203 protein-coding genes and 1 pseudogene (1 of these 204 only partly in view) are annotated in these 230,686 nt (G+C 41.0%); 93 read left to right on the top strand and 111 right to left on the bottom strand.

Annotated features, from left to right (window positions below; translation table 11 throughout):
* The 3 genes from pyrH to rpsB form a co-directional block, all read right to left on the bottom strand.
* On the bottom strand, nucleotides 1–362 hold the beginning of the coding sequence (gene pyrH / locus VUI23_RS05125; protein ID WP_216049919.1) for a UMP kinase. The gene continues 382 nt to the left of window position 1, outside the view; only the first 362 of its 744 coding nucleotides appear in the window; it begins with the start codon at nucleotides 360–362; its stop codon lies beyond the left edge, outside the window.
* A gap of 143 nt (nucleotides 363–505) precedes the next feature.
* Nucleotides 506–1,378: a translation elongation factor Ts gene (tsf, locus tag VUI23_RS05120; protein WP_216049918.1), complete on the bottom strand. Its 873-nt coding sequence runs from the start codon at nucleotides 1,376–1,378 to the stop codon at nucleotides 506–508.
* Nucleotides 1,379–1,527: 149 nt separating this feature from the next.
* Entirely contained in the window at nucleotides 1,528–2,259 is a 732-nt protein-coding gene (gene rpsB / locus VUI23_RS05115) for a 30S ribosomal protein S2 (protein ID WP_216049917.1), read from the bottom strand.
* A gap of 338 nt (nucleotides 2,260–2,597) precedes the next feature.
* Here rpsB and map point away from each other — a divergent pair, with 338 nt between their 5' ends.
* From map to dapD, 3 genes are all read left to right on the top strand, one after another.
* Entirely contained in the window at nucleotides 2,598–3,389 is a 792-nt protein-coding gene (gene map, locus VUI23_RS05110; RefSeq protein WP_303499583.1) for a type I methionyl aminopeptidase, read from the top strand.
* Nucleotides 3,390–3,551: 162 nt separating this feature from the next.
* Nucleotides 3,552–6,197 carry a [protein-PII] uridylyltransferase gene (gene glnD / locus VUI23_RS05105; protein ID WP_342807172.1) on the top strand — a complete coding sequence of 882 codons (2,646 nt, stop codon included), beginning with the start codon at nucleotides 3,552–3,554 and terminating at the stop codon, nucleotides 6,195–6,197.
* Nucleotides 6,185–7,009 carry a 2,3,4,5-tetrahydropyridine-2,6-dicarboxylate N-succinyltransferase gene (dapD, locus tag VUI23_RS05100; RefSeq protein WP_216049914.1) on the top strand — a complete coding sequence of 275 codons (825 nt, stop codon included), beginning with the start codon at nucleotides 6,185–6,187 and terminating at the stop codon, nucleotides 7,007–7,009. Before glnD ends, dapD begins: the two co-directional genes overlap by 13 nt.
* Nucleotides 7,010–7,310: 301 nt before the next feature.
* Here the strand turns inward: dapD and VUI23_RS05095 are convergent, their stop codons facing one another.
* The 4 genes from VUI23_RS05095 to VUI23_RS05080 all read right to left on the bottom strand — a co-directional run bounded on the left by VUI23_RS05095 (nucleotide 7,311) and on the right by VUI23_RS05080 (nucleotide 9,601).
* Nucleotides 7,311–7,820: an HD domain-containing protein gene (locus VUI23_RS05095; protein WP_342807170.1), complete on the bottom strand. Its 510-nt coding sequence runs from the start codon at nucleotides 7,818–7,820 to the stop codon at nucleotides 7,311–7,313.
* A 218-nt stretch (nucleotides 7,821–8,038) separates the two neighbouring features.
* Entirely contained in the window at nucleotides 8,039–8,494 is a 456-nt protein-coding gene (locus tag VUI23_RS05090) for a flavodoxin domain-containing protein (protein WP_216049912.1), read from the bottom strand.
* Nucleotides 8,495–8,516: 22 nt separating this feature from the next.
* Nucleotides 8,517–9,272: a tRNA pseudouridine(65) synthase TruC gene (truC, locus tag VUI23_RS05085; protein ID WP_342807168.1), complete on the bottom strand. Its 756-nt coding sequence runs from the start codon at nucleotides 9,270–9,272 to the stop codon at nucleotides 8,517–8,519.
* A 2-nt stretch (nucleotides 9,273–9,274) separates the two neighbouring features.
* Nucleotides 9,275–9,601: a YqcC family protein gene (locus tag VUI23_RS05080; protein ID WP_342807166.1), complete on the bottom strand. Its 327-nt coding sequence runs from the start codon at nucleotides 9,599–9,601 to the stop codon at nucleotides 9,275–9,277.
* Between the two features lie 142 nt (nucleotides 9,602–9,743).
* On the opposite strand from VUI23_RS05080, the gene VUI23_RS05075 reads away from it, so the two are divergent.
* Both VUI23_RS05075 and VUI23_RS05070 read left to right on the top strand, forming a co-directional pair.
* Nucleotides 9,744–10,781, top strand: a complete 1,038-nt coding sequence (locus VUI23_RS05075; RefSeq protein WP_303499586.1) for a DUF3549 family protein — start codon at nucleotides 9,744–9,746, stop codon at nucleotides 10,779–10,781.
* A 9-nt stretch (nucleotides 10,782–10,790) separates the two neighbouring features.
* Nucleotides 10,791–11,102 carry a DUF3301 domain-containing protein gene (locus VUI23_RS05070; RefSeq protein WP_216049908.1) on the top strand — a complete coding sequence of 104 codons (312 nt, stop codon included), beginning with the start codon at nucleotides 10,791–10,793 and terminating at the stop codon, nucleotides 11,100–11,102.
* Between the two features lie 11 nt (nucleotides 11,103–11,113).
* On the opposite strand, the gene VUI23_RS05065 is transcribed toward VUI23_RS05070, so the two are convergent.
* Nucleotides 11,114–12,250, bottom strand: a complete 1,137-nt coding sequence (locus tag VUI23_RS05065; RefSeq protein ID WP_342807164.1) for a DNA alkylation repair protein — start codon at nucleotides 12,248–12,250, stop codon at nucleotides 11,114–11,116.
* Between the two features lie 34 nt (nucleotides 12,251–12,284).
* Entirely contained in the window at nucleotides 12,285–13,301 is a 1,017-nt protein-coding gene (locus VUI23_RS05060) for a LysR family transcriptional regulator (protein ID WP_303499588.1), read from the bottom strand.
* Nucleotides 13,302–13,407: 106 nt separating this feature from the next.
* Between VUI23_RS05060 and VUI23_RS05055 the strand changes: the two genes are divergently transcribed.
* From VUI23_RS05055 to frdD, 7 genes are all read left to right on the top strand, one after another.
* Nucleotides 13,408–14,634 (top strand): acyl-CoA dehydrogenase family protein, encoded by a 1,227-nt coding sequence (locus VUI23_RS05055; RefSeq protein ID WP_303499590.1) that lies wholly within the window; start codon nucleotides 13,408–13,410, stop codon nucleotides 14,632–14,634.
* A 119-nt stretch (nucleotides 14,635–14,753) separates the two neighbouring features.
* Nucleotides 14,754–15,455, top strand: coding sequence for a histidine phosphatase family protein (locus VUI23_RS05050; protein WP_342807162.1), 702 nt, complete (start codon nucleotides 14,754–14,756; stop codon nucleotides 15,453–15,455).
* A gap of 35 nt (nucleotides 15,456–15,490) precedes the next feature.
* Nucleotides 15,491–16,240: an SDR family oxidoreductase gene (locus tag VUI23_RS05045; protein ID WP_216049903.1), complete on the top strand. Its 750-nt coding sequence runs from the start codon at nucleotides 15,491–15,493 to the stop codon at nucleotides 16,238–16,240.
* A gap of 247 nt (nucleotides 16,241–16,487) precedes the next feature.
* On the top strand, nucleotides 16,488–18,272 hold the full coding sequence (frdA, locus tag VUI23_RS05040) for a fumarate reductase (quinol) flavoprotein subunit (RefSeq protein WP_342807160.1): 1,785 nt from the start codon (nucleotides 16,488–16,490) through the stop codon (nucleotides 18,270–18,272).
* Nucleotides 18,269–18,988, top strand: coding sequence for a succinate dehydrogenase/fumarate reductase iron-sulfur subunit (locus VUI23_RS05035; RefSeq protein WP_216049901.1), 720 nt, complete (start codon nucleotides 18,269–18,271; stop codon nucleotides 18,986–18,988). The genes frdA and VUI23_RS05035 overlap by 4 nt, the downstream gene beginning before the upstream one ends.
* Nucleotides 18,985–19,368, top strand: coding sequence for a fumarate reductase subunit C (locus VUI23_RS05030; protein ID WP_216049900.1), 384 nt, complete (start codon nucleotides 18,985–18,987; stop codon nucleotides 19,366–19,368). Before VUI23_RS05035 ends, VUI23_RS05030 begins: the two co-directional genes overlap by 4 nt.
* Nucleotides 19,365–19,757 (top strand): fumarate reductase subunit FrdD, encoded by a 393-nt coding sequence (gene frdD, locus VUI23_RS05025; RefSeq protein ID WP_252729365.1) that lies wholly within the window; start codon nucleotides 19,365–19,367, stop codon nucleotides 19,755–19,757. Before VUI23_RS05030 ends, frdD begins: the two co-directional genes overlap by 4 nt.
* Nucleotides 19,758–19,781: 24 nt before the next feature.
* Here frdD and VUI23_RS05020 read toward each other — a convergent pair whose 3' ends face one another.
* Nucleotides 19,782–20,783: a prenyltransferase gene (locus VUI23_RS05020; protein WP_342807158.1), complete on the bottom strand. Its 1,002-nt coding sequence runs from the start codon at nucleotides 20,781–20,783 to the stop codon at nucleotides 19,782–19,784.
* A gap of 139 nt (nucleotides 20,784–20,922) precedes the next feature.
* Nucleotides 20,923–21,660 carry a dienelactone hydrolase family protein gene (locus tag VUI23_RS05015; RefSeq protein WP_342807156.1) on the bottom strand — a complete coding sequence of 246 codons (738 nt, stop codon included), beginning with the start codon at nucleotides 21,658–21,660 and terminating at the stop codon, nucleotides 20,923–20,925.
* 218 nt (nucleotides 21,661–21,878) lie between these two features.
* Between VUI23_RS05015 and VUI23_RS05010 the strand changes: the two genes are divergently transcribed.
* Both VUI23_RS05010 and VUI23_RS05005 read left to right on the top strand, forming a co-directional pair.
* On the top strand, nucleotides 21,879–23,048 hold the full coding sequence (locus VUI23_RS05010; RefSeq protein ID WP_342807154.1) for a benzoate/H(+) symporter BenE family transporter: 1,170 nt from the start codon (nucleotides 21,879–21,881) through the stop codon (nucleotides 23,046–23,048).
* A gap of 5 nt (nucleotides 23,049–23,053) precedes the next feature.
* Nucleotides 23,054–23,716 carry a GntR family transcriptional regulator gene (locus VUI23_RS05005; RefSeq protein ID WP_342807152.1) on the top strand — a complete coding sequence of 221 codons (663 nt, stop codon included), beginning with the start codon at nucleotides 23,054–23,056 and terminating at the stop codon, nucleotides 23,714–23,716.
* 237 nt (nucleotides 23,717–23,953) lie between these two features.
* Here the strand turns inward: VUI23_RS05005 and VUI23_RS05000 are convergent, their stop codons facing one another.
* From VUI23_RS05000 to VUI23_RS04990, 3 genes are all read right to left on the bottom strand, one after another.
* Nucleotides 23,954–24,253, bottom strand: a complete 300-nt coding sequence (locus VUI23_RS05000) for a hypothetical protein (protein WP_342807150.1) — start codon at nucleotides 24,251–24,253, stop codon at nucleotides 23,954–23,956.
* Nucleotides 24,254–24,604: 351 nt separating this feature from the next.
* On the bottom strand, nucleotides 24,605–26,242 hold the full coding sequence (locus VUI23_RS04995) for a methyl-accepting chemotaxis protein (RefSeq protein WP_342807148.1): 1,638 nt from the start codon (nucleotides 26,240–26,242) through the stop codon (nucleotides 24,605–24,607).
* Nucleotides 26,243–26,379: 137 nt separating this feature from the next.
* Complete coding sequence (locus tag VUI23_RS04990; protein WP_216049893.1) at nucleotides 26,380–28,143, bottom strand: monovalent cation:proton antiporter-2 (CPA2) family protein; 1,764 nt, start codon at nucleotides 28,141–28,143, stop codon at nucleotides 26,380–26,382.
* A 191-nt stretch (nucleotides 28,144–28,334) separates the two neighbouring features.
* Between VUI23_RS04990 and VUI23_RS04985 the strand changes: the two genes are divergently transcribed.
* On the top strand, nucleotides 28,335–28,892 hold the full coding sequence (locus tag VUI23_RS04985; RefSeq protein ID WP_216049892.1) for an NAD/FAD-utilizing enzyme: 558 nt from the start codon (nucleotides 28,335–28,337) through the stop codon (nucleotides 28,890–28,892).
* 64 nt (nucleotides 28,893–28,956) lie between these two features.
* Here the strand turns inward: VUI23_RS04985 and VUI23_RS04980 are convergent, their stop codons facing one another.
* The 3 genes from VUI23_RS04980 to VUI23_RS04970 are packed head-to-tail and all read right to left on the bottom strand — an operon-like array spanning nucleotide 28,957 to nucleotide 34,507.
* Entirely contained in the window at nucleotides 28,957–30,177 is a 1,221-nt protein-coding gene (locus VUI23_RS04980; RefSeq protein ID WP_303499597.1) for a phosphoenolpyruvate carboxylase, read from the bottom strand.
* Nucleotides 30,174–30,809 carry a hypothetical protein gene (locus VUI23_RS04975; protein WP_303499598.1) on the bottom strand — a complete coding sequence of 212 codons (636 nt, stop codon included), beginning with the start codon at nucleotides 30,807–30,809 and terminating at the stop codon, nucleotides 30,174–30,176. The genes VUI23_RS04980 and VUI23_RS04975 overlap by 4 nt, the downstream gene beginning before the upstream one ends.
* Nucleotides 30,806–34,507, bottom strand: a complete 3,702-nt coding sequence (locus VUI23_RS04970) for an ATP-binding protein (RefSeq protein WP_342807146.1) — start codon at nucleotides 34,505–34,507, stop codon at nucleotides 30,806–30,808. Before VUI23_RS04970 ends, VUI23_RS04975 begins: the two co-directional genes overlap by 4 nt.
* Nucleotides 34,508–34,878: 371 nt before the next feature.
* On the opposite strand from VUI23_RS04970, the gene VUI23_RS04965 reads away from it, so the two are divergent.
* Nucleotides 34,879–35,055, top strand: a complete 177-nt coding sequence (locus VUI23_RS04965) for a DUF6435 family protein (protein ID WP_342807144.1) — start codon at nucleotides 34,879–34,881, stop codon at nucleotides 35,053–35,055.
* A gap of 358 nt (nucleotides 35,056–35,413) precedes the next feature.
* Nucleotides 35,414–36,109, top strand: coding sequence for a hypothetical protein (locus VUI23_RS04960; protein ID WP_342807142.1), 696 nt, complete (start codon nucleotides 35,414–35,416; stop codon nucleotides 36,107–36,109).
* A gap of 61 nt (nucleotides 36,110–36,170) precedes the next feature.
* Here VUI23_RS04960 and VUI23_RS04955 read toward each other — a convergent pair whose 3' ends face one another.
* Nucleotides 36,171–37,241 (bottom strand): alkene reductase, encoded by a 1,071-nt coding sequence (locus VUI23_RS04955; RefSeq protein ID WP_342807140.1) that lies wholly within the window; start codon nucleotides 37,239–37,241, stop codon nucleotides 36,171–36,173.
* Between the two features lie 166 nt (nucleotides 37,242–37,407).
* On the opposite strand from VUI23_RS04955, the gene VUI23_RS04950 reads away from it, so the two are divergent.
* Nucleotides 37,408–37,938, top strand: a complete 531-nt coding sequence (locus VUI23_RS04950) for a hypothetical protein (RefSeq protein ID WP_216049885.1) — start codon at nucleotides 37,408–37,410, stop codon at nucleotides 37,936–37,938.
* On the opposite strand, the gene VUI23_RS04945 is transcribed toward VUI23_RS04950, so the two are convergent.
* Entirely contained in the window at nucleotides 37,935–38,810 is an 876-nt protein-coding gene (locus VUI23_RS04945; RefSeq protein ID WP_342807138.1) for a WYL domain-containing protein, read from the bottom strand. The genes VUI23_RS04950 and VUI23_RS04945 overlap by 4 nt on opposite strands.
* 332 nt (nucleotides 38,811–39,142) lie before the next feature.
* Complete coding sequence (locus tag VUI23_RS04940; RefSeq protein ID WP_342807136.1) at nucleotides 39,143–40,606, bottom strand: HDOD domain-containing protein; 1,464 nt, start codon at nucleotides 40,604–40,606, stop codon at nucleotides 39,143–39,145.
* A 390-nt stretch (nucleotides 40,607–40,996) separates the two neighbouring features.
* Here VUI23_RS04940 and VUI23_RS04935 point away from each other — a divergent pair, with 390 nt between their 5' ends.
* From VUI23_RS04935 to VUI23_RS04905, 7 genes are all read left to right on the top strand, one after another.
* On the top strand, nucleotides 40,997–41,188 hold the full coding sequence (locus VUI23_RS04935) for a hypothetical protein (protein ID WP_216049882.1): 192 nt from the start codon (nucleotides 40,997–40,999) through the stop codon (nucleotides 41,186–41,188).
* Between the two features lie 290 nt (nucleotides 41,189–41,478).
* Nucleotides 41,479–42,138 carry a GntR family transcriptional regulator gene (locus tag VUI23_RS04930; protein WP_216049881.1) on the top strand — a complete coding sequence of 220 codons (660 nt, stop codon included), beginning with the start codon at nucleotides 41,479–41,481 and terminating at the stop codon, nucleotides 42,136–42,138.
* A 98-nt stretch (nucleotides 42,139–42,236) separates the two neighbouring features.
* Nucleotides 42,237–43,115 (top strand): methylisocitrate lyase, encoded by an 879-nt coding sequence (prpB, locus tag VUI23_RS04925; protein WP_216049880.1) that lies wholly within the window; start codon nucleotides 42,237–42,239, stop codon nucleotides 43,113–43,115.
* 35 nt (nucleotides 43,116–43,150) lie between these two features.
* Nucleotides 43,151–44,275: a 2-methylcitrate synthase gene (prpC, locus tag VUI23_RS04920; protein ID WP_342807134.1), complete on the top strand. Its 1,125-nt coding sequence runs from the start codon at nucleotides 43,151–43,153 to the stop codon at nucleotides 44,273–44,275.
* Between the two features lie 78 nt (nucleotides 44,276–44,353).
* Nucleotides 44,354–46,951, top strand: a complete 2,598-nt coding sequence (gene acnD / locus VUI23_RS04915; RefSeq protein WP_216049878.1) for a Fe/S-dependent 2-methylisocitrate dehydratase AcnD — start codon at nucleotides 44,354–44,356, stop codon at nucleotides 46,949–46,951.
* Nucleotides 46,948–48,129 carry a 2-methylaconitate cis-trans isomerase PrpF gene (prpF, locus tag VUI23_RS04910; RefSeq protein ID WP_342807132.1) on the top strand — a complete coding sequence of 394 codons (1,182 nt, stop codon included), beginning with the start codon at nucleotides 46,948–46,950 and terminating at the stop codon, nucleotides 48,127–48,129. Before acnD ends, prpF begins: the two co-directional genes overlap by 4 nt.
* Nucleotides 48,130–48,293: 164 nt before the next feature.
* The gene (locus tag VUI23_RS04905; protein WP_216049876.1) at nucleotides 48,294–49,046 is read left to right on the top strand and encodes a sulfite exporter TauE/SafE family protein; all 753 of its coding nucleotides are present in this window, start codon (nucleotides 48,294–48,296) and stop codon (nucleotides 49,044–49,046) included.
* On the opposite strand, the gene VUI23_RS04900 is transcribed toward VUI23_RS04905, so the two are convergent.
* Nucleotides 49,020–50,021 carry a phosphotransferase gene (locus tag VUI23_RS04900; protein ID WP_342807130.1) on the bottom strand — a complete coding sequence of 334 codons (1,002 nt, stop codon included), beginning with the start codon at nucleotides 50,019–50,021 and terminating at the stop codon, nucleotides 49,020–49,022. The two genes, VUI23_RS04905 and VUI23_RS04900, sit on opposite strands and share 27 nt — an antisense overlap.
* Nucleotides 50,022–50,132: 111 nt before the next feature.
* Between VUI23_RS04900 and VUI23_RS04895 the strand changes: the two genes are divergently transcribed.
* A complete protein-coding gene (locus VUI23_RS04895; protein ID WP_342807128.1) occupies nucleotides 50,133–52,160 on the top strand; it encodes an NADPH-dependent 2,4-dienoyl-CoA reductase in 2,028 nt (675 codons plus the stop codon).
* Nucleotides 52,161–52,371: 211 nt separating this feature from the next.
* On the opposite strand, the gene VUI23_RS04890 is transcribed toward VUI23_RS04895, so the two are convergent.
* Genes VUI23_RS04890 through VUI23_RS04880 form a run of 3 tightly spaced genes read right to left on the bottom strand, consistent with a single transcriptional unit; the run spans nucleotide 52,372 to nucleotide 54,745 of the window.
* Nucleotides 52,372–53,268 (bottom strand): histone deacetylase, encoded by an 897-nt coding sequence (locus tag VUI23_RS04890; protein WP_303499608.1) that lies wholly within the window; start codon nucleotides 53,266–53,268, stop codon nucleotides 52,372–52,374.
* 42 nt (nucleotides 53,269–53,310) lie between these two features.
* Nucleotides 53,311–53,970, bottom strand: coding sequence for a VTT domain-containing protein (locus tag VUI23_RS04885; RefSeq protein WP_216049872.1), 660 nt, complete (start codon nucleotides 53,968–53,970; stop codon nucleotides 53,311–53,313).
* A 1-nt stretch (nucleotide 53,971) separates the two neighbouring features.
* The gene (locus VUI23_RS04880) at nucleotides 53,972–54,745 is read right to left on the bottom strand and encodes a gamma-glutamyl-gamma-aminobutyrate hydrolase family protein (RefSeq protein WP_303499610.1); all 774 of its coding nucleotides are present in this window, start codon (nucleotides 54,743–54,745) and stop codon (nucleotides 53,972–53,974) included.
* Nucleotides 54,746–55,162: 417 nt separating this feature from the next.
* Here VUI23_RS04880 and VUI23_RS04875 point away from each other — a divergent pair, with 417 nt between their 5' ends.
* Nucleotides 55,163–56,536, top strand: a complete 1,374-nt coding sequence (locus VUI23_RS04875) for a M28 family metallopeptidase (RefSeq protein WP_342807126.1) — start codon at nucleotides 55,163–55,165, stop codon at nucleotides 56,534–56,536.
* 24 nt (nucleotides 56,537–56,560) lie between these two features.
* Here the strand turns inward: VUI23_RS04875 and VUI23_RS04870 are convergent, their stop codons facing one another.
* From VUI23_RS04870 to ccmA, 12 genes are read right to left on the bottom strand one after another with little or no spacing between them, the layout of a single operon-like run.
* A complete protein-coding gene (locus VUI23_RS04870) occupies nucleotides 56,561–57,100 on the bottom strand; it encodes a hypothetical protein (protein ID WP_342807124.1) in 540 nt (179 codons plus the stop codon).
* 50 nt (nucleotides 57,101–57,150) lie between these two features.
* The gene (gene murI / locus VUI23_RS04865; RefSeq protein ID WP_342807122.1) at nucleotides 57,151–57,957 is read right to left on the bottom strand and encodes a glutamate racemase; all 807 of its coding nucleotides are present in this window, start codon (nucleotides 57,955–57,957) and stop codon (nucleotides 57,151–57,153) included.
* Between the two features lie 28 nt (nucleotides 57,958–57,985).
* Nucleotides 57,986–58,762, bottom strand: coding sequence for a VacJ family lipoprotein (locus VUI23_RS04860; protein WP_216049867.1), 777 nt, complete (start codon nucleotides 58,760–58,762; stop codon nucleotides 57,986–57,988).
* On the bottom strand, nucleotides 58,762–60,012 hold the full coding sequence (gene ccmI, locus VUI23_RS04855) for a c-type cytochrome biogenesis protein CcmI (RefSeq protein WP_342807120.1): 1,251 nt from the start codon (nucleotides 60,010–60,012) through the stop codon (nucleotides 58,762–58,764). The genes VUI23_RS04860 and ccmI overlap by 1 nt, the downstream gene beginning before the upstream one ends.
* Nucleotides 60,005–60,445, bottom strand: coding sequence for a cytochrome c-type biogenesis protein (locus tag VUI23_RS04850; protein ID WP_216049865.1), 441 nt, complete (start codon nucleotides 60,443–60,445; stop codon nucleotides 60,005–60,007). Before VUI23_RS04850 ends, ccmI begins: the two co-directional genes overlap by 8 nt.
* Nucleotides 60,442–61,014, bottom strand: a complete 573-nt coding sequence (locus VUI23_RS04845; protein WP_216049864.1) for a DsbE family thiol:disulfide interchange protein — start codon at nucleotides 61,012–61,014, stop codon at nucleotides 60,442–60,444. The genes VUI23_RS04850 and VUI23_RS04845 overlap by 4 nt, the downstream gene beginning before the upstream one ends.
* Nucleotides 61,011–63,056, bottom strand: coding sequence for a heme lyase CcmF/NrfE family subunit (locus VUI23_RS04840; RefSeq protein WP_342807118.1), 2,046 nt, complete (start codon nucleotides 63,054–63,056; stop codon nucleotides 61,011–61,013). The genes VUI23_RS04845 and VUI23_RS04840 overlap by 4 nt, the downstream gene beginning before the upstream one ends.
* A gap of 12 nt (nucleotides 63,057–63,068) precedes the next feature.
* Nucleotides 63,069–63,557: a cytochrome c maturation protein CcmE gene (ccmE, locus tag VUI23_RS04835; protein WP_216049862.1), complete on the bottom strand. Its 489-nt coding sequence runs from the start codon at nucleotides 63,555–63,557 to the stop codon at nucleotides 63,069–63,071.
* Nucleotides 63,554–63,808 (bottom strand): heme exporter protein CcmD, encoded by a 255-nt coding sequence (ccmD, locus tag VUI23_RS04830; protein ID WP_216049861.1) that lies wholly within the window; start codon nucleotides 63,806–63,808, stop codon nucleotides 63,554–63,556. The genes ccmE and ccmD overlap by 4 nt, the downstream gene beginning before the upstream one ends.
* Nucleotides 63,805–64,551 carry a heme ABC transporter permease gene (locus tag VUI23_RS04825; RefSeq protein ID WP_216049860.1) on the bottom strand — a complete coding sequence of 249 codons (747 nt, stop codon included), beginning with the start codon at nucleotides 64,549–64,551 and terminating at the stop codon, nucleotides 63,805–63,807. Before VUI23_RS04825 ends, ccmD begins: the two co-directional genes overlap by 4 nt.
* The gene (gene ccmB / locus VUI23_RS04820; protein ID WP_342807116.1) at nucleotides 64,551–65,219 is read right to left on the bottom strand and encodes a heme exporter protein CcmB; all 669 of its coding nucleotides are present in this window, start codon (nucleotides 65,217–65,219) and stop codon (nucleotides 64,551–64,553) included. Before ccmB ends, VUI23_RS04825 begins: the two co-directional genes overlap by 1 nt.
* Complete coding sequence (ccmA, locus tag VUI23_RS04815; protein ID WP_216049858.1) at nucleotides 65,216–65,845, bottom strand: cytochrome c biogenesis heme-transporting ATPase CcmA; 630 nt, start codon at nucleotides 65,843–65,845, stop codon at nucleotides 65,216–65,218. Before ccmA ends, ccmB begins: the two co-directional genes overlap by 4 nt.
* Before the next feature lie 211 nt (nucleotides 65,846–66,056).
* On the opposite strand from ccmA, the gene VUI23_RS04810 reads away from it, so the two are divergent.
* The 4 genes from VUI23_RS04810 (at nucleotide 66,057) to VUI23_RS04795 (ending at nucleotide 74,096) form a co-directional block, all read left to right on the top strand.
* Nucleotides 66,057–68,357, top strand: a complete 2,301-nt coding sequence (locus tag VUI23_RS04810) for a flagellar hook-length control protein FliK (RefSeq protein ID WP_342807114.1) — start codon at nucleotides 66,057–66,059, stop codon at nucleotides 68,355–68,357.
* A gap of 12 nt (nucleotides 68,358–68,369) precedes the next feature.
* Complete coding sequence (locus tag VUI23_RS04805; protein ID WP_342807112.1) at nucleotides 68,370–68,693, top strand: EscU/YscU/HrcU family type III secretion system export apparatus switch protein; 324 nt, start codon at nucleotides 68,370–68,372, stop codon at nucleotides 68,691–68,693.
* 124 nt (nucleotides 68,694–68,817) lie between these two features.
* Nucleotides 68,818–73,773: a PAS domain-containing protein gene (locus VUI23_RS04800; RefSeq protein ID WP_342807110.1), complete on the top strand. Its 4,956-nt coding sequence runs from the start codon at nucleotides 68,818–68,820 to the stop codon at nucleotides 73,771–73,773.
* A gap of 104 nt (nucleotides 73,774–73,877) precedes the next feature.
* Nucleotides 73,878–74,096: a hypothetical protein gene (locus VUI23_RS04795; protein WP_342807108.1), complete on the top strand. Its 219-nt coding sequence runs from the start codon at nucleotides 73,878–73,880 to the stop codon at nucleotides 74,094–74,096.
* Nucleotides 74,097–74,283: 187 nt separating this feature from the next.
* On the opposite strand, the gene VUI23_RS04790 is transcribed toward VUI23_RS04795, so the two are convergent.
* Nucleotides 74,284–75,195: a GyrI-like domain-containing protein gene (locus tag VUI23_RS04790; protein WP_342807105.1), complete on the bottom strand. Its 912-nt coding sequence runs from the start codon at nucleotides 75,193–75,195 to the stop codon at nucleotides 74,284–74,286.
* A 368-nt stretch (nucleotides 75,196–75,563) separates the two neighbouring features.
* Between VUI23_RS04790 and VUI23_RS04785 the strand changes: the two genes are divergently transcribed.
* The gene (locus VUI23_RS04785; protein ID WP_342807103.1) at nucleotides 75,564–75,992 is read left to right on the top strand and encodes a DUF1330 domain-containing protein; all 429 of its coding nucleotides are present in this window, start codon (nucleotides 75,564–75,566) and stop codon (nucleotides 75,990–75,992) included.
* Between the two features lie 660 nt (nucleotides 75,993–76,652).
* Entirely contained in the window at nucleotides 76,653–77,291 is a 639-nt protein-coding gene (locus tag VUI23_RS04780) for a hypothetical protein (RefSeq protein WP_342807101.1), read from the top strand.
* A 339-nt stretch (nucleotides 77,292–77,630) separates the two neighbouring features.
* Here the strand turns inward: VUI23_RS04780 and VUI23_RS04775 are convergent, their stop codons facing one another.
* From VUI23_RS04775 to VUI23_RS04765, 3 genes and pseudogenes are all read right to left on the bottom strand, one after another.
* Nucleotides 77,631–77,945: a DUF1840 domain-containing protein gene (locus VUI23_RS04775; protein ID WP_342807099.1), complete on the bottom strand. Its 315-nt coding sequence runs from the start codon at nucleotides 77,943–77,945 to the stop codon at nucleotides 77,631–77,633.
* A 614-nt stretch (nucleotides 77,946–78,559) separates the two neighbouring features.
* A pseudogene (locus tag VUI23_RS04770) lies at nucleotides 78,560–78,994 on the bottom strand (transposase); the annotation flags it as partial.
* Nucleotides 78,995–79,136: 142 nt separating this feature from the next.
* Nucleotides 79,137–80,639: a M20/M25/M40 family metallo-hydrolase gene (locus tag VUI23_RS04765; RefSeq protein WP_342807097.1), complete on the bottom strand. Its 1,503-nt coding sequence runs from the start codon at nucleotides 80,637–80,639 to the stop codon at nucleotides 79,137–79,139.
* Between the two features lie 596 nt (nucleotides 80,640–81,235).
* Here VUI23_RS04765 and VUI23_RS04760 point away from each other — a divergent pair.
* From VUI23_RS04760 to VUI23_RS04745, 4 genes are all read left to right on the top strand, one after another.
* Nucleotides 81,236–82,921 (top strand): alpha-glucosidase, encoded by a 1,686-nt coding sequence (locus tag VUI23_RS04760; RefSeq protein WP_216049848.1) that lies wholly within the window; start codon nucleotides 81,236–81,238, stop codon nucleotides 82,919–82,921.
* Nucleotides 82,922–83,510: 589 nt separating this feature from the next.
* A complete protein-coding gene (locus tag VUI23_RS04755) occupies nucleotides 83,511–86,441 on the top strand; it encodes a TonB-dependent receptor (RefSeq protein WP_342807095.1) in 2,931 nt (976 codons plus the stop codon).
* 127 nt (nucleotides 86,442–86,568) lie between these two features.
* The gene (locus VUI23_RS04750; protein ID WP_216049846.1) at nucleotides 86,569–88,059 is read left to right on the top strand and encodes a tryptophan halogenase family protein; all 1,491 of its coding nucleotides are present in this window, start codon (nucleotides 86,569–86,571) and stop codon (nucleotides 88,057–88,059) included.
* 2 nt (nucleotides 88,060–88,061) lie between these two features.
* Nucleotides 88,062–89,552: a tryptophan halogenase family protein gene (locus tag VUI23_RS04745; protein WP_342807093.1), complete on the top strand. Its 1,491-nt coding sequence runs from the start codon at nucleotides 88,062–88,064 to the stop codon at nucleotides 89,550–89,552.
* A gap of 70 nt (nucleotides 89,553–89,622) precedes the next feature.
* On the opposite strand, the gene VUI23_RS04740 is transcribed toward VUI23_RS04745, so the two are convergent.
* The 3 genes from VUI23_RS04740 to VUI23_RS04730 all read right to left on the bottom strand — a co-directional run bounded on the left by VUI23_RS04740 (nucleotide 89,623) and on the right by VUI23_RS04730 (nucleotide 93,473).
* Entirely contained in the window at nucleotides 89,623–91,011 is a 1,389-nt protein-coding gene (locus VUI23_RS04740) for an MFS transporter (RefSeq protein ID WP_342807091.1), read from the bottom strand.
* 200 nt (nucleotides 91,012–91,211) lie between these two features.
* The gene (locus tag VUI23_RS04735) at nucleotides 91,212–92,444 is read right to left on the bottom strand and encodes an MFS transporter (protein ID WP_342807089.1); all 1,233 of its coding nucleotides are present in this window, start codon (nucleotides 92,442–92,444) and stop codon (nucleotides 91,212–91,214) included.
* Between the two features lie 12 nt (nucleotides 92,445–92,456).
* Entirely contained in the window at nucleotides 92,457–93,473 is a 1,017-nt protein-coding gene (locus VUI23_RS04730) for a LacI family DNA-binding transcriptional regulator (protein WP_342807087.1), read from the bottom strand.
* A 146-nt stretch (nucleotides 93,474–93,619) separates the two neighbouring features.
* Between VUI23_RS04730 and VUI23_RS04725 the strand changes: the two genes are divergently transcribed.
* From VUI23_RS04725 to VUI23_RS04715, 3 genes are all read left to right on the top strand, one after another.
* Nucleotides 93,620–95,086, top strand: a complete 1,467-nt coding sequence (locus VUI23_RS04725) for a glycoside hydrolase family 32 protein (RefSeq protein ID WP_342807085.1) — start codon at nucleotides 93,620–93,622, stop codon at nucleotides 95,084–95,086.
* Between the two features lie 379 nt (nucleotides 95,087–95,465).
* Nucleotides 95,466–96,416: a transposase gene (locus tag VUI23_RS04720; protein ID WP_342807083.1), complete on the top strand. Its 951-nt coding sequence runs from the start codon at nucleotides 95,466–95,468 to the stop codon at nucleotides 96,414–96,416.
* A gap of 418 nt (nucleotides 96,417–96,834) precedes the next feature.
* Entirely contained in the window at nucleotides 96,835–98,019 is a 1,185-nt protein-coding gene (locus tag VUI23_RS04715; protein WP_342807081.1) for a histidinol-phosphate transaminase, read from the top strand.
* Between the two features lie 244 nt (nucleotides 98,020–98,263).
* Here the strand turns inward: VUI23_RS04715 and VUI23_RS04710 are convergent, their stop codons facing one another.
* The 3 genes from VUI23_RS04710 to VUI23_RS04700 form a co-directional block, all read right to left on the bottom strand.
* On the bottom strand, nucleotides 98,264–99,439 hold the full coding sequence (locus VUI23_RS04710) for a histidinol-phosphate transaminase (protein WP_216046816.1): 1,176 nt from the start codon (nucleotides 99,437–99,439) through the stop codon (nucleotides 98,264–98,266).
* 29 nt (nucleotides 99,440–99,468) lie between these two features.
* Nucleotides 99,469–100,293, bottom strand: coding sequence for a sulfite exporter TauE/SafE family protein (locus VUI23_RS04705; RefSeq protein ID WP_342808242.1), 825 nt, complete (start codon nucleotides 100,291–100,293; stop codon nucleotides 99,469–99,471).
* A 131-nt stretch (nucleotides 100,294–100,424) separates the two neighbouring features.
* On the bottom strand, nucleotides 100,425–103,043 hold the full coding sequence (locus VUI23_RS04700; RefSeq protein WP_342807079.1) for a TonB-dependent receptor: 2,619 nt from the start codon (nucleotides 103,041–103,043) through the stop codon (nucleotides 100,425–100,427).
* 531 nt (nucleotides 103,044–103,574) lie between these two features.
* Between VUI23_RS04700 and VUI23_RS04695 the strand changes: the two genes are divergently transcribed.
* Entirely contained in the window at nucleotides 103,575–104,576 is a 1,002-nt protein-coding gene (locus tag VUI23_RS04695) for a LysR family transcriptional regulator (RefSeq protein ID WP_342807077.1), read from the top strand.
* A 40-nt stretch (nucleotides 104,577–104,616) separates the two neighbouring features.
* On the opposite strand, the gene VUI23_RS04690 is transcribed toward VUI23_RS04695, so the two are convergent.
* The 4 genes from VUI23_RS04690 to VUI23_RS04675 form a co-directional block, all read right to left on the bottom strand.
* Nucleotides 104,617–104,979, bottom strand: a complete 363-nt coding sequence (locus VUI23_RS04690) for a hypothetical protein (RefSeq protein ID WP_342807075.1) — start codon at nucleotides 104,977–104,979, stop codon at nucleotides 104,617–104,619.
* 261 nt (nucleotides 104,980–105,240) lie between these two features.
* A complete protein-coding gene (locus VUI23_RS04685; protein WP_216046820.1) occupies nucleotides 105,241–105,480 on the bottom strand; it encodes a hypothetical protein in 240 nt (79 codons plus the stop codon).
* Nucleotides 105,481–105,511: 31 nt separating this feature from the next.
* Nucleotides 105,512–105,946 carry a hypothetical protein gene (locus VUI23_RS04680; protein ID WP_342807073.1) on the bottom strand — a complete coding sequence of 145 codons (435 nt, stop codon included), beginning with the start codon at nucleotides 105,944–105,946 and terminating at the stop codon, nucleotides 105,512–105,514.
* A gap of 7 nt (nucleotides 105,947–105,953) precedes the next feature.
* A complete protein-coding gene (locus VUI23_RS04675; RefSeq protein ID WP_342807071.1) occupies nucleotides 105,954–106,271 on the bottom strand; it encodes a DUF883 domain-containing protein in 318 nt (105 codons plus the stop codon).
* A 390-nt stretch (nucleotides 106,272–106,661) separates the two neighbouring features.
* Between VUI23_RS04675 and VUI23_RS04670 the strand changes: the two genes are divergently transcribed.
* Entirely contained in the window at nucleotides 106,662–107,468 is an 807-nt protein-coding gene (locus VUI23_RS04670; protein ID WP_342807069.1) for an endonuclease/exonuclease/phosphatase family protein, read from the top strand.
* Nucleotides 107,469–107,559: 91 nt separating this feature from the next.
* Here the strand turns inward: VUI23_RS04670 and VUI23_RS04665 are convergent, their stop codons facing one another.
* The 4 genes from VUI23_RS04665 to pncC form a co-directional block, all read right to left on the bottom strand.
* Nucleotides 107,560–107,718, bottom strand: coding sequence for a YqaE/Pmp3 family membrane protein (locus VUI23_RS04665; protein WP_216046824.1), 159 nt, complete (start codon nucleotides 107,716–107,718; stop codon nucleotides 107,560–107,562).
* A gap of 85 nt (nucleotides 107,719–107,803) precedes the next feature.
* Nucleotides 107,804–108,250: a PA2169 family four-helix-bundle protein gene (locus VUI23_RS04660; protein ID WP_342807067.1), complete on the bottom strand. Its 447-nt coding sequence runs from the start codon at nucleotides 108,248–108,250 to the stop codon at nucleotides 107,804–107,806.
* Between the two features lie 367 nt (nucleotides 108,251–108,617).
* Nucleotides 108,618–109,652 (bottom strand): recombinase RecA, encoded by a 1,035-nt coding sequence (recA, locus tag VUI23_RS04655; RefSeq protein ID WP_216046826.1) that lies wholly within the window; start codon nucleotides 109,650–109,652, stop codon nucleotides 108,618–108,620.
* A 211-nt stretch (nucleotides 109,653–109,863) separates the two neighbouring features.
* Nucleotides 109,864–110,349, bottom strand: a complete 486-nt coding sequence (pncC, locus tag VUI23_RS04650) for a nicotinamide-nucleotide amidase (RefSeq protein WP_342807065.1) — start codon at nucleotides 110,347–110,349, stop codon at nucleotides 109,864–109,866.
* A gap of 165 nt (nucleotides 110,350–110,514) precedes the next feature.
* Between pncC and mutS the strand changes: the two genes are divergently transcribed.
* From mutS to VUI23_RS04605, 9 genes are all read left to right on the top strand, one after another.
* Complete coding sequence (gene mutS / locus VUI23_RS04645; RefSeq protein ID WP_342807063.1) at nucleotides 110,515–113,094, top strand: DNA mismatch repair protein MutS; 2,580 nt, start codon at nucleotides 110,515–110,517, stop codon at nucleotides 113,092–113,094.
* A gap of 187 nt (nucleotides 113,095–113,281) precedes the next feature.
* Complete coding sequence (locus tag VUI23_RS04640) at nucleotides 113,282–114,913, top strand: CTP synthase (RefSeq protein WP_342807061.1); 1,632 nt, start codon at nucleotides 113,282–113,284, stop codon at nucleotides 114,911–114,913.
* Between the two features lie 107 nt (nucleotides 114,914–115,020).
* The gene (gene eno / locus VUI23_RS04635) at nucleotides 115,021–116,313 is read left to right on the top strand and encodes a phosphopyruvate hydratase (protein WP_216046830.1); all 1,293 of its coding nucleotides are present in this window, start codon (nucleotides 115,021–115,023) and stop codon (nucleotides 116,311–116,313) included.
* Between the two features lie 80 nt (nucleotides 116,314–116,393).
* Nucleotides 116,394–117,035 (top strand): hypothetical protein, encoded by a 642-nt coding sequence (locus VUI23_RS04630; protein WP_342807059.1) that lies wholly within the window; start codon nucleotides 116,394–116,396, stop codon nucleotides 117,033–117,035.
* Nucleotides 117,036–117,419: 384 nt separating this feature from the next.
* The gene (gene leuA, locus VUI23_RS04625; RefSeq protein ID WP_342807057.1) at nucleotides 117,420–118,979 is read left to right on the top strand and encodes a 2-isopropylmalate synthase; all 1,560 of its coding nucleotides are present in this window, start codon (nucleotides 117,420–117,422) and stop codon (nucleotides 118,977–118,979) included.
* A gap of 7 nt (nucleotides 118,980–118,986) precedes the next feature.
* On the top strand, nucleotides 118,987–120,093 hold the full coding sequence (gene leuB / locus VUI23_RS04620; protein ID WP_216046833.1) for a 3-isopropylmalate dehydrogenase: 1,107 nt from the start codon (nucleotides 118,987–118,989) through the stop codon (nucleotides 120,091–120,093).
* A 40-nt stretch (nucleotides 120,094–120,133) separates the two neighbouring features.
* The gene (gene leuC, locus VUI23_RS04615) at nucleotides 120,134–121,528 is read left to right on the top strand and encodes a 3-isopropylmalate dehydratase large subunit (RefSeq protein ID WP_342807055.1); all 1,395 of its coding nucleotides are present in this window, start codon (nucleotides 120,134–120,136) and stop codon (nucleotides 121,526–121,528) included.
* 9 nt (nucleotides 121,529–121,537) lie between these two features.
* Nucleotides 121,538–122,140: a 3-isopropylmalate dehydratase small subunit gene (leuD, locus tag VUI23_RS04610; protein WP_216046835.1), complete on the top strand. Its 603-nt coding sequence runs from the start codon at nucleotides 121,538–121,540 to the stop codon at nucleotides 122,138–122,140.
* A gap of 165 nt (nucleotides 122,141–122,305) precedes the next feature.
* Entirely contained in the window at nucleotides 122,306–123,508 is a 1,203-nt protein-coding gene (locus VUI23_RS04605; protein ID WP_342807053.1) for an HD domain-containing phosphohydrolase, read from the top strand.
* Between the two features lie 57 nt (nucleotides 123,509–123,565).
* Here VUI23_RS04605 and VUI23_RS04600 read toward each other — a convergent pair whose 3' ends face one another.
* Nucleotides 123,566–124,621 carry a general secretion pathway protein GspB gene (locus VUI23_RS04600; protein ID WP_342807051.1) on the bottom strand — a complete coding sequence of 352 codons (1,056 nt, stop codon included), beginning with the start codon at nucleotides 124,619–124,621 and terminating at the stop codon, nucleotides 123,566–123,568.
* A gap of 1 nt (nucleotide 124,622) precedes the next feature.
* The gene (locus VUI23_RS04595) at nucleotides 124,623–125,525 is read right to left on the bottom strand and encodes an AAA family ATPase (protein WP_216046838.1); all 903 of its coding nucleotides are present in this window, start codon (nucleotides 125,523–125,525) and stop codon (nucleotides 124,623–124,625) included.
* Between the two features lie 117 nt (nucleotides 125,526–125,642).
* Between VUI23_RS04595 and VUI23_RS04590 the strand changes: the two genes are divergently transcribed.
* The 4 genes from VUI23_RS04590 (at nucleotide 125,643) to VUI23_RS04575 (ending at nucleotide 131,071) form a co-directional block, all read left to right on the top strand.
* Nucleotides 125,643–126,875 (top strand): multifunctional CCA addition/repair protein, encoded by a 1,233-nt coding sequence (locus VUI23_RS04590; RefSeq protein ID WP_342807049.1) that lies wholly within the window; start codon nucleotides 125,643–125,645, stop codon nucleotides 126,873–126,875.
* Between the two features lie 113 nt (nucleotides 126,876–126,988).
* Nucleotides 126,989–128,203 carry an ATP-dependent RNA helicase SrmB gene (srmB, locus tag VUI23_RS04585; protein WP_342807047.1) on the top strand — a complete coding sequence of 405 codons (1,215 nt, stop codon included), beginning with the start codon at nucleotides 126,989–126,991 and terminating at the stop codon, nucleotides 128,201–128,203.
* A 223-nt stretch (nucleotides 128,204–128,426) separates the two neighbouring features.
* Complete coding sequence (locus VUI23_RS04580) at nucleotides 128,427–130,403, top strand: EAL domain-containing protein (protein ID WP_342807045.1); 1,977 nt, start codon at nucleotides 128,427–128,429, stop codon at nucleotides 130,401–130,403.
* 92 nt (nucleotides 130,404–130,495) lie between these two features.
* Nucleotides 130,496–131,071, top strand: a complete 576-nt coding sequence (locus VUI23_RS04575) for a thymidine kinase (RefSeq protein WP_342807043.1) — start codon at nucleotides 130,496–130,498, stop codon at nucleotides 131,069–131,071.
* A gap of 97 nt (nucleotides 131,072–131,168) precedes the next feature.
* Here VUI23_RS04575 and prsR read toward each other — a convergent pair whose 3' ends face one another.
* The 13 genes from prsR to VUI23_RS04510 all read right to left on the bottom strand — a co-directional run bounded on the left by prsR (nucleotide 131,169) and on the right by VUI23_RS04510 (nucleotide 146,646).
* Nucleotides 131,169–132,530: a PEP-CTERM-box response regulator transcription factor gene (gene prsR, locus VUI23_RS04570; protein WP_216046842.1), complete on the bottom strand. Its 1,362-nt coding sequence runs from the start codon at nucleotides 132,528–132,530 to the stop codon at nucleotides 131,169–131,171.
* Nucleotides 132,531–132,557: 27 nt separating this feature from the next.
* Nucleotides 132,558–134,582: an XrtA/PEP-CTERM system histidine kinase PrsK gene (prsK, locus tag VUI23_RS04565; RefSeq protein WP_342807041.1), complete on the bottom strand. Its 2,025-nt coding sequence runs from the start codon at nucleotides 134,580–134,582 to the stop codon at nucleotides 132,558–132,560.
* 105 nt (nucleotides 134,583–134,687) lie between these two features.
* Nucleotides 134,688–135,812, bottom strand: coding sequence for a beta-ketoacyl-ACP synthase III (locus VUI23_RS04560; RefSeq protein ID WP_216046844.1), 1,125 nt, complete (start codon nucleotides 135,810–135,812; stop codon nucleotides 134,688–134,690).
* 171 nt (nucleotides 135,813–135,983) lie between these two features.
* Nucleotides 135,984–136,940 carry a hypothetical protein gene (locus VUI23_RS04555; protein WP_342807040.1) on the bottom strand — a complete coding sequence of 319 codons (957 nt, stop codon included), beginning with the start codon at nucleotides 136,938–136,940 and terminating at the stop codon, nucleotides 135,984–135,986.
* A 46-nt stretch (nucleotides 136,941–136,986) separates the two neighbouring features.
* On the bottom strand, nucleotides 136,987–137,619 hold the full coding sequence (locus VUI23_RS04550; protein ID WP_216046846.1) for a hypothetical protein: 633 nt from the start codon (nucleotides 137,617–137,619) through the stop codon (nucleotides 136,987–136,989).
* Nucleotides 137,612–138,154 (bottom strand): sigma-70 family RNA polymerase sigma factor, encoded by a 543-nt coding sequence (locus VUI23_RS04545; RefSeq protein WP_216046847.1) that lies wholly within the window; start codon nucleotides 138,152–138,154, stop codon nucleotides 137,612–137,614. Before VUI23_RS04545 ends, VUI23_RS04550 begins: the two co-directional genes overlap by 8 nt.
* A 71-nt stretch (nucleotides 138,155–138,225) precedes the next feature.
* Nucleotides 138,226–139,137: a hydrogen peroxide-inducible genes activator gene (locus VUI23_RS04540; protein ID WP_216046848.1), complete on the bottom strand. Its 912-nt coding sequence runs from the start codon at nucleotides 139,135–139,137 to the stop codon at nucleotides 138,226–138,228.
* 129 nt (nucleotides 139,138–139,266) lie between these two features.
* Nucleotides 139,267–140,535: an inorganic phosphate transporter gene (locus tag VUI23_RS04535; RefSeq protein WP_216046849.1), complete on the bottom strand. Its 1,269-nt coding sequence runs from the start codon at nucleotides 140,533–140,535 to the stop codon at nucleotides 139,267–139,269.
* A 13-nt stretch (nucleotides 140,536–140,548) separates the two neighbouring features.
* Nucleotides 140,549–141,226, bottom strand: coding sequence for a TIGR00153 family protein (locus tag VUI23_RS04530; RefSeq protein ID WP_216046850.1), 678 nt, complete (start codon nucleotides 141,224–141,226; stop codon nucleotides 140,549–140,551).
* Between the two features lie 194 nt (nucleotides 141,227–141,420).
* Nucleotides 141,421–142,098 (bottom strand): phosphate signaling complex protein PhoU, encoded by a 678-nt coding sequence (gene phoU / locus VUI23_RS04525; RefSeq protein WP_216046851.1) that lies wholly within the window; start codon nucleotides 142,096–142,098, stop codon nucleotides 141,421–141,423.
* A gap of 13 nt (nucleotides 142,099–142,111) precedes the next feature.
* The gene (gene pstB / locus VUI23_RS04520) at nucleotides 142,112–142,918 is read right to left on the bottom strand and encodes a phosphate ABC transporter ATP-binding protein PstB (protein ID WP_342807038.1); all 807 of its coding nucleotides are present in this window, start codon (nucleotides 142,916–142,918) and stop codon (nucleotides 142,112–142,114) included.
* A 13-nt stretch (nucleotides 142,919–142,931) separates the two neighbouring features.
* Nucleotides 142,932–144,491, bottom strand: a complete 1,560-nt coding sequence (gene pstA, locus VUI23_RS04515; protein ID WP_216046853.1) for a phosphate ABC transporter permease PstA — start codon at nucleotides 144,489–144,491, stop codon at nucleotides 142,932–142,934.
* Nucleotides 144,484–146,646: an ABC transporter permease subunit gene (locus VUI23_RS04510; RefSeq protein ID WP_342807036.1), complete on the bottom strand. Its 2,163-nt coding sequence runs from the start codon at nucleotides 146,644–146,646 to the stop codon at nucleotides 144,484–144,486. The genes pstA and VUI23_RS04510 overlap by 8 nt, the downstream gene beginning before the upstream one ends.
* A gap of 247 nt (nucleotides 146,647–146,893) precedes the next feature.
* Between VUI23_RS04510 and VUI23_RS04505 the strand changes: the two genes are divergently transcribed.
* The 3 genes from VUI23_RS04505 to ppx all read left to right on the top strand — a co-directional run bounded on the left by VUI23_RS04505 (nucleotide 146,894) and on the right by ppx (nucleotide 151,129).
* Nucleotides 146,894–147,397 (top strand): ACT domain-containing protein, encoded by a 504-nt coding sequence (locus VUI23_RS04505; protein ID WP_216046855.1) that lies wholly within the window; start codon nucleotides 146,894–146,896, stop codon nucleotides 147,395–147,397.
* 96 nt (nucleotides 147,398–147,493) lie between these two features.
* Nucleotides 147,494–149,557: a polyphosphate kinase 1 gene (gene ppk1 / locus VUI23_RS04500; RefSeq protein WP_342807034.1), complete on the top strand. Its 2,064-nt coding sequence runs from the start codon at nucleotides 147,494–147,496 to the stop codon at nucleotides 149,555–149,557.
* A 45-nt stretch (nucleotides 149,558–149,602) separates the two neighbouring features.
* Nucleotides 149,603–151,129: an exopolyphosphatase gene (ppx, locus tag VUI23_RS04495; protein WP_342807032.1), complete on the top strand. Its 1,527-nt coding sequence runs from the start codon at nucleotides 149,603–149,605 to the stop codon at nucleotides 151,127–151,129.
* Between the two features lie 51 nt (nucleotides 151,130–151,180).
* Here ppx and VUI23_RS04490 read toward each other — a convergent pair whose 3' ends face one another.
* The 5 genes from VUI23_RS04490 to tkt all read right to left on the bottom strand — a co-directional run bounded on the left by VUI23_RS04490 (nucleotide 151,181) and on the right by tkt (nucleotide 157,031).
* Complete coding sequence (locus VUI23_RS04490; RefSeq protein ID WP_342807030.1) at nucleotides 151,181–151,519, bottom strand: hypothetical protein; 339 nt, start codon at nucleotides 151,517–151,519, stop codon at nucleotides 151,181–151,183.
* Between the two features lie 145 nt (nucleotides 151,520–151,664).
* The gene (locus VUI23_RS04485; RefSeq protein ID WP_216046859.1) at nucleotides 151,665–152,564 is read right to left on the bottom strand and encodes a fructose bisphosphate aldolase; all 900 of its coding nucleotides are present in this window, start codon (nucleotides 152,562–152,564) and stop codon (nucleotides 151,665–151,667) included.
* A 93-nt stretch (nucleotides 152,565–152,657) separates the two neighbouring features.
* Complete coding sequence (locus tag VUI23_RS04480; RefSeq protein WP_216046860.1) at nucleotides 152,658–153,836, bottom strand: phosphoglycerate kinase; 1,179 nt, start codon at nucleotides 153,834–153,836, stop codon at nucleotides 152,658–152,660.
* An 81-nt stretch (nucleotides 153,837–153,917) separates the two neighbouring features.
* A complete protein-coding gene (gene epd, locus VUI23_RS04475; RefSeq protein ID WP_216046861.1) occupies nucleotides 153,918–154,925 on the bottom strand; it encodes an erythrose-4-phosphate dehydrogenase in 1,008 nt (335 codons plus the stop codon).
* A 114-nt stretch (nucleotides 154,926–155,039) separates the two neighbouring features.
* Complete coding sequence (gene tkt, locus VUI23_RS04470; RefSeq protein ID WP_342807028.1) at nucleotides 155,040–157,031, bottom strand: transketolase; 1,992 nt, start codon at nucleotides 157,029–157,031, stop codon at nucleotides 155,040–155,042.
* A gap of 349 nt (nucleotides 157,032–157,380) precedes the next feature.
* Between tkt and metK the strand changes: the two genes are divergently transcribed.
* A complete protein-coding gene (gene metK / locus VUI23_RS04465) occupies nucleotides 157,381–158,526 on the top strand; it encodes a methionine adenosyltransferase (protein ID WP_216046863.1) in 1,146 nt (381 codons plus the stop codon).
* Between the two features lie 79 nt (nucleotides 158,527–158,605).
* Here metK and VUI23_RS04460 read toward each other — a convergent pair whose 3' ends face one another.
* Entirely contained in the window at nucleotides 158,606–159,058 is a 453-nt protein-coding gene (locus VUI23_RS04460) for a hypothetical protein (protein ID WP_342807026.1), read from the bottom strand.
* A 106-nt stretch (nucleotides 159,059–159,164) separates the two neighbouring features.
* Here VUI23_RS04460 and VUI23_RS04455 point away from each other — a divergent pair, with 106 nt between their 5' ends.
* The gene (locus VUI23_RS04455) at nucleotides 159,165–159,971 is read left to right on the top strand and encodes a M48 family metallopeptidase (protein ID WP_342807024.1); all 807 of its coding nucleotides are present in this window, start codon (nucleotides 159,165–159,167) and stop codon (nucleotides 159,969–159,971) included.
* Between the two features lie 89 nt (nucleotides 159,972–160,060).
* Here VUI23_RS04455 and VUI23_RS04450 read toward each other — a convergent pair whose 3' ends face one another.
* A complete protein-coding gene (locus VUI23_RS04450; protein ID WP_216046866.1) occupies nucleotides 160,061–160,882 on the bottom strand; it encodes a mechanosensitive ion channel domain-containing protein in 822 nt (273 codons plus the stop codon).
* A gap of 556 nt (nucleotides 160,883–161,438) precedes the next feature.
* Between VUI23_RS04450 and VUI23_RS04445 the strand changes: the two genes are divergently transcribed.
* The 3 genes from VUI23_RS04445 to VUI23_RS04435 all read left to right on the top strand — a co-directional run bounded on the left by VUI23_RS04445 (nucleotide 161,439) and on the right by VUI23_RS04435 (nucleotide 164,108).
* Nucleotides 161,439–161,618, top strand: a complete 180-nt coding sequence (locus tag VUI23_RS04445; protein ID WP_303500542.1) for a hypothetical protein — start codon at nucleotides 161,439–161,441, stop codon at nucleotides 161,616–161,618.
* 203 nt (nucleotides 161,619–161,821) lie between these two features.
* Nucleotides 161,822–162,550: a 16S rRNA (uracil(1498)-N(3))-methyltransferase gene (locus tag VUI23_RS04440; protein WP_342807022.1), complete on the top strand. Its 729-nt coding sequence runs from the start codon at nucleotides 161,822–161,824 to the stop codon at nucleotides 162,548–162,550.
* An 88-nt stretch (nucleotides 162,551–162,638) separates the two neighbouring features.
* Nucleotides 162,639–164,108, top strand: coding sequence for an ATP-binding protein (locus VUI23_RS04435; RefSeq protein WP_342807020.1), 1,470 nt, complete (start codon nucleotides 162,639–162,641; stop codon nucleotides 164,106–164,108).
* Here the strand turns inward: VUI23_RS04435 and VUI23_RS04430 are convergent.
* Both VUI23_RS04430 and VUI23_RS04425 read right to left on the bottom strand, forming a co-directional pair.
* Nucleotides 164,079–164,729 (bottom strand): response regulator transcription factor, encoded by a 651-nt coding sequence (locus tag VUI23_RS04430; protein WP_216046869.1) that lies wholly within the window; start codon nucleotides 164,727–164,729, stop codon nucleotides 164,079–164,081. The genes VUI23_RS04435 and VUI23_RS04430 overlap by 30 nt on opposite strands.
* Entirely contained in the window at nucleotides 164,726–165,865 is a 1,140-nt protein-coding gene (locus VUI23_RS04425; protein ID WP_342807018.1) for a sensor histidine kinase, read from the bottom strand. The genes VUI23_RS04430 and VUI23_RS04425 overlap by 4 nt, the downstream gene beginning before the upstream one ends.
* 220 nt (nucleotides 165,866–166,085) lie before the next feature.
* On the opposite strand from VUI23_RS04425, the gene VUI23_RS04420 reads away from it, so the two are divergent.
* Nucleotides 166,086–166,820, top strand: coding sequence for a hypothetical protein (locus VUI23_RS04420; RefSeq protein ID WP_342807016.1), 735 nt, complete (start codon nucleotides 166,086–166,088; stop codon nucleotides 166,818–166,820).
* Here the strand turns inward: VUI23_RS04420 and VUI23_RS04415 are convergent.
* Nucleotides 166,817–167,998, bottom strand: a complete 1,182-nt coding sequence (locus VUI23_RS04415) for a DNA-binding transcriptional regulator (RefSeq protein WP_342807014.1) — start codon at nucleotides 167,996–167,998, stop codon at nucleotides 166,817–166,819. The two genes, VUI23_RS04420 and VUI23_RS04415, sit on opposite strands and share 4 nt — an antisense overlap.
* A 184-nt stretch (nucleotides 167,999–168,182) precedes the next feature.
* Between VUI23_RS04415 and xylB the strand changes: the two genes are divergently transcribed.
* Together xylB and xylA are read left to right on the top strand one after the other, a co-directional pair.
* Entirely contained in the window at nucleotides 168,183–169,643 is a 1,461-nt protein-coding gene (gene xylB, locus VUI23_RS04410; RefSeq protein ID WP_342807012.1) for a xylulokinase, read from the top strand.
* A 150-nt stretch (nucleotides 169,644–169,793) separates the two neighbouring features.
* Nucleotides 169,794–171,113: a xylose isomerase gene (gene xylA, locus VUI23_RS04405; RefSeq protein WP_342807010.1), complete on the top strand. Its 1,320-nt coding sequence runs from the start codon at nucleotides 169,794–169,796 to the stop codon at nucleotides 171,111–171,113.
* A gap of 123 nt (nucleotides 171,114–171,236) precedes the next feature.
* Here the strand turns inward: xylA and VUI23_RS04400 are convergent, their stop codons facing one another.
* The 4 genes from VUI23_RS04400 to VUI23_RS04385 all read right to left on the bottom strand — a co-directional run bounded on the left by VUI23_RS04400 (nucleotide 171,237) and on the right by VUI23_RS04385 (nucleotide 175,433).
* On the bottom strand, nucleotides 171,237–172,010 hold the full coding sequence (locus VUI23_RS04400; RefSeq protein ID WP_342807008.1) for a ThuA domain-containing protein: 774 nt from the start codon (nucleotides 172,008–172,010) through the stop codon (nucleotides 171,237–171,239).
* A 78-nt stretch (nucleotides 172,011–172,088) separates the two neighbouring features.
* Entirely contained in the window at nucleotides 172,089–173,486 is a 1,398-nt protein-coding gene (locus VUI23_RS04395) for a sugar porter family MFS transporter (protein ID WP_289847857.1), read from the bottom strand.
* A gap of 161 nt (nucleotides 173,487–173,647) precedes the next feature.
* Nucleotides 173,648–174,751 (bottom strand): glycoside hydrolase family 43 protein, encoded by a 1,104-nt coding sequence (locus VUI23_RS04390; RefSeq protein ID WP_342807006.1) that lies wholly within the window; start codon nucleotides 174,749–174,751, stop codon nucleotides 173,648–173,650.
* A gap of 229 nt (nucleotides 174,752–174,980) precedes the next feature.
* On the bottom strand, nucleotides 174,981–175,433 hold the full coding sequence (locus VUI23_RS04385; RefSeq protein ID WP_303500535.1) for an Lrp/AsnC family transcriptional regulator: 453 nt from the start codon (nucleotides 175,431–175,433) through the stop codon (nucleotides 174,981–174,983).
* Nucleotides 175,434–175,556: 123 nt separating this feature from the next.
* Between VUI23_RS04385 and cysK the strand changes: the two genes are divergently transcribed.
* The 4 genes from cysK to ruvX all read left to right on the top strand — a co-directional run bounded on the left by cysK (nucleotide 175,557) and on the right by ruvX (nucleotide 178,674).
* A complete protein-coding gene (gene cysK / locus VUI23_RS04380; protein WP_216046957.1) occupies nucleotides 175,557–176,537 on the top strand; it encodes a cysteine synthase A in 981 nt (326 codons plus the stop codon).
* Between the two features lie 192 nt (nucleotides 176,538–176,729).
* On the top strand, nucleotides 176,730–177,695 hold the full coding sequence (gshB, locus tag VUI23_RS04375) for a glutathione synthase (RefSeq protein WP_303500534.1): 966 nt from the start codon (nucleotides 176,730–176,732) through the stop codon (nucleotides 177,693–177,695).
* Nucleotides 177,682–178,239 (top strand): YqgE/AlgH family protein, encoded by a 558-nt coding sequence (locus tag VUI23_RS04370; protein ID WP_216046878.1) that lies wholly within the window; start codon nucleotides 177,682–177,684, stop codon nucleotides 178,237–178,239. Before gshB ends, VUI23_RS04370 begins: the two co-directional genes overlap by 14 nt.
* 15 nt (nucleotides 178,240–178,254) lie before the next feature.
* Nucleotides 178,255–178,674, top strand: a complete 420-nt coding sequence (gene ruvX / locus VUI23_RS04365) for a Holliday junction resolvase RuvX (protein ID WP_216046879.1) — start codon at nucleotides 178,255–178,257, stop codon at nucleotides 178,672–178,674.
* Between the two features lie 2 nt (nucleotides 178,675–178,676).
* On the opposite strand, the gene VUI23_RS04360 is transcribed toward ruvX, so the two are convergent.
* From VUI23_RS04360 to VUI23_RS04350, 3 genes are read right to left on the bottom strand one after another with little or no spacing between them, the layout of a single operon-like run.
* Nucleotides 178,677–179,003 carry a DUF2007 domain-containing protein gene (locus VUI23_RS04360; protein WP_216046880.1) on the bottom strand — a complete coding sequence of 109 codons (327 nt, stop codon included), beginning with the start codon at nucleotides 179,001–179,003 and terminating at the stop codon, nucleotides 178,677–178,679.
* A gap of 5 nt (nucleotides 179,004–179,008) precedes the next feature.
* Nucleotides 179,009–180,121 carry a PilT/PilU family type 4a pilus ATPase gene (locus VUI23_RS04355; RefSeq protein WP_216046881.1) on the bottom strand — a complete coding sequence of 371 codons (1,113 nt, stop codon included), beginning with the start codon at nucleotides 180,119–180,121 and terminating at the stop codon, nucleotides 179,009–179,011.
* Between the two features lie 9 nt (nucleotides 180,122–180,130).
* Nucleotides 180,131–181,174: a type IV pilus twitching motility protein PilT gene (locus VUI23_RS04350; protein ID WP_216046882.1), complete on the bottom strand. Its 1,044-nt coding sequence runs from the start codon at nucleotides 181,172–181,174 to the stop codon at nucleotides 180,131–180,133.
* A 29-nt stretch (nucleotides 181,175–181,203) separates the two neighbouring features.
* On the opposite strand from VUI23_RS04350, the gene VUI23_RS04345 reads away from it, so the two are divergent.
* The 6 genes from VUI23_RS04345 to VUI23_RS04320 all read left to right on the top strand — a co-directional run bounded on the left by VUI23_RS04345 (nucleotide 181,204) and on the right by VUI23_RS04320 (nucleotide 187,817).
* A complete protein-coding gene (locus tag VUI23_RS04345; RefSeq protein ID WP_216046883.1) occupies nucleotides 181,204–181,896 on the top strand; it encodes a YggS family pyridoxal phosphate-dependent enzyme in 693 nt (230 codons plus the stop codon).
* Between the two features lie 13 nt (nucleotides 181,897–181,909).
* Nucleotides 181,910–182,731 (top strand): pyrroline-5-carboxylate reductase, encoded by an 822-nt coding sequence (proC, locus tag VUI23_RS04340; RefSeq protein ID WP_342807004.1) that lies wholly within the window; start codon nucleotides 181,910–181,912, stop codon nucleotides 182,729–182,731.
* A 14-nt stretch (nucleotides 182,732–182,745) separates the two neighbouring features.
* On the top strand, nucleotides 182,746–183,267 hold the full coding sequence (locus tag VUI23_RS04335) for a YggT family protein (protein WP_216046885.1): 522 nt from the start codon (nucleotides 182,746–182,748) through the stop codon (nucleotides 183,265–183,267).
* A 9-nt stretch (nucleotides 183,268–183,276) separates the two neighbouring features.
* Nucleotides 183,277–183,702: a DUF4426 domain-containing protein gene (locus VUI23_RS04330; protein WP_342807002.1), complete on the top strand. Its 426-nt coding sequence runs from the start codon at nucleotides 183,277–183,279 to the stop codon at nucleotides 183,700–183,702.
* A 100-nt stretch (nucleotides 183,703–183,802) separates the two neighbouring features.
* A complete protein-coding gene (locus VUI23_RS04325; RefSeq protein ID WP_342807000.1) occupies nucleotides 183,803–185,086 on the top strand; it encodes an extracellular solute-binding protein in 1,284 nt (427 codons plus the stop codon).
* A gap of 139 nt (nucleotides 185,087–185,225) precedes the next feature.
* Nucleotides 185,226–187,817: an ATP-binding protein gene (locus VUI23_RS04320; protein WP_342806998.1), complete on the top strand. Its 2,592-nt coding sequence runs from the start codon at nucleotides 185,226–185,228 to the stop codon at nucleotides 187,815–187,817.
* Between the two features lie 89 nt (nucleotides 187,818–187,906).
* Here VUI23_RS04320 and VUI23_RS04315 read toward each other — a convergent pair whose 3' ends face one another.
* The 3 genes from VUI23_RS04315 to yaaA all read right to left on the bottom strand — a co-directional run bounded on the left by VUI23_RS04315 (nucleotide 187,907) and on the right by yaaA (nucleotide 190,561).
* Nucleotides 187,907–188,302 (bottom strand): DUF3718 domain-containing protein, encoded by a 396-nt coding sequence (locus VUI23_RS04315; protein WP_342806996.1) that lies wholly within the window; start codon nucleotides 188,300–188,302, stop codon nucleotides 187,907–187,909.
* A gap of 135 nt (nucleotides 188,303–188,437) precedes the next feature.
* The gene (locus VUI23_RS04310; RefSeq protein ID WP_216046890.1) at nucleotides 188,438–189,694 is read right to left on the bottom strand and encodes a lytic murein transglycosylase; all 1,257 of its coding nucleotides are present in this window, start codon (nucleotides 189,692–189,694) and stop codon (nucleotides 188,438–188,440) included.
* A gap of 93 nt (nucleotides 189,695–189,787) precedes the next feature.
* Nucleotides 189,788–190,561 carry a peroxide stress protein YaaA gene (yaaA, locus tag VUI23_RS04305; RefSeq protein WP_342806994.1) on the bottom strand — a complete coding sequence of 258 codons (774 nt, stop codon included), beginning with the start codon at nucleotides 190,559–190,561 and terminating at the stop codon, nucleotides 189,788–189,790.
* Between the two features lie 379 nt (nucleotides 190,562–190,940).
* Here yaaA and tal point away from each other — a divergent pair, with 379 nt between their 5' ends.
* The 3 genes from tal to VUI23_RS04290 all read left to right on the top strand — a co-directional run bounded on the left by tal (nucleotide 190,941) and on the right by VUI23_RS04290 (nucleotide 194,114).
* Nucleotides 190,941–191,894, top strand: a complete 954-nt coding sequence (gene tal, locus VUI23_RS04300; RefSeq protein WP_342806992.1) for a transaldolase — start codon at nucleotides 190,941–190,943, stop codon at nucleotides 191,892–191,894.
* A 103-nt stretch (nucleotides 191,895–191,997) separates the two neighbouring features.
* A complete protein-coding gene (gene pgi, locus VUI23_RS04295) occupies nucleotides 191,998–193,644 on the top strand; it encodes a glucose-6-phosphate isomerase (RefSeq protein ID WP_342806990.1) in 1,647 nt (548 codons plus the stop codon).
* Nucleotides 193,645–193,943: 299 nt separating this feature from the next.
* Nucleotides 193,944–194,114: a DUF3545 family protein gene (locus VUI23_RS04290; protein WP_216046894.1), complete on the top strand. Its 171-nt coding sequence runs from the start codon at nucleotides 193,944–193,946 to the stop codon at nucleotides 194,112–194,114.
* Nucleotides 194,115–194,168: 54 nt separating this feature from the next.
* Here the strand turns inward: VUI23_RS04290 and ung are convergent, their stop codons facing one another.
* Genes ung through thrA form a run of 4 tightly spaced genes read right to left on the bottom strand, consistent with a single transcriptional unit; the run spans nucleotide 194,169 to nucleotide 199,580 of the window.
* Nucleotides 194,169–194,831 carry a uracil-DNA glycosylase gene (gene ung / locus VUI23_RS04285; RefSeq protein WP_216046895.1) on the bottom strand — a complete coding sequence of 221 codons (663 nt, stop codon included), beginning with the start codon at nucleotides 194,829–194,831 and terminating at the stop codon, nucleotides 194,169–194,171.
* Nucleotides 194,832–196,118 (bottom strand): threonine synthase, encoded by a 1,287-nt coding sequence (gene thrC / locus VUI23_RS04280; RefSeq protein ID WP_342806988.1) that lies wholly within the window; start codon nucleotides 196,116–196,118, stop codon nucleotides 194,832–194,834.
* 48 nt (nucleotides 196,119–196,166) lie between these two features.
* Nucleotides 196,167–197,114: a homoserine kinase gene (thrB, locus tag VUI23_RS04275; protein ID WP_342806986.1), complete on the bottom strand. Its 948-nt coding sequence runs from the start codon at nucleotides 197,112–197,114 to the stop codon at nucleotides 196,167–196,169.
* Nucleotides 197,115–197,117: 3 nt separating this feature from the next.
* Nucleotides 197,118–199,580: a bifunctional aspartate kinase/homoserine dehydrogenase I gene (thrA, locus tag VUI23_RS04270; RefSeq protein ID WP_216046898.1), complete on the bottom strand. Its 2,463-nt coding sequence runs from the start codon at nucleotides 199,578–199,580 to the stop codon at nucleotides 197,118–197,120.
* Between the two features lie 608 nt (nucleotides 199,581–200,188).
* Here thrA and VUI23_RS04265 point away from each other — a divergent pair.
* The gene (locus VUI23_RS04265) at nucleotides 200,189–200,599 is read left to right on the top strand and encodes a universal stress protein (RefSeq protein ID WP_216046899.1); all 411 of its coding nucleotides are present in this window, start codon (nucleotides 200,189–200,191) and stop codon (nucleotides 200,597–200,599) included.
* A 455-nt stretch (nucleotides 200,600–201,054) separates the two neighbouring features.
* Here VUI23_RS04265 and VUI23_RS04260 read toward each other — a convergent pair whose 3' ends face one another.
* Nucleotides 201,055–201,468, bottom strand: coding sequence for a MarR family transcriptional regulator (locus VUI23_RS04260; protein ID WP_216046900.1), 414 nt, complete (start codon nucleotides 201,466–201,468; stop codon nucleotides 201,055–201,057).
* 99 nt (nucleotides 201,469–201,567) lie between these two features.
* On the opposite strand from VUI23_RS04260, the gene VUI23_RS04255 reads away from it, so the two are divergent.
* The 8 genes from VUI23_RS04255 to nspC all read left to right on the top strand — a co-directional run bounded on the left by VUI23_RS04255 (nucleotide 201,568) and on the right by nspC (nucleotide 209,512).
* Nucleotides 201,568–202,023 carry a hypothetical protein gene (locus VUI23_RS04255; protein WP_342806984.1) on the top strand — a complete coding sequence of 152 codons (456 nt, stop codon included), beginning with the start codon at nucleotides 201,568–201,570 and terminating at the stop codon, nucleotides 202,021–202,023.
* Nucleotides 202,024–202,048: 25 nt separating this feature from the next.
* Nucleotides 202,049–202,774, top strand: a complete 726-nt coding sequence (locus tag VUI23_RS04250; protein WP_342806982.1) for a siderophore-interacting protein — start codon at nucleotides 202,049–202,051, stop codon at nucleotides 202,772–202,774.
* A gap of 87 nt (nucleotides 202,775–202,861) precedes the next feature.
* A complete protein-coding gene (locus VUI23_RS04245; RefSeq protein WP_216046903.1) occupies nucleotides 202,862–203,431 on the top strand; it encodes a gamma-glutamylcyclotransferase in 570 nt (189 codons plus the stop codon).
* Nucleotides 203,432–203,741: 310 nt separating this feature from the next.
* Nucleotides 203,742–205,448, top strand: coding sequence for a bifunctional isocitrate dehydrogenase kinase/phosphatase (gene aceK, locus VUI23_RS04240; protein ID WP_342806980.1), 1,707 nt, complete (start codon nucleotides 203,742–203,744; stop codon nucleotides 205,446–205,448).
* A 22-nt stretch (nucleotides 205,449–205,470) separates the two neighbouring features.
* The gene (locus VUI23_RS04235; protein WP_342806978.1) at nucleotides 205,471–206,445 is read left to right on the top strand and encodes a pyridoxal-phosphate dependent enzyme; all 975 of its coding nucleotides are present in this window, start codon (nucleotides 205,471–205,473) and stop codon (nucleotides 206,443–206,445) included.
* Nucleotides 206,432–207,043, top strand: a complete 612-nt coding sequence (gene pnuC / locus VUI23_RS04230; RefSeq protein ID WP_216046906.1) for a nicotinamide riboside transporter PnuC — start codon at nucleotides 206,432–206,434, stop codon at nucleotides 207,041–207,043. Before VUI23_RS04235 ends, pnuC begins: the two co-directional genes overlap by 14 nt.
* Nucleotides 207,044–207,155: 112 nt before the next feature.
* Nucleotides 207,156–208,358 carry a saccharopine dehydrogenase family protein gene (locus VUI23_RS04225; RefSeq protein ID WP_216046907.1) on the top strand — a complete coding sequence of 401 codons (1,203 nt, stop codon included), beginning with the start codon at nucleotides 207,156–207,158 and terminating at the stop codon, nucleotides 208,356–208,358.
* A gap of 14 nt (nucleotides 208,359–208,372) precedes the next feature.
* Nucleotides 208,373–209,512, top strand: a complete 1,140-nt coding sequence (nspC, locus tag VUI23_RS04220; protein WP_342806976.1) for a carboxynorspermidine decarboxylase — start codon at nucleotides 208,373–208,375, stop codon at nucleotides 209,510–209,512.
* 38 nt (nucleotides 209,513–209,550) lie between these two features.
* Here the strand turns inward: nspC and VUI23_RS04215 are convergent, their stop codons facing one another.
* The 3 genes from VUI23_RS04215 to rsmI are packed head-to-tail and all read right to left on the bottom strand — an operon-like array spanning nucleotide 209,551 to nucleotide 212,297.
* Nucleotides 209,551–210,429: a DMT family transporter gene (locus tag VUI23_RS04215; RefSeq protein ID WP_342806974.1), complete on the bottom strand. Its 879-nt coding sequence runs from the start codon at nucleotides 210,427–210,429 to the stop codon at nucleotides 209,551–209,553.
* Nucleotides 210,416–211,465 carry an FAD:protein FMN transferase gene (locus tag VUI23_RS04210; RefSeq protein WP_342806972.1) on the bottom strand — a complete coding sequence of 350 codons (1,050 nt, stop codon included), beginning with the start codon at nucleotides 211,463–211,465 and terminating at the stop codon, nucleotides 210,416–210,418. Before VUI23_RS04210 ends, VUI23_RS04215 begins: the two co-directional genes overlap by 14 nt.
* Complete coding sequence (gene rsmI, locus VUI23_RS04205) at nucleotides 211,458–212,297, bottom strand: 16S rRNA (cytidine(1402)-2'-O)-methyltransferase (protein ID WP_342806970.1); 840 nt, start codon at nucleotides 212,295–212,297, stop codon at nucleotides 211,458–211,460. Before rsmI ends, VUI23_RS04210 begins: the two co-directional genes overlap by 8 nt.
* 85 nt (nucleotides 212,298–212,382) lie before the next feature.
* On the opposite strand from rsmI, the gene VUI23_RS04200 reads away from it, so the two are divergent.
* The 4 genes from VUI23_RS04200 to VUI23_RS04185 are packed head-to-tail and all read left to right on the top strand — an operon-like array spanning nucleotide 212,383 to nucleotide 215,891.
* Nucleotides 212,383–214,326, top strand: a complete 1,944-nt coding sequence (locus VUI23_RS04200; RefSeq protein WP_342806968.1) for a penicillin-binding protein activator — start codon at nucleotides 212,383–212,385, stop codon at nucleotides 214,324–214,326.
* Nucleotides 214,313–214,672: a YraN family protein gene (locus tag VUI23_RS04195; protein WP_252728771.1), complete on the top strand. Its 360-nt coding sequence runs from the start codon at nucleotides 214,313–214,315 to the stop codon at nucleotides 214,670–214,672. The genes VUI23_RS04200 and VUI23_RS04195 overlap by 14 nt, the downstream gene beginning before the upstream one ends.
* A gap of 45 nt (nucleotides 214,673–214,717) precedes the next feature.
* Nucleotides 214,718–215,311 carry a phosphoheptose isomerase gene (locus VUI23_RS04190; protein ID WP_216046913.1) on the top strand — a complete coding sequence of 198 codons (594 nt, stop codon included), beginning with the start codon at nucleotides 214,718–214,720 and terminating at the stop codon, nucleotides 215,309–215,311.
* 4 nt (nucleotides 215,312–215,315) lie between these two features.
* Nucleotides 215,316–215,891: a BON domain-containing protein gene (locus tag VUI23_RS04185; RefSeq protein ID WP_216046914.1), complete on the top strand. Its 576-nt coding sequence runs from the start codon at nucleotides 215,316–215,318 to the stop codon at nucleotides 215,889–215,891.
* Between the two features lie 43 nt (nucleotides 215,892–215,934).
* Here the strand turns inward: VUI23_RS04185 and VUI23_RS04180 are convergent, their stop codons facing one another.
* The 8 genes from VUI23_RS04180 to rplM form a co-directional block, all read right to left on the bottom strand.
* Nucleotides 215,935–216,756: a DUF2989 domain-containing protein gene (locus VUI23_RS04180; RefSeq protein WP_342806966.1), complete on the bottom strand. Its 822-nt coding sequence runs from the start codon at nucleotides 216,754–216,756 to the stop codon at nucleotides 215,935–215,937.
* A gap of 78 nt (nucleotides 216,757–216,834) precedes the next feature.
* Nucleotides 216,835–217,242, bottom strand: a complete 408-nt coding sequence (locus tag VUI23_RS04175) for a ClpXP protease specificity-enhancing factor (RefSeq protein ID WP_216046959.1) — start codon at nucleotides 217,240–217,242, stop codon at nucleotides 216,835–216,837.
* 22 nt (nucleotides 217,243–217,264) lie between these two features.
* Nucleotides 217,265–217,897 carry a stringent starvation protein SspA gene (sspA, locus tag VUI23_RS04170; RefSeq protein WP_342806964.1) on the bottom strand — a complete coding sequence of 211 codons (633 nt, stop codon included), beginning with the start codon at nucleotides 217,895–217,897 and terminating at the stop codon, nucleotides 217,265–217,267.
* Nucleotides 217,898–218,049: 152 nt separating this feature from the next.
* Nucleotides 218,050–218,784, bottom strand: a complete 735-nt coding sequence (locus tag VUI23_RS04165; RefSeq protein ID WP_216046917.1) for a cytochrome c1 — start codon at nucleotides 218,782–218,784, stop codon at nucleotides 218,050–218,052.
* The gene (locus VUI23_RS04160; RefSeq protein ID WP_216046918.1) at nucleotides 218,781–220,049 is read right to left on the bottom strand and encodes a cytochrome b N-terminal domain-containing protein; all 1,269 of its coding nucleotides are present in this window, start codon (nucleotides 220,047–220,049) and stop codon (nucleotides 218,781–218,783) included. Before VUI23_RS04160 ends, VUI23_RS04165 begins: the two co-directional genes overlap by 4 nt.
* A gap of 1 nt (nucleotide 220,050) precedes the next feature.
* Entirely contained in the window at nucleotides 220,051–220,686 is a 636-nt protein-coding gene (gene petA, locus VUI23_RS04155) for a ubiquinol-cytochrome c reductase iron-sulfur subunit (RefSeq protein ID WP_342806962.1), read from the bottom strand.
* 302 nt (nucleotides 220,687–220,988) lie between these two features.
* A complete protein-coding gene (gene rpsI / locus VUI23_RS04150) occupies nucleotides 220,989–221,381 on the bottom strand; it encodes a 30S ribosomal protein S9 (protein WP_008845414.1) in 393 nt (130 codons plus the stop codon).
* Between the two features lie 12 nt (nucleotides 221,382–221,393).
* Nucleotides 221,394–221,822: a 50S ribosomal protein L13 gene (rplM, locus tag VUI23_RS04145; protein ID WP_216046920.1), complete on the bottom strand. Its 429-nt coding sequence runs from the start codon at nucleotides 221,820–221,822 to the stop codon at nucleotides 221,394–221,396.
* Nucleotides 221,823–222,314: 492 nt separating this feature from the next.
* Here rplM and VUI23_RS04140 point away from each other — a divergent pair, with 492 nt between their 5' ends.
* Nucleotides 222,315–224,408 carry a trypsin-like serine protease gene (locus tag VUI23_RS04140; protein ID WP_342806960.1) on the top strand — a complete coding sequence of 698 codons (2,094 nt, stop codon included), beginning with the start codon at nucleotides 222,315–222,317 and terminating at the stop codon, nucleotides 224,406–224,408.
* Here VUI23_RS04140 and mazG read toward each other — a convergent pair.
* From mazG to recO, 6 genes are read right to left on the bottom strand one after another with little or no spacing between them, the layout of a single operon-like run.
* Nucleotides 224,397–225,233: a nucleoside triphosphate pyrophosphohydrolase gene (gene mazG, locus VUI23_RS04135; protein WP_303500514.1), complete on the bottom strand. Its 837-nt coding sequence runs from the start codon at nucleotides 225,231–225,233 to the stop codon at nucleotides 224,397–224,399. The genes VUI23_RS04140 and mazG overlap by 12 nt on opposite strands.
* Complete coding sequence (gene relA, locus VUI23_RS04130) at nucleotides 225,211–227,367, bottom strand: GTP diphosphokinase (RefSeq protein WP_342806958.1); 2,157 nt, start codon at nucleotides 227,365–227,367, stop codon at nucleotides 225,211–225,213. Before relA ends, mazG begins: the two co-directional genes overlap by 23 nt.
* A gap of 18 nt (nucleotides 227,368–227,385) precedes the next feature.
* Complete coding sequence (rlmD, locus tag VUI23_RS04125; RefSeq protein ID WP_342806956.1) at nucleotides 227,386–228,840, bottom strand: 23S rRNA (uracil(1939)-C(5))-methyltransferase RlmD; 1,455 nt, start codon at nucleotides 228,838–228,840, stop codon at nucleotides 227,386–227,388.
* A 2-nt stretch (nucleotides 228,841–228,842) separates the two neighbouring features.
* Nucleotides 228,843–229,226: a holo-ACP synthase gene (acpS, locus tag VUI23_RS04120; protein WP_216046925.1), complete on the bottom strand. Its 384-nt coding sequence runs from the start codon at nucleotides 229,224–229,226 to the stop codon at nucleotides 228,843–228,845.
* A gap of 1 nt (nucleotide 229,227) precedes the next feature.
* Entirely contained in the window at nucleotides 229,228–229,959 is a 732-nt protein-coding gene (gene pdxJ, locus VUI23_RS04115; RefSeq protein ID WP_216046926.1) for a pyridoxine 5'-phosphate synthase, read from the bottom strand.
* Nucleotides 229,956–230,684, bottom strand: coding sequence for a DNA repair protein RecO (gene recO / locus VUI23_RS04110; protein WP_252728773.1), 729 nt, complete (start codon nucleotides 230,682–230,684; stop codon nucleotides 229,956–229,958). Before recO ends, pdxJ begins: the two co-directional genes overlap by 4 nt.
* Nucleotides 230,685–230,686: the final 2 nt, after the last annotated feature.

Below are 230,686 nucleotides of genomic sequence, written 5' to 3'. Positions count from 1 at the left end.
TCAGTCCAATTGTAAGCATCACAGACACCATTAAGCGGTATGGCTGACATTAAACGTGCATTAACAAATGCTCGGTGCAAAGCGTCACGCATGGCTAAACCGTTCATGACCGTGGCTAACATACCCATGTGGTCGCCCACGACACGATTCATTCCAGCTTTTGCTAACCCTTCACCGCGAAATAAATTTCCGCCACCAATTACTAATCCTACTTGCACACCCATTTCAACCAACTCTTTGATTTCTTGGGCCATTCTATCTAGAACTTTGGGGTCGATACCGAATCCTTCTTCACCCATTAGGGCTTCACCACTTAACTTTAGCAGAATTCTTCGATATGCAGATTTTGGTGCGATACTCATTTATTGGCTATTCCTTCGTTATTGGATATTGGGCTCAAACCCACTAAATTTATCCGCGTAAATAGTACATATAAAAAGGCACCTCATTTTGAGGTGCCGATAGTTTATATGACATTGGCTTTACGCAAAAGCGAAAGGCTCAATTATTTCTTAGCAGCTGCCATTTGTGCAGCAACTTCAGCCGCGAAATCTTCTTCTTTCTTCTCGATACCTTCACCAACTTCGAAACGAACGAAGTTAATCACGTCAGCACCTTTAGATTTCAAAAGTTGACCAACAGTGTTAGAAGGATCTTTAACGAAAGGCTGACCTGTCAAACTAACTTCGCCAGTGAATTTCTTCATACGGCCGATAACCATTTTTTCAGCGATATCAGCTGGCTTGCCAGATTGCATTGCGATTTCAAGTTGAATTTCTTTTTCTTTCGCAACAACTTCTGCAGGTACATCTTCAGGCTTCACGAATTGTGGGCTAGCCGCTGCAATATGCATTGCAATGTCTTTTGCCAAATCTTCATCACCGCCATTCAAAATAGCGATTACGCCGATACGACCACCGTGCACGTATGCACCTAGGTTGTCGCCTTCAACAGAAATAACACGACGAGGAGAAATGTTTTCGCCGATTTTTGCTACTAGTGTGTCACGAGCATCAGCAACAGTAACGCCATCGATTTCGCTGCTATTTAGCGCATCCATGTCGTTAATTTTGTTTGCAGAAGCTACATCAACTAATTTGTTAGCAAAAGCTAAGAAACCTTCGTCACGAGCAACGAAATCAGTTTCACTGTTAATTTCCATCATAGTTGCTACACCGTTAGCAACTTTAGTCATGATCACGCCTTCAGCTGCAATACGACCTGCTTTTTTAGCCGCTTTTGCTTGACCAGATTTACGCATATTTTCAATTGCTAGCTCGACATCACCGTCGGTTTCTACCAATGCTTTTTTACAATCCAACATGCCGGCGCCGGTGCGCTCACGAAGTTCTTTTACTAGGGCTGCTGTCACTGCCATTTTGGTTTCCTCAGCATTTATAAATAGTTCTTAACTTAAGAAACAGGGGCCGTAAATAATTACCGCCCCTGATGAGATGTTTGCCATTCTATTGAACTAACGTCACAAAAAAATGACAAGGCCGCGACAAGAAAGTCGCGGCTTTTTAATTACTCAGCTGCTTCAACGAAATCGTCTTGCTCAGCTTGTACTTCAAGGTTTTGCTCGCGACCTTGGCTAACAGCATCAGCTGCAGCGTTTAAGTACAATTGAACCGCACGAATAGCATCGTCGTTACCAGGAATGATGTAATCAACACCATCTGGATTAGAGTTAGTATCAACTACTGAAATAACTGGGATTCCCAAGTTACGTGCTTCAGTGATTGCAATGTGCTCGTGATCTGCATCAACAACGAATAAACAGTCTGGAAGACCGCCCATATCTTTGATACCACCTAAGCTACTTTCTAGCTTGGTCATTTCACGTTGAAGCATTAATACTTCTTTTTTGGTCAACTTTTCGAAAGTGCCATCTTGAGACTGTTGCTCTAGCTCTTTCAAACGCTTGATTGATTGACGAACTGTTTTCCAGTTAGTCAACATTCCACCTAACCAACGCTTGTTAACGTAGAATTGGTCACATTTCTGTGCTGCTTCTTTAACTGCGTCGCTAGCTGCGCGTTTAGTTCCTACGAAAAGAACTTTACCTTTTTTAGAAGATACACTACTAATGTAGTTCAATGCTTCATTAAACAAAGGTACTGTTTTTTCAAGGTTGATGATATGAACTTTGTTACGAGCACCAAAGATGAAAGGTTTCATTTTGGGGTTCCAGTAACGAGTCTGGTGACCGAAGTGCACGCCCGCCTGGAGCATGTCACGCATAGATACGTTTGCCATTATTAATTTCCTCAAATTGGGGTTAGGCCTCCATACATCCCATCTATCGATCCGTTCAGGCGGCAAACCCGAAACAGACACCCCGACAAATGTGTCGATGTATGTGTGTTATTTAGTTAATTTCGCTTTAATTCTAAGCACTAAAATAATGCTATTGAATTTGCGGTGCGCTTTATACCATGCGGGCCTACTTCACGCAAGTAAAAAGGGCTATATCTGCATGTTCGTCATTGCAAATGAAGTAAACCGGCAATTCTTTTTGTCATCTATACATTTTTAGGCTTAAAAGATACAATTCGCCTCATTATTGCTTTGAGTTATTTTTTTAGGATGCAAAATTGACAATCACGATTAAAACTCCAGATGAAATTGAGAAAATGCGAGTAGCGGGTAGATTAGCCGCTGATGTTTTACAAATGATTGGCCCCTACGTTAAAAAGGGTGTCACCACTAATGAACTCAATCAAATCTGTCATGATTATATTGTCAATGAACAGCAATGTATTCCTGCTCCTTTGAATTATGGGCATCCTCCCTTCCCAAAATCTATTTGTACTTCGGTCAATCATGTTATTTGCCATGGCATTCCTTCAGACAAAAAGTTAAAAGACGGAGATACCATCAATATTGATGTGACTGTGATTAAAGATGGTTATCACGGTGATACATCAAAAATGTTTGTGGTAGGTAAACCCAGCATTTTAGCTGAGCGCTTAATTAGAGTGACCCAAGAATGTTTGTACAAAGGCATTGAACTTGTAAAACCAGGGGCACGATTGGGCGATATTGGACATGTCATTCAGCAACACGCAGAAAAGCACAATTATTCCATTGTGAGAGAATATTGTGGTCATGGTATTGGTGCAAACTTTCATGAAGAACCACAAGTGGTTCATTATGGCCGACCTAATACCGGCGTTGAATTGTTAGAAGGCATGTGTTTAACCATTGAGCCAATGGTTAACGCCGGTAAACGTTATTCGAAGATCCTGCCCGACCAATGGACTGTGGTTACCAAAGACCGTAGTTTGAGCGCACAGTGGGAACACACTTTATTAGTCACCAAGGATGGTGTGGAAATTCTCACTCTTAGAGACGACGAAACCATTGATAGAGTGATAAGTCATTAATTCAGCATGTTTTTACTTATGAATAATGATTATGACTAACGTGAATTAGTTATTTGCTATACCACTGCGCTTAATGGACACTTTGATTTTATAATATAAATTGTATTTGTTCGTGTTTGCATTGCGTCTCGTTGTCTAAAACAGCTTTTAGAGGTACTACATTTGTCATTAGATCAGCTCATTGAAAATATCCAGAAAATTACTGACATAAATGACATTAGCAGTTTCAAAAAATGTGTAACTGATAGCGTAGATTGGTTATCTCAGGAATTCACAAAAGTGCCGGTTGACCAACTGGTTCACGAAAGAGCTGTTTTCATCGATGCTTTGCTTTTGCGTGCTTGGAACTTGGTTGGTCTAAATGATCAAAAAGGTTTAGCCTTAGTTGCCGTTGGTGGTTATGGCCGTGGCCAACTTCAACCGCACTCTGATGTGGACCTGCTGATTCTCAGTGATAAAACCATCAATGCTAAGTTGCAAGAAAAAGTCAGTATTTTCATCACCTTCTTGTGGGATATCAAGTTAGATGTTGGTCAGTCTGTACGCACAATCAAAGAAACCTTTAATTTAGCCAAGGCAGACACCACCATAGCAACCAACTTGGTTGAGTCCAGATTACTGGTAGGCAGCGAATCCAGCTTTGAAACCTTGCAAAAGAAGATAAAAGGCAAAGGGTATTGGTCAAGTAAAGATTTTTTCACTGCCAAATATGAAGAACAAATAGAACGTCACAGAAAATTCAACGACACCTCCTATAACTTAGAACCAAACGTTAAAGAAAATCCAGGCTGTTTGCGGGATATCCAATCTATTGGTTGGGTAGCTAAACAACACTTTAATGTTTGGAATGGCCATGAATTAGTTGACCACGGTTATTTCACCGAGGGTGAATGGGCAGAGCTAATTGAATCTCGCTCTCATCTCTGGCAAATTCGATTTGCGTTACATTTGATATCAGGTCGCAGTGAAAACCGGCTATTATTTGATTATCAGACCGACGTAGCAGAACGTCTAGGTTATGGTGAAGGAAAACAAGCTGTTGAAAGAATGATGAAGTCATTTTTTCGAACTGTGCGAAGAGTGTCTGAACTTAATGGCATGTTACTGCAATATTTCAAACAAGATATCTTAGAGTTAAAGGTTAAAAACCATCACCTTATAGATGACAATTATGAGTTATTAGATGGCTTAATCAGTCCGCTGCATGACGACGTTTTTAAATCCCCCGAAGATATCCTGTCATTTTTGTTATTAATTGCCAATACGCCAGATTGCACAGGGTTGCACTCTAGCTGTTTACGTCAACTTCGCAATGCGCGCAGAAAGTTTAATAGCCAATATTATTGTGAGATACCTGAATGCCGTAAATTGTTTATGCAACTTATGCAACATCCTAACTTCTTTGGGTTGGGCTGGGATTTAATGCATAAACACGGAATCCTTCAGGCATATCTGCCACAGTGGGATAATATTGTAGGCATGATGCAATTTGACTTGTTTCATGCGTACACTGTGGATGAACACACCCATAGACTGGTTAAACATGTTTATAGTTATCACAGTGACGAAAACAGAGAATTCCCCCGCTGTAAAAAGATCGTGAGGGAAACGGATAAGCCAGAACTCTTATACTTAGCCGCTATTTTCCATGATATTGGTAAAGGTAGAAATGGCGATCACTCGGTATTAGGGGCAGCGGATGTGGTCACTTTTTGTGAGTCTCATGGCATCGACGGGGACGACGCTGAGCTAATTCGCTGGTTGGTAGAAAACCACCTTCTCATGTCAGTAGTTGCTCAGCGTAGAGATATCTATGATCCTGAAATTATTGGTGAATTCGCTCGAGCAGTAAAAAGTCAAAATCATTTAAAACATTTATACGCACTGACGTTAGCAGATATTCGCGCAACCAATAATAATCTTTGGAACGATTGGAAAGCATCACTAATTAGAGAATTGTATTTGTTAACACAAAAAGCCTTGGACAATGGGCTGCAGTGTGGCATTACCTTACTTGAAAGAGTGAATAAACATCAAATAGAAGCCAGAGAGATGCTGAATAAGCAAGGGGTCACTGCGGCAGAGATTGATCAATTTTGGCATCGTTTGAATAATGACTATTTTGCAAGGTTCAGCCCGATGCAGTTGGCTTGGCATGCAAATGAAGTAGCAAAAGCAGAAAGCAAAGACGAAAATAGTTTAACCATTGCGCTAAATGATACAACCGCAAAAGCTGGAACTGAGCTACTAGTTTATGGTAAAAACCGTCCTGCACTTTTTGCACAAATTGCGTCAGTTTTAGATAGCCGAAATTGTTCGATTCACGATGCCCAAATTACCATCACCAATGATGGTTATGTATTCGATAGTTTTATCCTGTTAGAACAGGATGGTTCACGAATATCGTCTCCTAGTCGATTAAAAAGTTTAGTGGAAGCGATAGAAGACCAACTTGCTAAACCGGGCAGAGAACACAACAACAGACGTAAAATGTCACGTCGTATGAAGCAACTAGACGTAGCCACCAAAGTTCGCTTTTACCAGAGTAACTCCGAAGTCACTATGGTAGAGCTTGAAGCATTGGATGCCCCTGGATTACTAGCCAAGGTCGGCCACCTATTTGTAGAGCTAAATTTAACGTTACACATGGCAAAAATTTCAACCATTGGTGAGCGTGCAGAAGATTTGTTTATTATTGCCAATGAACAAGATCAGGCCCTTACCACTGAGCAACAAGTTCAACTTAAAAAACGATTAACCCAATTATTAGATCAACCCTCAACTAGCGGTGAAGCATGTCAGAGTTAAAAAACCAAATAGAAGCAGCGTTTGAAAATAGAGCTTCGATTACAGCAGCGTCAGTAGATGACGCAACAAAACAAGCGGTCATTAGTGCCATTGAACTATTAAATTCTGGCCAAGCCAGAGTAGCAGAAAAGATAGCCGGCGAATGGGTTGTTCATCAGTGGCTTAAAAAAGCAGTTCTGTTGTATTTCCGTATTAATGACAATGACGTTATTGAAGGCGCAGAGAGTCGCTTTTTTGACAAAGTTCCATTGAAATATTCAGACTACACGAAAGCACAATTTGAAGCTGAGGGTGTACGTATTGTTCCACCAGCGGCAGTTAGAACCGGATCTTTTGTAGGCAAAAACGTAGTAGTAATGCCGTCATATATAAACATAGGCGCTTTTGTTGACGAAGGCACTATGGTTGATACTTGGGCGACTGTGGGTTCTTGTGCACAAATAGGTAAGAACGTACATTTGTCTGGCGGTGTTGGAATAGGTGGTGTTTTAGAGCCATTGCAAGCTAACCCAACCATTATTGAAGACAACTGCTTCATTGGCGCACGCTCGGAAATTGTTGAAGGTGTGGTTGTTGAAGAAGGTAGTGTTATTTCAATGGGTGTCTACATTGGCCAAAGTACCCGAATTTACGACCGCGAAACAGGCGAAGTTCATTATGGTCGAGTTCCTGCAGGCTCAGTAGTTGTGTCTGGTAGCTTACCGAGTAAAGATGGCAAATACAGTCTATACGCAGCAGTCATCGTGAAGAAAGTAGATGCTCAAACTCGTTCAAAAGTTGGTATCAATGCACTATTGCGTGCCGCTGAATAGTCTTAGCCAACAAACATAATTTGTTAGAAGGCAACCAATCAACCCTGTAAACACCATGTTTTACAGGGTTTTTTTATACTTTTTCAAAATCACCTTCCCCTTTTTTGTCCCACGATTTACTTGGACACCCATCGATATGCGGGACGATTTACATGGACACCCATGATAAATATTCGATTTACATGGACAGCCATGTTTAACAGAAATGATTTACGTGGACAGGCATGATTTACATGGACGGCCATGTTTAAAGTACTAAACATAAGCACAAAACAAGCAGATTTAAGACGATACTCTTGGGTTAATTTTCGCTGGGTGTTTCTAGTAGTTTGTCGAGTTCTTCCCACAAATCATCACACAGACCTTGGCGATATGCAGATGCACGAAAAACGGGGTGCTCACCACGATAAACAATTAACATTCTTGAATTCTGATCTTTTAAGCTGGTTTTTACATTTGATAGGCGGTCACATACTTTTACAATCAGCGCGAGTTCAGTTTCGCCAGAAACCTTAGCCATCTTCTGATAGGTTTTCTTTTTACGTTCTTGCCGATTCCGGCCTTTTTCATCGGTGACAATTGCAACACAGCTAGCAATTAGTTTACCAAACTTTTCTTCGATCTCTTCGATGGTTGTCGAGGTATCTTCTACCACATCGTGCAAGTAAGCGATCACTTCAGCATCTTCGCCAAAGGCCTTCGCTTTTTCAGCTACTTCGTCTAAATGATACGAATAAGGATGTTTGCCATATTTTTGGTCACCATGTGACTTAACTGCAAACTCTCGCGCTTTAACTTTTTCTTTCAGCATAAATACTAAATGTCCCCCCAGCAAAGTTAAACCAATAGAGCTGTAATTTAGTATACGGCTATTTTTGCTTAAAAAGAAAGCGCTCTGATTAAATCAATGTTTACAGGGAAGCCTTGGCTTTAGATATACAAAGATAATCTGGAATTTTTTAAATTTGCTTAAAAATTCCAGTTACCTTTAATTGTGCGTATTTCTCTAGGATTGGGATTATTACAGTATTACTGGGAAGCTATAAGTTTCGGCAAAATACTTTCTATCCATGGTAAAACCTCTGCTTCAGGCTCTAAAGTTTCCATAACATCTACAATGAAAAGATCGGCGACCGGTTGCCCTTGAAGCTCAACAAGCACCTCAAATATTTGCTTACCCGCGCCACAAAAGCTATCACTGTAACTACTATCACCTAAGCCAACAACGGCAAAGGGTTTTTGATCCATCAATGGCATAGTGTCTTTCATATCCATGATCAAAAACTCTAAGTTCGGTGGTAAGTCCCCTTGCCCAGTTGTTGAGCTGATAAAAATCACTGATTTGGTTTGTTTAAAATTATCTAAGGTTCCATCAATAAAGAGTTCTACATTGTGTCCCTTTTCGGCTAACATTTCCTCTACTTGCTCTGCAACATGCTGAGCATTACCGTATACAGAGCCCACAAAAATTCCCACGTCTACCATTGTATAATGTTCCTCAGATTGACTAACTTCCATTCAGGTTAGTTAGTTGTTGTAGTTGATTGAGGTCTAGGCCCCATTGTTCAATTATAGCTTTCATTCTTATATCAAATTGACAGCTAATTTTCAGCGTATTTTGTGTTATTGGATGAGTAATAATCATTTCACTGCAGGTTAATCCTAAACCTGCCAAGCCAAATTGGTCCCTTATAAACGCGTTTTGCTTGCCATCGCCATGTGTAGTATCGCCAACTATCGGGTGACGAATATGCGCCATATGCCTACGTAACTGATGTTTTCGGCCAGTCAAAGGATGCAGTTTAACGAGTGAATAACGAGCTGTTTGATAACGACCAACTGCAAAGGGTAACTCAAATTTGTGCAAACATTGATAGTCGGTAATAGCATCTTGCGCAGGTTTGTCCTGTCGCGATTTTTTATCAGCAATTTTGTCCAATTTTTCTTTTAGTGGATAATCAATTCTGCCGCTATCAGGACAGTATCCACGCACAATTGCAAAGTATGTTTTAGCGATGTGTTTGTGGGTGAATTGTTCGGTTAAGATTCTCGCAATGTCTGATGATAAAGCAAATAACAGCACCCCTGAAGTGGGCTTATCAAGACGATGAACTGGAAAAACATGCTGGCCTAGCTGATCACGAAGTAATTGCATAGCAAACTGTGTTTCATGGCGATCAATCATACTGCGATGGACTAATAACCCGGCAGGCTTATCAATTGCTACTATGTATTCATCTTGATATAAAATGCTCAAACTCATGACTACGACTTACCTTCATCAAACAATAAATCTATTTTTTTAACAGCGTCAATGATCAAAGGAAAGGTTTCTTTGCTCAGTGTGATTTGAATCACTGGAGTAATGGCAATAGATGCAGGTAACGGCTGACCCGTTTCAATTAGTATTTTCATTTTGGGAATGAATACAAACTGCAACCACTGCTCTATTTTGAGTGTATCAACCGAAAATGGTAGTTCACTATTTAACGCTTCTTGTGTGGGCGCACTATCCGACCAAAGTTGCTCTTGTTGCATTAGGATTTCTAAATTCACTAGATGCTTGAATAATTCATTATGCAGGATTGTCATGACGATTGATTTGGCACTACCTTAGACGGGTTAATCATTTTGAGTCGCTTATTTATTTGTGATTTCTTTTTAATAGCCACACAAAAAGATATACTCTGCAACTTCACATTTAGCACACTCAACATATTACCCTAAACTGATTATGAGCAAGCACGAAATTTCTTCTATAAGTGAATTTTTACTCCACGCAGGTACTGATTATCGCGTATTCGATATGGGAAGAACCATTCGAGAGATTCCTAGTCAACAATTTTTAGAACAAGAAAATGGTCAAATTAAGCCCGCTTACACCAGAGCACAGCACGCTTGGTTTGGAATTGTTTTTTGGGATAAAACCCGCTCCGAGCAACAGTATATATGGTTTGTGAAGTTACCCACAGATGAAAACGGACTGATTGTTAGCGCCTGCCGCAATCACTTTTTACAGATAATTGTCGATGCTTTAGGCGCTGAATTAGAAAACGCCGACAAAAAAAATGGTCAACTACCTGATAACCCCTACTCGTTTATTCCTAATCAAAATCAAATAGCGGATTTCAACAGCAAAAGTAGAGGCGTTTTATCTTTAGGGAAATCACAGTATTTTGAAGCAGCCAAAGCATATATTAGCTCACCAATGGTGATTGATTGGCAGAGTATCGCGCTGCAAGGTTTAGCAGATTTAGTGGCCGATATAGACTCACCAGAAATACACAGCAATATATGCCGACATTTTTCCCACTTCCCTGAGCAAGTGCAGTATCAATTACTGATCAGTATGGAGAATTACCCCCTACCTGATACTTGCGTGCTAACCATTTTGTCGTGGATGAAGCAACATTCAGAAGATGAAATAAAGTGGCAGCACGGCTTACGCGCCTTGTCGCAGACAACTAACTTAGATCAAGTGGCGGCAACCATTAATAAAGTATTAGAGAGTGAGATGGCCAATAGTCACAATATCTTGGTGATTATTTCAGGTCGCCTTTGGCATTATTTGAATAACCAGAATCAGTTACTTAGTTTTTTTGAAAAAGTGGCTGAAGCAGATCCCAATTTCGATTTATTTATGGGAATTTTTCAAGACTTAGTACAATTGCCCGAATTGCGCGAGCAAGTGTTACAAATGTTACGAAATCCAAATAAATCTGAAACCTTATCTATAGCTGTCGGGCATCTATTTTCAGCCCATAAAAATTAGGATTAATGAATGAATTTTAATCTCACAGATATTTTAGTTCTATTCATTATCGCAGCGATAGCGTTTCAGTTTTGGCGGATACGTGGCATTTCAGAACAAGCGAAAGTCTATTTAGAAAAATATTGCGAAATAAACGGCCTGCAATTAATTAGTATTGCGCGAAGCAAAACCAAAGTGATTTTTCACAAGGCTAAACTAGATTGGTATACCGAATTTTCTTTTGAATTTTCCAGCACTGGCGAAGAACGTTACTTAGGTTTACTGAAAATGCGCGGAGTTAGCGTAGATGATGTGAATGTACCTGCTTATAGAATAAGTTAACAATCGAGCCCCTACTGGATATCCATTTTTAGTTCAAAACTTTTCAGCGCAACACTCACCCCGTTAATTATCACTTCGATTTTGTGAATTCCTGGGTAATACCTTCGGGTGGTTATCGCCTTAAAAGGATGAGATTTAGCCAGTAACAATGACTGTCCATGTTCAAGGGTGATACTTTTCCATTTAAATACTTTGGCTTTTAGTTCACCATTCGCTTTTTGATGATGGATTGCAAAATCAATCATTAACAATTGTTCTTTTACCGATTGCCCGCCTAAATGCAGCGAAAAATGCAGTTTTGAGCCAAATTCAACTAGATTCTGCTCAACTTCTAATTTCACAAATTTCAATTTAGGGGGAAAATACCCAAGATTTTGCAACGCTATTGGATGCCCCTGTTTAAGCAAGGTTCTGCCTGCATGGCGAATGAGTTTTTTGCGGTTGTGATTTGCACCTTCACTCCATATTTTCAACGTAGTAGCCACTAAATCTGGATGGTCTTTGGCAATATCATTCAAATTATTTGCCACAGAACGACGAACGTACTCTTCTTTGTCGTCTTTTAATTTTTCTACTAAGCCAATTATTGGTTGCGGGTTTTGAATAAAGATAGGCAGTTGCATCCCCCATGGTAAACGCGGCCGACAGCCTTCAGAGGCTAGTCGTCGAACATGGTGACTCTCATCTTCACACCATTCAACTAATTTGCTAAGCGTCCTTTCAGGTTTGCTCAACAAAAAGTGACGTATACCAAACTCCGACGTAAATCGTTGCGTAAAGGCATGGAATAACGCCATTGACGTGTCAAAGTTCTCTTGCCCATAAACCCCTACATATTCAGCCATCGGCATTATCGCCCAGCCGTTTAACCCTAGTAACAAGTCAGAATTTTCAGATAAATCACTATTATGTTCGGCGGCTAAGCTTTTGCGCATAATCTGAGCGGCATGTTCGAAGTCATCGGGTAAAGTATCTTTCATTGCCTGCATGATCTGGTTCGAACGTTGTTTCAATTCTAAATGGGCCAAATTTTTCGATGCTACTGCGATAAAAAGCGCACAATCGAATGCCTCAAAATGCGCTGAAAAATGATTGGCCATATGCGCAATGAGATCATTGTTAAATAAATTTTTCAGGGGTTCAGGCATGACTCATCCAAGCTATGTGTTTATGTTTACGGATTTAGGCTAAAGGTTGATTATTATCGACCATTATTTTATGCACCGCTTCTCGAAACCAGCGCAGAGCTAAGTCATCTTCTGTATTTTGGTGCCAATACATGTGGGTAGAAATAAGCGGCATGTCAAATGGCACCGCCACTGATACCAAACTACTGTCCAGTAAACGAGCGCCTATAGAACTAGGCAGTGTTAACAAAAATGGCGACCCTTTAAGTATCTCCTTGGCAGCATAATAATTCTGACAACGCACCGACACCTGCCGAGTAAAACCTTGTTCTTGGAACATAAAATCTTCTAAAACGGCTCCGGTTGGACGATGTGAAACGCTAATGTGCTCAGCCGAAAAGTATTGTTCTTGACTGATACGCTGTTTTAACAGGCTATCCTGACCGTGGCCATCTAGTTCGACCCTACTAACCTCAGCGCTATTCACCTTAGAGCTATCAATATGAGTAGATGTAAACAAGGGGTGCAGCCTGTCCATCAAAATCATAAATTTATCATTGCGAACGTTTTCATGACGAATCGGCGGCTTGAGTGGCATCGCAATATCAAAGGCCAAATCAAACTGTCCTGAGGTTAACGCTTTAGACAGCTGATTACGTTCTACTTTCACACTGGCAAAAGTAATATTCGGCGCTTTTTCAAACAGTATCTTGGCAATACTCGGCAAAATGGTGGGCTCAAGGGCATCATGCATAGCAATGCGAAAGTGATGTTCACTGGTGAGTGGATCAAACTCCCCCCACTGCTGCAAAATTTGTCTCAGACGGCTCAAGTTATCAATAATTAACGGCGCCATTCGTTTACATGCGGGGGTTGGCATCATTTTATTTTGGCTTCGTTCGAACAAGGGATCTTGCAAACAATCACGTAACCTTTTAACCGCATGACTCACTGCTGAAGGCGTGATATTCAACCTATCAGCTGTTCTTGTCATATTTTGTTCCAGATACAGACTTTCAAATACTTTCAGTAGATTTAAGTCTAACCTTTGAATTTGCTTTATTTCCGCCACACTCCACCATGAATTAAATTCATACAACCAATTAAGTATATTTCATTTCATTCAGATGGCAACAGTGTTTATGCTAGATAAACACGTTAATTATTCGGAGACAATTATGCATTTCGAACACAGTCAAAAAGCACAAGATTACCTTGCTCGCGTAAAAGCCTTTATGCAAGAACACATTTATCCCATCGAGAGCAAGATCTACGCGGAAATGGAAGAAATGAATCCCGCTGGTGATTGGAAAAACTGGAAGCTTCACCCGGATGTTGAAAACTTAAAAAAAGAAGCTAAAAAACAAGGGCTTTGGAATTTATTTCTACCGGACGATAAATTAGGCAAAGGACTGAGCTGCTTAGAATACGCTCCCTTAGCTGAAGAAATGGGCCGAGTCCCCTTCTCCCCTGAAATTTTTAACTGTAATGCTCCAGACACGGGCAATATGGAAGTGCTTTACCATTTTGGTTCTGAGGCACAAAAACAAAAATGGCTAACTCCTTTGTTAGCTGGCGAAATCCGCTCTGTTTTTGGCATGACTGAGCCTGAAGTGGCGTCTTCGGATGCAACCAATATGGCGGCGACCATAGAGCTAGACGGTGACGAAGCGGTAATTAATGGTAAAAAATGGTGGAGCACTGGTTTAGGCCATCCTAATGCCAAAGTTACGGTCTTTATGGGCTTATCCAATCCTGAAAATGACCGGCATGCCCAACACAGCATGGTATTGGTTCCCCTTGATACTAAAGGCATCGAAATTAAACGCATGCTAACCGCTTATGGCGATTACGATGCTCCTTATGGTCATGGTGAAATGCACTTTACCAATGTTCGCGTACCCAAAGAAAATATCATCATGGGCATGGGTAAAGGTTTTGCTATTGCCCAAGGTAGACTTGGTCCTGGCCGCATACATCACTGCATGCGCGCTATCGGTATGGCGGAAAAAGCCCTTGAGCTGGCCATTTTACGTGGACAGTCACGTCAAGCATTTGGAAAACCAATCATAAAATTGGGAGGCAACCAAGAACGCATTGCAGAAGCACGCATGGCAATAGATCAAGCTCGCCTGCTAACCTTAAATGCAGCGTGGAAAATAGATGCTGTGGGCGTAAAGAATGCCATGACAGAGATATCAGCGATAAAAGTGGTTGTGCCTAGAATGCTGCAAAATGTTGTTGATATGGCCATCCAGTTTCATGGTGGTGCAGGCATGTGCAGTGACTTCCCTCTTGCGCGTTTTGCTGCCGGGGCTCGTTCACTCAGACTTGCAGACGGTCCAGATGAAGTGCATCAGGGTATGGTGACTCGCATTGAGCTTAAAAAGTACTTGAACAAGTAAGCTTGTCCTACTTGGTTAATGTAAGTATCTAAGATACTAAGGGAATACACTAGGCTATAAGCTTGATGATACCATCAAGCTTATTTGATGGTTTGAACAACGATTTAATAGGATAAAATTTGACAGCCATTTATTTAATTAGACATGGCCAAGCCTCTTTTGGCCAACAAAATTACGATAAGCTTTCGGATGTCGGACATCAGCAAGCTAAGCTGTTAGGTAATTCATTACAGACTCGGATAGGCGACTTTGATAAGGTGTTTTTAGGCAGTATGTTACGGCATAAACAAACCTTACAAAATTGTTTGTCTGGGATGTCATCCGTAGTTGATGAATCGAATTGGAATTTCGATGCCAATTGGAATGAATACGATCATAACGATATAATTGCCCAAATGGGGCCGGAGTTTACTGATGCACCTTCAGTTAAAAACTGGTTATTAACCCAAAACAATCCAAAAGCAGCCTTTGAGAAATTATTCAACGACGCCATGAATCGCTGGATGTCAGGCCAACACTGTGACGAATATGTCGAGTCATGGGAGCGATACCTGAATCGCATAAAAGGCGCGTTGGAAAATGTGATTAACAACGCAAAAGGTGCCAAAAAAGTCGCGGTTTTCACCTCCGGCGGACCGATTTCGGTGGTTAGTCAATATTTGTTAGGAATCCCGCCAAGCAATGTAATGCAAGTAAATTGGACCCTGGTAAACTGCGGTATTACTAAGTTAGTAAACACCCAATCTAGAGTATTTTTGTCTACCTTAAATGACCATAGTCATTTCGAAGGTCAACATAAATCTTTAATCACCTATAAATAATTTTTAATCATGAAACTCAAAAACATAGGCCAATTATGAGCAGAAAAAACATATTAATTACCGGCGCCAGCTCAGGCTTAGGTAAAGGCATGGCCATTGAATTTGCCAAAATGAACCGAAATTTGGCACTTTGCGCTCGCCGTATTGAGCGGTTAGAAGCATTAAAACAAGAACTACTCAGTATCAACCCAAATATCACCGTCTCAATCAAATCGCTAGACGTAGACAACCATGAACAGGTATTCGAAGTATTCAACGAGTTTCATCAAGAATTGGGACAATTAGACAGAGTGATTGTTAATGCAGGAATGGGAAAAGGAGCTGCCATAGGTACGGGATACTTTCACGCCAATAAGCAGACAGCCATCACTAATTTCGTTTCGGCATTAGCACAGTGTGAAGCTGCAATGGCAATATTCAGACAGCAGAATAGCGGCCATTTAGTGACCATTTCATCGATAAGCGCGATTCGTGGAGCACGAAGAGCGATGAACGTTTATGCCGCCACCAAAGCCGGACTAAGTTCACTCACTGAAGGAATCAGAATTGACGTTTTGGATACCCCCATTAAAGTATCCACCGTACACCCTGGTTTTATCAAAAGTGAAATTAACGAAAAAGTTAAAAAAGTCCCCTTTATTGTAGATACAGAAACCGGCTGTAAAGCAATTATCAAAGAAATAGAAAAAGAAGGCGCAAACAGCTACGTGCCTAAATGGCCTTGGGCAGTCATTCGGCCAATTTTGAGCATAGCTCCACTGAGCTGGTTAAAGAAAATGAGTTAAACAACGAGCAAGCTATGGCTTGCTTTGTTCATTATGATCGCGGTCTGCCAAAAACACCCAGTCTCCTCCCCCACAAAATGCCCCCAAACAAGACCACTAAATAAAATTAATTGATCAAGGTCATTATTTAGTCGTTTAACAGTATTAACCACAGTTTATTTATGGTTATATTATCTACCTAGAGATATCACCTTTTAGCGAATACTTGTTTTGGGTTGGATAACAAATCTATAGGGAATGGGACCAAATGAAATACCTAGATTATGATGTACTTATCGTTGGAGGTGGCGGTGCGGGGTTACGAGCCAGTATTGCTGCAGCTGAGCAGGCACAAGCAGCCGGCCTTAATTTAAGTATCGGTTTAGTTTCCAAAGTTTATCCTATGCGCTCGCACACTGTTGCGGCAGAAGGTGGAGCAGCGGCGGTTACCCGTGAAGATGATAGTTTTGCCGCGCACATTGAAGACACTGTCGCAGGTGGTGACTGGTTAGCAGAGCAATCTGTAGTCGATTACTTCGTGCGCCATGCTCATCAAGAATTAGTGCAATTGGAACACTGGGGTTGCCCTTGGAGCCGCAAAAAAGATGGTTCAGTGCAAGTTCGTCGCTTTGGCGGCATGAAAATAGAACGCACTTGGTTTGCAGCCGATAAAACCGGCTTCCACATGTTACATACGTTATTTCAAACCTCCTTACGCTTTAATCAAATCCAGCGTCTAGATGAGTTTTTTGTGCTCGATTTGTTAGTCAATGATGAACAAATTTCGGGCATTGTCGCCTTGGAAATCGCCACAGGTGAATTGCATTTTATTCGAGCTAAATCGGTCATTTTGGCAACCGGTGGGGCAGGAAGACTATTTCGCTTCAACACCAATGGTGGCATTGTAACCGGTGATGGTATGGCACTGGCCTATCGTCATGGTGTGGCACTGCGCGACATGGAATTTGTGCAATACCATCCCACCGGCCTGCCAGGTTCAGGGATACTGATTACTGAAGCCTCACGTGGTGAAGGTGGCTTAATGCTCAACAAACAGGGCTACCGTTACCTGCAAGATTACGGTTTAGGTCCGGAAACACCTGTAGGTGAGCCTAAAAATAAATACATGGAACTGGGGCCTAGAGACAAACTGTCACAGGCGTTTTGGCATGAACAACAGGCAGGACGTACTGGCCGCTTCGGCGACAGTGACGTTGTCTATCTTGATTTACGGCACCTCGGAAAAGCCTACTTACACGAACGCCTTCCCTTTATATGTGAGCTGGCAAAATCCTATGTCAATGTAGACCCAGTCAAGGAGCCTATACCGGTGCGCCCTGCGGTGCATTACACCATGGGCGGGATCACCACCAATGCCAAGTGTGAAACCTCAATAAAAGGACTCTTTGCCACCGGAGAATGTGCTTCGGTTGGCCTGCATGGGGCTAACCGCTTAGGTTCCAATTCGCTCAGTGAGTTATTGGTATTTGGCCGTCTAGCCGGCGAGCAAGCGGTAGCATTTAGTCAACAGCGAGAACTCACGCCCTCAGCTGATTTAGAAGCTCAGTTTGAAGTTCAACAACAACGTATAACCACATTGCGTAATCAACAAGGTCGAGAAAGTTGGGTAGCGATAAAACGGGAGTTATTAAAAACCATGGAACAAGGCTGTGGAATTTATCGCGATCAAGCAGGATTACAGCAAACGCTGAACACCATCCGAGAGCTCAAAACACGCTATCAACAAATAACAATCGCAGATAAAAGCCTTGGCTACAATACCGAGCTATTGCAGTGTATCGAGCTTGGGTTTGGTATAGATGTGGCTGAAGCAACCTGCTTAGCGGCGTTATTGCGCCGTGAATCTAGAGGTGCTCACCAGCGCCTTGATGAAGGTTGCACCCAGCGTGACGATGAGCAGTATTTACAACATAGTCTGGTTTATTATCAAGCCAATGGTGATGCGCATTTAGCTTGGCAGCCGGTTGATATTTCGTTATTACCACCAGCAGCAAGAGCCTATGGTGATGCAGGCAAAGGAGTCTCATCATGAAAACGATCAGTATAGCTCGCTATCTACCAGAAACATCTCAAAGCCCTTTTGTTCAACAATTTAACGTTCCCGTTGACGACAGCACTTCGGTGCTTGATGCCCTCAATTACATCAAGGAAGAGCTAGATCCTTCATTGAGCTTTCGTTGGTCTTGTAGAATGGCGATTTGTGGCTCATGCGGACTTATGGTCAACGGTGTTCCGAAACTAGGCTGCAAAGTATTTTTACGTGACTACCACGACGAAGTAGTCATAGAACCGCTAGCCCATTTGCCGGTAGAGCGGGACTTAATAGTGGATATGGATGCGTTTTTAACTCACCTAGAAGCGGTCAAACCCTATCTTATTGCCGATGATAAAAACCCCACTGAAGCGAACCGACAAACGCCCGCGCAAATGGCCAAATACCAGCAGTTTTCCGATTGTATCAACTGTGGACTATGTTACGCGGCCTGCCCACAATTTGGCTTAAATCCTGAATTTTTAGGGCCTGCAGCGATTACCCTAGCACATCGTTATAACCTAGATAGTCGTGATCATGGAAAAGCGCAACGAATGCCTTTATTGAATACCGAGGAAGGCGCGTGGAGCTGCACCTTTGTCGGCTTTTGTTCAAAAGTCTGTCCGAAAAATGTAGATCCCGCGGCAGCAGTCAATCAATCAAAAGTTGAATCAGCTAAAGACATGATTATCCAATTATTTAAGGGGAATTTATGACTTATCGCACAACGCTTTCTCGAACCTGGTGGTTAAAACACAATGAGTTTAAAGCTTATATGTTGCGCGAAGCGACAGTATTGCCCCTCACGTTTTTTATCTTGTGTTTAGTCTCTGGCGTTTACTGTTTATGGCAAGGTGAAAGTCAATGGACCAACTGGCAAACCGCAATGGGCCAACCTTGGGTGCTAGCCCTAAACGCATTAGCCTTGTTTGCCAGTCTATTTCACGCATGGACGTTCTTTCAGTTATTTCCGAGAGTCATGCCGATTCGTATTGGTCAAATAAGCGTACCAGCCAATTTGTTAATAGCAGGGCAATGGGCTGGCGTACTATCAGTCATCGTTTTATTTAGCTGGTTATTTTGGGGAAGTTTATGAATGTTCAAACACCTATGAAAGAGACAAATACCTCTTCAAAACCCCAGCGCAGTAGTGAACCTGTGTGGTGGGCATTATTCAGCGCTGGCGGTGTTTGTTTTGCAGTATTTATTCCCGCGGCAATCCTATTTTTCGGTTTACTGCAACCTATAGGACTGATCGAATTTAGCTATTCGCAAGCTCATAATTGGTTTTTCAGTTTTTGGGGACTGATGTTTAGCGGCGCCTTTATCATTTTGCCAAGCTTCCATGCAGCGCACCGGATTCGCCACGGTTTACACGACCTAAAAGTGCAACACCATGGACTCATCAAAGTGATTTGTTATGGTGTTGCCAGTTTAATAGGCGTGTTAACCCTTGGAATTTGGCTAACGGGTGTGATTGCTTAAGGGCCTTTTTTTAGGTCTAATCGCTTATAAATTGAAACCCGCAATAATATTTTCAAGTATTAACATCACTAAGAAAAACAAACTGAACTTACGTGTATATTGAAACGCGTTAGGCGCAAACCATAGCGGCCAGACTTCTTTTCGAAAGCCATCAGGCATGCTAGTTGGCCGCTCGTGATTAAACACTTTGAATGTGTGGATAAGGGTAGGTACGGCCAATAACAAGACCAAAATACTGATACCAATATAACCACTCAAATAAATATACGCGGCCAGAAAATACTGAGACAACAACATAAATTGAACGGCTTTTCTTGCGTAAGTAGAACCTAATAATACTGGTAATGAATAAATGCCTTTGCTTTTATCCATATCCATTTTATCGATATGTTTACCAAAAATAACAGCCGTGGGTGCTAACGCATACAAAGTACCAATTAACATGGCTGCTACGCTCCACTGTCCACTGCTGACATAATAAGAGCCCCCTACCATTAATGGCCCCCAAACAATTAATACAGATAACTCCCCTAACGCCAGTTTTTTCAACGGCCAAGTGTAAAACAGCACAAAAAACGCACCTGCGAGCAGTAACCACAGTACATCAAGACCACGCAGATAAATGATGATAAACCCACATGCAAGGGCTAACGCGCCAGTTACTGAGATGTATCCCATCAACTGCTTTTTGGTTAACAGTCCACTTTCTAACACATGAGTACCATATTGGGTGCGGAAGTAATTTCCTTTGTCCACACCTCTAGCCGAATCAGTGTAGTCATTCAGCAAGTTATTGGTAGCATGAGCCAACACTAAACCTATAATACATAAAACAGCTAAGCCAAAATCCACCGTAGCAGTACTCAATGCCAACAAAATGCCAATAATGGCAGAGGTAAAACTCATGATTGTGACTGAAAAGCGGCTCGCTACCAGCCATTTAGTCAATATATTTAAACCATCCCAGCATGTTTTATCAACCTGAGGCACTGTTCTGAGAGCTTGAATCCATATAGCTTGTGACATTGTCATCTCTTTTTGAGTTGTGAGTTTGATAAAGTTGGCGCAGTGTATTGGTGCAAACCGAAACTGCTCAATACAATAGTAAAAAAGTACCCTTTGAGTATCTAAAGTTTATAACCGAAAAACAAGCCTAAAATAGCCGTCAATGCAGTACCCGCTGAAATAAGGCAACCGCTTGTTGATACATTTGTAAAGCTAAAGCACCGTCATAACGATCACCTTCGTCTCGCATAAACGCGTGCACACCATTGACTTCACACCACTGATAATTAATCCCAGTTGCGATGCATTGCTGGTAAATGCTGAGCCTTCCTTGATTTGGCACATGAGGGTCTTGTTTACCCCACACAAAATGAATTTCCCCTTGAATATCTGCCATTCTAGCCAGACTTTGCTGTTCCGGTTCAGCACTCAAAGCATTGTTGTGGATATCTGTTGCATATAAACAAAAAGCACCTTTAATGGCAGGATTAAGCGCCGCGCGATAGGCCAAATGCCCACCGATGCATACTCCCATTGCGCCGACCGCGTTAGAGCAGTAAGTAGCTGAGTGAATAAAATCCAGCATAGCTAGAGTATCGCTATCGTGATCAATCAAGGGTTTTTTGGATTTATCTTCATTACCCTTATCTTTGCCAATATCGTCATATTCTAATACCGTTCCAGCAGGATTAAGCTCATGAAAAACCTCAGGCACAATGACCACAAAACCATGGCAGGCCATGATTGCCGCGGATCGACTTATGGGCGCTGTTTGCTGAAAAATCTCTGAATAAAAAATAATCGACGGATACACGCCCTCGTCACATGGACGATAAATATAACAACGCATTTTGCCCGTGGCGGTGTTTAAATCGATGGTTTCTTTTTGTATTTGCATGATTGTTTACAACCTTATTTTTGCTCAGATGATTTTTAGCTAGTTTTTATATAACGCGTTTATTCAGACCTTTTTTATTCAGAGCCCCACCTAACCAAAACGGATTAGGTGAAGTAGAGCAATCATAACGTTATTTTTTCGAAAAGTGCGAAATACAACTTCCCTTGTGAGCAAAACCCACGTATAAAATGTATACATTTTTAAATTTGTATACATTTATGCTTCAAAAAATCATTCAAGACAGTTCTTTATCTGCTTTCATTGCCGGCTTCATTGCCGTTTTAGTTGGGTTTGCAAGTGCAATGGCGATAGTTTTTCAAGCAGCCATTGCATCAGGAGCGAACAATCAGCAACTGGAATCTTGGGTATGGGCATTAGGATTAGGCATGGGGCTGAGCACCCTAGGGTTATCACTTTGGTACAAACGCCCACTTATTATTGCTTGGTCTACACCGGGTGCCGCCTTACTGGCAACAGCTGTGATGAATAATGATATAGCCACAGCAACAGGTACCTTTCTAATGGTGGGTGTCCTGATTACCTTAGTGGGGGTGACTGGCATTTTTAATAGGCTGGTTAAACTCATCCCGCTTTCTGTCGCATCTGCCATGTTAGCCGGTATTTTAATGCAATTTGGGCTCGGATTATTTGCTGCAATAGACCAACAACCGGCGTTAATTATTACCATGTTAGTAGTTTATTTATTGGCCAAACGCTTTATTCCAAGATACGCCATTCCCCTTGTATTATTAATTGGCTTAATCTTTTGCATTTTTAATCAAACCATTGAAACACAGAGTCTTTCCTTTGAATTTGCCACACCTGTTTGGGTGTCACCAAGTTTCTCTTTAGCGTCAATGATCGGCATTGGCTTACCACTGTTTATTATTACCATGACCTCACAAAACCTGCCTGGCGTAGCCATATTAAAGAGTAATGGATACGAGCAACAACCCATTTCGCCAATCATCACCACCACGGGGATCACCACCCTTTTATTTGCCCCTTTTGGTGGTTTCACCTTTAGTATCGCCGCCATCACCGCTGCTATTTGTACCAATGAAGAGTCTCACCCTTCGCCAGATAAACGCTATATTGCTGGCATATCTGTGGGCATATTCAATATAATTGCTGGTGTGTTAGGGACTGCGGTGGTGGGCTTATTTGCCGCGTTCCCACAGGCACTCATTGCCGGTTTAGCAGGGATAGCACTGCTAACTGCCATAGCCGCTAGTTTAAAAACCGCATTAGATTATGATAGAGAAAGAGAAGCGGCCGTTTTAACCTTTTTAATGACAGCCTCGGGTATCAGCTTTTTTGGCGTCGCCTCTGCATTTTGGGGGATAGTGGTAGGTATGTTAGCTCTGCATCTAACTAAAAGAGTGTAATTGGAATGACAAAACAACAAGCACAAATGCTCTACAATCAAATTAAATTGGATATAAGAGAAAACAAACTACCGATTGCACAAGCACTCAAGCAAGAAGCACTTTCTAAACGCTACAATATTAGCCGCATCCCCATTAGAGATGTACTGCAACGATTGAAAAATGAAGGTTGGCTCACCAGCTGTGGTAAGTGTGGGGTGATGATCCCCGAGTTAAATGCCACAGAAGCTGAAGATCTATATTTAATGCGAAAATACCTCGAACCGCTAATTTTGCAATATGCCATTCCCAACCTTAACCAACAAACCATCGGCAAAGCCCGCGACTATTTGCAAGCCATTGATTCTCAAGAACAGCTAAGCATCGAAGAACACGGTGAGTTGAACTGGCAATTTCATGCCTGTCTTTACGAGCAAGCAAACCGCCCCACTCTGTTTAATACTATCGCTAGTTTGCATCAACTATGTGGCAGATATATTGGTTATCACAACCAACAGCTGAATTATCTGAAAACCAGCCAACAAGACCACTACAACATACTCAAAGCAATAGAGAACCAAGACACCGAGCACGCTATAAGCCTATTAGAAGCCCACATTAGTGATGCCGGAAAAACCTTAGTGGCGTTTTTATTGCAGGAATCGGGGGATATTGCCGAGAAGGAATGATTGGGGGTAAGTGAAATTGGCAATTGGAGTTTGGGAAACGAGGTTTAGAGTTTCAAACCAAGAACTAAAACTATCCTTAGACATAAGATCGACTCTTAAACTTAATTTGATTGCCTCTATTTCTAAACTATCTGGGTAAATCCAAGTTTTCCTAGGTTGGGACATTTTAACGTTCTCACTGTAATGAGGAGGTGACCACTACTACGGGAGAGGAGCAAGGTATGAATAATTAATTTATCATGTGGCATTTGAAATACCACCTATATTTAAAATTACAAATATACCAAGTGACAAAATACCGATAAAAAATAAAACTGCAGCCACCCCAGCAGATCTCATAAAAACCTTTCCTGTTAATTCTTGATCAGCCGCCCCAATAATTTTTGGCAATAAAATAAGAATAATGACTGAACAAAGAATCGATAAGAGGAAAAAACTAACAGAACATATAGCGAATAAAGAAGAATGTTCTCCGTACTCAATATTCCGTAAAAAAGTAGCCAGCAGTAAAATAGAGCCGGTTGAAAGTGTCGTCATATGTTTGAAAGCATCGAACAACAATTTGATACCGTCTTTTTTTCATCGGGTAGGATTTTTTGCATATTCCCTCTATGACATATAATTAAAGTATTTGGCCGAATAACCCCATGTTTAAACACAAACTATTTTCGGCTTTCTATATCTTTTATGTTTTGTCACAGCCAATAACTTATTGTACAGCTTAACGTTATTGCCTATTGCTAGTCTGTGGTTGGTGCGGACATATGGACAGGGAAATTGTCTAAGCTCTTGAGAATTACCAAAAGAATTAACCAAACAACTGGAAGAACCATTCATTTCAACAGCTCTGCCACCTTTGATGCTTCAACGTATCTGACTCTTTTGATTTTAAATTTTCGTTTTAAAATCTCGGGTCGCAAGGTGAATGCTTTCGAATATCGAGGACAGTACTTTTGATGCGTCTTCCATTCGGTTTACCGCAAGTTGAGAGCTTTCACTCAAGGCAACAATTTCTGAAATGTCATTGTTGACGTTGCTGTTTTGCAATTGCTGTAAGCCTACTGCATCTTGCACTTGTAAGTTCAAATCGTGAATTTTGCTAAAAGATTGACTCAATGCATCAATAATTCCTAACGAAGACTCTGCTTGGTGCAGCCCGTCTGCGGCTTGGATTTTGCCTTGAGCCATAGCAGAGACGGCTTCATCTGCGGCATTTTGGAGTTTTTGTACATTTTGCGAAATAAGTTGAGTAGATTGCTGGGTTTTATTTGCCAAGTTACGCACTTCGTCCGCTACAACAGCAAAACCTCTGCCAGCGCCTCCAGCCCTAGCCGCTTCTATGGCAGCATTTAATGCCAGTAAATTGGTTTGATCAGCAATGCTGTTGATCACATTTACCACGTCGCCTATATCATCAGAGTCTTTTTTCAGTGTTGATATAATATCAGAGGCATAATTAGTTGCGTCCATCACGCTTTGGCTAATCATCACATTCTGTTTAAACACCGTTCGCCCTTGATCGGCTTCTTTTGTAGATGACGCGACAAATTCTGATGCTTTTTTAATGGCCCCATCAATGTCATTCCCAGTTTGGGTTAATTGCTCAACACGATCATTGGTTTTCTGAGTCAAATCAACTTGGCTTTTTAAACCATGCTTTACGGTTTGGAACCCTTCAACCAAGTTATTAATGATTTCACCGAGCTCTTTTAACTCTCCGAGAATTCGACTTAGCATTTTGCTCAAGTCATTTTGAATAAGTTTCACATTATCGGTAACCAGACCAATTTGATCTCTGGTGGTACTTTCAATCTCGCCGGTGAAATCACCTGAAGCGATTTGTTTTGAAACATCGGTTAAGCGATTTAAAGGAGTTAATACGCTGGCATTGATAAACCAAGAAACCGCTAAAATACAGATTAAAATCGTCACAATGATAATCACATTGGTATAAATAAATACGGAACTGGCGCGGGATTCAATTTGCTTTTTCAAACCTAAAACGTATTGGTTAGTTGCTTCAACAGCGTTATTTAAGCTCTCAGTGGGTGCTCTATCAATGCCTTTGACACTGTTGTCAGCTACGCCAATATCAAAGCCGGAAGTTAAGAACGCATCATAACCAGACTCATAGGCTTGGAGCATTTTCGGATAGCTAACTGAAAAGTCTTTGACGTGAGAATATGCAGGATGTTGCTCAGACATATTGTTTAAAATATTGCTGTATTGGGTGACAATAGTTTGCCCATTTTCAACAAATCGGCCCCAATATTTTTCAAGTTGCTCTGGGTCTTTGCCTCTTATTAAGGTGTTTTTCCATTCTTGTACTTGCGTTTTAAAACGCACATTTAGCCCAGAAACATGGGTGATATTGGTCACTTCTTGATTGACGGTCGCGGAATATTCCTGCGTCACTGAGTTTAGCGAAGACAGTCCAATATAAACCGCGACTAAAATTATCAATAAAATAGAACAAATAAGAAAGAGTAACTTATTTCGTATATTCAAATAGAAGAATTCAAACACTAGCGATTACCTTGAGCTGTAAGATGAAAAAAATGCAGGCACAAAATGCCATAAACAAGTACATATTGCCGGCCGCTAAGCCTATGCTGTTAAGATGACATTTTTGTTACACTACTGCTCAGAGTCGCTACTTTTATCTAGTTACCACCGATCTGTTTAATATCATTGGCAAATAAAGTTTCCAAATCAGCCCGGCCCTTCTTACTTAATTGAATCAGTTCATCTAAATCAGAGTCTGCGTCGATAACTTCTTTGAGAATTTTTTCATCATGCTTTTCGAATATGTCACACATATGCGCAGCCTGTTTTTTGTCAAACCCAAAATCTTCTAGCACCTTTTCAGCGGCCCGTAACCCAGACCAAAAGAGTTCCCTAACAAAGTGTAAGTTTTCAACTTTAGACAAGCGCATTACCGCATTACGGTTGCGGGCTCTGACCACCATTTTCACATGGGGAAATTGCTCACTGACCAACGCGACAATTTTGAAAGTATCAACTTCATTGTCGATAGCAATCAATAATATAGACGCTTGCTCTATCCCCGATATCTTTAATAAATCTAATCGAGTGGCATCACCATAAAACACTTTGTTGCCGAATTTTTTAACAAAGGCGATGTGTTCTGCATCTTTATCCAATGCTGTGAACGGGATTTTATTGGCCGCTAAAATACGCCCAGTTACCTGACCAAAGCGCCCAAATCCAGCAATAATAACCCGCGGCTCGTCGGTGTCGGTTTGCGAATCGTATACCGCTGGACAGTTACGACTGTTGAACCAAATACTGTGTAAAATCACTAATGGTGAAGTTAACGCCATAGAAACGCCTACCACCAAAGTAACCTGACTAGCTAGGGTGGGTGCTATTAGGTTTGCTAGGCTCGCCTCTCCCATAACCACAAAGGCAAATTCGCCCCCCTGAGAGAGCATCAATGCAATGCGCATCGAGTCAGTTGTACTTTGTTTCGAAAATTTAAGAATGCTGAAAATAATGGCTGTTTTAATCGCAATCAGAGTTAACGCGGCGGCAATAATTACCAGTGGATTATCGAAAAACAAATCTAAGTCTAAATTCATACCAATAGCGATAAAGAACAGACCTAACAACAAACCTTTGAACGGCTCAATTTCCGCTTCTAATTGATGCTTAAAGCTTGAGTTAGCAAGTAGCATCCCAGCCACAAATGCGCCCATTCCCATCGACAACCCTGCTTCTTGCATACCTAGCGCAGTCGCGATAACAATTAACAACGCGGCAGAGGTCATGATTTCGGCATTACCCCAGTGGGAAATCAGTCGCAAAAATGGATTGATCAGAAATTTTCCAATAATCAGCACTGCCACAATTGCACAGATGCTTACCCACCACGCAGGGGAATCGACATCAGGCACAGTGGAAAGGCTTTGTACTAACAGCAGAATGGGAATCACAGCCAAATCTTGCATCAATAAGATTGAAAAACCTTTTTGACCTGGTGGGGTCTTTAAAATATTTTGATTTTCCATCAATTGAATAGCAAAAGCGGTAGAAGAAAGCGCCACGGCCAAGCCTATCACTATGGCTGCCGTCCAGTCCGTACCGACAATATACTTCACCGATATCGCGATGAAACTAGCACTTAGAAATAACTGTCCGCCCCCTGTAAAAACAATCTGATCACGCATTTTTAAGAGTTTTTTGGGCTCTAACTCCAAGCCGATAATAAACAGTAAGAATACGACACCGAGTTCCGCAAAATGTAAAATTGTCTCGGGCTTAGAAACCCAATCCATAATCGACGGGCCGATGACCATACCCGCCACTAAGTAACCTAATATTGCTCCCAATTTCAAACGTTTGAAGATAGGTACTGCCACCACAGCTGCGGCCAAAAAAATCATTGTAGAACCCAACAAACTCATAAATATTCTCTCTTGGTTTTGATCTTGGCTAAGATTTTGGTTTTTCTAACAACAATTCCAACATGGAATCAGTTGGTGCTGACATGGAAGCAACAGACCAAATCGAACAAAAAATAAACAATAAAGTGTTTTTGTGTACTAATATTGTTCTAGTGCATTAGAAACAACGAGACAGTAAAAGGGTACTTGAGATGAAAAGACAATACTACATAAGTGATGACTTGAATGATCTACGTATTATCCAAAGTGAACTTGAAGACAAAGGATTGAGTACACCTCAATTGCATGTGTTAAGTGAAAATGATGCTGAAGTTGAAAAACATCATTTACATGCCATTGAATCCGTGTTGAAAAAAGATGTTGTACGATCCACCGAATTAGGAGCTGTGGTTGGCGCAATTGGCGCAGCCTTGGTTTTGTTATTGGCGTATAGCATGAATTGGCATCTCACGGCTGCAGGATGGATCCCCTTTGGTTTTCTTGCGGTGGTAATACTGGGGTTTTGCACATGGGAAGGCGGACTTATTGGCATCCAAGTCCCGAATTATCAATTTAGACAGTTTCAAAAATTGCTAAAACAAGGAAAACACATATTTTTCGTGGATGCCACCGAGCAACAAATGGCAATTGTTGAGCAAGTCGCCAGTCAACATACTAATCTCAAGTTGGCCGGAAGCGGTGAATCACCTCCAGACTGGGTGGTTAAAAGCCAAGATAAATTTAACAACTTTATGAAAGTCATGCCCTAGCGCGTTTTTCTAGGCAACAACATATGCCTTCACAGGTCGTCATAAATTGCGACCGGTGAAGTCGTTATCTTAATCCCAACTCAACATCGCGAATAATAAAGTTTCCATTATAAATAGGATGGAGTTCTCCGCTTTGTTCAATCGCAAAATACGCTTGTTCTTCTGAGGTTAACCCTTGATAACCACCAATAACTTGATACAACCAAGCTTCGGTATCGAACTCTAATTCGTGCTGTTGATAATATTCTAGGGCTGTTAATCGCTCGCCGGTATCGATAACCTGACAGAAGTAACCTTCTACCGCTTTTTTAAGCTTATCTTCAGCAAACTCTACTTCACTTTGCTTTTCAACATGAATTTGGTGGGCAGCCCGCTCTGGTTGATACGCCTTCGGAGGACGATTTAGGGTTTTAATTGCGCTGACTAATTTTTGTAATTCTTGTTCATGTTCAACCCGCGTTACATCCGCCGCAGCAGGTTTAATCACCGCTTCAGCCTGATTAAACAACATCGGCACTTGAGATAATCCACAATAATTCACCGGTACAAATGTCGGCGAATGTTCCATGTGCAATAAAAAGCCTTTGAGTAAACGCGTGCGTCCCCGTAGCTCTCTGAAACGACCTAACAATGACAACAATCGAGCTTGTACAATGGATAGCTCTTGGGTTACACGGGAAAAACTGTGTTGTAAGGTAACAACTAATAAGTGACGTAATTCACGATTACTGGCAGCAATTTCGCTTAGCTCATCAAATTGGAACATTTCCAATTCGCCCAATAACTCGGATACTTGCGATTGTGCCAACTGATTTTCACGGATCTTGGCATCAATGGAAGATACGTAACCAAACTCATTGTTGATTCGGCTAAACAGCACCCTCACATTATTTTCGAGTGATTCAGTCAACGCGTAAACATGCTCAGTTAAATCTGAAAGATGCGCATTGGCTTCGGTAAATCGTTGATGTTGTAACGCTTCTTTATAATGGTCAGCTAAGGTTTTAAGCCCCTTCAGCGCTGAGCCAATATTGGCGTCTATTTGACGATTTCGTTCATCATGTAAACTGCCTTCGAGTAATTGTCGTACCGCATTTTTCAGACGTAAATCTGCGTCAGCGTCAGGACGCCATAAAATTCCCATTTGCACTAAACTGTCGATAATTTTCGGGCTGAATTTGGTTTCATCCACAGTACCCGACAAATAAACCTGCATCAGAAGATCAGCATGTCTACTTAGCGCATTAAGAAGCTTTACTCCGGCCTGATGTAGATTTTGGTTCATATCAGGCTTCCCTGCTGCACTGCGCTTTCTGCCTGCTCAGACAAAGACAATGATTCGGTTTCGTCGATAAATTTAATCACTTCATATAGGTATTCCACTTTCCCAGTGGCAATGAAGATTTGTTTGTCTTGATTAGGTCGTAGCATATATCCCAAATCGGTTAGACGCTTAAACACCTGTTTAATCTGGCCATCGACCGATACGCTGGTAGAACCAAACAATTTGTAATGGGAAATTTTGGCTAATTGCTCAGCAAAAGCTGGCGTATCTTCAATGGTCAGTTGGATTTCAGCTAATCGAATAGCCGTTCCCTGAGTGACGGGCACATCAGTTCCACTGGCTTGCTGAACTAACAATAACCATTCAACCAAGGGCACTAAATGACTGGAAATATCCTGAAATTGACCAGTTAGCACTTTGCGCTCATTATCGCCCAAGGTTTGATAAGCAGCGTAATAGACCTCCCCTTCTGCAGCGCTGGCCAACGTGCGGTTCAACATATTCAACTGGGTTTCAATTTTATCGCTATTGCCTGAGGTTTTTAGGAATCGCCAAGCATCTTCATCACTGACCTGACAGATAAACGCCCCAGATAACAAACTTTCTAGAATGCGGCCTTGTTCGCTAATCATGGGTTAACTCCTTGCTCAGTTTGTTTACGTTTTTGGATATGTTCGGCTATAGCACTGACTTTGGGTTGAACCACCTGTAGTTTTCGTGTGGTTTTATCAATCAAATAGCGATTATCAAACAGGGTTAATACTTCCGATTCAGGGTTAGGGAATGCGCCAACCACAGAGATATTATTATTCTGGCAAGCATCAAAAATTTTCTTCACATTACTTTGGTGCAAAGTACCCAATTCATCGATGGGCCAGTGAATAGTGGCATCTGCATCTCCTCGTAATAATCGAGTGAAGGCTAATAGGAATTTACATAAAATTAAGTACGCCATACCATGACTGGAAGACTCATTTAATTGACGGTCCGTTCGAATAACCAGATTAGAATTACCTTCTTTGATGTGCAGCTCAATATCTAATAATTTACTGATCCCGCCGCTTAAGGCGGCGCGACCAAGAATATCCAAGACTTTACGCATGCTCAGCGCATATTCATCATCTGGCAGCTCAACGGCACCACTTTTCATCCAAGCCTGATAAAGCTTATTGAATTGGGCTAACTCAGGCCAAAACTCTAATTCTGAAATACGCGAGCGAATTTTTACGGCTGAATCAGAGACTCCATCGAGAAACAATTCTTCATCGACTTCTTTACTAATTCGTTTACTTTGGCTGGCGATACGTTTATCGATATCTTCCAGCACATTATAATATTGGGTTAAGTCAGCACCAAAAATTCGACCTTGTTCTCGTAATCCGTGGAGTTTTTGTGGAACCACTTCATTTAATAACTGGGCCAGATGCACCACCATTCTGCGGTGATCAATATTGCGAATTCCTTGGTCATTCACCACCGCACATTCATCTCTGGAGCGCTCCCAAATATCGGCTAAGCCGGTGCCCGATTGCGCAGCAATAAGCTGGTCAAAGTGTTCCACATACACCTTGATATCACCCAATAAACGATCTCTGGTTTGCAGTAATTCTTGTCCTTCAGATATACGCTGTCCAATATTTACCGTATCCGGTTTAGCCGACTTGCTTGATGGACTGTTTTGATCCGCTTTAACCAGTCTGAGTTTACCTAAACTGCGATTGATGCTCTGTACATCAATATGCTGCTCTCGTGCAGTTCGCAAATCTTGCTCTAGCTGAGCTTGTTGGTCTTTACTTTTCTGACGCTGTTGTTTGAAATCAGCTTGTTTCTGATTTAACAAACGTTCCGCTTTGCTTGCGGCTTTTTTGGCCGCCGTTAGGTTTTGCTGCCAAGTCACTTTATAGCCAACAAAATAAGTGTCGTACCAACGTTGGTAATCTTTCACTTTGTGACGGTGGGTGTCTGTGTAAGTGATATCTTTTTGCAATTGTTTGATACGTTTTTGCAAGGTGCCGATATCGTCAACATCAACGCCTCGGTTATTCAGCTCGTCTTCTTTCCACTGCTCAATTTTTTGTTTGTCTTCCGCGGCGACTTGTTTGGCTTTTTTGATATGGCTGTCGACAATAGATATTTTAGTTTGAATATCTTGGATAAGCTGTTGCCAATGGAATTGATGCTCAGTTTCGGCTTCTCGCTGCTGATCTTTGACTTCAGCAATGGCTTCAGCGTGTTGCGTCTTGCACTTTGATTGCTCAGTTTGGATATTGCTCAAGCGTTTCTTATTTTGTAACTTACGCTGGGATAAAGCATGAGCATATTCTTGCTGAACCTGATCTTTATCTTGTTGCGCCCGTCTGCGAGTCGCTTCAGCGGTTTTGCAGGCGCTTTCGGTTTTCGCTTGAGCCAGTTCTTTATTACGAACCTCTTCACTGGCCTTGGCTAAATTAAGTTCAGCTTCATTTTGATTAGCAATGGCTTGGTCAAGAATTTGTTGAACATCGCTGAGTTTTTGCTGAAGTTGAACTTCAGTTTCTGCGAATTCCGACATATCAACTGCATGTAAATCCAGTTTAATCCCAAAAATGCTAGTAGAGTCATCGCCTACACTTGGTTTTAAATCTTTGCGTTTAAATAGCTCTGGATGCAAGACCTTACCAAGGTTATCTTGCCAATCTGGTCGCTCTTTGCGGAGAAATTCCAATAAACTGTTTTCACCTGGATAAAGAATACCTTCGATTTTGTCTAACTGGTGCTGCGCTTCTAATTGACTGCGACGGGTTTCTTCAAGGACTGCATTCGCTTTAACCCGCAATTGACTTGCCTGAACAAATTCTTGTTGTGCTTTTCGATGTTTCTCTCGAGCTGCATCCTCAGCGATACCGGCTTCTTTTAAGGTGGCATCAAGAATATCTAACTGACTTTGTTCAAACTCGTCGAACCCTGCATTTTTAAGGGCAGCAGTTATTTCGGTATACTGTGTTTTGAGCTCATCCGCTCTTTGTCGATACTCTGATTCAACACTGCTAAGCTGACCTTGATAGTCATCTCGGATCTGCTGTAATTTAAGCTGTTCCTGACTTTTTTGTTCAGACAACTTATCTTGTAAAAGGCTTTTCTCTTCAGAATACCCCTCAAGCTCTTCATTTAATTTTTCACTGATTTGCGCTACCCGTTTATTGAAACTGGCTTCAACATCTTGATGTTTCTCAGTCAGCAGGGTATATCGGGTTGATGATGTCTCTAATTCGCTTTCCCATTGCGGCAGTTGTTGTAAATTGCTCTGTAGGGTTTCAATATCCTGCGATTGCCAATCATCATATTCGCTTTCTATCTGCTCCAAATCGGATTCTAATTTTTCCGAGTCGGCCTTGGCCACTGAAAGCGCCTGATTCAACTCATCTCTTTGTTGAGTCCAATCTGATTCAAGTTTTTTACTGGATAGTTGAATTTCATCTAATTCGCGCTCAAAATCCACCACATTGGCGGCTAACGCGCTGGTATCTACCGCGAACTGCTGTTGTAATTCTGAGAGACGATATTCCGTCTGATTAAGTTGATGGTCGGCTTGCTCCAATTTAGCAAACTCAGGGCGTATCGCATCAAACTCTTTAATCAGATGGCACTCTTTAATCCAATCTTCGACTCTATTTCTACTCAAACTGGAACTCGGTGGCTGCACACCATCTTCTTCTAGAATAGCGGCAATCATGGCTTTAATGGTTTCCATTTTGCCTTCTTTAGAATGCACAGCTTTGGCTAGTTTTTCGATGTGTCTAAGGTGATTAGCCTGTTCACATAAACTGAATATTCGAGCATATCCCAGTAACTCACGGCTATTGGTGCTGTCGTTTAAAACACCTCTATCATTTTGTAATACCGCTTTAAATTCTTTGGTATTGAGCAGGTTTGTAACTAAAATATTGGCGCGTTTTAAACTACGAGCCAGTTCATTCATAGTCACACTGCTATGCTCGCCAGCTTTGTTTTTATATAAATAGTCGTTTAATTCGAAAGGTTTTCCGATAAATCGGTAATTCACACCATTTCCAGAAGATGCCAAGACTGCTTGACACAAATCCCCTTCATTGCGGGCGTATTCGTAAACAATAAAGCTCGATTCTCTGGGTAAATACCACTTTTCGAAACTATCTCGTGTAGAGGGTACAACTCGGCTTGGATATTCTCCGTAAAACACAGGAATCAATCGTTGTAACGTGGTTTTGCCAGAGGCATTGGTTCCACAAATATTGGTATGACCGTTTAATTTTAATTCCACTACACCTGGAAGGTGTGTGTCGATGAGAATAATGCGATGTAACCCAGGCATAAACATCCTAATTTATAATTATGATTGAGACAGCTAACTCGGGATTCAAATGCTTAAATGAAGGTAACTTGGAGAAGCAGGTGTAGAATTCCGTACAGCCGCTGATTTTAGCGAGGTTTAATTCAATTTAACACCCTAAATATCAGTATTTATCGGCCAAACTAGGGTTATTATTCGCTAACCCTAAAAACCAATTTGTAAGTGCTTGATTTAGCGTCGTCATAAATAGTATTTTATAATTTTGCGGGTTGATTATTTACCGTCCAACCACTAAATAAAATTTTTTTAAATTATTTGAATATAAAAAGATGAAAATCTGGTCTTATCCTCTAGGCTTATAGAAACAGTATTAAAAGGATTTTAAGTTAACTATGTTTGGATTATTCAAAGCAAATCCGATTAAAAAGCTACGCAAGCAATACGATCAAAAATTAGCTCGAGCGATGCAAGCACAGCAGGAGGGAAATCTTCGAGATTACGCAAAATACAATAGCGAAGCTGAAGCTTTGTTTGAGAAAATTGAAGAATTTGAAATGAACTATAAATGAGTTTGAAAATATTCCATTCTTAAACTCAAAAAGATGAAAATAGGGTTGGCGCAAACAAGTTGATAACCGATTAAGCTTATGCGCCTTTATCGATTTTCTAATAGCACGATTTGCAGATAAACCTTATAGAGATAAATGCACCACTAAGGTTGAATGATTGATGCTAAAACCTCCCCCAGTCATCGTTGTAAAATTAACTTGTTATATTAAGCTCTGCGGCTAGCGAGTTGCCCAGAGCTTTCCCCTGACTCGCTTAGACTAAAGTGCAATCTCCACTTGGCAATAGACTGGTATAATGGCGGTGAAATTACATAGTTAAGTTATAATTTGTTGTAGCGATGCCAATTTAGAGGTTTTTATGATTAGAATAGTTTTTTGCTGGTTGTTACTAGCAATTTCAAGTACTGGCTTTGCTCAAGATGGCGATGCGAGTGCAGCAGCAGAACCCTTAGATCCGGCATATGAAGGTGTGCATGGCATGGTGGTATTTAATCATGCGTCCTCATTATATGTTTCTAATCTTCCAAGTTACAGAAAACCCCATAACGTCCAGTTGATTTATAAACTTATTCCCAAAGACTCCGCGTTAGTATATTTAGTCAGAGATGCAGATTTGGTTACCATCAAACCAGAATCGTTTAATATTGAAAAATTAATCCGTGGCGAATCTGTAAGTGTTAAAGCTGACGTTTATATCGGCAATTATAAACAAGGTGGGAGTTTAACTTATGAACAAATGGACTTAACCTTCAGTGAACAAAAGTACGTTAGAGTTCTGAAGGATTTAGGGGAACCCAATAATCGACAAAAGTACGATATTGTGGAACTAGGTTACAACAGCCGTGCGTTGATCCACCAAATTCAAGGTGCACCAAGCTACGATCATCTTATTTTGTTGTTCGAAAATATCAGTTGCATCACTGATGTGAACGCTAAAAGCAGTGTACCAGAGCAAGACATGCTAAATTATCGTTTGAGTTTTTGTGGCTCAATGAAACCCATTTATTACCATTCAGAACCCTTTTCAGAAAGCTCATCATCAGACCCAAAATAGGCTATTCGTAAAAAATAGTGCTCTGTAACCATATTTATCGGCTCAGAGCACCACTTGATGATTACTCGGCTGCGGCAGGATAATCGATATAACCCACACTATCGTGAGTGTAGAAGGTTTTGGGATCCGGTTCAGCTAAGGCGATACCATGTTTAAACCGATAAGGTAAATCTGGATTAGCAATAAAGGCTGAACCGAAGGCAACAGCGGCTAAATCACCTTGCTCCACTGCTTGCTCAGCCTCAGTGAAATCATACCCCATGTTACCAATTAGGTTGCCGTCAAAAACCTTGCTCGCGGCTGCTATTACGTTACCTTGTTGTTCTTGCTGAAAGTCAGCGCGCATTACATGTAGATAAGCCAGGTTATAATCATTTAATCGTTTTGCTAAATAAGCAGTCAGGCCTTCTGGATCGCTGTCGCGCATACTGTTAAAGCTGTTAATTGGTGAAATTCTTAAACCAACATTTCCACTGTCCCAAACATTGGTCACTGCATCTAACACTTCAAATAACAGGCGACTGCGATTTTCCATGCTGCCGCCATATTGATCGGTGCGAGTGTTAGCACTTTCACGCAAAAATTCATCAATTAAATATCCATTTGCACCATGTATCTCAACGCCGTCAAAACCAGCGGCCTTGGCGTTAATCGCCGCTTTAGCAAAGCCTTCAACGATATTTGCGATTTCTTGCAAACTAAGTGCTTGGGGAAGGACGTAATCTTTTTTACCTTGTGGGGTATGGACATAACCATCAATGGCTAATGCACTTGGTGCTACTGGCGTACGGCCATTGTTCAATACAGGATGACAAGCTCTGCCGCCGTGCCATAGTTGTAATACTATTTTGCCACCATTTTGATGCACAGCATCAGTGACCTTTCTCCAGGCTGCCACTTGTTCATCAGAATGTATTCCTGGCTCTCGGTAAAAAGCGGAGTTTCCAGAGATTGCCATTGTTGCTTCGGCGATAATCAGTCCCGCTCCAGCTCGTTGGGCATAATAAGTAGCCATTAGCTCAGTCGGCACATTTTCTTCAGTCGCTCTGCATCTTGTCAGTGGCGCCATTACCACTCGATTTTCTAAACTAATATTGCCAAGTTTTAGTGGCTCAAATAATGCTGACATCATTTTTCCTTAATTGTTAACTACATATAGGAACGGGTTTTAACTAGTATTGGATTAAAAAAACTGAATTCAAGAGCATCATCTGAAGTTGTTTATACCCTAAGTATTTGCAATTTGATGTAATTGACTACACTGTTAATCTGTAACTTGAGGCGGCAAGAGTAATTAAATGAGTCGAGTAAACTATACAAAACACTTTGGCGACAAAACCCAAGGTCCTTTGCAACACACACTTTTATTGAGTCTTGTTGAAAAACCGCTACAAGATCCTCCCTTATCAGAACAGGATCGAGAGCAATCTTTTCTTGTGACCAGTATGGCTAAAAAGAACACACCAATGGTCTGTGGATTTTTAGGCAACTCAGAATTCAATAAAGGTTTATTGTTGGCTAATATTGCATATCAGACGAAAAACAAAGTGTTGTTGGTGACCCAAGAACTTATCAACGATCTCTCTACGTCAGATTTAGCTAAACTTATCGCACAAACCCAGCAACAAAATGCCATTATTTATTTTGAGTTCGCTGACGACTTGCTCAACGACAACATTGATTACGCCGATACGGACGAACAAATAAACCTAGACTTACTGTTTAGCGTCATTGAAAAATACCAAGGTTTAGTGATATTTTCGTTAACCCAATTTGAAAGTGCAGAGCGCCTCAAGGCTAGGCATATCAGCGTGTTAGCTACACATTAACTTTTGTAACCTGGTGCCAAGGCGGTATTTTCTACGCCAATTAATGCTTCCGGGTTGGCTAATGCCAATTGACATCCTTGACCAATAAATTTATGCCCTTGAGAGCAATCAACTTGCCACTGTCTTAATAAGTAGGCAGCCAGTGCAGACCTCACTTTTACCCGTAATTTTCCTTCTACCATGGCATAGTCTAGTTGAATGGCTTTTGGATGTTTAATACTGGGATGAGCCACTAACACTAACTCGATTTGATGATTCCACTGTTCATCAAATTTCCTAGCCTCTAAGGTATTGATGTCTTGTGCTAATGCATTAACAAAGGTAAATCGAGTACACACAAAATCTCTAAAACTTTGATGTTTCCGATCGTAGGCTCTTACATGCCATCGATGACCGTTATTAACAATAGCGTGAGGTACAATAACTCGGGTTGACTCGCCAGAACTGATTGAAACATAACCGCATTCAATAGGCTGCTTAATGTGAATTGCGCGCATCAAGGCCGCAATAATATTTTGATCAGGATGAATTAAACGCACGGCATCAAAACACTGTTCAGACGGTTGTACGCCATTCGAAATTCCATTGCCAAAGCCGCGACTCAAGGATGTTAAAATCACTTCAGGGTCATGTTTAAAAACTGGTTTAAATTGCTTTGTACGGTGATAACTTTTGGTTTGATGGACAAGAATAAGATTATTCGGAGCAAGGGCTTTGTAAGCACTAAAATCTCGTGTCGATGCCGCTAGACCCGTTTTAAAACGCTGAATTAAGTCAGTGCGCGCTACGTGTCCAAAATACTGTAAACTAAAATCAATAAAAGCTAAACGCTCTTTTTGACCATGATTCATAGTGTCTAATTCATTTTCCATCTTGTTAGTTCCGGTAACGTTTTTTTCAACTATAAGGACTTCCACAAAAGATTGCAATCAAATTGATGGCATCTTTTTGATTTTAATTTACTGATATTTACTTGAGAAAGGACTAAATAAAAAAAAGTTGAAAACTTTTTAAACTTTTTGGTGGTTTTGCGCGTCATACATAATGACAGCGTAGTGAACTGTTGAATCTCCCCGGGCCGTGAGCAGTAAATGCTAACGGCTTTTTTATTGGCCAATGACTTTTTTATTGCCCCTGTTTCATTGATTAGGCTTATCGGTTTAAGTTTACTGGTTAATATCAACAGGTTTTAGCGGACATTGAATTAAGACTGAAGTCGCTTGGAAACATAGGATAAACAAAGATTTAATTGCTCAGCGATTAAATCAAAATGAGCAAAGTCCTCTTCGCTGAAGTAACTTGCTTTGTCAAAAAATTGCGCACTTATCATCCCCACTACTTTCGAATTTACTTTTACTGGCGATAAACACAGTAAGCCATTTTCAATAAACTGTTCTGATTCAAAAGTCAGATAATCACGCCATTTAATATCCTGATAATTTTCGATAAACACAGTTTCGGCATGCTGAATGGCATAACTCATAATGTTCTGTGAGTCGGTTAAAGGAAATGAACAGTGGAATCGCACCGCCTCCCCTTCACTGTCGACACTCTGCCTACATTCAATTTGACGCTTATCTTGACTAAACACCCAAAAACCACAGCGATGAAAATGAAATATTTGTGATAATAATTGTAAGGTATGGGTAAGGAATTCATTGATGCTACGACTGGTTCTCGTCAGCGCATTTAATGATTTGATGCTGATGATTAATTGCTCTTCGATGGTCAAATTAGCAAGTTCTACAGGGGCTGGTAATCCGCCAAAATCCTTCTGCTTGGGCAAAGGTTTAATATAACTTTCCAAAGCAGATGCGTTGTAAGATGCAAGCAACTCAACTGCCAGTTTGCGTGTGGACTCAATCTTAAGTTTTAGTCTATGTTCATCCACATTGATCAGTGCACAAATGTCTTTGATTAGATGATCAAATTTCGCCCTATTCTTAGGCGGAGAACCAATCGCTTCACTGAGTTGATTGGATAAGCTAATGATATTCATCTCTTTGGTGCGACTTTGTGGCTGATTTAACGATTTGATCAGCAACTCCCCCAAGTTCCAGGTGCGAGCAAGCCCTACGCTCAAATCTTTAAATTTAATCCCTGCCGTGGATGCGCAATATTGCTCAAATGCTATTTTTGGCATACCCGCTTTTTGGATCAACTGACGTGTAAGAGGATTGCCGGTACTCCAAAATGACGTTTCGCCTATGTTGTACATCATGGCCGCTAAATACACTTCTTCTTGGGTACTTTCATCGTATTCAGGCACCATCATTTTAGCCAGCAATCCAGCAAAAAATGCATTTGCCATTAATTTCATTAGCCTTTCGTAGACCGCTGGCGAAAGATGTTTGCTATTCAACAAACCTTCCAACACCTTGGCAGTTAAACAAATGTTTTTAACTGATTGAATACCTAGAAATATTGCAGCACGAGAGACAGTAGTCACCCGTTTCACCGGCGAACGACTCGAACTGTTAGCCACTTTTAATAAGCTGGAAGATAACGCCTGATCGTGCAGTATGACTTTACTGAGGCTGGGAATAGATGATCTATCATCATTTGAGAACTTATCTAAAATTCCGGCAATGGATGTAATTGCTGGTAACTCTTCTTTGGCAAGTAACGCTACCCACTGATCTGACGTCAGCTTTGACTTTTCACGCATATATAGTTCCAAACAGCAAAACGAAGCGGAAACACCTTGTCCAAACGATTGCCAAATTAACCATTAAGTCATCAATAACTTAATTACATTTTTATTACACGCCCGAGTATATCAGTGAAATAACGATTGTCTGCACCTTTGTACAGCTTTGTTTTGAACGACTAACGCTTAATCTCATAGAACAAGCAATTTAGTTAGGCAAAATTACCACTTTTTAGTCAAAAAACATCGAATGCGAACATAATAAAAAACACATCCAATTGATTTCATTAACTTTTTTATTTGGAATAAATGTTGCTCTAATTGCTATTAAGCGAAATGACAAGTGTTAGAAAAATCAATAATGTAAATCCCCCCGTTACTGTGGTTGGGGTTAAAAGGAGAATATAGATGTTTACTTTTTTATGTGGCTTAATAATTTTTTGTTTATGGTTAATCCCCATTGTGGCCATTGCCACATCAAACCGCACCTGCGGAGGCGAAAAAGCTGCATGGTTATTAGCTGTTATATTTATTTCCTGGTTTGCGTGGATATTTTATCTATTGTTAGCACCACTCAAATCTCCCCGCTATGGTGCTTAATTCAGCTAACTAAATCATTACCATTGGCATAACGATACACCTCGACTGGCCCTCTGCGAACAATCCACGGCAGAAGGTTGGTCGAACCAAGCTTATCCAATTTGCACTTTCAATTGTCTATCCACAAATTACATCCATTCTAAGCTCTTACCGAGATTCCTAATACGACAATATAAAAAACGGATCCAATCGAACAACCACACATTGTCGACAATATTAAGATTTAATGTTGAATTAATGTCCATATAGGTCTATATTGTCGACATTACAGATAATATGAAGAAAAATTTTTGGTCAATTTTTTATCAGAATCACCGGTTACATCAGCGGATAAAACCTTTTTCCAACTTCGCAAAGATATTGTTGAAGGAGATATCCAACCTGGTAGCAAGCTGAGTGAAACAGAATTGTCGACAAAGTATGCGGTCAGTCGAGCAGTGGTTCGTGAAGCGATTAACCGCTTGGAAACCTGCCATTTAGTTGAACGCAAAGCAAATGTTGGTGCCAGGGTTGTTTCGTTGACGCCTGAAGGGTTAATTCAGTTGTATCAAGTACGAGAGTCTCTTGAAGGAATGGCAGCCCGCTTGGCTGCTACCAATATGACTGACCAAGAAGTGAACGAGCTCGAATCTTTACTTTCTGAACACTTTCAAGAAGTAAAAGAAGGACAGTCATATTATCAAGAAGCGGGTGACGTAGACTTCCATTACCGGATTATTGTTGGCAGCAAAAATGAACATCTAATTTCAATGCTCATCAATGGCATTTATCACCTGGTTCGCATGTATCGAGTGCAATTAGGTATGGCAGGACCAAGAGTCTCCACGGCGTTTGATGAACATAAACACATTGTTCAAGCGATAGCTAATCGCGATGGAGAATTAGCTGAAATGTTAATGCGCCGACACATTTTGTATTCCAAAAATAATATTGAAAAGAAATTGCAGTAACGTAACTAACCTGAGCTCGGAATAAGACGTCGTAACTCAAAATATATTATTCCCACTTCAGGTTTACAAACTTCACCGATTGTTAAACAGAGGAAATTATGACTCCAGGCAAAAAATTCAGACAAGCATTGATTGACAACAAACCACTACAAATTGTTGGCACTATCAACGCGTATTCGGCCATGATGGCAAAGCAAATTGGTCACAAGGCTATTTATTTATCTGGTGGTGGTGTGGCAAACGCTTCTTACGGCCTACCCGACCTCGGCATGACGTCTCTTAACGATGTGATCGTCGATGTGCAACGCATTACTGCAGCTTGCGACCTACCACTATTGGTAGATATTGATACCGGTTGGGGTGGCGCATTCAACATTGCCAAAACCATAAGAGATATGGAAAAAGCTGGAGCAGCAGCGGTCCATATGGAAGATCAGGTCGCACAAAAACGTTGTGGACATAGACCAAACAAAGAGATTGTTTCCATTGAAGAAATGACTGATCGGATTATAGCAGCTGTAGATGCCCGTACCGACCCTGACTTTTTCATTATGGCTCGTACAGACTCTTTTGCACAGGAAGGTTTAGAGGCAGCAATCGAACGTGCTAAAGCCTATGTTGCGGCCGGAGCTGATGGCATTTTTGCAGAAGCAATTCAAACCGAAGAGCATTACCGCGCTTTCTCAGAAGCTTTAGACGTGCCTATTTTAGCCAACATCACAGAATTTGGTAAAACTGAGTTGTGGAATAAAGAGCAACTCGCGCAGTGGGGAGCCGATATGGTGCTTTACCCGTTGAGTGCCTTTAGAGCGATGAATAAAGCAGCAGAAACCGTCTACACTTCAATACTAAAAGATGGTGACCAAAAAGCCGTTGTAGATAGCATGCAAACTCGCATGGATCTTTATGATTATCTTGGTTATCACGATTATGAGCAGAAATTAGATAGTCTTTTCTCTCAAGGTAAAAATAAATAACCCTATATTTTTCATTTATAAAACAGGACTCTATCATGGTTGACAAAAAACTAAGTGGTGCGGGCCTTCGCGGTCAAAGCGCAGGAGAAACCGCATTGTGCACGGTAGGTAAATCAGGATCTGGTTTAACTTATCGCGGTTACGATGTATCTGATTTAGCAGATAACGCCACCTTTGAAGAAGTAGCTTATTTATTGTTTAAAGGGGAACTCCCCACTGAAACTCAACTGGCAGATTATAAAGCCAGATTGCTGTTAAAGCGTGATTTGCCTGACGCCTTAAAAGCAGTGTTAAAGTTAATCCCTGCTGATACTCATCCTATGGATGTGATGCGCACCGGTTGTTCATTTTTAGGTAACTTAGAGCCTGAAGATGATTTTAGTAAACAACAAGATAGTGCGGATCGTTTGTTAGCCGCCTTCCCTGCAATAATGTGTTATTGGTATCGCTACAGTCATGACAATGTGGAAATTGAATGTACCACTAATCAAGATTCAATCGCCGGTCATTTTTTGAAGTTATTAACAGATCAAGATCCGTCTGAACTTCATCGCCGAGTGATGGACGTGTCGCTAATTTTGTATGCAGAACATGAGTTTAATGCTTCTACATTTACGGCTCGCGTCTGTGCATCAACCTTATCAGATATGTTCTCATGTATTACCGGCGCGATTGGCACATTGCGTGGTCCATTGCATGGTGGTGCCAATGAAGCAGCCATGGATATGATTCAAAAATTCAGTTCGCCTGAAGATGCCAAAGCTAAAATGGCTGAAATGTTGGCCAACAAAGAAAAAATCATGGGCTTCGGTCATGCAATATATCGTGAATCCGATCCTCGTAATGTGATCATCAAATCTTGGTCTGAAAAACTCGGTAAAGAGTTTGGCGATTCCAGCTTGTACGACATCTCAGTAGCTTGTGAAGAGTTTATGTGGGATAGCAAAAAGCTGTTCTGTAATGCCGACTTCTTCCACGCTTCGGCCTATCATTTCATGGGGATCCCAACTAAATTGTTTACCCCGATTTTTGTATGCTCTCGCTTAACAGGTTGGGCTGCACATGTGATGGAACAAAGATCAAATAACCGCATCATTAGACCAAGTGCGGATTATATCGGCGAAGAGCCACGTAAAGTGACTCCGATTAAACAACGATAGAACTTTCCTTTTCCAGGCAATCAATAAGTGGGCATTCCTAATGCCCACTCTACTCACGCAATAGCAAGGTAGAAAAATATGAATACTCAATACAGAAAACGCCTTCCTGGTTCCAAACTTGATTTTTTTGACACCCGTGAAGCTGTAGACGCAATCAAACCAGGGGCGTATGACACCCTTCCCTACACTTCCCGTGTATTAGCAGAAAATTTAGTTCGTAGATGTGAGCCTGAAAAACTTAATGCTGCACTAGAACAAATAATCGAACGTAAACAAGATCTTGATTTCCCGTGGTATCCAGCGCGAGTAGTGTGTCACGATATCTTGGGTCAAACCGCATTGGTAGATTTAGCCGGACTCCGTGACGCTATTGCGTTAAAAGGTGGCGATCCTTCTAAAGTAAACCCTGTGGTCCCAACTCAATTGATAGTTGACCACTCTTTGGCTGTGGAGCATGCAGGTTTTGAACCTGACGCCTTTGAACAAAACCGCGCCATTGAAGATCGTAGAAACGAAGACCGCTTTCACTTTATTAACTGGACCAAAACAGCCTTTAAGAATATTGATGTGATTCCGCCAGGTAACGGCATTATGCACCAAATTAATTTGGAAAAAATGTCGCCTGTTGTGCATGCCAGAGACGGCGTTGCTTTCCCTGACACACTTGTTGGAACAGATAGCCACACTCCTCACGTTGATGCCTTAGGTGTAATTGCATTAGGTGTCGGCGGACTGGAAGCCGAAAGTGTGATGTTAGGCCGTGCATCTTACATGCGTCTGCCAGATATTATTGGCGTAGAGCTTACCGGTAAACGTCAACCTGGTATCACTGCCACCGATATTGTTTTAGCGATTACCGAATTCTTGCGTAAAGAGCGTGTTGTTTCCTCATACTTAGAGTTCTTCGGCGAAGGAGCATCGGATTTAACCCTTGGCGATCGTGCGACTATCTCTAATATGACCCCAGAATTTGGCGCATCTGCAGCGATGTTTTATATCGATGACAAAACCATCGATTATCTTAAACTAACAGGTCGGGACGATGCACAAGTACAACTTGTGGAAAACTATGCCAAACAAGCGGGTTTGTGGGCAGACACATTAAAAAATGCTAAATACGAACGTGTATTAACCTTTAACTTGTCCTCAGTTGGTCGCAATATTGCGGGCCCTTCTAATCCACACCGCCGTGTATCTACTGCTGATTTAGCGGCACAAGGAATATCAGGTATTGTTGAGCACGACGGTGACTTAATGCCTGATGGCGCTGTCATCATTGCTGCAATTACAAGTTGTACCAATACCAGTAATCCTCGCAATGTTATCGCAGCAGGACTGGTTGCCAGAAATGCCAACAAACTTGGACTCACTCGCAAGCCATGGGTAAAAACCTCTTTAGCACCGGGCTCAAAAGCGGTTCAGTTGTACTTGGAAGATGCCAAGCTACTGCCTGAACTTGAGCAGTTAGGCTTTGGTATTGTTGGTTTTGCATGTACAACTTGTAACGGTATGAGTGGAGCCTTGGATCCTAAAATTCAAAAAGAACTTATCGACCGTGATTTATATTCCACAGCGGTACTTTCTGGAAATCGTAACTTCGATGGCCGTATTCATCCTTATGCAAAACAAGCGTTCCTAGCGTCTCCGCCGCTAGTGGTAGCTTATGCTATTGCCGGTACGATTCGATTTGATATCGAAAAAGATGTGCTCGGAACTGATGCTCAAGGTAATCCGATTACCTTAAAAGATATTTGGCCAAGCGATGAAGAAATCGATGCCATTGTTGCCAGCAGCGTAAAACCAGAACAATTTAAGAAAGTGTATGATCCCATGTTTGATTTGACTGTGGATTATGGCGAAGATATTGATCCGCTATACGAATGGCGTCCTAAGAGTACTTATATCCGTCGCCCTCCATATTGGGAAGGTGCCTTGGCGGCAGAGCGCACAATGAAAGGCATGCGCGCTTTGGCAGTACTTGGTGACAACATAACAACAGATCACCTTTCACCTTCTAATGCGATTTTAGCAGACAGTGCAGCCGGAGAGTATTTGTTATCAATGGATGTTCCCGAAGTTGATTTTAACTCCTATGCTACTCACAGGGGCGACCATTTAACTGCGCAAAGAGCAACGTTTGCTAACCCTAAGTTGTTAAATGAAATGGTGATCGAAAACGGTGAAGTTAAACAAGGTTCGTTAACTCGTCTTGAGCCTGAAGGTCAAACCGTGCGGATGTGGGAAGCCATTGAAACCTACATGCAACGCAAACAACCATTAATTATTATTGCCGGAGCTGACTACGGGCAAGGCTCATCTCGAGACTGGGCTGCCAAAGGGGTTCGTTTAGCTGGTGTAGAAGTCATAGTGGCTGAAGGGTTTGAGCGTATTCACCGAACCAACTTAATTGGAATGGGTGTGTTACCGCTAGAATTCGAAGCTGGCACGACTCGTAAAACACTGAATATCGATGGCAGTGAGCTTTTCGATGTGAAAGGCGAGCGTCAACCTGGTGCTTCACTAACCTTGATAATAACCCGTACTAGCGGTGAAACCATAGAAGTCCCAGTAAATTGCCGTTTAGACACAGCAGAAGAAGTGTCTATTTATGAAGCCGGTGGCGTATTGCAACGTTTCGCTCAAGACTTTTTGGAGTCAGAAGGACAAGCTCAATGAGTGGCTTTGCTCAACAAATAAAGGTTGCCGCCACCTATATGCGCGGCGGAACGAGTAAAGGCGTGTTTTTTAACCTTGCAGATCTGCCTGAGCAAGCGCAAACAGCTGGCGCTTATCGCGACGCCTTGTTGCTACGTACTATTGGTAGCCCAGATCCCTACGGCAAACAAACCGATGGAATGGGGGGCGCGACCTCTAGTACCAGCAAGACCGTGATTGTGTCAAAAAGCCAACAAGCTGATCATGATGTTGACTATTTGTTTGGCCAAGTGGCAATCGACAAAGCCTTTGTAGATTGGTCTGGAAACTGCGGTAACTTGTCTGCAGCAGTAGGACCTTTCGCGATTCACGCTGGTTTAATACCTGCCGAGAAGCTGGTTAAAAACGGGTCTGTTACGATTAAAATTTGGCAGGTTAATATCCAAAAAACCATTATCGCTCATGTAGCAATGTGTGATGGTCAAGTGCAAGAACTCGGAGATTTTGAGTTAGACGGGGTTACCTTCCCTGCCGCTGAAATACCTGTTGAGTTTATTGATCCTGCCGATGGTGAAGGTGACATGTTCCCTACCGGTAAGGTGTCTGAAATATTGGATGTTCCAGGTGTGGGTAAGCTCAATGCAACACTTATCAATGCTGGAATACCTACGATATTTTTGAATGCTCAAGAGTTAGGTTATCAAGGCACTGAATTGCAAGACGTGATCAACAGCAATAGCGATGCATTGGTTAAGTTCGAAACAATTCGTGCTCACGGCGCACTTAAAATGGGCTTGATTGATTCCCTTGAACAAGCCGCACAACGGCAACATACGCCAAAGGTCGCTTTTGTGGCTCCAGCAGCTGATTATCTGGCCTCAAGTGGGAAAACAGTGGCAAAATCGGAAATCGATTTGTCGGTTCGAGCGCTTTCCATGGGCAAACTTCACCATGCGATGATGGGCACAGCCGCAGTAGCAATTGGCACGGCCGCAGCCATTCCTGGCACCTTAGTCAATCTTGCCGCTGGCGGCGGTGAGCTTGAATCTGTATGTTTTGGTCACCCATCAGGCACATTGCGCGTAGGTGCAAAAGCGGTGCTTAATCAGGGTAAATGGCAAGTTGAAAAAGCCGTTATGAGTCGCAGTGCTAGGATCTTAATGGAAGGCTGGATTAGAGTACCTGAACCAAGCCTTTAATTTACCTTAAACTAAAATCATAACTAAAATAAAAACGGTCAACTAAGTTGGCCGTTTTTTGTTATCTGGATATTAAAAAGTTAAACGCGTCTTGTAGTTCAATGTCAATTCTGAATTAATAGCAGCTTGTCAGATTTCAGCCACCAGCTTATGAATTGATTTTAATGATTGAATTATTTTCCTACACATTGAGTTACCAGCAACTTGGCTTGCTATTTTTAGTCGCATTTTTTATCGGTATGGCAAAAGCTGGTGTGCACGGAATTTCAATGTTCGCGGTGCCAATTCTAGCACTTATTTTTGGTGGCAAAGCCTCTTCGGGATTGATGTTACCGATGTTAATTATGGCCGATCTATTCGCCGTAAAATATTATCACCGCCACGCCAACTGGAGTTTCTTGATTAAGTTATTTCCTTCTGCGGCAATAGGCGTGCTCATCGCCACGCTAATCGGTAATAGCATTGATGACCAAGTGTTTAAGCAAGTCATGGGATTCATCATAATCGCCAGCCTTGGGATTATGCTTTGGATGGAAACCATTAATAAGGAAAAAATACCTGACTACTTATGGTTTGCAATTTTAATGGGCACCCTAGGTGGTATTACAACTATGATTGGCAATCTGGCCGGTTCAGTGATGGCGCTGTATTTATTGAGTATGCGTTTACCTAAAAATGAATATATTGGCACTGCCGCATGGTTCTTTTTGATCATCAACTTATTTAAAGTTCCCTTTCACATCTGGTCGTGGGAAACCATTAGCGTTAATTCGTTTGCATTAAATTTGCTTGGTTTGCCGTTCATCGCGCTAGGAATTTATTTGGGTATTCAAATCGTCAAACGAGTACCTGACAAACAATATCGCTGGTTGGTGATTGCCGTTACAGGATTAGCTGCTGGATTTATGCTGATTTAAATAAGCTAACGCCAATTCGGTTTGTTTCTGCATATACTCATTACGTTTGTAATGTTCAGTCGCCCAGCCACTCAAAAAGCGTTCAAAATCGGCCCATGCTAGCGGGTACAAGACCCGCCATTGCTCTTCGAGTAATCCAAAATTGCAATTTACTTGATAGTGAAGCAGCGCCTTTTTAAAGTGACTAAAATAATCATTTAAAAGAGTTTCGGCATGCTTAAATAAACCATCTTGATAAAAACAACTACCTAAGAAATACGCCAAATCCTTTACCCCAACGCCACGACCAACGTACTGGAAATCCACAGCAGCCAAGTCATCTTTGTGAGCAGAGAAACAAAAATTGGCCAGTTTAGCGTCACCATGTAGTAGCGTTTGGTAGCTAGCCGAGTTAAGTTGCTGATCGAGCCCAGTCGCTGCTTCTTTTAGTCGTCCTTCTGGCATTTTTTGATACTCATCAGGGCGCGTTTTAAGATGCCAATAGGTGCCAATAGGCCAAAGTTCAGGGGTGGCATTATTTAAAAATCGAGCATGGAAGTAGGCTAACCAACGCACACCTAGTTTCACCAAATCTAGCGGTGCATCATCACATCTATAGGTAAATCCACTGGCATCCAGATCTTCCATTATTAACCAACGTATCTGTTGATTTTGACCCGAGGCAATACACTTAGGAATGCGACTATATTGATCTGTTAGCCCGCTGTAGCTGTCATAAAAAATTTGTTCGTTTTGGTATGAATCTAATTTACGAAGATGAGAAATAGAGGTGTTCCAACCTCTTGGATGTGCAGATTCAGAGTTGGGATTTACGACCTTTACCACATAATTGCGCTGCCTAGTGGGGATATTGTAGCGTGCAATTTCACCATACCCACTCCATAGAGTTTGAATAGATTCTACTTTATGCAGGTTTTGGTCTTGAAAATACCCTTTCAATATTTCCAATAGCGCACTGTGATAACTTTGATCCATATTAGATTCAACACTTTAATTTTAGAGTAGACTTTAACCCATGCTGTATCGATGGTTGCACATCAGCAATATGCGTTCTACTCTTGGCGAATAAGAATTAAGGACAAAGATATGACAACACCCTCACTATTTCCACATTTATTAACCCCGTTAGATCTTGGTTTCACCACATTAAAAAATCGAACGTTAATGGGTTCAATGCACCTTGGACTTGAGGAAGAAAAAGGCGGTTTTGAGAAACTAGCGGCATTTTACGCCAAGCGCGCTGAGGGGGGAGTTGGATTAATAGTGACAGGCGGTGTGAGTCCTAACATAGCGGGTTGGCTCGCCCCATTTGCAGGACGGATGAGCAGCCGCCGGCACGCTAAAAAACATAAAGTCGTGACAGATGCTGTGCACGCCCACGGCGGAAAAATTTGTATGCAAATATTGCATTCAGGTCGTTATGGTTACCATCCGTTGAATGTATCGGCCTCAGCAGTGAAAGCCCCTATTTCACCATTCAAACCTCGCTCACTTTCCTCAAAAGGTGTGTACAACACCATTAAGGATTACGCCAATTGTGCCAGTTACGCGCAATTAGCAGGTTATGATGGCGTTGAGATTATGGGCTCTGAAGGATACCTGATAAACCAGTTTTTCTGTGAACGCACCAATCATCGCGACGATGAATGGGGTGGAAGTCTCGAAAATAGGGCCCGTTTGGCTATCGAGACCGTAAAGCAAACTCGTCAAAAAGTGGGTGAAAACTTCATCATAATATATCGACTTTCAATGATTGATTTAGTCGAAGGCGGGGCTCCTTGGGAAGAGGTGGTGTATTTAGCCAAGGAAATTGAAAAAGCCGGAGCAACACTAATCAATACCGGAATTGGTTGGCACGAAGCGCGAATCCCCACAATTTCAACTTCAGTTCCAAGAGCGGCATTCACTTGGGTGACAAAACGCCTAAAATCCGAGGTCAGCATCCCACTTATCACCACTAACAGAATCAATACACCAGAGGTTGCAGAAGCAGTGTTAGCCGATGGTGATGCAGATATGGTGTCCATGGCCAGACCATTTTTAGCCGATCCTGACTTTGTGGCTAAAGCTATGCGCAATGAATCCGATCTAATCAATACCTGTATAGCTTGCAACCAAGCTTGTTTGGACCATGCCTTTGCACAAAAAAGGGCTAGCTGCTTAGTTAATCCCCAAGCCTGCTATGAGACAGAACTGATTTTTAAAACCGTGGCAGAACCTAAAAAACTTGCAGTTATTGGAGCAGGACCTGCCGGCCTAGCCTTTGCCACTTATGCCGCAGAGCGCGGTCATCAGGTGCATTTATTTGAAAAATCCGCACAGATTGGCGGTCAATTCAATTACGCTAAACAAATTCCAGGTAAAGAAGAGTTTTACGAAACACTGCGCTATTACGCACGAAAAATTGAAGTTTTAGGGGTGAAATTGCATCTCAATACAACGGCTAATGCAGTGATGTTAAAGGAGCAAGGCTTTAATGAAATAATCATGGCTACTGGCATCAAACCCCGTCAGCTAGACATTCCCGGTATCGATCATCCTAGTGTCATGAGTTATTTAGATGTGCTGCGAGATCACAAATCGGTAGGCAAACGAGTGGCTATTGTTGGTGCTGGAGGTATTGGTTTTGATGTGGCTGAATACTTAGTAGAACACGAACATCTAACCACTGATTTGGATAAATGGCTGACTCACTGGGGAATTGATAAAAGTTATGCGAATCCGGGCGCGTTAATGCCGCCCCAGATCACGCCAACAGATAAGGAGGTTTATTTACTGCAACGTAAGGAATCAAAAGTTGGTGCGAATTTAGGTAAAACAACCGGATGGATCCACCGCACTTCCCTTGCCCATCACAACGTCAATATGATCAATTCAGTGAGCTATGAAAAAATTGACGACCAAGGGTTTCATATCAAGATTGGCGACAAACCTAAACTTTTGGCAGTCGACAACATTATAATTTGTGCTGGTCAGTTGCCATTCCGTGATTTAGAAGAAAGTTTGTTAGCAGCGGGAATGACAGTCCATGTGATTGGTGGTGCAGATGTTGCGGCAGAGCTCGATGCCAAACGTGCAATTAGACAAGGAGCAGAGCTAGCCGCTGCTATATAAATTCAGCATTTTCCCATGGGCAAAAGCCCATGCTACAAAAAGAAAATTGAACATCCCAAACCTGTGGTGGGCGCTTTAGCCCCGCGCTATTGATATCCATGGGCAAAAGCCCATGCTACAAAAAGAAAATTGAACATCCTAAACCTGTGGCGGGCGCTTTAGCCCCGCGCTCTATTGATATCTAGGCCGTGCAACGGGAGCAAGAGCAGGCTCAATAAACTCCAGCGGCCTTGAATAACTGTAAATGCACTTTGACTAAGGCATCGATATCTCGCTGATATCCGCCGCCAATGACAGCGGCAACGGGAAGCCCTTTTTGTTCACACAGGTCGAAAACTAATTTATCTCGGGTATACACACCTTGGGTGCTGATACACAAATGCCCTAAATCATCGTTTTCATGCACATCCACCCCAGCGTCATAAATCACGGCATCAGGTTGGAAACTGTTAAGCGCAAGATTTAAAGCACAGTCGACAGTGTCTAAGTACTCAGCATCTGTTGTTCCTTTAGGCAATGGAAAATCGTAATCCGAAACTTGTTTTCGATGGGGAAAGTTCTTTTCGCCATGAATAGAGACAGTTTTAACATTGGCATTTCGTTCCGCCAATTTTGCCGTGCCATCGCCTTGGTGCACATCACAATCAAATATCAAAACCCGATCTACATCTGGATGTTGCAGCATATTTAGTGCACTTAGATACAAATCATTGACCATGCAGAAACCTGAGCCAAAATTGGCGAACGCGTGATGATAACCACCTGTTAGGTTTATTGCCTTGCCTGCGTCTAACGCAAGTTGACTGGTTAAGATAGTGCCGCCAACGGCGGTCAGAGTGCGTTTAATCAATTGTTCTGACCAAGGAAACCCAATTCGCCGCATTGCTTTAGCATCAAGGGTGCCGGTAGTTAGTTGCTGCACATATAAGGGGTTTAAAACCGATTTTAAACTTTCAACATTGACAGCTTGAGGTTGATGAAAGCTAGATTCAGATACACCAAATTGACGTAACGCTGTATAAATTTCCTGATACTTTTGAATCGGAAATCGGTGTCTAACCGGTAAATCTAGAATTGAATAAATAGGGTGGAATACCAGTGGGATCATAGACTTCCAATATATAAAGTTAACCTAAGCGCAATTTGAATTTTACTGCTCAGTCTGCTTATTCACCATCACTCGATATACAATGAATAGAATAATGGCAGCAACAATTGATGTGGCGGCCAAGCCAGATGGCTCTTTCATCATCTGTAGCGCGCCCTCTCCAAAAAATACCGCACTTAAACCTAAAGGCATAATACCTACTGTAGAACCAAATGCGTACTTCCAGATATTGATATCTAAAGAGCCCCCAATGATACTTGTGACAGTAAACGGAGGAGTGGGTGCTAACCTTAGTGCAAGAACAGCCCAAGCACCTTTATCATCCATTTTATTTTTAACTTTGTCTAAACTATTACTGATTTTTTCGCCAAACACTTCCACACCGATAAATTTACCGACGCCATAGCCGCTCAAACTTGCCAATAAAAAACCCGGTATGCAAATCAACAAACTTATCCAAATATTAAAAACCAAACCAACCGCAAACGCCATTAGTGGGATTGGAATGAGTAAACTTCCACCAATAAAAAAGATCCCCAGAAAAATCAACGCAGTCGCGAAGTTTTGCGGCACACTACTGGTTAAATCAGTGATCTTGTCGATACTCAAATAGTCCCCTAAAGGTGTCAAAAAGTATGCTGCTGTAAGCGCGGCTAAAATAAAAACAACCGACGCTAATTTAATCCCATTACTTTTTTTCATCTTAGCAATCCTCTTTGTTGTTTGTATCTCTGGCCTGTTCAACTAGCCATTGGAAAATGCTTCTGTGCGCTTTCATATAAAACAAATATTCCGGATGCCACTGCACCCCAAGCACCTTGTCACTATCTTTGCTTTCGATAACCTGATTAATGCCGGCTTTTTCTTTTGCTGTCACTTCCAAGCTATCCGCAGGCTCGGCAATCGCTTGAGAATGGATAGCGTTCACTTTGAGGGGATCATCGCCAGCAATGTCACTGATAAGGGAATTGTCTTTAGTATAAATAACTTTTTTGCGAGGAAATGGGCTTCGTATGCGCATTTTCTTCTGCAACAACGGCAGTGTTGATTGATACATGCTGCCACCTAGCTCTGCATTGAGCAGTTGGTGTCCCCTGCAAATTCCTAAGATAGGTTTGTCTTGCTGCATCGCATAATCAATAAACTCTTGCTCCATTGCATCGCGCTCTTTGTCGTACTTTGTTGCTGAGAAGCGGCTTAACCACTCCATCGGATACATCAAAGCTTCTTTTATTCTTAACCATCCTGAACGTTTGACTTTAGGAACTTGTTGAGCAACATAATTATCCGGGTGAATGTCTGAACCACCACCGATGATGATGCCGTCATAATCAATTTTTCCGCTGAATGTTGCCGGTGTAACTCGAACCGGTAAACCTCCCGCTAGACGTACGTTCAAAGCAGTGAATAGCCACGCAGTTAAACCAGAACTATTTGGCCCAGTTATCGCAATCGAAGGTTTGTTATCAGAAGCCATAAGTCCGTCCCCAGCTAAAAAAAGCAATTCGATAGGTTGTCAAACTAGGTATTAGGATTTTCAAAGTCATTTATTCCAATTTAAGTAGAACTTATTGAGAGTTAATCAGCAAAGACTGAACCACTTTCGCCTCCTCTGTTAAAGGCAAGCTAACCTCAGTAAAATCATGTAGTTAAAAAATAAACCCATTAAAAATATTGAACTGATTATTGATTTCCTTTGTTTGCAACGTGAATTAATTTCAAACGTAAATGTATTTTTTCTATGAATTGTAATGCTGCGCTATTGCGGAGTTTCTGGATGATTATTTAGGCTGTTCAACGATTAATGATTTAATTTAGATGGATTTATGGTTTTAATAGCAAGGTACGATCTAGGTGGCCTTTGGCCGCACACTTTAAATAACAAGAGGTTGACATGACCCTTTCTAGACTAGTTTTCTGTTTATTTTTATCAAGCCTAACTTCTGCATACGCCCATGGGAATGTGGAATATCAAGATCAACAAAAATTACATGACATTGCGGGACAAATATCCGCGCAAAATATCGAAAATGATATACGCACTTTGGTAAATTTTGGAACTCGCCATACGCTATCACAGACCCAATCAGATACTCGCGGAATCGGTGCAGCGAGGCGTTGGATAAAAGCTGAATTTGACAAAATTTCATCCCAATGCGGTGGCTGCTTGGAAGTTTATTTTCAGTCAAAAACCATAAGTGGCGAAAAACGCATTCCGAATGCCACAGAGGTAGTGAGTGTTATTGCCATTCAGCGCGGTCAAACAGATCCCGATAGGTACGTAATAATGTCTGGTGATATTGATTCAAGAGTCTCAGATGTGATGGATTTTACATCAGACTCCCCTGGTGCAAATGATAATGCGTCAGGCATTGCCGGAACCTTGGAAGCTGCTCGGGTATTATCCCAATACAAATTTAATGGCTCTATCGTTTATGCTGCGCTTGCAGGAGAAGAACAAGGGCTGTTTGGCGGTAAAATTCTAGCTGAGCATGCACAACAAAATGGTTGGCGAATAAAAGCAGTATTGAACAATGACATGATTGGCAATATTGCAGGAATCAATGGTGTCATTAACAACACCACAGCGCGAATTTTTGCAGAGGGCACGCGACAAACCGAAACCCCAAAAGAAGCAAGAACACGACGCTTCACTGGTGGCGAAGTCGACTCACCAAGCCGTAACTTAGCCCGATACATCGACTGGATGGCTGACCGTTACATTCCTAACTTAGATACTATGGTTATCTACCGCTTAGACAGATTTGCCCGCGGTGGACACCACCGTCCATTTAATGATTTAGGCTACCCTGGCGTGCGTATTATGGAAACGAATGAAAACTACCATCGCCAACACCAAGACCTACGTAGCCAAGATGGTATCAAGTATGGAGATAGCATAGAGGGAGTTAATTTTGACTATGCCGCCAAATTAACCGCTTTAAATGCCGTTTCATTAGCAGGCATGGCGTGGGCGCCCACACCACCTGCCAAAGTCAATATAAAGGGCGCGGTACAACCTAGTACTACCCTAAGTTGGCAGATTGCTTCAGCTGAACAGGCGCCCGATCTAGCGGGCTATAAGATTTATTGGCGATACACAGACGCACCTCAGTGGCAATTTAGTCGATATGTTGGCAAGGTGTCGGAATTCACATTGGCAAATGTGGTCATTGATAACTATTTTTTTGGGGTCAGTAGCGTAAATAAACAAGGCTTTGAAAGCCCTATCGTCTTCCCAGGTGCTGCTGGCGCATTTGGAGAGTAATTCGGCTAGCTAAGAAATTCTGCGTTAATCCAGGGGGCAAGTATTATCGCTCGCCCCCAAATCACATAAAAATGTGTCATCCATTTGTTGCTTCCAGAACAAAAACTCGGATTCATCCACATCAAATGCCCACACCTTCTGAATATGATAAAAACTTTCTTGGCCCTGCATCATTAAATGAATCATACGGGCAATCATCTTGCCGTTTACTTGGCAACGAGTCTGCCAATATTTGACTGAAACATCTTGGGTTTTAGGATGCGGCATGTCAATCGATTGAAACTCTTGGCAGTGCATTTTACCCGGCGCATCCAGCTCAATGCGTTTTTGCACTAAGTCTTCTTGTTGTTGATAATAAATGCTTACAGCAAAGGTATCCGCCCAACGCTGACCTTTTTTTTGCCACATATTAGAGCGGTAAGTATGATCTTCCTTTTGAAATAATTGCCATGATTTAAGTAATTGAATAGAAGGTATGACTAGGTTTTCACCTTGGTATGGGGTGTTTTGACTGGCACACCCTGACAACCAATAAACCAACAAAAAACAACTCGTAATGCGCATAGCTAAGCCCCCAGAAGAAGAAACATTTTCACTATATATCAACACGTCTATCAGTGTTCAAATTTGTATACTTGTTCAATTTCATTTGGCCACAACAATTGACATACAGTTAAAAAATCCGCATCGCAGCGACTGGAATAAAGCAGGTTTTTTGCATTTTGTTGATTGCTATTTTTTACTCCATTGCGTTCTAAAACGGCCAAGGTTTGTCGAGCAATCGCATCGCTGGTGTTGATTAATTGAATTTTGTCACCTGCGATACGACTAATTTGCCGACTTAAAAAACCGTAATGAGTACAGCCTAAAACAATTTGATCGGCTCCCTCATTGATTAGCGGCAATAGGTATTGCTTAATTAATTCGTGAGTAGCGACGGTATCAAACTCTGCCGCTTCAATTTTTTCCACTAAACCATGACATGCTTGCGATAACACCTGGTTGTGGCTTTTCAAACGCGCAACTAATTGCTGATATTGCTGACTTTTGATGGTGTTGTGGGTGGCTAAAACGCCAATTGTGCCGGACTGACTTGCATTCAGTGCAGGTTTTATTCCAGGTTCTACCCCAACAAATTCTATGGGATAAAGTGCTCTTAATTTGGATATGCAGGTAAGAGTTGCGGTGTTACAAGCCACCACAATGAGTTTCACTTGTTGCGCCATTAAAAACTCAACTATGGCTTGGCAACGCTGCAATACAAAGTGTTCAGCTTTGCCACCATAGGGCGCATTGGCACTATCAGCTACATAAATAATGTTTTCATGGGGCAATATTTTACGGATAGCTGCTGCGATGGATAATCCACCGACACCTGAGTCAAAAACGCCAATCGCAGCATTGCTTGCAATACTAAGCAAGAGTAACCCTCTCGATACAAAGACGAACCTATAGGTCGTCTAAAAAGTCTTCGAAGTTTTCGCTTTCAACTTCTGGGTCGGTGTTCAAATCAGATTGCGGTACTTTTCCGTCTGTTACCCGAAACTCCAAGTTTTGGAAGTAAGCGTTTTTCACGAATGCGTACGGGTCTAATGATTGATCTAACTGCCCTTCTTGCTCCATCAATTGAGCGCGAGCTTCAAGTACTTTAATGCCGGTTCGCACTGCCGCTACGTAAAAGGATAAATCTTGCAGCGGAAAGTAGGATGAATCGACAAAGTCACCAGTTAACGAGCGAAGATCAGTTGGACCATAAGCCGGTAACATTAAATAAGTCCCAGTACCAACACCATACTTACCTAACACTTCACCAAACTCTTCTTCTTGCCTGTCTAAGCCAATTTCTTTAGCTACATCAAACAGACCCAAAACACCCACAGTTGAGTTCAGTACAAAGCGTCCTAAACTGGTTAAACTTCCACCGACTTTACCTTGCAGTAAGTTATTCACTGAATTAGACGGTTCTTCTAGATTCAGAGCAGCGTTGTGCAGTCCTCGCCGAGCTGGCTGAGGCATATAGTCTACGTATACAACAGCTGTCGGTCGCAAAATATAAGCATCAAGCACATCATAGTTGAAGTCCCACATGGCGCGGTTGAACCCTTCGAATGAGTCTCGGGGATCATTGTATTCAACACTTTGTGCTTGTTCATTTGCTGCTTGCTTTGATGCACATCCACCTAGCAACAATGTTGCTAATAACAGCAAACAAAATTTTTGATTCATTACATCAATTCCTTATCGATCACTATCGATTGTGTCATTTGCTCACCGGCTTGAAGTGGTATGGTTACTTCTCCTTGTAACTCACCTTTAGCCTGTGCAACATTTTCATCTAACGAAATTCGCGCCACTAAGCGTGCGCTTTCAAGTTGCGACAACTTAAAACTTGGCATCATTGCATTGGCGTCAGATAACTCGACCTGTATTGGCAAAGCCGACAATCTATTTTTAACCACCGCAGCGGGCATTCTAACCGAGCCATTAGCATCTTGTGCAAATACAAAGATGAACGCATTTTCTGGTATTTTAGCAACAAGTTCGTCGGCGATAGACACCGTAATTAAAACTGACGTTGCGGCCCCTGTTGTATCTACTTGCGTTTCGGCTAACTCATCCATGGACTGTGCGCTTAATTGAGCGATGCGTCTATCAACTTCAGCGGTCATGGGATCATCAGCAGGCAGAATCAATTTCAATTGTTGCCAACTTTCTAACGCTTGCTGAGTATCACCTAATTGGCTCGATGCCACAGCTAGCATGCCTATCGCATTCATATCTTGCGGATTATTAATCACCATTGCTTTTAATAACCCTTGGGCTTTGCGAATATAATTCTCATCGCCTGTCATTACTAGTGTTTGAGTGTAACTAGATAATACACCGCTGTGTTGCGGTGCCAGTAAATAGGCCTTTTCAAAGGCCTGTAACGCTGATTCTGTACGATTTAGAGATGCGTGTAGCCTACCTAATAATAACCAACCAATATAGTCATCTGGCGCACTCACCAGCTTACTGCGCATGGCTAAACTAAAATCATTCAAATCGTCAACGGTCACATTAGGATCAGCTTCAATAACAATTCGCTTGGCTAACTCAGATGACTGTTGTTTCACGTCTTGCCAATGTTGTAAATCGCCAACCTCATTGCTTTTATAATACAAAGTTCCACACAAGATTACGCTAATAACAATGCCGATAAACAAGGGCCAAGAGCCCGCTTGCTTAGCGTCTGAGCCTGACACGGTTTCATCGACTAGCGCTAACTTTAATTCTTTCACAGCGATATCTTTGTCATCAGTAGATATTAATCCTTCATCTACTTCACGATTAAGTTCTTGCATCCGCTGTTTAATAATTTGCGTGTTAGTTAGCACATCTTGCTGATGTCTATTGCGTTTCAATAACCAAGGAACGATTAAAATCCCTACTGCTATGGCCGACAACATGGCAATACCCAGCCAGTAACTATTCATCTTCTTTCTCCAATAACGAATCAGCTTTGGCTAGCACATCTTCATCAAAATCATTCACTTGTTTTTTGCGTTGAGTAAATACAAACCACGCAGCACCTATTACAAAAATAACGGGCAACACCCATAGCCAAATAGTTAATGGAGTGACAGGTGGTTGGTAAGACACAAAATCGCCGTAGCGCGACTTCATAAAATCAACAATTTCGTCTCTACTTTTACCTTGATTAAGCAACTCATACACTTTTCGACGTAAATCGTGGGCAATCATGGCATCAGAATCCGCAATATTTTGATTCTGACATTGCGGACAACGCAGTTCTTGGGTCAAATCCAAAAACATTTTTTGTTTTACCGGATCATCAAATATGTAGGCTTCTTCCAGCGCCCAAAGTGGGCTGGTAAACAACACAAATAACAGGATTAATTTTTTCATTGGGCTATTAACTCATTGTATAGAGGTGCAATTTTATTTCGCCAAACCCGAGTATTGATGTCACCAATATGATGCATTCTAATTACACCTTGCTTATCAATAAGGAAAGTCTCGGGTGCACCGGTTACGCCTAAATCCAAGGAATAATCTCGTTTTACATCAAAGACATTAAACTCATAAGGGTTGCCCAATTGCGCCAATTTAGCAGCCACTTCTTTTTGAATGGTAGGAATACTTTTAATCCCAAAATCTGGGTCGGTATCTTGGTCGTAGTACAAACCTATAATACGCACCCCCTGTTGACTTAATTCAGTTAAATAAGGGAGTTCAACAGCACAGGTTACGCACCAAACACCCCACACGTTCATCAAAGTCACTTGGCCTTCAAATATGCTAGGGTCGTATATCACATCCGGATTCATTAAATCAGGTAATGAAAAATTCGGTGCCGGTTTGTTTAAAACCGTGGAATCCAGTTGTCGAGGATCGCTGTACAGGCCTTTGAATAAAAAAACCGATAACAGCACAAACATGGTAACTGGAATTAAAAATAGTGATGCCTTTTTCATGCTTGTCCTTGTGTTTTGGTCGCGAGCACTTCAGGGGTATCAATTTTGGTTTTTTTAGCTGCCAAACGTCCCTTAACTTTGGCAACTTTAGCCATCCGATAGCGTTTATCTGAAATAGATAAAATGCCACCGAATCCCATAATCAATGAACCGGCCCATATCCAATTCACGAAGGGTTTTATGTAAATTCTCACCGCCCAGGCACCATCATTTAACTGTTCACCTAAGGCGACAAATAAATCCCTGGAAATACCGCTGTCAATTCCTGCTTCGGTCATGCTTGTTCGCTGTACAGGATAAAAGCGTTTTTCAGCTTCTAAGTGAGTGATTTTTTCAGTTAACGTCGTATCCGTATAAACATCCACTATACCCACATGACCTACATAATTGGGGCCCTTTAAATCCCGAACACCGGTAAATTTGAAAACGTATCCACTAATTTCAATCACATCACCAGTGTGCATGCGCACATCTCTTTCTTGCTCGTAATTACTGACTAAAGTAATACCGATTACCGTCACAGCAAAACCTAGGTGTCCCATTACCATTCCCCAATGACTTGGGGTTAAACGGCGTAAGCGTTGCCAAGTTGTTGCAGATTGAGTTTTGTCGTTTTCCGATGAAACTCTCTGCATTATTTCTTGCACTGTGGAAACCAAAATCCAAACACTTAGAATTGAGCCTAAAGTGGCCATGTATGTCATTTGGTTATAACTAGCTTGGATCAAGAGCGCGCCACACACACTAATTAAAAAACCAATTATTAGCTGTTTTTGAATCGCTTTGGGTGACTGCTTTTTCCATCGAGACAACGGCCCCATCGCTAACAGCAAAACAAAAGGTACAATCAAGTAAGTGAACATTTGGTTAAAGAATGGCGCACCAATTGAGATAGATCCTAAGCCAATCTCTTTATGCACTAAAGGTAATAATGTGCCCATTAACACCACAATTGTGGCCGCAGTTAATAACAAATTATTGCCCATTAACATCACTTCACGGGAAAACCACTCGTATCGACCAACGCTTTTTAAATGAGGAGCTCTAATGGCGTACAAGATTAATGAACCACCCACGACCACACCCAGAATAGCAAGGATGAACAAACCTCGAGTGGGATCACTAGCGAACGAATGCACAGACACCAGCACGCCAGAACGGACTAAGAATGTGCCTAACAAACTAAGAGAAAAAGCTGAAATAGCTAACAATACAGTCCAAGACTTAAAGATCTTACGCTTTTCAGTTACCGCTAAACTATGCACTAAAGCTGTGCCCACTAACCAAGGCATAAAAGAAGCATTTTCTACTGGATCCCAGAACCACCAGCCACCCCAGCCTAATTCGTAATATGCCCACCACGAACCCAATGCAATACCTACTGTCAGAAAACACCAAGCGGCTAATGTCCAAGGGCGAGACCAGCGGGCCCAAGTAGAATCTAGCTGGCCAGATATGAGCGCTGATATAGCGAAAGCAAAAGCAACCGAAAATCCTACATAACCCATGTACAACATAGGAGGATGGATAATCATTCCAAAATCTTGAAGAAGAGGGTTAAGATCCCGTCCATCTACAGGGTAAAAAGGTAAAAGACTTTCAAATGGATTAGAAGCAGTCAAAATAAACAAGTAAAACCCGACCGCAACCATTCCCAATATAGATAACACTCGCGCCACCATCGCCTGTGGAATACTGTTACTCAGCACAGCGACAGCGACAGTCCACACTGAGAAAATCAACACCCAAAGTAAGAATGAACCTTCATGTCCACCCCAAACTGCGGTTAGTTTGTAATACCAAGGCAGTAAGCTGTTGGAATGATTCGCCACATAAGCAATACTAAAATCATCGGTATAAAACGCATTCATTAATGCCGCAAAAGCGATGGCGGTGAAAACAAACATACCAATAGCTAATGGCTTTGCTAACGCCATGTATTGGCTTTGGTTTTTGTACGCTCCCCACATGGGGTAAATCGACAATAGCATTGACATAAGTAAGGCCAATACCAAGGAAAAATGTCCTAATTCTGCAAACATGTTTAATTAATCCTAATATCCAGATCCAGCTTTCTGATCTGTTTGTAAATTGTCGGGTTTTACATGCTTGATGCCTTTCATTTTTTCAGCCAATTCGGGCGGCATATATTCTTCATCATGTTTAGCTAAAACTTCATCGGCAACGATGAGGTTATTTTCAGTTAGTCTGCCCGTTGCCACTATGCCCTGACCTTCACGAAAAAGATCAGGTAAAATGCCGGCATAACGCACGGTTACTATGGGACCGGTATCGGCTAAATCAAAACTCACGGCCAAACTTTCCTGATCCCGTTTAACGCTCCCCGGAACCACCATTCCGCCAATACGCAGACGTTGACCAATAGTTGGCGTGACACCTTCTTTACCGTCGATGATTTCAGAGGGTGTGTAAAAGTGGTCAATATTTTCACTTAATGCGCTAAGCATCATCCATACTGCAGCGGCTACTAAGAGCACAACGGCTAATATTCCAAACAAACGTTTTTGACGTCTTGGATTCACGATAATTCACCTTTCTTTTCAGATGTTGACTGTGCTTCTTCACGTGCTGAATCAGCTGCTTTTTTCTGTTTAATTCGTTTTTTACGGGCAATTTGTGCGTTAACCGCTTTGATGAGTTGTTTTTTAGCCCAAATACTTTCGTAGACAACCAAAAAAACAGCCAAAAACGACACACCAAATGCCAACCAGACATAAAAACCATATCCGCCCATTTGCCAAAAAGCTTGCCAAGAATCGAATTGAAAATTCATGATTTGCCCTCTTTCAATAAGGTTTTAACAGCCCAAGGACGGTGTATTTCGCGACGCAACAATTCGTTTTGCAAACGCTTTAAGGTGATTGCACCAATTAATAAGACTGCTGCCAACAAATTAACCATTAACGGCCAAAACATTTCTGGCGCAATAGATGGCTTATCAAATTTGCTGATGGTTGCACCTTGATGCAAAGTATTCCACCACTCAACCGAGTAGTGAATAATGGGCAAATTAATCACACCGACAAGGGACATAACTCCGGCTGCTTTTCCTGCCTGTACTTTATCGTCGAAGGATTTGTATAACGAAATTACCCCAAGGTATAAAAATAACAACACCAGTTCAGACGTTAATCTGGCATCCCATACCCACCAAGTGCCCCACATAGGTTTACCCCATGCTGCCCCGGTAAATAACGCAATAAAGGTCATCATCGCCCCAACTGGTGCAATCGCAATCATCGCCATATAGGCTGTGCGGATTTGCCAAACTAAACCAATAAGCGCGGCAACTGCCATCGCAGCATAGGCACTCATCGATGTGATGGCACTAGGGACATGAATATAAATGATGCGAAAAGAATCACCCTGTTGGTAATCAGCTGGAGCAAACATCAACCCCAAAATCAGGCCAACGACGAGGGTAATTGCCGCACTGATTGAAAACCAAGGCAATAAGGTTTGACAGAGTTTGTAAGTAGACTCTGATTTAGCGTAGGGATGTAACCACTTCCACATTAGCTTTGACTCACTTTTAATGCATAGGCAATGGCCATAGGAGCCAATGCAAGAGCTAGTAATAACATTGCTCCAATTAAGCCTAAATGGGCTGAATAGGATATCTGCAACGATGCTGCATCTACTGCCGCGGTTGCAAATATCAATAAAGGTACAAAAACGGGTAACAATAACAGGGCGAGCAACACACCGCCTTTTTGAAGTCCAACGGTTAAGCCAACCGCTACAGCTCCAACTAAACTCAGCAACGGAGTCCCCACTAATAAGGTCGCTAGCAATGCCCAGTACATATCTAAACTAAGGTTTAAAAAAACCCCTAACAATGGAGACAATAAAATCAAAGGAACAATGCTGGCTAACCAATGCACCGCCACTTTCACCACGCAGACAAGGGGCATAGGTGCGCCACTCAACATTATCTGCTCAAGGGTTCCATCCTGAAAATCGTCTCGAAATAACCTTTCCATACCTAACAATGAAGACAAAATTGCAGCTACCCAGATAACACCAGGGCCAATTTTTTGTAAAATTTCAGGGCCAGGACCCACACCTAATGGAAATAAACTGATCACCAATACAAAAAACATCATGGGCTGCAGCAGCTCTGCCCGCTGACGAAACGCCAACGCTAAATCACGTTTAAATACCGCCAATAAAATAGACGTCATATGCGATATTCCAACAGCAACTCGGATGTGGGGTAATCCACCTCTAAGGTTTGGTGAGAGGTAATAATAATCGCCCCACCTACACTCAAATGTTGAATCATTTTGTCTCGCAACAAGGCAATCCCTTGGACATCTAAAGCTGTGAAGGGTTCATCTAAAATCCATAGTTTAGCGTCGGTTTTCAACCACAAACGCGCCAAAGCAACACGACGTTGCTGACCAGCAGAAAGCTGACTTACTGGCACATCTTCTAAGCCAACCAACCCTAAACTAGCTAACAATTCGAATAATTCTGACTCAGTGCAGTTAACTTGATTTAATTGACACCAAAATCGTAAATTTTCAATTCCGTTAAGATTGAGACTTAAGCCTAGTTTGTGTCCAAAATAGACTAAATCTTGAAAATAACTTTCACTGACATGCTGAATATCTTGATGCTTATACTCTATTGACCCTTCAGAAGGATCGGCTAAACCAACCAAAATTCTCAACAAACTGGTTTTTCCAGCGCCATTTTGGCCACGCACATAAAGTAATTCGGAAGGTTCGATTGAAAATTCAATGTTCTCAAACAAAGTTCGATCTTGCTTCACACATCCCAAATTTTGCCCACGTAACAATGCCAAGTTGAGTCATTCTCCAGTTAGGCTATATACAACAACGACTTAACTAATTAGCAAATCAAAGTCGTTTTAATTTACTGAAAAGCTACAAGCCGAAAAATCGGCGCAAATGATACCATAGCAAAAAGCCAAATCCAGCTATTAGATTCTATATCTACAACAGGTTATGCTTAGTCATTGTTAAATCTACTGACGCTTTGCCGATAACCTGTTTATGTCAGATATATCACTAAACGCTCAACAACTTGTGCAGGCTGCCGCTCAGCTTTCGAAGTTGTCATCAAACTCGCCAGTAGCAAAGCAGGCTGCGCAGGTTATTATTCAATTTTTAGCTAATAATCAAATTGCTTTAACGCTACCCAAACAGCAACAAACAGTGACCTTGCCACGACCGAATAACTTGCCACAGTCGTTAAACGCGACACAAGTGCAAGCGCAATTACAGAATCATACCAGTTCGTCGGGTAATCAAAATACTACTTCAGCACTATTGTTATACAGTCCGTCAACCAAAACAGACGTTCAATCGGTAATTGCCAGCCTCAATCAAAAACAACTCGCAACCATTTTAAATGCTATTAGCAGCAAGGCTTCACCAGCAGCACAAACTAACAATGTCGCTGTGGATGCAAAAGTGATTAGTATCAATGGCAACACAGCCAATTTAGCAACCTCGATTAATGCTAAATCACAAATAATCAGTGTGAATTTACCGGCGTCAGCAAAAGTGTTGCCAAGCAATCAAAATGTCCAATTGCAGATAACCCCAAAGGGTAACCAATGGCAGGTTAGGCTGATAGTAGACAGCCCAAACATCTCCCAGAGTGTTGCAAAAACGGATGGGAATAACCTGAATCCTGCCGCCCCCAAAGAGGCTATTCAATCGGGAAAGTCAGAACAGATAAACCAACAAGTAACGGCAGACAAATATTCCCAAAACATCCAATTACAGAAACGTCCCGAGCAAATTCAACACAGCAACCAAAGCAATATTGCGCAAAAAGTAATTATGCTTAATTTGACTAAGCCAGATATCGTTAAATTGTTACAATCTGATTCTGCGCGGCTAAATAATCCATCTCACAACATTTCATTAGCGGTTCCTCGTCAAATATTGATCGACACACTGACCCAACAGCCACAATTACGTTTAGACAATGCAATCCCTAAACTTTTAAATGTTGATGTTAGTGTGAAAAATGTCAGTATCGATTTACTCGCAGCTGGTAAAGGAGAAATTAAAGGTCCGGTTAAAACTCCTCTTGCGCAGCTGCCGCTCACTGAAGCCCAAGTGCAACAAGTTAAAAATGCACTGTTTTTGCCAAGTGATGCAAAACAAGGAACTGCGCAATCCACTGAAACGTCGATTATGCGTCCAGATGGGGGAACCAATAAACCCGAATTAAATCTCAAGGTTCAAGCCGACGGCCAGTCTCCTAGTGCCGATAAACGCGCCGCTGAAGCCAACTTAAATCAGCTAACTCCCAAAGAAGCTGCGGCTAAGGCAATCCAATCAGATAACACGACGATTGAAAAAAACCTGCAAACCTTAACCCAAAAGTTAGACTCGATACCTGTAGCTCAAAAACAACAAGTACTTGAACAAATAAGCGATTTAATGCGACGGGTTTTACCCCAAGCTGCCAGTCCAAGCGAAACCTTACAGAATATAGAAATGGCACTGCGCGATCCCATTTTAGCCAAATCGCCAGAAACTAAAGCGCTTGCCGAAGCGATATTGAAACAGCTGCAACAAGGCACACCGCAAGGCAAAGAGGCTGACGCTGAAAACATCAAACAACTCATCACTCAAGCGCCCCTTAATTTGTCACCCATTCAACTCACTCAAGCCATTTCCTCACAAGGAATTGTTGCAGGTCTGATGACGATGTTACAAATTAGCTTAGCTTCTAGATTGAATAGAAACCAACCGCAAAACAGTGAAAAAATCGCGCAGATAGTGAGTAGCATCATATCGAGTTCCGGCAAAGCAGCGGCTCCGCAAACCCAGCGCAGCCTGAATGATCTGAACCAAATGGAACAGAAGCATCAGTTACTTAAACAGTTAGGGCGTATGTTTGCGCAACACCAATCGAGTAAATTAAGTAACGCCGAACAAGCCTTGCAAGGACAAGAAACATTTTATTATGTTTTACCCAGCGGTGTAGGCGAACAGAAAAAAGACATCGAGTTATTAATAAAACGCGAACCAGAAAAACACGCTAGCGCTGAAAAACAACACAACAAGTCAGCGATTTGGCATTTAACGATGAAAATGGACATTGGCGAAATCGGCCAGATACTCACCAAAGCCAAATTACAACAAGATGAATTGGAGCTAGATTTATACACATCCAACGAAGCTGTAAAAGAGCTGGTTTATAACTATCTTCCGTTGTTCAAAAAACGATTGAAAAGTTTAGGTATTGAAGTGGCAAAAGCGCAATGCCAGCTAGGTAAAATACCCGAGCATTTGCACACTCGTCCTTATCAAATTTTTCAAACTCAGGCTTAATAAGTAACGATTATGACCGACCCAAAAAAATCAAAAAAGACCAAGAGCGCTGTAGGTATTCAATACCAAGAAGGAGAGAAACAAGCGCCCAAAATTATTGCCAAGGGTTTTGGTGACTTAGCAGAAGAAATAGTCTCCCTAGCCAAACAAAGTGGTGTGTTAGTGCATGAAGATCCCTATCTCAGTGATTTTCTCGCCAGAATGGATTTAGGCCAGGAAATCCCCGAACAATTGTACCATGTGATTGCAGAACTCATCGCCTTTTCATACGTTTTGCAAGGCAAGTTTCCTGAAAGCTGGGCGGCAAGTCACCACAAATTATCGACCAAAGCCTAATGGCTTACTTATTGTTTACCAATGACTTGCGTATTGTTTTCTACACCTAGTTGTTTTTAAAAAGATTTGTTGTACCAAGCTGACAGGTTAATCTGGTTGCAATATGTTGAATGGGAATAATTTAATGACGCTGCACGTATTTAAAAAAGTGTCCAAAACCTGCATTGCGCTTGGCACACTGCTGATGACTAACAATGTGTATGCGATTGGCGAACAAGTACTGGCGCAATCCGCAGATAACATTGAATACGGATTAATTGCTATTGCTGCCATCTTCGTTGTGCTGTTTGTGCTAACGATATTTTTTAAAATCAATCAAAAAAGAGCGCTTAATCAGCTCGCCGAAAATCAACTTATTCTCAAGCAAAACACCCAGTATTTAGACAATTTCCACGTTGGCATGGTTCAAGTTAATCATGCAGGCGAAATACAGTATTGCAATAAATTAGCGGCATATTATTTAGGAAATAGAGCAGAAAACTTGCAAGGTAAAGGCTTGAACACGCTATTTGATCAACAATATAGTGCGCAAATTGAAAACGGAATCAAGGCTAAAATTCAATGCAAAGAGCAACTTATCGGACCGGTTAAAGATCGAAATTTAGTGCTCGAATTTGCACCACAAAAAGACAATCAACAACAGATCGCTTCAATTATATCAATTGTCGACGTTTCGGCTTCTCAGACTCAAATAGATTCCCTAAACGATGCCTTAAGCTTAAATAACCAATTATTAGATAGCACCCAAATTGGCCAATTAGAAATCGACTTGTCAGAAAAAACATTCAGCACAAATAGCGTTTTTTCCAACATGCTGACAAACACTGACAAACAGCTTAGCGGTGACATAAAACAGTTTGAACAATACGTTTCACAAGATACACAGTTTGCTTGGAATCAAGGATATAAAGATTTAGAACGAGGCCAACAGATTGATTTAGAATGTAAATTGGATGCGCATGAAGGTGATCTATTTGTCAGATTTATCGGTTTCCTGTTAGCCTTGGATGAAAAAGGTAAGGCGTTAAAAGCCCATATAACTGTCACCAATATCAGTCCGCAAGTTGTTTTGAAGCATCAACTAACCGCTAACAAACAAATTGTTAAGGGCATGCTCAGCTCCATTAGTCACCCGACTCTGCTACTAGATGAAAATAGTTTAGTGGTTGCATGTAACACAGCATTTGAATTGTTTTTTAATACTTCTGTGGACAATTTACGCAATCAACCGGCTAAACAACTATCTATTTTGCCTGCTGATATTCAAGCTATCATGCCCCAAGGTCAATCCCCCAGCATGGCATACTCTGCCAGTGTCGGCAGTGCCAAAGAAATAACTTTAGAGCTAGCTTCGGGTGATAAAAAAACCTTAAAAGTGAAAATTCAATCTTTCCGAGATGAAACCGGCAACCCCGCAGGCTCCATATGTTTAATGGAAGATATTACAGAGCTGCAACACACTAAAGCGCTACTTGAACATGAGCGCCAACATTTCTCTAATATCATTGATAAAGCGCCCCTAGGCATAGTCATGATTGATGACGATGATCGCATTGTGCAGGCTAATAAAGCATTAACACTGCGCTTGGATCTGACCGAGAAAGAACTGATGAAAGGCTCGTTTTATCAACTATTTAATGATCCCAAAAACTCTGGAAAAGCCGCCAAGAAATTACATAAAAATGGCAGCCTAGAAGGATTTCATGCAGACTTAAAAGGCAAACAACAGCAACTCCATCCAAGTGAACTGAACATCGAACTGTTTGACCGCGAAAAACAGCACTTTTTGTGCTGGATATCCGACATTAGTGATGAGCAATATCAACAAGATAAATTCGAGAGTTTGTTGCAACACAGCAGCATGCCAATGGCCGTATTAACCGAAAATGGCTTCAATAAACTAAACCCTGCGGCCTGTGAGTTTTTCTCTGTGGAAGACGAAGAAGACCTATTTGGACACTACCCATACTCTAAAAAACTGAATGATAGTGAAGCTGATCTCGAAAACTTCCAGAACAAAATTGAGCAAATAAAACAAGACGGAAAAGCGTTATCAATGACCTGGCAACATAGCCGAGGTAGCAACAAACTGCCCTGTCAGGCCACATTTGTACCTATGTTTAAAGGCCAAGATTTTGATTCAATCTTGTGTATTTGGACGGATCTTAGAGCGATCAAAAAAGCCGACCAAGAACGCTTAGAAGCAATTAACTTACATCAGGCGGCCGAGCGATTAATTGTTGAGAAGCAACAGTTGTTAGAAAGCAGTCAAGACCAACTTGCCAGCAAAGTAAGGTCGTTATCAGCTACCCAATCGAAGTTAAAAGCGGCGGAAGACGATATATCCGATAAAACCTCAGAGCTAACTACTTTGCAGCAAGCACATGACAATGTCACTGCACATTTAACTCAATTGCAGCAAGACTATCAACAAAGTCGAGAATCACTGGCCAACAGTGAAAAAGCCAACCAAGATTTAGCCGATCAACTTGAACAAACCAGTAAACGAATTCATGGCTTAGAAAAACAACGAAATCAAATTGCCGATGAACTCCAGTACAGTAATAAAAAGTATAAAGATGCGCAAAAAGAGCTAGCTGAAAGTGAAAAAACCGCCAGTAATTTAGAACTTGAACGACAAGAACAACAACAAAAAATGGCAGCTTTTGAGGGGCAAATTAGTGATCTCAAGTCGTCTATTTATCAAAAAGACAAACAAATTTCAGATGTAAACGGTCAGATTAGCGCCTTGCAATCGAAGTTATCGAGCTCCAGCCAAGCCAGTGAGAAATTACGCCAACTGTTAATTAACCAACGAAAAGCCAGCGAACTAGCTGAAAAACAACGTCGCGACTTAGAACAATCCTGTTTTGTTGCACAATCTGAACTATCCAATAAAGCTCGCCACATTGATCATTTGCAACATGAAATGGACAAGTTTGAAGAAATGTCTAATCAGCAAAAAGGCGACATGGAAAAACAACAGGCATTGTTACAACAAGAGCTTGAAAATAAACAACGCCAGTTGCAAAAAACCCAAGGTATTTTAAACGAAACCAAACGCCAATCAGAACAAGATAAAGCTGAAAAACAACTTCAACAACAGCGGTTACAACAATTACAAGAAGACTTAAAAGAAGTAGAACGCCGCAGTGAACAGCAGCAACAAAAAATAGCTGAAGCCGATAAACACTGGGCTCAGCAACAGCAAAAACTGCAACAAGAGCTACACAGTAAACAACAAAAACTGCAAGAAACTCAACGTATTTTGCAGCAACAAGAGCAACAGTTCGAAGCAGAAAAATCAGCCAAAGCTCAGCAGCAAAAAGTGTTTGAAAAGTTACAACAAGAATTAGCTGAAATGGAAAGACGCAGCGAATTGCAGCAGCAACAAAAAAATGATGAAGCAGAATTAAGACTGCAAGAACAGCAACGCCAATGGCAACAAGAGCGGGAACAGCAACAGCAAAAGCTGAAACAAGCGGAACAGAACTTAAATCAAGCCAAGCAACAAACTGAGGCAGAAAAAGCACAACAACGTGAATTAATGCAGCGTTTACAATCTGAATTAGTCGATATGGAAAAACGCAGTGAACAGCAGCAAAAACAGATTATCGAAGAAGCAAACCGTCGCTGGAAAGATAAACAAGATGCGTTGCAAAAAGAACTGCAAATTAAACAACAGAAATTACTTGAAACCGAACAAGCTTTGCAACAAACCGCACGCCAAACTGAAGCAGAAAAAGAAGCTAAGCAGCAACAGCAAAAGATTTTTGAGCAGCTGCAATCTGAATTGCTAGAAATGGAGCAACGCAGCTCTGAGCAGCAACGGGAAATGCAAGAAAGTGATCAACAGTGGCAACAACGTCAAGAAGCCTTGAAAAAAGAAGTACAAGCAAAACAATCACAACTGCAGTTGACCCAGAAACAATTAGACGAAAATCAGCGCCAAACTGACAAAGAAAAACGTCAACGTCTTGAACAGCAACAGAAGCTAGATCAGTTAAAACTAGAATTATCAGACGTGGAAAACCGCGCTACTAAACAAAAAGAAATGTTGCAAGGAAGCGATGAACAGTGGCGTCAACACCATGCAGAAATCGAGCAACAGAAAAAACAATTGCAACAATCATTACTTGAAGCTGAGCGTCAAAACCAACAAATGCAGGAGAAACTGCAACAAAGTCTACAAGAATTACAACGTGCAGAATCACAGGTCAGTGATACTCAATCTGGTGAACAGAAATTGCAGTCTGAATTAGAGCAAGCAAAACGAGAAGCTCAAGAATTGCAAGACAGACTAAAACAACAGGAACAGCAGGAATTGAAGCTGCAGCAACAACTGGCTGAACAGCAAAAAGCATTGCAAAACAGCGAACAAAATGTGCAAAAAATGCAAAATGAGCAACAACAGTTGGCTACTGAATTACAGGCAATCCAAGCTGAATACGACAACACAAAAGCCAGTTTAAGCGCGCAAGATAACAATCAGTCAGAATTAAGTGAAAAATTAAAGCAGCTAGAACAAGAGTTAATTAGCAATAAGAGTCAAATTGCCAATAAAGAAACTGAGCTGCAGCAAGCACAAAAGCAACTTGAATCCAGTCAGGCCAAATTGCAAGTTAAAGAAAAAGCCCTTGTCGCAGCCCACAAAGAGGAATTGAAACAAGCGCAAGAACAACGCCCTACTCCTGAAGTTCAAGAAACCCCTGAATTTGCCAAGCTAGATATGCCAAGGGATCCTCATATTTGGTTCGATTTATTGCCATTCTTGCAAAAGAATCCACCTAAACAATCGCTGGCAATTGATCTTGGTGCGTTAATGAGTGAATTAGAAAGTGCCATGCAAAATATGGATAATGCAGTGATGGAAGACAACAACAGCGCAATACTGACACAAGCACGCAAGCTTGCACATATTGCTCGCAAAGTTAACTCTAATCCATTAGACGATGTTGCGACTCGATTAGAAGCAGACTTCCGGCAAGGACAAGTTGATAGCATTTCCATTTTCTGGCCTAGCGTAAAAGAATCCATCATGACCACGCTCAGAGTGATTTATTCCCATTTAAACAAATAAGATTCAAGAATATAGGCTTAGCATTGCAAATTTGCTAAGCCTCACTCTTGCTAATTAAACAGTGAACATGCACTATTCAAAAAATTCTTCAATTTCGTCTAAACATGCAAAATCAAATAATTTATAAATTTCCCAGCGGTCAAGTAGCCAACCGCTTTTTAAATGACGTGAATTCCGAACAACGGCCGAATATCAAAGCAAAACTTTATCGCGGCTCGTTGAAGGTACAAGTTACATATCAGTACTCAGACTCAGGGTTCGACAGCACGAGCGCAGAACTAGATGATCTAGCTAGCAAGTACGAAGGTGAAGAAGTAAGTTAGTGGACAAAGTTATAGACCCTTAAACTTGAGCTGACAGTCATCTATGTGCCAATTGTAGTCAAAGCGGTGGCTCGAACAAACTGACTATGATGGAATGCCACCAAAGCGGTCCTAGAAAAACGAAACCAAAACGGCTGTCCACCCCAAAAATCAACCCTATGTGCTGCTTGTAGATTTAAAATTGAGGTTAGGTTAAAACTTTCAGCTTAACCATAATTTCAGACTCTAGAAAACCATCAACTCTGACGTCATTTAAATAACGTTCTAACATGGGTAAATTATCTGGTTCGAAACCACTATCAGGCAACCAACAGCTAAACAAATAGAGCTGTGCTTGGGTGATATCTTCTGGAGACCCTTTAACATAAATCACAGCATATTTCCCTTCAGGTAAATATCCTACCCGAAAGGGTTCAGTAACAAGTACCCTATCATCAATTTCTATTGATGCTTCATATTGACACTTGTGAGCAGCCGTCAATGAAGGATTGTCATAACACCAAGCTAACCTATATTGTGACTTCTCAGGTATTCCTCGAAGCTTAGCCCAATGACTTAATATATCCCATGTTTCAAATAACGACTCTGGCTGATAGCCACCTTTTGATACTAATTTGCTTAATCGTTTTCGTTTTATTGTTTTAACTTCCACATTCATTTGATTATTGTTTTGAGACGTTCTGTCTGTTGATGCGGGATACAACTCATTAGGATTAAATTTCTTTCCGTATTTACTAAAAATATCACCGAGATTGGGTAGCTCTTCAGGCTTTGGAGAACGAATTTCGGTAGGACTATAACCAAAATATTTTTTAACTGACTTAGCAAAATTCGAGCTAGAAGAAAAGCCACAATCCAATGCAATATTTGTAATACTAAGCTCTCTTCTAAATACCAATAAATTAACCGCTTTTTCCAGCCTTTTTCTGCCCACATAATTGTTCAACGTTTCATTCATAACGCCGCTAAAAATACGATGAAAATGAAAAGGTGAAAAATGACAATGATTTGAAACTAATTCCAAACTAAGAGGTTGGGCTAGATTTGATTCAATATAGGCAAGTGCCGTCAAAATTCTTTGTTTATATATGGGATTCATTTCAACCTCCTATTGTCACTGAAATAGCAAGGCTATTAGTTAGTCTTTCTACTTTAAATGAACAGCATAGATCGGCAGATATAAGTAGAACGGTCGTGGAACCAGTTTGTGTGCTATTTGACGGTTGCAATCCAAACTTAGTACATAAACAAAGTATAAACGCGAGATAAATAAAATTCCTTAATACCCGTTGATTCGTTTTCATGATAAATGGCCTCTATTAGTTCAATTCAATTAAGTTTATCAACGAATGCATTAGTGGGATTTTCCAATATTGCTATTCTTAAGACTTTCTAGCAAGAATGGAAAAGCACAAGAGAAAGGTGCACGTATAATTCATGGAAAATAACATTTAGAGATGAATTATCATGCAAGCGAGTTACTTAAATCCAACCGACGAATCAGCAAAACAACTATTTTCAAAATCAATAAGAGGCGAAGTTATTATGCTTAACTTGCTTCGTTTTAAAGAAATTGCAAACTATAGTCAATTTTCTGAAATAGCACCTAAAACACCTATAACAGGAAAAGAGGCTTATCAAATTTATATTAATCAAACGTTACCATTCTTAGAGAAAAGTGGCGGTGAAATTATGCTACTTGGTAAAAGTGAACATTTTTTTATTGGCCCAATGGAAGAAAAGTGGGACTTAGTGATGATAATAAAACAAAAGTCATTAGATAGTTTTCTATCGTTTGCGTCTGACCCACAATATCAAGTTGTACTAGGGCATAGAGAAGCCGCAATTGTTGATTCAAGGTTATTACCTATTGAAGCGATAAGTTCTCTTTTATAAAGTATATTCACAAATAATTATTTCAATATAGTTTATGGATACATACCGCCAATTAACTTCATATAACGTGACAAATCGATCCGCATAAGGAAGCTTAATTAAAGTGTTTCAATGCTAATACCATCGGCGGCTTTGTCAGTAATATCGCCGTAGAAGTCGTCTGTCACTTAAATGCCATGAGCGGACTTTTCGGCCTCAATATTATTGGTATTACTGAAGAAAGCGGACGTTTCAAAATCATCATCGTAGGGCAATAATGGGCTTGAAGCGCTATATCGAGATGGTACCGGTAACCGAATTAAACACACATTTTCTTCTCACCCATCGTTTTTATTGGCAAACTAGCCGCACTAGTTCCTCCACCTAGACTTAACCTTACGCGTTTCGGCTCACCTCGATAAATTATAGAAGATAAAGACGCCGCAAGCTTTATGAAATGAACAAACGCAAGTGATAATTCAACTTACTTTGTTAGTTGATTGTTTTGCTTTTACTATGTCGATATTTTTTACATTTACGCAATTGCCAATAAATGAAACATTATAAGACACTGATATTAAAGCTGATATTAATTGGTATAAATCCTGCCTAGTACAGTTATGATCTAGTTAGATCTAATGAGCCAAAACCCTTATTAGTAGTAAACAAGGTATATAATATATGAACGCTTCAATTAACAAAATATGTAAAAGTGCAGGAAAATTAATAGGTCTAATTTCAATATTAGTCATTAGTAATGTTGCCAACGCAACGCTAATCAATTTTGATGATGTAACAGCTAGTTGGACGGCTTACGCTAACTCATCAATGTATACATCAGGCAACGTTACATTTTCTCATTCAGGTAGTTTTGCCGCTTTAAACTCTAGCACAAACGATGACCGACTATCAGGCAATACGACTACAGCTTTGTATTCATTTAATAATTCTACAATTACAATGTCATCAACTGAGACTTTTAATTTAGTTGGTTTCGACGGCGGCGAAACTTGGGATAACCTTCCTCATGCTTGGTCGAATTCTATTCAAGTAATAGGCTACTTTGCCGCGGGCGGATCGATTACTCAAGTGTTCGATTTAGATACAATAAAAGACGAGATTAATGGTTTGCAAACGTTTACTGCGAGCGGATTTACAGGTCTTTCTTTATTAGAATTTTCAGGTGTTTGTCTAACTGTTTGCAACCCCGAATTTTCGTTAGATAACGTTTCTATTTCTAGCGTAGCAGTTTCAGAACCGGCTACTATTGGCTTGTTGGGAATAATGCTGTTAACTATGTTAAGAATAAGATCGCGTTAATTTAGTTAAGAGATTCGAACTTCCTTTTTCTTTAAAAAGAATTTTTGTTAAAAGTTGCATATGTAAAACCCCGAAAGTTTTCGAAGCTTTTGGGGTATTTTTTTGCCACTAAAACCTCTGCCATTTGTTTCATAAGCGTCCGACGATACTACCTATGAATGGCTGCTCCCAAGAATGAAAACTCAAAATCCAATATGACCGGTTATCGCCTCAAAGCCGACAGTCTGGACTTTGTAAAGAGTTTCGAGGTGGAGCGAGACGAAAGATGCTTAACTCCGCTCCCTTACTGGTAAAAATCCAATTTGCTTTATCTTTTTACTTTAACATAGCGCTGCGGGACTAATTATTGTTCGTCCACTGCACATTACTTTCATCTTTTATTGCAGCCTTCAGTAAATCGATTAAGGGTAAAGCACGGTGAGAAAGGCTAACAAAAGACGTTTTCTCGATATCGTCAGTAGGTTCTTCTGATTCTGGTTGTTGCTCTGCTACCCCCAGCGCAGCTTCCAAATTCGCCAGTGCTGAGGGGACATCTTTTGCAAGTATTGCACTGGGAACAGTACCGCTGTGCCCCATCATTTTCAGTAATTGCACTGCTATATCTCCGAACATGGTAATGTTGGCACTAGGCTGACTGGAAAAAGTTACTAGCATGATGATTTAACTCTCTAGGGCTGCTCAATGAATGTAAGATGAGTGTACACCTATACGACACCCTTTACTTCAACTACCTAGTTCCCCTTTTACTGACTGCGACAGCTAACTAACCTTAAATGCACCGACCGCGACATCTTTTATTAACAGTTTTTCAGATCCTAGATACTTGTGGAGGCAGTCTTATGATTGCAAATCCCTAAAATCCACGGTTTACATTTCAAACTTAAGACTATTCGCAACCGACTAAATTTAGATTTCCATTAACGAGGGAAAAGTAAGATGGACAGGCATCTTTTAATTAGTGGAAATTGAGGCCTTTAATTTCTGTCGGAAGTTGATGAAAGTTTTTTAATGTGCTCATAGTTTAGATAAGTACCAATACAATCATCGGTTTCTGGAAAATGAGCGTTATTAATGTGAATTTAGTACAGAGGGAGGCATGTCTCTTGTGCAAAGATACAATTGAAATGAATAGGTTTAATGGGTAAATGTTAACCTAAAGAACTCTTTAACCGACGTTTTCGCTTGTAGCGTTTTAAAGTGTCTATTTGACCTGCTACCACGCTAAAATTAGTTTCAAACGTTAGAAACATATCTTACCAGGTGTGTTCATCCAATCCTAAGCGCTGCAATATGGGTGACTCATCCACTTCAATGGTAGCTTTTTTGTTAGGCGCTATGCAGCGACCAGATAGGTCAACCAATTCAACATAATCTATTAAGTCAAAGGCTAATCCGAACGGTTGAAGTTGCTTTGGATTGCCAACAAAAGGCATTAACGTAGAGGGCTGATACCCTTTATTGAAATCGTGAATACGGCGTTTAATACTGGTGTGATTACTCATCACCGCATAGGCACAGACTTCAATTACAAAAACCGTGGTTAAAAATAGTAACCTGTCCTCTACCCACTGGCGACGATGCTTTTAGCTTTTCCCCGTCAGTTTATCTTCTCCACATAAAAAGGCCCGCCGAACATAGCGAGATACGCAATGATAATAAGGGGGATCGAAAAGGTTGATTTGTCGCTTCCTTGCCAGTGGCATCATTCATTCCTTGAATTAAGCATACTAAAACATAGTTTATTTGGTTTTCCTAGTAGTCTAGTTTGTGGCTGTCCATGCAAATCTATTCATTCTGCGCTAACGTGGGTGAAGTCGCGACGCTAGTATTAAGAAACTGAGATATTTATTCACTCAATTGATTTACAAATGCATGAAGCAAGTTCACGTATATACGTTGGCCTTTCTTGAAACTATCAATACGCATATATTCATTGTCAGCATGAAAATTTTCGTCACTTCTTTGGAAACCTATGGAAACTAAATTCGGGCCACCGCCGTCGGGAACAGATGACAGGGCGGGCACGGTACCACCAATATAGACTATAATCGGAGGGGTGCCGAAAAAGTCTGTTAATACTTGTTTGCCTATTCTAAAGCCTAAATCACTTTCATCGAAAACAGGTGCAGTACCCATCACACTTTCTTTGAAACCCACTTGCAACCCCCATGGAAGACTATCTTTGACGTGCTTTTTAAGCATTTCCAATACTTCTTTAGGATCATGATCAGGCCCTGTCCTTGCCAACATTCTAAACCAAGCAGTGTGAGGTATAATAGAGGCCTTGCCTTGAATATAACCAGCTTTAAACCCTGTAATGTCTACTGAGGTACGTATCCAAGGTCGCTCATAAAAGGTGTATTCTTTCTCTCCAATCCATTGGTCGATGCCGAATTTTTTTAGATCCTCAGTTTCCTGATTAGGGTCTACAACAGCAGCGATTTCCTGTCGTTCTTTTTCGGAATATTGCTTTAAGCCATTATAAAATCCTTTAATAGCTATTGATCCATCATCATTCCAAAGAGAAGCAATCACTTTAGAAGCTGCCAATGCAGCGTTCGGTGCAACACCTCCATAAATGCCCGAGTGTAAATCGGTATTGGCCGATGTAATTGTGACTTCAAGGTCTGCTGCTCCACGTAGTCCTTTCCACATCATTCCCTGATTGTCACCTTTCATCATTGCATCTACATTAATTCCATAATCAATGTCATTTAGCCATTCTTGATTTGAAGCTAGCCATATTGGCAAATGTGGACTGCCGATTTCTTCACCGCCATCCAATAGCAGCTTGATGTTGACAGGAAGCTTACCATCCACCGTTATCAATCCTTCGATGGCACTAATTAAAGCAATGATAGGCCCTTTGTCATCGGTGGCCCCTCTCCCATAAAGCCTTTCATCTCTTATCTCTGCACTAAATGGATCGCTTTTCCAACGTTCTTTAGCGACAGGTTGCACATCAAAATGCCCATAAAAAAGAATGGTGGGTTGATTTTCGTTTCGTGTATAAGAGGCAGTAACTATTGGCAATTCATTGGTAAAATGCACTTCTGTGTTTTCCATACCAATCGAGTGGAGCCTGTCTTTAAGCAAGTTTGCAGCTTTTTGGAGTTCAGGCTTGTTTTCTGGCTTCATCGACATGGTAGGGATGGCAATCAGTTCAACTAACTCATTGATATGTCTTTTATGATTTTCTATGAAAAACCTATCATATTCCTTTAGTTGCTTTTGAGTCGCCTTATTTAGGACCAATGCCTTATTCCGATCTTGGCTTTGAGCAATAGAATTATGATGGTAGCTAAAGAAAATTAGCAGTGTGAAATAGTAGATTATATTCTTTTTCATTATTAATTCTCTTCATTCCAACTGTTTGTGTATCGTTAGTCGCGGAAATTTCTAAATCATTTTCTACTAATTAAATAACTAGGCATCCAGCCTATCAGGTTTGTTAAATGCATGAAACTGAATGTCTCCAATGACTATAATTCGCTCAAAGCTGCCTACCAGGTGAGGTTCTAACCTATTCATCGAAACTTTAAGATCAGATATGAACGACTACAGTTAAGCCATTTAATCAGCTAAGCGCGTAAATCTGCAACCAACGAATATCAAATGCTTTTGCTTTTTACTTTTTGTTTTCTCAGCAGCTATTTTCAGAGCCTCTAAATTCAGACAATAAACCTAAATACCGCACTTAATCGATTAACTAATAATTAATCAAATTTTATTTTAAATCTTATAAATTTAACTTAATTAACATTTTTTTAGCATTAAGTGACTATTCTGGCTATTCTTAGTTAACTTAATCGTGTTAGTTTATTGGCGTTTTTCAGACTTTAATACTGAGAGTCGAAGAAGTTAATACTGGCAGTAATAAACAGCTATAAGATGAAATAGGTAGGTTTAGCGACTTATATTTGCTGAAATTTGGAGATAAACAAATGACTACGTCAAAAAACTCTTTGTCAAAGAAATGGTGGAAGGAACAAATTATTTATCAAATTTACCCTCGCAGTTTCTTTGATAGCGATGGTGATGGTATCGGTGATTTAAACGGCATTATTGAAAAACTTGATTATATCAAGAGTCTCGGCGTGACCGCTGTGTGGGTTAATCCATTTTACGCTTCTCCAAATGATGACAATGGCTATGACATAAGTGACTACCGTAAAATTATGGACGAATTTGGAGACATGAATGATTTCGATGAGATGATAAAAGGTTTTCACCAACGCGGTATCAAATTCATCATGGATCTTGTGGTAAATCATTCGAGTGATGAGCATGAGTGGTTCAAGCAGTCTCGTAGTTCTCGCTACAATTTATACCGTGATTATTATCACTGGTGGCCGGCAGAAAAAGGCAAACCGAACCATAGGTTCAGCTATTTTGACGAAAAAGGCGACGCTTGGAAGTACGATGAGCAAACGGACTCGTATTACCTACATTATTTTTCAGCTAAACAGCCAGATTTAAACTGGGAAAACCCTGAACTACGCCGAGAGATATACGACATCATGCATTTTTGGGCGAAAAAAGGAGTTGATGGCTTTCGACTCGATGCATTCCAATTTATCTCTAAAGACACCACTTTCCCGGCTTTTCCTGAGGGCTATCAAGATGACGTGGTGGATGTAATAAAACACCATGGCATGGGACCCACCTTGCACAATCACATTCGTGAAATGAACCAAGAAGTGCTAAGTAAATATGAAGTATTTGCCGTAAGTGAGGGAGCAGGCAGTAGTTTTGAAGATGCCCATTCACTCGTTGACGAAGATCGCAATGAATTGCATATGGTCTATCATTTTGAAGGCGTCGAAATAGGGAATGGATTGGATGATCCTCACACTTTAGCCGATTTCAAAGAAGTCCACTCTAAGTGGGAAGAAGCATTCAAAGACAAGGGTTGGATTTCGATATTCTTAGCGAATCACGATGTCCCGCGCATGGTATCGAGATTCGGCAATGATAGTGATGAATTTAGAGCCGTATCGAGCAAAATGCTTAACACTTTCATACTGACTATGCGAGGCACCCCCTATTGCTATTTTGGTGATGAATTAGGGATGAAAAATATTTATTTTGAGGATATCAACGAGTATCAAGATATTGCCGCCATAAATGGCTATAAAAAAGCCTTGAGTGAAGGCAAAGACATGCAGAAATTCATGCAAAACCTTCGGTTTTACTCGCGGGATAATAGCCGCACGCCAATGCAATGGGATAACACTGAAAATGCTGGCTTCACCTCAGGCTCACCTTGGATATCGGTAAACAGTGACTATAAAGAGGTCAATGTTGCAAGCCAAGAGAACCGTGCTGATTCAGTATTAAATCACTTTCGAACGCTAACCAAACTTAGAACCGAGAATGACATTTTAGTATACGGCGTTTACCAACAAGTAGAGCCGGATCATCCGCATATTTATGCTTATACCAGAAGCCTTGATAACCAAACTTGGTTAGTAATACTCAGTTTTGTTGAAACTGATGCAAACTTGAAATTACCAAACAATATGCAAACTTTTGAAATTCAAGCTAACAACTATTCACAATTGAGTATCGATGATGGCTGGCTAAAATTAAAACCTTATCAGGCAGTGGTTTTATCTCAAAAAGAGTAATCTGAATTTACATAGTACTATTTAGGCTAGATGACAAACTAATGATAAAACCAAAATGGATTAATAATTAGTTTGTCGCTAAGCAAGCTTTAAAGTCGTTACAAAAACAAAATTGTAACCTTTGATATTAATTCCATGTTAATGCTTTTTGATAAGCCCTCAATTCAAGCCTTAATTAGCATCAAAAAAGCTCAAAAACTTAAATCATTTAGTGAAAAAATTTGCTCTCTTAGTATTCTGTAAACAAAAGTCATTTTTGCTACTTCAACATCTACATTTAAAATTTTTATTGTGTTAGCGCACTCAAAATTGCTTTAACTCGGTTTAACGAATCTTCGAAAAATATGATAACAAACTGAATTAAAAGAAAATTTTAAAATCACCATAGAGCTTAATCTAAATAATATTAAGCTTATATATTAGTTACAAAGAGGTTATGCAAAAGAGTCGTTGTGATAAAAAATAACACCAACCACAGAAATAACCTTAATCGTTTAAGAAAAATATTGATCTTATTTACATTTGATAGTATTTTTAACATTGCAGTAACAATATTGACTATAAAAAACGCACTGAGCGGGGCACACACATGAAAACGAGCACATATTTTAAACCAGCGTTATTATCAGCTGCTATCTCTGCAGCTTTGATATCAGGCCAACCACTAGCACAAGAAGCCAATGCCGTAGCAGAAGATGTAGAAGTCATCTCGGTCAGCGGGATACGCGGCTCCCTAATTCGAGCGCAAGCTGTCAAAATGGACAACTCCTCGATCGTAGAAGCTATTTCAGCAGAAGATATTGGTAAATTACCAGATTCATCAATTGCCGAATCGTTAGCTCGCTTACCAGGAATGTCTGGTGAACGTGTGGGTGGCCGAACTTCTGGTATTTCAATACGTGGATTTAAAGAAGATTTTACTGGTACATCGTTAAACGGTAGAGAGTTGATCGGGATTGGCGATAACCGCGGTGTTGAATACGATTTATATCCATCAGAGATTATGACAGGCGCTACCGTTTATAAAACCACTGATGCATCGTTGATGGTTCAAGGTATAGGCGGAACTGTAGACTTACAAACGGTACGACCTTTACAAGCTCAAGAAACATTGACAGTTACTGGCGTATACGAAATAAGTGGCCGTGAATCTGACAACCCTGAATACGACAACAAAGGTCACCGTTATTCGTTATCTTTCGTAGAGAAGTTTGCTGACGATACTATTGGTTTGGCTGTCGCCTTAGCCACAACTGAATCGCCTAACAACCAACGTAAATTTGGTGTGTGGGGCTATAATCCAGCTAACGAAGATGGTCAGATTTTACCATCAGGCCTAGATACAAATGTGCAAAGTACAGTATTAGAAAGAGATACCATTTCAGCGGTATTGCAATTCCAGCCTAATGATGACCTTGATATCGTTATTGATGCATTGGATATCAGTTTCTCTGATTCGGGTATTATTCGTGGTTTCGTTGAACCTTTTGAAGCCGCAAATGTGACGGGTTCAGGTTTCAACACTACAGGTACGCAAGTTAACGCCAACTCTGTTTTGATTAATAATCCTAAGCAAAAAGACGGCGATTTGAACGTGTATGGTTTGAACATTGAATATCACGTTAATGACAATTGGTCGGTTGAATTGGATGTGGCTCGAAGCAAATCAACTAAACGTGATTTACAAGGTGAGTCTTACTCAGGTTTAGCACGTAACGGTGCACTTGACGCCTCTGACCCTTCTTTGTTTGGTACTCGTGAATTCGTGATGAGTCAAAATGGTATCGACTTTACAAGTACTTCTGGGCTCGACGCATTCTCTGATCCAAACGCTTTGCAATTAACTGGACCTCAAGCATGGGGTGGCGGTTTAGCTAACTTAGCTGACAACTTTGATGATCATTCTGAATTGCAAGCAAATGGCCAACCATTTAGTTATGTTCAAGCTCAAGATGGTTTCTTAAATTATGCAGACTTCAAAGAAGAATTAACCACAGTGCGCTTTGAAGTGGTGGGTAATTTGGATGGTGACATCTTCCATACCCTCACAGCAGGTATTAACTACAGTGATCGTTATAAGGATAAAGACAACAAAGGTTTCTTCGCTACTGCGTCTGCCTACCCTTTATCTGATTCGATTCCTTCTAAATATTTGTACGACGGGTTAGCTGATTTAACTTGGGCTGGTCTTGGTATGGTTGTGGCTTATGACGGTTTTGCCCCTTATCAAGATGGCGAATACACCTTAAATGACGCGGGTCTACTTGAACCTGACCGTTTAGGTGATACCTATGTGGTTGAAGAAGAAGTCACTACACTATACGCTAAAGTAGACTTTGCCACTGAACTAGGCAACTTCCCAGTTATGGGTAACGTGGGTGTTCAATATGTGCAAACAGACCAAACTTCATCTGGTTTTAACGGCATTGTAGGCTCCAACTTTGCAGTCTGTGATGACAACAATGATCAGCAAATTGACGATAGCTGTCGTGTTTCTGGTGGTGCTGACTACAGCCATGTTCTTCCAAGTGTCAATATCAGCATGGAAGTGGGCGACAATCAATTTGTTCGATTTGCAGCCAATAAAGCCATTAGTCGCGCTCGTATAGACCAAATGAAAGCCTCTAGTTTTGTGAAATTTGATCAAAACATCACGCTGATTGCAATCCCAAATACAGTTGAGGCAGTTAACCAGTACGGTTCTCCTTGGTCTAAATTTGCGGGTAACCCTGAACTACGCCCCTTAGAATCAAATAATTTTGACGTTTCTTACGAGTATTATTTTGAAGATGAAGGTTATTTATCTGCGGTTTTATTCTATAAAGACTTAGTCAATTTAACCCAAGAAAGTAGTGGTGATAGCTCACTTATTAACTTCAGAAATGATGAAACAAATAATGGCGCGGATTACTACATTCCAGGCTTCCATGATCGTCTAGCGTTATTTACTGGGCCCCATGAACCAGCGGGTGTGGTTTATAACGAAGGCGACTTAATCACGCCTCCAGACTACGGCACATACTCCTTCTTTGAAGATGGCTTAAAAGGTGACGTACAAGGTTTAGAGCTTACTGCAAACGTACCATTTGGCATGTTTAGTGATACCTTAGACGGCTTTGGTGTGGCTGCTTCAGCTATTTTCATTGATGCAGAGTTAGATGATGGATCACCTCTTGTTGGTCAATCAGACTCGACTTACTCGTTGACAGCATACTATGCAATGGGTGGTTTTGAAGTGCGCGTAGCCGGAACTGACCGTGGTGAATATTATACATACCAACGTGGTGGCTCAAACAAAATTGATACTGTTCAACGTAACGGTGTGACTTTGGTGGATGCTCAAATTAGCTATGACTTTTCTGAATCTGAGCATGACTATTTGCAAGGTCTACGGGTTTCTTTACAAGGCACAAACTTAACTGATGTAGACGATGAAATAGTTGATGCGAATGGTATTGTTACCACACGCCGTCAATTTGGACCATCGTATATGCTGAACGTTAACTATTCTTTCTACTAAACAGTTATACGCTAATATTAACTGATGAAAAGCCTCATAGTTGAAAGACTGTTGAGGCTTTTTTACGTTTATACTGGAAGACATTATTGTAACCTGTCGCTTATTATAAAAATTAAGGAGCATGTAGATGCAAAAGCCGGTCAGAAAAGTAGTTATAGCTGGCGGAGGCACCGCGGGTTGGATGACGGCGGCCTTACTTAAAAAAGTATTGCAAGAACAGGTCGAGATTGAGTTAGTTGAATCAGAAGATATCGGTATTGTTGGCGTTGGTGAAGCAACTATTCCTCCTATTCAACTATTCAATCAATACCTTGGTGTAGATGAAAAGCAGTTTCTTCGCGAAACCAAGGCATCAATTAAGCTTGCGATTAAATTCGAAAACTGGCGAGTGCCCGGTGAAAGCTATTACCATACTTTCGGTGCCCCAGGTGCAAACATTGGATTTTGTAGTTTTCAGCATTTTTGGTTGCACGCTAAACAAGCCGGTGCAACAGCATCATTGTGGGATTACGATCTTAATTACTTAAGTTGTGAACGGGGCTTATTTAACAAAATTAATACGCAAAATCCTGTTTACGAAATGCAATATGCCTATCATTTCGATTCAGGTTTGTACGGCAAGTTTTTGCGTAAATTAGCAGAAAATTTAGGGGTAAAACGCACTGAAGGACTAATTGAACATATAGTTCAAGATAAAAATAGCGGCTTTATTACCCAGTTGCACCTCAAAGATGGCAATAAAATCAGTGGTGATTTATTTATAGATTGCACGGGGATGCGAAAACTTCTGATTGGTAAAACCTTGGGCGTAAACTTTCAAAGCTGGGAAAGTTTACTGCCTGCCGATACTGCTATCGCGATCCCAACCGAACGATTTGCAACAACATTGCCGTACACCCGCAGTATTGCCCATAAGAAGGGCTGGCAATGGCGCATTCCCCTCACCCATCGAAATGGTAATGGTATCGTCTACAGTTCTAAGTACATGTCGGACGACGAAGCCCATGACACCTTGATGAGCAACCTAGATAGCAAGCCCTTGGATGAGCCAAGAAAAATCAGTTTTGAAACGGGTCGCACTGAACAACAATGGCATAAAAACGTGATTGCTATTGGCTTATCCAGTGGTTTTTTAGAACCACTGGAGTCAACGAGTATCCATTTGATTCAAGCAGCCATAGTGCGTCTACTAAAAATGTTTCCAAATAACGGAATTTCAGAGGCAATGACACATATGTATAACGCTGAGTCAAAACGGGAATTCGAAACCATCGCTGACTTTATTATTCTTCATTATCATGTGAATGAGCGAGATGACTCTGATTTTTGGAAGGACATGCGTAACATGGCGATACCTGAAAGGTTGCAAGAAAAGATTGCAGCTTTCCGTTCATCAGCAGCCATTTTTAATGACAACAACGATATTTTTAGAGATGCGTCATGGTTACAAGTGATGTTAGGGCAAGGAATACACCCACAAGACTATCATCCAGTTGCCAAAAAGTATGGAGATCATGCACTGTTAGATGTGATGCAAAAAGTGTTAGCAGAAAAGCAAAAGCCATTATCTAGTCTGCTTCCCCATGATCAATTTATTGCTCAGTTCATAGGTCAGTAAACATGCAGCCTAGTAAAAAAATTGCGATTGTTGGCGGCGGCACTGCAGGTTGGTTAGCGGCAAACCTGATGGCTAAACAGTGGCAACAAAAAAATATAGAAATCAGCGTTATCGAGGCCCCTGATATTGCCACTATTGGTGTGGGGGAAGGTTCGACTCCGACCTTAAAACGTTTTTTTGAAATCATGGATATACCTGAGTCACAGTGGATGCCTGCATGTCATGCGACTTATAAGGTCAATATCAGGTTCGAGCACTGGAGTCCAGAATCGAATATTGAATCCTATAGCCACCCCTTTATCTCGCAACTAGATACATTTAGTGAGCGTCCGTTTTATGCCAACTGTTTTGGTCGACGAATGGGCCAGGATGTGACTACATCGGCCGATAAGTTTCTGTTCAATGGTTGGTTGGCAAAACATAATTTAAGCCCAGTTACGCCGGAAAACTTTCCATTTAAAATTGAATACGGTTATCACTTTGACTCGGCGTGCTTGGGGCGATTTTTACAACAACATGCAATGAATTTGGGAGTCCGACACCAAGCATTAAAAGTACAGAACGTAGAACTGCACCCCGATGGCAGCATTGCTCGACTTCACACCGATAAAGGTCAGGTAATTGAAGCTGATTTTTTTGTGGACTGTAGTGGTTTTAGCTCTTTACTGCTGCAAGGTGCTCTAGGGGTCAAGTTCAAGGACTTTAGCAACAACTTATTTAATGACTCTGCGCTAGTAATAGGCACTAAACCACTTGCGCAAGTGCCTGTTGAAACCGTATCCACAGCTCTTTCCAACGGCTGGGCTTGGCGTATCCCCTTGCGCAATAGGACGGGTAATGGCTATGTTTATAGCGCCCAACATATAACAAAGAATGATGCCGAAACAGAGCTACGACAACACCTCGGTTTATTAGACACCGACATTGAATGCCGGCATTTAAAAATGCGTGTAGGTCAGGTAACTAAACACTGGAGTAAAAACTGTATCGCCATCGGACTGGCTCAAGGATTTATTGAACCGCTAGAAGCTACTGCGTTGCATTTAACACAAATATCAACTGAGATGTTTATTGATTGTTTTGAAAAAGGCCATTTTTCTAACCAGTTTCAAAATGACTACAATAATGAAATGAACGAACGTTTTGAACGAATAAGAGATTATATTGTTGCCCATTACAAACTCAATACCCGCCAAGACAGCGAATATTGGAAAGCGAATCGCAACAATATGGCATTATCTGAGTCGCTATTACAGATACTCGATACTTGGTATAAGAAAAATGATTTGAGCAAAGAACTAGCTCGCCAAGGCATAAATCAACATTTTGGTGCGATCTCTTGGCATTGTTTATTGGCCGGATACGGCGTGTTTCCACAGCTTAATCAACGCGCAACAAATAAAGCTACAGCCCCTGTGATTGATTACTTTAAAGACAATCAAATACAACAATTATTTGCAGGCTGTATCCTAAACTTTAAACCTCAGATGTAATGATATATAAATAATAACCGAGCGTTTAGAAGCCCCTGAATGCTAATCAATTTAGGGGCTTTGTATCCGTTTACTCAGAATGATTTAAACTTCGGCGTTCAGTAAGTTCTTTCTCGATACGAGTTAAAAGCGGTCTATCTATCTTGTAGAACAACATCAATAACCCTCCTAGCGCAAACAACACCGCTGGCAGTAATGTTGCCATTACCCTAATTCCTTCCAATGCATAAGCAGACACAGTTTGATTGGCGACAAAACCGACATAAGCAAGAATAAATCCCGGCAGAGCGCCACCAACAGCCGAGCCAAATTTTAAGGCAAACATAGATGCTGACACAGTTAAACCTGACGTTCTTTTACCGGTTTGCCATTCTCCAAATTCAGCGCAATCAGTAAACATAGCAAACAACAAAGTAATCACCACACCAAACGAAGTTATCCCTAAAAAGTGCAGGAACACAGCAGTCCAGAACATATCAGGTGGAATGAAATAACTCATCACTAGGAAAACTGTGTGCAATAAACACATCACTAACACAATAGTATGTTTGTTGAATAATCGAGTTAACGTGGGTGTCCATAAAGAACCGACAATTTGTCCAAAAAGACCAATTGATGAAAACAATGCCACGCGGTCAAAGATAAGGAAAATGGCTTCTCCATCATCCCCCATGTAGTATTTTACGTAGAAAATAATAGATGAGAAACGAGCCACTAATGCCACAACAAGCAAAACACAAGAGATAGCTAAAACCACCCAAGATGTATTTTTAATCAACACTTTCATATCTTTTCTAGCAGATGAGTCGTGTCTAGGTAATTTTATTCTTTCTTTTGTTACCGCAAAGGTGAACCAAAAAAGCGCAATAGATAACACAGCAAAAACACTAATGGTTAAACGAAACCCAAGTACGTCATCACCACCACCTAATAAACTGACTAACGGTGTGGCAAAAGCTGCGATTAATAAACCGCCAAGACCAGCACAAATAAAGCGGTACATGGTAGCCTTGGTTCGCTCTTCTGCGACGGGCGAAATCACGGCAAGTAGAGCCGAATAAGGTACATTCATCGCAGTAAACGCGATCATCACCCCAATGTAAGTCACGTACGCATAAATCAACTTACCAGTATCGGAAAAGTTTGGACCGAAAAATATCGCAAAACCCAACAACCCATAAGGAATAGCTCCCCACAAGAGGTATGGTCGATATTTCCCCCAGCGAGACTCTGTTCTATCGGCGATAAGTCCCATGACAGGATCGCTAACAGCATCGGTAATTTTCGAAATCAATAACATCAAGCCAACGGCAGCAGGGGCAAGACCGTAAACATCTGTGTAGTAGTAAAGTAAATATAAACCGAAGAAACCCAAATAAAAGTTTGAAGCCATATCACCGACGCCATACCCTATTTTTTCTTTAAAGCTCAATGGCGCTCTGCTTGAATCAGTAGACATGAATTCTCCAAACCGGTTTCTAGTTAATGACATTAAGACAAACTGAATAACGATGCGCATTAACGGTTGCTTTACATTTATTTAACTTAAACGATTAAGTTAAATAAATCAACAATATTTTCGAATAGGGTTCAGCTGGAAAGGGAAATACTTGGTATACCTATTTACATAGTTATTAGTGGAAGGTAATTGCCTGCTCTTTACGCTGTGGATTGAATGGGCTTTTTATCAGACGTCAGCACAAACATAGAAACAATGACAAAAAAGGCCACAACCATTCCAATTAGTTTGTAGGCCGCGGCAAAGCCAATTTCATCGTACAAAATCCCAGTTACTATTGATAACCCACTCGCTGCAAATTGCGACATAAATTGAAAACCAACAATATAAATAGTCGCTGACAATCGTGCGTCAAAAGTCGCGGAAATATACTTAAAAATAGCAATAAGCATGATTGGCAGTTCCACGGCATGAAGTAGCTTCATAGCAGAAATAGAATAGGGATCATCGGCATACCCTGAGCCAATAATACGTATGGCCATTACTACGCCACTAAGCACTAAGCCATTTTTAGCGCCAATCTTATTCACTAAAAAAGGAGCTAAAAACATACCACCTGCTTCGAGGAACACTTGCAACGAATTTAAATAGCCGAACATTGCATTACCTTCAGCTTTCGTTGGAAATTGCGCTGCGAAATACACCGCAAACTGCTGATCGTAGACGCCATAAATACACGACACACCAATCACAAATGAGGTAAACGCCCAAAATTTTTTATCCCTAAATAAGCAAATAGCATCAATAAGTTTTAATGCACTTGCCTGCTCGCCATCGTTCATCTGCTTCGAGTTGTCTTCACTAACAGTGACAAAAAACAGACAAGTTAAAAATATAACCGCACACAAACTAGCCAGCACAAAATTTAACGTTACCGAAATATTAAATATTTTACCGGTGAAAAACGTAGCCATTGCCCAACCTACAGAGCCCCACATTCGAGCCTTCCCAAACTCAAAACCTGTGGTTCTTGCAACCCGTTCTATGTAGGTTTCGACGGCACCAACCCCCGCAAAGAATGCCACCGAGCAAAAGAAACCGCCGACAATTGCGCCCACATAAAGAGATGCCATTAACATCGGGGTATAAATATAAATAAAGAATGGTCCGCTAAGCAAAAGCATGGCCCCAACAAACCAAAGCAATTGTTTACGCAGGCCTAATTTGTCTTGAATGAATCCATAACAAGGCATAATAAAAAGTGCAGTAATCGCATTTATACTAAATACAATTCCTGTTTCTGCACCGTTTAATCCAATGGCTTGGTTTAACCAAATCGGATAAATTGAAAAGCAAAATGACCAAGTTAAAAAGAAACTTAAAATACATCCGCTTAACAACCAGTAATTACGTCTTGCTATGTGATCAGACATCTGTGGCCTATATTATGAAGTTGCGTAGCCATGAGAATCTCTAAGAACTAATTCTCCGCTTATTTCTATTATTTCAGGGGTTGTAACCTGCTGTTTATTAATGGCTAATTGAGCTGCTCTTTGCCCCATACTGAAATAAGGCAAGCTCACTGTAGTGAGTTTGGGCAACAAGTTTTCGGCAATTAATTTGTAGTTGTCGTAACCAACAATTGAAATGCTTTCTGGAATTTGAAAACCGAGCTTTCTGATCAGCATATAGACACGCATTGCCATTTTATCGTTACCACAACAAATAGCGGTGGGCGGCTCTTGGCGGGATAAAAGCGTTCGCAACACTTCAGGAAGATTAGAAAACTCGTCTTCGCTATCACGACATACGCCTACCTGTATCAAACCACGATCAACGTCTAGATTTGCAGCTTCATGAGCTTTACGGTAACCATCAAGCCGTAATTGTGTTGCAGGCATATCTTCAAAAAGGGTTAAGTAAGCTATTTTTCTGTGTTTTTTTGCGATAAGTTCATCGGTGATTTGATAAGCACCTAAGTAGTCGTTGGGTAAAATGGTAGGGTGACTCAAGTTGGCTTCAAAGCAGTTCACAAGTATAAGAGGGCATTTTTTGAAAGACTGTTTTATTTTAACTTGGCGACGATAAACCGTTGCAAATATAATTGCTTCTGCCCTTTGCCTTCTAAAATCATCCACCAAGCGGGAAAAACTTTCGTCGCTACCGCCGGATTCACCAATCATCAGCAACTTCCCTTGCTTTTCACATTCGCTTTGGATACCCGCAATAATGTCAAAAGAGTCTGGAGTAGTGGTGAGTTTTTCAGTAATTAAACACACTATTCCTTTGTCACGGCCTCGTAAAGATTGGGCTGCTGCAGAGGGGTAGAACTCCAGCTCTTGCATTGCAGATTCAACTTTTTCTTTGGTTTTTGAGCTCACGCCTGCAAAACCGCTTAATACCCGAGAAACGGTTTTAATTGACACATTTGCTTTTGCTGCAACATCTTTAATTGAAGACATAAAAACCTTGTTGAGTAGCCGATTACTAAAAGGCCAATTTGACACTATTCCAACATTAAGTTGACATTTATTTAAAACTTGCCATCATAATGACCATCGATAGACATTTTATCAAGTCTTTTTTATTAATTTTTCTAGAGGTGCATATGCAGCAGTTAGATAACCAAAACCGTCCTAGTACGAATCGTACTTGGACGCCTCATTATCACTTTTTTAAACAGGGTTTTTGGATCAACGATCCTAACGGATTATTTTATTTGGACGGTAAATACCATTTATTTTTCCAACTCAATCCTGATGACGTGGTTTGGGGGAATATGCACTGGGGCTACGCGACTTCAGAGGATTTGATTCATTGGCAACATCAACCCATTGCGCTTCATGCCGAGCCAGAAGGCTTAGGTTATATTTTTTCTGGTGGCGCTGTAGTGGATATAAATAATACCGCAGGTTTTGCCAGCTCGGATTATCCTGCGGTAATCGCGACATTTACACATCATTCAGAAAATGAAGTGCAAGTTCAAAGCATTGCATATTCAGTTGATGGCGGAAAAAGTTTCACTAAGTATGCGCATAATCCGGTTATTCCAAACCCTGGCTTAAAAGATTTTAGAGATCCAAAAGTTGTCTGGTACGCAGAAAAAAAATACTGGGTAAAAGCCGTGGTTGCGGGTCAATGTGTCTATTTTTATCAGTCCAACGATCTTAAAAGTTGGCACAAACTCTCCGAATTTGGACATAACCACGGAGCTCATGGTGGCGTATGGGAATGCCCGGATCTGTTTCCATTAATTTGTAGCGAAACTGGAATCGAGCGTTGGGTTTTATTAATTAGCATTAATCCTGGTGGCCCCAATGGTGGCTCAGCCACACAATATTTCATTGGCGACTTCGATGGTGTTGAATTTACCCCTCAAGACCCTCTACCTACAAATAGCCCAACCCATTGGTTAGACTATGGCACTGACTGTTATGCCGGTATTACTTGGGACAATACCCCAGAGATATTGAAAAGTCGGACTTACATCGCTTGGATGAGTAACTGGGATTATGCGCGAGACACGCCCGATAATACGTGGCGAGGCGCGATGACCTTGCCACGAAAAATCAGCTTAGTGAAAAACCAATCCGGTTACCAACTCGCGACCCCGCCCGCGATTGAATTCAATGCTGAAAATTCATTGAGTACAATCGAAGTGCTTAGGCAACAGCCGTTAAACATACCCGAAGCATACAAGCTATCCTTTACTCTTAGCTCACAGAGCCGTAAAACCGTTCTGCAATGGCAAAGTGCGAATAAAGAAACCTTTGTTTTGACACTCGATTTTGCAAACAAACGAATTTTGGCGGATAGAACTCACAGTGGCTTTGCTGAAAAAGGATTTGATTCAATCGTTGAAATGCCTATTGATGTTCTGCAGCACCAACTTGTTGAAATTGAAATTTACGCAGACACTTGTTCGTTCGAACTATTTTTCAATGGTGCTCGGCAATGTATTACTATGCTGACCTTCCCTACTGCACCGTTTAGCGAACTTTGTATTGCCCACGATAGTGAAGAAAATAAAATTGAAAAAGTTAAGTTAAGCACTTTTGCTATAAATACAGTTTGATTTAATTTGCAGCCTCAAGGGATTGAAGAGGTTGGCCGCGGGTAGAACACTCAAAAACAAAAGGTCGCAAGAAGCGACCTTTTACAACTGCAATTACGTAAAAAACATAAGCTTACTACTTCTCCATTTTAGACATGTCATCTAACGGTTTAGGCATTACATTTGAATAAATCTGTATATATTTGATGATGCTAGTACCGACTCGCGACAAAGCTTATTCCTCTTTTTAAGACAGCCATAAACTTATTCCTCTTTTTAAGACAGCCACAAACTAGACTAGCACTTTGACACTATAGCTAAAATTTAGACAGCCACAAACTAGACTAGCACTTTGACGCTATCAACTAAACTATAGGTATAAGGTTCATAAGGAAGAACAATGCCCTTAGCAAGGAAGCGTCAAATCTGTTTGACAGATACCCCCTACTACCACTGCGTTTCTCGCTGTGTACGCCGAGCATATTTGTGCGGGGAAGATAAATTCACAGGAAAAAGTTTCGAGCATCGCCGTCAATGGGTTGAAGATAGGTTACTGTTTTTGTCCACTGTCTTTGCTATTGAAGTCTGTGCCTTTGCGATTATGAGCAACCATTCCCATGTGGTATTGCATGTGAATGTAGAAAAAGCCAATGACTGGACTGATAAACAAGTGTGTTCAAGATGGCATAAACTCCACAAGGGAACATTGTTAACCCAAAAGTTCATGAGTACCGATTCGCCGCTGCTCACCGATGCGCAGCGGACCACTTTACACGCTACGTTATCCATCTATCGACAGCGCTTGACCGATATCAGTTGGTTTATGCGAGAGCTTAACGAGCCCATTGCGCGAAAAGCCAACCACGAAGACCAATGCACTGGCCATTTCTGGGAAGGACGCTTTAAATCTCAAGCTTTATTAGATGAGCACGCAGTAGCGGCGTGTATGGTTTATGTGGACTTAAATCCTATCCGTGCCAAGTTAGCCAGTACTCCTGAAACTTCAGAGCACACGAGTATTAAACGACGCATACGCGATTTCAAAAAAGGAAAACAGCCAACAACTTTAATGCCTTTTGTGGGCAATCCTACACAACCTCAACCACCTGGACTGACATTTAATCTCATCGACTATCTAAAATTAGTCGACCTGTCAGGACGTAGCCTGCATCCCAACAAAAGTGGCTCAATAGATATTGATGAATCCCCCATTTTACAACGACTTGGTTTGGATGAAAAATCCTGGCAATGTTTATTCTCAAGTTTTGAAACATCGTTTAGTATGGCCGCAGGTCAAATCAATACCCTCAACAAATATAAACGCCGACGTCGACAAGCAAGTATTAGTTAGGTTGTTAAATTTAAAACCGGCTTAAGTAAACCTAAATTCATGTTATGAGAACCCACGATAGTAATGGGTTATTTCAACTTTCCGCTGTATCTACTTTTTAACTTGAAACTTAATCTCCACTTATATTTAACGCGATTGAACCTCCGAATAGTTGTATAACTCACATTGCTTGATTAAAAATATAGCTACAACTGTTTCTGAAACTAACATATGCCTGTCCAAGTTGTTTTTATGCCTGTCCAAGTTGTTATTTTGTAAAGAAGGAAACATTAAATTTACTTAATTTACAGCAAAAAAACATACCATTAAAAAGATAAAAAACCTCATCAATTTCATCGACTTAACCAACATTAACCATTGCAAAAAAGAACAGTAGGATTTAATCTAAAATCCCAGTAACTTTTAGACAGAGTGGCAAATGAAACAAGGTATAACAAACAATAATATAATTGATTCTTCACGCCGCAAATGGCTAAAATCCGTTGGATTAGGTACGGGAGCGGTAGCACTTTCTGCGTGTGTAGATTCAAGCGTAAAAGAACTAAATGCAGCAGGCATGAAAACGGATCACTTTCCATCCGCAACGCCTAATGTGAGAGATGGCCTAATTAGATTATCCTCAAATGAAAACGCATTTGGACCTTCAGCTAAAGCAGTGGAAGCCATGCAATCTGAGTTGTTCAATCTAGGCAGATACGCTGATGCGACAGTCGACGTCCTGAAAAAGAAGATTGCAGCCCAAGAGGGTGTATCCGAAGAACAGATCGTTGTTACCAATGGCTCATCCCCTATCCTATTTGGATACGCAGACTGGATCACCAAAAACGGGAACAAGTTAGTTACTTCCATGGCGACATATGAAGGTGTGCCTCGTGGCGCAGAGTTTATGGGCGCAGAGGTTACTTACGTGCCGTTAGACTCTGATATGAATTTCGATTTAGACGCAATTGAAGCAGCAGTCACTGATGACACCACAGCGGTTTATATCTGTAACCCAAATAACCCAACTGGGTGTGTCGTAGATTCTGTTAAGCTTACCGAATTCGCAAAACGTGTGTCACAAAAGGCTCAGGTTTTCATCGATGAAGCCTACATTGAAATGTCAGATGCATATCCAGCAAACGTTCAATCAAAGTTAGCAGCAGACGGATACAACGTGGTTATTTGTCGCACATTCTCAAAAATACATGCGATGGCCGGTCAACGTTTAGGTTACGCCATCATGCCTGCGGAACAAGCTAAAGTAATTGGCCGCATGTTAAGAATGGGCGGCGTGAACTATCTCGGACTTGTTGCCGGTATGGCGAGTATGGATGACCACACAAATTTAAATACCATGCGAAAACGTGTTCAAACAGAACGCGCTAAGCTAACAGCTGCCGCACAAGAACTAGGACGTCCATATGCTAAAAATCCCCAAGGGAATTTCATCTATATGGATACAGGTATGCCCCATGATCAGTTTTCAGAAAAAATGAAGGCTGCCGGTATAAAAGTGGTTGGTAGAACATGGCCTGGTTATGACACTTGGTCTCGTATCAGTATCGGAACACCTGCAGAGACAGATGCTTGTGTTGACGCCTTGAAACTAGTTTTAGCATAATCAAAGTTTGAACACAGACACTCAACACCGTAAAACATTAAGAGTCTTAACTCATATTAATTCGGTGACGTTTCAAGCTCTAGCCCAACGAGTTTTCAGTCGGCTAGAGCAATGCTCATCTAACGCTAGCTATAATGTTTAGCCGCATTAACACATTAAAAAACCCCATTATTGGTGTTATCCAAATAATGGGGTTACTTTAAACCCGCAACTTTTTGATTAACTGAAAACAGTTTATCTGAGATTAAGATTTCATCATTTTATACATTTCATCTAATGCTTTAGGCATAGCATCAGCATACATTTGTACGTCTTTGATAATGCCAGTGCTGACTCGCGACCAAGGCTTATAGGTACGGTATTGACCTCGAATTAACACGTTCTGTTTTTCCATCGCTTTGCGAAATGCATTCGCATCGCCATTTTCACCCAAGTTAACAAATACGAAGTTTGTACTTGAGGGTAAAGCTGTTAGACCATTGGCTTTTACCGCTGACTGGATAATACCTTTAGCTTCCATCACTTTATCTCTGGAAAATGTTTTGAAGCCTTCATCATGATAACTGGCAATGGCTGCGGCTAAACCAGCCTGATTGATAGAGTAGCCACCCAATCCATATCTATTGATAAATTCAATGTTCTCTTCTGAGCCTAACATGTAACCAACGCGCATACCTGCAAGTCCGTAAATTTTAGAAAAAGTACGGGCGACAATAATATTGTGGCCTTGGTTAATAAGTGGAATCATCGAATGTTTAGGACCATCTTCAATGAGTTCATTATAGGCTTCATCAACTAACACCAAGGTTTTCTTAGATGCTTTAATACAAAACTCTTTGAGTTTCATAGGATCAAGAATTCGCCCAGTGGGGTTATTGGGATTACATACATGTACCATAGCGACGTTATCATCGATAGCATCGTAAAGGGCATCTAGGTCAATCTCCAAGTCAGCTGTATTTGCAACGCGACGAATATCAGGACCACCTTGGCTGATTGGCGCTTTAGAGGTTGTGTCCCAAAATAAATCTGGCCCCAAAATAACCCCTTTTGTGGTTGCTGCCAAAGCGGCGAAGGCCAGAATCAAGGATGACCCAGCAGTAATCGAAATATTACCTGGTTTCAAATTGTAATTTTCGGCAATCATGTCACGTAAATACATGCCGGCATTGTAGGCGTAATATGCCCCCCCTTGACTACTCGCTTGAGAAATAGCTTTCAGAGCTTCAGGGCTAGGGCCATAGGGATTTTCGTTAGCATTCAACTTGGCAATACCAGCGGCAGGTCCGTAACTCACTTTTGGTGCAGGACTTGTGGCAGCAGATGCCAAACCAGCAGGCACAATTAAACCAGAAGCTCCGGCGGCAGAAGCAGCAATACTGCCTCCTAAAAATAAGCGTCTAGATGGATTATAAGTCATTATTGTTTTCCTTTTTTCTTAATACGCGTCTACGACAAAACTTTGATAAACATGGCTGTTGATACAATCACTAAATAAATACCAAACAGACGTTTAAGCTTTTTCTCACTAAAACTATGGGCCATTGAAGCGCCAAATGGTGCGGTTAGAATAGAACCGACACTGATGGCAATAAGCGCAGGTAAATTGATATAACCTACGGTTCCAATTGGCATACTTTCAGGGCTTGTGTTTTCCATAAATAAAAATCCGATGGCCCCAGGTAACCCAATTAAACATCCCACACCTGCAGCGGTCGCCACTGCTTGTTGAATAGTGCGTTTACACATCACCATAGTGATAACAGTAGGTGTTCCACCACCAATTCCTAAAAGCGCTGAAAATCCTCCCAACACGAATGCCAGAGTGGCTTTGCCCATACCTGAAGGCATGGAAAACGAAACACCTGGACGAACTACAAAATCAGGGAACAGAAAATAAATTGAATACAACAAAACACCCGCAGCGAAAACGATGGTTAATCCAACGCTGCTTGTGTGGTTAGCAATAGCTAAACCTCCTAGCACACCCAATACAATCCATATTGACCATGACTTAAGCACTTCAAAATCAACGGCGCCTCTTCGACGGTGTGCCATCACTGAACGAGCGCTAGAGACAACAATAGAAGCTAACGACGTACCGATAGCGACCTTGACTAACTCTTCAGAATTGGGAGTAAAAAACGGGAAAACCGCTAATAAAGCGGGGACCACTACAAATCCGCCACCATTTCCAAATAAACCGGCGGTAATTCCAGCGACGGCGCCGGCACAACACAATGTTAGAACGAACCAGAGTAATTCAATCTCCATCACCACATCGCTCCACTAAAAGTTTTCATCAAAATAGGTACTCAACTTAATAAAATAATAATCTCTTGAAACAAGCAGGGGGCTTACGCCCCATCTGCCACATTTCTGATATGCTCTAAACCTTCGACGATTTAGAAATTAGCGATAAATTTGGCGTAGTAATAACCACCTTGCCAATCAACAACTGAATCTGAACGGTATACTCGGCCACAACACGAATCTCCCATAGTCGCGACATCCGGGTAGTTATCGAATATGTTACGAACGCCTACCGAAACGGTATACATATCATTGATATGATAGGTACCTTCCAAATCAACCATTAATTCTGAACCGAAGGTTTGAATGTCAGTATCTACAGAGCTATCGTTAGCGTTTTCATACTCACCGTAATAACTAAAACGAGTCGTTAACATCCAATCTTCATAGCTATGATTAATTGAGAACACACCGCGCATTTCAGGTACACCGTTTTCAAAATCAAACTGGTCTTCTGCGTTTAAGAACTCACTAGGATCTGAATCAAACTCTTGAGAGTTATAATTGATCGAAGCGGTAAACATAGTTTCGCCATAATCTGATTTCAAAGCGTAAGTACCGACAATATCAAGGCCTTCAGTTACCGTATCAAAGGCATTCTGGAAGAAGAAAACCCCACCTATCGATTCAGCACCAACCACACCGGCTTCGGCCAGATTCAAGTAATTGGCATAATCATCACCAGTCGATGGATCGGTAGATACATCCATTGTGGAAACAGCATACACTCGGTCTTCCAATAAAATATGGTAATAATCTACAGTTAAGCTGAAATCACCAATTGCTGCGGTCAAACCCAATGTAAAGTTAGTCGATAATTCAGGACGAAGTTCTTCGGCACCAAGTGCTTGTGCGACAGAGCCTCCGGCAGGAAACAGACCTGTAGCGACAGGGAATCCATTAGGTAAGCGAGTGGACACATTGGTCGTACCTTGTTGTCCAGGAGTTGGCGCACGGAACCCAGTTCCATATGAACTTCGTACTGCAAATTCATCGGTAAATTGATAAATTGCAGCTACTTTATAGACAACCTCTGAATCAAAATCTGAATAGTCTTCATAACGCAACGCACCTTGAGCAAATAGTTTATCGGTGATATCACCTGAAATATCTACGTAGGCGGCATAAGAATCACGTGAATACTTACCCGAGAATTCAGGTGAATAACCAGGGAAACCATTGGAACCCACACCAACTACTCGGTAAACCGGATCCAGCCCTTCAATTCCATCATCTTCGAAGCCATCACCATCGACATCATTGGTCGTATAGTTAGCGCAATCCAAAGTTGAACCGTTGGTAATAACTGCTTCACCCGCTTCGGTAGGCATGTAAGCATCGGTACAAAAATCCCAAGGATCTGCAGAAGCGTAAGGGCCAGCAAAGTACGAATCTTCCTCTCCACCAGAAATTTCATAAGACTCATCCATATAACTCAAGCCAAATGCTAAAATGTATTCGGCCATGTCATAGGTAAAGTCAGCTTGAATTTGGGTTTCTTTGTTACTTAAATCACCCGGTTTGAATGACGTAGGCGATAAATTCCCCATCGATGGGTTGATGGTATTACTTAACGTATAGGAGATCTCGTTGTAACCGTATCGAGCACTTAAATCATAGCCAAAAGCACCGCTCATTCCCTTTATTCCGCCAAGTAATGAGTAGTCTGTTACATCACCAAAGAAACGCGGAGTGAAGCCACCGGGAAATATCTCAATAGGATTCCAAATAGAGCCGTCTTCCAAACGAAGATCTTCGATGGTGCCATTACCTGGATAACGATAAAAGAATGCACCGTCTCCCTCACTTTCGGAATAATTTCCGAATCCGTAGAGTTCAACGTCATCTGAAAGTGAATAACCTGTGTTAACAAATATACGAGTGCCACTTGAATTAGGCTGTCCCCAAGGTTGAACTTGAGATGAACCATGGACTGTTTGACCTTGCAATTCTGCAGCGGCAATATACTCGGCAGATTGATCGTCTACACAGAACCAAGATTCGCAATATTGTGTTCCTCTAAAAGTAGCTTCTGAATCGGAGTACTCAGCAGAGATACTTAGAAAACCGTCATCACCAAGAGCAAAACCTTTGTTACCAGCGATAACTAATTGATCGCCATCACCTTCAAAATATTGTCCTATTTCGGCTGAAAACATCCCACCTTCGGTGTTATTTTTTAGCTGAAAATTGATTACACCAGCGATGGCGTCAGAACCGTATTGCGCAGCAGCACCATCACGGAGTACCTCTACACTGGCAATGGCAGCAGTTGGAATAGTAGCCAAATCCGGCCCTTGCGTACCTGAACCACCAATAGAGACTAAAGAAGCACGGTGGCGTCGTTTAGAATTCACCAGTACTAAGGTTTTGTCGGTAGGCAAACCACGCAATTGAGCTGGGCGGATAAAGGTTCCACCATCAGAAATAGGTTGGCGAGAGACCGAATAGGATGGCACTAAGGTTTTTAGTACATCATTCATATCCGAAAATGCTACTGCATTTAAGTCATCTGCACTTAATACATCCACTGGTACTGGAGAGCTAGTCACAGTTCTTGGCGCTCCTCGAGCACCTACTATCGCAATTTTCTCAAGATTATCGTCTTCTGCTGCGGCTTCTTGCGCAAATGCTAAAGGTGCACTCAGCAGAGAAATAGCGCAACCAGATAAACCAGCTAATATGGCAGTATTGATTTTGGTTAATTTCATTGAGTGTTCCCTAATTATTATGTGTTCTCAGTAATACGTCCGTGACTTGTTGTCCGTGTTCTTATGTTTTTATTTTTGTTTTGATAAAAAATACCTAAACTTGTTATTACCTAAGGGTTTGCCCTTAAAGTGATCAACTAAGCACCAACTGCAGGCAAGAGAGTATTTTGTTTATCCTGTTAGCCGTATCAACTAACCCACAAGAGACTAAGAAAAGCAGTGGCGACGCGGAAGAAAAAAGATTATTGAGGGTTATAGGGAAAATATTGAGCCTCTACATTTACATATAAGTATCAATAAGATACGAATTCATTTGTGCGTAAAAAAATATTCCAAAAAGTTCAAAAAAACATATTATTTACAATTCCAAGCTTTAATAATTATAAGAATGGTATGAAAAATGCTTAATTTACAAGCAATTACAGTAGATAGTGCAAAAGATGAGTTTCGAAATGGAATGTAACTAAATTAGTGCAATGGAGAATAAGAAATTCAATCAATTGAGTAATAGTGTTAGGAGCAATGTGCTGAATGAATACTAAACAGTTGGAGTATTTTTTAATAACCGTGCAAAAAGGTAGTATTGCCGCAGCAGCCAGAGAATTAGACATTGCTCAACCAGCTATCAGTCAGCAATTAGCAAACTTGGAAAGAGAAATGAGCGCCGCTTTGCTTGAACGTAGCTTTCGAGGAGTAACCCTAACGCAAGCCGGGCAAATATTTGTTAATCATGCTCAAACCATCACAAAAACAATCAATGACGCCAAAATTGAACTACAACAGTTAATAAGTAATCGCTCAGGTACAGTTCGGGTGGGCATGCTACCCTCTATCGGTAACGTTTTGTCCATGCCGCTGATCGCTGAAATTAATCGTTTCCATCCGCATATAAAATTAGAAATCAGCACGGGGCCCTCATACGCTGTAAAAGAATGGCTGAAAACCAACCAACTCGATATTGCTTTAACCTATGAGCAAGAAATTGATCAGAATTTCATGACCACCTATCCTCTTATTGAAGAATATATGTATCTTGTTGTGGGCAGTAATGACAGTGCTGCCAATTATCAACAATTGCTTAACCGAGATACAGTGAATTTTTGGGAGTTGAGCCAATTTGAACTATTAACCCCTGGTTTAAAAGACGCACTGGGACAATTAATAAACACTTATGAACTCACCACAGGCGTTGCCTTAAAACATAATAAAGCCTATTCCGGGCAACTGATGACAGGTTTAAGGCAAGTAATTCAAGGTGAAGGTTTAATGATTTTACCTTCCTCAGCAATGTACCATTTAGAAGAAAGCAAGGTAGTCAAAACGTTAAAAATTGAACAACCGGAGATGACGCGTCTGGTACTAGCAACTACCAATAAGAGTATGCGTATCTCTGATGCCTCGATACAAATGTTGAATGTGATTAAAACCGTAACAGCAAGCGAACAATCCTTAGCTCATTGGCGAGGTCGATTAGCAATGGCATCTGCAACGCCCGCAAATAGTCTATCAACGCTAAGCGCCGCCGCTATCTAACCTGGTAACCTTTTTACCTATATTTGGCTGATGCAGCTTCTTATTGCGGTGTGAATGATTCAGAGCTAAGCAAAGCTGAACCAGTTGAAGAAGTTTGAATATTACCTTCTCTTAAATCTAATAATCGTAGGCCTCTTTGCGCATGATCCAAAGCCTGGGCTTGCCAATTTGATTGATGAAAGCGTTTTGAAGAGTAATAATAATATTCAGCACGCTGGAGACGCAGTCGACTACTGCGGTCTTGTTTCGTTTTATCCACCCTCTGTAACCTTTGCTCAAAATTTTTCAATAAATGAATCACAGGATCAGGTTTAGTTTCAGGTACAGGTTCGGTTTGCCCAATCACCACTGCCGAACTTAAAATTGCCACAATAATTACCGAAAATAACGTTAACTTTTTCATTGCGATATCCTATTCTCTGCACTTTTAACTTATAGACTGTTTTGCAGTTTTGATACCAAAATGAAAGGACAATTAATAGATTCCATAAAACAGATATTATCTATATAAACAATAACTTAAGTCAATTAAAACAGATTTAAACAGCACCTGATAAAATTACGTTCGCGTAGATAAGAAAAAATTGCTTATTGGCTTGTAATTTATACTTAGATTTTAAATGCGGGGTTGACGAGCTAAATTAATAGTAAAAAAAGCGAAAGGCTAAATAGCTCGTAACAATAGACTGATTATAGTTCTAGTGGAGTTTGAGTCTGAACTGGATTGCAATTCATAAATAGAACCAGCCACAAAAGATGCCAACAGACCTCGAGGTGAGCTAATCCACTGTTTAGATTGATCCTGTGCCTTATCTAAAGCGTGACGTTTGATGTCTTTCGACACTTTATACAGCTCAGCTTTGTTTTCAACGATGGCTTTTTGATTAGCTAATAAATCTAACATGTTAATCGCCTTATTTTTCTCGTCTTAGTGACTAGTTTTGCGCGGATGAATTTTCACTTCTAGGCTCAAATAAAGTCTTGATAGTGGTTGATAAACCAATCGAACGAATCGCATTTTTGAAAATTCGATGTATGACCCAGAACATTAATACATTGATGACAATTAACGACAAGGCAACTATCAGCCAATGCACGCCAAAGGCATGTGCTCCATATCCAAATGTCAGTAGCAGTGTCGTCCAAATGATTAAACTGATCCCCACCAGCAACAAAACACAAACTGCGCTAAGCAATAGTGCTTTACCTGATAGCGTTAACTCCTGAACAGCCAACGACTTGGCTTTGCTAATTTGCTCTTTTTGCGCATCCCATACTCTAGACCAATGGGCCTGCAGGTCCGAAAAATCTACAGCGTCATCTTTAGGCGCTGTAGACTCTTCATTATGGTGAGCGTTACCATCAACCATCGTCAGTTTACTTTCTTTTCAGAAATGCAGTGAGAGCCATACCTGCGGCAAATGCAATACCGGCGGTGGCAAGGGGATTTTCTTTAGTGAATTTGCCCACTGCAGATGAATTCCAGTAATCCTGCGCTTGTTGCTGTTTTTCCGATAGAGTTTCAGCTGAGGCGTTTGCTGAGTGTCTCACTTTTTCTTCAGTTTTAGCAGCTTGTTTTGCTAAGGAATCAACTGAATGATGAAGCGCATCAGTCATTTTATCTGCGATTGGAGTCTCCGACTTAGCAGTTGTTTCGTTAGCCATCTTTGCTGCCGATTGCGTTTGGTTCGTCATCTTGTTCTCCTTTTAAAGTTAGAATGCTATCGCCCCATAAATGGCGTATAGTACTTTTAAAAGTGCAACGACTATGCCATCGAGAATTAAAGAACTAAGTCATTAAAAAACAGATGGTTAGAATAAGCATCTAACATGCTCTATTGAAAAATAGGGTTAACCTTGTAAATAGTTCTGATATCCTTTGCAACAATTACATCCATCTTTGAGAGCACTATCTTGGAAATAGGTCTTATCTGTTCAAGCTGCTTTTTAGTAGCGATAACCTTACTACCCTTGTTGCCGAGTAATCATTGGTTATGTCGTAGCTGGGAATTTCCTAGGGTTCAGATCGTTTGCTTGATAATCTTCAACGTACTAATGGTTTTATCCTTAACCGAGGACTACCTAATGTACACTCTGCTGATAGTTAATTTAGCGAGCTTAATTTATCAGTCAATTTGGATTCTGCCTTACACATTTTTATATCCAAAAGAAGTGGAGCACGCTGATAGCTCATCAACTGAATCCAAGGTATCTATTAAAGTCATTACTGCAAACGTTTTAATGCCCAACAGATCGGCACAAAAACTAATTGATTTAATCCGTCAATACGAGCCAGATATTGTTGTTACGTTAGAGACCAACAAATGGTGGCAAGACGCAATGGAACCCATTCATGCCGACTTTCCCTTCAGAGTAAATAAACCATTAGATAACCTCTACGGAATGCACGTTTACAGCAAACACGAAATATCGGATTTAGAGGTACTGGAATTAATTGAAAAAGATATTCCCTCTGTTCATTGCCATATTAAATTTACCGAAAGCGTCAAAGTTAAATTCCATTTTTTACATCCAGCGCCGCCTTCACCTACTGAAAATGACACGGCAAAACCCAGAGATAAAGAGCTCATTTTAATAGCCAATAAAGTCGAGCCGTCCAAACAACCAATAATAGTCACCGGAGATCTAAATGACGTAGCTTGGTCACCTACCACAAGAGCTTTTCGGAAACTAAGTGGATTAAAAGATCCAAGGATTGGTCGCGGCTTCTTTAACACTTTTCATGCAGATTACCCGATAATCAGATGGCCATTAGATCACCTCTTTCATTCTCAACATTTTATGTTGGCTGACATTAAAAGGCTGCCATCGATTGATTCTGATCATTTCCCTCTCTATACAGAGTTAGTGATAAAAGATAAATGGGATTAACACATTGGGGGAATTCAGGGAGAGGAATAGGAGCAGTCCGCTAGCAAGATTAGGTTTTGCAACACGGACTTAACTCTATTGCAGATTCAATCTATCGTTTAGCGATAATCCAAACAGCGTGAATTATGCCTGGCAAATAGCCGAGGATTGTAAGCAATATATTTAAGAAAAATGCGCCACTAAAGCCCACTTGTAAAAACACCCCAACTGGGGGTAAAAGAATAGCCAATATTAGCCTAATGATATCCATAATTTACCTCTTGATTCATTTGTTGTTAGTTGATAATAATATTAGAAGCCGCTCAATGAGCGGCTAGCTATCATTAAGTTATCGGTTAAGCAGTGAGTTCCTGCAGGGCTTTCATCTCGTCATGACAAGCTTGCATAGTGCCTCGAATTTCTCTAAGGGCTAACGTACATGTATCAGGCTGCTTTTCTGCAAGTGCCTCGTCGATTACTTCGAGTGTCTTGTCCTCAACCTCTTCAAGTTGACTAATGTAGGTATGCTCTTTATCAAAAGATAAAAAACCTACCAATTTTGTGTACATGTTGCGTACATTGACGGCGATGGACTCACCAGTTTCTTTCTCACCTTGCTCTGCAATAGCAAAAGGCTGAAGTGCTTCGATTGCGGCTTTTTTCTCAAACATCATTCTCGCAAACACTTGCTTTACAGACTCATGGGTTGCTGTATCTATACTTTCTTCATAAAAATCTGCGCCTGCTTTTAGCACTTCAATCACGTCTGCTACTTTGTTCACTTGTTTTACTTCATTACTCATAAAAATCTCCTATTAATGACTTAAAGAAATAACCAAAGTTAATCATTGGTTGTTGAGTTACGCACTAAGGTAAATGCAGAAACCACACCATTTCTTAAAAACAGTTAGTAGAAGTTAAAACAGCACCATAAAAAATCAATTTTATTAATAAATATCAAATAGATATAAAAATAATAAAAAACAAAATGATTGAGACAAGAAGCCAGAAATATAAAAATTAAGTAGGCTTTATTTTGCTAATGTAAAAAATTTACTCGAAAATTGGAAAGATTACATTGTTGGGATATTGAAAGGGAGGAAAATTAAAAAACCCCGCTAAATAAATTAGCGGGGAACTCACGCTTAGGGGATGTGTATAAGGTTAGGGTTACAACACATCCTCAGAAGCTACAGGATCTTCTGGTTTGACTGTTTTAGACAGCAACAACTCTGCTCTCAGACGCTTCTCGATATCGTCAGCCATATCAGTATGTTCTTTCAAATACTTAACCACGTTGGCTTTTCCTTGACCGATACGTTCGCCATTGTAGCTATACCAAGCTCCAGCCTTCTCAACAAACTTTTGCTTAACACCCAAATCAATAAGTTCGGCTTCTTTACAAATACCTTGGCCATATAGAATTTGGAATTCAGCCTGTTTAAATGGAGGTGCGACTTTGTTTTTAACAACTTTCACACGGGTTTCATTACCAACCACTTCATCACCGTCTTTAATCGCGCCGATACGTCTAATATCTAATCTTACAGAGGCATAGAACTTAAGTGCATTACCACCAGTTGTGGTTTCAGGCGAACCAAACATAACGCCAATTTTCATACGAATTTGGTTAATGAAGATTACCAAAGTATTTGAACGTTTAATGTTACCCGTTAATTTACGTAGCGCTTGTGACATCAGACGTGCTTGTAAACCAACATGAGAATCACCCATATCACCTTCGATCTCAGCTTTAGGCGTTAACGCTGCCACTGAGTCAACGACTACAACATCTACTGCGCCAGAACGAACTAACATATCGCAGATTTCCAATGCTTGTTCACCGGTATCTGGCTGCGAAACCAAAAGATCATCGATGTTTACCCCTAACTTTCCTGCATAGACAGGATCCAAGGCATGCTCTGCATCAACAAACGCACAGGTTTTACCCATTTTTTGCGCTTCAGCAATAGCTTGCAAAGTTAGCGTTGTTTTACCTGATGATTCAGGACCATATATCTCAACGACTCGTCCACAAGGAAGACCGCCTATTCCCAACGCGATATCAATCGTCAAAGAACCTGTTGAAATAGCTTCAATATCTAAAGCTTGGTTGTCTCCGAGGCGCATAATTGCACCTTTACCAAATTGTTTTTCAATCTGCCCTAGAGCAGCTGATAATGCGCGAGATTTATTATCGTCCATCGGAATGTCCTTCGAAAATAGCGTGATAAATTAAACAAGGGTTCAACGAACTTACTTATTAGTAACTTGACGTTAAGTTTATGCCCAGAAGTATACTGTATGATTATACAGTTACAAGTACAGTTTTACTTTTTTTACGAATTTCTGCTTTTGAAAGTTAAAAATACTATCCAAAGTTATTCAGCGTAACTATCTAAATACATGTTTAGACTTAGCTAATTCGTTGGCTAGTCTGTTGCAATGCAAATTCAATGGCCTGAAGTCTTACTTGATGCCGATCCCCAGAAAAAATCTGCTTTTCAGTAGAAATATCACCGTTGATAAAAAAACCAAACCAAACTAAACCAACGGGTTTATCTTCAGTTCCCCCATCCGGTCCTGCAATTCCACTAATAGAAACCCCAATTTCTGCTTGCGATTTTAGTGCGCATCCAGAGGCCATCTGCTCAACCGTTTGTTGAGACACTGCGCCAAATGACATCAAGACTTCTTGTCTCACTCCTAATAAAGATTGTTTAGCTTCATTAGAATAGGTAACAAAAGACTGTTTAAACCACTCAGAGCTTCCCGCAACACTGGTGATTGCAAAGGCGACACCGCCCCCTGTACAAGACTCTGCGCTACTAATCGTCCAACCTTTGCTTTTTAGCTGTTGTCCAAGTTGTTGGGAAACCCGCTCTATAGATTCGGTTAACATAATGCAAATATGCTCCATTTCAATGTTTATCTGGCAGATTGTACTAACAACTGCTAGAAAAAAAACCCATACTTCTTATAATGCCCAATTGTTTTTAATTGCCTTAATTCGATTAAGTTATTTATTCCGAACATAACCTCAACCTGCAAAGAGATCGCAACCTCAATGAGTAATAGCGTTAAACAGTCTGATCTAGATAGTCACACCCCTATGATGCGTCAATATTTAACAATAAAGGCGGAGCATCCAGACATTCTTTTGTTTTATCGAATGGGGGATTTTTATGAGCTGTTTTTTGACGACGCTAAAAAAGCATCCGAGTTATTGGATATTTCTCTTACTGCCAGAGGCAAATCTGGTGGTAATGCTATTCCTATGGCTGGCGTGCCTTATCATGCAGTTGAAAATTACCTAGCCCGTTTAGTAAAAATGGGACAGTCAGTGGCCATTGTTGAACAAGTTGGAGATCCGGCGACCAGCAAAGGCCCAGTGGAAAGACAAGTACAGCGTATTGTGACCCCTGGAACCGTGACTGATGAAGCCTTGTTAGAAGATAAACAAGACAATTTACTAGCCGCCGTTTTTGCCCGTAAAGAGGTGTTTGGTGTGGCGATTCTAGATATAACAAGTGGCCGTTTTAGTATTTCTGAATTGTCTGGAGAAGAAGCGCTTTTAGCCGAATTACAGCGCTGTAACCCGGCAGAATTACTTTACCCTGAAGGGTTTAGTCACCTGCACTTAATTGACAACCGAGCTGGACTGCGTCGCCGTCCAGTTTGGGAATTTGATTTTCAAACCGCCAGCAATCAACTGAATCAGCAATTTGGTACCACTGAACTAAATGGCTTTGGAATTCAAGACGCAAAAATTGCCATATGCGCTGCAGGTTGTATTGTTCAATATGTTAAAGATACGCAACGTTCTGCCCTGCCCCACATACGCAAAATACAATTACAAAACCATAACGATACCGTGTTGATGGATGCTGCCACTCGTCGCAATTTAGAATTAACCTTGAATTTGTCTGGCGGCGTTGAGCATACTTTAGCAAGCATCTTAGATTTTACTGTCACGCCAATGGGCAGTCGCTTGTTGAAACGTTGGATTCAAACCCCGATTCGCGACTTGCAGGTAATAAATAGCCGTCAACAACAAATACAAGCCTTACACCAAAGCGAATACGAAGACTTACGCGACATGCTGAAGTCGGTTGGCGATATGGAACGCTGCTTAGCAAGGTTGGCGTTACGTTCAGCGCGACCAAGAGATTTCTCTCGGTTGAGCAACGCATTTGACATGCTGCCAGAAATTCAAAACAAGTTAGCCGATTTAGGTTCAAATTTTCAGACGTTGAGTACAAATATCAACAACTTTCCTGAATTTAGTGACTTATTGAATAAAGCCATTATTGCTAATCCTCCGGTATTAATCCGTGATGGAGGTGTAATCGCTCCTGGTTACAATGAAGAGTTAGATGATTTACGAAACTTAGCAAAAGGAGCAACAGACTACCTTGAGCAATTGGAAATCAGAGAAAAAGAACGCACCGGCATTCACTCGCTAAAAGTCAATTATAACAAGGTTCATGGATACTATATTGAAGTCAGTCGCAGTTACGCGGATCAAGTACCTGCAGATTATGTGCGCCGCCAAACCCTCAAGAATAATGAGCGTTATATCATTCCTGAGCTCAAGGAACACGAAGATAAAGTCCTTACCAGTCAAGGACGCGCATTAGCCTTAGAAAAACAATTGTATGAACAGTTGTTTGATTTATTGTTACCGCAACTCAATGAACTCATGGCATGCGCTATGGGATTAGCTGAACTCGACGTAATTTGTAATTTAGCTCAAAGAGCTGATGCCTTAGACTTACATTGTCCTGAAATGAGTGAAGAGACGGGAATATTTTACGAACAAGGTCGCCACCCTGTAGTAGAAAATGTTATGAAAACCCCTTTTATCGCCAACCCGTTAGCCATGACACCAACAAGACGGATGTTAATTATTACGGGGCCTAATATGGGTGGTAAATCAACCTATATGAGGCAAACAGCTTTAATAGTGCTTATGGCATATATAGGCTCATTTGTACCGGCACAGCAAGCAGTAATCGGCCCGATAGATAGAATTTTCACCCGTATTGGTGCTTCAGATGATCTCGCTTCCGGCCGTTCGACTTTCATGGTTGAGATGACCGAAACCGCTAATATTTTAAACAATGCAACGGCTAACAGTTTAGTGTTGATGGACGAAATTGGTCGCGGTACCAGTACTTATGATGGCCTGTCGTTAGCTTGGGCATGCGCCGAATATCTCGCCTCACAAATTAACGCCTACACACTTTTTGCCACCCATTACTTTGAGTTAACAAAGTTAGCTGCAGAACTTGAATCCTTGGCCAATGTGCATCTTGATGCTGTTGAGCACAATGACGAAATTCGTTTTATGCATGCTGTACAAGAAGGACCTGCCAACCGCAGTTACGGTTTGCAAGTAGCGCAATTAGCAGGTGTGCCCAAAAGTGTTATTCGCTCAGCCAAAGCGAAACTCGCAATTTTGGAGAAACAACCAAATATAGAAGTTGATGAACTAACAGTAAGTAATCACTCACAGCAATTAGACTTATTGGATTCTGTAGATGAGTTACGGATTAAATTAAGGCAAATTGACCCCGATGAATTGACGCCTAAAGAAGCATTGGCACTACTTTATTCATTGAAAGAAATCAGTAACCAATCCTAAGTATTTGATAGTTATTCGCGGCATATAGATTTAGATTATTTCATATCAAAATTTGTCGCGCTTAATTGAAAAAGTTCGTTGTATGGACAGGCAGCTTTCCGTATACTGTTGAGCCGTCCATACGCCGAAAATTTATCGGTCCCTTGGTCAAGTATTCTTATTCAACTCCAAACGTCTTAGGTTACACATGACACATTATATTTTCGTCACAGGTGGTGTCGTTTCATCACTTGGAAAAGGTATTGCCGCAGCTTCGTTAGCTGCAATCCTCGAAGCTAGAGGATTGAAAGTTACGATGCTCAAATTGGACCCATATATTAACGTGGATCCGGGCACCATGAGCCCCATCCAACACGGCGAAGTATTTGTTACCGATGACGGTGCAGAAACAGATTTAGATTTAGGTCATTACGAGCGCTTTATTCGCACCCGCATGACCAAGCGTAATAACTTCACCACTGGTCGCGTATACGAAGAAGTGTTAAAACGTGAAAGACGTGGTGATTATCTTGGTGCAACTATTCAGGTTATTCCACATATTACTAATGAAATAAAGCGCCGCGTAATCGAAGGTGCCGAAGGGGTAGATGTCGCGATTGTTGAAATTGGTGGCACTGTTGGAGATATTGAATCACAACCGTTTCTCGAAGCAATTCGTCAGTTGGGAGCAGAGCTTGGTCGCGAGCGTGCAATGTACATGCACCTAACACTAGTTCCTTATATGGCTGCTTCTGGAGAGGTGAAAACGAAACCCACTCAGCATTCAGTTAAAGAATTACGTTCTATCGGTATCCAACCGGATATTCTGGTTTGCCGTTCAGAAAGCGCCCTTCCCTCAAACGAACGCCAAAAGATCGCATTGTTCACGAACGTCCCCGATAAAGCAGTTATTGGCCTTAAAGATGTTGATAGTATTTATCGAATTCCAGCGGGATTAAAAGCCCAAGGAATGGATGAGTTAGTGGTTAAACGTTTTGGTTTGGACTGCCCTGAAGCTGATTTAACTGAATGGGAACAGGTTTTATACGCAGAATCAAATCCAACTGGCGAAGTAAACATTGGGATGATTGGTAAATACGTAGAATTACCCGATGCTTATAAATCAGTTAACGAAGCGTTAAAACATGCCGGCCTTAAAAACCGCTTATCAGTTAATATCCGTTATATCGATTCCCAAGACATTGAAAGCAAGGGCGAAGCTGTGTTACATGATCTTGACGCTATTCTGGTCCCTGGCGGGTTTGGTGAACGAGGAATTGAAGGTAAAATTGCCGCGGCGAAATATGCTCGCGAAAACAAAATACCTTATTTAGGCATATGTTTAGGTATGCAGGTGGCGTTAATCGAATATGCTAGAAATGTGACTGGCATGGCCGATGCTAACAGCACCGAATTTAATCCAGAAACGCCTTTCCCAGTGGTGGGTTTGATCACTGAGTGGCAGGAAACTGACGGTAGCACAGAGGTCAGAGATGAAAGTTCTGATCTTGGTGGTACAATGCGTCTGGGTAGTCAATTGTGTCATTTGATTCCAGATACAAAGGTTCAACAGACCTATGGTAATACAGAAATTTATGAGCGCCATAGACACCGTTATGAAGTGAACAACAACCTACGTAGCGAAATCGAAGCGTCAGGATTGGTTGTATCTGGTTTATCAACTGATAAACGTTTGGTGGAGGTAATTGAATTGCCTGACCACCCATGGTTTATAGCTGGCCAATTTCACCCTGAATTTAACTCTACACCCCGTGACGGCCACCCATTATTTACTGGGTTTGTGCACGCCGCTGGTGAATACCATAAAAATAATAATTAAAGAAAAATCAAGCGCCTATTCGCATAATCATAAAATATAGTTCCATTAGGGGTTATATTGTGCGTGTGCTTAGAACGTAAATTAAACATTTTTATAAGGCAACAAAAATGGCAAAAATCAGCAAGATTATTGGCCGTGAGGTAATGGACTCGCGTGGTAACCCAACTGTAGAGGCAGACGTATATTTAGAAAGTGGTGCCTGGGGCAGAGCATGCGCGCCATCTGGTGCATCTACTGGTTCTCGCGAAGCTTTGGAATTGCGCGATGGTGACAAATCTAGATATCTAGGAAAAGGCGTTTTAAAAGCCGTAGCTGCAGTAAACGGTGATATTCAAACATCTTTGCTAGGCAAAGATGCGCTAGACCAACGTGCAGTAGATCAAATTATGATCGATTTAGACGGCACCGAAAATAAAGAACAATTTGGTGCTAACGCCATTTTGGCGGTTTCTCTAGCAGTGGCAAAAGCTGCGGCGATGGAGAAGAAAATACCGTTATATCAACATATTTCAGAACTTAACGGAACACCAGGACAATATTCAATGCCGGTTCCAATGATGAATATCATCAACGGTGGTGAACATGCTGATAACAACGTCGATATTCAAGAATTTATGGTTCAGCCTGTAGGCGCACCTAACTTCCGTGAAGCGCTACGCATGGGTGCTGAAATCTTCCACAGCTTGAAAAAAGTATTGTCTGCAAAAGGTTTAAGTACTGCAGTTGGCGACGAAGGTGGCTTTGCTCCGAATTTGAGCTCTAATGAAGAAGCTCTTAAAGTTATCATTCAAGCCGTTGAAAGTGCTGGTTATGTGATGGATAAGGACGTTACTCTTGCCCTTGATTGTGCATCATCTGAGTTTTACGTAGATGGTCAGTACAATATGAAAGGTGAAGGTAAAATCTTTAACTCAGAAGAGTTCAGTGATTACCTAGCGGACCTATCAGCTAAATATCCAATTATCTCAATTGAAGATGGTTTGGATGAAAGCGATTGGGATGGTTGGGCTTACCTAACCGGTAAAATTGGCGATAAAATTCAACTAGTTGGTGATGACTTGTTCGTAACCAATACTAAAATTTTAAAACGCGGTATCGACAATGGTGTAGGTAACTCTATCCTCATTAAGTTTAACCAAATTGGTTCACTTTCCGAGACGTTAGATGCAATTAAGATGGCAAAAGATGCAGGTTTCACTGCTGTTATCTCTCACCGTAGTGGCGAGACTGAAGATGCAACTATCGCTGATTTAGCGGTGGGTACAGCTGCTGGTCAAATCAAAACGGGTTCACTATGCCGCTCTGATCGTGTGGCTAAGTACAACCAATTGCTTCGCATTGAAGAAGCTTTAGGTGACTCAGTTAGTTACGGCGGTCGCGCTGAAATTAAAGGTCAATAAAGCCTAATGAGCATGTACCAGCCTAAGTTTTATCTGGTACATGCTTACAACTACCCTAATTGTCTGATATAAGTCAGATAATGTCCGATACCAATCATCAACAACAAGTTGATATATTCGCCTCCGATCAAAGACAGCGCCATTTTGCCGAGCTGTGCAATGCCCTGTATGAAAGAGAATTGCTGTCATTAAGCAAGAGCACTGTCAACAATATACGGTTATTACAGCGTAGGTTGTCAGGATTGCCTTATCATATTAAAAATGCAGCTGAATACTTACTAGCTCAAAGTTACCCCATCAAAGTAGACGTCCACAACGGCAGTTGGCAAGCTAAACAAGCGGCTAAATGTGTGAGCGCCAAATACGATCCGCAAAAATCATTGGCATGGTTTCAAAGCCATGTTCGTATGGGTTTGCCATCGCCTATTTGCATCAGTGATATGGGCATAGAAACAGTAGAATTAGACTCTGTTGATAGAATAGACAAAGAAAACCATAAATTACATTTCAACAAACACGGCTGGTTTGATTTCAACGGAACATTTCTTGGTGAGTATGACCATTCATTGCAAAGTAAAACCTTATTGATTCCAAATAAAGGCAATATTACAGCTGCTTGTTGCGGCCATAGTTGGAACCACAAAGGCAAAACCATTCCCAGAACACTCAGCCTTAGAGAATTACTTTTATCCACCACAATTAACTGGAAAACCTACAAGTAGTTAATAACCGAACAGCAAATAAATGAATCCTCAAAGATAGTTCAAGGATATACCTTTTTGTTAAGCAAAGTGGCTGCAAAATGAGACCAATAAAGCACTGCTTATCCCGAGAACAGGTTAGTTATTCCAAAGCGATATATAAGGATTTATTATCTAAGGTTGACGCATAGGCCGATAAAGGATACAAATACACCACTAGAGAATTTACTCAAAATTTGATTAATTGAGAGCAATGTGACATTACGTAAAGCAACTTTACTCAACATCCTACTACTTCTGGCAGCGAGACTGCACGGGTAGGTTGTAAATGTCACAACTGATTTTAAAACCCGTGCAACGCACGGGTTTTTTTATATGGGCAATATACTTAACAGGAGAAAAAATATGTCTAATCAAGTGAAAATATTTGATACAACCTTGCGTGATGGCGAACAAGCGCTGCCAGCAAGTCTCACTGTTAAAGAAAAACTGCAAATAGCATTTGCTATTGAAAGATTAGGCGTAGACATTATAGAAGCAGGATTTCCAGTTTCGTCACCGGGTGATTTCGCTTCTGTACAAAGTATTGCAAGAGAAATCAAAAACGCCACTGTATGCGGTTTATCTAGAGCCCTAGAAAAAGATATTGATGCCTGCGGTGAAGCGTTAAAGGTCGCAGATCAATTTCGTATCCATACTTTTATTGCCACCTCAGATATTCATGTGGGCGCAAAGCTTAAAAAATCCCAACATGAAATTGTTGAAATGGCAGTGCATGCAATAAAACATGCGCGCCGCTATACCGATGACGTGGAATTTTCCTGTGAAGATGCTGGTCGTACGCATATCGATTATTTGTGTCGTATGGTTGAAGCTGCCATAACCGCTGGCGCAACAACAGTGAATATCCCTGATACTGTGGGTTACACGATGCCAACAGAATTTGGCGGCATCATCAAAAACCTATTTAACCGCGTTCCAAACATCGACAAAGCAACAATTTCTGTACACTGTCACAATGATTTAGGTTTGGCTGTTGCCAACTCATTGGCGGCGGTTGAAAACGGCGCTCGACAAGTTGAAGCAACAATTAATGGTATTGGTGAGCGAGCTGGTAACTGCTCTTTAGAAGAAATTGCAATGATTTTGCAAACCCGTCAAGCCATGTTGGGATTACAAACCAACATCAACTCCCACGAAATTTCACGTACCTCTAAATTAGTAAGTCAGCTGTGTAATATGCCAGTTCAGGCCAATAAAGCCATTGTCGGTACTAATGCGTTTAGTCACTCTTCCGGTATTCACCAAGATGGCGTATTGAAAGCGCAAAATACCTACGAAATCATGACACCGGAAAGCGTGGGCATAAACAAAAACAACTTGAATCTTACATCACGTTCAGGTCGCCACGTTATTAAACATCGATTAACCGAATTAGGTTACAAAGAGAGTGATTACGATTTAGAAGCAATCTACGCTGCATTTTTGAAATTGGCCGACAAAAAAGGTCAGGTGTTTGATTACGATTTAGAAGCACTGTTGTTTTTTGATCAACAAAAACAAGAGCAAGCTCATTTCGAATTGCTTTATTTACAGGCAAACTCGGGGCGAGAAATCATTCCTAGTGCCACCGTCAAAATGCGTATCGGTGAAATTGAAATCACTGAGTCAGCGGTTGGTAATGGCCCTGTAGACGCAGCATTTAACGCCATTACGAAAGCCATTGGGCACAGCCGCGTAGATGTGGTTGACTTCAAACTCGACTCTAAAGGTGAAGGCGCCGATGCATTAGCTCAAGTAAGCTTGATTGCTGAATATAATGGCCGCCGCTTTAACGGTATTGGCCTAGCCACTGACATCGTAGAGTCCGGTGTAAAGGCACTGATTTACGTGTTAAACAATACACATTTAGCCGACCAAATTGATCAACAGAAGAAACAACAAATAAAAATTGCAGGGGTTTAATAAGTACATGTCTAATTATGAAATTGCCGTATTACCAGGAGACGGTATAGGTCCGGAAATAATGGCTGAGGCTAGAAAAGTACTCAGTGCAGTTGAAAAAACCTGTGGGTTGTCATTCACTCTGAACGAATATGATGTAGGTGGCTTAGCCATCGATAATCACGGGCAGGCGCTACCAGAATACACGCTAAAAGGATGCGAACAAGCAGATGCTATTTTGTTTGGTTCGATTGGTGGCCCTAAGTGGGACAGTTTACCTCTAGAGCAACGCCCAGAAAGAGCCGCGCTGCTGGCGTTACGTGGTCATTTTGATTTATTTAGTAATTTACGACCTGCAAAAATTTACCCTGGTTTAGAAGCCTTATCTCCACTTCGCGCTGATATTGCGGCAAGCGGCTTTGATGTTTTAGTTATCAGAGAACTTACTAGTGGCATTTATTTTGGCCAACCTAAAGGCTTAGAAGGCGAAGGTGAAGAACAGTTTGCGTACGACACCATGCGTTATTCAAAGCGAGAAATTCGTCGTATTGCCAAAAGCGCCTTTGAAGCTGCAATGAAACGCGGTAAAAAAGTCACCTCAGTTGATAAAGCAAATGTATTAGTGTGCTCACGATTATGGCGTGAAGTTACTGAGGAAGTCGCAAAAGATTATCCAGAAGTAACCTTAGAACATATATATATCGATAACGCGACTATGCAGTTGCTTCGTTACCCCAACGAGTTCGACGTAATGCTTTGCTCTAACTTGTTTGGCGACATTATATCTGATGAATGCGCAATGATTACGGGCTCTATGGGTTTATTACCATCGGCAAGTGTGAATGAAAGCGGATTTGGTATGTTCGAACCAGCCGGGGGCTCAGCGCCGGATATAGCGGGCAAAGGCATCGCCAATCCAATTGCCCAAATCTTATCTGCTTCAATGATGCTACGTTACAGCTTAAATCAAACAAAAGCAGCAGACCAAATTGATGATGCGGTACGTAAAGCATTAGCTGAAGGTGTATTGACTGGGGAATTACTTCCACCAGAAAAACGTCATCTTGCTAACACTACGTCGCAAGTGGGTGATGTAATTTGTCAGCACATATTATCTTCCGTACAAATTAACTAGAATTAGCCAGTAGGCTCCGATTTAAATTTAGGAATTAAAAATGGCAAAATCATTATACGACAAAATCTGGGAATCCCATGTTGTCGACCAATTGGGTGACGATACTCTTATTTATATCGATCGTCACTTAATCCATGAGGTGACCTCTCCTCAGGCATTTGCAGGATTAAATGACAAGGGACGTAAAGTTAGATGTCCCCATAAAACCTTCGCGACTATGGATCACAGTATTTCTACTCGCTCATTAGCCATTGATGCTTGTGGACCAGAAAATCAATTACAGCTACAAACCTTAGCCAATAACTGTAAAGAACATGGCATTGAATTATTCCCTGTAGGCCATCAAAAACAAGGTATAGTCCATGTTATTGGACCTGAGCTTGGCTTAATTCTACCCGGAATGACGGTGGTTTGTGGTGATTCACATACTGCAACTCATGGCGCTTTCGGGGCCCTTGCTTTTGGTATTGGTACCTCGCAAGTTGAACACGTATTTGCAACCCAAACATTAAAACAAACCAAAGCTAAAAGTATGTTAATTAATGTTGATGGCAAACTTCCCCTTGGCATCACAGCAAAAGATATCATCTTAGCGATTATTGGTACTATTAGTCATGCAGGCGCAACCGGTTACGTTATTGAATATGCAGGTGAAGCAATTCGTGGTTTGACCATGGAAGAGCGCATGACAGTATGTAACATGACCATTGAAGCGGGTGCAAAAGCAGGCTTTATCGCGCCTGATGAAACCACCTTTGAATATATTAAAGGTCGCGAATATGCGCCATCTGGCGAAGCTTGGGATAATGCAGTCGCATATTGGAAAACCCTGCATTCTGATGATGGTGCGCATTTTGACAAAGTAGTTGAATTGCAAGCCAAAGACATTGCACCACAAATTACTTGGGGAACGAACCCTGGCCAAGTAACGGGTGTAACCAACACGATTCCAACACCGCAAGATTTCAGCGATCCTATTGAGCGTGAATCAGCCATTAAAGCACTTGCTTATATGGACTTAAAAGCAGGTACAAAACTAACTGATGTTTCGGTTAATAATGTCTTTATTGGCTCTTGTACTAATAGCCGAATCGAAGATTTAAGAGCTGCGGCGGCAATTGCTCAAAAAGGTAAGGTAGTAGACGGTGTTACAGCCATTGTGGTGCCTGGTTCAGTGACCGTAAAACAGCAAGCTGAAGAAGAAAACCTCGATCAGATTTTCATTGATGCTGGTTTTGAATGGCGGTTACCAGGTTGTTCAATGTGTTTGGGTATGAATGACGATATTCTGAAAGCCGGTGATAGATGTGCATCAACGAGTAATCGAAATTTCGAAGGTCGCCAAGGCCGAGGTGCCAGAACCCACCTAGTTTCTCCAGCAATGGCAGCAGCGGCTGCGATCACTGGCCACTTCATTGATGTACGAGATTTGTAGGAGCAGATGATGACAGGATTCACAACCCATTTGGGTACAGCAGCACCACTTGACCAAGCCAATGTGGATACAGACCAGATCATTCCAAAGCAATTCTTAACCGGAGTGACTCGCACAGGTTACGGTAAACACCTATTCCACGATTGGCGCTATTTAGATTTGCACGAACAAGAAGTTAACCCTGACTTTGCTCTCACTAAACCTGAGTATCAGGGTGCTAGCATTCTTTTAGCTCGTGAAAACTTTGGCTGCGGTTCAAGTCGCGAACATGCACCTTGGGCACTTGCCGATTTTGGTTATAGCGTAATTATTGCCACCAGTTTTGCAGATATTTTTTATGGCAACTGTATTAATAATCAACTATTACCAATCACCCTTAGCAGCTCAGAAATGGATAATTTGTTCAGCATTGTAAAAGATAACCCTGAGACACAAATTTTCATTGATTTACCCAATCAAACTGTAAAAGTTGCTGAACAGGAGTATCACTTTGATATACCTGAGCATCATAAAAACAACTTGATTAAAGGGCTTGATGCGATTGGTCAAACGCTGGAATTAGATGACAAAATATTGGATTACGAAAACAACGCATTTGCTTGGTTAAGATAATTCTCCAATCAAAACAGCATCCAGGTTCAATGGAGTAAAATCCTTGCCTGGATGTATGTTTTAAGCAGTAAACCTCCATTTAAATAGAGATTTGAAATTATTATTGGGCTAAAATGCCCGTCAATTTTAAATACTAAAAAAGTGTGTTGGGAGTGCTGGGTAGTAATGCTTGAAGCGATCAAAATCGAAGATTTAAAGCCAGGCATGTTTGTTAATGATGTTATCGAACAAAACGGCAAACTTAGAATAAAAACCAAAGGCCTTGTTAAATCAGTCAAATCAATTGATATCTTAAAGTCCAAAGGTGTAACCAAAGTCGAAATTGATATTTCGCGCAGCAACCTTCCTCCTCCACCGGTAAATCCGGAACCCAAAGAAAGCACAACACAAGAAAATACTGCCCCTGTAAGTCCTAAGAAGACATCTTTTAGCGATAGTGAACAACTTGAAGCTGCGACTAAACTATATGACGAAGCGTTGACGATCCAAAGCCGTTTCTTTAAACGTTTAGCCGCCAACGATACTCCCTCACTTTCTGATGTAAAGGATTTAAGTGCAAATATAATCGAGTCAGTATTCAACATGCCAAACGGCCTGAGTTGTTTAACTTTGCTGAATAAGTCAGGAAAATACTTGCTGGAACATTCTTTGAATTGTTCGATTTTGTTGACAATGTTCGCAAAGTACAGAGATATGGGTCGGCAAGCAATTGAAGAGTTAAGTTTAGCCGGTTTGTTAATGGACGTTGGTATGACAAATATGCCAAAAGACATTACCCAATCTGCTGGAAAGCTCACACCGCAACAAAAAGAAATTATTACGACTCATGTAGACATTGGTCTCGACTTAGTGGACCGCTGTGGTGATGTTGCAGCATCAGTACAAGATATTATCTTTAACCATCACGAACGAATTGATGGTTCCGGCTATCCCGATGCACAAACTGATCATGATGTCAGCGAATATGCCAGAATGGCGGGGATTGTTGATAGCTACGACGCAATGATTAATGATCGGCCGTTCAGAAAAGCGGTAACCCCTTCCAGAGCACTGGTTAAACTGCTAAGCGATGAAAGCTACGATCAAGTATTGGTTGCTCAATTCATTAAGTGTTTGGGCGTCCACCCAGTAGGCTCACTTGTAAAACTCGACAATGATAGATTGGCAATAATAATGCGGGGCAATAAAGAAACCCCAATGAAGCCTATAGTCGCGGCTTTTTATAACTTAAAAACAGCTAGCTATTCAGAAGTAAAAAAACTCGATTTAAGTCAAGTGAATGTAAAAATTATCAGTGCCGTTCGCCCCGAAGAGTTTGGACTAAATTTGACCAAGTTTTTAAAAGAAATTTTAATCACCGCACTTTAGAAAGACATATAGGGCATTTAAGCTTAAATTTGAATGCCCATTGCAAAGCAACAATGATTACCAGTCAGACAGCGCATCCATACTAAACTCTTGTCCTTTAAACGTCATAATCACGTGTTGTGGCTCGATTCCTATTAAAACCAGCCCATCCTCAATTTCCTGCCCTTCTACTACCCTTTTGCCGTTCACCCTAACCCATCGTTCTTCTGGGGCAGAAACATACATGTGAGCAGAGAATGCCATACTGGGCAGTTCTGTTAGTACCCACGCAGGAAGTTCATTGACTGCCGGAACATCTCTTATCGGTTGTGCATCATCCGTTGGATCAACCGGTGTTTCATCGCCAATGGAAGCCAACGCATTTCGGAAGCGCTGTAATAATTCTGGTGGAATATTATTTTGTTCGTCTGCGTTTGTTTGTTCTTGTTCAGCTTGTTGCTCTGCTAATAATTGCGCCGTTTCGTCAACCGAGACATTTTCATTGCTATCTTGCTTTTGATTTGACGGTGGTGTTTTAGGCTGCTCGATAATAGGCTGTTCCGGTTTAACGTCAACCATATCACTTGGTTCAATATTGGTTTGTTTTTCAGTAACTTGTGAGTCTTGTTGCTCTTCAAGTTCGTCTTCGGTGATGCTACCGTTAGGAAGCGGTGCTGCCGTTTGCACGGTGTCAGTCGACTGATGAATTAACTGCGTAACTGTCGTCAAATTTGCTAACACTAAACCAACACAAAATCCGCCTGCTACTACCACTGATGCGATTAACGATTTTTTACCATAGTATTGCCATGCTTCTGGTAACTCTTGCACTGAAGGCAAAAATAAACTGCGATTAAACTGCTCTGATATGCCTTGGTCAATATTCTGGGTAACCGTGCTGGTATCTTCAACCAATTGCTGGGTTTTTGATTTGGCAATTTTCGGCTTTTTAACCTCCACTGTCATGTCAGGATCAATTTCAACTTCCTGCACGCCCATTTCAGCTAGCGCCTTTACCATATCAGAGCTGCTCACAAGCCCTGATTTTTTTATCTTAACTGGTCCGTTTTGGGCGGTAACTTTGATGATTACCATACCGGCTTTGAGTTGGTCTACACTGATCTTTTGGGTCATGTTAGCCTCCTACCATATAGCCGACAGACGCAGCGGCGAGGAAGCATGCGGCCAATATCAAGGTCCATTGTTTTCCTTGCCGCTGTTTTACCACATCATCGCCAAGTATTTGTCTCGCTGCTGCAATAAAAATATGGCGACGAACAATTGCATGTTGTTTAGTAAAAGACAACGTTAAAGCGCGGTCGCAAAGCAAGTTAATCACCCGTGGAATGCCGCCGGTTATCTGATAAATGGCTTGCAAAGTGGGTTTGCTGAAAATACGTTCGTGTCCGCCAGCCACAGACAGACGATGGGAAATGTAATTTTTGACTTCTATTGAGGATAAAGGCAGTAAATGGTATCTGGCCGTTATACGTTGTGCTAACTGTCTCAGTTCATTACGTTTTAATAATTGCTGTAATTCAGGTTGACCTATCAATACCACTTTTAAAAGTTTTTCCCGATTTGTTTCTAAATTGGTTAACAGCCGCAGTTGCTCTAATACTTCAGGTAAAAGATGTTGCGCCTCATCAACAATAAGCACTGTATTAATGCCGTGTGAATGATTTGTTGTGAGTTTAGTTAGTATTTTATCGGTGAAGTATTTAAGGCTTGCTTGCTTTTTAAGGTAACGAATTTTTAATTCATCACAAATACTTGCCAATAACTCGATTGCAGAGAGCGTTGGATTGAGAATCATTGCCACTTGGGTATTGTCGGGTAATTGTTGCAATAATTTTCGCGAGACAGTGGTTTTCCCCGTACCTACCTCACCGGTGAGCATCACAAAGCCGCCACTTTCACGTAAACCAAAAATTAAATGAGCGAGCGCTTCTTTATGGCGAGGACTCATATAAAGATAATCAGGGTTAGGCGCTATTGAAAAAGGGTTATCGGATAATCCAAAATAATTCAGGTACATATGTGCTTATAAAAACCAATCCAAATTTGCGACGAATAAGGTAACACTATTTGAGGTTAACTCAAAGACTGCTTACTATAGGATTTATAGTCCGACGATAAAGTGAGTTGTTAACTGATGAATTGTTTTTTAGTAGGTGGCGCTGTACGCGATAAATTACTCGACCGCAAAGTAAGCGACCGAGATTGGGTAGTAGTGGGAGAAACAGTAGATTCAATGTTAGCGGCTGGATATGAGCAGGTCGGCAGTGATTTCCCAGTATTTTTGCATCCCAAAACCAAAGAAGAATATGCCTTAGCGCGTACTGAACGAAAAAGCGGGAAAGGCTATACAGGCTTTGAAGTAAACAGTGAAAGTAGCGTTACCCTTGAAGAAGATCTAAAACGCAGAGACTTAACCATCAATGCCATGGCGTTAGATAAAAATCAGCAATTGATCGACCCCTTTAATGGTCAAAATGATTTGCATAACCGCCTGTTACGACATGTGTCACCTGCTTTTGTTGAAGATCCGTTACGCGTACTACGCGTTGCTAGATTCGCCGCACGTTATCATCAATACGGCTTTGAAATTGCGCCTGAAACGGCATCCTTGATGAAGCAAATGGTGGATCAAGGTGAGTTAGATCATTTGGTACCTGAACGGGTCTGGAAAGAAACTTCTCGAGCTTTATTGGAAAAAGACCCTGACATTTTTTTTGAAGTTCTCAGAGCATGCGGTGCCCTTAAAGTATGGTTTTCTGAATTGGATGTTTTGTGGGGAATTCCAAACCCAGTGCAATGGCACCCAGAAGTAGATACCGGTATTCATACGATGATGGTGATTCAACAAGCGGCTAAACTTAGTGATAATTTGGCGATCCGCTACGCGGCTTTAGTTCATGACCTTGGTAAAGGTCTCACCGATCCGGCTCAGTGGCCCTCGCACCGAGAACATGAAGAGTTAGGTGTCGCACCAATACGCGCATTAAGTGAACGTTTGAAAGTACCAAATGAATGTAAAGAATTAGCGATTATGACCAGTGAGTATCACACTCACATTCATCGTGCATTGGAGCTTCGACCTGCCACTATATTAAAAGTATTAAACCATTGTGATGCTTGGCGTAAGCCGGAGCGTTTCAACAATTTACTGACAACATGTATTGCCGATGCAAAGGGACGTACCGGGCTTGAAAACAGAGATTACCCACAGGCTGAATTCATCTGGAATGCTTATCAAGCGGCGATGAAAGTTGAAGTAAAATCGATTATAGAGGCCGGCGCAACCGGTAAAAACATTAAATTACGGCTAGATGAGAAGCGAATAAACGCAATTCGCGAGTTTAAACAAGCATATCAGCCGGATTAGGGTCGAATTATTCCTGATGAAAACGACAGAATCTAATTAAGGCTGCCCTAAACTGGATAAGTCCTCTATAATTGCGACAATTATGTAAATGGTACTAACCTCCACGGAAAAATATGTTTGAAGAATTAGATCTTGACGAAAAATTATGTCAAGCAGTTGCCGATATGGGGTACACATCCCCAACCAGTATTCAATCTTTGGTGATACCTCCCGCCATGGAAGGACAAGACATTTTAGCCAATGCACCAACAGGTACAGGTAAGACAGCAGCATTTTTGTTGCCCGCATGTCAGTTCCTACTGGACTTTCCGCGCCAACAACCAGGCTCATGCCGAATTCTAATATTGACTCCTACCCGTGAGCTGGCGTTGCAAGTTTATGAGCAAGCGCTGCAAATCACAAAATATACGGATTTAGAGTGTGGGGTGATTACAGGTGGTATTAATTATGGAACAGATCGTGAAACCCTAGAGAAAAACCTAGACATTTTAGTGGCGACACCAGGTCGATTGTTCGAACATATTGAAAAAGAAAGCTTCGATTGTCGAGATATTGAAAGCTTAGTGTTAGATGAAGCAGATCGCATGTTAGATATGGGCTTTTCTGCGATAGTGAATCAGATTGCATCTGAGGCCCGCTGGCGCAAGCAATCAATGTTGTTTTCGGCAACCCTTGAAGGCGCTGGAATTGAACGATTCGCCAAAGATCTGTTAACCAACCCAGTATCGCTAGAAGCCACGCCAAGTCGCAAGGAACACGCAAAGATCCTGCAATGGATTCATTTAGCAGACGATCCCGCGCATAAATATAATCTGCTTAAAAGTATTCTTGCTAACCAAATTCAGTCTGCGGTGGTATTTGTAAAAACTCGAGATAGACTCAACCAGCTTAAACAAATGCTCGAAAGAGATGGATTTACAATCTCTTGGTTACAAGGTGAGATGCCACAGGACAAACGCAATAGCGCATTAAAACGTTTCAAAGACGGTGAGATAAACATATTGCTGGCCACCGACGTTGCTTCACGAGGTATTGATGTAGATAACATAAGCCATGTGATTAATTACGATTTACCCAGAACCGCTGATATTTATGTACATCGAATTGGTAGGACAGGCAGAGCTGGCAAAAAAGGGACTGCGATATCGATTGCTGAAGCCCACGAAATGGGAATCATTGCAAAAATCGAACGCTATACTCAACAACGTTTTAAACGTCGTGTTATTGAAGAATTGCGACCTAAAAATAAAGAAGCCAAAGCGCCAGTCAAAAAGAAGAAACCTAAATCTGAGAAAAAGAAAATTAAGCGGCCTAAGAAAAAGAAATAAAATACGATAATGAGAGACATAAATTGTTTTAAAATAATAATTTAGCTCTTAACCTGAATCAATCTGTACGCTAGGTACTCAGGACCATCGTAGTTGTTTGTTTTTTAACTAACCTAAAAGTTGTATGATGTCGAAATATATAATGTGCGCTGTTTGAGCAATTTGGCTGGTTTTTATAAGGGGTTCTGCCATTAACAACGTTTTTGAAATTGCTCGGGCAAATTTGCGGGACAAAACTAACGGTATATACGAAAACGTTCTTTTCGGTTTGATCGGCAGTTTAGTTGCTGCTTTTTTTCTGGTTTTTGCTCTAGACACCCCTAACACCCACAGTCTAAAAGTTATTTGGCTCGTTATTGTAGCTATCATTACAAGTCTAAGGTTCGCCGATTGGCTGTATTGGTTTATCAAATTACGACGCAAGAAATACGAGCCATCCCGCGCAAGAAATCGAGTAGTGCTTGGTGTTATATCATTGGCTTTGATGTGGTGTATCTATGCTGTGGTGTTTTATGACAGTATGGACCTAACCGAATTAGCATTGACGTTTGCCATGCTTTGTACACTTTCAAGTGGCGCTAATTCAGCACTTTCTGGACATAAAAGAGCCGCGATACTTTACACCGTCTTACTTCTAACGCCAGTTTCTTGCATGGCATTATTTTCCGGTATCAGTATTCATTTCTATTTAGGATGCTTGGGCATTTTGTACAACCTTTCGGTCGCCTTTTCCGCAGCACGAGCGGCAGATTTAACCGAAGAATCGGTTAAAATTCGCAATGAAAATGCGTATATCTTAGAAAAAATGCATAAAGAAGCAGCCCAAGTAGATGAAGTCAATGGCAAGCTTTCTGAAGCATATAAGCAACTCAACGTTACCAACGAGTCGTTAGAAAAAGAAGTGGAGCGACGTACCTACGAAATTAGAGTGCTATCTAGTTTGGATCCGTTAACCCAACTTTATAACCGCTCAGCCTTCATCCAGCAATTATCTGAAACAGCAGCTAAAAGCATAAAAAGTGGGCATTCGGTAGCCTTGTTATTCATCGATTTAAACGGTTTTAAAAAGATTAATGACACCTTGGGTCACAAGGTTGGTGATGCTGTTTTAGTCGAAGTTGCCGGTCGAATAGGCGCGTTTGCTAACGATTACCAAGCTGGACGTTGGGGCGGTGACGAATTCTTGATGCTACTGCCGTATGCCGACCATGAAACGGCTATTTCTGTAGCTAATGCGTTGTTAGCCCGTATTTCACAGCCTTTAGATGTTATGTCTAATCAATTGTACTTAAGTGCCACCATAGGTATTGCGATGTTGCCTGAACATACCTCTAGTGAGACAGAATTAATACAATTGGCTGATTTTGCCATGTTCGAACAAAAGAAATTGCATTTGTCTGCACCAAGAATGTTTTCACAAGATTTATTTGAGAATCTTAAGCAAATTGAAAACCTGCGAGATGGACTGCAAGAAGCCATTAACAATAAACAGATGTACCTTTGTTACCAACCTATAGTGAAATGTAAAACCAAACAACCATGGTCGTTTGAGGCATTATTACGCTGGAATTTTAATGGCAACTTAGTTGGACCAGACACCTTTATCCCCCTTGCAGAACAATCAGGTCTAATCCATGAAATTGGAGCTTGGGTACTCAATAGAGCCTGTATTGATGCAAGCCAATGGCAGCATAGTCCAAACGCCTCTGTTTCAGTAAATGTATCAATAATTCAATTATTAGACTCTGATTTTATCGATATATTAGACAGAGCACTGAAAACCAGTAAATTACAACCAGAGCGACTTCACTTGGAAATAACTGAGTCTATGTTCGCCGATAACAAAGTCAAAGTGAAAGCCAAACTCAATGCAATTAAGGCAAGAAATGTACAGGTTTCAATTGACGATTTTGGCACTGGCTATTCTTCCTTGAGTCAATTACAAACACTCAATTTTGACACCATAAAAATTGATCGTTCTTTTGTGCTAAACATGCATCAAGGCGGAGAAGCAATAATCAGAGCAACTCTATTTATAGCCAAACAATTTGGTTGTAAAACCGTCGCTGAAGGCATAGAGACAGAACAAGAAGCTCTCACACTTTCAGAAATGGGCGTCGATTATTTACAAGGTTTCTTATTTGCTAAACCTATGGTAAACGATGATTTACGCCGATGGGTGGAGAATATCGAAACCTAGTTTATAGAACCATTAATTCGAACTTAAACTAGATCACTATTTTAACTTTTAAAAACCACTGTGTTTCATTGCATAGTCATTAGAGCAGCTTTATGGCCCAACTATATTTTTATTATTCTGCAATGAATGCAGGTAAATCCACTTCACTACTACAATCAGCATACAATTATCAAGAACGTGGAATGCGAGCGGAAATTTTTACCGCTGCGCTAGATGATCGTTACGGCATTGGCAAAGTCGCATCGCGAATTGGCTTAAAAGCGGATGCACACCTTTTTAATCGAGAAAGTGATTTATTTGAAAGTATCCAAGGCTTACATGAAAAAGGAAAAATTGACTGTATATTTATCGATGAAGCGCAATTTTTAAGTAAACAGCAAGTGAAACAGTTAACCGGGATTGTCGATCAACTAAAAATTCCCGTATTGGCCTACGGATTGCGAACTGATTTCCTCGGTGAGACCTTTGAGGGAAGTCACTATCTGTTGGCATGGGCCGATAAAATGATTGAATTAAAAACAGTCTGTCATTGTGGTAAAAAAGCCAACTTCGTGGTGCGCTGGGATGAGAATGGTAACCCAGTAAAACATGGAGCTCAGGTGCAAGTAGGGGGTAACGACACATACGAATCAATGTGTCGCAAGCATTTTACGCAGTTGGTTTGGTAATAAAAAGTGAATTGAAATGCTAAAACCAATTCACTAAAAAAAATCCCTCAGAATTTACATCCTGAGGGATTTTTTAATTCACAGCCAATTAAACCTATTATGCACCGGTCTTTATATCATCCAAATGGTACTTATCAATTAATGAGTATAATGTTGGTCGTGTCACACCTAGCAATTCAGCAGTTCTCGACATATTTTTCTCAGACTGGTGATAAGCTCGACGTATTGCCCGACTCTCGGCTAATTCTCTGACTTCTCGCAGATTAAGACTATCAACGGCATCGTCACCATCTTCACGCACAACTAACCCAAGATCATCGGCTTGAATGGTACTGCCTTCGGCCAAAATAACTGCTGATTTTAGTTTATTTTGTAATTCCCGAATATTACCGTTCCACTTGTGTTGTAGCATCGCTTTCACGGCACCATCGCTGAGACCTTTAACCTTTGTTCCAAATTCTTCGTTGTATTGGTTCAAGAAGGTCTTAGCTAATAAAATAACGTCATTCTCACGCTCTCTTAGCGGCGGAATGCTGATAATAATTTCGCCAACACGGTAGAACAGATCTTCACGGAACGTCTGTTCAGCGACCATGTCTTGCAAATTTCTGTGGGTTGCACAGATAACTCGAATATCCACAGGGATTTCACTTCGGCCACCTACTCGCTCAATCACTCGTTCTTGTAAGAAGCGCAGCATTTTGGCTTGTAAACCTAACGGCATGTCACCAATTTCATCTAAAAATACGGTTCCACCTTGGGCGGTTTCAATTTTTCCTAAAGTGGTTTTATTCGCGCCAGTAAATGCGCCTTTTTCGTAACCAAAAAGTTCACTTTCTAACAGGTTTTCAGGTATGGATGCACAGTTAATCGCGACAAAAGGATTGTCTTTACGCAGACTGTGGTCGTGAATACTGCGGGCAAACACCTCTTTACCAGTACCACTTTCCCCTAACAACAAGGTGCTAATATCAGTCTGAGCAATTTTTTCAGCTTTACGACTAACCATCTGAATACATTCACTATTACCAATAATTTTGCTCATTGATGGTGAAGTTTTGGCTAGTTGTCGATTTTCAAGTTCGAGGTTATATAGGTTGGCTGCGCGATTAATCAAAATCTGAATCGTGTCAGAATCTATGGGCTTTTGATAAAAATCGTAGGCACCTAAGGCAACGGCTTTAAGCGCATTTTCTTTATCATTGTTACCCGTTACCACAATAACTTTTGTTTGTGGTGATAAAGCCAAAATTTCCTCTAATGCAGCCAGTCCCTCAGAAGCATTAGCAGGGTCAGGAGGTAAACCTAAATCTAGTGTAACAACTTTAGGTTCATATCGACGTAATTGGTTGATCGCAGACTGACGATCTTCTGCGAAAACAACTTCGTAATCACTCAAACTCCATTTAAGTTGTTTTTGGATACCTAGATCATCATCAACTACTAATATTCTATCCACTTCTTCCGGGTCCCTCTATAAAGATTATTATTCTGCAGGAAAACTCAGTGTGAACACTGATCCTTTTTGTTCTTCACTTTGGACTTTGATACTGCCGCCCAACCTTTCAACGAAATTTTTGGCATCGTAAGCGCCAATTCCCATTCCGGCGTTACCTTTTGTGGTATCGAATGGTTTAAATAGGCGATTTTCAATAAAATCTTGACTCATCCCTTCACCAGAATCTTTGATGGTAACCACAAGAAAACGTTGGTCAACGCTCATATCAATGCTAATTTCCACTGTTCCATTATCATCAGTAGCTTGTTGTGCATTACTGATGAGGTGATACATAACATTACAGAATTTTTCTTCATCTATCACCAGTTGTTTTTCATCTATTACAATTAAACTAGGATTGGGTAAATTTCCTGCGCATTTTTTAGCGATCACTGAGCGAATACTTTCGGAAACATTACATAGTTTTACACTGCTTCTTTGCGCTTCTTTTTTATCTGTAAGCTGACGTAACATTTTGTCCATACGAGCTTTTGTATGCGTCAGTGTTTCGAAAGTATCGTCAATAAACTCGGGGTTGTCTTTATGTTGCTCCGCATTTGCCAAAATCAAATCTATTTGTGCCAAAACATTCTTTAAATCATGTAGTACAAAAGCTGACATACGATTGAAGGCCGCAAATTGCGCATTTTCCGCGACTTCTTTACCCGCTTCATGATGAAACACATAACTCGATATTTGTGCGGTAACCGCAGTCAGGTAATCCCGTAACTCCCAATTCAGCTTACGCACTGAACGATCACCATTCATAATGGCTAAGCCCCACAACGCTTCCGCTTTATAGATGGGTAGCACAATTTGAAATGAACATTCGTTTAATAATGCATGATTTATTTTTAAACCTTCGTAAATAAAGGGTTGGTAACGCAACTCTTCGATGTCGATGACCCAATCTTTTTGTTGACAGTAAATTGCCAATTCATTGAGTAGCTGACATTCTCGAGAAGTTAGATCTGGATGGTTTATCTGTGCTTTTGGGTTGAGGCTATGCCCTTCTTTTTTTAATAAAACGCCGGAATCATATTCAATTGCTTGAATCCAGCTATTGAGGGCATTTTCATACACTTGGGAAATATTCGATTCATTGGAAGATAACGCATCGGTTAATTTTAACCATTCAATTCGATAGTCAAATTGATTAACAAAAAAGTGTTTTGTGATAAAGACGCGAATTTTAACCCGTAAGCTATTTGACAGAAACAATGTCATCAACAGTGCCGTAGACAAAACGATGAGCAATATCTGTATTGTTCCTCCCCACTCTCCGCCTACGTATTTCACGAAATAGCCTAACATCGCCATGATAAACAGATAAATACCTGCAACCATCAGTAACGAGCTGTGTAACACTATATCTCGGGAAATGAATATATCCACTCCCCAATGTTTGATACGACGAATCGCCAACACTAAAAATGGCAATAATCCGGTATATACATACCCTCTAGCAGCAATATAGTGGACTTCAAGACCACCAACCATAGTGGCATTGGCGAAGGTAACAAATTCAAATAAGTTAGTAGCGCCCAGGTATAACACTAATGGTTTGTAAGCCCACTTATTTTCCCCTGCTTGCCTGTAGAGCAGTTCTAAAATGACCAAAACTTCTAAGGATATTATGGTTTGTGCGAGAAAACGCCAACTAACGTCGATGCTGAAAAAATAAGGTAATAATATCGAAGCCACAGGTACAGATAACATCACAATCGAAAAAGGACGCACTAATACGTCCTTTAAATTGCGAAAGTCATCTTTAATGCAAGCCAGCAAAAACACCAGCCAGATACTTTGTTTAGCTGCATCCCATAGAAACAGGTTTTCAATTTCTACAGGACCAAATAAAAAGTTAATGTGAAGCAAACACCAGACAGCAGTCCCTGCAGTGGCCAAAATCAATAAGTACTTGACTAGTCCAGCCTTTCTAACCGTGAACAGCAATAATAGCAATAGGCTGTAACTGACTACACCTAACCCAAACCCAAGATCGGCTACCATGATTTATTGACTTCCTTGAACGAAACTAACTTTTGTATGCACCCTGTAGCACTTCAATTATCGGTAAAGACTTAACTCTACGTGTTGTAATTCATAGCTTCAATTTTACTTCTTTTTCAACACCAAGCTACCAATAGAATACCCAGCACCAAAGGAACAAATCAAACCAAAATCTCCCGATTGTAAATCTTGATGATGTAAATGAAACGCTATGATGGAGCCCGCCGAAGCAGTATTTGCATAACGGTCTAAAACAATAGGTGCTTCGTCACCTTCCGCCACTCGACCAAGTAATTTTTTGGTAATTAAAGTATTCATATTAATATTCGCTTGATGCAACCACCAGCGCTTAACATCAGCTGAAGTCAAACTGTGCTTTGCCAAATGATCGACAATATGAGCAGCAGCCATAGGACAGACTTCTTTGAAAACTTTACGTCCTTCTTGATGAAATAACTTATCAGGCCCATATGGTTCGGTATCAAATACTCGACTCAAGTAGCCAAAGTTAGAACGAATATTGTTGGAAAAATCAGTGACCGCTTTGGTACTGAGAATCTCAAATTGGTGTTCACTGGTTGCAGTATCTTGATGTTCGATAACCATCGCCGTAGCCACGTCGCCAAAAATAAAATGACTATCGCGATCCTTATAATTAATTTGCGGTGAAACCAATTCAGGATTAATGACTAGTACACATTTAGCCGTTTCAGCGGCAACCATCTCGTAGGCTCTATGCACACCAAATGTAGCTGCTGAACATGCAACCAACATGTCAAATGCAAAACCTTTAATTCCCAACGCACCTTGAACTTCAATCGCTATTGCCGGGTATGAGCGTTGCGTGTATGCACAAGAAACAATTACCGCATCAATATCTGCCGCTGTTTTATTCGCCGCTTTTAGCGCCTTTTTCGCTGCATCTAGAGCAACTTCAGCTTGATGAGATATTTCATCATCACTTCGCTCTGGAATATCAGGGCGCATACGGTCGATGTCTAAAATACCGTCTTTGCAGTACACATAACGACTTTTAATACCAGACGCTTTTTCTACAAATTCAGCACTAGATAATGGCTTAGCTTTAACTTCATCAGCCGCTATTGCTTCGGCGTTTTCTTGGTTAAACTTTTCTGCATAAGCATTATAGCTATCAACCAATTCACTGTTAGAAATACTATTTGGTGGTGTCCATAATCCCGAACCACTGATCACAATCTGTTTAGTCATGTATTAAAATCCAATCACTTGTCACTGCAAAAATTAAACTGCCTAAGCTTAGCGTTTTCACAGTCAAAAGTCATGGAACATGCAAAAGCAATTTAATTGTATTGCTAAGTTAACTAAAAATACCGTGGGGTGCACGGTATTTTCAAAGGGTTAATATTGTTTAATAGCAGATTAGAACAGATAGGCATCAGCATTAGATAGTAACTGCTTAGGCGTTATTTTATCTTTTACACAAGATTGAATATCTTTGTTTTTAAACACATAGATACGGTCTTCAGATCCGCCCTTCTCAGCTGAACCCAAATTCGACAAAACGAAAGTTACGTTTTCATCGCTTGGCAATGCCTTAAAGCCGTTTCCATATTTACACAAAGTAGAGGTGACATTATCTTCAAACCGGGTTAAAAATGCCGAGTATTGCTGCTTCCTTTGCATAAGTCGTTGTTCAGCTTGTTGTTTTTGATCTGCTTCCAATTGTTCGGCATATTTGTCAACACTGGATTGACGTTTTTTCAACTCAGCTAACTCAGCATCTAACTCTGCTTTTTGCTCTTGTAAATTGGCCTTGCGCTGGCTATCAGCAGTGCGCATTTCAAACTCTATATCCCGCAAGCGACGCTTATATTCGCGCTGCTCCCAAGCTATTTCACGCTCTTGTTGATTTAATTCCCGTAGTTTTTCTCTTGCTTTATTCATCGCCCCGCTTGCCAATCGTAAAGACTCTTCAACTTCTTCACTCCAGTGTTCATCATCAAATTCGATGAATACCTCATGCTCTTCGTCTCCAACAACAGGCAATGGAGGAATAGGCGGTAGTTCTGGAGCTAGTACAAACTCATTGTTGGTATCAAAAGAAAATGAAAAGTGTCTATTTTGAGCACTGCTGTTTAATTCAAATACCACCCCTTGAGCCGATAAATATGTAACTTCCAATCCCCGTAAGCGAATACCGTTTTTGTTTTCCCCTTGCGCCATGGCAGTTTTCATAATACCACTCATTATCTGCAGTTCACTGCGCAATTCTGACAGGTTGGTTTTTGCCCAAACTGCACTTGAAGCGAGTCCAAACATCACTGCTACTGTGGTAGTTGCCAATGATAATTTCTTAAATTTTTGATAGGTTTTCATTTTTACCTCTTTATTCTTGCAAATTAGATACACAATATTTCTGGTTCTAAGGATTACCACTTGGACTGTCGTAAATCGCTTTTTCGAGCTGATTTAACTGCCGAGCGTAAAACAATTGGTCGTCGTTTCGCTGTTCATTGATGAACTTTATGAGTTCTCCGAAATCCTCTTTACGTTCTTGCCTACTAGAGGCTAGTAAGTACTGAGTCAATTGGGTGCTTGCATCTAATTGCTGTTCACGTAACGACATAACATAACTATTTAAAGCTTCATTTTGTTGTACTTTAAATTCATTTAATTGTTGGGCGACTTTTTGCTCGATACTCTGGTTAGAATCAGCAAACCCGAATGTCACCTTGCCATTTTCGACACTTGCTTCAAAACCACTAAAAACCAAAACAATAGCAACAATCGAAAGCGCGCTCGAAAATACCGGTAAACCTTGCCATTGCCACCATTTAGGTGGTTGCTGATAGTCAAAACTATTCGCCTTGTTCCACTTAGGCACTATTTCTGAGCGATAATCTTGCGCTAGCAAGGAAGCTTGGTTTGCCATTTCAACCTGCTCAGAAAATCGCTCATTTTCAGTGCACAATTTCTCAAACTGTTTTTGTTGTTGCGGGCTCAACTCCCCTTGCATCCAAGCTGCGAGTAACTCAGATTCATTTAAATCAGGCATATTCAACCTCCAATAAAATTTTTAACTTAGATAGCGCACTGTACATTCGGGATTTCGCGGTATTGGCTGAAATACCCAGTTGTTCAGCTATTTCTTCAAATGTAAATTGTCCGAAAAATTTCAGTTCAATAACGGCTTTTTGAGATAGCGGTAACTGTTGCATTGCACTAACCAGTTGATTAGCATCTTGTGAAGAAACCATTGACGCTTCCAGGCATGGCTCAGCGCTTTCTATCTCAGGACTATCATCAAGGGCTTGATTTGGTTTTTTGCGCCGATAAAACTCAATGCATCTATAGTGAGCAATTTTAAAAAGCCAGCCCCTAAAGCTGCCATCTCCGCGGTAATTACTTAAATTACGGAAGACTGAAATAAACACTTCTTGCATCAGATCTAAGGCATCTTCGCGAGTGCCTGTCATCCGAATACCATAGTTATACACTTGAGTTTCATAGCGTTTTATCAGATTCAGCCAAGCTCGTTTGTTACCATTCAACGCTTTGGCTATTAACTGTTCTTCGCTTTTTTCAAACACTTAGATGGTTCCATTAGTCTGCTTGTGAATATAGTCGAGACCAGGTTTCAAATAGTTTGAAACTTGTAAAATTATTTTTTCAATGTAGGAATGGGCATCAATGGTGACAGAAGTTCTGCTAATAATCGGAATAACCGCACTCGGGTGGTCCCCGAACGCCAGACTAAACCAATCTCTCGATAAGCATTATCTTCAGCAGGCATAGATACTAATTGCGAGGTACTCAATATATGATGTTCAATAGCGAGCTCAGGCATAAATGTAAAGCCAAGTTTGCTATTCGCCAGTTCAACTAGAGTATGCAAGCTCGATGCAGCCAGTGAACTAACTTGCTCGGAGTGCTGAAGTCGACAAGCGCTAACTGCATGGCCTGTCATGCAATGCTCTCGCTGTAGCAAGAATACGCTCTCTTTTGGCAGTGCAGACATATCCATTGGCTCAGGTAGGGAACTAACTAAGTCGCTATGGGCAATTAAATGGAAGGGATCATGGCCAATCACCAATTGTTTGCAACCTGGGGTTTCCATAGGTAAAGCTAAAATCAGAAGATCTAAAATACCATCATTTAATTGTCGTAAAAGGTTTTCCGTGGTGTCTTCTTGCAGTTTTAACTGCAACTCAGGGAAGTTCGATTTGACCACTCCCAACACGCCTTCAAAGATAAAAGGAGCGATAGTAGGAATGACGCCTAGCTTTAAATTACCCGCCAACCAATTTCCCGCAGACTGCGCAAAATCGACCAATTCAGTCGCATCGTTTAACAATTTTTTACTGCGTTCAACTAACTCCAGTCCAAACGGCGTAAAAACAAAGGTTTTATGATCCCGCTCCAAGAGTTGACAAGCAAATTGTTCTTCGAGATTTTGAATCGCGGTACTGAGGGTAGATTGACTCACACAACATAGCTGAGCAGCTTTATTAAAATGCTGTACTTCATGGAGAACAACGAGGTAATGCAGATGCTTTAAATTAGGCCATTTCATTATTTATCTTCTAAAAAACTGATTACATAAGCTAGTTTAAATCAGATTTTTAAATATTCAAATCAAATAAAAACGGCACCAAAAGGTGCCGCTTTGAGAAAAAATAAAAATCGCTTTTGGGAATTTAGATTAAGGTGCAAAAATACCTTTAAGCATAAAGAAGAAAACAATAGATAATGCTGCGCCAGCTGGCAAGGTGACAACCCAAGAGATAACAATATTACGTACTACACCTAGATTTAATGCCGCGATACCACGGGCCATACCTACTCCTAACACAGCTCCCACGAGAGTTTGTGTTGTAGATATTGGCAACCCAGTACCAGAAGCAATCACCACTGTAGAAGCGGCAGCGAGTTCTGCGGCAAAACCCCGACTTGGTGTCAAATGGGTAATACCGTTACCAATAGTTCGAATAACGCGATGACCGAATAACGCTAGGCCAGAAACAATACCCAAAGCACCAAGTGGCAATATCCACCAATCCAAAGTTGCTTTTGCGGTAATTTCACCATGATTATTGACCACGGACACCACTGCAGCCAATGGCCCAATCGCATTCGCCACATCATTTGAACCGTGAGCAAACGCCATACAACAAGCGGTAACAATCATTAAAATAGCAAAGACTTTCTCAACGTTAGCAAAATGCATCGATCTGTCTAGACTCTCGTCAAATTTGATTCGATTTATATATAAACGTCCGACAATTGAAACAAGTATCGCGATAATGACTGAAAACACACAAGCTTCAACATACGTAAAGTGTAACCCTACGTGCTTCAAACCTTTAGTGATGGTCACCAAAGACATCACAAAGCCAGCGAACGCCATGTAAAAAGGCACATAACGTTTGGCATTTCTAAACGGATTATCAGTATCGAAGATGAGACGTTGAGCGCTCATAAAGATGAGAAACGCAATAAAGCCTGAAATTGCGGGTGTCACAACCCAACTACCAACAATGCCACCAACTTTGGCCCACTCGACGGCTTCAGAGCCTATGCCTACGGCGGCGAATCCAACAATGGCACCAATAATGGAGTGAGTGGTGGAAACTGGCCACCCCAAATAGGAAGCAACAGCTAGCCATATACCAGCTGAGAACAACGCGGCTATCATTCCGAACACGAGTAGCTCGGGAGTATCAATAAAATAGGCTGTATCTATAATGCCTTTTCTTATTGTTGAGGTAACCTCGCCACCAGCCAGATAAGCACCGGCAAATTCAAACACCATTGCAATAAATACAGCTTGTTTAATGGTTAACGCTTTAGACCCAACGGATGTACCCATCGCATTAGCCACATCATTAGCGCCAACCCCCCAAGCCATTAAAAACCCAACAACAGCTGCAACAACAATCAGGATAAACCCGTAGTCATTAATAATTTCCATAGAGGTACGCCTTTTATCCCGCTAACATCAATTCAAGTCGAGCACCTATTCGCTCTGCCGTGTCGGCTAAACCGCCGACTAATTCAATGATGTTGTATAAAAACATAACATCTACAGGATTCATTCCAGATTCCATTTTCATTAAGGAGCTGCGCATAATTATTTGCAGGCTATCTGTTTCATCTTCTATTTCATCAAGTTGAGCTATCATTCTTTCAACTAGATCAACTTCTCTGCCTTTAAAACCAGCTTCTAACAATTCATCCAATTCATTGATGACGTTTTTAGCTTGGGTTGAGGCATCAAGACACCTAAGCAAATAGGTATTGAATGACTCCTGCAATGATTCGGGAATCTGTAACTGACGACCAATAATACGACCAGAAATATCTTTCGCTTTGTTGGCCAACTTATCTTGCTGTGTAATCAGGGCAAGTATGTCTTGACGTTGAATAGGCATAAACAAACCTGTTGGTAAGTTAGTCCTTAATTCACGTTTAACCTTATCTGCCTGTTTTTCCAGTTGAGATATTTGTTGTTGTACAGCCTCTGCACTAATCCAATCACATTGGTAAACATGTTGGAAAAATACAGCAAGTAATTGAGTACACTGATCGACCAGATCAATATGATCTTCAATCGGCTTCAGCGGTGATTTTGCAAATACACCAAGAAATGAATTTGTTGACATTATATATCTCTAAAATAATCGATTAGCCAATCCAGAAGCCTGAATCATACGCGAAAGACTAGCCTGTTTATATGACATTTTTATGACACACCTGAAACCCTTTAAACAAAAGGGGTCTAGCGAAAAATCATAAAACCCAAAGTGCTTTAAAAAAGCACAAATTAGAATAAAAAATCAGCCTAACAAATGCTGGGTTAAATTTCACGGTTGTCAGAACCGTTAACTAAAAATATGACGTACTCACAAACATTCTTACATCGGTCACCAATACGTTCGAATGAGCGTAATGCCCAGAGTACTTCTAACCAATTTTCTAACTCATCAGAATGCTGCTGCATCTCTAAAATAGTAATACTCAACAAATCCTTATATTGAGCATCGATTGATTCATCATTTTGATAGGTTTTCTCAGCCGCCTCTAAATCAAGTCTAGCAAATGCATCTAAAGTATCTTTGAGCATCTCCAAAACATGTTCACCTATTACCAACATACTAGACTTAAGGGAATCGGAATCTGGAACATTGGAATGAGAAATGAGTTTTGCTACCCGTTCTATTTCATCTCCCATGCGCTCGATATCGGCTGTCGCTTTGGCGATTGTCATGATTAAACGAAGATCACTAGCAGTTGGATGACGTCGAGCAATGATCCGCATGCACTCTTCATCAATCTGAATCTCCATGGAATTAATTTCTTTATCATTAATTACCACTTTTTCAGCTAAACCCGCATTATTGGTTTTCAATGCCTGCAAGGTATCGTTGAGCTGCTGCTCTAACAAGCCTCCCATGGTCAACACTGAATTTTTGAGATCTTCTAATTCTTTGTTAAAACCGACGGAGATGTGGGTGTTGATTTCAATGTAAGCCATAGATTTTCTGTTCCTACCCGTACCGTCCAGTTATATACGCTTCGGTCTGCTTTTGTTTAGGCATTGTAAACACACTATCACTATCAGAATATTCTATAAGCTTACCTTGATGAATAAAGGCAGTGTAATCTGATACACGAGCAGCTTGCTGCATATTATGAGTAACTATGATGACAGTGTGCTGCTTTTTCAGTTGATTCAGCAGTTCTTCGATATGCAACGTAGCCAAAGGGTCTAATGCTGATGTAGGTTCGTCAAGCAATAGTATCTCTGGTTTTAGCGCCAAAGCGCGAGCAATTACCATCCGTTGTTGCTGGCCCCCTGATAGGGTTAACGCTGAATCGAATAAACGGTCTCTGACTTCTTTCCAAAGTCCGGTTTCACGTAACGCCTGCTCTACCGCATCATCAAGCTTTCGTCTCTCATGGACACCTTGTAATTTCAATCCATAAGACACGTTCTCGAAAACTGACATGGGGAATGGATTAGGTTTTTGAAAAACCATCCCCACACGAGTGCGTAAAGTCGCTACGTTTTGTTTACGATGATAGATATCACTAGCAGAAATAATCACCTGCCCTGTAACTTCACATCCATGAATTAAATCATTCATGCGATTAAAGCAGCTAATTAAACTGGATTTACCGCAACCACTTTGACCGATCAATGCCGTAACCTGATTTTTAGGGATCTGCATATTGATGTCTTCAAGTACTTTTTTCTCACCGAAGCGCAAATTAAGCTGTTTCACTTCAACCGCAATTTGCTCTGGTTTTAAATTATTGACATCTAATTTGTCATGTTCAAACAGTTTTAACATGAATTCTCATACCCTAATTTTGTGCATATTGTTTGCGAAGTCGATTACGGATAAAAATGGCGATTAAGTTTAAGCTCAACACAATCAACAGCAGCAACAGACAACAAGCAAAGATAAATGAAGAGCCATTACCAATATTTTGACTATGGAATGCACCATCATAAATTAGTACACCAAGATGCATAAACTGACGCTGTAAATGAACAAATGGGAATTCACCGTCTACAGGCAACGCTGGCGCAAATTTCACTGCCCCCACTAACATTAAAGGCGCAACTTCCCCTGCTCCCCTAGCAATAGCTAATATTACACCTGTCATAATACCTGGGCTAGCAATGGGTAAAATCATTTTAAAGATAGTTTCGGCTTGTGTAGCTCCTAGCGCGTAACTACCATCGCGGAGAGATTGGGGTACTCGTCGCAAGCCTTCTTCTGTCGCGACAATGACAACCGGCAGGGTCAAAATTGCCATGGTTAATGAAGCCCAAAAAATACCGGGCGCACCAAATGTGGCAGCAGGAAGATCATCGGAGAATAGAACTTCATCAATACTTGCTCCTACCACATACACAAAAAAGCCAAGTCCAAAAACACCGTATACAACCGAAGGAACACCAGCCAAGTTATTCACCGAAATTCGAATTAATGCAGTCATCTTGTTTTGCGGAGCATATTCATACAAATAAACCGCTGCCAATACGCCAAATGGGGTGACTAAAATGGTCATTAATAACACCATCACAATAGTCCCAAACAACGCAGGAAAAACCCCTCCCGAGGTGTTGTTTAATTTCGGTGAGTCGCTAATAAATGACGCAAAAGAAGATATTGCAGAGATGAGTTTGTCACCCAGATTCATTGAATTTGGAAAGCTAACATTACTAATTTCTTGCATATTTATGGGATAGGTTGTGCCATTTGCAAATGCAACCGTCAATACAAAGCCTTGCAGAGTTTGTTCGACATCCGCCAGCACATCCTGTAACTCATAAAAACGTTTTGACAGTTTAACCCGAGCTGGTGCATCTGCTTTAACCCCTCTGCGATCCAAACTAGCAAGTGCACGGTGAATTTCAGCAAGCTCTCCTTTACGAATAAACTCAGTGGAGGCTACTAGCTGGTTAATTCGGCCTTGAATTAATTCAAACTCTTGCATACCTAATGTATTGCCATCGGAGTCCCGTATTGACTCGACTTTAGCGATTACCATCCCGCCATTTTTCAATTCAATAACAGCTAGATCAGGAATCGTTTCAGAGCTGATTAAACTGGATTTTCTGAGTGTTATCTGACCACTAAAGAGTTGTTCTGCCGATGAAAAGCGGTAATGTAAGATTTCTTCACCGACACGCATGGTTTTTGCGTCTAGCTTCACAAAGTGGCTCTGATAAGTGCCGTCTTGTTCCTGATACACAATAGCCTGGATACTTTGCGGCCAAAAAAAGGTGCCACCACGAACGAAAATAAATAACGAAAGAGCAATCAATACCAACACTAAAAAACCCGCCACTGCTGCGGTCAAACTGGTCGCCATGGATTGCTTTTGTTCGAGATTAAACTTCCAATTAGCCATGTTGATAGTTTTTCCTTAGCCACTGACGTAGTAACTCAGCAAAAGTATTTAGCACAAACGTAAACAAAAATAGCACAAGCCCCGTTAAGAACAGGATTTGATAATGGCTACTACCAACTTCTGCTTCCGGCATTTCTATGGCTAAGTTAGCAGTTAGCGTGCGTAAGCCTGACAATAAATTCCAATCCGCCACTGGTGTATTGCCGGTCACCATTAGCACAATCATTGTTTCCCCAAAAGCTCTGCCTAGCCCTAAGGCAATGGCACTTAAAATACCTGGATAGGCTAAAATCAACACCACTTTTCGCAGCGTTTGCAAACGAGTTGCGCCCAGTGCCGAAGAAGCTTGCTTTAGGGTATTTGGCACTTCATAAATTGCATCTTCAGCCAGAGAATAAATACTCGGTACAATAGCTATTCCTAGCGCCAAGGCTACTACAAGGGTATTTTTATTAATGTTTTCCAGTGTATCTATGGGCAACAACCAGTGTCCTTGAAGATTGGCGCTTGCCAATGACATAACATCGGTAATGGAATACACAAAAATGCCCAAGCCAATCAATAAAATGCTTGCAAGGGGTAATTCCCATCCCTGTTTAAAACGTTGGGGTAAGCGTTGCACCAAAGGATGATGTAAAAGCGCAAACAAAAATAAAACCAGAGGCAGCAGCAAGACAAATAATAATAATGACAAGATAAATTGCTCGGCTAACGGAGCTAACCAAATAGCCGCAATGAAACCTAACACCACAGAGGGTATTGCTTCGAGCACTTCGATGCTTGGTTTAATCCAATTGCGCAATCGCTCTGGCGCGAAAAATCCAGTATAAATTGCAGCGCACACAGCTAGCGGAACCGCAATTAAAAGCGCTAAAAAGGACGCTTTTAAACTACCTATAACCAGAGGAACTAAACTAAATTTGGTTTCGTGATAATCAGCAGCTGACGTAGTTTGCCAAACGTAATCTGCTTGCGGGTAACCTTCATAACTATTTTTTCCCCACAAAGATTGAATCGTGTTCACAGCGGAGATCGAGTTCACCTCGAAAACATTCAAAGTGTTATTCGTGACTGTGTATAAAAGGTTCTGGCTCAATAATATTTGATTACTTATATGCTCAGTGAAACTGTCGCTTACTTGCTCTCCGGTGACATAATTAATGATCTTAAGCTGATTTTTTTGGTCAGTTATAAATGCTGCATTTTCAGATTGGTGAATAAGAATATTTTTCGGTTGATACTCGGTAACCATTGAATACATGGGTTGAAAGACTAATTGCCCTTGGGCATTCACGATACTCCATTTTTGCAGCGTTTTATCCTGCAAACCTATGAACAGGGAGCGTTGACTTGGAAAGACATTCAATGTGCTGATGGCTTGATCAAAAGCAATGTGGTTTAACCTGCCAGAGGTGATGTCATGTGTAGTAAGTTTGCTATCAGCAACATAAATAAATTGTCCAATTCTCGGCAGTAGTAACAGATGTTCTGGGTTGTTCACCTCAACAACATCGATTTCATTTTTACTGCGCCGGTCAATGCTATATACCTTCCACATTTGACCTTGTTGCACCGATAGCATGATCGTGTTTGCAGACAGTTGGAAGTCAAACTTATCCGTTTTTATCACAGGTTCGACGTCGGTTACCGCCAGTGTCATTTCTAGCTCAGGAAATAAATGTTTATCAACTTGATTTAGTTTTTCAATGCGCAATATCCCTGAATGACTCAATATTGCCAAGTACAGTTGACCATCATAGGCTTTAACTTTTACTTGGTCGGTGCAAAGCGCAGGGATAATTTTACTTTTTACTAAACTTGAATTGGACTTACCTGCCGATTGAGAGTAAAAATTCACCCGACAATCTTTATCCATGGTAACAAGTGGCACCGAATTGATAACATCGCCAAGATATAAAATTGATTCATTTGGGGTGATAGCAAACTGATATTTTGGTGAAATACTCACATCACGAGCCAAGGGCAAAACTTGGATGACCAATTGCCAGAGTAATAATCCCAGGGTCAGCAAAACTAACCATCCTGATGTTGCAATGGCTGCTGCAACTAGACGGTTTTTTACTTTCCTTAAACGCGCGACTTTCACCGTTTGGGTATTGCTAGACGATGATTCATCAATTGATGACTGACCCACAAAACTAACCCTGATTTTGAAATTGTGCCTAGTGTAATGGATATAGACAAACTGGCAAGTGACAATCTTTTCGGTCACCTCATCTCATATTGATGAATCGGCATATATAATGACGCAAATCAAAACAATGATTAATTTACGAATTATCATATGATTAGGCTATGATACTAATTAGTCAATCAATCTTATCTATCCAGCACGACTCGATAGGTATAACTTTAAAATAGTTAAGTTGAGGGGTGTTTCAATGAAACCAATAATATTAACTTTAATCGGAAAAGATAAACCTGGACTCGTAGAGTCACTTGCGCAAAAAGTTTATTCCTTAGGGGGTAACTGGTTAGCAAGTAACTTTTCCTACATGGCGGGTCATTTCGCTGGGTTTGTCGAAGTTGATATTCCTGTCGAAAACCATGACACCCTAATCGAATTTTTGCAAAAGCATCCCAACTTAACTATCCACTCGGTGAGCGCTGATAACGACTCAAATAACAAATCCGATATCGTAGAAATTGATATTACGGGCAACGACAAACCAGGTATTGTGCAAGAACTCACAACTACCTTGAGTCGTTTTAATATAAACATTATTAAATTTGAATCTAGTTGCCAAAGCGCGCCGAATTGGGGCAGTTTATTGTTTAAAGCCCATGCGGTTGTTGCTATCCCCGAAGGTTTCCAACTTGATGAACTTTCCGACGCACTAGAAGATATTGCCAACGATTTGATTGTCGATGTAGATTTAAGGTAGTTATTTAGGTTGAAATCATCGAATTTAACAAAACTGTCATACAAACAATGGAACATTCCATCCTATTGAAAAAGCTCGGGAAAAATCAGGTAACTAATGTATCCAGAACAAATCTATTATCCAAAAGAACTAAGCTGGCTTTCTTTTAATGAACGTGTATTGCAAGAAGCAGCGGATAAACACAATCCAATCGTTGAAAGAATTCGATTTTTAGGCATTTTTTCCAGCAATATGGATGAGTTTTACCGAGTCAGAGTGGCGGAAGTAAAACGCTTAATTTATATTCACTTAGAAGAAGGTAACGAGCAAGCAGCAGAAAACACCAAGTTGTTGATGGAAAAAATTCAACACAAAGTGGTGGTTCTAACGGATAACTTTGAAAAAGTTTACGATGATGTTATCGCCGGACTGAAGCGCTACAACATCTACATAGTAGACAAAAACCAACTATCCCCGTATCAACAAGAATGGTTAACAAACTATTTTAAAAACAAAATATTACGCCATATTGCACCTATATTACTGCATAAAAAAGTCAACCTTGTCGATCGCCTGAATGACTTTGGCACCTATTTATATGTGGCTATTTATAAAAAAGACCGAGCGACTAAATACGCAACGATTGAGTTGCCCACCGAAGCCATGTCGCGTTTTATTCAAATTCCCCCTGAAAAAAGCCGTAAAAAGAAACACATCATATTAATTGATGACGTTATTCAACTTTGCTTAAGCATTGTGTTTAAAGGCTTTATTGAATTTGATGAAATGGAAGCTTACTCATTTAAAGTGACCAGAGATTCAGAATATTCTATCAATGATGAGATTGATGAAAGTTTCGTAGAAAAAATGTCTGAAAGCATGAAGCAACGTTTGATAGCTGAGCCTGTAAGGGTTATCTATGATGCTGATATGCCAGAAGAAATGTTAAAAAACCTCAAGAAACGTTTAAAAATCAGTTCTTTTGATAGTTTGATAGCGGGCGGTGCCTATCGAAACTTCAAAGACTTTATTGGTTTCCCAAATGTCGGCAGAAGTTATTTAGAAAATCCACCTCTACCAGCAATAAATACGCACTTATTTACTGATTTCGACACGGTATTTGATGCTATTAAACATAAAGATATTTTACTTTATTATCCCTATCATCGATTTTTACATTTTACCGAGTTTGTGCGCCAAGCGGCATTTGACCCCAGCGTCAAACATATCCGTCTGAATATTTATCGCGTAGCGAATAAATCGCGAATCGTCAATTCACTTATCGATGCCGTAGACAATGGTAAAACAGTAACCGTAGTGGTCGAACTGCGTGCGCGTTTTGATGAAGAAGCCAACATTGAATGGTCAAAAACCATGACCGATGCCGGGATCCGAGTTGTGTTAGGTTCTCCTTCATTCAAAATCCATAGTAAATTATGCGTGGTCAGTCGTGAAGAAAAAGGGGAGCTAGTACATTATTCTCATTTCGGTACGGGTAACTTCAATGAAAAAACAGCTAAAATTTATACTGACTTTAGCCTGTTTACCCGTAACCAAGAATTAGCTCAAGAAGCAATTTGGGTATTTGATTTGATTCAATTGCCTTACCGTCGCAATAAATTTCAACATCTGCAAGTATCGCCACTAAATGCGCGCACCAAAATTCAGATTTTAGTGCGCCAAGAAATCCAAAATGCCAATGAAGGCTTACCATCAGGCATCACTTTAAAAGTGAATAACCTAGTTGACCAACAATTAATTGACGATTTATATCGAGCCGGTCAGGCTGGTGTCAAAGTAAGAGCCATAGTCCGTGGCATGTGTTCACTTATACCGAATATTCCCGGAGTAAGTGAAAACATCACTATTATTAGTATTGTAGATCGCTTTTTAGAACACCCAAGAGTGATGTCTTTTACAAATGCGGGAAATCCTAAAGTGTTTATTTCTTCGGCCGATTGGATGAGAAGAAATATGGATAATCGCATTGAAGTGGGTTGTCCTATTTATGATGAAGACTTAAAAAAACGCATTATTCATATTCTGGAACTGCAATTGAAAGACACCATCAAAGCACGAATCATTGATGCGGAACAAACCAATAAATATGTGAAGCGTGGAAATCGTAAAAAACTACGTTCTCAAGTGGAAATTTATCACTATCTAAAATCACTAGAATAATACACTATATCGAGATGTAAGCCGCCTTAAGGAATGATGTCATAAATGTCACAATTCAGTGAAGCCTTCAGTAATATTGAAGCTAGACCCACAACTCAAGTTGCGGCGCTTGATATCGGCTCGAATAGCTTTCATCTAGTGATCGCGCGAATTGTTGCCGGTAGTGTGCAAATCCTGCACCGTGTTAAGCAGAAGGTTCGTTTAGCTGATGGTTTAGATAAACATCATCGCTTATCCGACGAAGCCATGCAAAGAGGCTTAGATACCCTACAAATAATTGCTGAGAGTCTCAAAGGCTTTGAACCTGACACGGTAAGAATTGTGGCTACTTACACGCTGCGTAAAGCCAAAAACGCAAAAGATTTTATTCAAGCGGCTAAGCAAATTTTACCTTACCCTATCGAAGTAATATCCGGTATTGAAGAAGCTCGTTTAATCTACTCAGGGGTCGCCCACACAGTTCAAAATAATGGCCAAAGGCTAGTAGTCGATATTGGTGGAGGTTCAACTGAATTTATCATTGGCGAAGGTTTTGATAGTAAAATAATGCGCAGCTTACAAATGGGCTGTGTGAGTTATACAAAGCGTTTTTTTGCGGAGGGGGCTCTCACGGCTGGCGCCTTTAAAAAGGCGATTACCGCAGCCCAACAAGAACTTGAATTGATAGACGCTAAATACCTAAAACTAGGTTGGCGACACTGTATCGGCACCTCTGGCACCATCAAGGCAATAGTGCTGTTAGCCCAATCATTAGATGATGCTAATCCAGAGGGTTTTGTATCACTGGACAACCTAAAAACGTTGCGCGACAAGTGTATATCCGCAGGCCATATCAAAGACTTAAAGTTAGCCGTCACAGAAGACCGAATTCCAGTCTTAGCTGCTGGTATTTCAATCTTAATTGGAATCTTTAAAAGCCTCAAAATAGATTCAGTAGAATATTCTGCCGCAGCTTTACGGGAAGGTGTGATATACGAAATGGAAGAACACCTGGCGCATCACGATATTCGTGAACGCACAGCACAAAGTCTGGCTACCCGCTATGATGTCGATGTAGACCAAGCAAAACGCGTTCATGTGACGACTCTAGAGGTATATAACCAGTGTAAGAAAGTGTGGAAAATCGGCGGTCAAGAATATCGTAACTTATTGAGTTGGGCGGCGCTGTTACATGAGGTTGGACTGCAAATAAACTCCCGTGGCGTGCAGCGCCACTCAGGATACATTTTGCATAATGTGGACTTGCACGGTTTTAACCAAGAACAACAAATATTACTTTCGATTTTAGCTCGATTTCACCGCAAAAAAATACGTCCTGACGAACTTCCGGAATTTTGGCAATTTGATTCAGAGGCGGTAAAAAAACTGATTATAATTTTACGCTTAGGTGTACTACTTAATATCAAACGGCAAGATGACTTTTTGCCTGAGTTTAAGATTGTAATAGAAGATAAATCATTACAAATCACCTTCCCTGAACAGTGGTTAATGCACAAGCCGATTATCAGTGCAGATTTGGCTAGAGAAGCCGAATACTTAGGTGTTTTAGATTATAAACTGTCTTACGCTTAACCGTTGTTAAACAACAAATAGAGCATTCATTGAGATCCACTGCGAGTTGACTTAACGGCCTAAATAACTATCAATCAAATGGGTTAATTGCTCATCAAGATGAGCTTCAAAATCGTCTAGTTTTTTATTAAAGGCACTAAGATACAATGCCGCTTGCTGCTGATTTAAACGCTTCCCATTCGTTTTATATTCGGTTTCTGGCAAAGATTTATCATACCTTGGGATAATCACCCAACGAATAAAATCGGAATCTAAACCCACCACCATTTTTTTTGCGTGTTTACAAAACCCCTTTATGTGGGCTGCGCCCTCTGGCCCTAGACATCCGGGCTCAACTCGGAATGTTACCGTAAGCTTTTTATACAACGGCAATGGCAATTCGAATTTCATAATTATCCTAATATCGGTAACCGGAATTTTTCAGTGCTCAGTCAGCCGTTATATTTTAGTCGTGATAATCAAAAAATGTTAAACCTAACAGCAGAAAACAAAAAAGCCGGACAAAAGTCCGGCTGTTTAGTCGTTTACACTATTACTAGGTGATTGAAGCTTGATAGATACTTTCAATAGAAGCATCTAGGGTTTCTTCAAATTCTTTATCAGAAAGTTGCGCAAATAACCCTTCTGATAGAGCGCGTGAGAAACTTGCAATAATACCTTTATTTGCCTTTAAACGGTTGTTGGCTTCTTCTCTTGAATAACCACCAGACAAAGCAACCACTTTGAGTACACGAGGGTGCTCAATTAGCTCAGAATAAAAACCATTCACTTCAGGCAAAGTCAGTTTTAACATCACTTGCTGGGTGTCTGGTAATGCATCCAATTGAGCTAAAATTTCAGCTTTAAGAATTGCTTCAGCGGCTTCTTTATCAGGCGCATGAATATCAACTTCTGGTTCTATAATAGGAACTAGTCCCTTAGCCAATATTTGTTGCCCTACTAAAAACTGCTGTTCAATTACGGCTTTAATGCCAGCCGGATTGGCAGATTTCACCACTGAGCGCATCTTGGTACCAAATACATCTTTCGCATTGGCTTTATCAAGAACGTCATCTAAGCCAGGCATTGCTTTCATTAGCTGAACGCCATTCTCTTCTGCTTCTAACCCTTTATCCACTTTAAGAAATGGGACAACTTGCTTTTCTTGCCACAAATAGTGAGAACTGGCTTTACCTTCAATATCCCTATCTAAGGTATTTTCAAACAAAATAGCGCCTAGTACTCGCTTACCATTAAACGCTTTGTTGGTGATGATTCGAGTGCGCATTTCGTGCACTTTACCGAACATCTCTTCGTCACCGTTATATTCATCTTCGGTCACGCCATACAGTTTTAATGCTTTTGGGGTACTACCACCACTTTGATCCAAGGCCGCGATAAATCCATTATCGGACTCTATTTTTTTAAGCATGTCTAGTTGTGCTTGTGATGCCATCCGCAACACTCCTTTTTATTTGAGTAGAATACAAAACTTAACTTGAGTGTTTCACTACACTTCTTCTTCTTGGAGTAATCAATCTGACGACTGTCACTCTTTTGCCCTTGCTTCCAACATTGCTACAGCAGGTAACGTTTTGCCTTCTAAGAACTCCAAGAAAGCACCACCACCTGTTGATATATACGAAACTTTGTCAGATATACCATATTTGTCTACTGCTGCCAAAGTATCACCACCACCAGCAATTGAAAAAGCACTGCTTTGTGCAATTGCCAACGAAATTGCTTTGGTTCCTTCACCAAATTGATCGAATTCAAAAACCCCTACTGGCCCGTTCCATACGATAGTTCCCGCCTGTCGAATTAACGCGGCAAGTTGATTTGATGTTTGTGGTCCAACATCAAAAATCATATCTTCGTCTGCGACTTGTGTAACAGCCTTCAAACTGGCTGATGCGGTTTCTGAAAACTCAGTGCCAGTCACCACATCCACGGGTACTGGAATATTGCCACCGTTGTCACTTGCCGTCTGCATTAATCGTTTTGCTTCAGGAATCAAATCTGCTTCATATAAAGATTTGCCCACATTATGCCCTTGTGCAGCAATAAATGTATTGGCAATCCCGCCACCAACGATTAATTGATCAACTTTACTAGAAAGTGACTCTAAAACGGTTAATTTAGTAGAAACTTTAGAACCACCCACAATAGCCAACAAAGGTCGGGCTGGATTGTCTAAAGCTTTACCAAGTGCATCTAATTCATTGACTAACAAAGGTCCCGCACAAGCTATTGGAGCAAACTTACCCACACCATGGGTGGAAGCCTGCGCTCTGTGCGCGGTGCCAAAAGCATCCATTACATACACATCACATAAGCCAGCATACTGCTTTGCAAGCCCTTCGTCGTCTTTTTTCTCACCTACATTGAAACGTACGTTTTCTAAAACGACAACTTCACCTGTTGCCACTTCCACACCATCAAGATAATCAGAGGCTAAACTAACCGGACAATCGAGGTGATCATTCAAATAGTTGACGACAGGTTGCATGGAGTACTGAGCGTCAAACTCGCCTTCGGTGGGTCTGCCTAGGTGCGACATCACCATTACCTTGGCACCTTTTTCAAGCGCTAGTTTAATCGTTGGTAAGGCTGCTTTAATTCTCGCATCTGATGTCACTTTGCCATCTTTGACTGGCACGTTGAGATCTTCGCGTATTAACACTCGTTTATCTGCGAGGGTCAAATCTGCCATACTGAGTATCGACATATAGGTTCCTTTAATCTTGCTATTATTGATTGTTAATCTATAACACCATTAAGTATATTTATTTTTAATTACATTTATAGTTCAAATACGAAACATAGCTTGCGCAGTGTCTAACATTCGATTCGCAAAACCCCACTCGTTATCACACCATACCAGTGTTTTCACAAGTTGTTTGTGACTCACTCTGGTTTGTGTGCCATCCACGATACAAGAATGTGGATCATGATTGAAGTCTATTGATACCAAAGGCTCTTCAGTGTAACTCAATATTCCATTTAATCTGCCCTGACCTGCTTGTTTCAACACCTGATTAATGTCATTTATTGACACTTTTTTATCTACTGTCACACTCAAGTCCATCGCTGTGACATTAATTGTAGGCACTCTGACAGCGATCGCTTCAAATTTTCCTGCAAATTTTGGCAACACCCGTTCAATACCAGCAGCTAATCGGGTATCTACGGGAATAATCGATTGGCTAGCAGCTCGTGTTCGGCGCAAATCTGGATGATACGCATCAATCACTTGTTGATCATGCATAGAAGAATGAATGGTTGTGACTGTGCCGCTTAACACATCAAATGCTTTATCAAGAACTTGAATTACCGGCACGATGCAATTTGTAGTACAAGAGCCATTGGAAACAATGCGATCATCACTTTGCAACAAGTCATCATTGATACCGTAAATAACAGTAGCATCCATGTCTGGTGTCGATGGGTGGGAAAAAAGTACTTTTTTAGCGCCTTGGGCAATATGAATTTCCGCATCCGCTCTATCGTTGTGAACGCCTGTGCACTCTAAGACTAAATCCACATCGAGCTCGGCCCAGGGTAGCTTGTCTAAAGTAGCGAACTGTAGCAATTGAATCGTATCACCGGCCACATTCAAACAATCCCCATTCAGGGAAACCGGAAATCCAAAACGACCGTGAGCTGTGTCGTATTTTAATAAATGAGCAATGCCTTCAGGATTAGCAATCTCATTAATTGCAACAATTTTGATTTGTTCGTGTCGAGCTGTTTCGTACAAAGCCCGCAATACGTTTCGACCTATGCGACCAAAGCCATTTATTGCAATTCGTATCATGTCACTCTTAATACATAAATGGGCACGCTCTGTTACAAGTGTGCCCTTTTCTAGTAATTAGGTTACCAACACTAAAAACCTTAGGTTAGTAACGCTAGTTTATTTTGCGCTCGATTATAATGAATTCGCCGCCTCTACGATAGCATCTGCGGTAAAACCAAAGTATTTCAGCAACGCGCCACCAGGGGCAGACTCACCAAAGGTAGTCATACCAACGATTTTGCCATCGAATCCAACATATTTGTGCCAAAAATCCACATGAGCAGCTTCAACAGCAACACGTTTTGTCACGCTGCGAGGTAATACAGACTCACGATAATCAGCATCTTGGGCATCAAAGACATTGGTGCTAGGCATAGATACTACACGTACAGCCTTACCTTGCGCAGTTAATTTTTGCGCAGCTTCAACCGTGATAGCGATTTCAGAGCCTGTGGCAATCAAGATGATTTCAGGTGTCGTGTCACAATCCAGCAAAACATATCCACCTTTGACGATATCAGCAAGTTGCTGCTCATTGCGAGATTGTGCAGGTAAACCCTGACGGCTGAATACCAGTGCTGATGGTCCATCTTTGCGCTCAATTGCCGCTTTCCAAGCCACAGCTGTTTCAGCTCCATCACAAGGTCTCCACGTCGTTAGATTTGGAGTTAGACGTAAATTCGCTACTTGCTCAATAGGTTGATGAGTTGGACCATCTTCCCCTTGTCCAATGGAATCATGGGTATAAACGAAAATATTAGGAATTCCCATCAACGCAGACATACGCACAGCATTACGAGCGTATTCCATGAACATTAAAAAGGTTGCACCATAAGTTCTGAAGCCGCCATGCAGCCCAATACCATTCATGATCGCGCTCATACCAAATTCACGTACGCCGTAGAAAATATAGTTGCCACTGGCATCATCGGCGGTAATACCTTTTGAACCAGACCACAATGTTAGGTTAGATCCGGCTAAATCGGCTGAACCACCAACCACTTCAGGTAGTAAACTGGCAAAGGCTTCAATTGCATTTTGCGAAGACTTACGACTCGCAACGTTTTCAGCTTTTTCTTGGGTTTGTTTAATATATGCGGCGGCTTTATCGCTGAAATCAGCAGGTAAGTCACCATTTAAACGACGGGTAAACTCACTGGCTAACTCTGGATATGCTTCTGCGTATTTAGCAAACTTTCCATTCCACTGTTGCTCAAGCTCTAAACCTGTTTGTTTCGCATCCCATTGTGCGTAGATATCTTCAGGAATAACGAAAGGGGCATGGTTCCAGTTAAGTTCTTTGCGGGTTGCTTCAACTTCATCAAGACCTAAAGGTGAACCATGACTATCGTGGCTACCTGATTTATTAGGTGAACCAAATCCGATGACTGTTTTACAACAAATCATGGTGGGTTTAGAAGTTTCTGCTTTAGCCGCTTTGATTGCAGCATTGATGGCTTCAGGATCGTGTCCATCCACGTCAGCAATAACGTGCCAACCATAAGACTCAAAACGAGCAGGAGTATCGTCAGTAAACCAACCTTCTACTTCACCATCAATGGAAATACCGTTGTCATCCCAAAAGGCGATCAACTTACCTAAACCTAAAGTTCCAGCAAGTGAACAAGTTTCATGAGAAACCCCTTCCATCAAACAACCATCACCTAAAAAGCAATAGGTGAAATGATCAACAATATCAAACTCAGGTTGATTAAATTGTGCTGCTAACATTTTTTCAGCGATTGCCATACCAACAGCGTTACTAATACCTTGTCCTAAAGGACCGGTAGTGGTTTCAACTCCAGGTGCGTAGCCATACTCTGGGTGACCTGGAGTCCTTGAATGCAATTGACGAAAGTTTTTTAATTCTTCAATTGGCAAGTCGTAACCGGTTAGATGCAACAAAGAATAGATCAACATCGAGCCATGACCATTAGACAACACGAAGCGGTCACGGTTAGCCCATTTCGGGTTAGCTGGATTGTGGTGCATAAAATCACTCCACAATACTTGTGCAATATCAGCCATTCCCATTGGTGCTCCGGGGTGACCTGAATTAGCTTGTTGTACCGCATCCATTGATAAAGCGCGAATGGCATTGGCTAGTTCTCGACGTGAAGGCATGGTGTCTCCTGCTATAAATAATTGCCTAAAAGCATGCTCAACGCCTAACTAAATTGGCTATGACATTGATTAATTTGCTTGTATTCATTTTGGGGTTGAACATTTTCCACCAGCCATCGCCGAACTGCAACGCTTATTCATTATTGATTATGCTTTTTTTGGTTATGTTCTATTCCTTTTCTGGTAATTCACGTACATACAAGTGGAAACCATTCTGAACATATAGCCATTTGGACGTCTAGACGGAAAGACTGGTATTTTAGAAAATAATGATTAGAATGCAACTATTGCCGATAAGAAATCACTTTTGGCGTGAATCTATTAAGCGAATTCAAGAAAGGAAAAACACATGACATCACATCTTTTTACTTCAGAGTCTGTTTCTGAGGGGCACCCAGACAAAATTGCAGATCAAATCTCTGATGCAGTGTTAGATGCCATTTTAACCCAAGACCCTAAAGCCCGTGTGGCTTGTGAGACATTTGTCAAAACCGGAATGGTACTTGTGGGTGGTGAAGTGACCACCTCGGCTTGGGTAGACATTGAAGAATTGACACGCAAAACCGTTCGCGAAATTGGCTATACCCACTCAGATATGGGTTTTGACGCAGATTCATGTGCAGTGCTCAACGCCATAGGTAAACAGTCACCAGATATTAATCAAGGTGTTGATCGTAGTCGTCCAGAAGAGCAAGGTGCGGGAGATCAAGGCTTGATGTTTGGCTATGCCAGTGATGAAACCGATGTTTTAATGCCTGCGCCAATTACTTATTCCCATCGTCTGGTAAAACGTCAGGCAGAAGTCAGAAAAAACAACTCGTTGCCTTGGTTGCGCCCTGATGCCAAAAGCCAAGTCACTTTTATCTATGAAAATAATCAACCTGTCGGCATAGACGCAGTTGTATTGTCAACTCAACATTGTGACTCAATCAGTACTGCTGATTTGCAAGAAGCCGTTATGGAAGAAATTATCAAACCCGTGCTGCCTGAAAAGTGGTTGTCTGCCAAAACAAAATTTTTAATTAACCCAACAGGTCGATTTGTTATTGGTGGTCCAATGGGTGACTGTGGATTGACTGGTCGTAAAATAATAGTCGACACTTATGGCGGCATGGCCCGTCATGGTGGTGGCTGTTTCTCAGGAAAAGATCCCTCTAAAGTTGATCGTTCAGCGGCTTACGCCGGTCGTTATGTGGCTAAGAATATAGTCGCAGCAGGGTTAGCTAAACGTTGTGAAATCCAAGTTTCTTATGCAATTGGCGTAGCCGAACCAACATCAATTAGCATTGAAACTTTTGGTACTGGTGTTATCTCAGATCAAAAACTCACCGATTTAGTAAGAGCTAATTTTGACCTTCGTCCTTATGGCCTAATAAAAATGCTCGATCTTGAACGTCCTATCTATCAAGCGACAGCTGCTTACGGTCACTTTGGCCGCGAAGAGTTTCCTTGGGAAGCGACAGATAAAGCTGAGCAATTGAAGGCTGCACTATAAATTAATTAGACATCATATGATGATTAGTTAAACTCAAAATAGCGTCTTTTAGACGCTATTTTTGTTTTAACAGATATTGTTAATCAATAATTTGACAATAATCAGAATTCACCAAAATCATATGCACTTTATTGGCCATCCGAACTCGTACGCATTCCCCCTCATCAGCTGGGAAGTAATCTAAAACCACAACTAAATACTCACCGTCAGTTGCGGTGAGATGGTACTCGAACCCTCTACTAGGGCCCTCTTCAATACTGGTGAGCAATCCACCGAAGAAAGCACCAATTAGTGCACCTGCAAGAATCTGCCTGTCGCTTCCGTAAACATTATTCAATGCGCCCCAAAGCCCCCAACTCGCAGCGGCCTCGCCAGCATGAGATTCAAATTTAACATCGTATATTTGATCGACATTGGCATATAGCTCAGTGACAAATTGGTTACGTTCATAATTTCGCGTATGATGAGATGCGCAAGATGATACTAAAAATGGCAAACTCAGTGCCGCTAATTTTATGAATGTCATTTTCATAGATACACATCTTGTTAATTAATTATTACCAGCATACTGATCTAAAACTGAATTGAAGCTTAACAATTAAGAATTAGTGCAGTTAACGGGAAATCGGAAATCATTTATGTTTAAACACATCTCCAAAACATGTCTAGCAGCTACCATTAGCGCAGTATTACTAACGGCTTGTTCTACCTCTCCCACAGGCAGGTCCCAATTAAAGCTCTACTCTAAAGATCAATTAGCGGATATGGGAGCGCAAGCTTTCGATGGTATGAAAATAGAACAGAAAGTCTCGCAACAAGGAGTAGATAATCAATATGTTTCTTGTGTTGCAAGCTTCATAACCAAACATGTGCCTAGCAGTGTCTTTGATGGCCAATGGGAGCTGGTAGTTTTTGAAGACGATCAAGTTAACGCCTTCGCGTTGCCAGGGGGAAAGATTGGTGTTTACACAGGGCTGCTTAAAGTGGCTCAAAATCAAGATCAATTGGCCGCTGTTATCGGTCATGAAGTTGGCCATGTTATTGCTGAACATGGAAATGAAAGAATGTCCAATTCGGCGCTAATCGGCATAGGTTTAGAGGCCACCAATCAAATCTTAAATGCTAAACAAGTGGCAAATAGCAACATGATTATGGCTGGTATTGGTTTAGGAGTTCAAGTCGGTGTACAACTGCCATTTAGCCGCACCCACGAGACTGAAGCCGATCTAATAGGCTTAGAGTTAATGGCAAGAGCTGGGTTTGACCCTACTCAGTCGGTTGAATTATGGAAGAATATGGACAAGGCAAGTGATGGACAACGGACTTCTGAATTTATGTCTACTCACCCCTCCCCCACAACGCGGATTGAAACCCTTACGGCCAATATGTCGGCAGCACAAGCATTGGCGAATCAAGCAATCGATAAACCGAACTGTAAAATGTAATTTCCCGTAAATGTAACTATCCGTATCGAGTTAATTTTAGTTAAAAAAAATACCCCTAATTAGGGGCATTTTTTATATTTAACGGAAGATTACTCTTCTGTTTTATGTAAATGCACATCCATTTGTGGGAATGGAATGCTAATGCCTTCTTGGTCAAAGCGAAGTTTAACCGCTTCAGTGAAGTCAAATTTAACAGCCCAGTAGTCAGCAGAAGCTACCCAAGGACGAACGATAAAGTTAACACTGCTATCTGCCAATTCTGAAACAGCAACTGTAGGCGCAGGATCTTTTAGTATACGCTCATCAGCATTAACCATTTCAATAAGCACTTCTTTAGCTTTCTTAAGATCAGCGTCGTAACCGATACCAACAACCATATCCACTCGACGAGTTTCTTTTGCTGATACGTTTACAATGTTACCGCTATAGATAGCACCGTTTGGAACAATAATTTCTTTGTTATCAGGCGTTGTCATTACTGTAGTGAAGATAGTGATATCTTTAACTACACCAGCAGTACCAGCTGCTTCGATGAAATTTCCGCGAGTAAATGGGCGGAAAACAAGCAACATCACACCTGCAGCAAAATTCTGTAAAGAACCTTGTAGTGACAAACCAATTGCCAAACCTGCAGCACCTAAAATTGCAACTAAGGACGTAGTATCTACACCTAGTTGGTCTAATGAGGCAACAATAACAAACAACATTAAAATAGCGTTAACTATGGCCTTTAAAAAGTCGACAAGCATGTCGTCATATTTAGAGCGAGCCATAACTTTGCCAAACACATTGACAAGAATTCCAACAACCATTTTACCGATAATGTAAATGATGACAGCGAACAATATGTTCAGCCCCCAAGGAATTACATAAGTTTCAACTAACTCTGATACATTTATATCTTCAAGCATTTTTTGTTTCTCCCGAACATTTTTTAATTCTTTGAATAGCGATAGTCCTACACCAAAAGAAAGCCTTTTCATTTATTTGGCTAACATCACTACTTGGTAATTAGTGGGACGACGAAATAATAAAGGAAACAACAAGATATGCACCCTTTTTTTGTCAAATTAGACTAATGTATATGTCGCAATTTAGCGTCATAGACTAAAGTTTAATTCGCTTAATTCTTTTAATCATTTAGAGTGTTTGTCATTGAATTGTCAAAAATCAAAGTTACTTTATCCCTCGGATTTGAAGGCTTCGACATTCAATATCTTGGATTTTATTTCAGAATTTGTTCAACATATTTTTGTATTAAAACAAAATTTTTATCACTGTTTAATATTAAGAACAGGTAGCTGAACTCCTTTTAAAAATGTTGGTTATTTACAAATACCTGAATTTGTTAGGGTTTTACTAATGTTTATTTTTTAAGCATTTTAAACTCTACTTTAGTTAATAGAAGTGCTATGCTATTCGCCCCTAAATTAAGGGTTCTTAGTAATATTTTTAAAGGAATTGAAAATGTTAATTCTCTCTCTTATCTTCGTTAGTTTGATAATTCTATTGGTCTTTTGCCTTGCTAAAGATACGGGTGAGCACACTGCGTTTGCGCGCAAGAATGCTTCTATTAATAATCAGCAGGAATCTACTGATAGCTCGCACAATAGAATGACTTCAACTAAAACGTTAAATGCCAACTAACAATAGCCAAGATTTATTCTTCTCTATGATTGATTAATTCAAATGCGGTGACAAAATCACCGCATTTGATTTGAAAATCACTGGCTTTGCTTATTAATTAAATAAACTTACTTGGTTGTTTGCCAATGGTCGGTAATTCTTTAGTTGAGATACCTTCTACTTGATATACCATATAGTGCATTGTTAACTGCTGTTGTAATCCCATGCGAATTCCAAGAATTTATCACCCCGACTTACTCATTGTTGATCAGATTATTGATCTCACCCCTGATGCTGCAAACCATATAGTCAGTGTTCTGCGTCTAAACGAAGGTCACCCATTAGTGCTGTTTAATGGGGATGGCAACGAATATAGCGCTGAACTAGTGACTGCCAAAAAACGTCAGGCAAAGGTGTTAATTGACGCAAAACTGTCTATCAACGTCGAATCCACATTAAATATTCATTTAGGTCAAGGTGTCTCACGAGGCGACAGAATGGATATGGCAATTCAAAAAGCAGTTGAACTCGGTGTCACTGAAATTACGCCATTGATCACCGAAAGATGTGGCGTGAAATTATCAGCTGAACGCTGGGAAAAAAAATGCCAGCAATGGCAAAAGTTAATTATTTCAGCCTGTGAACAATGTGGTAGAAATCAAATTCCCACATTACATCCATGCACATCGATTCATGAATGGACAAAACAATCCACCACACAGCTTCGATTAACCTTACATCCCAGAGCTGAAAAGAGTATTAAACACTTATCAATCCCCTCCAGTGGAGTTAAATTATTGATAGGACCAGAAGGTGGATTTAGCGAGTCTGAAATCTATGCCACTGAGCAAGTTGGCTTTCAAACAGTGCAAATGGGTCCTCGAGTGTTAAGAACGGAAACCGCAGCGATTGCCGCAATAGCGGCCTTGCAAGCTATTCACGGTGACCTTTAACGAGCAAAATTAGCGTAGACAGCAGCGGCTTTTATGCTACATTGTTTAAAATTGCTACTAACGGATTAAGAATAAAGCAATCATTAATATGAAATCTCACAAGGTTATCAACATTCGCGGTGCAAGCAATTACACGCATTTGAAGCGACATAATGCGATTGAGTCCGGTCGCATAAATGCGTTAGACATGTTGGTTAATGGTAATCCCCTCGAAGAAGTACTAAGCGAATTAGTATCAAGTCTAGAATCTGCTACGACAGGGCTTAAATGTTTGATTAGCTTGTTAGATAGCTCACGCACTGTGCTAAACCCATTCGTTGGGCCAAGTTTACCACTGCCGCTTCTGGAGGCTTTAAAAAATCAAAAGGTATTTCCTGCTGCAACAACTTGTGCTGTAGCAATAGGCAAAAGAGAATTAGCCGTAAGTGAAGATATTATTCAAGATCCCCACTGGCATGAATTACAAAATGTCGCCATTGCTTGCGGTATACGCTGCTGTTGGTCACAACCCATCATTTCCCCTAATGGCGAAGTGTTTGGCACATTTTCTATGTTTTTTCCGACCTCGGGAGTCCCTGAACAAGACGATATAGACTCCTTGACCTACGAGGCTCAAATTGTCTCAATTATTCTTGAACGAGCTAACAACATTCAACAACTGAAAGAAACCAATGCCGAATTAGAAAGACGAGTTGAAGAACGAACACAAGAATTAACCAATACCAATCATATGTTGAAAAAGGCGTTAGACCAGCGCAACGAGGTACAAAACCAGTTAGTCGAATTAGAAAATATGGCGGCTTTGGGAACCATGATGTCGAGTCTAACGCATGAGATCAATACACCAACAGGTGTTGCTATCACAGCGATTTCCTACTTACGCAGTATTCTGAGCAAGACAACACAAGCCTTTCAACAAGAACAACTAAAGCGATCCGAGTTAGAACAATTTTTTGCAGCAACCGAAGAGAGTGTTGATATTGTTGAACGCAATTTGATTCGCTCTACTCAGTTAATTAAAACCTTCAAACAACTTTCCTTAGACCAGCACAGTCAAGAAGCTCGTAAAATTAATCTTATTAGTTACGTAAATGAAATTTTATTGACCTTGAAACCACGCTTAAAGCGCTCCAATCAAAAATTTTGTTTTGACATAGATCCTGAATTGGAAGTCTATAGTAATCCCGGTGCGATTAGCCAATTACTGATAAATCTGATTATGAACTCTGTACAACACGGTTTTGACGCAAAGCAAATTGGTCATATCTTCTTTAAAATAAGGGTTATCGAGCAAGCGATAGGTCAACCGATGTTAGAGCTAATATACAAAGATAACGGTTGTGGGATGTCAGAATATACGATTGAAAACTTATACAAACCATTTTTTACCAGCGCTCGGCACAATGGCGGTTCTGGTTTGGGTATGCACATATGTTACGACATTGTGGTTAAAGTATTAGCTGGGCACATTGATTGTAAATCTAAAATTGGAAAAGGCGTCGAATTCACGGTTACCTTTCCGGTTAGTTTAGATAAACCCGAGCTCGATAGCTTTTAAAACAGCACGAGTGCGATCGCGCACGCCTAATTTATCTAATACATTCGAAACCTGATTTTTAACCGTACCTTCAGATTTAAACATCAACTCGGAGATTTCACGATTACTGCAACCAGCAGCAATTAATCGCAATATTTCAACTTCTTTAGCACTAAGAGGAATCGGGGCGATAGAGCTTTCAAACGCAGTTTCTTTACCTTGCAGACTTTTTAATACACGCTGCGTAAGGCCAGGTTGAATTAATGTTTCTCCGCTATGTACTTTAACAATAGCCTCGACCAAGGTTTCTAACGATACATCCTTCAGTAAATACCCTTTCGCCCCCGCTTGAATAGCTTGGATAACAAGCTGATGTTCATCAAAAGTTGTGAGCATAATCACTGGTGGAATTTCTGCTGGTGCCTTCAGATTTAAGGCTTCAACCGTTTCAATTCCATTCATGATTGGCATCCGAATATCCATGAGTACGACATCGGGCTTATGTGTTGCAATGATATTCAATGCACTTTTGCCATCGGCTGCTTCTGCAACAATGTTGATCTCCGGCGCTAGCGACAAAAGGCTTTTAATCCCTTCACGGACCAAGGTTTGGTCGTCTACAACCATCACATTAATACTCATGTTAGCTCCGGTAATTCTATTTTTGTGCGAAACCCTGTTGCCGTTAGTGCAGTATCGATAGTTCCTCCAAGGTTAACGATTCTTTCGCGCATCCCAATCAAACCATTACCCTCTTGTATTTTATTTTGCTGTTTTTGCCTACCGTCGTCATACATTGTCAGCTGGACAGTATTATTTTTGTGGGCTAATTGAATATTGAAATGCTTAGCATTGCTGTGACGCAACGTATTGGTAACAGACTCTTGCACACTGCGTAAAATGGCTTCTGCTACATTAACATCGGATATATTCAAATTAACTTCAATATCTAGTGTAATTCGCAGGTTAGGTACATCATCTAATAGCGCATGAAGGGCCTGACTTAATTCGATATGCGACTTTTCACGAATTTCAGAAACGGCTTCGCGAACATCACTTAATAATAGTTTAGCTAAACCATGGCATTGTTGAATTTTAACCTGAGCTTCGCCATCTGAAATCCGAGAAGCCACCTGTAAATTAATCGTCAATGCAGTCAAATGGTGTCCTAGTAAATCATGAATATTACGAGCAATACGTACTCGCTCCGCTTGTTTTGATGCCTCTCCTAACAACCTTTGAGTTGCCATTAATTCACGATTAAGTTCCATCGCCTGTTCGGTTGCGCGTTTCTCTTTAATATTTGCATTTACCATGACAAGGGCAAAAATATTAAACGTCCAAAATAGCAACGCAGATAGCATTGCCGAATCCACTTGCCAATAAAAATACATTATTAACCAAAAGGGTGCCGACCAAATGGGCGACGTAACCAAGGTTTGTTTGAATGGCATAAAATAGGGTAATTGAGCACTCCAAATGGTAACCAAAATCGCCACAAAGGTGAAAGGAGTCAAAAATGCAAGAGATACAATAGCGATATATTGAACTGCTATTAAAATCAGGCGATAAGCCATGTCATTTCGATATTTGTTATCGGATATCGCAACCATGAAAGACACTATGTAAATAATTAATGCGACGCCGGTAACAAGCATTATTTGAGCGGAATAATTTCCTGAACTCAGCATTAAAAACATCACAATGCCACTTACCACAGCCCATGGAAAAACGGCTGAGAGACTTTCAATATTAAAAAATTGTTTAAAGTTTTGCATTTAGTAACCACGATAGGGTTGTGATAACCCAGATACTGACGCCATTCGATACCTTGAGTATGAACAATCTTTGAGTTGAACACTATAGGCCAAAAGTCATGTTTTAGATTGTGACTTTTGGCACTAAACAAAAAATCAAGAATACCTAAACTGGATTCAAATTAAATCAGATAGTTTATCGATTATTTGAATTTAGCATATTGTCTTATTGGAGATTGAAATGGCAACTTTACACAGTATTTTATTTTCAGCGCATATCATTTTAGGAACTATGGCTCTCATTGTATTTTGGATTCCTCTAGTCTCGTTAAAAGGAAGTCTTAATCACAAAAAATTTGGTCGCTACTATAGTTGGACGATGTATGCCGTTGCTTGTTCAGGTGCACTCATGGCAATACTGGTGATCTATGATCCACTTGCAATAAAAGGCCATTTAATGACAGAAGAAACTGATCCGCAAAACTTCACGGCCAGTTTACGTATTTTTTGGGGATTTCTGTTGTACTTGAGTTTAATTACTTATAGCAGTATTCGCCAAGGCGAAGCGGTTTTAAAGCACAAAAACAACCCTGAAGCGCTGCGCAGATTCAGTCATATTATGCCACTTGTATTACTTATAATAGGTGGTGGTATAACAACCGTTAACGGTTTGTTGAATCACACAACCTTGCATATTATTTTTGGAATATTGGGCTGTGGAATAGGTTTTAGCATGCTGCGTTTTTGCCTAAAGCAACAACATTCTCAAAAGCAATGGATAATCGAGCATTTAAGCGCCATGATCGGCTCAGGAATTGGTGCCTATACTGCGTTTATTGCATTTGGCGGTCGACATATTTTTAGCCATTTAGGAGATGCGCAAATCATCTTTTGGGTTGCTCCAGGGGTAATCGGCGGTCTTGCAATATTTTTACTATCAAAAAATTATGGCAATACCGCTTCCCTACAGGATTAAATTGCGCTTTGCTGGGCGTGTTGCTCCCTGTATTCTTTTGGAGTTTGATCAAAGTGTTTGCGGAACACAGCGTACATATATTGTAGAGACGGATAGCCGCACATAGCCGCGATTTCTGAGGTTTGATTTTCTCCAGATTTTAACATAGAGCACGCTTTTTCCAGTTTCTCATTATGGATTTCATTGTGAATACTATGACCACGTTCTTCATAAAAACGAGTTTCTAAATTTGAGCGAGAAATACCAACATAATCAAGTACTTGATCAACTTTGATACCTCTACAAGCATTTTGTCGAATAAAATGCATCGCTTGGATCACATGGGGGTCTTTTAACGCTTTAAAGTCGGTAGATTGTCTTTGCGCAACACCGACAGGAGGAACCATCACAATCTTATTTTTAAGATTCGGATTATCTAAACGACGATGCAATAATTTGGCAGCTTGAAAGCCCATTTCGAAGCAGCCTTGGGTCACCGAACTCAAACTAATTCGACTCAAATTACGAGCAATATCGTCATCATCTATGCCGACAATCGAAATCTGGTCTGGTACCAACTTCCCCGTATGATCACAAGCTTGGAGCAAATGTCGAGCGCGTGCATCAGTTACCGAAATAACACCGACTGGATTAGGCAAGCTTTGCAACCAATCAGATAATCTATTCATAGAATATTGCCAAGTTTCTGGACGAGTAGGATGTCCACGATAAATAGCGCAATCGAAGCCATCTTCTTTACACAGTTTAACCACCGCTTTTTCTCGCTCGGTGGCCCAACGATGGTTATCATCAGGCGGAAAACCGTAAAATGCGAAACGCTCTAAGCCCTTTTGTTTTAAATGTTCATAGGCACATTTCACCACAGCCAAATTATCGGTAGCAACATAAGGAACATTGGGATAATCATTCTCATTTTCGTAAGAACCGCCCACACCAATAATCGGAATATTGATACCTTCAACGGCTTTTTGAATTGTTGGCGCATCAAAATCAGCGATAATCCCATCACCAACCCAATCATTAATATTGTCAATTCTGGTCAAAAAATCTTCTTCTAGATAAACATCCCAATCGACTTTAGATGACTGTAAATAATGGCCTATGCCTTCAATTACCTGACGGTCATATACTTTGTTCGCATTGAAAAGTAATGAAATACTGTGCTTTGCCTTAAACATCAAACACCTCTTTTACACAAAAAGTTTTATTACGTTTTTGTTGATTGAGCTTATATTAATAGCAAATTTGGTAAAAAGAACCTAGACAACAGATTACGAAATTTAATAATTAAATAACATAATTGATACAAATTGGGCTGTCGTAAAAGATGCACAGACATTTTTTAAACATACTGAGACCAATATGTACCTTGGCGTTGATTTAGGCACTTCGGGCATTAAAATTATTTTAATGGACGAAATCGGCAATATTATAGATAGTGAATCAGAAGCTCTTCAGGTTTCTCGTCCTAAACCTTTATGGTCAGAGCAGGACCCGCAACATTGGTGGTCAGCCTGTGACGCTGCTATGCAAAAATTAGCTAAGCGTAACCAGATGCAGCAAATTAAAAGTATTGGCTTATCTGGACAAATGCATGGTGCGACCTTATTAGATAGCGAAAATAATATCATTCGTCCAGCCATTTTATGGAATGACGGGCGCTGCCAAGCCCAATGCGAAGAACTGGAAAGTAAAATCCCAAATTGCCACCAAATTACCGGTAATTTGATGATGCCCGGCTTTACTGCCCCCAAACTATTGTGGGTTCAGCAAAATGAACCTGAGCAGTTCGCCAAGATTGCTAAAGTACTATTACCTAAAGACTATTTACGCTTCCAGTTAACCGGAGATTTTGCCTCTGATATGTCCGATGCAGCAGGAACTATGTGGCTAGATGTTGAGGCTCGTGACTGGCATCAAGATATGTTAGCGGCCTGTGGTTTAAGCATCGAACAAATGCCCAAATTATATGAAGGTAACGGGATTACTGGACACTTAAGTGCGCATTTAGCAGAGCGTTGGAATATGCAATCTGTACCTGTAATCGCAGGCGGTGGTGATAATGCTGCCGGCGCAGTTGGAGTGGGTTTGGTAAAACCTGGCCAAGCAATGATTTCTCTAGGTACATCTGGAGTGTACTTTTTAGTATCAGAAGGATTTAAAGCCAACCCTCAAATGGCGGTGCATAGTTTTTGTCATGCCATACCAAATACCTGGCACTTAATGTCAGTAATGTTAAGTGCCGCTAGCTGCTTACAATGGTTTGCCGAGGACGTTGTAAAATCAAATGTGGTCGACTTACTAGCTGAATTGGAGTCTGACTCAAGTGCATTTGATGTAACACAAGCACCCATTTTTCTGCCCTATTTGAGCGGAGAAAGAACACCTCACAATAATCCCCATGCACAAGGTACCTTTTTTGGTTTAACCAATGAAAGTAATCAAGCCAGTTTCACTCACGCCATTTTAGAAGGTGTGAGTTTCGCTTTTGCAGATGGTGTGGAGGCAGTGCATGCTTCTGGCGCTCAGGCGACTGAAATCACCTTAATTGGCGGTGGCGCAAAAAGCCCGTATTGGCGTCAACTATTGGCCGATGTATTAAATACAAAGATTACATTTCGTAAAGGCGGTGATGTCGGTCCAGCATTAGGTGCGGCAAGACTAGCAAAAATGGCCGTCCACCCTGAACTGACATTAGAAGATGTATGTCCTGAACCTGAGATTGTCGAAATCCACCAGCCGAATCCAGACATGGTAGCCATTTATAAACCCCGACGAGATAAGTTTAAGAAACTTTACCCAGTTCTTAAGGAACTATTTTAAATGTTTGCGCGCATCTAGCTTGTTAAGACAACTTTGAGCAAAAAGCACAAAAGTCTAAGCACAATTCGTAATTGTTAGATGCGTAATAAACATCCACTATTCACTCTATATTCGCAGCAGTAATTATTTAATTTTTAGCAGGAGACCCTAATGTCCCAATATTTCGAAAACATTGAAAAGATAAAATATGAAGGAGTGGACTCAGACAATCCACTGGCGTTTCATCACTATAACCCTGACCAGATCATTCTAGGTAAAAGCATGAAAGATCACCTGCGTTTTGCAGCGTGTTACTGGCATAACTTCTGTTGGGATGGTGCTGATGTTTTTGGTCAAGGTACCTTTGGTCGTCCATGGTTAAAACCTGGTGACCCCATGGCGCGCGCGAAACAAAAAGCTGACGTTGCATTTGAGTTTTTTAACAAACTGAATGTTCCTTTCTATTGCTTTCACGATATAGACGTTTCCCCAGAAGGTAACTCTATCAAAGAATATACTGAAAACTTTGCGCAAATGGTGGATGTGTTAGAAGCCAAGCAAGAAGAATCAGGCGTCAAGTTATTATGGGGCACAGCTAACTTGTTCAGTAACCCGAGGTACGCAGCTGGTGGGGCAACAAACCCGAATCCAGAAGTGTTCTCCTACGGTGCAACTCAAGTCTTTCATGCCATGAATGCAACCAAGCGACTTGGCGGTGAAAACTACGTTTTATGGGGCGGCCGTGAAGGTTATGAAACCCTATTAAACACCGATTTACGTCAAGAGCGCGCCCAACTCGGTCGATTTATGCAAATGGTAGTTGAGCATAAACATAAAATCGGATTTAAAGGGGCCTTGTTAATTGAACCTAAACCACAAGAGCCAACGAAGCATCAGTATGATTATGACAGTGCAACGGTTTACGGCTTCTTAAAACAGTATGGTTTAGAGCAAGAGTTCAAGATGAATATCGAAGCGAACCACGCAACCTTAGCCGGTCACTCTTTCCATCATGAAATTGCCACAGCTGTATCCTTAGGTATCTTTGGAAGCATAGACGCAAACCGTGGTGACGCTCAAAATGGTTGGGATACAGATCAATTCCCTAATGCAGTAGAAGAATTGTCACTGATTATGTATGAAGTGCTTAAAGCCGGAGGTTTTACCACAGGCGGTTTGAATTTCGATACAAAATTGCGTAGACAAAGTTCTGATCCTATAGATTTATTCCACGGACATATTGGCGGCATGGATCACATGGCGTTGGGTTTGAAAAAAGCAGCTGAAATTATAAATAATGATTTCTTGTCCGCTAAAGTCAAAGAACGTTATGCAGGCTGGAACAAGAACTTAGGTAAAGAAATTATCGGTGGCGAGCACTCGTTGGAGTCATTAGCCAAGTTTGCGGTTGATAACTCGTTGGATCCAAAACATCAAAGTGGACAGCAAGAATTACTAGAAAATAAAGTGAATCGTGTGCTTTATGGTTAATCAGTAATGTTCTACTGATTACACCTCAATGATCAACAAGGCCTCTTAATTCGAGGCCTTTTTTATGTGCGCAGAATGCTTAACTCATCATTTTATTTATCGACCATGGGCTTAGCAGCCAACTTATTGACGAATACCTTTACCAGTAGATGCCCAGTAAATCCCGCCAAATAAGTGCTCCAGAAACGCACTATTTTCATAGACTGCTGGCAAATGTCCTAAGCTGGTATAAAAAGCACGACCACCATCCATTTCCTGATACCAAGCAATGGGATGAAACTCTCCCATTCCATCGCCTTTAACTCTTCCCCAATCGGCTTGTGGAGAGTAAGTTGATTCGTCTACCTGCAAAATATAATTCAAGTTGCTACTTAACTCTGGACCAAACTGATACCACTCATCTGTCCATAATGACACATCAGGCATCATCTCCAAGCCTGGAAAAGTGCGATCAATCACCGCCAACTCAGCGGTCTGAATAAGCGGATGAATCACAAACTGTCGGCCAACTAACTTCCCATACCATGGCCAATCGTATTCAGTGTCACTGGCGCTATGCACACCCACATATCCCTTGCCAGATTGGATAAATTGTTCAAATGCTTGCTGTTGTGACGAATTTAGAATGTCACCGGTGGTAAGTAAAAACATGACAACATCATACTGAGCAAGATCTTTTTGATTAAATATATTAGCATCTTCGTGCCAATCCATATCAAAATGATGCTTTTCAGACATTTTAGTTAGCGCATTTATTGCTTGATTCACTGAAGTATGATGAAAACCGGCCGTTTTGCTAAACACTAAAAGTTTAAATTGTTTGGCTTGTGCGGACATGCAAAACACAAATGTCACAACCAATACGGCAACTATGTTTACGCAATTTTTAACGCGCATAATATCTATCCTCTTTGAAGTCTCTAAAAACAAAAAGGGTGCAAACTAATTGCACCCTACAAAATCAAAAGTCAGTTCTTATCCAACCATGTCTTCCAATTCAGTACCTTTGGTTTCATGTACTAATTTAATCACAAACAGTACAGATATCAGCGCACATACGGCATAAAAACCATAAGCGCCCGCTAAGCCAATACTAGTCAACATAATTGGGAAGGTCATGGTAATGGCAAAGTTAGCGCCCCACTGAAATAGTCCAGCAACCGCCAAACCAGAACCGCGAATTTGATTAGGGAACATTTCTCCCAACATTACCCACATTACCGGTCCCCATGAGAGGTTAAAGAAGAACACATATGCATTAGCAGACACCAACGCCAAGGTTCCTAAGCTGCCTAAATCTAAATTGCCGTTAGCATCGAAATCTGCAGTTGCGAAACAAAAAACCATCAACCCTAAAGTCAATGTCATGCCCATAGACCCTAAAGTTAATAAAGGTTTGCGTCCAATTTTATCAATTAACAACATGGTAATAACACAAGCTGCAATACTTACTGCCCCACTGATAATATTAATCAGTAACGCGTCTGACTCGGAAAAGCCAACGGCTTGCCACAGTACCGCACCATAATAGAAAACCACATTGATGCCGACCAGCTGTTGAAATACAGCTAAACCAATACCTACCCATACAATTTTTCTTACTTTTCCTGAGCTCTTATCCATTAAGTCAGCTAATTTAGGTTGATGGTCATCAGCCAAAGACGCCTCAATTTCAATTAACTTTTGCTCTCCTGCGCCTGCACCATATAAGCGGATAAGTACCTCTTTGGCTTTAGGTAATTGCTTTTTTATCACTAAAAAACGTGGGCTTTCTGGAATCAGTAACAAACTTCCTAAAAATAAAAATGCGGGCACTAACTCAATCCAAAACATCCAACGCCAAGCACTAAATCCCATCCATAAATCGGCTGTGGATACACCGGCCAAATCTGCAAGTAAGTAGTTACTAACGAATGCAGCAAACAAGCCACTGATGATAGCAACCTGTTGAATGGTTGTGAGCATGCCGCGGAATCTTGCTGGTGCAATTTCACTGATGTAGGCGGGAGCCATAACCGACGCTGCGCCCACAGCCAAACCGCCTAAAATGCGATAAACAATGAACTCACCAGAAGTATCTGCGATTCCAGAACCCCAAGCACTGATAATGAAAAATATGGCTGCCAAAATTAAAATTGTTTTTCGCCCAAACAAATCCGCTAATCGTCCAGCAGAAAATGCGCCTATTGCACAACCCAGCAACATACTGGCGACGTTAAAACCAGTGCCAACGCTGTCTGAATTGAATGCGCTTTGTAATCCATCAACGGTACCGTTTATCACCCCGCTGTCGAAACCAAATAAAAAGCCGCCTATAGTCGCCACACAACTCACCATAATGATGAACAACATATTTTCTTTTTCTTGTACCAACGGAAGCTCCTGATTGTTTTAGTTGATTTTTACTCGGCAGCCGAAAATTATCCTATTGCCTTTCAATCACATAACACTGTTAAAGAATTGTTAACCGATAGAGTATAGATAAGGCTCTAATTTTGGAAATAAAAAATAATTAAGATAAAACCATTACTAGATTAATTAATCGGATAAGGTTCAATGGTCTCGATGCTGCCGTCGGCTAAATACGTTAGCTTAGTCATTTTTACGCTACGCAAATGGGTTTGTCCTTTCGATAATTTGCTATCGTGATAAAACAAATACCATTGACCCGCATATTCCACAATCGAGTGATGATTGGTCCAACCCACAACTGGATTTAAAACAACTCCTTGGTAAACAAAGGGTCCCATGGGATTGTCGCCCACCGCATAGGCTATTTTATGAGTATCACCGGTTGAATAAGAAAAGTAATATTTGCCTTGGTATTTATGCACCCACGCCGCCTCAAAGAATCGTTTCTGGTTATCTCCTGCTTTGAGCGGACTGCCATCTTTATTCAGTAATACAACATCTTGCAGTTGGCCTTCGATACTCAGCATATCGTTGGATAGCTTAGCCACTTTAGGCATTAGCGCTGGCTCATCATCGTTTGGATATGTGTCGTGGGGCGAATAATGGCCCATTTGCCATCGTTGCAGCTGGCCTCCCCAAATACCTCCCACGTAAAGGTAATAGCTGCCATCAGTATCAGCAAATACCGCAGGATCAATACTGTAAACATCTTTGATTGGCTCGGCTTGAGCAATAAAAGGGCCGCTGGGACTATCACTCATGGCTACGCCCACTCTAAATATATCCTGCTCATCCTTAGCCGGAAAATAAAGATAATACTTTCCATTTTTATAGGCTGCATCTGGTGCCCATAGCTGCTTTTTCGCCCAAGCAATGGAGTCTAATGACAATGCTTCCTCGTGTAGGGTTACCTCGCCTTTGGGGTTAATAGAGATAACTCTATAATCTCGCATAGCAAACCTAGCACCATCAGCGCTTCTTTCAATTCCAGATTCGATATCGTGGGAGGGGTAAACATAGATAGAGTCTTCAAACACATGTGCTGAAGGATCTGCTGTGTATATTTGTGTTACTAGTTCGGTGTCAAATTGCACGCGAAAATCAGGAGATTTATCGTCGGCATGAGTGGCTGAGGAGCTGTTACCTTCGCAACCATTCATTGTCATCATCAGTATGACTAGCGAAGCAAAAATACTCGGGCTCGCGCGGTTTAAAAAACGATTCATAATTGCATCCATGTGCGTTTAATCTAAGCGCTGTCAATGCTCATTTAAACGAACATTTAGAGCGACTAACTTGCTGCTAGATTACCACTCATTTGCTCGATTCAGGTTTACATAAATTTCATAATGCTATTACAAATCATCACAATCTGGATGATTTAAGCTGATTAAGCTTTTCACTAAGGCATGTTTGAACAACAAAACATGAGTTACAAACAAAGTAACTCGATGCTTAAACAATAGGTAAGGTAGTCGTATATTTAATTTGTTCCATTGCAAAACTTGAAGTGACGTCAGATAAATCGATACCAGAGACCAACTTTTTGTAAAAAACATCAAATGCTTTTAGATCCTTAACCATCACTTTGAGCATATAATCGTATTCCCCACTCATACGGTAAAACTCAACCACCTCTTCTAAATTACTAGCATGTACAGCAAACATTTTGAGCCATTTATCATCATGTTTTCCGGCTTTTACTTGCACAAATGCGGTGACGTTTAACCCAACTTTTTCACTGTTCAACAAGGCCACACGTCGGTTGATTACACCTTGTTTTTCAAGTAACTGAATACGTCTCCAACAGGGTGTATTGCTCAAACCGACCTGTTCAGCTATATGACTTACTGAAAGAGTTACGTCTTGTTGCATTAATCGCAAAATGCGCTTATCTATAGCATCCACAATGTTAATTACCTTACAAATTAGAATTAAATTCTAATATAAGATAAATAAGTGAAATATTTTAGAATTTTTTACTTTTTTTGCATGTCAAACTAACTAAAAATCACAATGGATATAACGATTATGTTGGCAAGACAAAACATCATTCAACCGCAAGCGACTTTAACCGAAAACATACATGGCGATATTACCCAAACGATTGGCAATACGCCGTTAGTTAGATTGTCACGCATTATTGAAAATGCCGGGCTCGAATGTGATCTGGTTGCCAAGGTGGAATATTTTAATCCTGCTGGCTCTGTCAAAGATCGTCCAGCTTTGGCGATGATAGATGCGTTAATGGCCTCGGATGAGTTCACAGCAGATACCCACATCATTGAAGCAACATCGGGTAATAACGGGGTGGCATGTGCGTGGATTTGCGCAATCCGACAAATTCCATTAACTATTGTTATTCCAGAACACATGTCGATCGAACGTAGAAAGTTAATCCGTTTATATGGCGCAGAAGTTATTACCACACCTAAAGCGCTAGGTACTAAAGGTGCCATTGACCATGCGGCATTATTGGTTAGCCAGCAGCCAAACGCGGTGTCGTTAAATCAATTTTCAAATCAAGCCAATGTGGACACCCACTTTAACACCACTGCTCAGGAAATTTGGCGAGACAGCGGCGGAAATATTGATATATTTGTTGCCGGTGTAGGCACAGGAGGCACTATTACTGGTATTGCCAAAGCCCTCAAACAACTTAATTCGAACATCCAAATTGTTGCAGTGGAACCCAGCGCTTGTCCGGTGTTAAGTGAAGGGAAAAGTGGCGTGCATAAAATTCAAGGACTTAGCTCTGGTCATATCCCGGATATTTTAGATGTAAGCGTAATTGATGACATACAGACTATCAGTGACGATGATGCCGTTGAATACGCCAGAATGTTAGCCAGAGTTGAAGGAATTCCAGTAGGCATTTCATCAGGTGCCGCAGTATGTGCAGCCATGAGATTAGCTGCACTAGCAGAAAATAAAGGCAAAAGAATTGTGACCTTGTTCGCCGATACTGCAGAGCGTTATTTTAGTACTGATTTGTTTGCCCACTGCCAATAAAGCAAAAATAAATACAGCCAACTATTAACATCATTAACAGCACTTATTTTTGCAGGTTAGTGAACTGCGATTGTAAATATATTGGCAATTCTAAAAGATCTGTATTTTTTAGGTTGCCTTTCCCTTGAAATTTTTAGTCGTAGCACAAGATCTTAGGTATGATGAAATATTAACAATCAGCAAGGATCAATATTGGCTATTAAACTCGGGATCGTAATGGATCCGATTGAAAGCATAAATATCAAAAAAGACACCAGTTTTGCGATGCTTTTGGATGCCCAAAAACGCGGGTATGAGATTACCTATATGGAAATGTCTGACCTGTACATTGATAACGGTGTTCCCATGGCACAAATGCGGCCTTTGAAAGTCATCAAAGACCCACAAAAGTGGTTTGAATTAGGTGAATCAAAGAATCTCAACTTGGCAGAGCTTGATGTTATTTTAATGCGCAAAGATCCGCCTTTTGATAGTGAATTTCTGTACTCAACACATATATTTTCTTTAGCTGAACAAGCTGGCACTTTAGTCGTTAATCGCTCCTCTAGTTTACGTGACTTTAATGAGAAGTTGTTTACTTCATGGTTCCCAGATTTAATTCCAGATACATTGGTCACCCGCAATTCAGCGTTGATCCGTGAATTCCATAAAAAGCATCAGGACATCATTTGTAAACCATTAGATGGTATGGGTGGTACATCTATTTTTCGCGTCACCCCAGATGGCACGAACTTGGGTGTGATCATGGAAACCTTGACTAACAATGGTTCCACTTATGCGATGTTTCAGCGCTACATGCCAGAAATAAAAGACGGTGACAAACGAATACTGATTATTGATGGACAGGTTGTTCCCTATTGTCTTGCTCGCTTACCGACTAAGGGCGAAACCCGCGGAAATTTAGCCGCTGGCGGAACAGGAAGACCACAACCCTTGTCTGAATCGGATAAACAAATAGCCGAAAAGATAGCTCCGTTGCTGGTTGAAAAAGGCTTAATCTTTGTAGGCCTTGATGTCATAGGCGACCGAATTACCGAAATTAATGTCACCAGCCCCACTTGTGTTCAAGAAATTGAAGCCGCATATGATGTCAATATTACAGGTATGTTATTCGATGCTATTGAAAAACGTTTAGGTGAAAGTAATGCAAAGCTTTGAACATCATTTATTGGTCGCAATGCCAAGTTTAGATGATCCGTATTTTGCCCGTTCTCTAACTTACATTTGTGAACACAATGACAAAGGCGCTATGGGTTTGGTGATTAATCAGCCGATCGGTATGAGCTTACAAGAATTAATCACCCAAGCAGATAAAGACGCCATAGTATTGGCAGAAAAAGCAGATGAAATTGTTTTGGCTGGCGGTCCTGTGAGTCAAGACCGTGGTTTTATCTTGCACACAACCCAACCAGGTTGGAGTTCAAGTTTACAACTCACATCGGAAATCATGATCACCACCTCCAAAGATATACTATCGGCGCTTGGTAATGAAAAAGCCCCAGCTAAATCCTTAGTGACCCTAGGTTACGCCGGTTGGACTGCGGGGCAACTTGAAGAAGAAGTGCAAAACAATTCATGGTTGATAGTGGAAGCGGATGAGGAATTATTATTCGACGTCCCTATCCACAAAAAATGGGAAGAAGCTGTTCGCAAACTTGGCATAGACGTTTGGCAACTGGGTCCGGATGCGGGTCATGCTTAAAAGGCGTTTAAAATTATGACAAGCACCTCTAAAACCTTATTGGGTTTTGATTTTGGAACCAAAAGTATTGGTGTTGCTATTGGCCAAGAAATTACCGGTACAGCTTCGCCGTTAGAGGCAATTCATGCCCGTGATGGTATTCCTGATTGGGAGCTGGTAAATAAAGTCTATGAACAATGGCAACCCCATTTAGTGGTCGTTGGGCTGCCTTTAAATATGGACGGTAGCAAACAAGAGATGACGTTTAGGGCGCAAAAGTTTGCGAACAGGCTACACGCAAAATTTAAAGTCCCAGTGCAAACTCTTGACGAGCGTCTAACCACTGTAGATGCAAAAGCACGATTGTTTGAAATGGGAGGGTTTAAAAAGCTCACTAAAGGCAAGGTAGATAGCGCTTCTGCATGCTTAATCTTAGAAAGTTTTATGTCACAGTAAAATTATAATGTGTTTGCCGTGGCAGTGATACTATTGCCACAATTCCAACACAGTGAAAAGCTTCCTTCATTTTCTTCATTGCATTTCTCACATACCCAATTTTTTGCCTCTGCAGGTTGTACGTCGAATTCCTCAATTAATTTATTCGCCTTGTGTTGCCATGCATCATCAGTTAACCAAACTTCAGGCATAGCATCTAATGGCGATAATTCCCCGATTGCGCCAATTGCAAACTCATTCTTAATAAAATTGGGAATGTGATTATCATCTAATAGCTGTTTAATCTGGTAGATACGAAAACGATCATTGTGCCAATAAATTTTTTTCATTCAGGCTAATCCATATCAATGGAAACATTAGACAGTGAACCTAAACCTGTCCCCTCTTCCGTATCCAGTTTAATCATTAAACGCAGGTCATTTGGTGAATCAGCATGATGGATAGCCTGTTCCATGCTAATGCGTTCTTGTTTATATAATTCATACAAAGCCATATCAAAGCTTTGCATCCCCATTTCTTTGCCTTTTTTCATTGCTTCTTTGAGCGAACCAATTTCATTGCGCTGAATTAAATCTGTCACTAATGGCGAGTTAAGTAAAATTTCGATGGCCGCAACCCGCCCTTTACCGTCAATCGTAGGAACAAGCTGTTGTGCAACAATGGCTCGCAAATTTAAACTCAAATCGAAACGCAATTTTTCATGCTGCTCTGGTGGTGCTAAGTGCATAATACGTTCAATCGCCTGATTGGCATTGTTGGCGTGTAAAGTCGCCACACATAAGTGCCCGGTATCGGCAAATGACATGGCATATTCCATGGTTTCCATAGATCGAATTTCGCCAATCAAAATCACATCCGGCGCTTGTCGCAATGAACTTTTAAGCGCATCGTCGAACGAACGAGTGTCTATGCCCACTTCCCGTTGTGTCACCACACAGCCTGCATGTTCATGGACAAATTCGATAGGGTCCTCAATGGTCAATATGTGGCCTCTTGAGTTTTGATTACGATGTCCCATCAATGCAGCTAAGGATGTTGATTTACCGGTACCTGTAGCACCAACAAACAACAACAGTCCTCGCTTGGACATTATGACGTCTTTAAGTATCTCTGGTAGGCCTAGCTCATCGGCTTTGGGAATTTGCGTAACGATGCGGCGAACCACCATGCCGGCCATATCCCGCTGCCAAAAGGCACTGCAACGAAAACGTCCAATGCCATCTCTAGCAATCGCAAAGTTACACTCTTTACTGTTATTAAATTCGTCCTGCTGTTTCTCGCTCATAACGTTATGAACCAGTGCAAGTGCGGCTTCTTCACTTAAACGCTCATCGTTGATCGGCGTCATTTGCCCATTTATTTTTGCACTAATGGGAAAGCCAACTGTAATAAACAAGTCTGATGCACCTTGTTCTGCCATTTTTCTCAGATAAGGATTTAAGTCCATTGGATACTCCTAGAAACCAATTTTTGGTTGTTTATCAACAGATTTAGACGCCGCATCTTGGGCGGTTATCACGCCTTGAGCAACGAGACGTTGTAAACATTGATCCATGGTTTGCATTCCATGGGCCTGACCGGTTTGAATTACCGAATACATTTGCGGAACCTTATCTTCACGGATCAAATTACGAATTGCTGGAATTCCTATCATAATCTCATGAGCTGCAATTCGGCCGCCGCCCACCTTCTTCAACAATGTTTGAGAAATAACCGCTCGCAATGACTCTGAGAGCATGGAGCGTACCATCGACTTTTCTTCAGCCGGAAATACGTCAATGATTCTATCTATGGTCTTAGGCGCTGAGTTGGTATGTAAAGTTGCAAAGACCAAATGGCCTGTTTCGGCAGCGGAGATCGCCAAGCGAATGGTTTCTAAGTCCCGTAATTCCCCCACCAGTATCACATCGGGATCTTCCCGTAATGCAGATCGCAGCGCATTATTAAAACTGTGAGTATCCCGATGCACTTCACGTTGGTTGAGTACACAAAGTTTGTTTTGATGGACAAATTCAATGGGATCTTCAATGGTTAGAATGTGCTCTCTTTTACTAGTATTGATGTGATCTATCATCGCCGCCAAGGTCGTACTTTTCCCCGAACCTGTTGCCCCGGTAACCAACACTATACCTGTAGGCTGATTGATAATATCTTTGAAAATAGCCGGAGCGCCCAAATCATCCAAAGTGAGGACTTTACTCGGGATAGTCCTTAGTACTGCCGCTGCGCCTCGGTTTTGCACAAAGGCATTGACACGAAATCGAGATAAATCTTTTACTTCAAAAGAAAAATCCACTTCCAAATTTTCTTCGTATTCTTTACGTTGTTTATCGTTCATGATTTCGTAAACCAACGCATGTACCTGTTTATGATCCAATTCCGGCACATTTAAACGGCGAATTTCACCGTCTACACGTATTATCGGTGGCAACCCCGCTGATAGATGTAAATCTGATGCATTATTCTTAACACTAAAAGCTAAAAGTTCGGTAATATCCAAAATACGATTCTCCGTCTAAATAGTGGCTCATGGAAACAATAGCAGAACGTCTCAAAAGCGCACATAAAAGCCTAACTATGGCATTAAATAAAGCTAATCGTGCGCCAAATTCAGTGCAAATACTAGCAGTGAGTAAAACAAAACCGGTATCTGATATCGTCCTTGCGTATGAAGCAGGACACCGATCATTCGGCGAAAACTATGTGCAAGAGGGTGTCGAAAAAGTTCAGGAATTGCAAGAGCTTAAAGATATCGAATGGCACTTTATTGGCCCCATTCAATCAAATAAAAGTAAACCCGTAGCAGAGAATTTCGACTGGGTGCAAAGTGTCGATCGAGAAAAAATCGCGAAACGCTTAAATAATCACCGTAGTGCGCACAAAAAATTAAATGTGTTAATTCAGGTAAATATCAACGCTGAAGAAAGTAAAGCTGGGGTTTTACCTAATGAAATTGAGACACTAGCCGCGCTAATTGATACACTACCCAACTTAACGCTTAGAGGATTAATGACAATTCCCAAAGCTTCACAATCTGCACAAGAACTGGTTAACACCTATCAACACATGCACCAACTTTTCGTCGACTTACAACACTCTTATGAATCAGTTGACACATTATCCATGGGCATGAGTGCAGATATAGAACCAGCAGTGCTAAATGGAAGTACTATGGTACGGGTAGGAACAGCCATATTTGGTGCCCGCAATTACACAACCTAAGAGACAATAATTTATGAGTGAAAAAACCATTGCGTTTATTGGCGCAGGTAACATGACACGTTCGATTATCTCCGGTCTGGTAAAATCGGGATATGATCCAAAGAAAATCATTGCCAGTAATCCATCTATCGGCAAATTAGAAAGTTTACAGTCTGAATTAGGGGTGAATATCACCCAAGACAACCAAGTTGCCGTTAAACAAGCCAGTGTCATAGTGCTTGCGGTTAAACCTCAACTGATGGAAACAGTTTGCCAAGATTTAGCCAGCAAACTAGATTTAAACGGCAAGCTATTTGTGTCCATTGCGGCGGGAATAAGTCACGCACGTTTGCTGGAAATGCTTGGCGGTAATTACGATTTGGTTAGAACGATGCCAAATACACCTAGCCTATTAAGTAAAGGCATGACAGGTTTGTATGCACCCGATACCCTTGCCGCTGATTTAAAAGAGTTTGTAGATCAGATGATGGGCAGTGTTGGTGAAACATTGTGGGTATCCAAAGAATCCGACATAGATATCGTTATTGCCACAGCAGGCAGCAGCCCAGCCTATTTTTTCTTATTCTTAGAATCAATGCAGAATCATGCTGTGTCGTTGGGAATGAGCCAACAAGACAGCAGAAAACTAGTCCAACAAGCAATGTTGGGCGCAGCTGAAATGGTTTGTCACAATGATCACCTTGAAATTGGCGAGCTTAGAGCCCAAGTTACTTCAAAAGGTGGTACAACTAATCAAGCTATCGAGAGCTTTCAAGCTAGTGATTTGCCGTCAATTGTCGCAACAGCGATGGATGCTGCAATTAGTCGTGCCCAACAAATGTCTAAACAATTTTAAAGGTATCAATATTTATGGAAGCCGTGGCTTTTTTGGTTGAAACAATTTTTAAGCTCTACTTGATGGTCGTCATGTTAAGACTTTGGCTACAATTAGCCCAAGCTGACTTTTATAACCCTTTGAGTCAATTCATTGTCAAAGTGACACATCCAATAATAGGTCCATTACGCAGAGTTATTCCATCTATTGGCAGATTCGATACCGCGACTTTTGTATTTGCGTTGGTCATTGCGTTGGCCAACATATGGGTGATTGCTGCGATTAATGGTTTCATGTTAACCAATGTTTTTTGGATATTAAAAAATGCCTTGGTAATGCTGCTTGTTGAAGGGGTTCAATTAATAATATATGTGTTAATTATTCGCGCGATCTTAAGTTGGGTAAGTCAAGGCAACAACCCTCTTGAATTCTTATTCCAGCAATTAACTGAACCTATGATTGCCCCCATAAGACGCATCATACCGCCTATCGGTGGGCTTGATTTATCACCTATGATATTAATCATCTTTTTGCTTTTTATCATGCGACTATTTTAGGAAGATAAAATGTTTTATCGGGTTATTTGTATTTCACTAATAGTGTTTGCTAGTTTTGCATCGGCAGAACAGAAAAAGGTTTTGGGTGATTGGGATGTGCATTACATCGCCTTTAATACTACTTTTTTGACGCCCGAAATCGCTCGGGCGAATGGGATTGTTCGTAGCCCAAATAATACGCTAATTAATATTTCTGTTATTAATAGACAAAACAAACAGGCTCAAAAAGTAGATATTAGCGGTACCGCAAGAAACCTGCTGGGCACCACTATAGAACTTACTTTTAAACCGGTAGTCGAGGGAGAAGCCATATATTATTTGGCTTCGATGCCCTTCGAGCATGAAGATCATTACCGCTTCAATATTTCTTTACAACAGAATAAAGTACAGCAAACACTAAAATTTGAACAAAAGCTTTATCGTGAAGAACAGTAATAAATAAACGAATTTAGTTGTATTTTTATACCATTGTTTAATGGTAAAACCTGCCAAATTACTCTAACGTTTAGGTATTAACACTAAACGACTAGTTTCCATGGAAAATAATCCCAAGCTTTTGGATAAAACCAAACGCAATACCCTAAAAACGTTAGCTAAAAGTGGTGCTAGCGCCGTGCTTCTTAGCAAGGCGCCTTATGTGTTTGCCCGAACGAAAACCGTATTAAAGGTGCTTGGTACCCATGTAACTTTGCAAAACGAGTTGCGCGAGCAAGCCATGCAGGACCTAGGTATCGATTTAGTGTTTGAAGCTAGGGGCAGCGCAGCAGTCATGCAAAAAGCCTCAATGGACCCTAGTTCTTTTGATTTATACGAGCAATGGTCAAATAGTATCAATGTGCTTTGGGCAGCGGGAGCTATCCAAGCCATAGATAAAAACAGAATTACGCACTGGAATGAGATCAACTCATTAACCAAAACGGGCAAAATCACTGATAGCGCTAAAATTGGTGCAGGGGATGCCCCGTTTAAAATTCTACACGTACAAGACGACGGCAGTTTAGGTACAGATCACACCGATAAGATTAGTTTTTTACCATACGTACACAATGTCGATTCTTTTGGTTACAACACCAACAAAATACCTCAAGGAGTTCCATATGATACCGAAAGCTGGGGTTGGTTGTTGGACGCCAAAAATAGAGGAAAGGTAGGCATAGTCAATGCGCCAACTATTGGCATCTTTGACTTAGCCTTAGCGGCCCAAGCCCAAGGTGTTCTGACGTTCAACGACATAGGTGCAATGTCTAAGCGCGAATTAGACATATTGTTTGATTACCTTATTGACCTAAAGCACCAAAATCACTTTAGCGGCTTTTGGACGTCTGTTCCCGAGTCAGTTGATTTTATGCGCTCTGATCGAGTTCACATTGAAAGTATGTTCTCACCTGCAGTATCAGCATTGAACGGACAAAATGTACCTGTCTCATTTGCCGCTCCTAAAGAAGGCTATAGGGGCTGGCACGGTGTCATGTGCATGTCATCTGCGATTTCCGCTAGTAACAAAGATGCGGCCTATGATTATATGAATTGGTGGTTATCTGGTTGGCCTGGGGCTTTTATCGCCAAACAAGGTTACTATATTTCTAACCCACAACGTTCAGCTAAGTTTTTAAGTCAGGCAGAATGGGATTATTGGTATCGCGGTTTGGCCGCGAGGCACGATTTGCAAGGGACTGATGGCAATATATCAGTGAAAAAAGGCGATATTCGTTCCGGGGGTAATTATGAAACGCGATTCTCAAATGTAGCTGTTTGGAATACGGTTATGCCCACTTACGATTATAGTCTGCAAAAGTGGTACGAATTTATTAGCTCATAAGACATTTGGAGGTCTAAAGTAATTGTTTAATTCGTTAAAAATTCAAATAACGATAGTGTTAACTGCGCTGATACTTTTCTTAATTGCACAATCGTATTTGTCCACTAAAAATCAGGAAGTGTTTTTTTCTGGTATAACGTTGTCCCAACAAACAATGGAAAAGGTTGGACTTGTTCGAGATCTTGAAAAAGATGTTCTTGATATCCAGCGTTATGTACTGATTTTTAAACAAACTGCGAGTGACTCTGTGATCGGGCGTTTTGACTCCATTCACGAAAAAATCAATAACAACCTATCATTGTTAAATTCATCAATCCAATCTGATGAACAGGCAGAAGCCTACACTGATAAAATTAGCCGAATGAATGCCCACCTTGAAGAATATAGAAGTAACTTCGAAACTGTTGTGCAAGGGCGAAGTCGCAGAGAACGACTATTTGAAGATGACATTCAAACGCGATTTATTACTATCCAAACGCAGTTGCAAGAATATCAAACAAACACAAACCTTTCCGCAGAGCAATACAAAGACGTGTTAACAGCTAAGCAGCTATTGTCTGAGGCACATACAAAATCATTAGAATATTTGTTAACACCAGATCCTGTCATTATTAAAGAATTTGATGATTTGCTGTCTCAAGCAAAAGATATTTTGAACAGTTCAATTCAAGACCCAAAAATGTTTATAGCGGTGGAAAGCGACCTGGGCAAGTTAAGCACTGATTTTAAACAACTTTCGCAAATTACTCGTGGCTATTTGTTTTTAATTAACGTTGTAATGGCAGGTTCCGCAAACGAATTTTTATACTTAACCCGTGAACTCAATCAACTTGTCACCGACAACCAACAACGAATCAATTCAGAAATTATTCAAAGCGGAAAAGATGCACAAAGCAGAAATAGTCTTTTTGCCGCCATAAGTGTCGCGCTTGCTGTGATAGCTGCGTTGTTTTTTACCTATCGGGTGATGATGCCAATATCTGAAATGACTGAGCTATTTAAACAGCTTGCCAGCGGCAAAGGTATCAATAAAAAAATACAAAGACGGCGAAATAACGAGATTGGCGATTTAGCCTCGGCAGCTCAAGTATTTCAAGAAAAGAACATACAGACCCAAGAGCTTTTAGAGCAATCAAAACAATTGAATGCCCAACAAGAAAAATTAAACAAAGAGTTGGCAATATCAACTAAGAAAGCTGAGCGGGCGTTGGCAACCAAAAGCATCTTTCTTGCTAATATGAGTCATGAAATTCGAACCCCTATGAATGGCATCATTGGCTTAGTGGATATAGTGTTAAAATCGAAACTGGATGAAGAGCAGAGAGCTAACCTAGAAAAAGTAGCTTATTCAACCCATATTTTACTGAATTTAATTAATGATATTCTCGATTTTTCTAAGATTGAAGCGGGCAAACTGGATATAGAAAAAGTTAAATTTTCCCCCAAATCAATGTTCGAAAATCTACTCGCAAATATTTCTGCAAAAGGCAATGAAAAGAACCTCAATATTCATTTCATCGTAAACCCCCTTTTACCTCGGGAGCTTATCGGTGACCCGATGAGAATCAGCCAAGTATTGCTAAACTTATGCACTAATGCGGTAAAATTTACCCGCAATGGTTCAGTCATTATCAACATAGACTTTGCGTCTTTAGGTAATAATAAAATTTGTTTGAAAATATCGGTAAAAGACACCGGTATTGGCATGGAAGAAAAACAGCTTAACAATATTTTTAATCCATTCACTCAAGCGGACGAATCTACCAGCAGAAGGTTTGGTGGCACAGGTTTGGGTTTATCTATTGTCAAACAGCTTGTTGAATTGATGGACGGAAAGATAACCGTTGAGTCCGAAGTAAATCGCGGAAGTCACTTTAAAGTTGACTTAGTATTAGATACCGAAAATCAGAATAAATGCATTATGGATTTAGGGCTTGCGGTTAGCATCGCGCACGTTTCTGTCCACGATTCAGGCTTAACTCCCCTTTCATATCTGCAAAAATTAGACAACGACTATGTATCCTTATCATTAACTGAAATTGATAGTTTTGATTTTCAAACCAAAGAAAATTCATTGTTGTTAATGGATATTGACGACATTAAAACCCATAAAGTCTTAAATCAACACATTGCAAACGCAAAAGAAAAAGGTGTCAAAATTGGTTTAGTCACTAATACACAACCAAGTACACTACCTTCATTATTACAACAAAAGTGGGATCTCCCCGTTCTTTCCCATCCATTTACGCCAAGGCATTTTAGCTTATTTGTATTGCAAGCTTTAGGGGTTGAAGTGCAGTACAACAAAGATGAATTGGGAGAAATAAGCCTTGTGCCAGCGCAACTCAGTGGCCATGTTTTATTAGTGGAAGATAATCATATCAACCAAATTGTTGCTTGTGAGATGTTATCAAACTTAGGCCTGACGTATGACGTGGCTGAAGATGGTCATCAAGCTGTTACAAAGATCGTCAATTCACCTCAATACGATATTGTTTTAATGGATATCCAAATGCCAGTAATGGACGGTTATGAAGCCACCAAACTGTTAAGGCAGCGGGGATTTGATGATCTAGTGATATGCGGACTATCGGCAAATGCGATGAGCTCAGATTATGATATGGCATATGCTGCTGGCATGAATGATTATATAACTAAACCAATTAAGCCTCAGATGTTAAATAAAATACTGAGTAAGTACCTTACCTCAGACGAAAAAACAGTCATGTAGTTGACTGTTTTTCGACTTGCATGCAAGTGATTACGCTATCAATTAATAAATATATAATAGGCTTAACAAGCAATGGTTGTTTAACCTTATTAGATTCTATCTTTTAAAACCGCTGAGATTGGTGACGAATCTAAGCCGTTTTCAGCGATCCAAGATTGCAGAGTTTTGCCATCATTTTCTGGTGAGGTTAAGTCACTTTTTGGCATTTTCTTAACTAAAAGTGTTCCTGTTTCAATGGCTTCATTTAACACAGCTGTTCTAATCAGACTATTTCCACCGCAGGTAACGCCTGAATAATAATCTTTTAATTTAAGACGAAAATCAGATTGTACCTTTTTCATCTTTTTGCGTAATTCACCTTTGTCATCCGTCTTAACAATAGTACAAATATTCTGTAATGCGTCGTTGATATCTGCTTGAGCTGCTCCGCTATAGAGAAAGGATGCAGTAACTACAAGAAGAGAAGTTTTAACAATTTTCAACATGGCTAATTCCTCAATTAATTAAATGTTTTCGAAATAATTTCAGCTGCGTTCGCTGTTGAGGTCATTAGACTAAAGTTCTATAACGGTTGAAATATGTACAGCAATACTCCGGTATATTGATTAATACAACTAAGGTTAAACACCATCTAGTTTTTGACTTTTATTTACCGCTTCTTGCACACTGATGAAAACACTTTGGTCTGGGTATCCGTCGGCTAACATATTGTTTGCCAATTGAAATTGACGAATTCCTTTGCGAGTGGCTGGCCCCATGATCCCATCAGCTTTACCTACATCAAAGCCTAATTCGTTTAATCCATCCTGTAATTCGATCATTTGACTAATAGGATAATTCGGTAAATCAGGCAACGACTTCGCCCACTCAGGCTTACCAATGATTCGGTCTGCTAGATAACCTACGGCAAGAGCATAAGACTCAGAATTGTTCCAGCGCATAATCACATCAAAGTTGCTGTAAACAAGGAAGGCTGGCCCTTTCGCTCCGGTAGGCAAGATCAAAGAAGCATCTATTTCACTTTTAGGGATCTTGTCATCATTGACCTTTCGAACGCCAAATTCCGACCACTGGGTTAATTGTTTACGACTATCTTTACCAGCGTGACTGTAATCGAAGTTAGCAGGGAGATTCACTTCTCTTCCCCATATAAACCCTTTTTTCCAGCCCAGTTTATTTAAGAAGTTAGCTGCCGATGACAAGGCATCAGGTTCACTATCCCATAAGTCTACTAAACCATCATTATCGCCATCTACCGCATAATTAATATAGGCTGAAGGCATAAATTGAGTGTGCCCCATGGCGCCTGCCCAAGATCCCAACATCTTGTCTTTTTTTAAGTTTTCTCTTTGCATTAACTTCAGAGCCGTTAGTAACTCCTGAGTGAAAAATCGACTACGGCGCTCATCGCAGGCTAATGTTGCCAATGAATCGATTATCGGCATTTTGCCTTTATAACTACCAAAATTAGTTTCTAATCCCCAAAATGATATTAAATAGTGTGCAGGCACCCCGTATTCTTGAGTTAATTGGTTTAATAAGTCTTTATGCTTACGCAGCATTTCTCGACCTTTATCAATTCGCCATTGGGTGACACGTTTATTTAAATAAGTAGGGAAAGTTTGTACAAACTCTGGTTGATTGCGGTCGTATTCGAGCACTTTATCAATCTGTTTCACATCATCTAACGCGTAAGAGATGACTGTTTTATCAATTCCCGCTGTCTCCGCTTTTTGCTGTATATCAGAGATACAGGCTGAAAAAACCTGCTGCGCTGAATCTTGTGCTGCCTCAATGGTGGCAGATTGTGCCATTAAGCTGGCAGAATAAAGCAAGTTGGCAGCGATCAAGGCGCTTTTGCTAATAACAGAAATCATATAGTTCCTTGGCGTTAGTGTTTCAAACAGTAGCTTACACTCGTTATATGGGCTTGTAATCATTTTCCCATTGGGATTTTAACGACTCGAGTATTACTGCTCTTCTCTGGTAAAGACCCATTGTTTATCATTACTTAACGATGCACTAAATTGATATCCGGCACTATCGAACTGTTTAATTTGTGCAGGGTCAGGTAAGCGCTTTTCGATAATATAACGGGCCATCAATCCACGTGCTTTTTTGGCATAAAAACTAATCACTTTATATTCACCGTTCTTTTTATCTTTAAAAACGGGGGTAATGAGTTTTCCATTTAAGCTCTTGACCTTAACTGACTTAAAATATTCATTTGAGGCCAAATTAACCAGTACTTCATCACCTTGTTGGCGTAACGCTTGATTAATTCCAGCGGTTATTTTCTCACCCCAAAATTCATACAGATCTTTTCCTCGTTTGTTGTTGAGTTTCGTCCCCATTTCCAAACGGTATGGTTGCATAAGATCTAAAGGTCTAAGTAAGCCATACAAACCAGACAAAATTCGCATATGTTGTTGTGCATATTGAAGATCCTCTTCACTAAATTGCTCAGCTTGAATGCCGGTGTAGACATCACCGTTAAACGCCAAAATTGCCTGTTTAGCGTTGTCTTGGTTAAATGGCAAATTCCAACTACTAAACCGTGCAGCATTTAAGCCTGCTAATTTGTCACTGATATGCATTAGGCTAGATAAATCTGCCGGTGTTAATTTGACACACTCTTTGATTAACAGTTCAGAATCGGCCAAATATTCAGGCTGTGAGAAAAGTTGTGTAGTAGAGGGGGTTTCGTAGTCTAAATTCTTTGCAGGTGATACAACAACTAGCATCAAATATCCTTTCTTTTAATAGGCGTTAATTATGAAGTTCTGAGCAACTATCACTATACCATTAATTGTATTTACTAAACATTTTGACAAGCACAAATTTCACAGTTCAATTTTTATTTAATCGCAACTCTCTGAGTCAGAATCTAGGAGTTCATACAACTATTTTGAGTAATTACTCACAACTCATATAAATGCCCACTTTTATTTATTATAATATGACCATTATTTTTTAATAGTTCAATGTCCGATAGTGTAGAAACCAAACCTCAACAGTTATACCCTGTGAGTGATTCTAAAGGTTTACTATATTTCATGACGTAATCTTGATAACAACTGACTATCGATGATTGCAAAATTAATCATTTCTAAAGAGGTTTATATGACAAATCAATTAGCAGCTTTACGGGAAATCACCACAGTCGTGGCAGATACTGGTGACATCGAAGCAATTAAAAAGTATCAACCTGTTGATGCCACTACAAACCCATCTTTGTTACTTAAAGCTGCTGAATTACCGCAATATCGTTCATTAATTGAAGACTCCGTTGCATGGGCAAAAACCCAATCAGATGATGTCACACAGCAAATAGAAGATGCTGGCGATATGTTGGCGGTTAAAATTGGTAAAGAGATTGTCAATATCGTACCAGGTCGTATATCAACAGAAGTAGATGCACGCTTATCTTTCGATACACAAGGCAGTATTGCCAAAGCGAAAAAATTAATCGGACTTTATGAACAAGCTGGCGTGAGTAAAGAGCGGGTATTAATTAAACTTGCTTCTACTTGGGAAGGAATTCGCGCTGCTGAAATTCTGGAAAAAGAAGGTATTAACTGTAACCTAACGTTGTTATTCAGCTTTGCTCAAGCCAGAGCATGTGCTGAAGCTGGGGTTTTCCTGATTTCACCTTTTGTTGGACGAATTCTTGATTGGTACAAAGCAAGCACTGGTAAAGATAGCTACGCTGCGAATGAAGATCCAGGAGTAGTATCTGTCAGCAACATTTATCAGTACTACAAAGAACACGGTTATAAAACTGTTGTTATGGGTGCCAGTTTCCGTAATACCGGCGAAATAATTGAGCTTGCAGGCTGTGACCGATTAACCATTAGCCCAAATCTACTTGAAGAACTTTCACAAACTGAAGGTGGCTTAGAAACCAAATTAGTAGACAAAGGCGCCACTAAAACCCCTGGCGAAAAGCTAACTGAAAGTCAATTTAGATGGGAACATAACCAAGATCCAATGGCGACGGAAAAGCTTGCTGAAGGTATTCGCAACTTTGCCAAAGACCAAGACAAACTAGAAGTTATGTTGAAAGAGCTTTTGTAATTTCATTTATCCTGAGCTATAGAACACTTGTGTTTCTTATGGTCAATATAAAATTGAAATGATATAGCAACCTTTAATCGCCGATATAAAAGAGAATTGATAAATGTCTTTAGTAAATCAAAGTGAACAATGGAAAACCCTTGAGAATTTGGCTAGCTCAATAGCTGGTCAACACATGCGTGATTGGTTCGATGCTGATCACTCCAGAGCGGCTAAATACTACCTTGAAGGCTGTGGCATCAAGCTAGATTATTCTAAAAACTTAATAAACCAAGAAATACTTGAAGCATTGTTTAGTTTAGCTGAAAGTCAACAAGTGACGGCCAAGCGCGACGCCATGTTCGAAGGCAAGATTGTTAACCATACTGAAAAAAGAGCTGTGCTGCATACGGCTTTGAGAAACTTTTCCGGTGAAGCAGTTTTAGTCGATGGCGAAGATGTAATGCCAGAAGTTCTAGCAACACAAGAAAAGATTAAAGACTTTGTCCATTCAATCCACTCTGGTGCGCACCTAGGCTATACAGGTAAAACAATTAAACATATTGTTGCTATAGGTATTGGTGGTTCATTTTTAGGCCCTAAAATCATGTCTGAGGCCTTGAAGCCTTATTGGCATAAAGGTATTTCGGTACATTACGTTGCCAATGTGGATGGCTGTCATATTCAAGATGTGTTGTCTGAGCTTGATCATACTGACACCTTGATTGTGATGTCCTCTAAATCCTTTACGACCCAAGAGACATTGCAAAATACCCTAACGGCTAAACAATGGTTCCTTGACCAAGGCGGCAGTCAGAGCGATATTGCTAAGCACTTTGTAGCAGTCTCATCTAACGTCAAGGCTGCTGTAGATTTTGGGATGGACGAAAATAACATATTTCCGATGTGGGATTGGGTTGGTGGCCGCTATTCACTTTGGTCAGCCATAGGTTTACCGATTGCGTTAACCATCGGCTACCAAAATTATCGTGAGTTACTTGAGGGTGCTTACGAGATGGATTGCCACTTCAAAGAAGCTCCTCCAGAACAAAACCTACCAATATTATTAGGCTTGCTTGGAATTTGGTATACCAACTTCCACGGCGCTCAAAGTCATGTTTTGCTGCCTTACTATCACTATTTACGTGGTTTCCCAGCTTACGTTCAACAATTGGATATGGAAAGTAATGGTAAATGTGTGGCAGGTTTGAATGAGCAAATCGATTATGCCACAGGACCTGTCATTTGGGGCAGCGAGGGAACCAATGGCCAGCACTCGTTCCATCAATTAATTCATCAAGGGAAAGTGCTTATCCCTGCTGATTTTATGTTTCCTTTAAACGTACATAATCAAGATGACACTCATCACGCTATGTTGGCTTCAAATTGTTTTGGTCAAACCCAAGCTCTGATGCAAGGCAAAACATATGAAGAGTGTTATGCCGATTTAGAAAGTGCAAATTTAGATGAACAAACCCGTCAGTCATTAGCCACCCATAAAACTATGCCTGGTAACAAACCGAGCAATACTTTGTTGTTTGACCAACTAGATCCCAAGACCCTTGGTGCTCTAGTGTGTATGTATGAACACAAAGTATTTGTGCAAGGAGCGATTTGGGGTGTGAACTCATTTGACCAATGGGGTGTTGAGCTTGGAAAAGTGCTGGGTAACCAAGTTTTAGATAAACTGGTTAATAGCGACGCCAGTTTGGATTTTGATAGTTCAACAAATCAATTAATTTCTGCGTTTAGGGCTGCCAATAAAAGTTAATCGCCAACCCTGTTGAAAATACGGTTTGCTGCTCGCCATTTATCATCAATGAAAGGCAGCAAACCGCTATTAACACGAGTTCTATTTTTAAACATAAACACTGCAATTCGCTCACTTTACCAGCAACTTCCACTTTTTTGTCATCAAATATTCATGTTTTATTAACAAAAACTAAAAGTAATAGTTTTATTTTTATAGCGCCTGTGGTAAATAATTACTCGGACAGGAAAACTAGAGTAGGAAATGCTAGTTGACTGTCTAGCCTTATTTGCGCCAAAAACAATAAATGGAGACGTAAAGTGGATACAAAAGAATTATTGTCAATGATTGACACCGAATCCCGCCCTTCTAAAACTAAAAGCAAAAAGCGTAAGTGGAGAGAAATAGAAGCGATTCAAGATCGCTATAAACTAAGAAAAGAGCTCGAAGATATGGATATGTCGTTAGAAGCTGAATTAGCTAACCTATAATTTATAAACGAAAGCCCCACATTGTTGGGGCTTTTCTTTTGCAGCTATAGATATCTAACCAATTTGCCAATTTATTGGTGAGTGGCCTTGGCGTATCAGAATTTGATTCACTTGGGAGAAGTGTTTGCATCCTAAGAAGCCCCTATGTGCTGACAAAGGCGATGGATGAGGTGCACTAAGAACATGCTGACGATCATGCTCAACTAGCAGACCTTTTTTTTGTGCATGACTTCCCCACAATAAGAACACTAAGCCTTGCCGATTCTGATTCAGTTGTTTTATCACTTTATCAGTGAAGATCTCCCAGCCGATTTTTGCGTGAGAGTGGGCTTTGCCCTGCTCTACCGTTAATACCGTATTAAGCAGTAACACACCCTGCTGTGCCCATTGTTTCAAGTTGCCATGGGTTGGGATTCTAAAACCTTCAATATCTTGCGCTAACTCTTTGTAAATATTCTTTAATGACGGCGGGATTTTAAGGGTTGATTCTACGGAAAAACTTAGGCCATGTGCTTGTCCAGGACCATGATAGGGATCTTGACCTAATATAACGACTTTAACATCCGCAAAAGGGGTAATATTGAATGCGCTGAAAACATTCTCAGCAGGCGGGTAAATGATTTTACCCGCCTTACGTTCAGCCGCAATAAATTGTTGCATCTGTTGAAAGTAAGGCTGTTTTTTTTCAGCCTTAATTATTTCATCCCAAGTAAGCATTTACGCTTGCAATGTTTTAAACAAATGCGCCTTGAGTTGCTCGTAATCGTTAGCCAGCTCTACCGAGAAGCTTTCTTTACCAGCACATTCTGCCAATGGCAGTGGCAAGCTAATAGGTTGCCCTAGCACATTCTCTACACTTTCTCTGAATTTCGCTGGGTGGGCAGTCCCTAAGAATATACCGGTCTCACCTGGCTCGATAAAACGAGTTAACGATTTGTATGCTATCGCGGCATGAGGCTCACTCACATAACCAAGTTGCGCCAACTGTTTCATCGCTACTTGAGTGTAATCTTCATCAACCGCATCGCCTTGCAACATTTCTTTGTCGATTAAACCACGTTCAATTAAGGCTTCGATTCTTGGCCAGTTATTAGGCTGACTAACATCCATTGCATTTGATAATGTGGCTACGGTAGCTTTCGGATCCCATTCTCCCGTTTTAAGATAACGAGGAACAGTATCATTAGAATTGGTCGCGGCAATAAAGCGTTTAATTGGAAGCCCCATCACTTTAGCAATCATACCAGCGGTTAAATTACCAAAATTACCGCTTGGCACAGAAATTACCACGTTTTCACGTTCTTCTTCTGACAACTGCGAAATGGCTTCAAAGTAGTAACAAACTTGCGCAAGCAAGCGGCTAATGTTGATTGAGTTTGCCGAATTTAAGTGCAAACCTTGGCGTACATCTAAATCATCAAATGATGTTTTCACCAACTGCTGACAAGCATCAAAATCATCTTCGATTGCAACTGTGTGAATATTATCACCCAGTGTCGTGAATAGTTTTTCCTGCAATAGGCTAATTTTGCCTTTAGGGTACAAAATCACGACATTAATATTATCTAAACCATGAAAGGCATGTGCCACAGCAGCTCCGGTATCACCTGAGGTAGCAGTAAGGATAGTAATAGGTTCACCTTTTGCAATCACAGACAGCACTTGGGCCATAAAGCGGCCACCAAAATCTTTAAACGCTAGTGTCGGACCATGGAACAATTCGAGGCTATAGATACCGTCGGTTACTTTTGCCAACGGCGCTTCAAAGTAAAAAGCTTTCTCTACAATGCTTTGAATTTCGTGTTTGGGAAGCTCATCGCCAATCAATTGTGACAATATTTCCACTGAACGGGGAACGAATGGCATATCCAAGATTGCTTGGATATTTTCGAATTTAGGAAAAACCTTTGGAAAGTAAAGTCCTTGGTTTTTACCTAACCCTTTTTTTACCGCTTCAGCGAAACTTACTTTGTCGCTGTCATCTTTTAAATTAAACAATTCCACTTGATTACTACCTTCATTTTATCGGTTTACCAGCATCTTAGGGCTGGTTTATGAGACAACCGCACCTTGCGTATCAATCTGGCAAATATGACTAAAACCAGTGTCATTCTGAATATAGTTTTCAGATAACCAATGTTGAATACCTTGTGCTTGCTCTAAATTATTACAAACTGCAAATACAGTTGGGCCTGAACCTGAAATACCGAAGGCTAAGCCTCCATTGCTCATTACAAAATCTCTGCTTTCATCGAACTTCGGCAGTAAAGACTTACGATAAGGTTCTGCTAAAACATCTTTCATTACCGCTGCTGCCAGCGCTTCATCTTTTCGATAGCTTGCGTCTACAAATACAGCTAGTTGCTGACCAAAGGTGATAGTTTCGGCCATGGCAATTTGCTTAGGCAAAATATCTCGCGCTGCGGCGGTCGAAACACTGATCCCTGAATAACAGACCACCCAATACCAGTTTTCAAATACCGGTAAAGACAAGGCAATTTGATCGGATTGACTGTTCATCAAGGTTAATCCACCGACAAAACATGGTGCTACATTGTCGTAATGTACGCTGCCGCTGATTTGGCCTTCCAACTCACCCATCAACAATAATAACTCGTTTGCATCAAAGGGTTCATCAAAAAATTGATTTAGGCCGTGTAGCGCCGCCACTATCGAACTAGCACTTGAACCTAAACCACTACCAATGGGTAGATTCTTACGCAGTACCATTGCCACTTCGGCAGTCGGTAAACCACGTTCACGCAATTTTTCAGTGAATAAAGTGTAGCAGTCAAAAACAATATTTGATTTGGGGTCTGCAGGTAATTTATCTGCAAAACGCCCTTCTACTTTTAAACTAAACGTATCAGCAGAGCTTACGTCTACCTGATCACCCAATAGACTGCCATCAATAGGGGTTAATGCCGCCCCGAGCAAGTCAAAACCAAGACTAACATTGCCAATAGATGCTGGCGCGTAAGCTGTAATGCTTTTATTCATCGATTAGATATCCTGTTTCCATGGCATGGTGCGCAATACATCAGCAAAAACCCCTGCTGCAGTCACGGTAGCACCAGCGCCATATCCGCGAATTACATAAGGAATAGGCTGATAATAATGACTATGTATGGCAAGGGCATTTTCACCTTCTTTAATCGAATACAACGGGTGGGTGCTATCAACGGCTTTTAATGCAACCTTGCACTGACCTTTTTCAATTGAGCCCACATAACGTAAAACTTGCCCTTGTGCTTTAGCATCTTCAACCAATTTTTGATAATGCCCATCCAAACTAGGCAAGTTTGCCATAAACTCATCAATAGTACCGCTGGCATCAAAGCTGTCTGGTAATACTGATTCAATTTCAATATCCGTTAACTCTAATTCTAAATCTGCTTCACGGGCCATGATCAATAGTTTTCTGGCAACATCCATACCCGACAAATCATCACGAGGGTCAGGTTCAGTAAAGCCATTCTGCTTAGCAATTTGGGTTGCCTCCGAAAGGCTGTGGCCTTCATCTAACTTTCCAAACACGAACGACAATGAACCAGAAAGGATACCTTCAAAGCGTTTTAATTCATCACCTGCATAAATTAGTTTTTGCAAATTGTCGATGACCGGTAGTCCAGCACCTACAGTGGTTTCATATAAAAACTGGCGGTTGGTTTCCTGCGCCATAGAACGTAGCTTTTTATAGTAAGCGATGTCACGGGTATTGGCTTTTTTGTTGGGAGTGACCACGTGGAAACCGGCAGACATGAAATCTGCGTACTGACCGGCAATGTGTTCATTGCTAGTACAGTCGATAATCACAGGGTTAATTAAGCTATTTTGTTGTACAAAGTCACTTAAATTTTCAATAGACAGTGACTTGTCTGCACTATCTAGTTGAGCTTGCCAACTACTGTGTAAATCAATACCGCCAGCTTGCAATAGTAACTTGCGACTATTGGCGATACCGTACACTTTTAAACTAATTCCGCGTTCAAACAAGGGTTGTTGTTGACGGGCCATTTGCTGCAATAACTCTTTTCCTACATTGCCGCACCCCACAAGGAAAATATCAATGGAGTGGGAATTTGAGAAAAAATTCTGATGCACAACTTTCACTGCCTCTTTAGCTCGATTTTTTTCAATTACTGTGGAGATTGATCGCTCAGAAGAGCCTTGAGCAATAGCGACATTGTTCACTCTAGCCTGAGCCAATGAACTGAAAAACTTAGCTGCTAAACCTTTAGAATGGCGCATGCCGTCACCCACAAGGGTAACAATCGCAAGTTCATGTCTTACTTCAATTGGATCCAACAAATTATTCGCCAGTTCCAATGCAAAAGCATCTTCCAATAAATTTTGCGCCTTTTCAGCGTCTTTACTGTGAATACAGAAGCTAATGCTGTACTCGGACGAAGACTGGGTAATCAGGCTGATGGAAATATTCGCGTTAGACATTACTTCAAAAACACGACTAGCCATACCAACCATGCCTTTCATACCGGGGCCGGCGACATTGAACATTGTCATATCATCAAGATGAGAAATACCTTTGACGCTTGTCCAAATTTCACTGGACTCTTTACCAATTAATGTCCCAGGAGCAGCAGGGTTTAAGGTGTTACGAATTAAACAAGGAATGTGATGTTGAGCAATAGGACCAATGGTTTTTGGATGCAAAACTTTTGCGCCAAAGTAAGACAACTCCATGGCTTCTTGATAGGTTAGTTTGTCTAGTAACACGGCACCATCTACTTGATTAGGATCCGCATTGTAAACCCCATCAACATCGGTCCATATTTCACAACATTCCGCGTCTAAGCAGGCCGCAAGAATGGCGGCGGAATAGTCTGAACCATTGCGTCCAAGTGTCACTTTCTCGCCTTCGGCGTTTACCGCTACAAAACCTGGCATAATCAAGATTTCAGATTTATCGTAAACAAAATCCGAGAAGCGCGCTTTGCTCACTGCAACATCGGCGATACTATCTAAATATTCACCTTCGGCAACAATGTAATCTACAGGATCAATAATGTGGTTTTTCTGGCCAAGGGAGTTCAATATTTCACTGAAAATATTCACACTCACATATTCGCCCATACTTAAAATTTTGGCGGTAATTTGGTCTGGAGCACAACGCAATAACTGAATGCCATCTAAATGCTGTTTCAACTCGACTAAAATCGTGTCAATAAAGCCGCTCAAACGAGCTTTACGAAAAGCAGGCAATTGGGCTGCTAAATCGCTGGCAATACCATTTAATGTCATTTCTAATTTGGCATACAATTCGCCAAAGTCGCTTCCCGCACTTGCTTGTTCACACAACAACGACAATGCATTTGTCACCCCTTTGGGAGCTGATAGAACCACTGCTGCACCGTTTTCTTCATGGCTCGCTAAGCTGATGTCTTTAACTGACAAATACCGTTTAGCGTCAGCCATTGAAGAGCCACCAAATTTCAACACCTTCATTTATTGCTCCTGTTTACTTCTGTTCCGCTGCTTTAGATTCGCATTTTAATTTCGCACTTCAACCATGTGAATGTGGCATATAATTTTGCTGTAAATAACAAAAAGCCCGCTTGAGTCGCGGGCTTTTTTAAATTTCTTTACGCACTAGCCAGCGACCAACTCATTTGAGGTGGTAATCATAATCATGCCGATGGTGCTTATTATTGTTTTCATGGGGTTCAATTTGCCGTATAGACGTCTATATGTCAACCGTCAAAGGGAGATTTGTTATTGTTTTATACTGATCTATTTACTCTAAGGTAGAATTAAATGGATTGAATAGGGCTTTTCTCCCATATTCGGTCAAATAAATAACCCACCCTAATATTTAATCCAGATTTGGAACAATCACAGCATTCATATTAGCCTTGTACAGTCCGCTGCAGATGAGAAGCGTTATGGCTCTCTTCTCCAGCAATGGGTATTTATCGTTGAACGAATTTTAGTTGTATTCTAAGCACTGCCCCAAATACTAGCTAATATTGATTTACATCATATATTTACAGTTATATTGTGAGTAATATAAGGAACTAGAAAGACTTCACATTGATAACAAATAAGGAGCAATTATGTATAAAACTATCCTATGTGCTATCGAAGCATCCACAGAAGGAAAACTCGTATTAGCCAAAGCAGCTGAGATGGCAGGTCTTTACGGCAGCAAATTAATTGTTATGCATGTATTACCTTACAAGTTATTGCCCAAGGATTACCAGAAAGAATTGAAGGACAAAATATCGCCAAAAATTGAAGAATTATGTGCAGACTTCAATATTCCTAAAAAGAATCGCATTATTAAGGTAGGTAAACCTTATGAATTGATATGCAATGAAGCCATCAAAAGAAAAGCAGACTTGATTATGCTAGGAACTCATTCTAAAAAAGGCATTCAAGCATTAATCGGTTCTACCGCTAATGGCGTCGCTAACTATGCCGATTGCGATGTTTCTTTAGTAAGAATCGCAAAATCCATCAAATAAGCGCGAATTTACATTCTAGCCATTGTTACCTGCGAGTTCGCAGGTAACAATAAATGTATAATCTGATAAATGATTACCATCACTTTGCTTTATTCGTTTGGCAATCTTGTTAATAACAAGGAAGCTGGTTTAGGGAGGCATGGTATCCATTATTATATTAGGTAACCGAATAGCACTTCAGCTTCGAACAATGCCGCACTGCCGAGCATTTGCCTAACACTCAAATAGACTTGCAGGTATAGGTGCAAGCCGTCGTCGTTTGAAAAGTTAATCTAACGACACCTTTGCTAATTTGAAAGGCCTTAGTCCGATACAATATCGAAATCAGGCCTTGATTGCCGCTTAGAAATGAGTCCAACTTAATGGGGTCACTTCAAATTTGCTGGCCTTTTGCATTCTGGCAATTATCTTTGCATTCCTGCGTCTTGTTCTATGCGGACTTGGCTAGATATCATTTATTTCAAGTTACTTTTAAACTTTTTAGCCAGCTCAATGAAGTTCGCGACTTCTTGAGGTTCAATATCTTTGAGCATAGTCTCAAACACTTGTTTTTCGATTTTATTAAATTTGTCGATGAATTTTTTACCGCGGCTAGATAACGATAAAATTTGACTACGACCATCATTTTCATTACAGCTTTTGATCACCAATTCCTGATTCACTAGTTCTTTAATCAAACGATTTATCTGTGCTTTATCGCGGACCATAAAGGTGGCCAACTTTTGTCCCGTGCAATCATCAATCTTTGAAATCACCTTTAATGACTTCAAATGCATGGGGGATAAGTCTGAATCTAATTGTTTAACCTGCTCAATAATAGTATTGCGCACAGTATGTAAAAGGCTAAAAAGCGCTTCATTTAATTCCATTAGTTTTCCACCTGAATGTCATTGCCAACAACATAGTTGACAATATCAACCAAAATCAATATAGTAGACTTTATCAACTTTATTTTATTAGGTATAGAAATGCAAATTAAGTTAAAAAATGTATTGGTGATTTTAACTATTGTCAGCACTTTAGTTGCTTCAATTACCGCTATTATGACATACGCAAATTTTCAGCCAACACAAAATTTTTTAGTCACATGGATTAATTCATTTATGTTTGCCATTGCAGTGATGCTACCTGCCGGTGGCGTTATTTTTTTAGCAATGAACAAATTGGTGGAGCAGTTTTTTTCAGCTCTTACGAATATACAAAAAAAGCTGTTACACGGGATTTTGATGGCCATCACAATGGAGTCATTAATGGCGGTTATCACAACATTGCTCAATCATGATTATGTGACTTTCGCTCAGTACAGCAGCCTAATCATCACAAGCTTCTTATACGCACTGCCAGTAGGGCTAGCTTTTGCTTGCTTAATGGTATTTGTGATTCGTCCTAAACTTCAGCGCTTTTTAGCTGAATCATCTATTTAATTATCAATTTATAAAGGAGCAAACCATGGGTCCAAGAATGCGTATGACAACAGTGAAATCGGTGATTGATTTGTCTCCCCACATGAGACGCATCGTGTTAGCTGGAGACGAACTTGTAGATTTTCCTAACGATAAAAAAAGCGCGCATGTGAAAGCAATCTTTCCGAATCCCAATTCACCGCAAAAGATGCCTAAACTAGGTATGTATATCGGTTTTAAAAAATGGATGCGTTCCTATACTGTGCGTGACTTTGATAGCGTAAATTCTCAATTAACATTAGATTTTGCAGTCCATGATCACCAAGGTTTAGCCAGCAATTGGGCGGCTAATGCCAAGCCTGGTGATTATCTAGGGATTGCAGGGCCGGGAGACACAAAACATCCAGATTTAAATGCCGCTAATCATCTATTCTTTGGTGATATAACCGCCCTGCCCGCTATCGCTGGCACATTAGAACAATTGCCTAAGAACGCGCAAGGCAAGGCATGGATTCAAGTACCTGAATTATCAGATAAACAGGCGTTAGACGCCCCCGAAGGCATTAAAATTAACTGGCTTATTACCCCTGATAAGTTAACTAAGGACTTTTTATCAGCATTATCATCACAGCCTAGAGAGCTGCGCGACACTGCTATTTTTATCGCAGCAGAGGCTAGCATTGTCAGGCAATTAAAGGCTCATCTAAATGAACACTGTCAGTATGATAAAAATAAGTTGTACGCTAGCGCCTATTGGAATCAGAAAAAATAGTACGGTCTAGATTGGATTCTTTTACTAAAAATCTGGTGTAAAGTGTGGGGTAATTTCGAGATTACAGTAACAGAATAGTATTTTTAGATGGCTTTCGATACCCAAGCAATTAACAAACAACGTCAGAATCTAGCTGACTATGATGAAATCTGGCTATTCGGCTATGGCTCTCTCATATACAAGGTAGACTTTGATTATATAGCCAGTGAATATGCGTATATTAATGGATATGCGCGGCGTTTTTGGCAAGGAAGTCATGATCACCGTGGCACACCTGAAAGCCCTGGAAGAGTACTCACACTAACTCCCGTTCAAGGGGAGCGATGTTTTGGTAGGGCCTTTAAAGTAAACCATGAAGTTTTTGAACATTTAGATCATCGCGAGAAAAATGGCTACCTGCGCCATGAAATCCCTATTCATTTATCAAATAACCGGATCGTAAATGGATTAATTTACATTGCTAGCCCTGATAATGCAGCCTATTTAGGTGAAGCGAGTATTGAATACATTGCAAAACAAATATTCAATTCATCTGGGCCCAGCGGATTAAATCGTGATTATGTGTATGAACTCGAAGCCGCGCTAAAAGAGCATGATGAAGTTGACGAGCATGTATTCCAAATCAAATCTTTACTTAAAAGTTTGGAAAAATCATAGAATAAATCGAAGTTTAATAACCAAGACAATTTAGTAACGCCTACACGTATAAAGCACCTCTTGAGGTTTGTTTTTATCCGGCGGGTTTTCGATAAACTCAATGGAGCCGAGTTTTGCTACTTTCGCCTACATTTCAGGTTGAATATCACCAGATAAAACAATAACGAAAACTCCGTTGCACTATTTGCGTCCTATAGTTGAATTATCACAAATTAACACAGCAAAGTTCAGCACCTCACTTTTTTACTTATTATTAGATAGTTTTGTGTTTCAATAACACTTTAATCAAATTTATACTGTGACAGAAGCTATGCCAAGCATTCAAGAAAAAGTGGCCTATCAGATACTTTATGGTTTTGAAAAAAACTACCGTTGGTTTTGTAGAATCACCTCTGGGGCAAAACAACGTTTCGAGCAAGCTCAATGGCAAGCCACCCAGCTTGCGGTAAAAGAACGCATATCTATTTATGAACAAAGTTTAGCTGATACTATTTCTGAGCTTTATGCATTGATTAACCCACGCCAACAGACCCATCAATTCTGGCATCAAGTTAAAAACCTTTTCGCCCTTCAATTAGAGCAACATCCCCAATATGAATTGGCCGAAACCTTTTATAATTCGGTGATCGGTAGACTGTATAAACACAATAAAATTGATGAAGAGATTATGTTCGTCTTGCCTAGTCGGTGTTATATCCCTGGGCAAGATAAACATAAAGTAGTCAATAGCTTTGATACTAGCGGCACTGTCGGCTCGATGATGGAAGCGATTTTAGCCATGTACCGATTTTCTATTCCCTATGAAAATAAACAAAGTGATATCGAGCAACTTGATCAAGCACTTAGAGCACGGTTAGACAAAGCTCAACTGGCCTCGGTACATACGGTAGAGATATTAAAGCCGGTGTTTTTTCGCGGAAAGGCCGCTTATTTGATCGGTCGAATTTGTATGCCCGATGAAACCCTTCCCTTCGTTATCGCTTTATTGATCAATGAGAAAAATGAACTTCAGATAGATGCTTTGCTAACCAGTAATAAAGACTTGAGCGTCATCTTTGGTTTTGCCCGCGCCTACTTTATGGCAGATACCTTGTATCCAGCTGAAATAGTAGCTTTTCTACAAGAGTTAATGCCTAACAAAAAGAATTTCGAACTGTATATGTCAATTGGTCATTATAAACACGGTAAAACCGTCTTTTATCGCAATTTTCTACAGCACTTAGAGAATAGCGACGACCAATTTAGCATTGCCCCTGGGATTCGCGGATTAGTAATGGCAGTGTTCCATTTACCGTCTTACGGAGTAGTCTTTAAAATTATAAAAGATGAATTTCCAGAGAGTAAGAGAGTCACTCGCGAACAAGTCAGAGAATGCTACCGTTTGGTCAAAACCACAGATCGTGTAGGACGCATGGCAGATACCCATGAATACGTTAACTTCCGACTGCCGAAACACCGAATGGAGCCGGCTTTACTAGAAGAGTTGCAAGCCGTTGCAGGTAAAAATATAGAAATTAAGGAAGACGAAGTTATCATCAAACACGTCTACATAGAACGTAAGATGACTCCTTTAAATATTTTTTTGCAAACTGAAACCGATGAAACAAAAATTTACAATGCTATCAATGATTTGGGATTGTGCATTAAACAAATCGCCGCCGCCAATATATTTCCTGGCGATATGTTGCATAAGAACTTTGGGGTTACCCGTCATGGCCGCGTGATTTTCTATGATTACGATGAAATTTGTTTGATGAATCAACGTACGTTTAGAGAACTTCCTAAATCAGACGACCCTTTTGCGATGGACACACTGTCAGTTTCTCCAGAAGATGTTTTTCCAGAACAATTTGAACATTTCATTGTCGGAAAACGCCACTTAAAAGATCTCCTTAAAAAATTACATCCAGACTTGATGACTGCAAAATATTGGATTGAAGCACAAAACAAAGCTGCAACAGGGACAGTGCAACATTTTACGCCCTATAGCTCAGAATTGCGTTTCAATCGCCAGTAAACCGCAAGGGAATATAGCCTCAGTGATTGCTAGCAAATTAACTCAAGAGCTTGGAATCCAGCTCCCCTCTGCAGAACAGCAGCTTAGGTTAAACTGGAAAAATGATCATGGAGTCGAAGTTTGGATTAAACGGGACGATTTAATCCACCCAATTATTTCGGGTAATAAATGGCGCAAGCTCAGCCAAACATTGTTCAGTGCTGCGCATTCACCACCAGCAAAAATTATCAGTTTTGGAGGTGGCCATTCTAATCATTTACATGCTTTAGGTTTTTGCTGCCAAAAGTTAAATATCCCTTTGTTAGCCGTCATCAGAGGGGATTATTCACAAAATATGACGCCCATGCTCAACGACCTTGAACGCTGGGGTGCACAATTGGAGTGGGTCAACAAAATCACCTATGCGAAGCGCACCGACAATACTTACCTTGAAGTCCTGCGCCAAAACCATCCCAATTCATTGATAATTCCAGAAGGTGGTTCACAACACCAAGCCTTGAGCGGCGTTGCGTCTATCGTTACAGAATTGACCCAAGAATTTGATCTGATAGTTGCGCCGGTTGCCAGTGGTGGCACTATGGCAGGGTTAATCCAAGCAACTCAAAACAGCAAAACCAGGGTGTTAGGCATAGGTGTGTTAAAAGGACATGACTATTTACACGAATTAGTGAACCAGTTTTTGCCGAATGAGAGTAAGAAACAATTGAATGGCCAAAAAGCATCGACAGATTGGCAACTTAATTCCGATTTTCACTTTGGTGGCTATGCCAAAAAGACGCCAGAACTAATCGCTTTTTGTGGGCAATTTGAACAAGATAATAATATCCCAATCGAACCCATTTATTCAGGTAAGTTATTTTGGGGATTACGCCAATTGGTAGAGAGCAACCATTTTCCTGCAGGATGTAAAATCCTCGCTCTGCACACCGGCGGACTTCAAGGGAAACGAGCTCTAGCGAATATTATGACAAAAAGGAATAAGCATGCAGTGGACTGAATGGCTAGCGGGTTTTGCAGGCGCGTCACCGATTGAGTGGATAGCGACTGTCAGCGGTTTTTTATGCGTCTTTCTGATCATAAAACGCAGTATTTGGTGTTTTTTCTTCGGCCTGATTCAGGTTAGTTTGTACAGTTATATTTTTTACGATGTAAAACTGTACTCCGACATGATCCTGCATCTCATCTATGTTGGCTTTCAAATATATGGATATTGGATTTGGTCTAAAAATTTAGATGACGGCGGTCATGTGATTGTCGATCATGGAAGCCAAAGATACTATTTGCAAATCGCGACATTGGCGATTATTGCAACGCTGTTATGGGGATGGGTTATGGCCAACAATACCGATGCGAGCCTACCTTACTTTGATGCATTTACCACCTGTGTAAGTTTAGTTGCTCAATGGTTGATGTCCCATAAAAAGCTGTATAACTGGAGTTTTTGGATTGTGGTTGATGTGGTTGCCATTTGGGTTTATTGGCAGAAAGATTTGTATCCAACATCCGTACTTTATTTATGTTTCTTAGTGATGGCTTGTATCGGCCAATATCAATGGTGGCGGATTTACCACAAAAATACCTCACAGGTTGCATAAGCTACTTGGATTACATCAATAAAGTGTCTATATTTTTGCATTCGCCTATTGCGTCTTTAGCTAGCAATGTTAGCATGCGCAAAATTTTCAGCTTGGATAAAAGGAAGCTAATATGTCTCGTGTTTTGATCATCGGTGCTGGCGGCGTTGCTGCAGTAACCATAAAAAAATGTGCCCGTATGCCAGAGCATTTCGATGAAATCTATTTGGCCAGCAGAACCGTGTCCAAATGCGAAGCTTTACAAGCTGAAGTGGGCGCAGACCGTGTGAAAGCAGTTTATGCTGTTGATGCTGATAATGCCGCAGAAGTTGAAGCTTTGATCAACAAAGTTAAACCTGATTTGCTTATCAACCTAGCCCTACCTTATCAAGACCTGCCGATTATGGATGCCTGTCTTGCTACCGGAACAAACTACTTAGATACTGCCAACTACGAGCCTAAAGATGAAGCTAAATTTGAGTATTCATGGCAGTGGGCGTATCAAGATCGATTTAAAGATAAAGGCATCATGGCGCTTTTAGGTAGTGGCTTCGATCCTGGTGTGACTAACGTTTATACCGCTTACGCTGCTAAACATTATTTTGATGAAATTCATTATCTGGATATTGTCGATTGTAATGGCGGCGACCATGGTCAAGCCTTTGCAACTAACTTCAACCCAGAAATCAATATTCGCGAAATAACTCAACGAGGACGTTTTTGGGAAAATGGCCAATGGAAAGAAACAGATCCATTAAGTGTCAGAGAAGACCTTGATTACCAAAATATTGGGGTTAGAGCCTCTTATTTAATGTTCCACGAAGAATTGGAATCTATTGTAAAACATTTTCCAACCTTGAAACGTGCACGTTTCTGGATGACATTTGGTGATGCTTACTTAAACCACTTGAACGTGCTTGAAGGTATAGGCATGACAAGCATTGAGCCAATTGACTTCCAAGGCCAAAAAATTGTGCCTCTTGAATTCTTAAAAGCTGTATTGCCAAACCCAGGTTCACTTGCCGAAGGTTATACCGGTATGACCTGCATAGGCACATACATCACAGGTATTAAAGACGGTAAAGAAAAAACCATCTTTATCTACAACAACTGTGACCACGCAGCCTGTTTTGAAGAGGTTGGCGCACAAGCCGTTTCTTACACAACAGGTGTGCCAGCGATGATTGGTGCAGCGCTTATGTTAAACGGTACTTGGAAAGGTGAAGGTGTTTGGAATATGGAACAATTTGATCCAGACCCGTTCATGGACATGCTTAATCAACATGGGCTACCTTGGCACGTGATTGAGTGCGAACAAAGTCCTTTTAAACGCTAATTGGGAGCAAAACCTTGAGCGATATAATGTTAAACCCAGCGATTCCCTCTCCTTGTTATGTGTGTGAAGAGTCTAAACTCGAACGCAATTTGCAGATAATGGAACGAGTACAGCGAGAAGCTGAGGTCGATATTATTCTCGCTCTTAAAGGTTTTGCTATGTGGTCAACCTTTGATCTTGTAGGTAAATATTTAAAAGGTTGTACCGCCAGTTCAGTTTGGGAAGCCAAGCTTGCCAAGTTTGAAATGGGTAAAGAAGTCCATGCGTTCTCGCCGGCTTATAAACCGGCAGACATGGATGAATTATTGAATTTAGTGAATCACATTTCATTCAATAGTTTAACTCAGTGGCAACGCTATAAAGAGCAAGTTTTGGCTAAAGGTATTTCAGCAGGAATACGGGTAAATCCAGAACACCGCGAAGCTGAAACAGAATTGTACGACCCTAGCGCACCAGGCTCCCGTTTAGGGATTCGTGTAGCCGACTTGGAAGGTGCAGACTTAACTGGCATAGACGGGTTTCACGTACACAATTTGTGTGAATGCGACTCTTATGCCACCGAGCGGACGTTGCTAGCAGTGGAAAAACGTTTTGCAAAATGGCTACCTGATATTCAATGGTTAAACCTCGGTGGGGGTCACTTGATGACCAAACAAGGTTATAACCTTGAGCATCTCATTGACACCTTGGTGCAGTTTAAACAACGACATCCACATATTCATATAATTCTTGAACCAGGTTCGGCTGTAGCTTGGCAAACCGGTAGTTTGGTTTCCGAAGTTGTGGATATTGTCGAAAATGAAGGACAAATTGCGATTTTGGATATTTCCGCAACGGGTCATATGCCAGATGTATTAGAGATGCCTTATCGCCCTGCTGTAACAGGCGCTGGCGAGCCAGGAGAAAAAGCCTTCGATTATAAACTAGGTGGCAACTCATGTTTAGCAGGTGATGTTATCGACACCTATAGCTTCGACCACAAGTTAGCGATAGGCGAGCGGGTTATTTTTGAAGATATGATCCATTACACCATGGTGAAAACAACATTCTTTAATGGCGTCGAGCACCCAGCAATTGGCATTATTCGTAACACAGGGGAATTCGAGCTGATTCGCCAATTTAACTACGAAGATTTTAGAAACCGCCTATCTTGATCGTTATTCGGTTTTAACACGGGAATTACCAGCGGCAATTAGGTTTTGAGTTGCCGCATTCCTAATATTACCAACACCAAACCGGTGATATGCAAAGAGGTGACAGGTTCATCCAAAAGCTGGTTAGATAATATAATCGTAAATAAAGGCCCCACTGCGCCAACGATAGACGCTTTACTTGCCCCTATTCTTTTAACCCCAGCACTGATCATAAAAGATGGAATCAAGGTCATAAAGATCGCCACAATTACCCCCCCCATATAGAGCTCAGTTGAGTAGTGCAACAAATCTCCCACACCTGCGGCATAAGAATGTATGAGCAGTGTAATACAAGCAGATATCATAGCCAGGCAAACAAAGCGCTGACTACCAATCTGTCGAGAAAAACGCTGGGTAGCCACTAAGTACCAAGCAGTTAAAATACTCGCAAGAAAAACCAGAAAGCTACCCCAGTAAATGTTTTCTCCACCAAACGAGAGGTCGGCATAGAAAAACACCAAAATTCCAGCATAAGATAAGATTAATGCTAACCAAATTTTAGTGACCGGCTTTTCATTTAAAAACCACCAACCAAATAAGATGGCCACTGCGGGATAACAAAATAGAATGATTCTTTCTAACCCGGCGGTAATATATTGCAATCCCAGCAAATCAAAATAACTGCCTAAATGATAACAAGCAACGCCCGCGGCACAGCAAGCTAATAATTCCTTAGCACTGAGTGTTCCCCACCCCGTTTGTTTTAACGACCACATTAGGATAAGTAAATAAAACGGTAAGACAAACAACATGCGCAGTGTTTGCAGCTCCAATGGACCTATACCCAGCTGATAGAGGTATTTGATCATAATTGCTTTGCTGGAGAATAAAATAGTACCTAGTACGACTAGAAAAACCCCAGAATCAATTCGCAACATTAACGGCTTCAAATGATTGGGAATAATGTAGACGTCGCTGATTATCTAAAATAATCGCTTCATAGCCGCGAGTGTGATTGATTAAATCTATGCCTTTTTTGACGCCTAATACAAACACAGCGGTGGATAAACCATCGTTCAACGTGCTTCTGGGGCCTATGATAGTCACACTCTGCACTTCATAGATGGATTCCCCACTTTGCGGAGAAAGAATGTGATGATAGCGTTTCCCATCCTCTTCAAAATATCTTTCATAATCACCAGAGGTGGACATTGCGATATTTTCAAGAGGCAAAACCACTGCTTGTTTTTGCCGATTTCGAGGGTCACGAATACCCACTTTCCAAGGACGGCCATTGCGATCGCCTAGCAGCCCCGTATCGCCGCCGGCTGTTACTAAAGCATGCTCAATACCCATATTTTTTAAAATAGATAATGCATTATCAACTGCGTGGCCCTTGGCAATCCCCCCCAAATCTATTTTGACTTTAGGGTGCGCAAACTTAACAGTTTGTTTATGTGGGTCTAGCTGCAAGTGACGAAAATTAATAGCATCCAACAAGGTTTTTATTGTCTGCGCGTCGGGCCGTTGTTTTTGCCGATAGTTATACAAATAACCCACGCTGGCGAAAGTAATGTCAAACGCCCCATCAGTTTCCTCTGAAAGCCCATAAGATAACTGCAATAATTCAAACATTTCTTTAGAAACAGTTACTGGGGTGTTCGCCGCTAAGCGGTTCACTTTCGACAATTCGCTGCTGTCGATATAAGGGCTCATTAATTGATTTATACGCTGCATTTCTTGCATTACCGCATCCACAGCTGCATGTCCTAGCTCTGGGGAGGCGGCCAAAATTTCGGTATGGATGTTGGTGCCCATAATCCCGCGACTATCAGCGTACCAAGCGCCTTGCTCGTTTCCAGCAGGTTTTTCTAACTGGGTCTCTGACTGTCCATAGACACTATTAGATAAGGAAAAATAAGTCCCAAGGAAAATGATTATTAGCGTTGGAAAAAACGCCTTCACTTTACTCATTCAAGGTTAAACCGTACTGATAAAGTGCATTCTTTTTAACACCGAAATGCTGAGCTGTAAGCGCTGCTGCCTTTTTTAAGGGTAAATCTTGCAATAAGATTTTGAGCAGCTGCAAACTTTCACTTGGCAATTCGTTATCGTTTTTCGGTGCGCCTGCAACCATCAACACAAATTCTCCGCGCTGATGGTTAGCATCTTCTAAAAGCCACGCCAAGACCTCAACGGCACTTGCAGAATAAAATGTTTCGAAGGTTTTAGTGATTTCTTTGGCGATGGATAATTTACGATCCTCACCCAAGACTTCAATTATAGCTTTTACTGTATCTGCAATACGACGGGGAGATTCGTAAAAAACAGTGGTTGCTGTTTCGCTATTGAGACGTTCTAGTACGCTATGTTTAGCGACCTGCTTTACAGGCAAAAATCCGTAAAATAGAAACTGATCTGTGGGAAGCCCAGATGCACTTAAGGCAGCAATAGCCGCACAAACGCCTGGGATAGGCACTACTGTCACCTCTTGCTCTCTACAGCGATTGACTAAGTTATATCCAGGATCACTAATTAAAGGTGTGCCTGCATCTGAAATCAACGCGACATTCAGTCCTTCTTTCAACTGTTCTATCAAGCGATTAGAAATTTGTTTTTCGTTATGATCATGAACTGCTGTCATTCGGGTCTTCACTCCCCAATGCTGCAACAGCTTTTGACTATGTCGAGTATCTTCGGCGGCAATTAAATCCACTTCATTTAATACTTTGATTGCGCGGTGCGTAATATCATCCAAATTTCCAATTGGTGTTGAAACAATGAACAATGTGCCAGTTTTTACCACTTATAATCAGCCTTTGATTGTTTTACGTCATTAGGCATTTTAAACTACCTAAAGGTAAATGGGTTGGAAAATTTTGAGAGTATCGATGGGTAAGTTAAAATGGCTATTTGCTTGCAGTGCGATCACGGCATTAATTGGTTGTGGTTCAACACCTGTGAAGAACGATACGGCGAGCAATAATCAGTCAACAGATCTGGTTAAACAAGATGAACAAAACACGCTACCGCAAGATCCTATCTTTTATTTAGATGAAGCTAAACGTGTTTATGCCAATACCGGAGACCAACATCTGCGTAATCAATGGATAATCCGTGCCGCAGAATCTTATAAACAGCAAGGCGCATGTCTGCAAAGTGAAAAAATTGTACATTTATCTATCCGTGAATTTACTGACCCAGCCCTACGCAATCAAAGTCAAATAATTTTAGCGGAATGTGAGTTATCTAAGCCCGCTACTGACTGGCAAAAAATCGCAAAACTGCAAGGCCAAATAAATCAAGATATTAGTCATAAGAACCGCGCTCTTCGTATCCAATATGCGCAGTTTGTGCATTTAAAACAATGGCTAAATGCGGCACTATCCTTGAATCAAATTGAACCGACAGAACAACAGCAAAGTGAAGATATATGGTATCTGCTGCAAAGATTGAATGAACAAGAGTTAGAGAATGCACTGCGCAAACATGCAGATTTGTCTGCTTGGTTACAACTGAGTTTGATTGTTAAACGTTTTGGTCTGCAACAAGGGCAATTACAAACTGCCGTAGCCGAATGGCAAACACGTTTTCAAGCTCACCCGTTAAGCCTTAATTTGCCTGGTGAAATACAGCAAGCCATGCAGATCAGTCAATTACAAATGCAAAAAATTGCAGTCTTACTGCCGCTTTCAGGCAGGTTATCGCAACAAGGAGAAGCCATAAAACAAGGCCTCTTAGCCGCCTACTATTTAAAACAGAAATCTGTTTCAAGTGATTCTCAGGATGCTTTTCCAGCGCTACACTTTTTCGATATAGAAAGTAAACCAATGTCAGAATTAGTGGCAGAAGTTTCTGATTATGATGTGGTTATCGGTCCTCTAGTAAAAGATAAATTGGCTGAGTTCAGTCAGCTTGCTCCTCCAGAACTGAATATAATTGGCTTGAACCGATTAGACGAAACAAACTTAGTCGCAGAACCTGGAATAATAGATACACAGCCCATCGATGAAAATCAGAAATTAGCGCTAGCTGAGCAAGCAGCCCCTCCTGGGATTCGAATTTACTTTGCATTATCACCAGAAGATGAGGCGGTGCAACTGGCCAACAAAGTATTCAAAACTGGAGCGGTAAGTCCAATAGTGGTAACCCAGCAAAGCGGTGCCCCTATGCGAATGGCCAATACGTTTCTGCAAACTTGGCAAATTTTAACCGAAGACAATGATGTGTCACCGGGATTAGCGACTTTTACCGATAATAAAAGTATGCGAACCAGCTTAACCTCTTTGCTGGATGTTTCCCAAAGTAAAACCCGCATTGATCAGTTGGAAAGTATCACAAGCGAGAAGATATATTCGGTACCACGAAACCGTCGAGATGTTGATGCCATAGTATTATTTGCATCTCCAGAACAAACCGAATTACTCAACCCTATTGTTGAAACAAGTTTAAGTCCATTTAATGATAAAGCTGTGCCCGTATATGCTTCATCACGGAGTTATAGTCAGAACTTCAGTAATAATACCTTACGAGATCTGCGTAATATCACATTTACTGACATGCCTTGGATGTTGCCTGATGGCGAGCACCAGTCACTTAAAAATGAAGTTGCTGAAATTTGGCCTAAACAAGACGACACGTTAAAACGTTTATTTGCATTAGGTTATGATGCGTATACTCTGGTACCTTTCTTACCCGGTTTAAAAGCATTACCGCAAGTTTCTATTAAAGGCCTGACAGGAACCCTTTCAGTAGACCAAAATGGCAATATTATTCGTGTACTGCCATTTGGAAAGATTACCGAAAGCGAGGTTATTTTGCTTGCAATGGATTAAGCAGCGCTTTTCCAGAACAACAGGGCTACTGTCTGAAAATCGAGCTCGCCAATACTTGGAAGAAAACGGACTCCGATTTTTCCAAAGTAATTATCACTGCCGCACAGGTGAAATAGATTTGGTGATGCAAGATGACCAAGAATGGGTATTTGTTGAAGTGAAATTTCGGAGTCGATCTGACTACGGTACGGCAGCGGAATATTTTCATGCTGCTAAACGAAAAAAATTTACGCAGGCAGTGAAACATTTTATGCACTTTCACCGTCTAAACCCCGCAATGGTAGCGCATCGAATCGATTTAGTTGCGATTGACGGGGATCAAATCCAATGGTTTAAGTCGGTCTGAAAGAAACGCCATTGAAATTCTATTTAAAACACTATTGAGATTGTCATGATTGAACAAATAAAAGCTAATTTCACTGAAAGTATCCAGACTAAAATCGCAGCAGGAGAAGTACTTCCAGAGTCTATTTTTAAAGCGTCGCAAATGATGGTTGATGCATTAATTCACGGCAATAAAATATTATCCTGTGGTAATGGTGGTTCAGCAGGAGACGCACAGCACTTCTCATCTGAACTTCTCAACCGCTATGAACGCGACCGCCCAAGTTTACCAGCAATGGCATTAACCACAGATTCTTCAACCATCACTTCTATCGCCAATGATTACAGTTATGACGAAGTCTTCTCCAAGCAAGTTCGCGCCCTTGGTCAAGCCGGTGATATTTTACTAGCAATTTCCACCAGTGGTAATTCAAGAAATGTCATCAATGCGATGGAAGCCGCGTTGAGTCGAGATATGACCATAGTAGCCCTAACCGGTAAAGACGGTGGTGAAATGGCCGGATTACTTGGTCCAAATGATGTCGAAATTCGTGTTCCATCTAGTCGTACCGCTCGCATCCAAGAAGTACACTTATTGGTGATACACAATCTATGTGAGTGTATTGATGACAGTTTGTTTCCTGAGCAAGGTGCGGAGTAACTAAATGTTTACTAAGTCTTCCCGTTTACTGATTCTAATGGTTGTCGCCTCATTGTTTATGCAGGGCTGTGCAGCGCTGGTAGTCGGTGCAGGTGTGGGCGCAGCTTCAGCAGCCCATGACAGACGCACTTTGGGCACGCAAATAGATGACAAAACCGCCACGGCACGGTTAGCATCCAAGTTTTCTAATAATTCGAATTTAGATTCTGCCAAAATCGACATAACAGTATTCAATGGCATCGCTTTATTGGTAGGACAAGCACCAACAGAATCAATCAAAGCAGAGATTTCTACAACCGCACAAACTGTTGAGAATTTGCGTAAAATTCATAATCAAATGCGCGTTGCTGAGCCTATACCCGCCACAGTGATAGCAAATGACACTTGGTTAGCCAGCAAGGTGAAAACCGCCCTGATTGGCGATAAACGTGTGGATGGATTAAATATCATTGTCGAAGTTGAAGACTCTGAAGTGTTTTTAATGGGCTTAGTCGATAGCAACGAAGCGGATATCGCGGTTGAAGTGGCCAGAAACGTAAATGGTGTCGCCCGAGTCATCAAAGCATTTGAATACAAATAGGTATCTTTTTAGATTGGACTCGGGAACCGCTGTGTAAGGTTACTCACTGTAAGTTTTTGGGAAACGAGTCCATATCTTTATATAACCATTTAGCGTCGAATAATAAATCATTCACTTTGCTCTGAGCAACGCGTATTTGAGACGGTGACATTTTTTCAAATAATTTAAAATAATGCGCGTTCACTTCAGCTTTACTTTTGTCTAAAGCACTGTATAGACCTTGCCAAATAGCGGCCTTCTCTAGTTCATTTTTATCCAGATAGTAGCCAACATAAAATTCATATACTGACGGCTGAATATCTTTAATTACGTCTGCCTTTTTGAGTGCTTGACGAGCATACTCTAGACCTTGTTCTTTGTTGTATTTAGCGTATCGGGTCATCAACGCAACATAAACATCTACGTGAACGTCTTTAGCTGTCTCAAAGCCATTTACCATAGACTCCCAGTTGTCGTCATTCTGAGAGTTTGTCCATAACCATAGATTGACTTCAGGACGAGCTATAGCGCGAGTACTGGCAATTAATTCCTTCTGTATTTCGGGAATCTTTCTGATGGTTATGATTTGTGATTGTTTGTCATCTTTATTTCTCACCGCTTCAGAAACAAAAGCATCCTCCAGACAACTACGATACGCATCTAAGGTTTTGAGGGCAACATAAGTATTGATAGAGCTAAGTTGCTCACGTTGACGCGCTAGATCTCGAATGACTTCACTGCGAGGTATTGAACACAAGGCTCCGGAATGAGTGTTATCACAGATATCTTTATAGGTATCACAAATTTGCCACATGGAGTCATCTGCTACTCCATCATTTTCACAACCGGTAATCAAAATAGTTACCAAAATGAGCCAATAACGCATGTATACCTTTCCTAGAAATGTTGAACTGATTAATTTTACTAAATGACAAAAAAGGCGCTAAACAGCGCCTCTTATTGATTATTTAACAACCGTTAAATTGGGTGGTCCTTTTCTCTCAGGCTTAGGTGTCGCTTTAGGTTTAGAAGCGACTCCGCCTTTATCTCCATCAGTTAAATTTTCTTCAGGAGTAAATACTGTACCAGCACCATTTTCTTTAGCATATATAGCCAAAACAGCATGAGTGGGCACGACTAATTGCCGTGCAACACCACCAAAGCGAGCTTCAAAACTAACATCTGCATCACCGAGATTTAATTTAACACATGCACCTGGTGATACATTAAGAACAATTTGTCCATCATGCACATGCTCCTGTGGCACGTTAGTACCAGGAACAGTTGCATCAACAACTAAATAAGGTGTTAAGTCGTTGTCTACGATCCATTCGTAAAATGCTCTTAACAAATACGGTTGATTTGAAGTCATCATAATATGCTACCTAAACCACTTATAGTGGATCGTGTATCTCTCTTTCTTGATCAGTCAACGAAGCTTTAAAGGAGCTACGAGCAAATATGCGATTCATATAGGCTAATACTTCTTTACTGCCAGCACCGGTTAATTCGATACCAAGTGCAGGCAACCTCCACAATAGCGGAGCTAAGTAACAGTCAACCAAACTAAACTCTTCGCTCATAAAGAATGGAGTTTCAGCAAATAATGGAGCTAGGCTAAGTAACGCTTCGCGCAATTCGTTGCGTGCTGCATCCAAATCACCTTTACCAGAAAGAATCTTTTCAGCTACTGAATACCAATCTTGTTCTATACGGTGCATCATCAAACGACTTTGGCCGCGAGAAACAGGATAAACTGGCATAAGAGGAGGATGTGGGAAACGCTCATCCAAGTATTCCATAATAATATGGGACTTGTACAAAACAAGTTCTCTATCGACCAGCGTAGGCACTGTGCCATAGGGATTTAAATCAAGTAAATCTTCAGGAAGGTTGGTTGGATCAGTATAGCTGATTTCAACACCCACTCCTTTTTCCGCAAGTACAATACGCACTTGGTGACTGTAAATATCACTTGTGTCTGAGAACAACGTCATGATTGAACGTTTATTCGCGGCTACAGCCATTAACTATCCTCCAGAATCAACAAAACAGGTCAACCAATTCTTTGTTTTAAACCACAAAATTGATTGGCTGCCTAACACCGCCAAGGTATTAGACTCATTAAAAAAAGGGGCAGACTCGCCCCTTTTCGGATTATACCTTAATTTTGGGTGAATTAGTGAACATCACGCCAATATTCTTTCTTAAGTAAGTAAACAAAGATAAACAACACAACGATGAAGGCAAGAACCCATCTACCAGTCGCTTCAAGATTCAAACGACCAGGCTCACCAACATAGACAAGGTAATGGACTAAGTCACCCACAGCCTTATCGTATTCTTCAGCGTTAAGCTCGCCATTACCATCAGTTTTAATGCCAACGTAAACTTCTTTCATTTCACCGTCGATCATTCGTTCTTCATGGGTTTCACGCGGTGTACCTTGCAATTCTTGCAATACGTGAGGCATACCTACATCAGGGAAACGCTTATTGTTAACCCCAAAGGTTTTGCTTTCGTCTACGTAGAAAGTACGCAAATAAGTATACAACCAGTCGGCACCTCTCACCCGCGCTACTAGCGTCAGGTCAGGTGGTGGAGCGCCAAACCATTTAGCGGCATTCTCAGCAGGAATAGCACTTTTTATATGGTCAGATACTTTTTCACCGGTGAACTGCAAATATTCCTGTCCCAATTCATTAGGAATCCCTAAATCTTTGAAACTGCGCTCATAACGTTGGTACTGCATGTTATGACAACCTAAGCAGTAGTTATTGAACAACTTAGCTCCATTTTGTAATGCTGCTTTGTCGTTCAAATCAATATCTATATGGTCGTTTTCGATTCCACCACCGGCTGCACCAGCAAGTCCCGAAAACAATAAAGTTAACACTAATACAAACTTTTTCATTTCGTGATCCTCTCTGGTACCGGCTTAGTATTCTCATTTCTGCTGTAAATAAACATTAAAACGAAGAATCCAAAGTACATGATAGTTGCGATTCGAGACGCAATTATTTTCCAATTTTCTTGTGGTGTACCACCTAAGTAACCTAAGAAGATAAACACGGCTGCAAATACCAATAGATTCCAGCGATGTAAACCACAACGATAACGCCAAGATTTCACTTTACCGCGGTCAATCCAAGGTAGTAAGAACAAAGCAATGATTGCAGCGAACATACCGATAACACCACCGAGCTTATCAGGAACGGCTTTTAAGATTGCGTAGAAGGGTGTGAAATACCAAACAGGGAAAATATGTTCAGGAGTTTTCAACGGGTTAGCAATTTCAAAGTTAGGATGTTCTAGGAAGTACCCACCCATTCCAGGCGCGAAGAACATGATGTAACAGAAGATAAATAAGAATGCAGCAAATGCAACCATGTCTTTCAACACAATATGTGGGAAGAAAGGTACGACGTCATCAATGATGTCGTATTTTTTAGTGTAGTATTCGTGCATTTCAAATTTGGTTTTTTGATCTTCAGTCAATGAACCTTTTTTGCGCTTAACTTCAACGCCATCAGGGTTATTTGAACCTACTTCATGCAACGCAACTATGTGTAAGAACACTAGAATGACGATGACCAGTGGCAATGCAATAACATGCAAGGCGAAGAATCTATTGAGGGTAGCACCAGAGATAACGTAGTCCCCTTGAATCCATTCAACTAAGTCTGGACCAATTACAGGGATTGCACTAAACAAGGATACAATTACCTGCGCACCCCAGTAGGACATTTGTCCCCAAGGAAGTACGTAACCCATGAAGGCTTCAGCCATTAGCGCAAGGTAAATGAACATACCAAACAACCACAGTAGTTCACGAGGCTTTTGGTAAGAGCCGTACATCATTCCGCGGAACATGTGCAAATACACCACGATAAAGAAAGCCGAAGCCCCTGTAGAGTGCATGTATCTAAGTACGTCTCCGTAAGGCACATCACGCATGATGTATTCTACAGAAGCAAAAGCACCTTCAGATGAAGGTACAAAATTCATGGTTAGCCACACACCGGTGACAATTTGGTTTATCAGTACAATTGTGGCCAAGAAGCCAAATATATACCAAAAATTCATATTTTTTGGTGCAGGGTATTGAATCGCGTGCATGTTAGCAACGCGCATCATCGGAATACGATATTCAATCCAATCTAAAAGACTTTTAAACATCTTATGCTGCCCCCTCGGCTTCTGAACCGATAATAACGGTATTATCATCAACATACTGATAAGGCGGAACAACCAAATTCAGTGGTGCAGGTACACCATCAAACACGCGGCCAGCCATATCAAATTTGGAACCATGACAAGGGCAGAAGAATCCCTCGTCTACGCCTTCGACGTATTCGGCAAATGCGCCGTCAGTCAAATGCTGAGGAGAGCATCCAAGATGCGTACAAATACCCACTAAGATTAGGTACTCTTCCTTCAGAGAACGGTAACGATTTTTAGCAAAAGCAGGTTGTTGCTCTTGCTCAGAATCTGGATCTTTGAGTATATCTTCGTGTTTTGCCAATGAAGCTAGCAGTTCTGGCGTCCGCCTTACAACCCAAACTGGTTTACTTCTCCAGATAACACGGATCATTTGCCCCGGCTGAATTTTACCAATGTCAATTTGCACATCAGCTCCAGCGGCTTTCGCCCTTTCACTCGGGTTCCAAGAACCAATAAAAGGTACTGCGACACCTGCAACGCCTGCTGCACCCACCACTGATGTAGCTACAGTGAGGAATCGGCGTCTAGGGTTGTCTTGGGGCTGATTGTCATTCTTTGACGAATCATTTGTATCGACAGACACATTGCTCATCCACTCTTCTCCAAGTTCGGATTTAGTGATACTTCTTGAACATAACTAGTTGGTTCCGATAGCGATTTGCTAGCAGCTAACTGTCACAAGAAATTACGGTTTTGTTGAATTTATCTATTAACATGAAATGATAAAAGAAAACCCCTAATAAAGACAAGGAATTAAGTAAATAAACCTATGTTTTGTGGGATTAATTTGTCTTAGGACAACTCAATCAAATTTAATAGACATAAAAACATCAAATTTTTAACAATAAAAAACCCAGCGTTGCTGGGTTTTTTGAAATATTCGTAACGTAAAAATTAACGTTTTGAGTATTGAGGACGCTTACGCGCTTTATGAAGACCCACTTTCTTACGTTCAACTTTACGTGCATCACGAGTTACGAACCCGGCTTTACGAAGAGCTGGACGAAGTGTTTCGTCATATTCCATCAAAGCACGAGTAATACCGTGACGGATTGCGCCAGCTTGACCACTAATACCACCACCGGCTACGGTGACGTATAGGTCAAATTTATCAGTCATTTCAACTAGCTCAAGTGGCTGACGAACAACCATGCGTGCTGTTTCACGACCAAAGAAAACATCCAAAGGACGTTTGTTAACTACAATGTTGCCACTACCTGGACGTAGAAAAACACGAGCGGTAGAGCTTTTGCGACGGCCAGTGCCGTAGTATTGAGTATCTGCCATTTTTCTCGCTCCTTAAATGTCTAGAACTTGAGGCTGTTGAGCAGCATGTGAATGCTCAGTACCAGCGTACACTTTCATTTTGCGGAACATAGCACGTCCAAGAGGACCTTTAGGCAACATACCTTTTACCGCTTTCTCAATGATCATTTCAGGCTTGTGAGCTTGAAGTTTCTCAAATGTTGTATCTTTCAATCCACCTGGGTAACCAGTGTAGGAATAATAGATTTTGTTCTGTGCCTTACGGCCAGTAACAGTTACTTTTTCAGCATTGATTACGATAATGTAATCACCAGTGTCAACATGAGGTGTGTACTCTGGCTTATGCTTACCGCGTAAACGTATCGCGATCTCTGTGGCCAAACGGCCTAGTGTTTTGTCTGCGGCGTCAACCACATACCAGTCGCGTTTTACCGTCTCTGGTTTTGCAACAAAAGTTTTCATTTTAAAATACCCGAAATATATAAATTGTTACTGGTTAATTTTCTGCTCTAGCCAAATATCCGATGTTTAACATCTTATATTCAACAATCCAGAAAACCTCTTAAATCAACATATTGACCCCTTCGAGTCGATTGATTCTTCCACTTTCCCAAAGTGGGCGTAACTGGGCAGGGCGCGAATTATACAGAAGTTTTCATAAAACGCGAGAGTATATTGCAAGTTTTTTAGGCAATTAAGCCAATCAATTCATATTCTATTCATCTAACTTGATCCATTGTAAAGGCAAGTTGCAGCGAAAATATTGGTATTTATTACAGCCGTATCAAGTTGAGATACCTGAAAACACTAAATTAGTTAATTAACCTTGTTTGAGATATATTGCCCAACAATGTAAACCATAGGTCATTTTTATGGTCATAACGCGCACTGTCTGGGATATCATTTGTCTGTTATGCGTATGCACGAATACAATTTTCTATTGGAGTCAGTTAGATGAAGTATATTAAGTGGTTTTTGTTGGTTGTTACAGCCATACAATTTAACTTAGCCTCTGCTACCAGTTTACGTTCAGAGCAAATAGCGTTGAGCAAACAGCAAAGTAGCGAAAAAAAAGACTCGGCTATTACCCCTCTGATTGTTGGAGGCTCATCTGCTGATGAGGGAGAGTATCCCTTTATGTCGGCATTAGTGGTAGTGGGTACAGAAGTGGAAACTACGGTTACGGTAAATAATACTGCTTATCAATCTGATCCATTCGGGTTTGGACCAGACGGTGAAGCGACGGGTATTATAGTTGACTGTGGTATCGGCGATGCACAATGCCAAGGCGTAACAAATAATATTTGTTTAATCGAACGTGGTGAAATTAATTTTTCCGAAAAAGCGCTCAATTGTGAATCCGGTGGTGGAATTGGCGCGATTATCTATAACAACGTCGATGGGCCCTTAGAATCAGGAACACTGGGCGACGACTTCAATGGCAGCATCCCAATTGTGGGTATTACTCAAGAAGACGGACAAGCACTCATCCAATTAGAAAATGCCACCGCCAGCATTGCTGTTACGACTTTGCAAGGTTCGGTTCAAGATGTCGTTTGCGGAGCAACATTTTTAGGTGAGCAATGGGTATTAACCGCAGCCCATTGTGTAGACTCTGAATTTGCAGATCAATACAGAGTTAACGTTGGTGAATACGATCTCAGAGATGGTGCAGATCAAGCATTAGCCATTAAGCGGATTTATTCCCATCCTAATTATGATTCAGAAACCTTCGATAACGATGTGGCGCTGATAGAATTAGAGCAGAGTCTTGAAAACACGGCTATTCAACTTGCAGACTCAAGCACCACAGACCAACTCGCTATCGAGAATACGATTGCGACATCTATTGGTTGGGGTGGCCGCACCGGTTACCTGCCGAACGAGGGACCTACTGGCAACTTCCCAGATATACTGCAAGAAGTGGAACTTCCCCTGCTCACCAATACCCAATGTCGCAGTGAATTAGCTAATTCACAAGGGGTAAGTCAATCAGCTACTGGTATTACCGAGCAAATGATATGTGCAGCACTGGATTCAGGTGGAGCAAGTGCCTGTCAAGGCGATAGTGGCGGGCCTTTGTTTGTTGAAACGAGTTCAGGCCCCATGCAAGTGGGTATCACCAGCTGGGGCATAGGCTGTGCAGCTGAAGGTTATCCTGGTGTATATGCCAGAGTCGGCGCTTTGCTCGGCTTCATTAACGCCACTCGCTATGGCGTTGGTATTACAGGAGAAGCGAAGATCACCAACACACCAGTCAACGTAAATTTTGTACAGCAATATACAGTGACTAATAATTCGAACAGTACGATTATGCCAACTATTAGCCTGTCTAATAGCAACGACTTTAGTATCGATAGCAGTCAATGCACGAGCTTAACGGCACAACAGAGCTGTCAGCTTTTGCTCACCTTTAATGCACAATCTCAAGGGCTTAAGTCAGCTACAATTTCGATTACATCTGATGTACAAGATATTCCCACTAGCAATATTAGTATTCAAGGTTATGCGGTTGACCAAGCTACTAATTTGGCTAGTTCAATAGGCACAGCAAACGCAGCAGTGACGATATACAGTGGTGGCGACGCGGCTTGGCGAAGTAGCTCTTTGGGAGGTATTGTAAGTGGCAATATTTCAAGTAATCAAGAGAGTATTTTGATCGCCCTGATTGAAGGCGAAGGCACATTGAATTTTGAGTGGGCAGTTTCATCAGAAGAAAACGAAGATGAACCAACAGAGCCTTTTGACGCTCTTTATCTGCTGGTAAATGGTGAAGAACAAGAATTTATTTCCGGTGAAGTGGATTTTACGACTCAGAGCATATCGCTTGCTGAAGGTAATCACTTAATAGAAATATCCTATCGCAAAGACTTGAGTGTTTCAGAAGGCGACGACCAAGGGAAAGTGCGTAACTTTGTATTCACTCCGACAACGCCAGTTAGCAACCCAACGACTCCAACTGATAGTAGTTCTGGAGGGGGTGGTTCTATGACTTGGTTGCTACTGCTATTACTTGCTGGTTTAGGCGCGCGAAAACTAACCTTCTAAATGTTTAACCTTTTGCCAGATGGCTTCCATCTGGCTTAGGGTAGCATCACTGAGCTCGGTTTTTTGTGCAGCAAAATGTTGCTCTACTTTGGCAAAGCGCCCAGCAAATTTTCGATTGGCTTTTCTAAGTGCTGTTTCAGGGTTCACCTTTAAATGTCTAGATAGATTCACCACCGCAAACAACAAATCGCCCATTTCTTCTTCAATACGTTGATGATCCTGGGGATCTTGCTTCACCTCTTCCATTACCTCAGCGATCTCTTCTTCCACTTTATCAACCACAGGAGCAACATCAGGCCAATCAAATCCCACTTTGGCACACTCTTTTTGGATTTTTTGCGCTCGCATCAATGGCGACATTCCGATTGGAATATTATCCAAAATACTGGCTTGTGGATGAATCCCCTTTTGTACTCGTTCCTGCTGTTTGATCGCATCCCAAGTCAGGCTTACTTGTTCTACTGAAGTCTGTTTTTGCTCGGCAAATACATGGGGGTGACGACGTATAAGCTTATCGCAGATTGTTTGCGCTATCCCTTCAAAATCAAACGCTTGCTGCTCTTTCCCCAATTGTGCATAAAACACAACTTGAAATAACAAATCACCTAGTTCATCTTGAATATCCTGCATGCTGCCATGTTCTATTGCATCAGCAACTTCATAGGCTTCTTCGATGGTAAAAGGCACTATAGTTTCAAAACTTTGCTGTTTGTCCCACGGACAACCATTTTCAGGATCACGCAGGCGTGCCATGATGCTAAGCAAGCGCTCTACTTGTGGATAATGGCTCAGTCCACCTGACTCACTTGTCGAGCCTGACGACATCAGTGACTCCTTTAACTTGTTGCAATCTGGCAATGGTTCTAGACAAACTAGCAAGATCTTTAACTTCCAGAGATATCTTGATTTTAGCTGTTTGGTCTTTAGTGTTACTTAAGCTGTTAACCCCCAACAAAGTGACCTTGTCGTTCGCCAACACAGTAGTAATATCTCGTAAAATGCCATCGCGGTCGGAAGTGTGAACATCTAAGTCGGTTAGGAAGCTGCCTCTTAAATCATTCGCCCAGTTTACTTCTATTTCCCGTTCTGGATGTTGGTCCAATAAGTGGCTTAGCTGATCACAATTTTCTCGATGCACGCTAATACCTCGTCCCATAGTGATATAGCCTTGTATTGAATCACCCGGTAAAGGCTGACAACACTTAGCAATTTGACTCATGAGATTCCCAACCCCCTCCACGACTATGGTATCCGTGGTACCTTTTGCAGGTTTACTTTGGGTGGTTTTAACGCGAGGATCGATTTCCGGTGGCGGCGCATCTAATTGTTGTAAATAATTAACCACCTGCATAATGCGCAGATCACCACCACCAATGGCAGCGTATAAATCCTCAACCTGATTCACATTGAATCGTTCACACGCCTTAGCGGCATCTTTCAAAACCAAATTAGCTTTGGAGAGTTCACGATCTAGCAGTTCTTTTCCAGCTAGTAGGTTTTTCTCTTTGTCTTGTTTTTTAAACCAAGTATGAATTTTTGCTCGTGCCCTTGAGGAATGCACGTAACCCAAACTAGGGTGCATCCAATCACGACTAGGATTTAAATTCTTACCCGTCAATACTTCAACCTGATCGCCAGTTTGCAATTGATAAGTAAAGGTAACAATACGGCCATTTACTTTGGCACCATTACAGCGGTGACCTACATTACTATGGATGTAATAAGCAAAATCTAATGGAGTTGAACCCAGCGGCAAATCAATAACATCGCCCTTAGGGGTAAAGACATAAACCCTGTCGTCGAAAACCTGACTGCGTAACTCCTCCACCAAATCGCCTGATTCTGCGACTTCTTCTTGCCACAGCAGAATTTTACGCAACCAATTAATTTTATCTTCGTAAGCTGAGCGCTCTGAACTGACCCCTTCTTTATACTTCCAATGGGCGGCAATCCCTAGCTCCGCATCCTGATGCATTTGCTCAGTACGAATCTGTATTTCAACCGGACGTCCTTCAGGACCATTAACAACTGTATGTATTGATTGATATCCATTAGGTTTGGGAGTGGCAATATAATCATCGAATTCATTCGGAATATGTTTAAACAGTGAATGGACGATACCCAAAGCGCTATAACAATCCTGCAGTCTTTCAGCGATGATTCGGACCGCTCGAATGTCAAACAGTTGCTCAAAAGACAAATGCTTTTTCTGCATTTTCTTCCATATACTATAAATGTGTTTTGGTCGGCCGTAGACTTTAACTTTTATATTGGCATTATCCATTTCAGTTTGTAAATTGGTAACAAACTCTTCGATATATTGTTGTCTGTCGGTACGCTTTTCATCTAATAATTTAGCAATTTGTTTGTATGTTTCTGGGTGTAAATAACGAAACGATAGATCCTCTATCTCCCACTTCAGTTGACCAATTCCTAACCGATTAGCAAGGGGAGCGTAGATAGTTGAACATTCACGCGCAACAATAACACGGGTTTCTTCATCCGCTTTTTTCATTTTCTGTAGCGTACAAATTCGCTCAGCTAATTTGATTAATACCGTGCGAACATCTTCGACCATGGCTAACAACATGCGCCGGATATTGTCTATTTGCGCTTCATCAGCCTTTTTACTGCTACGGCTATGCAAGGTTTTAATCGCATCCATACGACGTACACCACTGATTAAATGACGCACGCCCTTGCCAAACTCTTCTTCGATTTGATCATCATCTAAACCATGCACTTCACAATATGGATACACTAAAGACGCTTGAAGCGTTTCATCATCCATATTTAATTCATGCAGAATTTCCACCATTTCTTGGCCGACAAGCAAGATTTCCGGTGATTCAGATGTGTCTCGTAGTTTTTGTTTGGTGCTCTCCGACAGGTTCAGGCAATCAAGCCATTTATCAAATGTAGGTCGTTCTGGTTGATGAACTGTTCGGATAGAAACCATAATAATAGCCCAGTAGAGTTACTTTCGTTTATTCAGAGGCACAAATAATGCCATCAATTCAGTGTGTGCAGTTTGTGGAAACATATCCATTACACATAATTTATCGAGTCTATAATTTTTTTCAATTAATTGTGCTGCATCACGGGCGAAAGTGGCAGGATTGCAGGACACATAAAGAATATGAGATGGCTTTAAAGTAGCTAGCTGTTTAACAACAGCCAGTGCACCTTCTCGGGCAGGATCAAGTAACACTTTATTGCAGGTTTTAATTTGCTCATGCTCAGATAATTTTGTGCTATTCAAATCAGAATGAATGAAATGACAATTATTGAGTTTGTTGATAGTTGCATTATGTTGGGCTCTTTGCACCATTTTAGGTACACCTTCGACACCAACTAAACGGTCGCATTGAGCCGCAATGGGCAGGCTAAAATTACCAATTCCACAAAATAAATCCAAAACAGCGTCAGATTTGTCTAACTCTAGCCAATCCATTGCTTGCTTGATCATGTTCTGATTAACCTGCGGATTTACCTGCACAAAATCATCATTGTGGATCTGCAGACTCAACTTAGGATTAATTTCATAAGCCAACTGCTTATCGGGCTGGGTAACAAACTCTTGTCTGTTTTGCTTATCTTCTAAAATTAACTGTAGACCATATTTTTCAGCAAACTCAGCACATAACGCACAATCTTGGTGACTCAAGGAGTGAATCGTGCGGATACAAACTTGTACACCATTATCAGCGTTTAGCAGACTAACATGACCTATATTTGAAGGTGTTTGCAACTTAGCGAACATTTGTTGTAATGGCTCAATCAACTGCTCAAGTTGTTGGTTAAGCACAGGACATTGTTGCAAGCTAAATATTTTATTACTGCCTTTGGTTCGAAAACCAAGCTTTAACGCATCTGCATTTCTCGCATCGACAGACAACCGTGTTTTACGTCGATACCCCGTTGGACTAGAGTGAAGTGCAGCTTGCCAATCTAAATTGGATTGTTTATCGCTGAACTTGCGCATCTTTTTATTTTTGCCTCCGCGAGTGGCTTTGCTAAGCACCCTTTTCGCCGGTGGCGCAGATTGATTAGTATCCAACGCGGTGTGTAAGATTAGGTTTTGTATCGCGGCTTGCTTAAATTGCAACATCGCATCGGTTTGGCAATGTTGGGTTTGGCATCCACCACAGACATCAACATGTTCACAAAAAGGAAGCTGTCTAAATTCCGATGGCTGAAGAATGTTGAGTAAACGAGCATTACAGACTTTGCCACGATCTTCTGTTATTTCAACTTCGACGGTTTCGCCAGGTAAAACACCTTCGATAAAAATAAGCGGGTCGTGATCTGCACTAACACCTTGGGCCAAATGATCTAAGTGAGAAATCGTCACGATAACACGCCGACCAATCAACTGACTCTTGGAAGCATCACTACTTTTGTTCTTTTTCGGTGAATAGAAGTTAACCATGGTTATTTACTCTGCTCCAAAATCACTGTGGCCATTGCATAGTGCTGCTCATCTGAAATAGACACCAAGGCATTATCAATACCACGCTGCTCACACAATTTTGCAAAGTGTCCACTAAAGCGAATTATAGGTTCACCCAACTCACCACTGGTAATTTCGATTTGTTGCCAACCCACACCATTCCCAATCCCCGTACCTAAGGCTTTAACTGCCGCTTCTTTAGCGGCAAATCGCTTCGCTAAATATCGTGAAGGATAAGGGTGTTCACGATAAATCTGCATTTCAGTGGACGTTAAAATACGTAAAGGCAATCGATCTGATTTTTCAAGTTGTTTCTCTAATCGCACTATTTCTATAATGTCTGTACCCAGACCTAAAACGGCCAACTTATGCCCTCGCCTCTAACATCAGTCGTTTCATATCGGCAACCGCAGTGGCTAATCCATCAAACGCAGCACGGGCAATAATCGCATGGCCTATATTCAATTCAATAATTTCATCCAATGCAGCAATCGGTTTGACGTTGTGATAATGCAAACCGTGACCGGCGTTAACCTTTAATCCCAAAGAATGGGCGTAACTTATCCCAGTTTTAAGCTTTTCCAACTCTACTAACATTTGAGCTTCGGTAGTTGCCTCGGCATATTGACCTGTATGTATTTCAATGTACGGCGCGCCCGCTTTTAGCGCAGCATCGATTTGATTCTTTTGCGCATCGATAAATAGCGACACTTGGATATTTTGTTCGCCCAATCGCGAACAAGCCTCTGTTAATTTACTGAGATTACCCGCAACATCTAAACCACCTTCAGTGGTAAGCTCCTGTCTTTTTTCAGGCACCAAGCAACAAAACTCAGGTTTAGTCTGGATAGCTATCGCGAGCATTTCTTCGGTCACTGCCATCTCTAAATTTAAGCGAGTATTGATGGTTTCTCGAAGCAGTCTCACATCGCGATCTTTAATGTGCCGGCGGTCTTCACGCAAGTGAACTGTGATCCCATCAGCGCCTGCGCGCTCTGCAATATCGGCGGCATGCACAGGATCAGGGTATTGGGTTCCTCGCGCATTTCGCAATGTGGCGATGTGATCAATATTCACACCCAAGAAGATATCACTCATTCAGTTCGCTCCAATTTAATAAATAACTCTCTGCTTTTTAACGGTTTATCACCGATAATAGGTTTAAAAGCCATCCGTGTAACACGCTTGGCAACTAGTAAACTTTGTTTGTCCCACTGAAAACTAGCAACATTTTCTAAATCTGTTCCTAGAAAACAATTAGCGGTTTGCTCCACCTGATTAAGACGATAAAAACCGCGATCACTAATGAAACTATAATAGCCATTGGGTTCTAATTTGTCGCCAGAATGACAATCAGATTGCCAATCGAATCCGTAACCAATATTGTGAATAAGACTGATTTCAAATTCCCGTAATACAACTTCAATTGATTCATTGTTAGCAAGGCGAAGCAGGCTGGCCATATAAAGGTCAAACACTTCAGGATATGACACTTCTTTTGGCAATACTCGATTAAGCAGTTCATTCAAATACATTGCGGAAAATAATACTGCACCTTGCAACAAAAAAGCTCTGCCATTTCCTTCAATTTGTGCAAGGTTTTTCAATTCATGCCTTCCACTGAACGTTAGGCTCAGGGGTTGGAATGGCTGTAGAAGACTCTTTTTTTCATTCGACTTGGCGCTTTTACCGCCTCTGACTCCGCGGCACACGGCAGAGATACGCCCCTGTTGCTTAGTGAAAAAATCTACAAGAAAACTGGTTTCCCGATATTGTCGTCGATGAAGAACTAACCCATTGAGCATTGCATTGTGCTCAGCCATCG

Source organism: Alteromonas sp. M12, assembly GCF_037478005.1.
Taxonomy (GTDB): Bacteria; Pseudomonadota; Gammaproteobacteria; order Enterobacterales; family Alteromonadaceae; genus Aliiglaciecola; species Aliiglaciecola lipolytica_A.
The sequence above is the reverse complement of the archived record's forward strand: the minus strand, read 5'-3'. Positions and strand labels throughout refer to the sequence as shown.

Coding starts and splice junctions, on each gene's coding strand:
- tsf (WP_216049918.1), bottom strand. CDS start 1,378: ATGGCAGTGACAGCAGCCCTAGTAAAAGAACTTCGTGAGCGCACCGGC.
- rpsB (WP_216049917.1), bottom strand. CDS start 2,259: ATGGCAAACGTATCTATGCGTGACATGCTCCAGGCGGGCGTGCACTTC.
- dapD (WP_216049914.1), top strand. CDS start 6,185: ATGTCAGAGTTAAAAAACCAAATAGAAGCAGCGTTTGAAAATAGAGCT.
- VUI23_RS05095 (WP_342807170.1), bottom strand. CDS start 7,820: ATGCTGAAAGAAAAAGTTAAAGCGCGAGAGTTTGCAGTTAAGTCACAT.
- VUI23_RS05090 (WP_216049912.1), bottom strand. CDS start 8,494: ATGGTAGACGTGGGAATTTTTGTGGGCTCTGTATACGGTAATGCTCAG.
- truC (WP_342807168.1), bottom strand. CDS start 9,272: ATGAGTTTGAGCATTTTATATCAAGATGAATACATAGTAGCAATTGAT.
- VUI23_RS05080 (WP_342807166.1), bottom strand. CDS start 9,601: ATGACAATCCTGCATAATGAATTATTCAAGCATCTAGTGAATTTAGAA.
- VUI23_RS05075 (WP_303499586.1), top strand. CDS start 9,744: ATGAGCAAGCACGAAATTTCTTCTATAAGTGAATTTTTACTCCACGCA.
- VUI23_RS05070 (WP_216049908.1), top strand. CDS start 10,791: ATGAATTTTAATCTCACAGATATTTTAGTTCTATTCATTATCGCAGCG.
- VUI23_RS05065 (WP_342807164.1), bottom strand. CDS start 12,250: ATGCCTGAACCCCTGAAAAATTTATTTAACAATGATCTCATTGCGCAT.
- VUI23_RS05055 (WP_303499590.1), top strand. CDS start 13,408: ATGCATTTCGAACACAGTCAAAAAGCACAAGATTACCTTGCTCGCGTA.
- VUI23_RS05045 (WP_216049903.1), top strand. CDS start 15,491: ATGAGCAGAAAAAACATATTAATTACCGGCGCCAGCTCAGGCTTAGGT.
- frdA (WP_342807160.1), top strand. CDS start 16,488: ATGAAATACCTAGATTATGATGTACTTATCGTTGGAGGTGGCGGTGCG.
- VUI23_RS05035 (WP_216049901.1), top strand. CDS start 18,269: ATGAAAACGATCAGTATAGCTCGCTATCTACCAGAAACATCTCAAAGC.
- VUI23_RS05030 (WP_216049900.1), top strand. CDS start 18,985: ATGACTTATCGCACAACGCTTTCTCGAACCTGGTGGTTAAAACACAAT.
- frdD (WP_252729365.1), top strand. CDS start 19,365: ATGAATGTTCAAACACCTATGAAAGAGACAAATACCTCTTCAAAACCC.
- VUI23_RS05020 (WP_342807158.1), bottom strand. CDS start 20,783: ATGTCACAAGCTATATGGATTCAAGCTCTCAGAACAGTGCCTCAGGTT.
- VUI23_RS05015 (WP_342807156.1), bottom strand. CDS start 21,660: ATGCAAATACAAAAAGAAACCATCGATTTAAACACCGCCACGGGCAAA.
- VUI23_RS05010 (WP_342807154.1), top strand. CDS start 21,879: ATGCTTCAAAAAATCATTCAAGACAGTTCTTTATCTGCTTTCATTGCC.
- VUI23_RS05005 (WP_342807152.1), top strand. CDS start 23,054: ATGACAAAACAACAAGCACAAATGCTCTACAATCAAATTAAATTGGAT.
- VUI23_RS05000 (WP_342807150.1), bottom strand. CDS start 24,253: ATGACGACACTTTCAACCGGCTCTATTTTACTGCTGGCTACTTTTTTA.
- VUI23_RS04990 (WP_216049893.1), bottom strand. CDS start 28,143: ATGAGTTTGTTGGGTTCTACAATGATTTTTTTGGCCGCAGCTGTGGTG.
- VUI23_RS04985 (WP_216049892.1), top strand. CDS start 28,335: ATGAAAAGACAATACTACATAAGTGATGACTTGAATGATCTACGTATT.
- VUI23_RS04980 (WP_303499597.1), bottom strand. CDS start 30,177: ATGAACCAAAATCTACATCAGGCCGGAGTAAAGCTTCTTAATGCGCTA.
- VUI23_RS04975 (WP_303499598.1), bottom strand. CDS start 30,809: ATGATTAGCGAACAAGGCCGCATTCTAGAAAGTTTGTTATCTGGGGCG.
- VUI23_RS04970 (WP_342807146.1), bottom strand. CDS start 34,507: ATGCCTGGGTTACATCGCATTATTCTCATCGACACACACCTTCCAGGT.
- VUI23_RS04965 (WP_342807144.1), top strand. CDS start 34,879: ATGTTTGGATTATTCAAAGCAAATCCGATTAAAAAGCTACGCAAGCAA.
- VUI23_RS04960 (WP_342807142.1), top strand. CDS start 35,414: ATGATTAGAATAGTTTTTTGCTGGTTGTTACTAGCAATTTCAAGTACT.
- VUI23_RS04955 (WP_342807140.1), bottom strand. CDS start 37,241: ATGATGTCAGCATTATTTGAGCCACTAAAACTTGGCAATATTAGTTTA.
- VUI23_RS04950 (WP_216049885.1), top strand. CDS start 37,408: ATGAGTCGAGTAAACTATACAAAACACTTTGGCGACAAAACCCAAGGT.
- VUI23_RS04945 (WP_342807138.1), bottom strand. CDS start 38,810: ATGGAAAATGAATTAGACACTATGAATCATGGTCAAAAAGAGCGTTTA.
- VUI23_RS04940 (WP_342807136.1), bottom strand. CDS start 40,606: ATGCGTGAAAAGTCAAAGCTGACGTCAGATCAGTGGGTAGCGTTACTT.
- VUI23_RS04935 (WP_216049882.1), top strand. CDS start 40,997: ATGTTTACTTTTTTATGTGGCTTAATAATTTTTTGTTTATGGTTAATC.
- prpB (WP_216049880.1), top strand. CDS start 42,237: ATGACTCCAGGCAAAAAATTCAGACAAGCATTGATTGACAACAAACCA.
- prpC (WP_342807134.1), top strand. CDS start 43,151: ATGGTTGACAAAAAACTAAGTGGTGCGGGCCTTCGCGGTCAAAGCGCA.
- acnD (WP_216049878.1), top strand. CDS start 44,354: ATGAATACTCAATACAGAAAACGCCTTCCTGGTTCCAAACTTGATTTT.
- prpF (WP_342807132.1), top strand. CDS start 46,948: ATGAGTGGCTTTGCTCAACAAATAAAGGTTGCCGCCACCTATATGCGC.
- VUI23_RS04905 (WP_216049876.1), top strand. CDS start 48,294: ATGATTGAATTATTTTCCTACACATTGAGTTACCAGCAACTTGGCTTG.
- VUI23_RS04900 (WP_342807130.1), bottom strand. CDS start 50,021: ATGGATCAAAGTTATCACAGTGCGCTATTGGAAATATTGAAAGGGTAT.
- VUI23_RS04895 (WP_342807128.1), top strand. CDS start 50,133: ATGACAACACCCTCACTATTTCCACATTTATTAACCCCGTTAGATCTT.
- VUI23_RS04890 (WP_303499608.1), bottom strand. CDS start 53,268: ATGATCCCACTGGTATTCCACCCTATTTATTCAATTCTAGATTTACCG.
- VUI23_RS04885 (WP_216049872.1), bottom strand. CDS start 53,970: ATGAAAAAAAGTAATGGGATTAAATTAGCGTCGGTTGTTTTTATTTTA.
- VUI23_RS04880 (WP_303499610.1), bottom strand. CDS start 54,745: ATGGCTTCTGATAACAAACCTTCGATTGCGATAACTGGGCCAAATAGT.
- VUI23_RS04875 (WP_342807126.1), top strand. CDS start 55,163: ATGACCCTTTCTAGACTAGTTTTCTGTTTATTTTTATCAAGCCTAACT.
- VUI23_RS04870 (WP_342807124.1), bottom strand. CDS start 57,100: ATGCGCATTACGAGTTGTTTTTTGTTGGTTTATTGGTTGTCAGGGTGT.
- VUI23_RS04860 (WP_216049867.1), bottom strand. CDS start 58,762: ATGAATCAAAAATTTTGTTTGCTGTTATTAGCAACATTGTTGCTAGGT.
- ccmI (WP_342807120.1), bottom strand. CDS start 60,012: ATGAATAGTTACTGGCTGGGTATTGCCATGTTGTCGGCCATAGCAGTA.
- VUI23_RS04850 (WP_216049865.1), bottom strand. CDS start 60,445: ATGAAAAAATTAATCCTGTTATTTGTGTTGTTTACCAGCCCACTTTGG.
- VUI23_RS04845 (WP_216049864.1), bottom strand. CDS start 61,014: ATGAAAAAGGCATCACTATTTTTAATTCCAGTTACCATGTTTGTGCTG.
- VUI23_RS04840 (WP_342807118.1), bottom strand. CDS start 63,056: ATGTTTGCAGAATTAGGACATTTTTCCTTGGTATTGGCCTTACTTATG.
- ccmD (WP_216049861.1), bottom strand. CDS start 63,808: ATGAATTTTCAATTCGATTCTTGGCAAGCTTTTTGGCAAATGGGCGGA.
- VUI23_RS04825 (WP_216049860.1), bottom strand. CDS start 64,551: ATGTGGAAGTGGTTACATCCCTACGCTAAATCAGAGTCTACTTACAAA.
- ccmB (WP_342807116.1), bottom strand. CDS start 65,219: ATGACGTCTATTTTATTGGCGGTATTTAAACGTGATTTAGCGTTGGCG.
- VUI23_RS04810 (WP_342807114.1), top strand. CDS start 66,057: ATGTCAGATATATCACTAAACGCTCAACAACTTGTGCAGGCTGCCGCT.
- VUI23_RS04805 (WP_342807112.1), top strand. CDS start 68,370: ATGACCGACCCAAAAAAATCAAAAAAGACCAAGAGCGCTGTAGGTATT.
- VUI23_RS04800 (WP_342807110.1), top strand. CDS start 68,818: ATGACGCTGCACGTATTTAAAAAAGTGTCCAAAACCTGCATTGCGCTT.
- VUI23_RS04795 (WP_342807108.1), top strand. CDS start 73,878: ATGCAAAATCAAATAATTTATAAATTTCCCAGCGGTCAAGTAGCCAAC.
- VUI23_RS04790 (WP_342807105.1), bottom strand. CDS start 75,195: ATGAATCCCATATATAAACAAAGAATTTTGACGGCACTTGCCTATATT.
- VUI23_RS04785 (WP_342807103.1), top strand. CDS start 75,564: ATGCAAGCGAGTTACTTAAATCCAACCGACGAATCAGCAAAACAACTA.
- VUI23_RS04780 (WP_342807101.1), top strand. CDS start 76,653: ATGAACGCTTCAATTAACAAAATATGTAAAAGTGCAGGAAAATTAATA.
- VUI23_RS04775 (WP_342807099.1), bottom strand. CDS start 77,945: ATGCTAGTAACTTTTTCCAGTCAGCCTAGTGCCAACATTACCATGTTC.
- VUI23_RS04765 (WP_342807097.1), bottom strand. CDS start 80,639: ATGAAAAAGAATATAATCTACTATTTCACACTGCTAATTTTCTTTAGC.
- VUI23_RS04760 (WP_216049848.1), top strand. CDS start 81,236: ATGACTACGTCAAAAAACTCTTTGTCAAAGAAATGGTGGAAGGAACAA.
- VUI23_RS04755 (WP_342807095.1), top strand. CDS start 83,511: ATGAAAACGAGCACATATTTTAAACCAGCGTTATTATCAGCTGCTATC.
- VUI23_RS04750 (WP_216049846.1), top strand. CDS start 86,569: ATGCAAAAGCCGGTCAGAAAAGTAGTTATAGCTGGCGGAGGCACCGCG.
- VUI23_RS04745 (WP_342807093.1), top strand. CDS start 88,062: ATGCAGCCTAGTAAAAAAATTGCGATTGTTGGCGGCGGCACTGCAGGT.
- VUI23_RS04740 (WP_342807091.1), bottom strand. CDS start 91,011: ATGTCTACTGATTCAAGCAGAGCGCCATTGAGCTTTAAAGAAAAAATA.
- VUI23_RS04735 (WP_342807089.1), bottom strand. CDS start 92,444: ATGTCTGATCACATAGCAAGACGTAATTACTGGTTGTTAAGCGGATGT.
- VUI23_RS04730 (WP_342807087.1), bottom strand. CDS start 93,473: ATGTCTTCAATTAAAGATGTTGCAGCAAAAGCAAATGTGTCAATTAAA.
- VUI23_RS04725 (WP_342807085.1), top strand. CDS start 93,620: ATGCAGCAGTTAGATAACCAAAACCGTCCTAGTACGAATCGTACTTGG.
- VUI23_RS04720 (WP_342807083.1), top strand. CDS start 95,466: ATGCCCTTAGCAAGGAAGCGTCAAATCTGTTTGACAGATACCCCCTAC.
- VUI23_RS04715 (WP_342807081.1), top strand. CDS start 96,835: ATGAAACAAGGTATAACAAACAATAATATAATTGATTCTTCACGCCGC.
- VUI23_RS04710 (WP_216046816.1), bottom strand. CDS start 99,439: ATGACTTATAATCCATCTAGACGCTTATTTTTAGGAGGCAGTATTGCT.
- VUI23_RS04705 (WP_342808242.1), bottom strand. CDS start 100,293: ATGGAGATTGAATTACTCTGGTTCGTTCTAACATTGTGTTGTGCCGGC.
- VUI23_RS04700 (WP_342807079.1), bottom strand. CDS start 103,043: ATGAAATTAACCAAAATCAATACTGCCATATTAGCTGGTTTATCTGGT.
- VUI23_RS04695 (WP_342807077.1), top strand. CDS start 103,575: ATGAATACTAAACAGTTGGAGTATTTTTTAATAACCGTGCAAAAAGGT.
- VUI23_RS04690 (WP_342807075.1), bottom strand. CDS start 104,979: ATGAAAAAGTTAACGTTATTTTCGGTAATTATTGTGGCAATTTTAAGT.
- VUI23_RS04685 (WP_216046820.1), bottom strand. CDS start 105,480: ATGTTAGATTTATTAGCTAATCAAAAAGCCATCGTTGAAAACAAAGCT.
- VUI23_RS04680 (WP_342807073.1), bottom strand. CDS start 105,946: ATGGTTGATGGTAACGCTCACCATAATGAAGAGTCTACAGCGCCTAAA.
- VUI23_RS04675 (WP_342807071.1), bottom strand. CDS start 106,271: ATGACGAACCAAACGCAATCGGCAGCAAAGATGGCTAACGAAACAACT.
- VUI23_RS04670 (WP_342807069.1), top strand. CDS start 106,662: ATGTACACTCTGCTGATAGTTAATTTAGCGAGCTTAATTTATCAGTCA.
- VUI23_RS04665 (WP_216046824.1), bottom strand. CDS start 107,718: ATGGATATCATTAGGCTAATATTGGCTATTCTTTTACCCCCAGTTGGG.
- VUI23_RS04660 (WP_342807067.1), bottom strand. CDS start 108,250: ATGAGTAATGAAGTAAAACAAGTGAACAAAGTAGCAGACGTGATTGAA.
- recA (WP_216046826.1), bottom strand. CDS start 109,652: ATGGACGATAATAAATCTCGCGCATTATCAGCTGCTCTAGGGCAGATT.
- pncC (WP_342807065.1), bottom strand. CDS start 110,349: ATGTTAACCGAATCTATAGAGCGGGTTTCCCAACAACTTGGACAACAG.
- mutS (WP_342807063.1), top strand. CDS start 110,515: ATGAGTAATAGCGTTAAACAGTCTGATCTAGATAGTCACACCCCTATG.
- VUI23_RS04640 (WP_342807061.1), top strand. CDS start 113,282: ATGACACATTATATTTTCGTCACAGGTGGTGTCGTTTCATCACTTGGA.
- eno (WP_216046830.1), top strand. CDS start 115,021: ATGGCAAAAATCAGCAAGATTATTGGCCGTGAGGTAATGGACTCGCGT.
- VUI23_RS04630 (WP_342807059.1), top strand. CDS start 116,394: ATGTCCGATACCAATCATCAACAACAAGTTGATATATTCGCCTCCGAT.
- leuA (WP_342807057.1), top strand. CDS start 117,420: ATGTCTAATCAAGTGAAAATATTTGATACAACCTTGCGTGATGGCGAA.
- leuB (WP_216046833.1), top strand. CDS start 118,987: ATGTCTAATTATGAAATTGCCGTATTACCAGGAGACGGTATAGGTCCG.
- leuC (WP_342807055.1), top strand. CDS start 120,134: ATGGCAAAATCATTATACGACAAAATCTGGGAATCCCATGTTGTCGAC.
- leuD (WP_216046835.1), top strand. CDS start 121,538: ATGACAGGATTCACAACCCATTTGGGTACAGCAGCACCACTTGACCAA.
- VUI23_RS04605 (WP_342807053.1), top strand. CDS start 122,306: ATGCTTGAAGCGATCAAAATCGAAGATTTAAAGCCAGGCATGTTTGTT.
- VUI23_RS04600 (WP_342807051.1), bottom strand. CDS start 124,621: ATGACCCAAAAGATCAGTGTAGACCAACTCAAAGCCGGTATGGTAATC.
- VUI23_RS04595 (WP_216046838.1), bottom strand. CDS start 125,525: ATGTACCTGAATTATTTTGGATTATCCGATAACCCTTTTTCAATAGCG.
- VUI23_RS04590 (WP_342807049.1), top strand. CDS start 125,643: ATGAATTGTTTTTTAGTAGGTGGCGCTGTACGCGATAAATTACTCGAC.
- srmB (WP_342807047.1), top strand. CDS start 126,989: ATGTTTGAAGAATTAGATCTTGACGAAAAATTATGTCAAGCAGTTGCC.
- VUI23_RS04575 (WP_342807043.1), top strand. CDS start 130,496: ATGGCCCAACTATATTTTTATTATTCTGCAATGAATGCAGGTAAATCC.
- prsK (WP_342807041.1), bottom strand. CDS start 134,582: ATGGTAGCCGATCTTGGGTTTGGGTTAGGTGTAGTCAGTTACAGCCTA.
- VUI23_RS04560 (WP_216046844.1), bottom strand. CDS start 135,812: ATGACTAAACAGATTGTGATCAGTGGTTCGGGATTATGGACACCACCA.
- VUI23_RS04555 (WP_342807040.1), bottom strand. CDS start 136,940: ATGAAAACCTATCAAAAATTTAAGAAATTATCATTGGCAACTACCACA.
- VUI23_RS04550 (WP_216046846.1), bottom strand. CDS start 137,619: ATGCCTGATTTAAATGAATCTGAGTTACTCGCAGCTTGGATGCAAGGG.
- VUI23_RS04540 (WP_216046848.1), bottom strand. CDS start 139,137: ATGAAATGGCCTAATTTAAAGCATCTGCATTACCTCGTTGTTCTCCAT.
- VUI23_RS04535 (WP_216046849.1), bottom strand. CDS start 140,535: ATGGAAATTATTAATGACTACGGGTTTATCCTGATTGTTGTTGCAGCT.
- VUI23_RS04530 (WP_216046850.1), bottom strand. CDS start 141,226: ATGTCAACAAATTCATTTCTTGGTGTATTTGCAAAATCACCGCTGAAG.
- phoU (WP_216046851.1), bottom strand. CDS start 142,098: ATGGCTTACATTGAAATCAACACCCACATCTCCGTCGGTTTTAACAAA.
- pstB (WP_342807038.1), bottom strand. CDS start 142,918: ATGTTAAAACTGTTTGAACATGACAAATTAGATGTCAATAATTTAAAA.
- pstA (WP_216046853.1), bottom strand. CDS start 144,491: ATGGCTAATTGGAAGTTTAATCTCGAACAAAAGCAATCCATGGCGACC.
- VUI23_RS04505 (WP_216046855.1), top strand. CDS start 146,894: ATGAAACCAATAATATTAACTTTAATCGGAAAAGATAAACCTGGACTC.
- ppk1 (WP_342807034.1), top strand. CDS start 147,494: ATGTATCCAGAACAAATCTATTATCCAAAAGAACTAAGCTGGCTTTCT.
- ppx (WP_342807032.1), top strand. CDS start 149,603: ATGTCACAATTCAGTGAAGCCTTCAGTAATATTGAAGCTAGACCCACA.
- VUI23_RS04490 (WP_342807030.1), bottom strand. CDS start 151,519: ATGAAATTCGAATTGCCATTGCCGTTGTATAAAAAGCTTACGGTAACA.
- VUI23_RS04485 (WP_216046859.1), bottom strand. CDS start 152,564: ATGGCATCACAAGCACAACTAGACATGCTTAAAAAAATAGAGTCCGAT.
- VUI23_RS04480 (WP_216046860.1), bottom strand. CDS start 153,836: ATGTCGATACTCAGTATGGCAGATTTGACCCTCGCAGATAAACGAGTG.
- epd (WP_216046861.1), bottom strand. CDS start 154,925: ATGATACGAATTGCAATAAATGGCTTTGGTCGCATAGGTCGAAACGTA.
- tkt (WP_342807028.1), bottom strand. CDS start 157,031: ATGCCTTCACGTCGAGAACTAGCCAATGCCATTCGCGCTTTATCAATG.
- metK (WP_216046863.1), top strand. CDS start 157,381: ATGACATCACATCTTTTTACTTCAGAGTCTGTTTCTGAGGGGCACCCA.
- VUI23_RS04460 (WP_342807026.1), bottom strand. CDS start 159,058: ATGAAAATGACATTCATAAAATTAGCGGCACTGAGTTTGCCATTTTTA.
- VUI23_RS04455 (WP_342807024.1), top strand. CDS start 159,165: ATGTTTAAACACATCTCCAAAACATGTCTAGCAGCTACCATTAGCGCA.
- VUI23_RS04450 (WP_216046866.1), bottom strand. CDS start 160,882: ATGCTTGAAGATATAAATGTATCAGAGTTAGTTGAAACTTATGTAATT.
- VUI23_RS04445 (WP_303500542.1), top strand. CDS start 161,439: ATGTTAATTCTCTCTCTTATCTTCGTTAGTTTGATAATTCTATTGGTC.
- VUI23_RS04440 (WP_342807022.1), top strand. CDS start 161,822: ATGCGAATTCCAAGAATTTATCACCCCGACTTACTCATTGTTGATCAG.
- VUI23_RS04435 (WP_342807020.1), top strand. CDS start 162,639: ATGAAATCTCACAAGGTTATCAACATTCGCGGTGCAAGCAATTACACG.
- VUI23_RS04430 (WP_216046869.1), bottom strand. CDS start 164,729: ATGAGTATTAATGTGATGGTTGTAGACGACCAAACCTTGGTCCGTGAA.
- VUI23_RS04425 (WP_342807018.1), bottom strand. CDS start 165,865: ATGCAAAACTTTAAACAATTTTTTAATATTGAAAGTCTCTCAGCCGTT.
- VUI23_RS04420 (WP_342807016.1), top strand. CDS start 166,086: ATGGCAACTTTACACAGTATTTTATTTTCAGCGCATATCATTTTAGGA.
- VUI23_RS04415 (WP_342807014.1), bottom strand. CDS start 167,998: ATGTTTAAGGCAAAGCACAGTATTTCATTACTTTTCAATGCGAACAAA.
- xylB (WP_342807012.1), top strand. CDS start 168,183: ATGTACCTTGGCGTTGATTTAGGCACTTCGGGCATTAAAATTATTTTA.
- xylA (WP_342807010.1), top strand. CDS start 169,794: ATGTCCCAATATTTCGAAAACATTGAAAAGATAAAATATGAAGGAGTG.
- VUI23_RS04400 (WP_342807008.1), bottom strand. CDS start 172,010: ATGCGCGTTAAAAATTGCGTAAACATAGTTGCCGTATTGGTTGTGACA.
- VUI23_RS04390 (WP_342807006.1), bottom strand. CDS start 174,751: ATGAATCGTTTTTTAAACCGCGCGAGCCCGAGTATTTTTGCTTCGCTA.
- cysK (WP_216046957.1), top strand. CDS start 175,557: ATGTTGGCAAGACAAAACATCATTCAACCGCAAGCGACTTTAACCGAA.
- VUI23_RS04370 (WP_216046878.1), top strand. CDS start 177,682: ATGCAAAGCTTTGAACATCATTTATTGGTCGCAATGCCAAGTTTAGAT.
- ruvX (WP_216046879.1), top strand. CDS start 178,255: ATGACAAGCACCTCTAAAACCTTATTGGGTTTTGATTTTGGAACCAAA.
- VUI23_RS04360 (WP_216046880.1), bottom strand. CDS start 179,003: ATGAAAAAAATTTATTGGCACAATGATCGTTTTCGTATCTACCAGATT.
- VUI23_RS04355 (WP_216046881.1), bottom strand. CDS start 180,121: ATGGACTTAAATCCTTATCTGAGAAAAATGGCAGAACAAGGTGCATCA.
- VUI23_RS04345 (WP_216046883.1), top strand. CDS start 181,204: ATGGAAACAATAGCAGAACGTCTCAAAAGCGCACATAAAAGCCTAACT.
- proC (WP_342807004.1), top strand. CDS start 181,910: ATGAGTGAAAAAACCATTGCGTTTATTGGCGCAGGTAACATGACACGT.
- VUI23_RS04335 (WP_216046885.1), top strand. CDS start 182,746: ATGGAAGCCGTGGCTTTTTTGGTTGAAACAATTTTTAAGCTCTACTTG.
- VUI23_RS04330 (WP_342807002.1), top strand. CDS start 183,277: ATGTTTTATCGGGTTATTTGTATTTCACTAATAGTGTTTGCTAGTTTT.
- VUI23_RS04325 (WP_342807000.1), top strand. CDS start 183,803: ATGGAAAATAATCCCAAGCTTTTGGATAAAACCAAACGCAATACCCTA.
- VUI23_RS04315 (WP_342806996.1), bottom strand. CDS start 188,302: ATGTTGAAAATTGTTAAAACTTCTCTTCTTGTAGTTACTGCATCCTTT.
- VUI23_RS04310 (WP_216046890.1), bottom strand. CDS start 189,694: ATGATTTCTGTTATTAGCAAAAGCGCCTTGATCGCTGCCAACTTGCTT.
- yaaA (WP_342806994.1), bottom strand. CDS start 190,561: ATGCTAGTTGTTGTATCACCTGCAAAGAATTTAGACTACGAAACCCCC.
- tal (WP_342806992.1), top strand. CDS start 190,941: ATGACAAATCAATTAGCAGCTTTACGGGAAATCACCACAGTCGTGGCA.
- pgi (WP_342806990.1), top strand. CDS start 191,998: ATGTCTTTAGTAAATCAAAGTGAACAATGGAAAACCCTTGAGAATTTG.
- ung (WP_216046895.1), bottom strand. CDS start 194,831: ATGCTTACTTGGGATGAAATAATTAAGGCTGAAAAAAAACAGCCTTAC.
- thrB (WP_342806986.1), bottom strand. CDS start 197,114: ATGAATAAAAGCATTACAGCTTACGCGCCAGCATCTATTGGCAATGTT.
- thrA (WP_216046898.1), bottom strand. CDS start 199,580: ATGAAGGTGTTGAAATTTGGTGGCTCTTCAATGGCTGACGCTAAACGG.
- VUI23_RS04265 (WP_216046899.1), top strand. CDS start 200,189: ATGTATAAAACTATCCTATGTGCTATCGAAGCATCCACAGAAGGAAAA.
- VUI23_RS04260 (WP_216046900.1), bottom strand. CDS start 201,468: ATGGAATTAAATGAAGCGCTTTTTAGCCTTTTACATACTGTGCGCAAT.
- VUI23_RS04255 (WP_342806984.1), top strand. CDS start 201,568: ATGCAAATTAAGTTAAAAAATGTATTGGTGATTTTAACTATTGTCAGC.
- VUI23_RS04250 (WP_342806982.1), top strand. CDS start 202,049: ATGGGTCCAAGAATGCGTATGACAACAGTGAAATCGGTGATTGATTTG.
- VUI23_RS04245 (WP_216046903.1), top strand. CDS start 202,862: ATGGCTTTCGATACCCAAGCAATTAACAAACAACGTCAGAATCTAGCT.
- aceK (WP_342806980.1), top strand. CDS start 203,742: ATGCCAAGCATTCAAGAAAAAGTGGCCTATCAGATACTTTATGGTTTT.
- pnuC (WP_216046906.1), top strand. CDS start 206,432: ATGCAGTGGACTGAATGGCTAGCGGGTTTTGCAGGCGCGTCACCGATT.
- VUI23_RS04225 (WP_216046907.1), top strand. CDS start 207,156: ATGTCTCGTGTTTTGATCATCGGTGCTGGCGGCGTTGCTGCAGTAACC.
- VUI23_RS04215 (WP_342806974.1), bottom strand. CDS start 210,429: ATGTTGCGAATTGATTCTGGGGTTTTTCTAGTCGTACTAGGTACTATT.
- VUI23_RS04210 (WP_342806972.1), bottom strand. CDS start 211,465: ATGAGTAAAGTGAAGGCGTTTTTTCCAACGCTAATAATCATTTTCCTT.
- VUI23_RS04200 (WP_342806968.1), top strand. CDS start 212,383: ATGGGTAAGTTAAAATGGCTATTTGCTTGCAGTGCGATCACGGCATTA.
- VUI23_RS04190 (WP_216046913.1), top strand. CDS start 214,718: ATGATTGAACAAATAAAAGCTAATTTCACTGAAAGTATCCAGACTAAA.
- VUI23_RS04185 (WP_216046914.1), top strand. CDS start 215,316: ATGTTTACTAAGTCTTCCCGTTTACTGATTCTAATGGTTGTCGCCTCA.
- VUI23_RS04180 (WP_342806966.1), bottom strand. CDS start 216,756: ATGCGTTATTGGCTCATTTTGGTAACTATTTTGATTACCGGTTGTGAA.
- VUI23_RS04175 (WP_216046959.1), bottom strand. CDS start 217,242: ATGACTTCAAATCAACCGTATTTGTTAAGAGCATTTTACGAATGGATC.
- sspA (WP_342806964.1), bottom strand. CDS start 217,897: ATGGCTGTAGCCGCGAATAAACGTTCAATCATGACGTTGTTCTCAGAC.
- VUI23_RS04165 (WP_216046917.1), bottom strand. CDS start 218,784: ATGAAAAAGTTTGTATTAGTGTTAACTTTATTGTTTTCGGGACTTGCT.
- VUI23_RS04160 (WP_216046918.1), bottom strand. CDS start 220,049: ATGTTTAAAAGTCTTTTAGATTGGATTGAATATCGTATTCCGATGATG.
- petA (WP_342806962.1), bottom strand. CDS start 220,686: ATGAGCAATGTGTCTGTCGATACAAATGATTCGTCAAAGAATGACAAT.
- rpsI (WP_008845414.1), bottom strand. CDS start 221,381: ATGGCAGATACTCAATACTACGGCACTGGCCGTCGCAAAAGCTCTACC.
- rplM (WP_216046920.1), bottom strand. CDS start 221,822: ATGAAAACTTTTGTTGCAAAACCAGAGACGGTAAAACGCGACTGGTAT.
- VUI23_RS04140 (WP_342806960.1), top strand. CDS start 222,315: ATGAAGTATATTAAGTGGTTTTTGTTGGTTGTTACAGCCATACAATTT.
- mazG (WP_303500514.1), bottom strand. CDS start 225,233: ATGTCGTCAGGCTCGACAAGTGAGTCAGGTGGACTGAGCCATTATCCA.
- relA (WP_342806958.1), bottom strand. CDS start 227,367: ATGGTTTCTATCCGAACAGTTCATCAACCAGAACGACCTACATTTGAT.
- rlmD (WP_342806956.1), bottom strand. CDS start 228,840: ATGGTTAACTTCTATTCACCGAAAAAGAACAAAAGTAGTGATGCTTCC.
- pdxJ (WP_216046926.1), bottom strand. CDS start 229,959: ATGAGTGATATCTTCTTGGGTGTGAATATTGATCACATCGCCACATTG.
- recO (WP_252728773.1), bottom strand. CDS start 230,684: ATGGCTGAGCACAATGCAATGCTCAATGGGTTAGTTCTTCATCGACGA.